Below are 230686 nucleotides of genomic sequence, written 5' to 3'. Positions count from 1 at the left end.
TGTGGGCAAACTAGGCTCCCCCATTGCGACCCCGCAATATGACCGCAGCGCCGTCACCCCTGGCATCGTGCATATTGGCGTAGGCGGTTTTCACCGCGCCCATCAAGCGATGTATCTTGACGCCCTGATGAACCGCGGCGAAGCACTGGATTGGGGCATTGTCGGAGTGGGGGTGATGTCGGGTGATAAACGCATGGAGCAGGCGTTAGCCGCGCAGGACCACCTTTACACCCTGGTCGTCAAGCACCCGGATGGTCGCTTTGAACCGCGGGTCATCGGCAGCATGGTGGATTACCTTTTTGCACCGGAGGCGACGGAAGCGGTGATCGAACAGATGGCCGACCCGGCGATCCGCATCGTGTCGTTGACGGTCACCGAAGGCGGTTACAACTTCCACCCGGTGACTGGCGAGTTCGATCTGGATAATCCACAAATACGCGACGACCTAGCCCATCCCACCCAGCCTTCATCCAGCTTCGGTCTGGTGGTGGAGGCGCTGGTACGCCGCCGCGAGCGGGGTATCGCCCCCTTTACGGTCATGTCTTGCGACAACATTCAAGGCAATGGTGAAGTGGCCAAGCGCATGTTCAGCGCTTACGCAAAAGCCCGTGATACCGCGTTGGGTGCCTGGCTGGCCGAGGAGGTGGCGTTCCCCAATGCCATGGTGGATCGCATTACCCCCGTGACGTCGGCGGCGGATATCAGCGAGCTTTCACAGCGTTTCGACATTGAAGATGTCTGGCCGGTGGTGTGCGAGCCGTTCACGCAGTGGGTGCTGGAAGATCATTTCCCGCTGGGGCGTCCGGCGCTGGAAAAGGTGGGCGTACAGCTGGTCGATGACGTTGAGCCCTACGAGCTGATGAAGCTGCGCCTGCTCAACGCGAGCCACCAGGCGTTGACGTATTTTGGCTATCTGGCGGGTTACCGTTACGCTCATGAGGTCTGCCAGGACCCGCTTTTTGTGGACTTTTTGCTTGGTTACATGCGCGAAGAGGGGTCGCCGACGCTGGCGCCGGTGCCTGGCGTCGACCTGGAGGACTATCGGATGACGCTGATCGAACGCTTTGCCAATCCCCAAATCAAGGACACCCTGGCGCGGCTGTGCGCAGAAAGCTCTGACCGCATACCCAAGTGGCTGGTGCCGGTGATTCGTCAGCAGTTGGCCGATGGCGGCGAGATCAAACGCAGTGCGGCGGTTGTGGCCAGCTGGGCACGCTATGCTGAAGGGATCGACGAACAGGGTGAACCGATCGAGATCGTTGACCGTCTGAAAGCATCGCTTATGCAAATTGCCGCCCGTAACCGCACCCAGCCAACGGCGTTTGTTGAAAACCGAGAGGTGTTTGGGGACCTGGCCGACCAGCCGCGTTTTCTGGCGGCCTATCTTGCGGCGCTGACATCGCTGCACGAACGCGGCGCACGCGCTACGCTTGAGGATCTGGTCTCGTCCAAAGGAATTCAGTAATGTATATCGGTGTCGACTGCGGAACGCAAAGTACCAAAGTGGTGGTCGTGGATGTTGAGCAAGGCCTTATCCGCGGGGAGGCAAGCCGCCCCCATCACCTTGACGAAGGTGAAAATGGCCGCCGTGAGCAGGCCCCCAGCGAATGGCTGGCAGCGCTGAAAGGCGCCTTCTTCGAGGCCCTTGAGCGTGCCGACGTCGACGCCCGCCAGGTACGCGGTATCGGCGTCTCAGGTCAACAGCATGGCATGGTGGCACTGGACGCCGAGGGCGAGCCGGTGTATCCCGCCAAATTGTGGTGTGATACTGAAACCAGCGCCCATAACAACGACCTGATGGCACGTCTCGGCGGTGAAGCAGGCTGCCTGGAAAAGCTCGGTCTGGTGCTGCAAACCGGCTATACCGCCTCCAAGGTGGCGTGGCTGCGCGACCATCATCCTGACGCTTATCGGCGTATCGATAGCCTGTTGTTGCCTCACGATTACCTGAATTTCTGGCTCACCGGCAACCGCGTGACCGAGGCGGGCGATGCCTCCGGCACGGGTTATTTCGATACCCAAAGGCGGCGCTGGCGGCTGGATGTGTTTGCCGAGATAGCCCCTGAGCTGGATGCCCAGCGTGTGCTTCCCCGCTTACTTGAGGCGCATGAGCCCGCCGGTGTTGTGCAAAGTGCCGTGGCCGCCGAGCTGGGCTTGGCGGACGATGTCGTGGTGTCCTCCGGCGGTGGGGATAATATGCTGGGTGCAATTGGCACCGGCAATATAACGCCTGGGCTGATTACGTTAAGCTTGGGGACATCAGGAACCGTGTGTGCTTATTCACCGGCGCCGGTGGTTTGCGATAACGCCATGGTGGCCAATTTCTGTTCGAGTACTGGCGGGTGGCTGCCGCTGATCTGCACCATGAATGTGACCTCGGCGACTACCCGGGTTCGGGAGCTGTTCGGTCTTGACCTCGACGCCTTTGGCGAGCGCGTGGAGAGTGCGCCCATTGGCGCGGAAGGCGTGACCGTGCTGCCGTTTTTCAACGGCGAGCGAGTGCCCATGCTGCCGGAGGCCTCGGCGGATTTTCTCGGCCTGACCAGCCTCAACACCACCCAGGCCAATCTATGCCGCGCGGTGATGGAAGGGGCAACCTTTGGACTGCGGTATGGGCTGGAGCTGCTCGGTGATTTAACCGCGGGGGCCAGCCAAATCCGTCTAATTGGTGGCGGTGCCAAGAGCGCGGTTTGGCGGCAGATGGTGGCGGATATCACCAATACTCAGGTGATCTGCCCTGAAATCACCGATGCCGCGGCCCTGGGTGGGGCGCTACAGGCCGCGTGGTGCGACCAGCGGGAAACCGGGGTCACCCTGGACGCGCTATGTGAACGGTTGGTTACCTTGGATGCCCAATCCCAGGCGGACCCTGACCCAGCGCGGGTGGCCGCTTACCAGACGGCGTATTCGCGGTACTATCGTGCGCTGAACCAACGCCACGGCCAAACAGATTAAACCCAGTTACACGGTCTATAAGGAGATTGATAGATGACTGATCAATTACAGCAGTTAAAACAACACTCACTGGTGGTGGCCGATACCGGGGACCTGGAAGCGATTCGCCGCTACCAGCCACAGGACGCCACCACCAATCCGTCGCTACTGCTCAAGGCGTTCAGTCTGCCGGGCTATCAGGCGATGATCGACGAAGAACTGAGCCAGGTGAAAGCCGCGGGCGGGGCGCTTGAGCAGCAGGTACCCCATGCCGTTGACCGGTTGGCGGTGGCGGTAGGCAGCGAAATCGCCGCCGTGGTGCCAGGGCGTGTGTCCACCGAAGTGGCGGCCCGGCTGTCGTTTGACACCCAGGCGAGCATCGCCAAGGCCCATGAGCTGATCGAGCTTTATGAAGCTCGAGGTGTCACCCGCGACCGCGTGCTGATCAAGCTGGCGTCCACCTGGGAAGGCATTCGCGCCGCCGAAGTCCTGGAGCGCGAAGGCATTCAGTGCAACCTGACGCTGTTGTTCAGCGACGCCCAGGCGCAGTCCTGTTTTGATGCGGGCGTGTTTCTTGTCTCGCCGTTTGTGGGCCGTGTGACCGATTGGTACAAGAATGCCACCGGCAACGACTACACGCCGGAAAACGACCCGGGCGTCGCGTTTGTGCGCGGGGTTTGTGAACGGGCCAACCAGGGCGGCTACGACACCGTCGTGATGGGCGCCAGTTTCCGCACCACCGGCCAGGTGCTGGCGTTGGCGGGGTGCCCAAGGTTGACCATTTCCCCGGCGCTGCTTGAAGAGCTGGCTTCCACAGAGGGGGAGGTGACGCCTCAGATTGCTGCGCCTGCGGGCAACGGTCAGCCATTGCCCGCCCTCAATGAAGCCGATTTCCGCTGGGGCCACAATCAGGATGCCATGGCCAACGACAAGCTGGCGGAGGGTATTCGTCGGTTCCACGATGACCAGCTTGAGCTGGAAAAGCTCATTCATCAGCGGCTGGGGTGAGTCGACGTCCCCGCCAGTTGGCCGTCATAATAGACTGACATTCAGCGCAAAGGAGCATGCAATGGACTCAGCCCTAGACGCGTTACTGGAAACCCTCGACCTTACACCCAAGGGCGCATTAACGCCGCTTGGCGGTGGCGATATTGCGGCCGTCTATCAGCTTGATACCGAACAGGGTCGTGTCGTCGTCAAGCATGACGACGCGCAGCGGCTGCGCGGCGAAGCCGAGGCATTACGGGCGTTAAAGGGCGCATGTTCCATACTGATTGTCCCCCAGGTGCTGGGCCTTTCCGAAAGCTGGCTGGTAATGGAGAGGCTTGAAGCCTCGGGTCGACGCGATAATGCGAGGCTGGGTGAAGGCCTCAAAGAGCTTCACGCAAGCGTCGGTCAGCAACATGGCTGGCACTGGGATAACGCCTGTGGCAGTACGCCTCAGCCCAATGCGCCGTTGGACGATGGGCGTGTTTTTCAGCGCGAGCGACGGCTATTGCCTCTCGGCGATGCCTGCTATCAGCGCGGTTTGCTCGATAAAAAGCTTTATGAGCGCATCGCCCGCCAGGCGCATGAGTTGGAAAGCTGGCTGCCCGACATGCCCGCGAGCCTGGTGCATGGCGATCTGTGGTCGGGCAATGTGATGTTCACGCCGCGTGGCCCTGCGATTATCGACCCAGCGATATATCGTCACTACCCGGAAGTCGATATTGCCATGTTGACGCTCTTTGGCTCGCTGGATGAACGCTTTTTCGAGGCCTACTGGAACGGCGACGCCCCGGCCGATTGGCCGAGGCGTGAAGCCTTATTTCAACTCTACCCGCTGCTCAATCATTTGCTGCTCTTTGGAGCGAGCTATCGCAGTGGCGTTGAGCGCAGCGTTGCCACGCTTGAGGCCTATCAGGGTTAAGCATTACCAAGACTTGTAGGGCAAGAACTTGCCGTTCAGGGTAAGCAGCACCCGGTCGCCTTTGGGGTCTTCGACCTTATCGACATCCATGGTGAAATCGATAGCGCTCATGATGCCGTCGCCAAACTGCTCCTGCACCACATCCTTGAGCGTCTCACCATATACGCCGACGACTTCATAGAGGCGATAAATGAAGGGGTCCTGGGGGATGGCTTCATCCCACACCTTGGTCGGGAATGTCACCAGGGCATCGGCGACATCGCTCTCGACATCCAGCGTCTTGCAGATCTTTTGGGCGATATCGGGGCTGGCGCTGTTCATGCCGTAGCAGGCCGATGCTACCCATACCGGCGACATTCCGACGGCGCTGGCAATATCGTCCCAGCTCATTTTCTTGCGCGCTTTGGCGGCAAGCAGGGTGTGGCGCATTTCAAGTTTATCCACGAGATTTCTCCTGTGCGATGGAGGGCGCGTGACGCCCTGTTGTTGTTAGCGGCGTTGTTGTTAGCGGCTTTCGGTAAATGGACCTAGATCAAGATAAATTTTTCTTGGGCTGGGTGCGGACATGGGTGGTGTACAGCACAAGGCCAACCAGTGTCAGGCCACCGACCAGGTTGCCCAATACCGTGGGGATTTCATTCCACATGATGTACTGATACAGCGTAAATTCAGCGCCCATCATCAGGCCGATCGGGAACAGGAACATGTTGACCACGGAATGCTCGAAGCCAAGATAGAAAAACACAATGATCGGCATCCACATGGCCATGATCTTGCCGGATACCGTTGTCGAGATAGCGGCACCCACGACCCCCATGGACACCATCCAGTTGCAGAACATGCCCCTGAGGAAGAGCACAATCCAACCGGCCAGCCCGGCATCCTGATAACCCACGGTTCGACTTTCACCGACAGACATCATGGTCTGGCCGACGGCGTTGATTTCCTCGGTGCCGCCCATGGAGAAGTTCAGATAGCCGAAGGTGGCGATGAACAGGGCACCCCCAAGGTTGCCGAGCCCTACCAGCCCCCAGCATTTCAGCATGCGCGGCAGGGTGACGCCGGGGCGCTTATCGAGCCAGGCGATCGGCACCAGCATGAACACCCCGGTGAGCAGGTCATAACCCATCAGGTAAAGCATGACAAAGCCCACGGGGAACAGCAGTGCGCCGATCAGGAAGTTGCCGGTCTGAGTGGCGATAGTGATGGCGAAAATAACCGCCAACGCCAGGGTGGCCCCCGCCATGAAGGCGCGAATAAGCGTATCCCGGGTGCCCATATAGACTTTCGCTTCACCCTGGTCTACCAGCTTGGTAACAAACTCACTGGGCATTAGATATGACATGAATAGGTTTTCCTGTGTCATTTTCGGTTAATTAACGTCGCGCCTGAATGTCCAGTGCCAGTCCTTTGCGTTTTCGTTAGTCCTTTGTGTTAGTTCTTTGTGTTAGTTCTTTGTGTCAGTCCTTTGCGTCTGCCTTTAGCATCAATGCATTGTGTTAGCGCTTCGATATGATCTGGAAATTGCAGGCGCTCAGCTCGCCGACAGGACACTGCATTTGGCATGCCAACTTGTTCATTGGAGGGCTTGGGGATTTATAAAATCGATTTATTTCATTGATTTATTTTTTTTGGCGTCAAATCGTATATTTGCCAGTGGTGTGGTGAGAATCAATCGTCGCAGGGCTGTTTGATAAAGGCTGCACCGTTAGGAGGCGGCGCCATGAGCTATGCACAATATTGTTGCAAAAAGGGCGTTTGGCCGTTCTGGCGTTGATTGCCCCTGGGATAGCGTTGACTCGGTACGAGAAGGAGAATTGACGGAGCTGAAGGCGAGTGCTAGCTTACATTCATAAATGTATGTTACGACGCAGTTCCTGCGTCCTATTAAGCGTCGATTCCAGCGCAGTTGGCCATGCCAGCTGCGACTTTGTCGTTGATTGCTTACGTCAAGGAAGACGGCCTGTGGTTGGTTAGGGCATTGCTTCCAAACCTTCATGACAACAGTGGGTTTTAACCATGAGATCAAGACTATCGGCTATGCCATATTGCGCGCTGTCCACGTTGTTGCTGATGGCATCGGGTAACGCGCTGGCGCAGTGGGAAGGCAGCGTTGGCGCCGGCGTATTCAGCGTGCCTGAATATCTGGGCAGCGATGAAAATGAAACGCGTGGCTGGCCAAGTGCCAGTATTACGTATGGCGATACCTTTTACGCCAGCGTGCGTGATGGTATCGGCTGGAACTTGCTTCGCCAGGGCAACTGGAAGGTGTCACCGTTTATCACTTACTTGCCGGGCCGTGATAACGATGGCGAGCTAAGCGGCCTGGACGAGGTAGACGATGGTGCAGCGGCGGGCGTGCGTGCCCGCTATTCAAACGGCCCTTGGGGGCTGGAAGCCGCTACTAAAGCCCCTTTAGGCGGCGATGTAGACGGTTATGAAGCAGACCTGAAAGCCAACTGGCGTACCATGTTGTCGGAGCAGATGGCGTTTTCGATTGGTCCTGAGTTGACCTACTCAAGCGATGACTGGACTCGCGATATGTTCGGTATTTCGCCTGCAGAAAGCGCGCGTTCAGGATTTGCCGTCTACCGTCCGAACGATGGCTATTTCCGTTATGGACTGAACAGCCGCCTGAGCTATTACCTGACCCGTGACTGGTCGGTAACGGGGCTAGTCGGTGTTACCCGATTGACAGGCGACGCCGCTGACAGCCCGATCGTGGATGACCGGGGTGACAAGACCCAAGTAATGGGCGGTGCGCTGATCAACTACCACTTTTAGCCACGAGGGCGGGTCAGGCGTTGCCACCAACGACTGATCCGTTCGCCAGGGCTTGCCGCTGGGTCAGAGGCGATGCCGCCATAGCGGTTTAGAAAGCGCTTGAGGGGAACCACCTGCTGGTCATTGTTGAGCATGGGGGCATGACCACATCCCGTTGCCTCAAGCACTTCCATGTGCGGCTGGTCGACCTGCATGCGTTCTATGCTCTCGGCACGCAACAACGTGGAATGTTCACCCCGAATAACCATCAGCGGGCAGCGGATCTGCTGCCAGTCGCGCCACGTATCGCGAGGTGTATCGTTGACGAACTGCTCGCTTATGCGAGGATCGTAATGAAAGCTCCAGCTGCCATCTGGCAGTCGACGTCCACTGCTCAGTGCCATCTGCTGCCACTCAAAACGGCTGAGGGTACCGAACCCTTGGTAATGTTGCTCAAGCGCCTGTTGTAGCTCGCTGAGCGTCGAAAAACGTTTGAGCACGCTAAAGTAGGTTGCCATTTCAGCCAGTGCCTGGCTGTCAAGTTCGGGGCCGACATCATTGAGAACCAAGCAGCGAATTCGCTGAGCGGTGTTCTCATCAGCGGCCAGCAGCATGCCGAGCAAACCACCCATCGAGGTGCCGACCCAGTTCGCGCTCTCGATGTGGAAATGGTCGAGGACAGCCAACGCGATCGTCACATAGTGGCGGTATAAGTAATCATTGGCAGGATAAAGCGACCAGCTGGAAAGTCCGCGTCCCGGCGTATCGGGCGCAATGACTCGCCATTGAGGGCCGAGCTTCCGGGCCAGGGACTCAAAGTCGCCGCCGTGACGGGCCAGCCCGTGCCAGGCGATCACCGTATGGGGAGCGTCGGGGTGCCAGATACGAACGGCGATTTCGAGCTGACGTAAGCGTATATATTCAATGCGATCCATGGCATACCTCAGTAAGTCGTTTGTTGCTTTGCAGCATGATGACGTACAGGATAGTCGACTGAAGCCAACCTGAACGGCATAGCGGTGTGGTGGCCATTGGGCAAAGGAAAGCCCCAAGGAATAACGGCAAAGCAGACACTGCCAGAGAAATAGTAAAGAAAAGTGAAATATAAGCCGAATATTTGACGAAGGTCTGGTATCGCCAAAAAAACATGCGACAATGTATGTAAGCATTCAGACGAATATTAATGAGGAAAACGCTATGCTGCGACTCCCTTCCACGTTGGCTTTTAAAAGCCCTCGCCCTCTTATGGCACAGCGCATGCTGCTTCCGGCGTTGTTGCTTTCCGTATGGGCGGCTCCCGCTTGGTCAGCGGATCTACTCACCATCACCCGCGACGCGCTGGAAAATAACGCCGAGTTGAGTTCGGCACGTTCCCAAACCCAGAGCGTCGAGGCGGGGCGTGACGTTGCCCGCGGTGACTTGCTGCCTCAGTTGAACGCGTCAGGGAATGTGGCGCATAACCGCACCTACGAAAGCCAAACCAGTGCAGCGGGCACTCAGGCAGGTCAGGTGGGTACCGGGACGGGCAACACCGGCGGCAATGACGATCCCTTCAATAGCGTCAGCCTGACACTGGAAGCCTCGCAAGCGCTTTTTGACGCCCGCAACAGCCGCGAGGTTGAACAAGCCGAGCGGGAAATCGATCAGCAAATTTACGCACTGGCCTCGACCGAGCAGCAAGTGTTGATCGACGTGGCGACGGCTTACTTTGATATTCTGCGCGCCAACGACATTCTCGATGCCCGTCTGGCTCAGGAGCGCGCCATTGGCCGTCAGTTGGAACAGGCGGAAGAACAGTTCGAGGTCGGGCTGATTGCGATTACCGAGGTGGAAGAGGCCCAGGCCAGCTTCGATCAGTCTCGTGCCGAACGCATTGCCGCACAGAGCGATCTGCAGGTGAGTTTTGAAGCTCTTGAGCGTTTGACCGGCCAGCGCTATGCCAGCATTGAAGCGCTGAGCGACGACTATCCCATCCAGCAGCCGACGCCCAGCGACCGCAATTACTGGGTGGACCTCGCCGTTGAGAACAACCCTCTGGTGCTCGCCGAACAGGCGGGTGTCGAGGTGTCCCGCAGTGCTGTGGGCGTGGCCCAGGCGCAGCGCCTGCCTACTCTGGAGGCGTTCGCGAGTTACCAGTATGCCGATAACGATATCGACGGCATTCAAGGCCACGATGAATCCAGCCAGATAGGGTTGAGCGCCAACTGGCCGCTATACACGGGCGGCAGCACCCAGGCCAGCATCCGTCAAAGCACCTACCAGTTGGAAGCCAGTCAGTTCGACTTTGAGGCCCAGCGCCGTGACACCGTTCAGCAGGTGCGCTCGCTGTATACCCAGGTCAGCAATGATGTCTCCACCGTCGACGCCCGTGAGCAGGCCATCGTTTCCAACCAGAGTGCGCTGGATGCCACACGTGCAGGCTATGAAGTCGGTACCCGCAATATCGTCGACGTGTTGAATGCCGAGCAAAACCTCTACAACGCGATTTCCGACTATGCCCAGGCGCGCTACGACTACGTCGTCAATCTGCTATCGCTACGCCAGCAATCTGGCCGGTTGGACGTTGAGGCCGTCGAAGAGATCAATGCGTGGCTACAGGGCGAAGAAGTGACCTTTACACTGCCTGAAGACGCGGGCTCCAGCAGCGTAACCGACATCGGTGAGCGCCCGGTACTTGAGCAGTAACAACCTCTTTGGCGGCACTGAAGGCCGCCAAACATTTACATTCATACATGTATGGTTGTAGTCTGTGTCGGTTTTATAAGCGCCTCAAGGGAATAAAGTAATGAAGAACATGTTTTACGGCGTTCGTAGCGCGCTGATGGTGATAGGCGCTAGCGCGCTGCTTGTTGCCTGTGGCCAGGAAGAGCAAGCCGAGCAAGCAGAGGGGCAGCAACAAGAACCGCCTCCGCACCCCGTTGAAGTGACCGAGGCGGCCCGACAGGACCTGCCGCTGGAAAAATCATACTCTTCGCTGCTGCGCAGCGACGATGAAGTCACTCTGGTTGCCCGCGTCACCGGCTATTTACAGGAACGTCATTTCGAGCCCGGCGAGTTTGTCGAGGAAGGCCAGCTTCTCTACTCCATCGAGCCTGATGTCTACCGCGCCACGGTGAACCAGCGCGAAGCCGATCTGCAAAGCGCCCGCGCGGAGTTTGCCCGCGCCCAGCGCGATGCAGAGCGCTTTGAGCGGCTGCTGAACCAGAATTCGGTGAGTCGTCAGGACTATGACCAGGCGCGTGCTGACCTGGGTGTTGCCCAGGCCAATGTGGCTCAGGCCGAGGCAGCACTGGAAAGCGCTCAGATTGACCTGAACTATGCTGAGGTGACGGCGCCCGTCGCCGGTATGATCAGCTTGAGCGAAATTAATGTGGGCAATCTGGTGCAGTCCGGCACCGAGCTTGCCACCGTCACGCCGCTTGATCCGCTGGAAGTTCGCTTCCAGATGCCGCAAGACGACGCCTTTGCACTGCGTCGACAGCTGCGTGAAGGGATGGCGGTAGAGGATATCCGCGCCACCCTGGCACTACCGGGTCGCGATGGCGGAGGTGATCAGACGCTTGAAGGGCGCCTTGACTACCTGGGGTCGCGAGTCAGTGATCGCACCAGCACCGTGCAGGCCAGTGCCACCTTTGATAACCCAGACGGGGAAATCCTGCCCGGTCAGTTTGTCCGTGTCAGCATTGAAGGCTTGCAGCGCTATGGCGTATTTGCAGTCCCTGAAATCGCCGTCACTCAGGGGTTGATGGGGCCTCAAGTCTTTGTATTGGATGATGACAACCGCGCCCGCTCGCGAACCGTTAGCCTGGGTGAAATCGCGGGTCCCTGGCAAATTCTGCGCGATGGCCTGGAAGAGGGTGATCGTGTCGTGGTTGGCGACCCGACCGGTATCGAGCCCGGCACGGCGATCGACCCTCAGCCGTTTAACGGTGACGCCGAGCAAGTGGTCGAGAACGTAGAAGAAGCGCAGGCGGAGCAGGAAGAACAGGCTGCCGAGCAGGCACAACAGGCTCAGGGCGCTGACGCAGAAAGCGAACAGGAAAGCGATGAGGAAGGGGATTCCTCGCAATGAATTTCTCTAATTTCTTCATCAGTCGCCCCATCTTTGCGACGGTTCTGGCGATTATCCTGACCATTATCGGGGTGGTCAGCATGCGGGTGCTGCCCATCGAACAGTACCCGAACGTCGTGCCGCCGACCGTGTCGGTACAGGCGCAGTTTCCGGGGGCCGATGCCGAAACCGTCGCCCAGACCGTTGCCGCGCCGATCGCGGAAGCGATCAACGGCGTCGAGGACATGATCTACATGACCTCGAACAGCAGCGACAACGGCAGCATGTCGCTCAACGTCTCGTTCGATATCGGCACCGAAGGCGATATCAACACCATCAACGTCAACAACCGTGTGCAGGGGGCGCTCTCGCAGCTCCCCGAAGCCGTGCAGGATCAGGGCGTGACCGTCGAGCTGCGTTCAAGTTCGATATTGATGTTTGTGGCGCTGTTCTCGCCGGAAGGTGACTACAACAAAATCTTCATGCAGAACTACGCCACGCTTAATATCATCGACGAGCTGCGCCAGGTCCCGGGGGTTGGCGAAGCCGAGGTGTTGGGCGGCGGCGAGTTCGCCATGCGTATCTGGATGGATCCGGAAAAGCTGGCGCAATACGACCTAACGCCCACTGAGCTTGCCAGTGCTATCCGCGCGCAAAATACCGAGGTGCCGGCGGGCAGCCTCGCGGCCACGCCGCAAAGCGACCCGCGTGCCTACACCTATACCATCACGGCGGGTGGTCGGCTCAACGACGTCGATGATTTCCGCAATATTGCGCTGCGTACCAATCCGGATGGTTCGACATTGCGCCTGGATGATGTGGCGCGCATCGAACTCGGCGCCTCATCTTACGGGGTGGATGCGCGTCTCAACGGTGAGGCCATGGCGCCCATCATCATCAATCAGCAGCCGGGGGCCAACGCGCTGGAAACCGCGCGGGCGGTGAACGCCACCATGGAAGAGCTGAGCGAGCGTTTCCCGCCGGGTCTCGAGTACGCGGTGCCCTACGACACCACGCTGTTCATCGACGCCTCGGTCAAGACCGTGGTGAAGGTCTTCATCGAAGCCTTCCTGATCGTCGGCGTCATCCTGTTCATCTTCCTGCAGAACTGGCGGTTCACGGTGATCGCCATGTCGGTGGTGCCGGTATCCGTACTGGCAACGTTTGCGGGCTTTTACATGTTCGGCTTCTCGATCAACCTGCTGACGCTGTTCGCGCTGGTGCTGTCGATCGGGATCGTGGTGGACGATGCGATACTGGTGGTCGAAAACGTCGAGCGGGTGCTCAGCGAGGACGATGACATCAGCGTAAGGGACGCGACGATTCGTGCCATGAAGGAAGTCGGCGGCCCGGTCATCGCCACCTCGCTGATCATGGCGGCAGTATTTATTCCAGTGGCCTTCCTCGGCGGCTTTACCGGGCAGATCTACCAGCAGTTCGCCCTGACCGTGGCGATATCGGTAGCCTTCTCGGCGCTGATGGCGCTGACCTTCACGCCTGCGCTATCGGCGATTTTCATCAAGCACAAGGCCAAGCACGGCCAGTCCAGGTTCATGCGCGCGGTGAACACCCCGCTGCGCCTGTTTGACCGGCTGTTTGCCGCCATTACTGCGGCCTTCATGGTGGCGGTGAAGTGCCTGGTACGCTTCTGGATGCTGGCGCTGGTGTTGACCGGGGTGGTCATCGGTAGCGCCTGGTGGCTGTATCAAAATACGCCCTCGAGCCTGGTGCCGGAAACCGACCAGGGCGTGGTGCTGGCAAGCATACAGTTGCCCAACGCCGCCTCTCTGGAACGTACCCAGGATTACATGGCGGCGCTCAGCGAACGGGTCGAAGCCATTCCTGGGGTAAGTTATTCGTCAGCGGTGGCGGGTTACGACATCCTGACGAGTTCGGTGAACACCGCTCGCGGGGTCATGTTCATCAACCTGGCGCCCTGGCCCGAGCGGGATATCACCGCCAGCGAGCTCGTCGGTCGGATCATGCAGATTGGCGCTGAAATACCCGGCGGTTCGGCCAGGGCGTTCAATGCGCCGCCGATCCAGGGGCTTTCGACCACCGGCGGCTTCACCGGTTATCTGCAGTCCTTTGGCGGGGCGACGTCCCAGGAACTGTTCGAAGCCTCGCTGCAGGTCATGCAAAAGGCCAACGAGCACCCGGCGCTCGAGCAGGTATTCACGACCTTCAGCGTCAACGTGCCTGGCTACCGCGCCGATATCGACCAGCAGAAAGCGCTGAGTTACGGCGTTTCGCTGGAAGATCTGCATTCGACGCTGTCCAATACGTTCGGTACCGGCTTTGTTAACTACTTCAGCTACCAGAACCGTAACTTCCAGGTGTACCTTCAAAACGAGGACGATTTCCGCCTGACGCCGGATGACGTGAGCCACGTCTACGTGCGCGGCGGCGACGGTGAGCGTATTCCGCTGTCCGAGTTCGTCACCCTCGAGCGGGAAGCCAAACCTGCCGTGGTGTCGCGCTTTGGCGTCTATCTGGGCGCGCAATTCCAGGGCGGCCCGGCGGAAGGCTACAGCTCGGCAGAGGCGATCGAGGCGATGGATCAAATCGTTGCCGATAACCTGGGTAGAAACTGGGGCATGGGCTGGACCGGTACCGCCTACCAGGAAGCCGAAATGGGCAATACGGCCGTGCTAGCGATTGTCTTCGGTATCCTGATGGTGTTCCTGATCCTCGCCGCCCAGTATGAAAGCTGGTCGCTGCCGCTGGCGGTGCTGACCTCGACACCCTTTGCGTTTCTGGGGGGCGTTGGCGGTATCGTGCTGCGCGGCTTGGATACCAGTATCTACGTGGAAATCGGCCTGTTGGTGGTGGTCGGCCTGGCCGCCAAAAACGCCATCCTGATCGTCGAGTTTGCCGAGCTGCAGCGTAAAGAGCAGGGCAAGAGCATCAAGGAGGCCGCGATCACGGCGGCTGAGCTTCGCTTCCGGCCGATCATCATGACGTCGCTGGCGTTCATCTTCGGCACGCTGCCACTGGCGCTGGCGACCGGTGCAAGCGATGTCAGCAGTCACCATATCGGCACGACCGTCGCGGTAGGTATGGCCACGGTGGCTATTCTGGGCAGCCTGTTCGTGCCCAGCTACTATGTCATGATTGCCCAGACATCCGACTGGTTAGGCCGCAAGTTCCGGGGTAAGTCTCGGCAAGAGCCGTCAGCCCAGGAGCCGTGAGGTCAACAGACATCATTAATTGACGTATATATTGACGGGCATCATCGCTAGCGATGATGCCCGTTTTTTTATGCTGCACTGCTACATGTTATTGGCAATTCGGGAAGCTACGCTGACAAGACAAAGCTCAATAAAATTGAGCCAATGCGTAGGAGGTCACACGATGGATACCGTACGCCAGCTGTTAGTGAGTTTTCCGTTTATCCTGTTCAGCATATTGCTGCCGTTAGTTGGACTTTATTGGCTATTGGTCCTTCTGAGGATCGCCCCTGTGGAGCTTTTCGAACGAGACAGCCTGCGGGATGACCACCTGGCGAGCGCACTGGTCGCCCTCGGGTTTGCCGGCGTGCCGACGACGGTTGCTCTGAGCTGGCTGATCGTTTTGGCCGCTGGCATTACATTAGCGGTAGAGCTGCTGGTATTGCGGTGGCTGTCGGTCGGGCTGTTTATCGTGCCGATTGGCGTGGTGCTGCTATGGGCAAGCTTTGCCCTGGCATCGCCCATTGCGGAAAGTCTGTGTCGGCAGGTAGGGCCATGGTTTCATCGCCACCATGCCCGGCGTAGCTTGTTGGGCAAGTGTGTGCAAGTAACCCAGGCAAGCAGTGAAGGAAAGCCGGGGCGCGCGATTCTCACCGACGACCCTTCCTGCGAGGTGCAGTTGCTGGGTAAGCATGACCCAGCGGAAAACACAGGGGAATACCGTATACTGGTCAAGTACTTACCTAAAGAGGATGCGTTCCGGAGCGTCGCGCAGGATGCCTTTCTCGAAACCCGCACGCGCTTGCGTCGGCTTAAAGGCAAGTCCGGGTCGAGTGGCCCTTTAGCGCATCATTAGCGGTCAGTTTGTCTCGCTGGTGTCAGGCGAACGTCGCATCATGCTGATCAGCTGGTTCACCAGCGGGACACCCCGTTCGTAGATTGAAAACCGCGAAGGGTCTCTGATCCACTCATGGAAGAGGCCGGCGAGGGTTGCCTGGAGCAGATCGGTGGCAACCTCGGGTGATAGGCCTTGGATAAGCATCTGTTGCTCTTTGGAGATCAGCAGGTGCTGGTAAAGCGATTCACGGCATTCGTCGACGATTTCCTGCTGCATGGCAATAGGGTCGATGTCGCTGAAAAACTCACAGCGATGAATCAGGATGGCGTGCACCCGGCGCGAACGGGGATTCTGATCGAAGCGCTCCAAGCCTTGCAGGCAGGCAAGCCGAATCGCTTCCAGTGAGGAGACGTCGTGCTCCAGCGCCTCGATTTCGTCCACTAGATCCTGAAACGGCATGTGCACGCGTTCGAGCATGGCGCGAAACATATCGCCCTTGTTCTTGAAATGCCAATAGACCGCGCCCCGCGTCATGCCGGCGTGGCGGGCGATTTGCTCCAGCGAGGTACGGGCGACACCGTGTTCCATGAACATATCTTCCGCAGCATCAAGTAGCGCCTCGCGCGTGGCCGCTGCTTCAGCCTTTGTTTTTCTTGCCATGGAAACCCAACCTCGTCGACGTTATTTGTGCATATATCTTATCTGATTCTGCAATTATTTTACATTCAATTGTGTATGGAAGCGGTGTGTGGAAACGTATGGGTAAGCACTCACATATTCAGGGGGCTGATATTTCAGCGCGAGGCGGGTATAAAGAATAATTGGAAACGCTGTTTTTAAATGTCGTGTCAGTGCAAGCTATACGACCCGCAAAGCGAGACAATCCATAATGGCACGAGCCTCTTTTCAACTCGCCGGACACAGTATCGCGCCCGGCAAGCGCTTACAGATCGATGTGCCGGTCGCCCGGCTGTATACCCATACGCCTTTGCATATTCCCGTCGAGGTGGTGCACGGACGGCGCAGCGGGCCGGTAATGCTGGTGTGCGGCGGCATTCACGGCGATGAAATCAACGGGGTGGAAATCGTCCGCCGCGTATTACGTGCAAAAACCATCAATAGCCTGAAGGGCACCTTGATTGCCGTGCCGGTCGTCAATGTGTTCGCCTTCCTGCAGCAAACCCGCTACTTGCCCGACCGGCGGGATCTCAACCGCTGTTTTCCAGGCAGTGAATCCGGTTCCCTGGGTGGGCGTGTGGCGGCGTTGTTCCGCGAAGAGATCGTCGATCACGCCACGCACATCATCGATCTGCACACCGGGGCGATCCACCGCACGAACCTGCCGCAAATCCGCGCCCAGTTGAGCCCGGAAAGCGAAACCGAGCGCATGGCCGATGCCTTTGGCGCGCCGGTGGTGCTCAACGCCGAGCTGCGCGAGGGCAGCCTGCGCCACTATGCACAAAGTCGCGGTATTCCGGTGCTTACCTACGAAGCCGGGGAAGCGCTGCGCTTTGATGAATGGGCCATTGCTCCGGGAGTGCGCGGCGTGCTGCGGGTCATGCGCCGCCTGGGCATGCTCAGCGGCGAGCAGCGCCGCCGTTCGCCGGCCCCGGCGGAAGTCGCCAACGGGTCAAGCTGGGCACGGGCGCCGATCGACGGCATTCTGCGACCCAAGGTGCGCCTGGGCGCCCGCGTTGCCAAAGGCGAGGTGCTGGGCAAGGTGGCCGATCCGTTCGGCAACGATGAGGGTGACGTGCGCGCCATGGCCGATGGCATCGTCATCGGCATGAGCCGCTTACCGTTGGCCAACGAAGGCGAAGCCCTGTTCCACATCGCCCGTTTTGATGCCATCGAGGAAGCGGAAACGGCGATCGAAAGCTTTCAATCGAGTCTGACGCCTCTCCCTGACGCACTTTATTGACAATATCGATAACAGAAACCTATCAGCTCGATAGCCTGCAACTTACGGCCACGGATGGCAGTCAGTGCTTTGTTTAACTATAACTTATGACGTGACTAACGCAGCCAACTGGCCAGTGGCCAAGCTGTATCAGTAGACAAGCTGTAACAGTAGACAAGCTGTAACAGTAGAGACGGTGACTGGACAGTGACCGCGCCACCTCGAATGAAGGGAGAACTAACGATGGCAGGCGACAACCCCCATTACACGACAACTGAAGCAGGCAATCCGGTTGCAAGCGACGAGCATGCGCTTTCGGTAGGCCAAGACGGCCCGATTGTCATGCACGACCATTATCTCATGGAGCAGATGGCGGCGTTCAACCGCGAAATGATCCCCGACAGACAGCCCCACGCCAAGGGTAGTGGGGCGTTCGGCCATTTCGAGGTGACCCAGGATGTCAGCCAATACACCAAGGCCAAGTTCCTCCAGAAAGGCGCCAAAACCGATGTGGTGATACGCTTTTCAACCGTGGCGGGGGAAAGCGGTAGCCCGGATACCTGGCGCGACCCGCGTGGCTTTGCCGTGAAGTTTTATACCGAAGACGGCAATTTCGACATGGTGGGTAATAACACCCCCGTGTTCTTTGTCCGCGACCCGATGAAGTTTCAACACTTTATCCATTCGCAAAAGCGCCGTGCCGACAACGGCCTGCGCGACCACGACATGCAGTGGGATTTCTGGACGCTTTCGCCCGAATCCGCCCACCAGGTGACCTGGTTGATGGGTGACCGGGGCATTCCGGCCACCTGGCGGCACATGAACGGGTACTCGAGCCATACCTATATGTGGGTCAATGAAGATGGCGAGCGCTTCTGGGTGAAGTATCACTTCAAGACCGACCAGGGCATCAAATGCATGACCCAGCAGCAGGCCGATGAGATGGCCGGTAGCGATGCCGACTATCACCGTCGTGACCTGTTTGAGGCGATCGAGCGGGGGGATTACCCGACCTGGACGCTCAAGATGCAAATCATGCCCTTCGACGATGCCAAGACCTATCGCATCAACCCGTTCGACCTGACCAAGGTGTGGCCCCACGACGACTATCCGCTGATCGAGGTCGGCAAGCTCACGCTGGATCGTAATCCGACGGATTTCCACAGCCAGATCGAGCAGGCCGCGTTCGAGCCTAACAATATGGTCCCGGGAACGGGGCTATCACCGGACAAAATGCTCCTGGCACGCTCGATCTCCTATGCCGACGCCCACCGTGCCCGCCTGGGGGTCAACTACAAGCATATTCCGGTGAACACGCCCAAGAGCCCTGTGCACAGCTACGGCCAGGGCGGGGCGATGCGTATCAAGCATGCCACCGACCCGGTGTATGCACCGAATAGCAAAGGCGGTCCCAAAGCCGATCCGCAGCGCTACCCGGAAGATGCCGTTTGGTCCACGGACGGTCAGTTTGTGCGTGAGGCGTACACGCTTCGTTCCGATGACGATGACTGGCGCCAAGCGGGTGCGCTGGTCCGTGACGTCATGGACGATGCAGAGCGAGAGCGGCTGGTAAGCAACGTAGTGGGCCACCTTTCCGGTGGCGTGACCGAGCCGGTGCTTGAGCGGGCCTTTGAATATTGGCGCAACGTGGACCCAGAGATTGGCAAACGCATCGAACAAGGCGTGCGCGGCCAGTAACGGCTCAGCCGGTCACTAGATCGCGGCCCGTCACCGTTAAGCGATGGCGGGCTGTTTTGCGTCAGTAGGCTGGTTTGAAGGCTCGCGGACCAGGCTCAAGGCTTCGTCAAACAGGCGTAGTCCGGCACCTTCCTTGTGTGCGTGTTCCGACAGATGACGACGGAAGCGCCGCCCACCCGGGCAGCCCTGAAACAGACCCAGCAAATGGCGCGTGATGTGGTTGAGCTTGGCACCTTCGTCAAGCCGACGCTGTATGTAGGGGCGAAATGCCCGTGCAGCGTCCAGTCGGCTGGCGGCGGGGCCTGGCGTGCCGAACAGTTGCTCATCCACGCCCGCCAGTAGCCACGGGTTTTGATAGGCCTCGCGGCCCACCATCACGCTGTCAACGTGTTCAAGCTGCGCCTGGCATTCCTCAAGCGTTTTAATGCCGCCGTTGATCCCGATGTGCAGTTCGGGATGCTGCTGCTTCAAGCGATGCACACGCGGGTAATTCAGCGGAGGCACATCGCGGTTTTCCTTGGGCGATAAGCCTTGCAGCCAGGCTTTACGGGCATGAACGGTAAACGTCTGGCAGCCCGCATCCGCCACGGTGTCAATAAAGCGAGCCAGGTCCGCATCTTCATCCTGGTCATCAACGCCGATACGGCATTTTACCGTCACGGGGATCGACACCGACGCCTGCATGGCACGCACAGCCGCCGCGACTTTATCCGGGTAACCCATCAGGCAGGCGCCAATCATATTGTTCTGCACCCGATCGCTCGGGCAGCCGACGTTCAGGTTGACCTCGTCATACCCCCACGCCTCGGCAATCGCCGCGCACTCAGCAAGCTCAGCGGCATCGCTGCCACCCAGCTGCAAGGCAATCGGGTGCTCAACGTCGTCAAAACCCAAAAAACGCGCACGCGGCGTACCGTGCAAGATAGCCCCGGTGGTCACCATCTCGGTATACAGCAACGCACGCTTGGTCAAGGTGCGTGCGAAGGCTCTGTAGTCTCTCGTAGTCCAGTCCATCATAGGCGCAACCGAAAACCGGCGTGCCGCGTCTGCTGGGTTAACGTTCGTCATATCAATCACTTGCATACTCGGTATGCGGTATAAAGACACGCCCTGAAACAGGTGTAAATAATACACCGTAGCGGACGCATAGAATCGGGGATAATTGATGTGAGATTGTACGCAAAAAAGGCCATTCAGCCCAGAGCGAAGACCGACTCTCAGCGTGGGTGAAATCGACTTCGGGTCAATGGTGTTAGGTCCGGCTATGGGTTAGGCTTTTTGTATGTAGTGAAGCAAGCGACCGCTTGATAACGACGGGGAGAAGGGAATGGAATTTGTCGCTATATTGGCTGGTTTAGCCGTTATGGTTATCTGCTGGGTTTTGCTTGTTAAGTCCATGAGGATTAACGGGCGTCCCACGTGGTGGCGTCACTTTGCTTCAGCTTCATTTTCGCCACTGACCTTTGCCGGGGGATCGTTGATAGTCGGTAGCTTTTTGGGGGTGACCGACCCAGATGGCGAGACATGGGGCTTTGCGGGTGTTATCGCTGGCTTATTGGTGCTATTACCGGTGTCCATCACTTTGGGGGTTTCATGGGGTGCTGCGAAGCGGAAGCAATTAAATCGCCCTGCGGGCGATAACCATACGTAGCCAAAGCCAAGCACAGGCCGACAACCTAAGCTTTCAACCGGGCCAACGGCTACCAACAAAGAACCATACTCATCATCTGGTGCATTAGCATCGATAGTGGCGTTTTCTGGTCTCGCCATGGCACCCGATAATCCTTTCTTCGATCAGTGGCTTATTTCTCTGTGTATGTGGCAGGGGAGTGATAAGCTGGCGGCTATGGTGGTCGAGGAGCGGATATGCATCAAATGAAGACAGGTTTCAGGCTAACGTTGGTTGGCATCATGTTATCCACCATGACACTGCTTGTAGGCTGTGGTGACGGGGATGAGCAGGCTGCGGACGAACAGGCCCGCGAGACGGCAGAGGCGGCAGCCCAAGAAGAAGCTGCGAGTCGCGAAGCGGAGGCGCAGAGCGAACCGGCCGAGGACGTAGAGCCGTTGGATGTTCGAATTCTTGTCTCGGCGTCGATTGGTTCAGACCGTCGCTTGCAGGTCGAAGGTGAGACCAACCTGCCCGATGGCGCTCAGGTGCAGGTGATTGTCGAGCGTGAACTGAGCCGCGTGCGTTGGCGCGAGCGGGTCGATGTTGAGCAAGGGCAGTTTGTCGCGGGGCCCTTTGGCCCCGGCAGTGGTTTACCGGACGGTGGCTATAGTGTCAGGGTGGAGTTGTCCGAAGCCACCGTTCAACCCAGAGCCGTGCAGCAGCGCATCGGTGAAAAAGGGGAGTATCTGACGGGGGAGCTAGTCACTCAATCCCGCCATGGCCTGGGTCAGATTGCCGCTTACACCACACGTTTTATGGTTGGCAACCAGCCCAGACAGTCGCGGGGGAACGCAGAGTTACTCCAGACGCCATGAAATGCCCTTCAGGCGGATCGCCAGTGCGCTAACAGTACGGCTTGAATAGTAACGTCGCTGGTCGCTTTGCTTAGCTGTTTAAGGTGAAGTTTATCGTCCTGCTCCACCAGGTACAGGCCGCTCTTGTGGAAGACGTGGGTGGGGCCCAGCAGGAGCAGGTCGCCCGGCTTGGCCGGTGCAAAGTCGCTACCTGGGACCGGTGTCACCATGATGCAGGGAGCTTTCCAGTTGGCCTTGAGCGGTAAATGATCAGGCACGGTCATCGACGTTGACTGCACCTGTTCCCAGGGTAGTGGTCCTTCGTGGCTGAGCGTCAACAAGAGTGGGGCGCTGTCACCCTCAAGCAATGTGGCGAGCGAGCAGTCCAGGGATTCGGCCAATGCCACCAGACGCTCATGGCCGATTTGCTTGATGGCTCCGGACTCCCAATAAGAAATGGTGACATCCGATACGCCAACTTTACGTGCTAGGGCAGCTTTGTTGAGCTTGGCCCGAAGTCGCAGTTGCTTGATACGTGAGCCTAGCGATTCCATTTCGTTTTCCTGTCGATGAGCGGCGTCGCTCGTTTAAAAATGTCCATCAAAGTGATGGCGTTAAAATAGGGTCTTTGCTGAAAATGAGACCTGGATTCCGCTGATCAGCGCTACGATATACTAAGCGATTGTGCAATAACGCGCATTTTTTCCAGACAACGTTTATTTAACCCCGTATCTGACGCTTTCTGGCGGCAGTCGTTCCCTACGCGATGGTGTTGGTTAAGCACAGGGTGCGTATAATATCGCCACGCTTTTTGCCAAAAGGACGCTCCAATGACCGTACGTACCCGAATTGCGCCATCGCCGACGGGAGATCCCCATGTCGGTACGGCGTATATTGCGCTGTTTAATCTATGTTTCGCACGTCAGCACGGCGGCCAGTTTATCCTGCGTATCGAAGACACCGATCGGGTGCGCTCCACGCCAGAATCGGAACAGATGATTCTTGATTCGCTGCGCTGGTTGGGCCTTGAGTGGGATGAAGGCCCAGATGTGGGTGGGCCGCACGGTCCGTATCGGCAAAGCGAACGTGGCGATATTTACGCGCAATATGCCCAGCAACTGCTGGATGAAGGGCATGCGTTCAAGTGTTATCGCACCAGCGAAGAGTTGGATGAGCTGCGTGAGGCACGTAAGGCTGCCGGTATGCAGTTAGCCCTAAAACCTGCCGATCTGGCATTGGATGAGGCCGAAGCGGCGCGTCGGGCGGCAGAAGGCTGGCCCTTTGTGGTGCGGATGAAGGTGCCAAGCGACGGCGTGTGTATAGTCGATGACATGCTCCGTGACAGCATTGAAGTAGACTGGGCGCAGGTAGACGCCCAGATTCTGCTGAAATCGGATGGCATGCCCACCTATCACCTGGCCAATGTGGTAGATGACCATTTGATGGGCATTACCCATGTGCTGCGGGGTGAGGAGTGGATCAATTCCGCCCCCAAACACCAGTTGCTTTACGAATATTTCGGTTGGGAGATGCCGCAGCTTTGCCACATGCCGCTGTTGCGCAATCCGGATAAGTCGAAGCTTTCAAAGCGCAAGAATCCCACGTCGATTAATTACTACCGCCGCATGGGCTTCCTCCCTCAGGCGGTGACCAACTACCTGGGCCGAATGGGCTGGTCGATGCCCGACGAGCGCGAAAAATTCAGCCTTGCGGAAATGATGGCGGCTTTCGATGTTCAGCGCGTCTCATTGGGCGGGCCGGTTTTCGACCTGGAAAAGCTGACCTGGCTGAACGGGGTCTACATTCGCGAAGACCTTGACGACGACGGGTTACTGATGGCACTGCGTGAGTGGGCCTTTAATGAGGACTATGTAAAGCAGATTCTGCCGCAGATTCGCCCCCGTATCGAAACCCTTGCCCAGGCAACGCCGTTGGCGGGTCACTTCTTTTCCGGGCTGCCCGAGCTGAAAGAGCAGGACTTCGACAGCGTCAAGTTGGAAAAAGACGAGTTGGTGAAGCTGCTGCAATTTCTGGTCTGGCGTTTTGAAGTGGTGCCAGCGTGGCACAAAGAAGCACTTCTTGAAGAAGTGAAGGCATTGGCCGGGCACTTTGATTTGAAAATGAAGGCTTTCCTGGCGCCTGTGTTCATCGCCATTACTGGTAGCGCCACCAGCACTTCGGTGATGGATGCGATGGCGATTCTGGGCTCGGACGTCACGCGAGCACGGCTTCGCCATGCGATCGAGGTGTTAGGCGGTGTTTCCAAGAAGCAGGCCAAGCGTCTTGAAAAAGAGTTTCGCGACCTATAAAAACCGTCCATTCTCACGACCATAATATTTTGGCATTTCCTGGTTGACGAAGGCGAGCGTAATCAGTAATATACGCTCGTCTTCGCGACACGTGGGGCCTTAGCTCAGCTGGGAGAGCGCAACACTGGCAGTGTTGAGGTCAGCGGTTCGATCCCGCTAGGCTCCACCAATCTTGATGTCGTCATACGCGAAGCGTGCTTGAAACGTCCCATTCGTCTAGTGGTCCAGGACACCGCCCTTTCACGGCGGTAACAGGGGTTCGAACCCCCTATGGGACGCCACCATCATCATTCAGCATTATCCCCTCCCTAATTTGGCAGTGCTATAAAGCTCACTTCATGTGCTTACCCACGGCTATGTCTCGCTGTTTTACAACCCCTGTTATGCGCTGAAAATCCGCTGATTTAGGGTATTTTGTACTTGACTTGTCCACTTTTGCGTTTTTTTGAGACAGGTTGTGCACAACCCGGCGATGCGCGTGCGCTAAATCATTGTTTTATCATTATCTGTTTAAAAACAGTAGCTTACGTAAGGTTAAAAAATGACCAATTTAAGACGTCCCCGCTAATCATGGCGATTGTGGGACGTTTTCTAGTGGTTGTGAACAGGGTTATCCACAGATAGTGTGGAAAACCCTGTTGGGGTTAATAGCAGGGTGAAAAGTCAAGCATCTATTGCGCTTTGCGCAGACGTTTTAGCAGCGATGAGGTGTCCCAGCGGCCGCCACCGAGTCGTTGTACATCGGCATAAAATTGGTCCACCAGAGCGGTCACCGGCAAGGTGGCGTCAAAGTGGCGTGCCTGGGCTAGACAGATAGCCAGGTCCTTGCGCATCCAGTCCACCGCGAAGCCGTGCTCGTACTCATCGGCAATCATCGTTTTATGGCGGTTTTCCATTTGCCAGGAGCCGGCGGCGCCTTTGGACACTACGTCGATCACTCGCTGCTGGTCGAGGCCCGCCTGTTCGGCAAAATGCAGCCCTTCGGCAAGCCCCTGTACCAGGCCCACAATACAAATCTGGTTGACCATCTTGGTGAGCTGTCCACTGCTGGCGCTGCCCATCAGCGTCACCGCGCGGGCGTAATGGGCAAGCAGCGGTTCGAGCGTATCGAAGTGCGCTTGTTGGCCACCACACATGATGGTGAGCGCACCATTTTCTGCTCCTTGCTGGCCGCCTGAAACGGGGGCGTCGAGAAAGGCGATGCCCTGCTGGCGGCAGGCGGCATCAAGCTCCAGGGCGAGATCCGCCGATGCCGTGGTGTGATCAACCAGAAAGCTGCCGCTTGTCATGCCGTGGAGCACGCCGTTTTCCCCGGTTGTCACTTGCCTCACATCGTCATCGTTGCCAACGCACACCAGGACAAGGTCGGCGCCTTCAGCGGCTTCGCGGGGTGTGGCGTGGGCACTGCCGCCGTATTCGCTTACCCAGGCGTCAGCTTTGCTGCTGGTGCGGTTGTACACGCGTGTGGTGAGACCTTGTTGGGCAAGATGCCCTGCCATGGGATAGCCCATAACGCCTAAACCGATAAATGCGACTGTCTGGATCGTAGCCATAAATCACCTAATTGTTGGTGTGTTGTGAATTAGCGATGGCGGAAATGCAAAAGGCCACCCTGGGGCGGCCTTTGCATGCTCATTTCACTCTGCGTAACGCGGCTTACTTTTTGGGGTAGTCGCGCTGGTCGTGGCCAATGTAAAGCTGGCGCGGACGACCGATCTTGTAGCTTTCGCTGAGCATCTCGTGCCAATGCGAAATCCAGCCGATGGTGCGGGATACCGCAAAGATCACCGTGAACATGTTTCTCGGAATGCCCATGGCTTTCAGGATAATGCCTGAATAGAAATCGACGTTCGGATACAGCTTGCGCTCAATGAAGTACTCATCTTCAAGGGCGATCTGCTCCAGACGCTTGGCGATTTTCAGCTGCGGATCGTCGGCCATGCCGAGCTCGGCCAGCACTTCGTCGCAGGTCTCTTTCATCACCTTGGCGCGCGGGTCGAAGTTGCGATAAACACGGTGACCAAAGCCCATCAGCTTGAACGGGTCGTCTTTATCCTTGGCTTTATCGACAAAGCGCTGAATGTTCTCTTCAGACTCGTCACCGATTTCGTCGAGCATCGCCAGCACGGCTTCGTTGGCACCGCCATGCGCCGGTCCCCACAGGGCCGCAATGCCAGCGCTGATGCAGGCGTAGGGGTTGGCGCCGGTCGAGCCTGCCAGGCGAACGGTAGAGGTGGACGCGTTTTGCTCGTGATCCGCATGCAGCATGAAGATGCGGTCCATGGCTTTGGCGTATACCGGGTTGATTTTGTACTCTTCACACGGATTGCTGAACATCATGTAGAGGAAGTTCTCTGCATAGCTCAGCTCGTTGCGTGGATAGTTGAACGGCTGGCCGATGTTGTACTTGTACGACATCGCAGCGATCGTCGGCATCTTGGCGATCAGGCGGATAGCGCTTATCTCGCGGTCTTCTTCTTTAGTGATGTCCATGTGGTCGTGGTAGAAAGCGGCTAGACCACCAACGACACCACACAGGATCGACATCGGATGCGCATCGCGGCGAAATCCTTTGAAGAAGTTGTTGATCTGATCGTGAACCATGGTGTGGTTACGAATGCGCGACGCAAAGGCTTCGTATTGCTTGTCGTCAGGCAGATCACCAAAAAGCAGGGTGTAGCAAAGTTCTACGAAATTGGACTCTTTCGCCAGTTGGTCAATGGGGTAGCCGCGGTGCAGCAGTACGCCCTTGCCGCCATCGATATAGGTAATGGCAGACTGGCAGGAAGAGGTGGCCATGAAGCCTGGGTCGTAGGTGAACAGGCCCTCGGCACCCAAGGCGCGAACGTCGATAACGTCTGGGCCAAGTGAGCCGGAGTACATTGGTAGTTCGATCGTTTTATCTAGACCGTCTACCGTTAATGTTGCTTTCCTGTCAGCCATGCTGGCCTCCTTTCGAGTTCGGGTTGGGACGTAAAGTCGGTGCTGCGCATACCGCGCCGGCGAAAAGGCTTGCCCACTATAGAAGCGTGCGTCATTTTGTCAATTAGCCCTATCGCTAGGTATGCTTGTACAGTGTGTCTTGTCTTGGTTAATGATTGTCCATGGTTGATGCGTCGCTTTGAGCGGAAAATGCTATCACGGGGATAATACGTTAACCTGCTTACTAACGAGCTTGCTTACCGACACTATAGCGATGCTGCGATGCAAAATCGACTCACAATACAGAGTTTTTTCTTGCACAATGGTCGAGTAAAGCCTTAGTTCGGTTTGTCAGCGGGGGCTAAGCTTCTTATAATCTCTGGCGCACGACCGGTAGGCTGGTGGTCGTGCCAGACTTGGCAACGGCCGAGCCCCTTCCAGTAATCACTGCCCGCTCGGGCTATGCCCGACCTGTCGCAGAGCGGGCCAATAAGAGTGTGTATAAGCCGTGAATAGCAAACGACCCGTAAATTTAGACCTGACGACGATACACTTTCCCCTTCCGGCATTGACGTCGATTGCGCACCGCATCACCGGTGTCATCCTTTTTGTTGGCCTCATTTTCGCTTTCTGGGCACTTGGTGAATCACTGTCTTCACCGGCAGGCTTTGATGCTGTGAGCAGTGCCCTGGCCAATAACTTTTTCGCCAAGTTTGTGGCCTGGGGCCTGCTGTCGGCGCTGGCATTCCATTTCGTCGCAGGCATTAAACACCTGCTGATGGATGCCAACATTGGTGTCACGCTCGAGGGTGGTGTGAAAAAAGCGCAGATCACTGTGGTGGTAAGCGCGATTCTGATTATTCTGGCAGGAGTCTGGGTATGGTAACCAACGTCACAAGCTTTGGCCGTAGCGGCCTGTCCGACTGGCTGATGCAGCGTTTTTCAGCGGTGGTGCTGGCCATTTACACCGTGTTCATGGTGGCCTACCTGCTGCTTCATCCTGACCTGGATTACTACGCCTGGACCGCGCTGTTCGATCAGACCTGGATGCGGATTTTTTCCCTGCTGGCCTTTATCTCGGTAGCAGCGCACGCCTGGATAGGCCTGTGGACCGTGACGACCGACTATCTTAAATCCACCTTCGTTCGCGTAGGTGCCCAGTCTCTCATCATTCTGGCCATCTTTGTGTACCTGGTGTGGGGCATTCAAATTCTGTGGGGAGCTTGATACATGTCTAACCTACGTAGCCTGACCTTTGACGCCATTATCATCGGTGGCGGTGGCTCTGGCCTGCGCGCTGCTCTAGAGCTTGCGAAATCCGGTAAGAAGACAGCCGTATTGTCGAAAGTGTTCCCAACGCGTTCCCACACAGTTTCTGCCCAGGGTGGGATCACCTGTGCCATCGCGTCTTCCGACCCGAATGACGACTGGCGCTGGCACATGTATGACACCGTCAAGGGCGGCGACTATATCGCTGACCAGGATGCCTCGGAGTACATGTGTTCTGAGGGCCCGAAAGCGGTCTTCGAGCTTGAGCACATGGGCCTGCCGTTCTCGCGCTTCGATAACGGTCGCATTTACCAGCGCCCGTTCGGCGGCCAGTCGAAAAACTTCGGCGAAGGTGGCCAGGCCGCACGTACCTGCGCCGCGGCCGACCGTACCGGCCACGCCCTGTTGCACACGCTGTACCAGAACAACCTCAAGAACAACACGACGTTCTTGAACGAATGGTACGCGGTGGATCTGGTCAAGAATGCCGAAGGCGATGTGGTGGGCTGTATCGCCATGTGCATCGAGACCGGCGAAGTGGTTCACGTCAAATCGAAAGCCACGGTGCTGGCGACCGGCGGTGCAGGGCGTATCTACGCCTCGACCACCAACGCCCTGATCAACACCGGCGACGGTATCGGGATGGCGCTGCGCGCTGGCTTCCCGATGCAGGACATGGAAATGTGGCAGTTCCATCCCACCGGTATTTACGGTGCGGGCACGCTGGTCACCGAAGGCTGCCGTGGTGAAGGTGGTTACCTGATCAACAAGGACGGCGAGCGCTTCATGGAGCGTTATGCGCCGAACGCCAAAGACCTGGCGGGCCGCGACGTGGTCGCGCGTTCCATGGTCATGGAAATTCTGGAAGGTCGTGGCTGCGGCGAGAACGGCGATCACGTCTTCCTGAAGCTTGACCACCTGGGTGAAGAGGTCCTTGGCAAGCGCCTGCCGGGTATCGTCGAGCTGTCCAAGACGTTTGCCCACGTCGATCCTGCGAAAGATCCGATTCCGGTCGTGCCGACCTGCCACTACATGATGGGCGGTATTCCGACCAACATTCATGGCCAGGCGATCACTCAGGACGAAAGCGGCAAAGACCATATCGTGAATGGCCTGTACGCCTGCGGTGAAGCAGCGTGCGTATCGGTTCACGGGGCCAACCGTCTGGGTGGTAACTCACTGCTCGACCTGGTGGTCTTCGGTCGTGCCGCGGGCATGTTTATCGAAGGCGCGCTAAACGAAGGTATCGAGTATCTCGACGCGTCCGAATCGGACGTCGAGTTTGCCATGAAGCGCATCACTCGCTGGAACGAGTCGGAGGGTGGCGAAAGCATCCCTGCGCTGAAGGCAGAGCTTCAAGACATCATGCAGACGTCTTTCGGTGTTTTCCGCGAAGAGAAAAACATGCAGGAAGGCGTCAAGAAGCTGGAAGAACTTCGCAGCCGTATTGCGAACGCTCACCTGCCTGACAAATCCAATGCGTTCAACACTGCACGCGTTGAAGCCCTGGAACTCGATAACCTGATGGAAGTGGCCGAAGCGACGGCGATCGCGGCCCTTGAGCGTAAAGAAAGCCGTGGTGCGCACTCGCGCTACGACTACCCTGACCGTGATGATGTCAACTGGCTGAAGCACTCGCTCTACTTCCCGATGTCCAAAGAGCTGAAGAAGCGCGACGTCAACTTCAAGCCGAAAACCGTTGATACGTTCGAGCCCAAGGTTCGTACCTACTAATCTCTGCAACGAGAGGGAGTCACCATGTCCAATCTTCAGGTATCCATATACCGCTATAACCCGGAAACCGACTCCGCACCCTACATGCAGGAGTTTCAGGTCGACACCAAGGGTCGCGATGTAATGGTGCTGGATGTTCTTCATATGATGAAGGAGCAAGACAGCGGTCTGGCGTTTCGCCGTAGCTGCCGCGAAGGGGTTTGCGGCTCAGACGGCATGAACATGAACGGCAAGAATGGTCTGGCCTGTATTACACCGTTGTCGGAAGTTGTGAAAGGCAACAAGCTGACCCTGCGTCCGTTGCCCGGCTTGCCGGTCATTCGCGATATGGTCGTCGATATGGGGCTGTTCTATAAGCAGTACGAGCGTATTCAGCCGTACCTGCAGAATGACACCCCAGCGCCGGCGATCGAGCGTCTGCAGTCGCCGGAAGAGCGCGACAAGCTGGACGGCCTGTACGAGTGCATCCTGTGCGCTTGCTGCTCAACCTCGTGCCCGTCTTTCTGGTGGAACCCGGACAAGTTTGTCGGCCCGGCAGGCCTGCTGCAGTCGTATCGCTTCCTCGCGGATTCGCGGGATACGGCGACCAGCGAGCGCTTGACCGATCTGGAAGATCCGTTTTCCGTGTTCCGCTGCCGCGGCATCATGAACTGTGTGGCGGTATGTCCGAAAGGGCTGAACCCGACGCGGGCGATCGGCAAGATTCGTGAGATGCTGCTGGCAGATGCCACGTAAAAAAGGGGCTTTTATGCATAAAAAGCGGATACCACTTAAGTTGCGCACAAATGGTACTTAAATCGTGGCGCTTCGCTTGTTATCATAGTGCATGTCATCTGGTGCGGCGACGCGTCGCACCACTTGACCAGTCAAGTTTAAAAGCCGGTGCCGAGAGTACCGGCTTTTGAGCATGAACTGACAAGAAATTGAATTGAAAAGGGTTTCCGGCCTCTGGTCGGTGCCGCCGGCAAATGTCCCGCCCCGCCGGCAGGGCAATACCGATGTCGCCGCGGTGACGCGACGATGCCGATACCACCCCATCAGTGCAGGGTGACCAAGAAATGCAACAAGGCATAATGGAGTTGATGTGGCGTTCCTCTCACGTTAGTGGTGGCAACGCTCACTACGTGGAAGCGCTTTACGAGCAGTACCTCGCCGATTCTGAATCTGTCCCTGACGAGTGGCGCAACTATTTTGACCAGTTGCCTCGCCCGGAGGGCAGTGCCTCTCACGATGTTCCGCTAAGTCCTATTCGTGATCAGTTCTATCAGTTGGGCCGTGAAAATCGCCCTGCTCGGGTAGCTGCCGCTGAAAGTGGCGAAAACAAGAAGCAGGTGAAAGTCCTGCAGCTGATCAACGCTTACCGCTTTCGTGGTCATCAAAAGGCCAATATCGACCCGCTGGGCCTGCGTAATCCCACCCCCGTCCCCGATCTCGACCTTTCTTTCCACCAGCTTTCAAAAGCTGACCTGGACACCGAGTTTCAGACTGGTTCTTTCTTTCTAGGTATCGACAAGGCGCCGTTGCGCGATATCGTCGATGCCCTGGATCGCACCTACTGTCGCTCGATTGGCTGCGAGATCATGCACATTGTCGATACCGAGGAAAAGCGCTGGCTACAGCGGCGTTTCGAATCGGTACGCAGTGCACCCAAGTTCAGCGATGACGTGCGTAAGCACGTGCTGGAACGCCTGACGGCGGCCGAAGGTCTGGAAAACTACCTGGCGTCCAAGTACCCGGGTACCAAGCGCTTCGGTCTGGAAGGCGGCGAAGCCTTTGTACCGATGATGGACGAACTTATCCAGCGGGCAGGCGGTTACGGCACAAAAGAAGTCGTCATTGGGATGGCCCACCGCGGGCGACTCAACCTGCTGGTCAACATCCTGGGTAAAAACCCGGCGGATCTGATCGACGAGTTCGACGGCAAGAAAGTCATCGAGCGCGGTTCGGGCGACGTCAAGTATCACCAGGGCTTTAGCTCGAATGTCATGTCGCCAGGCGGCGAAGTCCACCTGGCCATGTCGTTCAACCCGTCGCATCTGGAAATCGTCGCGCCCGTTGTTGAGGGCTCGGTACGTGCCCGTCAGGACCGTCGTAACGACGAAGAGGGCAGCAAGGTCCTGCCCATCAACGTCCACGGCGACGCGGCCTTTGCCGGTCAGGGCGTGGTCATGGAGACATTCCAGATGTCCCAGACCCGCGCCTACAAGACCGGCGGCACGGTTCACATCGTCATCAACAACCAGGTGGGCTTTACCACGTCCCACCCGCAGGATTCGCGCTCCACGGAATACTGTACTGATATCGCCAAGATGGTACAGGCGCCGATTTTCCACGTTAACGGCGATGATGCGGACGCGGTTCTTCACGCGACTCAGGTGGCGCTGGACTATCGGCAGGAGTTCAAGAAAGACGTGGTCATCGATCTCGTCTGCTATCGTCGGCGCGGCCATAACGAAGCCGACGAGCCGTCCGGTACCCAGCCGATGATGTACTCGAAGATCAAGGACCATCCTTCTTCGCGTACCTTATATGCCAAGCGTCTGGTCGAGCAGGGCGTCTTGTCTGAAGAAGACGCCAAGGCGATGATTGAAACCTACCGCGATGACCTGGTGGCCGGTAATCACGTGGCCAATGCGCTGGTTCAGGAGCCCAACAAGTCCTTGTTCGTCGACTGGACGCCTTACCTTGGCCATGAGTGGACCGGCAATGCCGATACCACCTTCGACATGAAGCGGCTGCAGCAGCTGGCGGCGAAAATGTGCGAGATCCCGGACGGGGTCGATGTGCAGCGTCAGGTTGCCAAGATTTACGAAGATCGCCGCAAGATGCAGGCCGGTGGCATGGGGATCAACTGGGGGTTTGCCGAAACGCTGGCTTATGCCACCTTGATCGATCAGGGGCACCCGGTGCGTATTACCGGTCAGGATGTCGGCCGCGGCACTTTCTCTCACCGCCATGCGGTTGTGCACAATCAGAAAGATGGCACCACCTTCGTGCCGTTGCAGAATCTGTCGGACGGTCAGCCGCGCTTTACCATCCACGACTCCATTCTGTCGGAAGAAGCCGTGTTGGCCTTTGAATACGGTTACTCGACCACGGCTCCCAATGACCTGGTCATCTGGGAAGCCCAGTTCGGTGACTTCTTCAACGGCGCGCAAGTCGTGGTGGATCAGTTCATTTCCTCGGGTGAGACCAAATGGGGCCGCTTATGCGGTTTAACCATGCTCCTGCCCCATGGTTATGAAGGCCAGGGTCCCGAGCACTCCTCCGCCCGTCTGGAGCGTTTCCTGCAGATGTGTGCCGAGCACAATATGCAGGTGTGTGTGCCGACCACCCCCGCGCAGATTTATCACTTGCTGCGTCGTCAGGTGATTCGCCCGTTGCGCAAGCCGCTGGTGGTGATGTCACCCAAGTCGCTTCTGCGTCACAAGCAGGCGGTTTCCAGCCTTGAAGACCTGGCCCATGGCAAGTTCCATATGGTGCTGGCAGACCAGGCCGAGCTGACCGCTGAGAAAGTGAAGCGCGTGATCCTGTGTGCGGGCAAGGTTTACTATGATCTTGTGAATTGGCGTGCTGAGAACGAGCGCCACGATACGGCGATCCTGCGCCTTGAGCAGCTCTACCCCTTCCCTAAAGAAGAGCTTCTTGAAGCCCTTCAGGCATATACCCAGTTGGAAGACATTGTCTGGTGCCAGGAAGAGCCGTTGAACCAGGGTGCCTGGTACTCAAGTCAGCACCATATGCGTTCCGTGGCCGACATGCTGAAAGATGGCCTGGGACGTGAGTTGAAATTCGCAGGACGCCCGGCCTCTGCTGCTCCGGCAGCGGGCTATATGTCCGTCCATACTGAACAGCAGCGCCAGCTGGTGGAAGACGCGTTTAATCTTTAAGCGCCCACCGGATTTAGAGAACACATAAGGGAAACGACATGGCTACCGAGATCAAAGCGCCAACCTTTCCGGAATCCGTTGCCGAAGGCACCGTCGCCGCCTGGCATAAGAAGCCGGGTGACAGCGTTGAGCGTGACGAGCTGATCGTCGAGATCGAAACCGACAAAGTGGTGCTCGAAGTCGTCGCACCGGAAGCGGGTACGCTAACCGACGTGATGGCCGACGAAGGCGATACCGTCGAGTCCGAGCAGGTGCTGGGCAAAATCGGCGAAGGCGAAGCCTCCGGCGATAGCAGCAAGAAAGAAGCCACATCTTCTGGCGATGACAGCGCTGAAAAGGCATCTGAAGACAAGTCATCAGACGACAAGCAAGACGCACCCAAAAAAGCCAGCGGTGGCGGCAAGCAGCATGAAGTGAAAGCGCCAAGCTTCCCGGAGTCGGTCCAGGAAGGCACGGTCGCGACCTGGCACAAGAAAGTCGGCGAAGCGGTCAAGCGCGATGAAGTGCTGGTGGATATCGAAACCGACAAGGTCGTGCTTGAAGTTGTTGCCCCGGCCGATGGTGCACTGTCCGAGATCAAGGCCGAAGAAGGCAGCCAGGTTGAATCAGAGGCCGTGCTTGCGACCTTCACCGAAGGTGCCGGTGGCGAAAGCAGCGGCGGCGATGACGCCAAACCGGCCAAGGATGAAAGCAGCGACGACGACGGCGCCGATGAAAAAGTCGGTGACAAGATCCTCGCACCGGCTGCTCGCAAGATGGTGGCGGAGCACGACCTGGACGTCGCCAAGATCGAAGGCACCGGCAAGGGCGGCCGCATTCTGAAAGAGGATGTGCAGAAAGCGGTGAAATCAGGTTCTGCCAAGAAAGCTTCCGGCGGCGCTGCAGCGCCAAAAGGTGCTGCGGCAGCTGCGACGACCACCGCGGTAGAGGGTGAGCGACCAGAAAAACGCGTGCCGATGAGCCGCCTGCGTCAAACCATCGCCAAGCGCCTGGTAGAGGCTCAGCAAACGGCTGCCATGCTGACCACTTACAACGAAGTGGACATGACAGCCGTGATGGAATTGCGTGCGCAGTACAAGGACACCTTCCTGAAGGCGCACGATACCAAGCTTGGTTTCATGGGCTTTTTCGTCAAGGCCGCTTCCGAGGCGCTCAAGCGCTTCCCGGACGTCAACGCCTCCATCGACGGTACCGACATCGTCTATCATGGCTACCAGGATATCGGCGTTGCCGTGTCCACGCCGCGTGGCCTGGTCGTGCCGGTACTGCGCGACACCGACAGCATGAAAATCGCCGATGTCGAGAAGACGATCGTCGACTTCGGTAAGCGTGCCCGTGACGGTAAGCTCGGCATCGACGAAATGCAGGGCGGTACCTTTACGATCACCAACGGCGGTATCTTCGGCTCGCTGATGTCGACCCCGATTATCAATCCGCCGCAAACCGCCATCCTGGGGATGCACAAGATTCAGGAACGCCCCATGGCGGTCAATGGCAAGGTCGAGATTCGCCCCATGATGTACCTGGCGGTTTCCTATGATCACCGCATGATCGACGGCAAAGACGCCGTGCAATTCTTGGTGACCATCAAAGAGCTGCTGGAAGATCCCGCACGCCTGTTGCTGGACGTGTAAGGGTCACAACGACCTGTCACATACTCACGTTCAATTGCACTCTGCCTTCTGCCCCAAAAGGGAGAAGGCACCCAAGCTAAAGGAGCCAACATGGCTGACAAGTTTGATGTGATCGTTATCGGTGCCGGCCCCGGTGGTTATGTCGCTGCCATCCGTGCGGCGCAACTCGGGCTGAAAACCGCCTGTGTCGAAAAGTGGATCGGCAAGGAAGGCAACGTCGTGCACGGCGGTACCTGCCTGAACGTCGGCTGTATCCCGTCCAAGGCGCTGCTCGAAGCATCGCACAAGTTCGTCGAAGCGAAAGACGATTTCGACGACCTGGGTATCCAGGCCGGTGACGTCACCATGGACGTCAAAAAGATGATGGCGCGCAAGGACAAGATCGTTAAGAACTTGACCGGCGGCATCTCGGGGCTGTTCAAGGCCAACGGCGTCACCGCCATTGATGGTACCGGTAAGGTGATTTCCGCCAAGCAGGTGGAAGTGACCGATAAAGACGGCAAGGCCACCACCTATGACGCCGATAACATCGTCGTGGCGGCGGGCTCTGTGCCGGTGGAAATTCCGCCGACCCCGCTGGTCGAAGGACTGGTTGTCGACTCCACCGGTGCACTGGAATTCCAGGAAACACCCAAGCGTCTTGGCGTGATTGGTGCCGGTATCATTGGCCTGGAACTGGGTAGCGTGTGGAACCGCCTGGGCTCCGAGGTCACCGTGCTCGAAGCCATGGATTCCTTCCTGCCCATGGTCGACGGTGCCATCGGTAAAGAAACCCAAAAGCTGCTCAAGAAACAGGGCCTGGACATCAAACTGGGCGCTCGCGTCACCGGCTCGGAAACCAACGGCGAAGAAGTGACCGTCAAGTACACCGACGCTGACGGCGAGCAGGAAATGACCTTCGACAAGCTGATCGTCTGTGTCGGTCGTCGTCCTTATACCAAGGGCGTCATCGACGACGGTGTCAGCGTCGAGCTGGACGAACGCGGCTTTATCTTCGTCGACGACCAGTGCCGTACCAATGTCCCGGGCGTTTACGCCATTGGCGACTGCGTGCGCGGCCCGATGCTGGCGCACAAGGCCTCGGAAGAAGGCATCATGGTGGCGGATATCATCGCGGGCCATAAGGCCGAGATGAACTACGACGCCATTCCCAACGTTATCTACACCTTCCCGGAAGTCGCGTGGGTGGGGATTACCGAGGAAGAAGCCAAAGCCAAGGGTATTAACGTCAAGACCGGTAGTTTCCCCTTTGCGGCCAGTGGCCGGGCGATGGCCAACAACGCCACAGAGGGCAATGCCAAGATCATCGCCGATGCGGAAACCGACCGCATTCTGGGCATGCACATCGTTGGCCAGCACGCCGGGGAGATGATTGCACAGGGCGTGATTGCCATGGAATTCGGTTCCAGTGCCGAAGACCTGGCGCTGACTTGCTACGCTCACCCGACCATGTCGGAAGCGGTGCATGAAGCGGCGCTCGCGGTTGAAGGCCACGCGATCCATATGGCCAACCGCAAAAAGCGTAAGTAAATTACGCCGTAACAAAAAAGCGCCACCCCAGGGTGGCGCAACGCTTTCGGCCATGTCTTTTCGACGCGGTTTGAAAAACAGAGATCGAAAGCACGGGGATGACAGTTCTTTCAAGGAAACTGATCATCGTTCGAGTCACATGCAACCAATGGCATGAATCGATGAACCTTCACGAGTATCAAGGTAAACAGCTGTTTGCCGATTATGGTCTACCCGTGTCCAAGAGCTTTGCTGTGGACACTCCCGAAGAAGCTGAAGACGCATGTAAAAAGATCGGCGGCGACATGTGGGTGGTTAAAGCCCAGGTGCACGCAGGTGGTCGTGGTAAAGCGGGTGGCGTAAAGCTGATTAAAGACCCGGCTGATGCCAAGGCGTTTGCCGAGCAGTGGCTGGGCAAAAACCTGGTGACCTTCCAGACCGACGAGCACGGCCAGCCAGTTTCCAAGATTCTTATCGAGACCTGCACTGATATCGCCGATGAGCTGTATCTGGGTGCCGTTGTCGATCGTACGACCCGCCGCGTGGTCTTCATGGCCTCCACCGAAGGCGGCGTAGAGATCGAGAAAGTCGCCGAAGAAACCCCCGAAAAGATTCTCAGAGCCGAGATCGACCCGCTGGTTGGCGCACAGCCTTACCAGGCGCGTGAGCTGGCCTTTGCACTGGGCCTTTCCGGCGACCAGATCAAGCAGTTCACCAAGATTTTCCTGGGGCTGTCCAAGTTGTTCCACGAGAAAGACCTGGCGCTGCTTGAAATCAACCCGCTGGTCATCACCGACCAAGGCAACTTGCACTGCCTGGATGCCAAGCTTGGCCTCGACAGCAACGCGCTGTACCGTCACCCGGACCTGCAGGCAATGCGTGACCCGTCTCAAGAAGACGAGCGCGAAGCTGAAGCGGCTGCATGGGAACTCAACTATGTGGCGCTGGATGGCAACATCGGCTGCATGGTCAACGGCGCTGGCCTGGCCATGGGTACCATGGACATCGTCAACCTGAACGGTGGCAAGCCGGCCAACTTCCTCGATGTGGGTGGCGGTGCCACCAAAGAGCGCGTTGCAGAAGCCTTCAAGCTGATTCTGTCTGACGACTCCGTCAAGGCCGTGCTGGTGAACATCTTCGGCGGCATCGTCCGTTGCGACATGATCGCTGAAGGCATCATCGGTGCCGTTGAGCAGGTCGGTGTCAACGTGCCGGTCGTCGTGCGTCTGGAAGGTAACAACGCCGAGCTAGGCACCGAGAAACTCGCGTCTAGCGGTCTCAACATTATCGCGGCTACCAGTCTGACCGACGCGGCTCAGCAGGTCGTTAAAGCGGCGGAGGGCAAGTAATGAGCATCCTGATCGACAAGAACACCAAGGTCATCTGCCAAGGCTTTACGGGTGGCCAGGGTACGTTCCACTCCGAGCAGGCGATTGCCTACGGTACGCAGATGGTCGGTGGTGTTACCCCCGGTAAAGGCGGCCAGGAGCACCTGGGTCTGCCCGTTTTCAACACCGTGAAAGAAGCGGTCGCGAAAACCGGCGCTGAAGCCAGCGTGATCTACGTACCGGCACCGTTCTGCAAAGATTCAATCCTTGAAGCGGCCAATGCCGGTATCAAGCTGATTGTGTGCATCACGGAAGGCATTGCCACCCTGGATATGCTCGAAGCCAAGGTGAAGTGCGACGAGCTGGGTGTCCGCCTGATCGGTCCGAACTGCCCGGGTGTTATCACACCGGGCGAGTGCAAGATCGGCATCATGCCGGGCCACATCCACCAGCCTGGCCGTGTCGGCATCGTATCGCGTTCGGGTACCTTGACCTACGAAGCGGTCAAGCAGACCACTGATCATGGCTTTGGTCAGTCCAGCTGTGTCGGCATCGGTGGTGACCCGATCCCGGGCTCCAACTTCATCGACATCCTCGAGATGTTCGAGAAAGACCCGAAAACCGAAGCTATCGTCATGATCGGCGAAATCGGTGGCACGGCGGAAGAAGAGGCGGCGGCTTACATCAAGGCCAACGTTTCCAAGCCCGTGGTTGCCTACATTGCCGGTGTGACAGCACCTCCCGGCAAGCGTATGGGCCACGCAGGCGCGATCATCTCCGGCGGTAAAGGCACCGCTGACGAGAAGTTCTCTGCCCTCGAAGATGCCGGCGTTAAAACCGTGCGCTCCTTGGCGGAAATCGGCGACGCGCTGAAAGCCGTCACTGGCTGGTAAGCGGTTACGTCGCCCGGCGTGAGCAAGTCGCGCCTGATATGAAAAAGAGCACCTACGGGTGCTCTTTTTTTGCTTCTGGGACGGGCCCATCGATTGAGGGGCTGCGCCTGAACAAGCGGAATCCATAGCTCAGGAAAAACGGTGCGCCAGCGGCCAAATAGAGATGGTAGCTGATGAGGCGCCATATCAATACCGCAGCGGCGGCCTGCTCGGCGGCCATTAACGGCAGCAAAAGCGAGCCAACCCCCACCTCGGCCGCCCCGGCGCCACCGGGCAAAAAGCTCAACTGGCTGGCGGCCATGGCCAGCATCTGGGTCAAGAAGGTCCACACCCAATCGACATCGCCCCCCACGCCGAGCACCGCCAGGTAGAGCAGGCTGTAGCGCATCAGCCAGTGAGCCGTGGTCAGCAGGAGCATCGCGGCCAGCGTCGTGGGAGGCAGCGACAGCGTTACCTTCAAGGCCTGGCGAAAGCCCAGACAACCCCGGGCAAGACGTCGGCGGCGGTCGCGACTCAGCCAGGTAAGCCTGAAACGCCTGGCCCGCAATAGCCGGGGTAGCTGATAGACCAGCAGACTAACGAGCGTGGCGCAGGCGACCAGGCCAGCCAGGGCGGATTGCACCAGCGTTTGATGGGGCCAGTTGACGTCGCTGACCAATGACAGAATCACCAGCCCGCCGAGCATACTGAGAAAAAACAGCATGTCGCATCCCTGGTCGATCAGAAATACCGCGCTGCCTTTGGAGGGAGGAAGACCGCGCTGCGCCAATAGCACGAGTAGCGTGGCGGGGCCGCCACTCCCGCCCGGTGTGGCACACAGGGCAAACTTCGACGCCAGCTCAATACCCAAGGCACCGCGTTGCCCCAACGGGCCCGCCCGCCCGCCCAGCATCAAGCGTAGCCGTGCGGCGTTCAGGTTCCAGCACAGGCAAGCGAGGAACAGCATCAGCAGCAGTATGCCAAGCGGAAACTGTCGGACGCGCTGCCAGGCGTCACTGCCACCGATCCAGGCGGTCAGCGCTAGGGGTAACCCCAATGCCAGCAAGATCATGGCGACTTGCAGGGGCCGCCAGCGCCACCAGGCTGAAGGTTTAGCGTGGCTGAAGGAGAGCATGGGGCATAGCGATATCGGTCAAGGTCTCGTAGTGAGCCAGCAGCGAGTGCATCACGCTATCCCAGTTGGCGTAGCGCTCCACATGGCGGCGTGCGTAGCGCCCGCTGGCCGCAATGTCATTGCTGAATAGCGCATCGCAGGCTTCGGCCATGGCGGCGGGGTCCAGCGGGCGGCATAAAATGCCGGCGCCGAGGGGAACATTCTCAGCCAGTGCCCCGGCGCGGGCGGCGACTACAGGGGTGCCGCAGGCCATGGCTTCCTGGGCGATCAAACCAAAGGTTTCCCGGGTGCCCGCATGCAAGAGGGCATCGCTGCTGGCGAGAGCTTTGGTCACCTCGTGGGCACCGCAACAGCGGTCGACCACGGTGACGTTGGTGGGGACTTGGTGCGGCATTCCAGGGCCCATCAGCAAGAGGTGGTAGTCGTCGCCCAGCCTGCGCATGGTGGCCAGCAGGACATCGATATTCTTTTCCCGGGAGTAGCGGCCGACGAAAATCAGCAGCTTTTTATGCGCTGGAATGCCCATGCTGGCGCGAAAGTCAGCATCGTACTGGTCGGGGTGGAAGTGGTTAACGTCGACCCCCAGAGGCTGCACCCGGACGTGTTCGACGCCCCATTCCCGTAGGCGATCTGCCATGGTCTGGCAGGGGGCCAGCACGCTATCAAACTGGCGATAGAGGTTCGTCACGTAGCGGATCAAGCGCCGACTTACATGCCGCCCGAAACGGTCGCCCATCAAGCGTGGCAAGTCTGAGTGATAAAACCCGACCACGGGAATGCCCAGCCGTTGACCGGCTTCTAGGGCTGCCCAGGCGGTCACATAGGGGTCACCGGCCTCGATGAGGTCAGGCCGTAAGCCGATCAGCGCATCGTGCCACGGAGCCGCGCGCAGAGGAAAGCGGTAACCCTGCCCAAGGGGTAAACGAAAGGCCGGTAAGGTGTGCTGGTCGCCGAGGCTGTCTCGCTCGGCACCGGGTACCAGCAGGCTTGTGCGCACGCCGGGGTAGCGGGAAAAGACGCGATGCTTGGCCTGTAAATAGGTACGCACGCCGCCGCTGGCGGGTGCATGGAACATGGTCACATCGGCGATGTGCAAGGTAACCTCCGAGCCACATGAATGTCATTAGTTACCTTAACCAATCAATAAGTCAGTTCGACGACAGGGCGATGACTGACATACGCATAAAAAAACCACGGTCTCGTCAACAGAGACCGTGGCTTAACGTCACCTTGACAGCCTGCTTATCAAGCGGCGGGTTTTGCCACCAGCGAACGGGTTTCTTCGCGGGCTTCGGTGAGCACGACGCGAAGGCTGTCGCCCAGCTTGTAGCGTTCTTCGCCTTCGATCTGGATGCGGCCTTCCTTGTCGTCAATCACCACCTTGCTGCGGTCACTGTGCATCAAGGGAGCGGGGACAAAGGCGGTGGCACCGTTTTCGATCAGGCGAACGCGCATGCCGCCTCGGTTGATCGCCATGATCTCGGCGTCAAAGGTGTCCTGGTTCTGCGCGGCGGGCGTCAGGTAGCGCACGTAAAGCCAGTCTTTCACGTCGCGCTCGGCCATACGGTTCAGGCGGCGACGCTCGGTCAGCTGTTCGGTGAGCTGCTGACTGGCTTCAGCCGGGGCCTGTTCACCCTTCAGTACGCGCTTGATCAGGCGGTGGTTGACCATATCGCCATACTTGCGGATCGGCGAGGTCCAGGTGGCGTAGGCGGCAAGGCCCAGGCCGAAGTGCGGGCCGGGTTGGGCCGACATGCTGGTGAAGCCCTGGAAACGACGCAGGCGGGCATCCAGCCAGGCATCGTCGCGGCTTTCCAGCGCGCGCTTGAGGTCCTTGTAGTGGGCAAGCTCGGTTAATGCCTGCTGGTCCACCTCAATTTCCTGACCGGCCAGGAACTCCTGCGCGGCTTCGGCTTTCTCGGGCTCAAAGGCGCGGTGCACATTGAAGATACCGTGACCGATGTGCTGGGCGAGGAAATCGGCGCAACAGGCGTTGGCGGCAATCATCGACTCTTCGATCATGCGGTTGGCGATGCGGCGATCTTCGGTGCGAATCCCCAGCACGTTGCCCGCGTCGTCCAGGTCAAAGACGTAATCCGGGCGGTCCTTGAAGACCAGGGCATGCTCGTTACGCCAGGCGGTTCGCGCTTCGGTTAAATCGCGCAGCGCGGTCAACTGCTCGGCAATGTTCTCCGCCGGTGCCCAATCGCCCTGACCGTCGATCCAGTCAGACACCGGATCGTAGGCCAGTTTGGCATGCGATTTCACAGTGGCGGCGAAGAAGCGGTAATCGCCCAGGCTGCCGTCGGCATTGATATCCAGCGTGCAGGCCAGCGCCGGGCGATCTTGGCCTTCCCATAGCGAGCACAGCTCGTCCGACAATTTCTCGGGCAGCATGGTGACGTTCTGGCCGGGCAAATACACCGTAAAGGCGCGGGTGCGCGCTTCCAGGTCGGCGGCGTGGCCTTCTTCCACGTAGGCGGTAGGATCGGCGATGGCGACGCTCAACTGCCAGCCGCCTTCAGCGCGCGGCGTGACGTGCAGGGCGTCATCCATATCGCGGGTCTTTTCACCGTCGATGGTAAAGAAGGGCTGTGCGGTAAGGTCCTCGCGGACAAGGCCTTCATCGCGCAGTGGCCAGTCGTCGCCCGCATTGGGAGACGCCTGCTCCAGCGCATGACGGGCAAGCGTGACACGCCATGGCACGGCGGGGTCGTCGGACTTGGCCACCAGCTCGTCAATCTGGCTGAAAAAGCCGCGATCGTTTTCTTTCAGCGGGTGACGCACCAGGCGGGCGACGACCCAATCGCCATCAGCAATGGTCGACTCATCCAGGCTGTTCTTGATGCGCGCTTTAAGCACGTTACGGATCGAGGGATGATCCGGCACGACGGCAAGGCGGTCTTCGCGCTTTTGCACGCGCGCAATGAAACGGTCGAGCCCCGCTTCGATCAGCTTCTCGGGCTCAAGGGATTTTTTATCGCCGTTCTCGTGAATCACGCCTTCTACGCGGTCACCGTGGAGCACCTGCTTCATGGCGGGGGGCGGCACGAAATAGGAGTCACCGTCATCGGTTTCAAGAAACCCGAAGCCTTTCTCGGTAGCCTTGATCACCCCTTCGGCACGTGGGGTGGTATCGCGAATCTGTTGCTTGAGCGACGCAAGCACGGAATTGTTTTGCAGCATGAGGTCAATCAGTTGGCGAAGGATAGGGGGACACTATACGGATTACCGCGGGCCGCGCCAATTGTCGTTGCCGCTGGTCGAACTGGAACACGGTAAGTCAACTACTTACATGCGGTTTGCCGAATCGGGTAAGCTATTGGTACATCTTTCGGGAGCGCGCTATGACACCACGGCTGATTGTTTCGGATCTGGATGGAACCCTGTTGGGGAGTGATCACCGGCTGCACGATGAGACGGTTGACGTACTTCGCCAGTTGCATGGTCAGGGGCACCATGTCGCGCTGGCGTCGGGCCGTCATTATCACGATATGCGGGTGTTCCGTGATCAACTGGCGATTCCGGCGCACTTGATCAGTACCAACGGCGCTTATGTGCACGACCCGAACGACACCTTGCTCGCCGCCCATCATGTGGCGCCGGAACATGCACAGACGCTGATCGATCTTCCGCGCCCGCCTCAGGTACGGCTTAACATTTACCGTGAAAGCGGCTGGCATATCGACGCTGAGGCGCCGCACTTACTGTCACTTCATGCCTCTACCGGCTTTCGCTATGCGGTTGTGCCGCCCACGCTGATGGACACTAACGGTGTAGGCAAAGTGCTTTATCTGGGTGACCCCGCCGCGCTGAAACAACTGGAAGCCCAGGCGCAGGCAGCTCACGGCGACGCACTGCATATTACCTATTCGACGGTCGACTCGCTGGAAATCATGGCCCGCGGCGTCAACAAGGGGGTCGCGCTATCATCACTGCTGGAGCGGTTGGGGTTGACGGCTGCCGACTGTCTGGCCTTCGGCGATAACCTCAACGATACCGAAATGCTGGACCTGGCGGGGGAAGCCCAGGTGATGGCCAACGCCCACCCGGCGTTGTTTGATCGCGTCACCGGGGCTGAACGCATCGGTCATCACGGCGAGGCGGCAGTTGCCCGGTGGCTACGCGAGCGCTTTGCGCTGTAACAGGCTACCACCTTAGTCGAGGCTGCCTTGTCACCTGCGTTTGGCTCGCCCATGATCATCCCTTCTTACAATAATAGTGTGGGATCAGCCTGCCCCGATGACAACCGTCACCATGACATCGTCCACCCCGACCAAGCCTGCCACGCTGTTCGTGGTCGACGACGACCCGGAAATTTGCGAGCTGCTGGCCGATTATCTGGGTCGTCATGGCTATCATGTGCTTACCGCCCAGGATGCCGCTGCATTGAGAGCCCTTATGCAACAGACGTCGGCAGATCTGCTGATCGTCGATCTGATGCTGCCGGGGGACGATGGCTTTTCGATCTGCCGTGAAGTGCGACGGCAAAGCGACGTGCCGATCATCATGCTCACCGCCAGTGCCGATGAAACCGACCGCATTCTGGGCCTGGAGTTGGGCGCCGATGACTATCTGGGCAAGCCGTTCAACCCCCGCGAATTGCTGGCGCGCATCAAGGCCGTCATGCGTAGAACCCGGCCCGCTCAAGCCGCGCCCAGCGCCGACCAGGCGCGCTGCGTCAGCTTCGGTGGCTGGGAGCTGGATCGTATGACCCGTGAACTGATCGACCGGCAGGGCGAACGCACGGCGTTGTCCGGAGCCGATTTCCAACTGCTCCAGGTCTTCCTGGAGCGCCCCGCCACCGTGCTGTCCCGCGACGATCTCTATGCGCTCACCCGTGGCCGCGACGCCCCGCCGCTGGACCGCTCGATCGATGTACACGTCTGCCGACTTCGCCAGCGACTGGGCGAGGATGCCCAGCACTCGCAGTTGATTCGTACCGTCCGGGGAGCGGGTTACATCTTAACCGCCCGTGTCGATGCGCTAACGTGATCCCTTCGCGCTGGCAAACCCTCAAGCGGCGTGTCGCGCGCTGGTTGCCGACCACGTTACGCGGTCGCTTCGTGATTATCATGCTGGCGGGGGTGTTGGTCGCTCAGGTGGCAAGCTATGCGATCTGGACGTCTCAGGTGCGTTCCAGTCAGTTGCGACAGCTGGATGAGCTGTCCACCAATATGGCGTTCAGTATCGCGTCCACGATGCAATATTTCCGTTCATTGCCCTATGAGTACCGGCACATCGTGCTCGACCAGTTGCGCAACATGGGCGGCACGCGCTTTTTCGTCAGCATCAACGAGCGACGCTTGACCATCGAGGATATTGGCTCGGGCCCGGAAAAGCAGGTGGTGGTGGATAACGTTCGCAATATTCTCACCGAGCAGCTCAATATCGACGACGTGGTGGTGGAGTTCTCCCGGCCCGAGACGCTTCGCGTCTTGAATAACGAGGTATTACTCAAGGACTTGCCGCCGCGCTGGGGCCAGCATAGCCTGCTGATGGAGCCACTTTCGCCCCCGATTCTGGTGGTCCAACTGGAGCTGGCACCGGACACCTGGCTTTACGTGGCCACGCTGCTGGGGGTGCCGGATATTTTCACCGGCTATCGCTGGCTTTCCGAAGAGCGCGTGCTGGTCGGGCTGCTGGTGCTGCTCAGCGTGATTGCGCTGTCACTGCTGGGGATTCGCAGCGCGACCCGCCCATTGGCGCGGCTCTCCAGAGCGGCACTGCAGCTTGGCGACGACCTGGATATGCCGCCCCTCAAGGAGAGCGGGCCTAAAGAGGTCGCCGCCACCGCGGTGGCATTCAACCGAATGCAGCAGCGTATTCGCGAGCAGATAGAAGAACGCGAGCGGTTGTTTTCGGCCATCTCCCATGATCTGAAAACGCCGCTGACGCGCCTGCGCCTGCGCGCTGAAATGCTCGACGATGAGGTTCAGCGGGAGCGCTTCTGTGCGGCCCTGGATGAGCTCGATGGCCTGGTCAAGGGCGCGCTGGCGTCGGTAAAAGGCTTGGACCTGCACGAAGTGCCAGAGCCCTTGGACCTTGAAACACTCATCGATGACATCGCCGGGGAACTTCGCCTCCAGGGCGGACGCGTGACCGTGCAGGGCAAGGCCGCACCGCTCACGGTCAAGCCGATGGCCTTCAAGCGCTGTTTGGCGAACCTGCTGGAAAATGCCGTCTTCTATGGGCAGCACGCGGATGTATCCCTGGCGGACCAGGCGGGCGTCGTGACGATCAAGATTCGCGACCACGGCCCTGGTATTCCCGACGACCAGCTGTCCCGTGTGTTCTCGCCGTTCGTTCGCCTGGAGCCGTCGCGCAGCCGCCACACCGGTGGCAGTGGGCTCGGCCTGGGCATTGCCCACCACATCGCCCGCGCCCACGGCGGCGATATTCAGCTTGCCAACCATCCCCAGGGCGGGCTGTGCGTCACCCTGACGATCCCTCACCATGAAACTATTACCGATTTGTAATAAACCTTAAACACTATGCAGGACTCGGTAACGCCCATGGGGGCGTATTTACAGTACGCTGTTGAATGTCATTGACCATACACAACAACAACAGCAGGAGTTACCCATGCCCATGTTGAAGAAAACCGCGTTGAAGAAAACCTCCCTGGCCCTTGCCACGACGCTCGCAGGCCTCACCATGATCGGTCAGGCGCAGGCCAATGAAGTAGAAGTACTGCACTGGTGGACCTCCGGTGGCGAAGCCCGGGCGGCCAACGTGCTCAAAGACCTGATGGAAGCTGAAGGTTACGGGTGGGAAGATTTTGCCGTCGCCGGTGGGGGTGGTGAAACGGCCATGACGGTGCTCAAGTCCCGTGCCATGTCGGGCAACCCGCCCTCGGCGGCACAGATCAAGGGACCCGAGATTCAAGAGTGGGGCGAGCTTGGCTTGCTCGGCAGCCTGGTCGATGTCGCTGAGGCGGAAAATTGGGATGCGTTACTGCCCGAGGTCGTTGCCGACATTATGCAGTACGACGGCGAGTACGTGGCAGTGCCGGCCAACGTCCACCGGGTCAACTGGCTGTGGGCCAACCCGGAGGTACTGGATGACGCGGGCGTTGCAATGCCCACTACCCTTGACGAGCTGTTTGCCGCAGGCGAGGCCATTCGTGATGCGGGCTATATACCGCTAGCCCATGGTGGTCAGGCGTGGCAGGACGCCACCATCTTTGAAAGCGTGGTGATCGGCAGCCAGGGGGGCGAGTTTTATCAGCGCGCGTTGGTCGATCTTGACCCCGAGGCCCTGGGCGGCGAGCAGATGGTGGATGCGCTGGAGGACTTCAAGCGGTTGCGCACACTGATGGATGACGGCATGTCCGGGCGTGACTGGAATATCGCCACGGGGATGGTGATTGACGGTGAAGCCGCCATGCAGATGATGGGCGACTGGGCCAAAGGCGAGTTTACCGCCAGAGGCCTGACGGCGGGGGAAGACTATCTGTGTGCCCCGGCGCCGGGCACCGAAGATGTCTTTGCTTTCAATATCGACAGCCTGGCCATGTTCCGGGTCAGCGATGACGACGAGCGGGAAGCCCAGCAGGCGCTGGCCCGTCTGGTACTCGAGCCCACCTTCCAGGAAGCCTTCAATCTGGCCAAGGGCTCAATTCCCGCACGGCCCGACCTGGACATGAGCGAGTTTGACAGCTGTGCGCAGCAGTCGCTCAGCGATTTCCAGCGCACCGCTGAAGAGGGCGGACTGGTGCCGAGCATGGCCCACGGTATGGCCGTACGTGCCGATATCCAGGGGGCTATCTTCGATGTGGTGACCAACTACTTCAACGACGAAGATATGCAAGCCGAAGAAGCCGCTGAGCGGCTGGTCAACGCGGCTGAAGCAGCTTCGTTCTAACGTTCATTCGCAACCTGTATAGGCGCTGACCGGCACCGTCGTGCTGGCAGCGCCACCGCTTCCTGGCGAGGACGTTTCCCCATGAAAAACACTTCTACGGCGCGTGGCGGGCATCCTGCTCCACGTGCCTCGACCTTGAGTGGGTGGCAGGCGTGGCTACCACGCCTGGTGCTTGCCCCCTCCATGGCCATTTCGTTGTTCTTTGTTTACGGCTTCATGCTGTGGACCTTTATTCTGTCGCTTACCAGCTCACGCATGCTGCCCAGCTATGACTTTGTCGGCTTTGGACAGTATGCGCGCTTGATGCAAAACGAGCGCTGGTGGGTGGCATCCACCAACCTGATGATTTTCGGCTCGCTGTTCGTGGTGATTTGCCTGGTGATTGGTGTGCTGCTGGCGATGCTGCTCGACCAGAAAATCCGTCAGGAAGGCGCACTGCGCACGATTTACCTCTACCCCATGGCGCTCTCTTTTATCGTCACCGGGGTCGTCTGGAAGTGGTTGCTGAACCCCAGTCTGGGGATTCAGGCCATGGTACGCAGTTGGGGCTTCGAGTCGTTTCGCTTTGACTGGCTGGTCGATTCGGACATGGTGATTTACACCCTGGTGATTGCCGCTGTATGGCAGGCGTCAGGGTTTGTCATGGCGCTGTTTTTAGCCGGGTTGAGGGGCATTGACGACAGCATCATCAAGGCCGCCCAGTTGGATGGCGCCAGCCTGCCACGGGTTTACTGGCGAGTAGTGATGCCTTGCCTGCGCCCCGTGGTGTTCAGCGCGGTGATGATCCTGGCGCACATTGCCATCAAGAGCTTCGACCTGGTGGTTGCCCTGACAGGCGGCGGCCCTGGCTACGCGTCAGACCTGCCTGCCACCTTCATGTACGCCCACGCGTTCAACCGGGCGCAGATTGGCCTGGGCTCGGCGAGCGCCATGCTGATGCTGGGGGGCGTACTGGCCATTCTGATTCCTTACTTGTATTCCGAATTGAGGAGCCGTCGGCATGGCTAATGTGATTCGTCGTCAAACGCTGGCCGCGCGCGTCAGTCGGCTAGCGGTATACAGCGTGCTGATCCTTGCGGCCCTGTTCTATCTCTTGCCGCTGGCGGTGATGCTGATGACCTCGGTGAAACCGCTCAGTGAAATCAGCGCCGGTACACTGCTGACGCTGCCGCAAAACCCGACGCTGGCGCCATGGACCAAAGCCTGGGGCGAAGCCTGTACCGGTATGCGCTGTGACGGGGTCGGCGGCTACTTCTGGAATTCCTTTGCGATTGTGATTCCCGCCGTGTTGATCTCCACCACGATTGGCGCCCTGAACGGCTACGCGCTGACCAAATGGCGCTTTAAAGGCTCGGAACTGGTTTTCGCGCTGATGCTGTTCGGCTGTTTCATTCCGTTTCAGGTCGTATTGCTGCCCATGGCGCAAACCCTGGGGTGGCTGGGTATTTCAAGCTCCCGTGCGGGGTTGGTTCTGGTGCACGTGGTGTTTGGGATTGCCTTTACCACACTGTTTTTCCGCAACTTTTATGTCGGCATCCCCAATGAACTGGTATCGGCGGCAAAGCTGGATGGTGCGGGGTTCTTCCGTATCTTCTGGCGAATTCTGCTGCCTGTCTCGACGCCGATCATCGTGGTCTCGGTGATCTGGCAGTTTACCCAGATATGGAACGACTTTCTGTTCGGCGTGGCATTCTCCGCCCACAACACCCAGCCGGTGACCGTGGCGCTCAATAACCTGGTCAACACCTCCACCGGCGTACGCGAATACAACGTGGACATGGCCGCGGCAATGATAGCCGCGCTGCCCACCCTGGTGGTGTACGTGCTGGCCGGTAAATACTTCGTGCGCGGGCTCACGGCAGGCTCGGTGAAAGGCTAACAATAACAGGCAGACCCATTATGGCAGCGTTAGAAATACACAATGTGAGCAAAGATTTCGGCAGTGAACGCGTGCTGAAAGATGTCAGTATCTCAATCGATTCCGGCGAGTTCCTGATACTGGTGGGGCCGTCGGGCTGTGGTAAATCCACGCTGATGAACGCCATTGCCGGGCTGGAACCGGTTACCAGCGGCAATATTTATATCGATGGCGAAGACGTCACCTGGCGCCCCCCGGCTGATCGGGATATCGCCATGGTGTTCCAGTCCTACGCCCTCTACCCGAGCATGACGGTGCGTCAGAACATCAGCTTCGGGCTTGAAATGCGCAAGGTGCCCAAGCCTGAGCGTGAGGCTGCAGTCGAGCGCGTCGCCGACCTGCTGCAAATCACGCCGTTGCTCGAGCGCAAGCCTTCACAACTGTCTGGCGGGCAGCGTCAGCGGGTGGCCATGGGGCGTGCGCTGGCCCGCGAGCCCAAGGTTTATCTGTTTGATGAGCCGCTATCCAACCTGGATGCCAAGCTGCGGGTGGATATGCGCACCGAGATCAAAAAGCTCCACCAGCGTCTGGGCACAACCATTGTTTACGTGACCCACGACCAGGTTGAGGCGATGACGCTGGCTGACTGCATAGCGGTCATGCGCGACGGACATATTCTGCAGCTAGGCAGCCCCGACGAGGTGTACAACAACCCGGTGGACATGTTCGTGGCCGGCTTCATGGGGTCACCATCGATGAACTTTATCAGCGCGATGCTCGAGCGCGATGGGGGCGGCTATGCGGTACGTATCGCCACGCCGGATGAGGAAGACTTGTGCCTGCCCTGGCCGACGGCGCGGGTCACGGACGCCATGATCGAACAGCTAGGCAAGCCGGTGATTCTGGGCCTGCGCCCCGAGCATTTCAGCGAGGAGGATGAGCGCTTGAGCGCCCAGGCGGAAGGCACCTTGCTGCATGCCAGCGTCACCGTCGTTGAGCCCACCGGCGCTGATATACTGCTGCGTCTGCCACTGGGTGAGCAAGAAGTGACGGCGCGGGTAGGGCCCAAATGCGCCGTTTCCCCCGGTGAACGCCTGGCGCTCCGGGTGGATATGGCCCGGGCGATCCTGTTCAACGCCGAGACCGAAAAGCGACTCGCGTAAGCCTTCAAACCTGCGGACAAAAAAAGCCCTGCCAGATCAGCAGGGCTTTTTCGTCACTATTTCCCCTTCAACTGCGTAAGTGCCGCAATTCGCCATTGAGCGCCTTGATGATCGAGTAGCACATCACCAGGAGCACGAGGGAGAATGGGATTGCGGTGGCGGTGACGCCCGCCTGAAGCGCTGACAGGCCACCGCCGATGAGCAGTACGATCGCGATAAGACCTTCCACAATCGCCCAGAACATCCGCTGGGGCCGTGGCGCATCGATCTTGCCGCCCGCGGTGATGGTATCGATCACCAGGGAACCGGAGTCCGAGGAGGTGACAAAGAAGATCAGCGCCAGGATGATGCCCAGGGTCGACATCAGGCCGGTCAGCGGCAGTTCGTTGAGCATGCCGAACAGCGAAAGCTCGGGCCGGTAGCTGTCGATCACATACTCCTTGACCAGGCTGGCGGCAGGATTGGCGTAGAGCTGATCGAGTGCGGTTGAGCCGAAGACACCCATCCAGATAAAGATGAACAGGCTGGGTACCAGCAGCACGCAAAGCACGAACTCGCGCACCGTGCGGCCCCGCGAGACCCGCGCGATGAACATTCCGACGAACGGTGCCCAACTGATCCACCACGCCCAGTAGAAGATGGTCCAGGACTGGCGATAGGCATCGTCGTCACGGCCGAAAGGCGCCGATAATGGCAGGAAGTCAGTCACATAGGTGACAAGCCCTGACCAGAACCCGCTGAGCGCGACCAGGGTGGGACCGGCGAACAGCACGAAAAAGAAGAACAGGACAGCCAGTATCATGTTGATCTCGGAGAGCTTCTTCAAGCCGCCCTCGAGCCCGCGCCATACCGACACCAGCGCCACTGCGGTGACCATAATGATGACGATGACCTGGGTAAAGGTGCTCACTTCCAGCCCGAAGACGAAGTTCATCCCCGCATTGGCCTGCTGGGCCCCAAGCCCGAGGGAGGTCGCCAGCCCAAAGAGGGTGGAAAACACCGCCAGAATATCGATGACATGCCCCCACCAACCCCAGACGCGCTCGCCGAGGATGGGAAAGAACGCCGAGCGGATGGAGAAAGGCAGCCCCTTGTTGTAGGTGAATATGCCCAGTGCCAGTGCCATCACGACGTACACCGCCCAGCCGTGGATTCCCCAATGCAGATAGGTACCGGCAAGGCCCAGGGCGCTGGCGTCGGCAATGGCGTCAGGGTTCAGTTCGCCATCGCCCCCGAACGGAGAAGCGACCCCTAAGGGCAGAGACACGTTGGCATGGTAAACCGGCTCCAGCACCCCGAAGAACAGCAGGCCGATGCCGATGCCGGCGGTGAACAGCATCGCGAACCAGGAGAGGTAGCTATGCTCCGGCCGGGCATCAGGGCCGCCCAGCCTGACCGACCCGTGGGGCAGGACGACCAGCGCCAGGGAAAACAGAATAAAGAAGTCCACGATGATCATGAAGTACCAGTCCAGTGTCCCCGTGGAAAAAGCGACAATGGCCTGGAAGGTGTTGCTTGCCCGATCGGGGAACAACAGGGTGAGGAGAATGAAAATAATTGACGCAACTGCTGATACGACAAAGACCCGGTTGTGAATATCGAAACCAAAGGGGCCGAGGTTTCCCGAGATATTATCCTGACCAACGACATAGTCAGTCTGCATGTCGTCTGCCATGGGCGGGGATTCAGAATCGCTTGAATCGTTCATGCAAGATTTCTCCTCATTCAAGAATGGTGAGACAAGCGACCATCATGGCGGCAACCAGCGTTGAAACCTAACGGGCTTTCAACGGAAGCCGCCTTTCAGGGTGTTTACGGCCGGGATGAGCGGTCTTGGGGCGTGGCTTCCTTGTCGAGGCGCTTGATCTGTCGCCACAGGTCCTGGCGCAAGTCGCTGAGCCTGGGTTGCTCTTCGGCGGTAAAGGCCACCGGGCGGCACAGCCGCTGAGCGCGCAGCCCAAGGCGGGCACTGAGCAGCCCGGTGGCGAGGCCCTGGCCAGCCCGTGCGGACAGGCGACTGGCCAGATCCAGCGAGAGCATATCCATGCTGGCCTCGGTGGCCAGCTCGCTTGCCCCGGCAAACGCCATGTTATGCAGCACCTGGCGAAACAGCCGCAGGCGGCTGGCGTAGCCCAACTCCAGGCCATAAAGGCGACATAGCCGATCCACCATCGCCAGGCTGCGCCAGGCCACCAGCGCCATATCGACCAGGGTCAGCGGGCTCACCGCGACCATGATGGCGGTTTCGCCGGACATCCGCGTAATCAGTAGCTGCGCTTCCCGGTCCCGGGGGGCGAGGAGGTGGTAGCGCAATAGTGTCTGGATCTCTTCGCCGCTATGGTGTGGCTGACAGGCGTGTTTGAATGCTTGCCAGTGCGGGTCGTCGTCGGCCAGCTTGAGCTGGCATTTAAGCTGTTCGGCCATCTGCTGGGCTTGCTTGGCTGAGCGCTCAGGCAGCTCAGCCAAGTCGCTGCGCAGCCGGTCGTGACGTTTTAAGCGTCTTAAGCGGCCCAACTCCTTAAGCAACGATAACCCACCCAGCCCGATCAACCCCATGCCGAATACCTGCCAGGCCATTGCCAGCCACTGGGACTGAGCCAGCGCCTCGGGAATACCCGTCGCCAGTTCCAGGGTGCCCAGGGCGGCACCACCGCCCAGTGCCAGCATCAGCCCCCAGCGGCGTTTGCGCGGCGCGCCCAAACGGGCCTCGGGGAGGGCCTTTTCCTCGGCAGAAGGCGGCAGGGGGTGGTGATGGTCGGTAGGTGCGAAGGTTTCACGCTGACGCAGCTCGGCATCAGCTCCATCGTGGGTTGCCTGGGGCTCATCGAGGTTGAAGTGTCGACGTGGCTGTGGGGTGGTCATGTGAGTTTATCTCCAATCAGCCAATCGATAGCGGCGTCCATGCGAATGTGACCAAGGGCTTCGGACCGTATATCCATGGGTCGAAAGCTGGGGAAGTCGAAGCCTTGCTGTTGCCAGAAGTCATGCGTCGGTAAACGGGGTGGTACATCGCCGGGATATACCAGGACGTCTTCCCCCTCAAGCGTGGTACCCCGCAGAGCGGGCGAACGCTGACCGTTGTGCACGACCTCGCGGGCTTCGGTGGCGCGAATCGCGGCCAGCGAAAGCGCCTTGACGGGAATGTTGGCAAAGCGCAAATCCTTGAGAGGTTCCGCCAGCAAGGCTTCAAGCAGTTGAACGACATGGCCGTGCTGGTCGGGGGTGACATGGTCCGCCTTGGTAGCGGCGATGGCCAGCTTATCGATCTTGGGGGCAAATAACCGTGTCAGCAGGCTGCGCTGGCCATAATCGAAGCTGTGCATCAGCTGGCTGAGCGCCTGGGAGAGGTCCTCGAACCGCTCAGGCCCGGCATTGAGTGCACCCAATACATCCACCAGGACAATCTGGCGGTCAAAGCGGCGGAAATGGTCACGGTAAAAGGGGCGCACGACCTGCTGCTGGTAGTAGCGAAAGCGCGCCGCCAGGGTGGCATACAGGCTGTCAGGTGGAAGTGCCTCCAGTTCCTCTTTGGGCATAGTGAGCTGGGGAAGTGGAAAAAACTGTAACACCGGCGCCCCGTCCAGCTCGCCCGGCAATAAAAAACGCCCGGGCTGGAGGTTGGAGAACCCTGCCTGCTTGGCGCGTCGAAGGCCCTGTGCATAAGCTTCAGCAAGGCTTGCCAGCTGCCCTTCGTCGGCTTCGGCGGTGGGGTCAAGGGTTTCCACCTCGGTTAGCCATTCGCTGAACATGGCCCGGCGCTGGTCGCCTGAGTGCAGCGGCTGTGCCTGGCACCAGCTGTAAAAGTCGTGCTGCAGCAGCGGTAAGTCGAGCAGCCACTCGCCGGGGTAATCGAATAAATCCAGCGTAAGGTGGGCGATGTCGGGCGCTAACCAGCCCTTTTGAGCGGGGCGGTAGCGTAACTGCAGGCGCAGTTCGCTGATCCCCCGGGTGGGCTCAGGCCAACGGGGCGGGGTATCGAGCAGCGCGGCCATTCCCGGGTCATAGGGAAATCGCGGCACGCCCAGGTCAGGCTGGTTGAGGCGCTGGGCACCGAGCAAACGCCCCTCGCGGGCTGCCGGTAGCAGGTCTAGCTGGGCTTCAACGCCGGCATGGCGGAGCTGATTGACCAGTGAGGTTAAAAAAGCCGTTTTGCCCGCCTGTGAGAGTCCGGTGACCGCCAGCCGAAGTTGGCGGTCGCGGCCACGTTCTATCAGGTTACTCAGCTCGCGATGAAACGCCTGGCGCATGGCGCGTTGTCCTCTATCAAGGTTTGCAAAGCTCAGGTTCTGCTCAAGGTGGTACCCAGCAGATGTTGGGCACCGGGGACCAGCCATACGGGATCCAGGCGGGTGTTGGCGGCCTCGACACACACAAAGCGTTTGGCGGCCTCGATAGAGGTATCGGCGGGGGGCTCTTGGTCCGGGTGCCACACCACGGTGGAATCGCTGGACTGTTTGCCGATGCGTAGCGTGCGCGGGCCATCATGCAGCATCACGGCTTCATTGGAGTGATAGATACGGTCGACCGCACCGCGAATGGCCAGGATGCCTTGCTGCTCGCTTTCCGCAAAGTCGCGCAGCTTGTCGAGATAGCGTGCGCCGGTCAACCCCTCCAGCCGACACTGGTGAGCATCGTCGACCGCGAGATAGGAATGCAGCGCGCCACTGACCTTTACCGGGCTTTCGCCCACGTTTTCGGTGATCAATTCAACCGCGAGCCGCTGGGCATTGGCCTGGATGACGGTGCGTACCGTCAGTTGGGAGTGCAAAGGCTGCGTCGGTGAGAGGTGGAGCTCGATTCCCTCGGCATGTTCATCCGCCGCTTCCAGCCGCCAGTCGGCATGCCGGGCCAGGCCGTGGAAGGTGCCGCTGCGGTCGGGCGTTTCGTCAGCGTAGCGTTCATCCGCGAACCAGGGCCAGCAGAGCGGAATGCCGCCACGGATGGCGCCAGGCATGGGTTGTGGGGTGGGGGTTACCCATAGCCAGCCAAGGTCATTGGGTGGTCGGAAGTGCAGTACCTGGGCGCCTTGCAGCGAGACGACCAGTTCCCCCCAGGGGGCGTTGAACAGTACAAGGTCGCGGCCTTGCCAGTGAGACGTTTGCTGGCCGTCTACACCATCAAGCAACTGCTGGAGGGAGTCGGGAATCATAGGCAATCCTTTTTTCAGCGGGGCCACTGTCAATGAATATTAGCGCGGTACCTTAACGCTGTGTGCTATGTTAAAACACGCAAGGAAAACAGGATAACATTAACCACAGGTACGGAAAGGAGGCGACATGGGTTTCATTGCTTGGTTGATCATTGGTGGTCTGGCTGGCTGGATTGCCGGCAACATCATGCGAGGCGGCGGTTTTGGCCTGCTGGGCAATATTGGCGTCGGCATTGTGGGCGCCGTCTTGGGTGGTTTCCTGTTTAGCCTGTTGGGCCTGCAGGCCGGCGGGTTTATTGGGTCACTGGTAACGGCCATCGTCGGGGCGGTGGTGTTGCTGTGGGTTATCAGTAAAGTGAAACAGGCCTAGCACCCTAGTCGGCAACTAACCGTTGTGCACTTGCCACGAACCCGCGCCGTCAAGCGCGGGTTCGTGTGTTTGGGGCGTTACCAGCCGCCCTGGCCCTCAAGCAGGCTGCGCGTATTGTTGTTCAGCGCAAGCCTGAAGTCGGCACTGCCCAGGACCATGGCGTCACTCGAACGTACCACCCGGGCACTGACGTAGATATAATCCTGCCCTTGGGCATAGGTTCCCATCAGGATGGAACGTGCATCGTGCTGGGCGCTCAGGCGTTGAACCTGCCGAGACAGGATCAGCTCGCCGACGCTTTCTTCGATAAACATGCTGTCGCGCATCTTGACCTCGCGCACCTGCATGCCCTGGCGGCCCAGCGCCGATGCCATGAGTTCTGAGCTGATACGTCCAAGCGTGGAGGATTGACTCAGGTTGTCGATGCTCACGAAAGTTGCGGCAATCATGGGGCTGTAACGTGTTATGTCAGGGTTGCTTGCCACCATCTGCTCAGCCGCTTTTTGGGTAAGCTCGGGCAGGTCTGGAGCAGGTTCCTGTTGTTGCGTATTACTGCCGCCAAGCGCACTACAGCCCGTAAGGCTCAATACGAAAAGGCCGACCGTCAACCATCGGGCAGCGGAAAGCAGGCGTGCTGAGTGCATAACGGCAAATGACATCGCAGACATGGCATTACCACCTATCCGTAATTGAAACCGAGGGCGTTGATGGCGCTGAAGGGGTGCGGTCGGGCGCATAGTGACGCCGGTCGCCGCTGTTAATGTAATAAATGTTCGACGATGAATAGAGAATTTGCTCACCGTCGAGAATCTGGGTGGTGACGATGATTTCTTCGTTACCGGTGTGTGTCCAGCTGCCGCTGGTGACGTCAGCGGCGATGGCGGCCGGGATAAGCCCCAGGGCGGGTTCTGCCCATTGGTTAATCGGTATCGCGGCCACGGCTATACCGCCTGCCAGGGCGGTGAATGCCCCCACGGGTGGGCGTACAAAGTCCCGGTCACGGTGTTCAACGACGTCAACGTCGATATGAACCTCGGCGCTGCTGGGCAGAGGCTGAGTGGTCAGGTTGGCGCCCCGGGAGACCAGTTCACTGGTTAGCAGAGTACGAAAGCCACGGCCAAATTCACCGCCGCTGTAAGCGTGGGTGGCGTCTTGCGGGGCATCCGGGATGTATAAGTCACGGAAACGAACACGCTCGCGCTTCAGGATCTGTGTCGCCTCGTGGCGGGCGAGTACCTTCCAGTGATGGGCAGCCTGCATGCGCTGCTGCTCACTGTAGGGGTACGTCGTGGCGATGGGCGCTTGCGATGTATTGGCATAGAAGCAGCCACTTAGCGTCAGACAGGCCAGGCCGATGACAAGTGGGCGTAGCGCTGACGAGGATATATCGATTTTACGGGTGCGCACCGGGTGGTTCCTTCTCGCTACGAAACGGCTTTTTGATAGACTAGGCAGCGCTAATGACAACGCCACGCATTAATAGTCGGCCAGGGAGCCAAAAACTTGAATGAGTAATCACACGGATGCTTGAAGATCACCGCAGTGGACCTCGCCACGACTCGCTCATGTCCCCCTACCGTGAAGATGACAGCGGTAGTATCTGGATGGTGAGCTACATCGATATCATGACGCTACTGGTGGCGCTGTTTGTGATCATTATTGCGGCAGCCGGTGCCACAAGCCCGACATGGATGGCAACAGAACCACCTCCCGAGCCGCTCTTTGATTCGCCACCGCCGCTTGAGGTACCGCTGCCAGAACCGCTGGCCAATATACGTGACGAGCGGAGATATGCGACCAATTGGCTGGGGGGCGAGTTGCTGACCAGCACGATCACGGCGGCCCAGGGAGTGGCCGGGCGCCCCAGGCGAACCACACGCGGTGTCCCCCCGCTGCTTGCCATGCCTGATCCGATAGCGGAGCCACTGGCCGCGTTGTCTGAACCCCGTTTGCCGATGCCCTTGGTGCCGGTTGAGCAGCCAGCGCTTCAATTTCCACTGGCTGATTATATGGTCGTCCTCACGGACAACCCCCCGAGTAATGTCGAGACGCTCAGTGTCAGTGCCATTGACGGTGCGTTGGCCCTGAGGGAGCAGGTGGAGAGCTCCCCTTATCTACCTGATTTAGAGGGTGTCGAGGTCTCACGGGTAGAAGAGGGCATCAGTTTGCGGGTGCAGGACAAGCTGCTGTTTCCCTCAGCGGAAGCGGAATTAACCGACGGTGGAAGCGCATTGATCAGCTCGCTGCTCGATACTATCCAGCGTTATGACGGTGAAGTATGGGTTGAGGGCCATACGGATAGTCGAACGATTGACACCCCTGAATATTCATCCAACTGGGCGCTATCCAGTGCCCGGGCGATCGCGATAGTGGAAGCCTTGGAAGCGGCTGGCGTTGCATCGGATCGCTTACGTGCCGTTGGACTGGCGGCCACTCAATCCCTGGCAGATAATGACACGGCAGAAGGGCGGGCGCGTAATCGCCGAGTCGAAGTCGTCATCCACGTAGAATAAATGCCCGACAAAAAAAAGCCCGCCGGGGAAGGCGGGCATAAAGGGCTTGGCTCACTGCAGCCCACTGGCAGAGGGGGTGGGGTGTACAGGGTTGCCAGTGGGTACAATTTCAGTATAGCTATTTATTGCGCCTTGCCAAGCTTTGTATTGGATTTTTTGTTATTAAATGTAACGCTCGGCGGCACCATCCTGGCGCGGGTGTGTTTTACCTGCCCTGTCTTATTGCACCAGAAAAGTGCACTGCAACTTCCGTCTCCGTTGAAACCGTTACCCCCTTCAGGTATTACCCCCTGCCACCTTATGGATATCAAAGCGTTAAAAGCGTTGGCACGTATTGTGCTAGGCAATAAACACGCTGTCATCGCCATCTCTATCAAGTGGCGATTGAGTGCGTCCACCGCTTAGCAGTAGAGAGGCTGCGCCATGCTTGAACACGCCAGCGCTTCGGCGCCCCCCGACGACCGAGTGGACCCGCCGCGTCTTGTGGTCACCGACCTCGATGGCTCGCTGCTTGACCACCACAGCTATGACGCCTCCCCGGCAAAGGCCTGGCTGGCCCGATTAAAGCAGGCGAAGGTGCCGGTGATTCCCGTGACCAGCAAAACCCGTGCTGAACTGTTCCCCCTGCGTGAAGCGCTGGGGCTGACGATGACCCCGTTTGTGGCTGAAAATGGGGCTGTTATCGGCCTTCCGCCGGGGTGGTGTCATGCGCGGCTGGATCGGCCGGGCAACGGGCGTGACGGGATGGTCATCAAGCATCCAAGCGTCGATATTGGTTTTATTCGTGCCCGCCTTGACGTCTGGCGCAAGCGGCTCGGTGTGCGCTTTACCCCGATGAGCGAGCTTACCCTTGACGACTTGACCGGGCTGACCGGGCTCGACACTCACCAGGCACAGATGGCCCGCCAGCGTGAGGGTAGCGAGCCGTTGCTCTGGCACGATGATGACACCTCGCTTGAGACGTTTCGCCGCGCGCTGGAAGGTGATGGCCTGCAACTTACCCAGGGAGGCCGCTTTTATCACGTTATGGGGAGCGCATCCGACAAGGGGAGTGCGGTCACCTGGCTGGTCGGGCGATTCCGGGCGCTGCGCGGTCGTGAGCCGCTGTCCATCGGCTTGGGCGATGGTCCCAACGATGTGTCGATGTTAAACGCCGTCGATCAGGCGGTGGTGATCCGTGGTCACCATGATCTGAAGGTTGAACCCACTAATCCCCAGCTTTACCGAACGCGAGCCACTGGCCCAGATGGCTGGGTAGAAGGCATGTCTCACTGGTGGGGTAAGGCGTTTGCTCCGACCAACCCGCGTGATGCAAAGGAGGTAAACGCATGAGTGATTTCCATCAGAACGGCGTCATTATCGATTTTCATAACCTGACCCGCCGCCCGGTCGAGGCGCTGGAAAAAGAGCTATGCCAGTTTGCCCGGCGGCGGCCCATGGGGCTGATCCTGCCATCGTTGTTTTCAGAGCTGGAAGGCCCGGCACTCTCAGCCATTGTCGATGAGCTGGTCAAGGTGCCCTATCTCGGCGAGATCGTGATTGGCCTGGACCGGGCCGACCGCGAGCAGTTCTTATACGCGCGGGAGTTTTTCTCGCGCCTGCCGCAGCACACCCGTATCTTATGGAACGACGGGCCGCGCCTGCGTGCCCTGGACGCCGAGCTGGAGCAGCACGGGCTGGGCGCGTTAGAGCCTGGGAAAGGGCGCAACGTCTGGTATTGCGCGGGCTATGTGTTGGCCTCGGCGCGCTCGTCGGTAATTGGGTTACACGACTGCGATATTCTCACCTATGATCGCGGGCTGCTGGCGCGTCTGATGTACCCGGTCGCTCACCCACGTTTTAACTACAGTTTCTGCAAGGGCTATTACCCCCGCATTGCCGAGGGAAAGCTCAATGGGCGCGTATCGCGCCTGATGGTGACGCCGTTGCTAAGGGCGCTAAAAACCGTGTGCGGTCCGTTACCCTACCTTGATTACCTGGACAGCTTCCGCTACCCACTCTCGGGCGAGTTCGCCATGCGCAGCGACGTGCTCGAGGGAATACGCATCCCGGCGGACTGGGGGCTTGAAATTGGCGTTCTCTCCGAGCTCCAGCGCAATTACTCGCCGCGTCAGCTTTGCCAGGTCGACATCGCCGATGCCTATGATCACAAGCACCAGCCGGTCAGTGAAGACAACCCCGATGCCGGGTTGAACCGCATGAGTCTGGATATCGCCAAAGCCCTTTACCGTAAATTGGCCACTCAGGGGATTACGTTCAGCAGTGAAGATTTCCGCACCCTGAAAGCCACCTACTACCGGCTGGCGTTGGACTTGATTGAGGCCTATGACCACGACGCGACCATGAACGGTTTGAGTCTTGATCGGCATAGCGAAGAGCAGGCCGTTGAACTGTTCGCCAGCAACCTGCTGGAAGCGGGTAACCTGTTTTTGGATAACCCCCGCGAACGCCCCTTTATCCCCAGTTGGAACCGTGTCCAGGCAGCGGTGCCTGACCTGCTCATGCGCATGCACGAAGCGGTAGAGCTGGATAATCAGGGCGATGTTTGAGGCGGCTTTAGCCAATGTGCGAAGACTGGCTGGGCAGGCCATGTAAGGGGCTTGCCCAGCCGGAAAGGCTTTATTTAGCCATGGTGAGAGGAGGGAAGGGACGGTGTTGCCGAGGCTTGGTGGCCGGAAATTTGGAAATGCGCGACCCGCTGGCGTAGCTCAAAGCTGAGATCTGCCAGGCGTTGGGTGGCCCCGGTACTTTCTTGTACCAGCCCGGCATTTTGCTGGGTCATTTGATCCATCTGAGTGACGGCCTCGTTGACCTGCTCGATGCCGTAGCTTTGTTCCTTTGTAGCCGCCGAGATTTCTTTCACCAACGTATCAAGCTGCCGAATATTGTCGACGATACCGCTAATCACGCTGCCGGTGTCGCGCACCTGGCGGGTGCCTTGCGTGATATGAGCGTCAGAATTGTCAATCAGCGTTTTAATCTCTTGGGCTGCCGTCGCCGAGCGGCTGGCCAGTTGGCGGACTTCACTGGCGACCACGGCAAAGCCGCGTCCCTGTTCGCCAGCCCGAGCCGCTTCAACAGAAGCGTTAAGCGCCAATATATTGGTTTGAAACGCAATCGAGTCGATCGTTTCGATGATACCGCTCATTTGTTTCGCGCTATCGTTAATCGTCGACATGGTATCAATTACGGACTCCATCGCTTCGCTACCTTGCTGAGCACTGTCGGTGGTTTTGCTTGCCAGTTGGCTCGCGTGGTCAGCGTGTTCAGCGTTTTGTTTTACCGTTGCGGTCAGCTGTTCCATGCTGGAAGCTGTCTCGGCAAGTGACGCCGCTTGTTGCTCGGTACGCGTGGATAGCTCTTCGTTAACGCCGACGATCTGTTCAACAGAGGTGTTCACGTTATCCGCGCTCTGGTGAATGCTGCCGATGGTGTCTGATAGCGTTTCACGCATGCGGTCAATATCAAACAGCAGGCTTTGCTGGTCCCGGGCGGAGAGCTTTGTCGTGCGGGTCAAATCGCCGTCGGCAATATGCCGGACCACGCTGGCGGCGTAGCGGGGATCACCCCCTAAACGGCGGGACACATCACGAATCACCCAGCCCATCAGCAGCGTCACCGGCACCCCGATAATCAACAAAATGACGCCCGAGCGGATTAGGCTCGATACAAAAGCCGCATTGATATCATCGACATAAACGCCAGATGCCAGTGACCATCCCCATTCAGGCAAATGCGCCACATAGCTTAACTTGGGCACCTGCTCCTCGCCGCCCAAGCGAGTGGAGTAGTAACCTACGTGACCACCGCCTGCCTGCGCCATTTCAAGAAGATCGGCATACAGCCTCAGCCCGCTGGCATCCTGGTAGTCGCTCATGTCGGTACCGGCATCGCGGCTGGGGTGGGAGACAATGCGCAGGTCGTTATCAAACGCAAAGACATATTCACCGTCGCCAAACCGGACGTTGGCGATATTATCTATAGCGCGTTCCTGCGCTTCTTCAAGGCTCAACTCTCCAGCCTCAACCTTTGCCTGTAGCGCTTCAATCTGGCTGTGCACGCTTTCAATGACGTATTGCAGGCTGTCACGGCGTTCACTCTCGATGGTCTGTCGGTTTTCCCATGCCAACCAGCCCACCAGTAACAGCATGGCACTCCAGATAATGGCGAGCGTACCCCATAGTTTTTGCGTCGTTGTCATACGCTTCATAATGCTTCCTGATGATGTCGATAATATGTGTTATGTGTGAGAACCAGCCACGTAGTGTTTATCGACTCAGCCAGTAAAATCTTGACTGCCAAACTGGGTTGTCCAGTTAATAAATTTTATTGTTTACATGAAAAATATATATTAATTTATTCTGATTTATAAGGCTTATAAAAAGCCAGAGACAGCAATAGAGCCGCCTCTGGCTGATAGCATCGTCTGATGGGGGCGCTAAAAAGCGTAGCGTCAACCGGCGCGAGCGTGCGTTAGCGTGTCAAGCGCACTTCGCCGTATGCAGGCGCTGGTTTGGCAACTCAAACAGCGTAAGACGGCGCTTTGCTCACCCGTGCCTTCGAGGCGAAAGCGGGCCAGAAACGCTGAGGTGGGAGACTCGAAATTGCCGCAACGGCGGCAAATGATGTCAACACCGCGGACTTTGTAGTTGATGATGATAGGTTGCACGCTGACCTCCTACCCGTGGGTGTCGTTGGGTCACTCGTCACACAACCTGGTAGTGGCAAGTGGTGGACTATTAACCATAGGCCATGGTGGGGAGTTCGGTGAGCAAAAAAGTCATTTTTTTCGACTTTCATATCCTGGGTTAGATAAACCATTGGTCTTGAAGTGCATTGTGGGCGCCTAGCGCAGAGGAAGCGCATCAGGGAAGACCAAGCAGGATGCTTGATGGACTCAAGGACGCATGAACAGGACGTTCATGAAGAAGGATCAAGGAGGACCTGCTCAAACCCCAGCCCGCAATGGCTGGGGTTTTTTTGGTGCATGCCGTGATCAATCGGCTTTTTCAGCGTTTTCTTCGTCGTCGGGTTTGTCGCTACCCTGGTGGCCAAGGGGGCTTGCCTGGTCAAGACGTGGATGGTTATCGAGGAATTCACGCTTCAGGTCAGGCAGTTTATCCAGCGCTTTCAGTGTGTGGGTCAACGCATGGATGGCGGCCAATACGTCTTGGGTATTGCCGGTTTCCGAAATCGTGTGCATGTTGCGAATCGGGAAACCAATCGACGTGGCGGCACTGTCCACCGACGCCAAGACACCCGCCATCCCGTCGGTGCCCGTATCAACGCCGACCATGTCGCGCTGCATGGGGATGTCATTAGCTTTGGCCGCCTGGGCAATCACGCGGTTCAACTGTTCGCTGGCGACCGAGCCCACCGCCATGGTGAAGCCTTTGCCCATCTCCAACGGCTGCATGCGTTTGTCGCCGATGCCGGGAGCGGCCACGTAGTCGTGGTTCACATCGACGCCAATCAGCGCATCAGGTTTCATTTCGCCCGCCATGACGCGGCTGCCGAAACGGCCAATCTCTTCGTAGCTGGCAATCGCGAACAGTACGCGTACATTTTGGGTGCCGCCTGCCTCGGCGATCAGCTTGGCAACTTCAGCGGTCACAAAGCAGCCCAGGCCGTTATCCAGGTAGGCGCCATAGAAGGTGTTGGGGCTAAAACCTTCGCGAATAGGGCGATCAAAAATAATCGAGTCGCCGGGGCGCACGCCAAGATTGAGTACCTGCTGTTTCTTGTTTTCGCCGTGGATCTGCAGGTCCAGATAGATCTGTTCTTTCTTCAGCCCTTTGCTGCCATCGCGCATGGCGGGGTCGGAAAAATGAATCGCGCCCAGGGCTTCCACCGTGCCGCCTTCAATGCAGCGGTAGCTGCCGGGGGCTTCCGGGTCTTCGCTAAACAGCTTCACTTCATGGCCGATCAGTACGGTGGGCAAGAAGGAGTCGGTGTTGATCCAGATCTTGCCGTCTTCACCAATCGAGCGCACCTGCATGCGGATTTTATCCGCATGGCCGATGATCATGACCTTGAACATGTCATCCTGACCGGGATGGGTATCGAGCACGACGCCCGCATTGCCCTTGAACTGGTGCAGATGCCAGTCGCTCGGGGCAAAGCTTTCAAAATAGGGCTTTAACACGCCGTAGGTCATGGCGGCTTCCAGGCCCACGGGGCTTGGCGCCGCCAGGATATCGCGCATCAGTTTGAACTGCGCGTCGGGCATCGGCTGTGTCCAGGGTGTGGCGCTATCACTCATTAAGCTTTCTCCAGTTGAGGGATAATCAAGATGATCCAGTGTGACAGATTATGCCGCCATACGCGTCCTCGGTAGGCGACGTTTAGACGATGTCATGTTGGTGGGGTTCATCTTATGATGGCTTTAGTAAAGCCGCATATAAAAACCCAGCGTTCACGACGAGGATGTCGATATGGCCACCGTTACCCTTCGCTCTCAGCGCTTCAAGGTGCTGTTGGCGGGTGTTTTCAGTCAGTTGCTGTGTATCGGGGTGGCGCGCTTTGCATATACGCCGTTGCTGCCGGTGATGCAGCAGCAAAGCTGGATTGGCGACGCCGATGGCGGTTGGCTGGCGGCGCTCAATTACGCGGGCTATATGCTGGGCGCTGTGCTGGCGGCGTCGATTCGTCGTATTCATGTCAAAGATACGCTGTACCGTATTTGCTTGGTACTGGCCGTTCTCACCACGGCGGGTATGGCCTTGACCGAGCATTTCTGGCTTTGGGCGGGGCTGCGTTTTTTGGCGGGGTTTTCGAGCAGCGGCGCGATGCTGCTGGCCTCGGGGCTGATTCTTCACTGGTTGATTCAGCACCGCCAGCGTGGCGAGCTGGGCATTCATTTTGCCGGGCTTGGCCTTGGCATTGTCCTTGCGGCCGTCGCCGTTGAGCTGATGTTGGCGTTGTCGCTGGACTGGCAGGCGCAATGGTGGGGATTCAGTCTGCTTGGCGTAGTGTTGCTCGTACCCGCCTGGCGCTGGCTGCCCAGGCCACTGCCTGCCGTGCCCGGTACCTCGGGGGATAAAACCGCCGCCGCCAACCCACCCACCCGTACCTTTATGCGCTGGATGCTGGCCGCATATTTCTGTGCGGGTTATGGCTATGTGATCAGCGCTACTTTCATCGTCACGATTGTGGAGCGCGAACCGCTGTTGGCCGGTGCCGGTAACTGGACCTTTGCGTTGGTGAGCCTGGCGGCGGCCCCTGCGGTCATCCTGTGGGATCTTGTAGCGCGTCGTATCGGCTATTTGGGGGCACTGATACTGGCCATGAGTCTGCAGGTTATCGGCATTGTCCTGCCCGCCATGACGACGAATCTGGCGGCAGTGCTGCTCAGCGCAGTGCTTTATGGCGGCACCTTTCTGGGTTGTGTCAGCCTGGTACTGACCATGGCGGGGCGGCTGTATCCCGCCAGCCCCGCACGCTTGATGGGGCAAATGACCCTGGCCTACGGCGCCGCGCAGATTATCGCGCCGGCGCTGACAGGCATGTTGGCGGAGGCTTCAGGCCACTATAACGTTGGTCTCTGGCTGGCCGGTGGCTTCGTGGCTCTGGGCGCCCTGTTGTTTGCCTGGTTGCGGCGTGTCGACCAAACCGCGCAGCGGCTGGACGCCGAGGCCAAAGCCGCCGTGTATGCCTCGTAGTGACGTCTTGAATGTCGCCATGATGTGTTGAATGGCCGTGCGCGTCAGGATTTTTTGCGCATTCGTTGCCAAATCCTCTAGGATAAGCGCTTTTTTCCAACAGGGTGGTAGATCATGGCGTCTTCTGGGCAACCGCGCATCCAATGGTTAGGCCGCTGGGGCTTTATGCTGGCGGCGACGGGGTCGGCCGTTGGGTTAGGCAATATTTGGAAGTTTCCCTATATCACCGGGGAGTTTGGTGGGGGAGCCTTCGTGCTGGTCTATCTCGCCTGCATCCTGGCGGTTGGCGTGCCGGTCATGATGACCGAGATTGCCTTTGGGCGGCGCGGTCAGGGGAGCCCGGTCGATGCCATTCGCCGGGTGGTCAATGAGTCCGGTCGGTCTTCAGTATGGTCATTGATCGGCTGGATGGCGATGCTCTGTGGCTTCATGATTCTGTCGTTTTATGTCGTTGTGGCGGGCTGGTCGTTTTCCTATCTGTGGAAGATGCTGACCGGCGGCCTTTCGGGTAGCAGCGTTGACGATATGGCCGCAGTGTTTGGTGCCAATAACGCCAATCCCTGGAACCTGGGCTTCTGGAGCACCCTGGTCACGCTGCTGACCATGCTGATCGTCGGTAAAGGCGTGCAGGAGGGCATTGAAAAAAACGTCAGTTGGATGATGCCCGGGCTGGTGCTGATGCTGGCGCTGTTGATTGTGTTTGGGGTTTTTTCGGGCGGCTTTGGTCAGGCATTCAGTTTCCTGTTTTCTTTCAAGGCGGGCAGTCTTTCCAGTGAAGGCATGCTGGCCGCGCTGGGGCACGCGTTTTTCACCCTGTCACTGGCCTCCGGGGCCATCCTGACTTACGGCAGCTACCTGCCTAAAGGGACTTCCATCGGGCGCACCACGCTAAGCGTGGCGGTTGCCGATACCGTGGTGGCCTTGATGGCCGGACTGGCCATCTTTCCGGTGATTTTTGCCAACGGGATGGATCCCGCCGAAGGCCCAGGGCTTATCTTCATGAGCTTACCACTGGCGTTTCAAGCGATGCCGCTGGGGACACTGTTTGGCATTCTGTTTTTCCTGATGCTGTCGATGGCCGCACTGACCTCGGCGATTTCGATGGTCGAGGCGACGGTGTCCTGGCTATGTGATAACAAAGGTCTCTCGCGTAAAGCGGCCTCGTGGGGCACCGGCATCGTACTTTGGCTGATCAGTACCCTGGCGATGCTGTCGTTCAACCTGGGCGCCGACTGGACGCTGGCGGGCAAGAACTTCTTTGACTGGCTGGATTACCTGACCTCGCGCTTGATGATGCCGTTGGGCGGTTTGGGCACGGTCGTGCTGGCAGGCTTTGTGTTGAAGAGCGAGACGTTCCGCGATGAGCTGGGGCTTTCACCTCTGCCCTATGCGCTGTGGCTGACCATGGTGCGCTACGTTAGCCCGCTCGGTATCGTGGTGATTTTTATCAACGCGCTGGATATTTATCAGGTCTCCTTTGTCGCGCACTGGCCTTGGTTACTGGCGATTCTGGTCGTCATGGCGTGCTTGGGCGAAACGCTCAGCCCGCGGTTGCGTCATGTTCGGAGCCCCCGCTGAGTGCTATTACGGCTGCGATTGTTGCCGTCTTGCCCTGGCGTCGGCAATCGCGCCGGGGTGAGTGCCGACTTCAAGTAACTCATCCCAGCGCGTGGTATAGCGCTTCGAGCGATGGGCGCAGCGCAGTTGCCAGGGGGCTTCGTCATCGGTCATCCCGAAACGGATCGTGTCTTGCCCCATACGCTGGTTGATGGCGTCCACGGTGGCCATTAGCCGGGGATGGTGGCGGGCGGGGGCATCGAGTAGCGATAGCTGATGCTGTTGGGCGTCGACGAGATCCAGCAGCATCACGCCGGCTTTCATGAACCGATAGCCGGGGCGGTATATCTGCTCAAGACCCTGGCGGACGGCGTCGAGGATCACGCGTGTATCGTCGCTGGGGGTGGGTAACGCGACCAGGGTGTGGGGAAAGTACTGTGGCTGGTCACGGCGGTGGCGGTTGGTTTTCAGGAACAGCATCACCGAGCGCGCCAGGCTGTGCTGTTCGCGAAGTTTTGTGGCACTACGCTGGGCATGGCGGCGCAGTGCTTCGTGCACCTGCGTTTTTACCCCGGTGGGCTGACCAAAAGAGCGCGACGTCATGATGCGCTGGCGCGGTTGATCCACCGCGTTCATTGTCAGGCAGGGGGTGCCACGCAGTTCCAGGGCGGTGCGCGCCAGCACCACGGAAAAGCGTTTGCGCAGCTGTTTCTTATCGCACTCGCGTAAATCCAGGGCGCTATGGATGCCGTTAATGGCAAGCCGTTCGGCAAGCCGCCTGCCCACGCCCCATACCTCGCTGACCGGCGTTTGTCTCAGCAAGGCGGTGGTGCTGGCGTCGTTCCCGGCAAGCAGGCAAACGCCCTGGTAGTGTGGCTGCTTCTTGGCTGCATGGTTGGCGAGCTTGGCCAGGGTGTGGGTCGGTGCCAGCCCGATACATACCGGTAACCCAAGGCAACGCTGAATGTCTCGGCGTAGGCGATCGCCCAGGGCCTGGCACTGGTGCTCGCTCATGCCCTCCAGGTAGACAAACATTTCATCGATGGAGTAGGGGGCGATCTCAGGGCAAGCGTCGCGCAGCAGTTGGGCGAGCCGTGCCGACATGTCGCCATACAACTCATAGTTGGACGACAGCAGATGAATCTCGCCGCGCTGGCGGAGCCCCTCCAGTTTGAAGGCAGGGGTGCCCATGGGAATATCCATCGCTTTCATTTCCGCCGAGCGGGCGATTACGCAGCCGTCGTTGTTGGACATCACACCGACGGCTTTGCCCTCCAGATGGGGTTGGAAAACACGTTCGCAGCTGACGTAAAAGTTGTTGGCGTCGACCAGTCCGATCATGGCGGTGACATCATCGCAGGTATTCGTGAATGACCGCCCGGACAACACCCCATACCTGACAGTCGTTGTCTTCCAGAGGCAGCGGCGGATAATGGGGGTGCGCTGAGCACAAGTGCGGCGTGCCGCGATAGAGCGCGTAGCGCTTGATCAGTAGTTCGTCGTCGAACATGGCGACCAGAATATGCCCCAGGCGAGGGGAAAGGCTACGGTCAACCACCAGCAGGTCGCGATCGAAAATTCCCCAACCTTCCATGCTGTCACCGGTGGCGGTCAGGTAAAACGTGTGGGTGGGGTTCTTGATCAGCCGCACGTTGAGGTCCAGCGTGCGCGGTTCGTAATCCTGGGCGGGGGAAGGGAAGCCGCTAAACCCAGCGCGGCCGTGTAGCGGAGGAAAGGGCAGCGACTGATGCGTTAACGGCACGGCTGGCGCGATAGGCGATAACGGCTGCGTCATGGTCAGCCTCCTCACTGGCAAAATATGTATTTATATACAGTATTTGGCCATGGGGATAAAATTGCAAGAGCTGTTAGGAATATCCGTGAAGGCTTATCTTGCCAGCCAGAGGCCCACCACAATGGCGCTGGTCACAGCGATGAAAAAGACCCAGTTGCGCGTTCGGGTATCACGGTGGGGTTTCATAGAAGCCTCGTTAGCAGGAAAAGATGGACGTTGGTGAGTGTCAGTCATTTTGTACAGACAATGACGCTTGGCATGGTACCGTTTGTGCTTTATGCCGTCATCTTGCCGCCTAGGGCGGTTGGTTTGCTTAGGATAGGTTCATAATGTCTCAACCCACTTCAAGGCGTTATCCGCACTCCCTTTCCCTTGCCCACGGTCGTTTGGCGGCGCTGAGCTGGGGGCGCGAGGAGGCGCCCACTTGGCTGGGACTCCACGGCTGGCTCGATAATGCGGCAAGCTTTTCCCGGTTGGCGCCATTGCTGGTGGAAGCGCTGGATATTCGTATTGTGGCCATCGATTTCCGTGGTCATGGCTATTCGGCACACGCCCCGACGGGGCAGGATTACGCGCTGTGGGATTATTGCCATGACGTACTGGATGCCATGGAAGACCTGGCCATTGAGCGAGCGGTGTTGCTCGCCCATTCCATGGGCGCCGCGGTGGCCTGCTTATTGGCGGCTGCCTTGCCGGAGCGTATTGAGCGAATGACGCTGCTGGATGGTTTGGGTGCGCTCAATACCCCCGCCAGTGACACGGCAAGCCAGCTGCGCAAGGGGTTAATGGCGCATAGACGGCCCACTTCCCGGGCACCGCGTTACCCTGATCTGGCCACCGCGGTGGCGGCCCGTGTGGCCGGTGGTGTTACCCCGCTAGACACTATCACGGCCACGCCGCTGGTGGAGCGCAATGCCGATGTGGCGGCTGACGGGCACGTACAGATGCGCACCGACAGCCGCTTGTTGAAGCCATCGCTGGTACGCTTTACGCCTTCCCAGGTGTTAGCGCTACTGGCCGATATCCAGGCATCGGTGCTATTGATAGAAGGTGAGGAGGGCATCTTAGGCGAGCGCGACTGGGCGGGAAAAGCCCGCCAGGCGGTACCCCACTTAACACGCCATGTACTGGCAGGCGGTCATCACCTGCACCTTGAACCCCAGGCGGTGTCCCGCGTTGCCGAGGTGGTTGCGCAATCTATCAATGAAACGTCGGGATCAGTCGTAGGAAGCGAGCAATGAACGAACCGAACCTGGCCGATGGCAGTGTATCGAACGGCAATAACGGTAATAACGGCAATAAAGTGGCGCTGGTTCTGGGTAGCGGCGGCGCCCGGGGCTACGCGCACATCGGTGTGATTGAGGCGTTGGAAGCCCGGGGGTACGAGATCATCTCGATTGCCGGGTGCTCCATGGGCGCGCTGATAGGCGGTATTTATGCGTCGGGCAAACTTCCCGAATACCGTGAATGGGTGTGTAACCTGGACTATCTGGATGTGCTCAAGCTGGTCGATGTGACCTGGAGCCCGATGGGCGCCATGCGTGCCAGCAAGATCATGAGCAAGCTGGAAGGGCTGGTGGGCGATACATTGATGGAAGACCTGCCGATTCCGGTAACCACCGTGGCCACTGACCTGGTACGTCAGCGCGAGGTATGGTTTCAAAACGGCCCGCTGCTGCGCGCGATACGGGCATCGATCGCCGTGCCCGGCGTGATTACCCCTGTGCATCTGGGAGGGCAGGTACTGGTCGACGGTGGCCTGCTGAATCCGCTGCCCATGATGCCCATACTCGCCGCCCACGAGGCAGATTTTGTGGTGGCGGTGAACGTGACTGCCCACAGCCCGCAGCCGGTGTCTTTGGAGGCACTGCTTCCCAAGGATGAGGATAACGACAGCCGCACCACCCGGGAGCGTGACCGCGATGCCAATATCGGTGGCTGGATGGACGAAGTGCGGGCTACCACGCGGCGGCTATGGAGCGAACTGGGCAGCAGTAGCGAAGAGGGTGAGGTGGATGAGACGCTGGACCTTCGCGGCAAGCGGGAATGGGGCAAGCTGGATATGATCCTCGAATCGTTCGATATTACCCAGGCGGCGCTGGCGAAATATAAAATTGCCGGTTACCCGCCAGATATTCTCATCGAAGTTCCCAAAACGGTGTGCAGTACCTACGAGTTTCACCGCGCCAGGGATCTGATCCGCCTGGGCCGTCATCTGGCCGATGACGCCCTGGCACGACGGATGCCCGACACGGCATCGGATGCGTAAGCGTAGAGGGCCTACTGGCCGCGTTTGCGTAGCAGGATGTAGACCGCGCCGGTGCCGCCGTCGATCTCAATGGCAGAGCAGAACGCCAGGACGCCGGGCCACTCGCGCAGCCAGGCGTTGGTGTGGCTTTTCAGTACTGGAAAATCAGCCGTTGTGCCCCAGGCCTTACCGTGGACGACCAGCACGCAGCGAAGCCCTTGAGCAGTTGCATCCCGCAGAAAGCTCTCAAGTTCCAGCCGGGCTTCTTCAAGGGTGTAGCCATGCAAGTCGAGGCCGGCCTGCCAGGCCATCTGGCCACGTTTGAGCTGGCTGAAGGTACGCCAGGGCAAATCGGCGACGCTGAATTCCAGATACTCGGAAGGGCGCACCGCCTCGACCCGGCCATCAGAGGTGCGGCCGGTGGTTGCGAAGGTATTGCTTTCCACCGCCGCCAGCCGCCTGGCCTGCTGGGCATCATCGTTGCGCTTGGGTTTGCCGGGGTCGGCCTGGTTGGTGGCCATGCGACGCACGCCCGCGGCTTTCAGCGCTTGGCGGAAAGCACTGATATCGTCATCATCGGGCAGGTGGCGGCGTCGTGTCATGACAGGCTCAAATGGCAAATGGGCAAAACGGAGAACAGGCGCACAGTATAGCGAGATGCGCGCTGCTGTGAACCGGGCAGCGTCAAAGGTACAATCTTTTCTTTTGCCATGCCGTCTTCCTAAGAGATGGCCGCTTTTGTTGACCAGGAGCCGATGTGACCCAGCCTCTCAACGCCGAGACTTCGCCTTCCTCCCTCACCCTGCCGGATACGGCGCTGGTGAGCGAGCTTATAACCTTGCGTGACTACCTGCGCTGGGTATCCAGCGAGTTCTATCTGGCGGGGCTCTATTATGGCCATGGCACCGAGTCGGCATGGGACGAAGCCGTTGCGCTGTGTTTGGGGGCACTGCATTTGCCCTGGAATGTCGACCCAGGGGTACAGGATGCACGTTTGTTGCCGATGGAGCGCGAGCGTATTGTGACCCTGACCCGTGAGCGAATCACCACGCGCCGACCGCTACCTTACCTGCTGGGAGAAGCTTTCTTCGCCGGTTATCCGTTTGACGTTGACGAACGCGTGCTGATTCCGCGCTCGCCGATGGCGGAATTGATAGAGGATGGCTTTGCTGCCTGGTTTCCCGAAGAGCCGCCCGAACGGGTGCTGGATTTGTGCACCGGCTCCGGCTGTATCGGCATTGCCACCGCGCTTTATTTGCCCACCTGCGAGGTGACGCTGGCCGATATCAGCCAGGAGGCGCTCGCCGTGGCGCGCCAGAATATCACCCGCCATGATGTCGGCGAGCGCGTACGCGCGGTGGAAGCCGATGTGTTCAGCGGGCTGGAGGGCCAGCGTTTTGATGTCATTATTTCGAACCCGCCCTATGTCGACAAGCGTGATCTGGCCACCATGCCCGCCGAATTCCGCCACGAGCCTGCCCTTGCGCTCGGCGCGGGCAGCGACGGTCTGGATATCGTGCGACGCATCCTGCGCGAAGCACGCGCACACCTGACCGATGAAGGGTGGCTGATTGTCGAGGTGGGTAACTCAGACCGCCACGTGGAGGCTGCCTTTCCCAAGGTGGCGTTCATGTGGCTTGAATTCGAGCGTGGCGGCCAGGGCGTCTTTGCCCTGAGCGCCGCTGAACTCGACGCCCATGCGGCGTCTTTTGCGTGAGGAGCTAAGGCTCATGTCCGGCAATACATTTGGCAAACTATTTACCGTCACCACCTTCGGGGAAAGCCACGGCCCGGCGCTAGGCGCGATCGTCGATGGCTGCCCGCCGGGGCTGCCGCTATCCGAGGCGGATTTACAGCACGACCTGGACCGCCGCCGCCCTGGCAGCTCGCGGTATACCACCCAGCGCCAGGAAGCGGATCAGGTGAAAATCCTGTCGGGGGTCTTCGAAGGTAAAACGACCGGAACCTCGATAGGCTTGCTCATAGAGAACACCGATCAACGCTCGAAAGATTATTCAAAAATCAAGGATCAGTTTCGCCCCGCCCACGCGGACTACACCTACCACCACAAGTATGGTCACCGTGACTATCGTGGCGGCGGGCGCTCGAGCGCCCGGGAAACCGCGGTACGCGTGGCTGCGGGCGCCATCGCCAAGCAGTACCTGGCGGCTCAGGGCGTGCAGGTGCGTGGCTACATGAGCCAGCTTGGCCCGATCAGGATCGATTTCCACTCCTGGGATGCCGTCGGACAGAACGCGTTTTTCTGCCCCGATCCCGCCAGAGTGCCCGAGCTTGAAGACTACATGGATCAACTGCGCCGTGATCAGGATTCCGTCGGCGCGGAGATCACCGTGGTGGCCGAGGGCGTGCCGGTTGGGCTGGGTGAGCCGGTATTTGATCGCCTGGATGCTGATCTGGCGCATGGTTTGATGAGTATCAATGCGGTAAAAGGGATTGAGATTGGCGCCGGGTTTGGCTGCGTTGATCAACGGGGCAGTGAGCATCGCGACGAGATGACGCCGGAGGGCTTTTTGTCCAATCACGCCGGTGGGGTGCTGGGCGGGATTTCCAGCGGCCAGCCCATTGTGGCCCGCCTGGCGCTAAAGCCGACGTCAAGCATCACCACGCCGGGGCGCTCGATCGACGTCAACGGCAACGCCGTCGAGGTGGTGACCAAAGGCCGTCACGACCCTTGCGTGGGTATTCGCGCAACGCCCATCGCGGAAGCGATGATGGCGATCACGCTGATGGACCACTGGCTACGGCAGCGAGGGCAAAACGGTGAGGTAAGCGTTGATACGCCACGGCTAACCCAACGCTAGCGGCAAGGTGTCCTTCGTATATCGCTGCTACACTTGAATAAAACAAGATTGGTTAATAAAGCAGGAGCCGCCGATGAAGATTAACGTTGAGTTCGATCTCACCCCCGATGAGTTTCGCCAGGCGTTGGGGTTGCCTGACGTTGAAGCGTTCCAGCAACATTTGCTTGATAACATTCAGCGGCAAATGGAGTCCGGCGTTGAAGGGTATGACCCCATGAGCCTGATGCGGCCCTTCCTGCAGCAACCCATGATGCAGCAGGGCCTTTCTCAGGGGTTGTCCAACTTCGGCACCTATCAGCAGATGATGCTGGATATGTTGAAGCAGGCCGGGAACGCCAGTACCAGTAGTAGCGGCGCTGCCGAAGAGAACAAAACTCAAAAAAGTAGCACGACAAGTACCAAGAGCACCGATGCCAATGCCAAGGCAACGGCATCTTCCCGTTCACGGGCAAAACGGAAAGCGGAGTGAACGGAAAGCAGTGCGATCTATGAGGGTAATGTCGCCAGGGCACGACCAAAGCGGTAGAAGCCGTTTTCGTCTAGGTAGTTGCAACACACCCTGTCAAGGATTACTCTTTTTGCAGTGCAGCAATTTGCGTTTGTGTGAGTCACTCTCGGCTCATGCCAAGGAACGAAAAGAGGATTAGACACCATGCAAGATAAAATGATGGACGCCTTCAACGCCCAAACCCGCCAGATGTTTGAGCCGATGCGCAAGATTAACTCGCTGATGCTCAACAACATGGAAAAAATGACCCAATATCAGCTGGAGGCGATGAAGCGCTACAGCCAGATGGGCACCGAACGCCTGCGTAACGCCACCGACATCCAGGATGCTGAAAGCCTGCGCGATTTCGGCACGCAGCAAGCAGCCATGATGAACGAGCTGTCGCAGCAAATGCAGGAAGACGCTCGCGTGATGAGCGAGATGAGCCTTGAATTCAAGGCAGAAATGGAAAAACTGTTTGGTGAAGCAGGCAAGCAAATGGCCGACCAGGCCAGCGCCGCGGCCAAAGGTGAGCAGCCCTCCGCCAAGGGTGAGCAGCCCGCGAAAGCGAGCAGCCAATCATCGCGTAAAAGCTGATTGACCCGATTGATCGCGGCGCCCAAGGGCGCCGCGCCTATTTTGAGCCTTTGATTACCTGCCATCATACGGGTTGCGTATGGATTGCGCGCCGGTAGAGGAGAATGAAGATGTCAGCAGAGTGGGAATTACCGCCCCATGGCCTGTCTCAAGAAGAGCTGGACGCCTGGAACGCTCAGCTAAAAGATATTGGTGAGCAGTATCAAGGTCTCATGCAGGATCTGTTATCGCGCATTGCGCCTAGCGAAGCGGCCGACTCCGTGTATAGCGATATGCGGGAAAGCTTTGAAGCCGGGGCGCAATCATTAATGCAGAACCCGACGCTATTATGGCAGACCCAGGCACGCCTGCTGCAGGACCAGTGGCTGCTATGGCAGCAGGGCATGCGGGCGATGGCCGGTGAAGAGGTATCGCCATTGGTCACGCCGGAGAAAGGTGACCGGCGGTTCAAGGACGAGGCCTGGACCCGGGAACCCCACTTCATGGCCATCATGCAGCAGTATCTGCTGTTTTCCCAGATGGTGGACGAGCTGGTGGATAGCTTGAGCGGCATGGATGAAAGCCATAAGCGCAACCTGGCCTTTTACGCCCGCCAGGTGGTCAACGCCATGTCGCCGACCAACTTTGTATCGACGAACCCCGAGGTCATGCGCCGCACGCTGGAAACCAAGGGACAGAATCTGGTGGAAGGTCTTGAGCGGCTGCGCGAAGACCTGGCCAATTCCGCCGAAGGCATCAACGTCCGCATGACCGACCGCAGCGCCTTTGGCGTGGGCGAGAACATTGCCGTTACCCCGGGAGCGGTGGTGTATGAAAATGAATTGATGCAGCTGATCCAGTACACGCCCACCACCGAAAAAACCTATAAAACACCGTTGCTGGTCGTGCCGCCGTGGATAAACAAGTACTACGTGCTTGATCTGCGCCAGGAAAACTCGATGATGAAATGGCTGGTCGACCAGGGGCATACCGTGTTCCTGATCTCCTGGCGCAACCCTGGGCCGGAACAGCGCGACATTACCTGGGCTGACTACATGCAGCTGGGCCCGATCACCGCCATGGAAGCGATCGAAAAAGCCTGCGGCGAAAAGTCGGTCAATCTGTTGAGTTATTGCGTTGGCGGCACGCTTGCGGCATCGACCGTGGCCTATCTCACCAGCACGCGGCGAGGTCGCAAGGTCAAATCGGTGACCTACATGGCCACCTTGCAGGATTTCCGTGATCCCGGCGATATCGGCGTATTCCTCAATGAACGCGTCGTAGAGGGCATTGAAGAGAACATGCAGTTGAAAGGTTATCTAGACGGGCGCTCGATGGCCTATACCTTTAACCTGCTGCGTGAAAACGATCTTTTCTGGTCGTTCTACATCAATAATTATCTGAAAGGTGAAACCCCGGCCGCCTTCGACCTGCTCTACTGGAACACGGACGGCACCAATCTGCCTGCCGGCACCCATGCCTGGTACCTGCGGCACATGTACCTGGAGAACAAGCTGGTCGAGTCCGGTGGTATCGAACTGGACGGAGTGAAGATCGATCTCAGGAAGATATCGGCGCCCAGCTATTTTGTGTCGGCCAAGGAAGACCATATCGCCAAGTGGAACAGCTCCTACTACGGTGCGCTGTTGCCCAAAGGGCCAGCCACCTTTGTGCTGGGTGGCTCGGGGCATATTGCCGGTATCGTCAACCCGCCGCATAAGCAAAAATATGGCTACTGGACGAACGATCAACTGCCTGAAAGCCATGACGCCTGGTTTGAGGGGGCGACCTTCAATGAAGGGTCGTGGTGGCCCCATTGGCAGGCCTGGATCACCGAAAATGGCTACGCGGACCCGGATCCGAAAAAAATGGTCGCCGCGCGTCAGCCGGGCGAGGGTGAGTTGAGCGTGATCGAGCCCGCCCCCGGGCGTTATGTCAAGACCACGATTCCTGAGGTGTTGGGCGAAATACCTGAGTAGTCTACCGGTACGCCTATTAAATCAAGCGCCCTGCCCATCGGCAGGGCGTTTTTCATTGGGGCAGCCGTCGACTGACATGATGTCGCAGTCGGGTTGCACAAAGCCGCGATCCCGCTATGGTAACGATGCGTCAAAAGCGTGTCGTCACCAGGCGGCGGCGGTGTCTTGCGTGCTTTATAATGGTCGACCGGTAAAGGGCCTGAACGGCCCCTTCCTTGAATGGAGAAATATCATGGTAAGCAATCTTTTCACGACTTCCAGGCGCTGGATAGGCGGTCTCGCGGTGGCGTTATTAACCGCTGGCAATGCCTACGGGCAGGACGTGCAGGTGACCGATGCGCGGGTAAGCTTGCTGCCCGGCGAGCAGCCGGGGGCCGGGTATTTTCAGCTCTATAACGCGGGTGACGAGGCAGTGATCCTGGTCGGTGCTGAAAGCGATGCCTTTGAAAACGTTGAGCTACATGTCAGCTCTGATCAAGACGGCATGGCGCATATGCACGCGGTTGAGCAGGTCGAGATTGCCCCGGGGGAGCGCTTTGCGTTTGCGCCCAAGGGGCATCACCTGATGCTGATCGGTCGTCAGGCAGCGCTGGAAGCCGGGGACGAAGTAGACGTGCGGCTGGAGTTCAGCGATGAGCAGCGCCTGTCCGTTACCTTTGACGTCGTATCGCCAGCGGCACTTTAAGTGTCTCTCATGCAGGAAACCTTCTATGTATAAAGGCTTGTTGGCGGTACTTGCGTCACTCTGGCTCGTCGGCTGTGTCGATACAAACTGGCGCACGGCAGAGACCCACGAGATCATGCCACCGCTGGATTTCTCGCTGGTCGATGAAAACGGTCAGGCGGTAGAGGCCGAGGATTACGCTGGCAAGGCGACACTTGTCTATTTCGGCTACACCTTCTGCCCCGATGTATGCCCGATTACGCTGGCGAGGCTGGCGGGCACCTTGAACCGGCTCGACGATGACGTGCGCGATGATATCCAGGTGCTGTTCATTACCGTCGACCCTGCGCGCGATACCCCCGAGGTCGTCAAGCGTTATACCGCCGCCTTCGGCGACGAGTTCATCGGCATCACCGGTGAACGGGCGGAGATCGACGCGCTGACCAACCGCATGCGCGTGACCTACGAGTACGAAGCGCCCAACAAGCGCGGTGACTATATCGTTACCCATACCAGCGCGGTGTTCGCGTTTGATCGCGAGGGTGAGGCCCGGTTTCTGATCCGCGACAGCCATCCGATCGCTGACGCCGTTGCGGACATCAACCGGCTGGTGACGGAAGGCTAGTTGTGACCGAAGGCTAGTTTACTGGCAGGCGACGGAGAGACTACAGCGCGACTTATAGCGTTGTGACGCTATATCCAGGATCACTTCGTCGCTTTGCGTATCGTACATGAACGACGCGTAGCCACGGTCAGATGAGGTCGTGCGGTACAGCCCACAAATGGTGTAGCCGTATTGCACTTTCTGCAGCTTGGCAAGCTCGATGTCACCGGGCGCATCGAGGGTTTGCGACAGGGCGCGCTGAATATCATCGTCGACATTGCTGTCGGATAGCGCCTGTCCGCCAAATATGGCACCGCCCAGTAGCAAGGCCAGGAGCAGCGGAAGCGCGACGAGCAATACGAAGGGGCGAGATTTAAGCATGGGCCATACCTGTAACGGCGTTGTCGACACCCGGCCGCGTACCGGCCAGGACGTCTATTTTACCGACGGCGAGCTTGCGGCACACCCACCAGCACCATCAGTGCGGCTATAAACCACACCGGCCAGCTACCCATGCGGGTAAACGGCGTTAGCCCCTGGGTGGCGTAGAACTCGCCGGTGAGCGAGGTGGTCTCGAACTGGGGGGCACGTTCGACGACGCGGCCCTGGGCATCAATGATCGCGGTAATGCCGTTGCTGGTAGCACGTAGCACGTAGCGGCCATTTTCCAGCGCCCTGAGCCGTGCCATCTGCAGGTGCTGGTGCGGGCCGATCGAGGCGCCAAACCAGGTGTCGTTGGACAGCGTCATCAACACATCGCTGTCCCTGGCGCGGCTGGCCACCAACTGCGGGTAAATGATTTCATAGCAGATGGCATTGCCGATGCTGACCCCCGCGGCCTGCATTGGCGCCTGGTCGGGGGCGCCTTTGGTAAAGCTCGACATGGGCAAATTGAAAAAGTCGATGGCGCCGCGCAGCAGGCTTTCCAGCGGCAGATATTCGCCGAAGGGCACCAAATGCTCTTTTTGATAGCTGCCTTCGACATCCCCCACACCGACCACGCTGTTGAAGTAGCGCTCGTCGGTATCGCGCTGGACGATGCCGGTCATCAGCGCCGTGTCGGTGGGCAGATTGCTTTGTACGCGCTCAAGCACCGGGCGTGCCTGGGTTTCCATCATGGGCAGGGCTGTTTCCGGCCACACAATCAGGTCAACGTCATCAGCGACGTCCCGGGTCAAATCGCTGTAGATGTTGGCGGCATTGCGCTGGCCTTCAGGGGTCCATTTTTCCAGCTGGGGAAGGTTGCCCTGCAGCAGTGCGACCCGCGTGGGTGTTTCGGCGGGCGTGGTCCATTGCGCAGGCAACGCCAGTGGTACCAGCCAGATAGCCGCCAGTGGTGCGAGCGTCCACCATTGACGGCGCAGCAGCAGCGCCGCGCCGAGTGCACCACTGAGGGCAACCAGCAACGATAGCAGATAAACACCGCCAATGGGCGCCCAGGCAGCCAGTGGCGAGTCCACATACCCTGACCCCAGCAATAACCAGGGAAACCCGGTGAATAGATAGGTGCGCAGGACTTCTCCCAGCACCCAGGTACCGGCAAAGCTCACGAGCGCCAGCCGGGGGCCGGTAAAGCGGCGGTAGAGCCACAGCGTGCCGGCGAAAAACAGCGCCAGTACGCAGACGAACAGGGCGGTGAGAAACAGCGCAAGCGGTACGCCGGTATAGCCGTAGTCGTGAATCGATACGTAGACCCAGGAAGCACCACTGCCAAACAGCGCCACCCCGTAGAGCCACCCCTTGAGGGCCGCCTGGGCAGCGGTGAGCTGATGCGTGCCTGCGTACATCAGGCCTGCGGCCACCGGCCCTAACCACCATAGCTCAAACGGCGACGCCGTCAGCGTAGTGAAGCCGCCAGCCAGCAGTGCGGCGATTAGCTGTCGATACACAGCTGGGATGCTACCCATAGCGAGATATCCTTATGTCCGGGACGGGGTGAGGCGTGAAAGCTAGGTGTCGCTCTGCTCGTCGTCGCTGCTGACAGGGCGATGTTCCCGGTAGGCCTCAAGCAGGCGGATGCGGCGGTTGTCGGCGTTGAGGACCTCAAAGCGCCAGCCGCCCAGGTGGGTATATTCGCCGCGTTGCGGCAGGTGGCCAAATTGCTGCATTACCAGCCCGCCGATGGTATCGAATTCATCGTCAGAGAACTGGGTATCGAAGTGCTCGTTAAAGTCATCAATGGTGGTCAGCGCGCGGATGGCATAGTGCTTATTTTCCAGCTCGCGAATATCCTCTTCCTCGTCGGCGTCATGCTCATCTTCGATATTACCGACAATCTGCTCAAGAATATCCTCGATGGTAATAATGCCCGCCGTGCCACCGTACTCGTCGACCACAACCGCCATGTGGTTGTGGGTATCGCGGAACTCTTTAAGCAGGCTGTTGAGCCGTTTGGATTCAGGAATGAACATCGCCGAGCGAACGATATCAGCCAATTGAAACGCATCGCGTTCGGCCTGGGTCTGGGAAAGCAGCGGCAACAGATCCTTGACCAGCAAAATGCCTTTTACATCGTCAAGGTTTTCGCCAATCACTGGATAGCGCGAGTGGCCGGTCTCTTGGATGAGCGCCAGGTACTCTTCACTGGTCTGATCAAGGGTGATCGCCGAGATCTGCGAGCGGGGGATGAGGATTTCGCGAACCTGTTGGTCGCTGATTTCCAGTGCGCCTTCAATGATCATGATGGCGTCCTGGTCAAGCTTTAAACGCCCTGCCGCGTGGCGTAGAAATTCCAGTAACTCATCGCGGGAGCTGGGTTCGTCGTTGTCGCCCGAAAGGGCGCTAAAGAGTTTCTCGAGCCAGGATCGTTGATTGGCGTTGCTCGATCGGTCTTCGCTCATGCAGGTAATCTCTTGTTGACGGACTCAGGTAGCGTGATTCGAAAGGACGTTTTATCACTGACCAGGGGCGCGGTGCTAGTTCGACGTATGGGTCTTAAGTCTCATATGTCGCCAATATAGGGGTCGGTGATGCCCAGGGCGGCAAGCAGCTCGCGTTCACATTGCTCCATCACCTCGGCGTCTTCCTCCTCAATGTGATCATAGCCCAACAAATGCAAGGTGCCATGGATCACCATATGGGCATAATGGTGCTCGAGGGCTTTACGCTGCTCTTCAGCCTCTTTGACAACGACGGCATGGCAAATCACCAGGTCGCCGAGTAATGGCAGCGTTATGCCTGGTGGGTTCTCAAACGGAAACGACAGCACGTTGGTGGGTTTGTCCTTGCCCCGATAATCGTGATTGAGTGACCGGCTTTCATCGGGATCGACAAAACGCACGGTCAGTTCCTTGCGTGGGTCATCGGGGTGTCTGGCAAGCACATCGCCCACCCAGCGGGTGAGCTGTGCCTGCGTCGGTAGATGCTGATCGTCGATGGCCGCCTGGCGGTCGATCACGATGCCACTCATCGTGAGTTGCCCCCCTGGCCTTCGCGGCCCTGCAGGCGGGCTTCCCGCTCTTGCTGGCGGGCTTCCCGGCGGGCGCGCTCCTCGGCTTCCTGCTGGGACTCGAAGGCGTCGTAGGCTTCAATAATGCGTTGCACCAGCGGGTGGCGCACCACATCCTTGGCGGCAAAGTGGGTAACGCCAATCCCCGCGGTGTCTTTCAGTACGTCGAGCACCTGGATAAGGCCCGAGCGCTGCCCCTTGGGGAGGTCGACCTGGGTGACGTCACCGGTAATCACCGCGGTGGAGCCAAAGCCGATACGCGTCAGGAACATTTTCATTTGTTCGGGCGTGGTGTTCTGGCTCTCGTCCAGGATGATATAGGCATTGTTGAGCGTCCTGCCGCGCATGTAAGCCAGCGGGGCAATTTCGATCACCTGGCGCTCGATCAGTTTGGCAACCTGCTCGAAGCCGATCATTTCGTAGAGCGCATCGTAGAGCGGGCGCAGGTAAGGATCGATTTTCTGGGCAAGATCGCCAGGCAGAAAGCCGAGCTTCTCACCGGCTTCCACCGCCGGACGGACCAGTAAAATACGCCGCACTGCCTGCTGGTTGAGTGCTTCCACGGCGGCGGCGACGGCCAGGTAGGTTTTACCGGTACCCGCCGGGCCAATGCCGAAGTTGATGTCGTGCTCGCGAATGCTGGTGACATAGCGCTGCTGATTAAGGCCACGGGGCTTGATCATGGTACGTGGTGTACGCATGATCACTTCACCGCTATCGCCTTCCGTATCGTCCTCTTCCTCCTCCAGCGCTTCCAGGCCGGATTCTTGAAGAAACAGGTGGACCGTGTCGGCCGATACTTCTTCCGCCGCCGTTTCACGGTAGAGGTGCTCCAGCACGTTGGCAGCAGCTTTGATGCGATTGGCAGGCCCGGCCAGCTGGAACACATTGCCTCGGTTGCGCAGCGTTACGTCCAGGCGGCTTTCGATCAACTTCAGGTGCTCATCCTGCTGACCGCACAGGCTGGCAAGGCGCTGAGGGTCATTGGGTTCAAGGCTTAACGTGGTAATGCGATTGGCCTGAGGCGATGGCTGGCTCAAGAGTGAAAAACCTGTCGGTTGATGGGTGTCAATGTCAGCTTACTGCCCCAAGCGGTGTTGGGGCAATTACCTGGGATAAGCGATGTTCAATAACGCTCGGGGGAGACGAGTTCACCGCGCAGTGAATTGGGCAGGGCCTCGGTGATTTCCACGTCCACGAAGTAGCCGATCAGCTCGGTGGGGTTGGCGGCGCGGAAGTTGACCACCCGGTTATTTTCCGTGCGTCCGGACAGCTGGCCTGGGTCTTTTGGCGAAAAGCCGGTGACCAGGATGCGCTGGGTGGTGCCCACCATGCGACGGCTGATTTGCCCGGCCTGCTGGAGGATACGTGCCTGCAAGATCGCCAGACGTTCTTTCTTGACGCTTTCCGGTGTTTCATCCTCAAGCGCGGCGGCAGGTGTGCCGGGGCGCGCCGAGTAGACAAAGCTGAACGAGTGATCGAAGCCGATGCGATGGATCAGGTCCATCGTTGCTTCGAAATCCTCTTCGGTTTCGCCGGGGAAGCCGATAATGAAGTCGGAAGAAAAGCTGATGTCCGGGCGGTTGGCACGAATCCGCTCCATCTTTTCGATATAGGCTTCTGCCGTGTGGCCACGCTTCATCGCACTCAAGATGCGGTCAGAGCCCGATTGCACCGGCAGGTGCAGGTGGCTGACTAGCTCGGGGATGTCGGCGTAGGCATCCACCAGGCTGTCAGTGAACTCAACCGGGTGGGAAGTAGTGAAGCGAATGCGGTCGATCCCCTCGACCGCCGCGACACAGGCAATCAGTTCGGCAAGGTCGATCTCATCGCCCAACTGGTTTTCACCCCGGTAGGCGTTGACGTTCTGGCCGAGAAGGTTGACTTCGCGCACGCCCTGGTCGGCGAGGTGAATGACCTCATCCATCACCGCTTCAAACGGTCGCGAGACTTCTTCGCCGCGGGTGTAGGGCACCACGCAGAAGGTGCAGTACTTCGAGCAGCCTTCCATGATGGATACAAAGGCGGTGGCACCGTCCGACGTCGGTTTAGGCAGGTGGTCGAATTTCTCGATTTCCGGGAAGGTCACGTCCACCGCGGCAATTTGATTGTCACGGCGTGCATCCAGCATAGATGGCACCCGGTGCAGTGTCTGCGGGCCAAACACCATGTCCACATGGGGCGCACGCTTGCGCAATGCTTCGCCTTCCTGGCTCGCAACGCAGCCACCGACGCCAATGACCAGATCAGGATTGGCGTCCTTGAGTTTTTTCCAGCGTCCCAGCTGATGGAACACCTTTTCCTGCGCTTTTTCACGAATGGAGCAGGTGTTGAGAAGAATGACATCGGCTTCGCGCTCGTTATCGGTCAGTTCGAGCTGATGAGAAACGCCGAGCATGTCCGCCATACGGGAGGAGTCATACTCGTTCATTTGGCAGCCGTGCGTTTTGATGAAGAGCTTCTTCGCCATCGGTACCTGTCATCTATGGGTCGTCGGAAGGACGAGGGATGAATGAAGTGTCGTTGCGCCTGGGCGCGAGATTGGGTGCATTATACGGACACAACCAACAGGCGGCTAGCGTTGACGCGGAATCGATGCTTGACCGTTAAGTTTCTATCAGTATACTACGCACCGTGTTTGAGCAGTTCCCCGATAGCTCAGTTGGTAGAGCAAATGACTGTTAATCATTGGGTCGCAGGTTCGAGTCCTGCTCGGGGAGCCAATGAACTGATCTCAAATACGGCAATAACAGATTGTTCCTCGATAGCTCAGTTGGTAGAGCAAATGACTGTTAATCATTGGGTCGCAGGTTCGAGTCCTGCTCGAGGAGCCAAATTGCCCCGCAAGGTATTTTCCTACCGTTCACGGTAGTCCTATTGTTCCCCGATAGCTCAGTTGGTAGAGCAAATGACTGTTAATCATTGGGTCGCAGGTTCGAGTCCTGCTCGGGGAGCCATCTAGCGTCTGTTTTCCCTCCTTCTATGACGCCAGCCGTTAATCGATTCCGCCTGTTCTTTCGTTAGTTCCTCTTTCGTTAGCTCTCTTTGACGCTGCTATTTAGGCGCCTGCTGCCTTGTGGTGCATGGGGTGTTTCTGCGTGGCTGCTTAACGCTTGGTGTCGGCGGCTTTGCCGATAATCACGCCGGTGGCGTAAACTATCCGCATTATTGATCTGGTGGGAATAATCGTCTTGGGAAAATCCACTCCGTTGAACGCACTGCAGGTCTTCAAGTGCCTGAGCGATGAAACGCGTCTGATGCTGGTGCTGCTGATTGCCCATGAGCAGTCGCTGTGCGTGTGTGAAATGACCTATGTGCTTGAAGAGTCCCAGCCCAAGGTGTCGCGTCATCTGGCGCAGCTTCGCCAGTGCGGGCTGCTGGTGGACCAGCGGGACGGGCAGTGGGTGTATTACCAACTGGCGCCGCAACTGCCGACATGGGCACGGCATATTATCGAGTCGGCACAGCAGGGGTGTGCCGCCCAATTGGCCCGTTTGACACAGCGCCTGGCTGCCATGGGCGACCGGCCAACACGGCGAGCTGCGCTTTGCTAGTCGGCTAAGAAAAGCGCCGGTGCCACTGGGGCACTGGCGCTTTTGAAGCCTTGACGCTTATTCGCTTACCGATTGACGAACCGCTGGGTGCTTTCCAGATGGGCGTAATCGAGCAGAACTTCGGCGGCTTCCAGCACGTGGGCACGCTCTACTGAGGTGGCGTCCTCCTCGTCGGTATTGCCGTCTTCACTGTCGTTATCGCTCAGCGCGGTGGCGTCGCGGGCATCGGTCCACTCTTCCAGTTCTTCAAGCCCCAGGGCGCGACGCCGCTGGTTTTCCAGCGCCAGCTGCTCGGCTTCCTGAGCCTGGGTTTCACGCTCGCGCTGCTCACGATTCAGACTGACACTGGTATTCTGCTCGCGAAGCTCCCGGGACAACTCGGATTGCCGCTCCATGTAGCGGAAGTTGGGGTTGTCCTCCGCGCGATTCTGGTGCGCCGACTGTAGCGCATCAAGGTAGCGTTCCGGTTCCCCGTACCGCCGGTACTGGACGTCCTGAACCGTGTCCCATTCCAGGGCGTGGTCCAGGCTGCTTTCGCCAATGCGCTCAGGGTCGATCAGGCTAGGGAAGTCGATATCGGGTTCGACTCCGCGGTTCTGGGTGCTCTCGCCGGAAATGCGATAGAACTTGGCACGGGTGAGCTTGATTTCGCCGTGGCTCAAATCGTTCAGCGTCTGCACCGTGCCTTTACCAAAGGTCTGGCTACCCATCACGATACCGCGGCCATAGTCCTGGATGGCGCCAGCGAGAATTTCTGACGCCGAGGCTGACAGCCGGTTTACCAGCACGCCCAGTGGGCCGTCGTAAAGCGTACCTGCTTCACTGTCGCCGTAGAGGTTGATGCGCCCGTCAGCGTCGCGAACCTGAACGGTGGGGCCGCGGTCGATAAACAGGCCGATCAGCGAGTTGGCTTCCTGAAGTGCGCCGCCGCCGTTGTTACGCAGGTCGAGCACAATACCTTCAACATCCTGGCGCTTTAACTGCTCGATTTCCTTGGCGACGTCGCGGGTGGTGCTGCGGTAGTCGTCCTCACCTGCCTGCCAGGCGTCGAAGTCGACATAAAAGGTGGGAATTTCGATCACCCCGAGGCGGTGAGTGGTGCCATCACGTTCGACATCAATCACTTCGCTCTGGGCGGCCTGATCTTCCAGGTCAACCGTATCGCGAGTGATTTCAACGGTTTGTGAGCGGGTCATGTCGACCGCCTGGGCGGGCACGACATCCAGCTTCACCACGGAACCTTTCGGGCCGCGAATCAGGTCGACCACGTTGTCCAGGCGCATGCCAATCACGTTGACCATCTCGCCGTCTTCCTGGCCGACGCCAATAATCCGATCGGCGGGCTCCAGTACGCCGGCACGCTCGGCGGGGCCGCCCGCGACCAGGCTGGAGACTTTGACATATTCGCCGTCGGATTGAAGCAGTGCACCGATGCCTTCAAGCGACAGGCTCATTTGAATGTCGAACGATTCTCCCTGGCGGGGTGAGAGGTAGCTGGTGTGCGGATCAATGGTGCTGGTCACCGCGGCCATGATCAAACCAAAGACGTCTTCCGGTTCGGTCTGCTCCAGGCGGGAAAGCTGCCCTTCGTAGCGCTGGCGGAGATTCTCGACAATCTGTTCGTCGTCTTGGTCGCTCAGGGCAAGCGTCAGGGCATCATTTTTCAGCCGTTTTTGCCACAATGCATCCAGTTCGCGCTGACTCTCGGCCCAGGCGGCGTCCTCGCGGTCAAGCTCGAGGCGCTCGTTGCCGTCGAAGTTGAACGTCGTGTCGTCATCCAGGTGTTCAAGCAGCCATTCAACCCGAGCGGTATGGCGCTCGTTAAGGCGGTTGTAAAGGGCAAACGCCTCATCCAGGTCGCCGTCGAAAAGCGTATCGGCCAGGTCGGTTTCCAGGTGGCGATAGGGCTCAATGTCGCTGCTGAGCAGGTAGGCCCGTTGGCCATCCAGGATGTCCAGATAGCGGCCAAAGGCTTCTTGTGACCAGGCTTCGTCAAAGCTCACATCGGCGTAGTGGCCATAGCGAAGCGAATCGGCAATTTCGACCGCCGCCTGGCGCTGTTCTTCGGTCGGCTCCAGTTGCGCTATTGCCATCGGGCTGGTGACGACCAGCATGATGGTTAGGGCGACTGAGCGCGAAAGCGTTGCAAACAAGCTCATCAGTCAAGCTCTCCCGGATTTGTGTACACTCATGCTTTCCTAGACCCGCATCTGACCAATGAGTTGCGAAGGCCGAGGGAGCATTGTAGCAGGTCACCTGCTTTGCTGAGACTCAAACATGTCGGTAATGAGGATTTCCATGTCCGAAATATTCAACGTTGATCGCGTCACGCGGCTATGCGAGTTCTTGCGCCGGTCTCCCACACCATGGCACGCCACGCATGCCATGGCGGAGCGTCTGGAGCAGGCGGGTTTCGAGCGCCTGGAAGAGACCGCCAATTGGCAGCTGTCGCCCGGTCAGCGCTACTACGTGACACGCAACGATTCATCATTGATCGCCTTTCAATTGCCCAAAGAGGCGCTTCACAGCCTGCGCATGCTGGGCGCTCACACCGATAGCCCCGGGCTGCGTTTAAAGCCCAATGCCACCCAGCATGCCGCCGGCTGGCTTCAGTTGGGGGTGCAGGTTTATGGCGGTGCTCTGCTGGCGCCGTGGTTCGACCGCGACCTGGGAATCGCGGGGCGGGTGCATATCCGCCACGCCGATGGGCAACTGGAAAGTGTGCTGCTTAACGTCGATCGGCCGGTGGCGGTGATTCCGAGTCTTGCGATTCACCTTGATCGGGACGTCAATGCCGGGCGTAGCATCAATCCTCAGACTCAGATGGCGCCTGTATTGATGCAAAGCGATACTGAAAGGCTCGAGGATCTGCTGGCGCGCTGGCTGGAAGCCGAGCACGGCCTGCGGGCGGTCGACGTGGTGGATTTTGAACTGGGTTTTTACGACGTTCAGCCGCCTTCGCTGGTGGGCGTCAACCAGGAGCTGATCGCGAGCGCGCGGCTGGATAACCTGCTGTCGTGTTTTGTCGGCCTGGAAGCGTTGCTCGACTGCGATGGTCAGCAGGGCGCGCTGCTGGTCGCCAATGACCACGAGGAAGTTGGCAGTGCCAGCGCCTGCGGCGCTCAGGGACCGTTTCTGGGCGATGTGCTGAAGCGTATCAATGCCCAAATGGGCAGAGGGAGTGAAAAGGGTAGCGACGAATCACTGATTCAACTGATCCAGTCATCGCTGATGATCTCCTGCGATAACGCCCACGGCCTGCACCCCAACTTTCGCGATAAACACGACGAGCAGCACGGGCCGACACTTAACGGCGGACCGGTCATCAAGATCAACGCCAGCCAGCGCTACGCCACCAACAGCGTGACCGGTGCGCTGTTCCGGGATATTTGTCGCGCGGCGGATGTGCCTGTCCAGTCGTTTGTGACCCGCTCGGACATGGGCTGCGGCAGCACCATCGGCCCGATCACCGCCACCGAAGTTGGCGTACCCACCATTGATGTGGGGCTGCCCCAGTGGGCAATGCACTCGGTACGCGAAACGGCGGGTACCCAAGACGTCGAGCACCTTACCCGGGCGCTGGTCGGCTTTTTAAACCGCAAGGTACTTAATTGAGCGTTCTGTCACCCACAAAAAAGCCCGCTGACAGGATCGGCGGGCTTTTGGGTATTCAGTGGTTGGTGGCTACGCCCTGATTTGAACAGGGGACCCCATCATTATGAGTGATGTGCTCTAACCAGCTGAGCTACGTAGCCATTCAACGGGGGCGAATATTACTCAGCGCCGCCGAATCCGTCAAGTTTTTGTTGCGTAGCGCGCGTGGGTGGCGATTATCTTTCATCGGGGGGCGTCAGGGGTAACCAATCGACCGATGCCCGGATAACATCCTGGTAGTTACGGATACGCTGAACATAATGGACCGGCTCATAGCCCCGTGCGTAGCCGTGTTGCGTCTGCGGGTAGTAGCGCTTGTCGGCCTTGAGGGGCAGAACCTCTTTCATATCCGCCCAGGAGTCAGGGTCTTTGCCCAGCTCCCTGGCCAGCTCGCGCGCATCCAGGACGTGGCCGCGGCCAATGTTGTAGCTTGCCAGGGCCAGGTAGGTGCGATCCGGCTCGGGCAGGGTGTCGGGAAGGCGCTCATGGCGGTCGGCTAGATAGCGGGCGCCACCATTGATGGACGCGGCCGGGTTCAGGCGATTGTCGACGCCAAGGGATTGGGCCGTGTTCTGGGTCAGCATCATGATGCCGCGTACACCGGTGGGGGAGACCGCTTGCGGGTCCCAGTGCGACTCCTGGTAGGCCAGCGCGGCGAGCAGGTCGGCTGGCATGCCAGTCTCATCCTGGGCTTCCAGGAAAAGGTCAAGGAAGTCAGGCAGGCGTTCGTCGATACGCCGGTTGAGCGCACGCAGGTCAACGAAGTCGAACTCGCTGATATAGGCGTAGTAGCGCTGCTGCACCTCGTCGATGCTTTCCTGGCCTTCGGGGCTTGCCATCCATTGGTTGGCCATGTCGGCCAGTGCCTGCTGGTCGGCAGGCAGATACCAGCCCAGACGGTCGCCGCTGGTGAGGTTGATGGCCACTTCCAGGTGCGGAAAGTGGCGGCGCACCAACTGGACGATATTGGAGTCGGCAACGGTGCAGTCAATGCGCTTTTCGGCCACGTCGGTCAGTAATATCTCAGTGGTGCGCGGGTCTTCCTCGAAGTCGATGCCGGTATGCTGGTTGACCAGGCTCTGCAGCTTTTCGGCGTAGCTGGAATCTGCCGTGACACGGATACCGACCCCGGCCATTTCCTCTACCTGTCGCGGCATGGGCCGCATGTCCCGGTGACAGACCAGTTGCTCGACGATATCGGTGTGAGTGGGGCCCCGGCGGAAATGTTCATCCCGGGTGGGCAGGTGCGTCAGCCCGGCGGCGGCGAGCTGCTGGTCATCGCCTTGCAAGGACTGGAGCACCCTTGAGGTGGACCCGGCAAGCGTCCATTCAACCTCCCAATCGTTGGCGTCGGCGAACGCTTCCACAAGGTCGTGCTCGGGGCCCGCGGGATTTCCATGGCGATCAAGGTAATAGGTCGTGGCGCTGTTGCGGGTAACGACGTTAATCGATCCGCCCGGCTCGGGCGGATCGTCGAGCTGTGTGATCGTCGGCTCGCTCTGGCCGCAGCCTGAAAGCATTGCTAGCGGTAGTAGCAAAGTGAGGCTCAGCAGACGTAACCGGGGTACAACATCAATATGCCGGTCATGTGGGGAAAGGGTGGAAGGCATCGTTCAACCCTAGCAGGCTTAAGCGCTGCCAGGAAGGCAGCGCTTAAACGCTGGGTTATCGGTGGTGGAGGGGCACCGCAACCCTTTAGCAGTGGCTGTATCAGCAGTAACTGTGTCGCGGGCTAGACATTGAAACGGAAATGCACCACGTCGCCGTCCTTGACGATGTATTCCTTGCCTTCCAGCCGCCATTTGCCCGCGTCTTTGGCACCTTGCTCGCCGCCCAGTGAGACAAAATCATCAAAGGCGATCACTTCGGCGCGGATAAAGCCTTTCTGGAAGTCGGTATGGATGGCGCCAGCGGCTTCCGGTGCGGTGGCCCCTTGTTTGACGGTCCAGGCGCGCACCTCCTTGACGCCTGCCGTGAAGTAGGTCTGCAAGCCGAGCAGTGCGTACCCAGCGCGAATCACGCGGTCCAGGCCGGGTTCTTCCATCCCCATCTCGCTCAAGAACATCTCGCGTTCTTCGTCATCCAGCTCGGCGATTTCGGCTTCGATCTGGTTGCATACCGGCACTACGACAGCGCCTTCTTCCGCAGCGATTTCGTTGACGATATCGAGGTAGGGGTTGTTGTCGAACCCGTCTTCATTGACGTTGGCAATGTACATGGTGGGCTTGAGCGTCAAAAAGCCAAAGCTTTTCACCTGAAGCTGTTCTTCTTCGCTCAAGCCAAAGCTGCGCAGCGGCATCCCTTCGGCGAGGTGCGGGTGAATTTTATCCAGTAAGGCCTTGGTGGCAATGGCGTCCTTATCGCCGCCTTTGACAACGCGTACCAGGCGCTGGCTGGCTTTTTCGACGGTATCCAGGTCGGCAAGCGCCAGTTCAAGGTTGATGGTTTCGATATCAGCGCGCGGGTCGACCTGATTGGAGACATGAATCACGTTGTCGTTATCGAAACAGCGCACCACGTGGGCGATAGCCTGCGTTTCGCGGATATTGGCCAGAAACTTATTGCCTAGCCCTTCACCTTTTGAGGCACCTGCCACCAGGCCGGCAATATCGACAAACTCCATGGTGGTTGGCAGCACTTTCTGCGGTTTGACGATCTCGGCCAACGCATTGAGGCGCGGGTCGGGCATGGGGACGATCCCGACGTTGGGCTCGATGGTGCAGAAAGGGAAGTTTTCTGCATCAATACCCGATTTGGTGAGCGCATTGAAGAGTGTTGACTTGCCGACGTTGGGCAGGCCGACGATGCCGCAGTTAAAACCCATAAAGTGTTCCTGAAATAAAATGGTAGGCGAGAAATCAAAGGCCATTCTACGAGATCAGCCCGCTGCCAGCTACGGGGGGAGCGCTACAGCTTGAAGCTGTGCAACTGGTTCATGGCTTTGGCCCAGTCACCGGCCAGTGCCATGGGTAATGTCGCCTGGCATTCTTCGATCGCGCGTTCAATTGCCGCTTGTTCATCCTTGCCTGCGCGACCCAGTACATAGTTGGTCACCTGGCGTGCGTCGCCCGGGTGGCCGACGCCAATCCGTACGCGGTGAAACTGCTTCTGGTTGCCGAGTGCGCTGGCGATATCGCGCAGTCCATTATGGCCGCCGTGGCCGCCACCGGTTTTATAACGCGCCTGACCCGCAGGCAGGTCGAGTTCGTCGTGGGCCACCAGCAGATTTTCCGGGGCAAGCTTGAAAAACTGGCTCAATGCCGCGACGGCAGCGCCGCTGCGGTTCATGAAGGTGGCGGGCTTGAGGAGATGCACGTCCTGGTCGCCGATGCGTACCTTGGCATAGTGCCCCAGGAACTTCTTTTCGGGGCGCAATTCGCCATGCACGCTGCTGGCAATGGCATCGACCAGCCAAAAGCCGGCGTTATGGCGCGTTGCCGTATACTCCGGCCCGGGGTTGCCGAGTCCAATGATGGCCGTTACCTGGCTCATTTTCCACCTCCAAAAAAATTTCCGGGAGAAATTTTAGACGCCGCGCCAGCGGCGGCCCGAAGGGCGTCTGCCGCGGGTGGCAGCCGCAAAAAAAATCAAGCGCCGAAGCGCTTGATTTTAACATTACGAAGGCCGTTAAGGTACGGCCAACGCTGACAGCTTACTCGGCGCTGTTGTCTTCTTCGCCTTCACTGCCACTTTCGCTTTCACCACCTTCATCTTCGTCGTCTTCAGTCGCACGAACCTTCATCTTGGTGATGCTAAGGATCGCGTTGTCGTGATCTTCACCGTGAGACAGGTCAACTGAAGTGACGCCCGCCGGCAGGGTCAGGTCTGACAGGTGCAGCGTAGTACCGACCTCTGCATTGCTGATGTCAATTTCCAGGTAGTCAGGAAGATCTTTCGGCAAGCAGCTGATCGCCACTTCGTTGGCGAGAACGTGCAGTTCGCCGTCCTGGTCCTTGATGCCTACACACGCTTCTTCGCCAGTCACGTGCAGCGGCACGTTCATGGTGATTTCGTGGGTAGCGTCAACACGCAGGAAGTCGGCATGGGTCAGCAGCGGCTTGTAGGGGTGACGCTGAAGGTCACGTACCACCACCTGTTCTTCCTTGCCTTCAATCACGAGCGTGATGACCGAGGAGAAGAACGACTCGTCTTCAATCGCCTTGTAAAAAGCGGTTTTTTCGACGGCGATCGACTGTGCATCTTTGTTACCGCCGTAAACAACGGCCGGTACCTGTTCGTTCGCACGACGCAGGCGGCGGCTCGCACCTTTCCCCAGGTCGTTACGAACACTGGCTTTCAAGCTAAAATCAGACATGGAATTGCCTCTTGGTTTTGAGTAAGGAAACGCCGCCGTCCGCGACCAGACGACGACGTTCCCAGGAGCCCGTAAGCGGGCTGTGATGTCAGGCGATTAGTGGAACATCGCGCTGACAGATTCTTCGTTGCTGACGCGGCGGATGGCTTCCGCGATCAGGCCAGCTACGCTCAACTGACGAATTTTACCGCTCCGCCGCGCTGCGTCGGAAAGCGGGATGGTGTCGGTCACCACGACTTCGTCAAGTTCTGAGTTGGTGATATTGTCGACGGCAGGGCCGGATAATATCGGGTGCGTGGCGTAGGCGACGACGCGCTTGGCACCATGATCTTTCAGCGCTTCACCGGCTTTGCACAGCGTACCGGCGGTGTCGATCATGTCGTCGACGACCACGCAGGTACGGCCTTCAATTTCACCGATGATGTGCATCACCTGGGCTTGGTTAGCCTGAGGGCGGCGCTTGTCGATGATGGCCAGGTCGGCATTGAGCTGTTTGGCGATGGCGCGGGCGCGCACAACGCCGCCCACATCGGGGGACACCACTACCAGGTCGCTGTAGTTCTGGCGCTCGATGTCGTCGAGCAGGATCGGCGACCCGTAGACGTTATCCACCGGCACGTCGAAGAAACCCTGGATCTGGTCGGCGTGCAGGTCCATGGTCATGACGCGGTCAACCCCGGCCTTGACCATGATGTCGGCGACCACTTTGGCCGAGATGGGCACCCGTGCCGAACGCACTCGGCGGTCCTGGCGGGCATAGCCAAAGTAGGGCAGCACCGCCGTGATGCGAGTGGCTGAGGCGCGCCGCAGGGCGTCGACCATCAGGATCAGCTCCATCAGGTTGTCGTTAGTCGGCGCACAGGTGGACTGCAGGATGAAGACATCCTTACCGCGCACGTTCTCATTGATCTCGACCGCGATTTCACCGTCGCTGAATTGACCCACCGTGGCGTTACCCATACGGCTGTCCAAGCTCTCGGCAATTTTTTGAGCGAGTTCGGGATTGGCGTTCCCGGCGAAAACCATCAGTTTTGACACGCGCAGCCACCTTTGCAGTGTTGGGATTCAGGGAGGAAAACGCTGGTCAGCGTTAGGCTGGCTGGGGTACCAGGATTCGAACCTGGGAATGCCGATACCAAAAACCGGTGCCTTACCACTTGGCTATACCCCAGTAATGACCTAATGCGATGACCGGGCGATTCAGCAGCCCAAAGCATCATGTAGAGGAGAGGTGTTGAGTCCGCGAGCCACCCAGGCGGATCCATGATGGCCCGCTGCTTCGGCAACTGCGTGTGCCGTCTGCGCATCTTCGAATGCTGCAAACACACAGGCGCCCGTGCCGGTTAACCGGCTTGGTGCATGCTGTGATAGCCAGTCTAGCGCTTGTGCAATGGCTGGATAGTGCCGTTTGGCCACCGCTTCACAGTCATTGCGCCACTCCGACGCTCCCCCCTGCAGTGCGCGCGCCATAGTAATGGGGCGGCTGTCGCGTGTCAATTGCGGGTCCTGGAATACCGCCTGTGTCGAGACGCTGACACCGGGGTGAATGATCACAAACCAGGGGGTGTCGAGAGTCACCGGCGTAAGCTGCTCACCGACGCCCTCGGCCCAGGCGGTGTGGCCATGAACGAAGACAGGGACGTCAGCGCCCAGTCGAAGCCCAAGGGCGGCGAGTTCGTCAAGCGAGAACCCAAGCCGCCAGAGGGCGTTGAGGCCAACCAGCGTCGTGGCCGCATCGGAACTGCCGCCACCCACTCCGCCGCCCATGGGCAGGGTTTTGTCCAGGGTGAGCGTGGCGCCCAGGTGGGTGCCGCTCGCCTGCTGCAGCAGCTTGGCAGCTCTTGCGATCAGGTTGTCGTCGTCGGCAACGCCTGGCACGCGGTTAGCCAGCTGTATCACGCCGTCATCCCGGGAAGTGAGTGTCAACTGGTCGCATAGGTCAATAATCTGAAACAGCGTTTGCAGACGATGGTAGCCGTCTTCACGGCGACCGGTAATATGCAGAAGCCGATTCAGCTTGGCGGGCGCAGGCAGCGTCAGGGTCGTCATCATGCTTGGCTTACCGGCCCTCTTCACCTGTGGCGTGCCATTCATTGACGACCAGGGTGATGCGGATGTCGTCGTAGTTCATCACCAGGCGGCGCGGTAGCCACATGCCTTCGAATTGCTCCCAGTCGCGATAGTCGATTTCCCAGCCATCCTGGGTCAAATGACTGGGGAAGCCGAATTCGTCGCTTTCCATCTGGTAGTTGTCATTGTCGCCGGGCAGGCCGCGCACCCAGTCGGGCATGGCGCTGACGGGCAGCGCCCAGCCGAGCTGTTCTTCCATCAGGGCTTCGGGGGTTTCGGCCTCGAAGCGGCCTTCGCTGTTGGACAATGAAAAGCGTCCCTCGCGGCCTTCCAGCACGTTACGTCCGCCGCCAAAAGGGCCGCTGATCAGCATGCGGAAATAGTGGGGGTGCTGGTTCCAGTCGAGATTGGCGCTGGTGTTGTCGTCAGGGGTGCGTAATCCGGCCTTGCCCACCAGGGTCCAGGTGTCAAAGTCGTTTACCCGGTCTTCTTGGGCATCCCAGTCACCGACTTGACGGCCGCTTTCGTCCTGTGGGGCTTGGGTGGCGCACCCGGCGAGCAATAAGGCCGCTGCGCAGGCCAAAAGCCATGATGCCCGGCGCAGGGGATGGGGCGTTATATAAGTGGAAGCAGAAGCAATAGAGGGCATGTCGGACTCCTTGTCAGTTCATCGGTCAGCGGCTGTCGCGCACGAGTAAGCGCCGGTGACGTCTTAGAGGTGGTTTGCCGGGTCGAGTTCGGGATAGCGCTGTAGTAATCCATCAATCGTCGGGTGGTCCTGGGTGCGCTGCCGCACGTCACGGATGATTTGGCGCGCTTCGTCGCTGCGCCCCAGGGCATGCAGCACCTCGGCAAGGTGGGCGGCAATTTCCTGGTCCGGCATGCGAGCATAGGCTTTTTCGAGCCAGGGGAGGGCTTTCTCGGCATCGCCCAGGCGGTAATATACCCAGCCAAGGCTGTCGAGCACCGCGGGGTTGTCACCGTCGAGCGCATAGGCACGCTCGATCAGTTCGCGGGCTTCTTTCAGACGGCCGGGAAGGTCGAGGTCCGCCAGGGTATACCCCAGCGCATTGAGCGCCACGGCATTGTCGGGTTCGATGCGTAACACATGGCGCAGGTCTTCCTCCATTTGTTCAACATCGCCCATCTCCCAGGCGCGCATCGCGCGGAAATACAGCAGATCAGTATCGTCTGGCGTGCGTGTCAATTCACGAGTAAGAAGGGCATTGGCATCATCGGTGCGGCCCAGCTCGTCGAGTAGCTGTACTTCCAGCTTGACCAGTTCGCTGAAGTAGTCGTCGTGACGCATGCGTTCGACACGCAAAAAGGCGCGCGCGTCGATGAGCCGGTCGTCATCGATGAGCATTTGCGCCGCCGTGGCGCGAGCGGGCAGAAACTCCTCGCCGCTGTCGACCTGCCGGTAGTAAAGCAGGGCGTTGTCGGTGTCGCCTTTCGACTGGGCAATCACACCCAATAGATAGTAGGCCAGGTTGGGCGTATCGTCCCGGCCCATCAGCGGCTGTAGCAGACGCTGTGCGGGGTCGGGATGGCCCTCATCCAGATAGAGCTGGGCAAGGGCGACCCGTAATGCATCGCTGCCTGAGTGTCGATCGAGCAGGGCGTCAGTCTGCTGTTGGGCAGCATCGAGATTATCGAGTCGAATCTCCGCCTGCGCCAGCAGCAATAAAAAGCGCACGTCATCGGGATTATCCTGCAGGCCTTGCTGAGCCGCCTGGCGGGCCTTGCCGGGGTTGCCGGTTTCAAGCGCCAGTTGACCCTCTACCAGCAGCAGGGAGGGGCGTTCGCTCAGGCCTGAGGCCTGGTCGAGGTAGTCACGAGCTTGTTCAGTGCGACCGAGCGCCGCTTCCCAGAGCGCGGCTGCCAGCAGGGCATCGGCTTGTTGTGCCGGGTCGCTGGACGGGGCCTGGTTCAAATGCTCGACAAGGCGGCTTAGCAGTCGGTTGAGTGGGCCCTGTTCGGCGATGGCGGTTTCGGCAAAGCCGGTGAGTTCGCCATCCTGATTCGCCTCACTCAAGGCCAGGCGGCGCTCCAGGCTTTCCATCCAATCGCCCTGCTGCTGCGAAAGCGCGGCGAGAAGCCGATTGGGGGTGTCGGCCTGCGGGTTCAGGTTTTTCCAGCTCTGCGCCGCTTCTTCGATCAGGCTTTCGTCGTTGCTGAAACGGGCCGCAAAAGTGGCGCGCTCGGCCAGCGCTTCGGCCCCGTAGCGTCTGGCGGCTTCTAGGTAGCCTTGGCTGGCCCGCTTGAAGTCGCCGCGTTGCCCGGCAAACTCGGCTTGCAGCAGCGTGCTTAAACCAGCAGCGTCCAGCCCCTGCGTAACCGGCGGGGCGTTATCCATGGGGTCGGCAGTTAATGAAAGCCGCTCGTCGTTGGCATTGGGCGACAGCTGGCAGCCACTCACGGATAGCGTGATGGCGGCCAGGGAAAACAGTAGCAGACGTAGTGGCATGCGGATCTCAATCAGTTGGCCGAGTGCCCAGCATAGCGGCTTGCCTGCCTGCGGCAAAGTGGTGTGCGCCAGATCATTCTGTGCTGTGATAAGATAGTGCCTTTATCGTGCGGCGTTTAGCCCTCATATATCTGCCCAGACTTGCCTGAGCAAGCCCAAATTGACGTGAAGACCGACACACTAGCGAAGACGCCTAACCCATGACGCTCCTTGCCCTGGGAATTAATCATCGCACCGCCAGCATCGCCGTGCGCGAACAGGTTGCCTTTACACCGGCGCAGCTCAATCATGCGCTGATGGAACTGCGTGCGCTACCGCAAATCAGCGAAGCGGCGGTACTGTCCACCTGTAACCGGACAGAACTGTATTGCGTGACTGACGCGGCAGGCGAGAAAGTCGTCCTTGACTGGCTGAGCCGCTTTCATCGGTTACAGGTCGATGAACTGACCCACTGTGCCTACCACTACCTGGATAACGAGGCGGTTCGCCACCTGATGCGCGTTGCCGTGGGGCTCGATTCCATGGTGCTTGGCGAGCCGCAGATTCTTGGTCAGCTCAAGGAAGCCTATCAGCAGGCCCGTGAAGCCGAAGGCTTGGGCAGCGAGCTGGAACGATTATTCCAGCATACGTTTGCCGTGGCCAAACAGGTGCGTACGGAAACCGGTATTGGCAAGAATCCGGTGTCAATCGCTTACGCCGCTGTCAGCATGGCCAGCCGGATTTTTGACGATTTTGGCCGCTCAAAAGCGCTGTTGATCGGGGCAGGTGAGACCATCGAGCTGGTCGCCCGGCACCTCCATGAAGCCGGGGTGCGAAAGCTGACGGTGGCCAACCGGACCCGTGAGCGCGCCGAGAAGGTATCAGCGCCCCTCGGCGGCACGGCGATCACCCTGCCGGAGATCCCGGCCGCGCTGGAGGAAGCGGATATCGTTATTTCCTCAACGGCGGCGCCGCTACCGATTCTCGGCAAGGGCATGGTCGAGCGTGCCCTTAAAAAACGTCGTCATCGCCCGGTGTTCATGGTCGATATTGCCGTCCCTCGGGATATCGAGCCCGAAGTGGGGGATCTCGCCGATGTCTTCCTGTATACCGTCGATGACCTTGAAGAAGTCATTCAGGAAAACCGTCGGCATCGTCAGGTGGCCGCTGATCAGGCGGAATCACTGATTGAGCATGGCGTTAGTGGCTGGCAGCATGAGCGTCGCATTCGCCACGGTGGCGAGCTTATTCGCGGTTATCGCCGCCACGGGGAGTCGCTGAGGGATGCCGCCCGAGATCAGGCCCTGGAGCGTCTGGCGCGTGGCGAGGACCCGACAAAGGTTGTCGAGCGTCTGGCTCACCAGTTGGCCAACCGGCTGATGCACCAGCCGACACAGACGCTGCGCGATGCGGCGTCTCAGGAAGATCACGCGCTATTGGAAGCGGCGCCGCGTCTGTTAATGCCGCCCAAGCCTGCCTTTGAGAAACCCTCGACATCGACGGCCAATCGCCAGAAGGATGATACGCCCGCATGAAAGAAACACTGCGCCAACGTTTAGATAGCTTTGCCGACCGATTCGAAGAGCTGTCGATGCTGTTGTCTGACCCCGAGGTGATCCAGGATCAGCAGCGTTTTCGCGATTACTCCCGCGAATATGCCGAACTTGACGAACTGGTTGGGGCTTGGCAGCGCTATCGCCGTATCGAAAACGATATTGACGCAGCGCAGCAGCTCAGCCAGGACAGCGACCCCGAGATACGCGAACTCGCTGAGATGGAGATCGACGACGGGCGTGAGCAGCTGGACGCGTTAGATGCTGAGCTCAAGCGACTGCTGGTGCCCAAGGACCCTGATGATGGCCGTGGCGTCTACCTGGAAGTCCGCGCGGGGACGGGCGGCGATGAAGCCTCATTGTTTGCCGGCGACCTGTTTCGCATGTATTCCCGGTATGCCGAAAAACGCGGTTGGCGGGTGGAAGTGGTGAGCGCCAGTCACGGCGAACAGGGCGGGTATAAAGAGATTATTTCCCGGGTCAAGGGCGATGGCGTCTACGCCCGGCTGAAGTTTGAGTCGGGGGCCCACCGCGTCCAGCGCGTCCCCGCCACCGAATCTCAGGGGCGCATTCACACCTCGGCGTGCACCGTGGCGGTGATGCCCGAAGTCGACGATGTCGGCGATATCGATATCAACGCCGGTGACTTGCGTGTCGATACCTTCCGCTCCAGCGGCGCGGGCGGCCAGCACGTCAATACCACCGACTCGGCGATTCGCATTACCCACTTGCCCACAGGGGTGGTCGTTGAGTGCCAGGAAGAGCGCAGCCAGCATAAAAACCGGGCCAAGGCGATGTCGCTGCTGGCGGCTAAGTTGAAGCAAAGCGCCCAGGATGCTCAGCGCCAGGACCAGGCCGATACCCGTCGCTCGCTGGTGGGCTCGGGCGATCGCAGTGAGCGCATCCGCACCTATAACTTTCCCCAGGGGCGGATTACCGATCATCGCATCAACCTGACACTGTACAAGTTGACCGAAGTGGTGAGCGGTGAACAGCTCGACGATGTGATCGACCCGCTGGTGCAAGAGTATCAGGCGGAGCAGTTATCTGCCTTGCAGGGTGCCTGATGACCCTGGATGCGTTGCTACGCAAGGCAACGGAGCGGCTGGCGAAGGCAGGTTCGCCCAGTGCGCGGCTGGATGCCGAGGTATTGCTTGGGCATGCCATCGAGCGTGACCGCACCTGGCTGTATACCTGGGGCGATAAAGGCTGTTCAAAATGGCAACAGGCGCGGTTCGATGCGCTTGTAGCTGCCCGCGCCCAGGGCTACCCCGTGGCCTATCTGACCGGTGAGCGTGAATTCTGGGGGCTGCGCCTCATGACGTCGCCGGATACGCTGATTCCCAGGCCCGATACCGAAACGCTGGTGGCGTTGGCGTTACGCCGCGCGGCGCAACCTCAGGGCCGCTTGCTGGATATCGGCACAGGAACCGGGGCGATTGCTCTGGCGTTTGCCAGCGAACGCCCCGGTTGGCAGGTGACCGGCGTGGACCTGCTCCCCGCCGCCGTCGCGCTGGCGCAAACAAATGCCGCACAGTTGGGCCTTGGCAATGCCCGTTTCCAGCAAAGCGACTGGTTCAGTGCCTTAGCTGCCCCGCCTGAGGGGGCGGCTTTTGACGTGATTGTCGCCAACCCGCCGTATATAGCGGCGGATGATCCGCATTTAAAACGGGGAGACGTGCGTTTTGAGCCAGCGTCTGCCCTGGTGGCCGACGCCGATGGCTTGGCAGATCTGCTGCATCTTATCGTCACGGCGAAGGCTTACCTGGCCGATTCGGGGTGGCTGATGCTTGAACATGGCTATGGTCAAGCCGCCGAACTTCGCGAGGCCATGCGGGTAGCGGGCTATCAAAACGTTGAAACGGTTCGCGACCTGGGAGGCCATGAACGCGTTACGCTAGGTTTTTTTAACGACTGACTGATTCTTCAGCAATGGATCCTGCCATGAAAGCAAAAAACAAAACGCTGGACCGTATCGATTTGAAAATTCTGCGCTGTCTGCAGGAAAACGCGCGAATTTCTTATGTGGACCTGGCCACCGAGGTGGGGCTTTCGACCACCCCCTGTCTGGAGCGGGTCAAGCGTCTTGAAAAGGCCGGCATCATTCGTGGCTATCAAGCGATTCTCGATCCTCAGGCGCTCAAGGCGAATCTACTGGTGTTTGTCGAGATCAGCCTTGAAACCCAGTCGCCCGCCGTTTTCGATGAATTTCGACGCGCAGTGGAAAAGCTGCCGCAGATTCAGGAATGCCACCTGGTCTCAGGGCAGTTTGATTACATTTTAAAATGCCGTATTCCCGAAATGTCGGCGTATCGCCAACTGCTTGGTGATGTCGTCCTGACCCTGCCGGGCGTCAAGGAGTCGAAAAGTTACGTGGTCATGGAGGAGGTGAAAGAAAGCTTCAGCCTGCATGTACCTGAGTTTGAGGATTTCGAGGAAAAGTAGCCCATGATGGATGATCCCGCGCTGCTGCGCTATAGCCGTCAGATCATGTTGCCAGAGGTGGATATCGACGGTCAGGAGCGGCTGATCGGTAGCCATGCGCTGATTGTCGGGGCCGGTGGGTTGGGGTCGCCGGCGGCGCTGTATCTGGCGGCGGCGGGGGTCGGGCATATCACCCTGGTTGATGCGGATAGCGTTGAGCTTTCCAATCTGCAGCGTCAAATTGCCCACCAGCAGGCGAGTATCGGTCATAACAAGGCCGATTCGGCCAAGGCCAGTATGCAGGCGCTCAACCCTGAGTGCCGGGTCAGTACGGTCGTGGAGCACGCCCTGGGCGAACGGCTCGAGCGGTTGGTCGCCACCGCCGATGTGGTGCTTGACTGCACGGATCGTTTTTCCAGCCGTTACGCCATCAATGCCGCCTCGCAAAAAGCCAGGGTGCCGCTGGTATCCGGGGCTGCGATTCGTTTTTCAGGGCAACTGGCGGTATTTGATCCGCGTCAGCCCGATGCGCCCTGTTACGCCTGTTTGTACCCACCCGATGGGCAAGGCGACGATGCGTTGAGCTGTGCAGAAAGCGGCGTGATGGCCCCCCTGGTCGGCGTGATCGGCTGTTTTCAGGCCGTCGAGGCGTTCAAGCTGCTCAGTGGTGCTGGCAAGGCCCACCAGGGGCTATCGCTTTTCGAGGCGCTAAGCGGCCACTGGCGACACTTTAACGTCCCCAGGGATCCTGCCTGCCCGGTGTGCGCGCCTGCCCGTTAAGGGGTGTCGGTTTCTTCTTTTGTGGCGGTGCCGTCATCAGCCGGGAGGCTGGCTTTCTGCGGGTCGTCCTGTGGCGTTGACGACTCGTGCTTCCCCTTGCTGTTGACGCCCTTTGACGGTGGCGCTGAAAAGACGCTGGTGAAAATGTCGTTATCCGGATTCATGTCGATGCTGCCATGAAAGACGCTGCCGTCCTCCAGTACCAGGCAGGGAGTGGTAAGGGTGCCGGTCACGTACGCCCCGTCATGCACCGTTATCTTATGCAGGGCAACCAGGTTGCCGTCCACGCTACCCGAAACACGCAAGGTATGCGCGTAGGCATCGCCACTGAGGCTGCCATTTTTTCCCAGTGTCACGGTGTGCTGTTTGCAGGTCACGACGCCAGTGATCTGGCCTTCGATGGTAATGTCTTCGTCGCTATTGATATCGCCATGAACCTGCGTGTTACTGCCGATCACCGAGGTGCTTTGCCGTGATGTGGTGGGCAGACTGAGGGTCTCCTCCGGCATTGCCTGTTGCGTGTCTTTCGTGCTGTGTGGCGCAGTGGGTGGTTTGGTTTTACTGAACATGCGATATACCTGTTGGGGTTAAGAGCGGTTGCCATGGTGGCAATAGCAACATGATGGCTGTGTTTCATGCGATATTGTTAATTTACGCCGAACATTGTTAAGTCAAAGCGCAAAGTTACCGCGCAACTCGCCTTGTATTCTTGACGTTAGCTTATCAGCTTGGGTCTATAACATTGACGCTGAATGAAAAGCAGGGGCATCGTATCTCATGGGTATTGAAACATGGCTGATTTTGCTTGGCGTTGCGGTAATGACGTTGATTATTGCGGATGGTAGGCGTAAAAAACTGAAAAAACGGGCAGCGAAAATGGATGACGGCTCAAGGGTAAGCGCTCGAACCGAGGACGCAGCAGCCGTTGATGCCGTTGATGCCGTTGATAGTGCGCTGACCCTGCCTGCTTTGTCTGGTGCCCCCACGTCGTCTGACGAGCCGCCCCGTCGCGACGGTTGTGTATCGCTTGAGGCCCCCGGCAGAGAGGGAAGTTATCTGGGGGTGGCGACGCAGATAGCGGGTGACATCATTGCCAATGAGAGCGTGTCGATTAAAGGACGCGTCGTGGGGTCTGTGATTGCCAGGCATCAACTGATTCAACTGGGCGCTAGCAGTGTGGTCAGCGCTGACCTGGAAGGAGGTCATGTCTGTATCGATGGCCACCTGGACGGCGACGTCCATGCCAGTGAGAGATTGACCCTGATGCCGAGTGCCAGGGTGCGTGGTGCGATGTCAACGAACCGCTTTGAATGTCATTCCGGTGCAAACCTCACAGGTACCGTCGCAGACTGTCAGTCCACGGGCAGGTGAGCATAAAAAAGCCCGCTAGGCAGCGGGCACGACGTCAGTATACTCAACGTCAAAGGGAACCTATCCACCCATGTAGTTAGCGACTACCCGTGGATCGGTCAGGGGACTTTGAGGCGGGGCCTATAGACGGATCAGGTAGTCAAAGGCGCCCAGTGATGCCTTGGCGCCTTCGCCCATGGCAATAACGATCTGCTTGTAAGGCACGGTGGTGATGTCCCCGGCGGCAAAAACACCCGGCACCGATGTCATGCCGTGCGCATCGACGATGATTTCACCGCGTGGGCTCATCTCGACGGGCGAGTCTTTAAGCCACTCGGTGTTGGGTACCAGGCCAATCTGCACAAAAATCCCTTCCAGCGCGACGTGCTTGATTTCGTCGTTGGTGCGGTCCTTGTAAGTCAAGCCATTCACGCGGCTACCGTCGCCGGTCACTTCGGTGGTCTGGGCGTTGAGGATGATATCCACGTTGGGCAGGCTCTTGAGCTTTTTCTGCAGGACGGCGTCGGCGCGCATTTCGCCCATGAACTCGATCAACGTCACGTGCCCGACAATACCTGCCAGGTCAATCGCGGCCTCTACGCCGGAATTACCACCGCCAATCACAGCGACATGCTTGCCCTTGAACAATGGACCGTCGCAGTGCGGGCAGTACGCCACGCCTTTGTTACGGTAGGTCTGCTCGCCAGGCACGTTCATTTCACGCCAGCGCGCGCCGGTGGCCAATACCAGCGTCTTGCTTTTAAGCGTGGCGCCGGACGCCAATGTCACTTCGTGCAGACCGCCTTGCGTATTGGCAGCTTTTAGCGAGGTGGCGCGCTGCAGGTTCATCACGTCCACTTCGTAATCCTTGACGTGTTCCTCGAGCGCGCTGACCAGCTTGGGCCCTTCGGTGTGCGATACCGAGATGAAGTTTTCAATGCCCATGGTGTCGGCTACCTGACCGCCGAAGCGTTCGGCTGCGATGCCGGTATGGATACCTTTGCGCGCCGAGTAAATGGCGGCCGCGGCGCCGGCCGGCCCACCGCCAATCACCAGGGTGTCAAAGGCCGCTTTTTCGCTGAGTTTTTTTGCCTCGCGTTCGGCGGCCCCGGTATCCACCTTGGCAAGGATTTGCTCAAGGGTCATGCGACCTTGATCAAATGGCTTGCCATTGAGGTAAATGCTGGGCACCGACATGATCTCGCGGTCTTCCACCTCATCCTGGAACAGTGCGCCGTCGATGGCAACGTGGCGAATACTGGGGTTGAAAATCGCCATCAGGTTGAGTGCCTGGACAACATCGGGGCAGTTCTGGCAGGACAGCGAATAGTAGGTTTCAAAGACCATTTCCTGATCAAGCGCGCGGATCTGGTCGAGGACATCGTCACTGGTCTTGGGCGGGTGTCCGCCAACCTGCAGCAGGGCCAGGACGAGGGAGGTGAACTCGTGGCCCATGGGGATGCCCGCAAACACGACGCCAGTGTCTTCGCCGGGCCGGGTAATGGCGAAAGACGGTGTGCGCGGATTGTTGCCTTCCGCCGACAGGGTGATTTTGTCGCTCAAGCCGCTGATGTCTTGTAGCAGGTTGAGTAATTCCTTCGATTTATCACCGTCATCCAGCGAGGCGACAAGCTCAAGCGGATGCGTTACTTTTTCCAAATACGCTTTTAGCTGATCTTTTAAATTGGCGTCGAGCATGATCGAAACAACCTCTTGGCTTGCAAAGGTATATGACGGTAACTGGGTCGTCGTTACAGGGGTATCAGACGACGGCACCCGGGTGATGCCCGGGTGCCTGTCGAAAACTAACGCGTTGCGGCGCTGTTAATAGCGTTAGATCTTGCCGACCAGATCCAGCGAGGGTGCGAGGGTCTCTTCGCCTTCTTTCCACTTGGCAGGGCAGACTTCGTTGGGGTTGGCGCGCACGTACTGTGCGGCTTTCACCTTGCGCAGCAGCTCTTCGGCGTTGCGGCCAATGTTGCCGGCATTGATTTCAACGATCTGGATCTTGCCGTCGGGATCGACAACAAAGGTGCCGCGCTCGGCGAGGCCCGCGTCTTCAATCAGAACTCCAAAGTTGCGTGAAATACGCAGCGTCGGGTCGGCGATCATGGGGAACTGCAGCTTACCGATGGTCTCGGAGCTGTCGTGCCATGCTTTGTGGGTAAAGTGCGTATCGGTCGAGACGCTGTAAATTTCGACACCCAGCTTCTTGAACTCTTCATAGTTGTCTGCCAGGTCGCCAAGCTCGGTTGGGCAAACAAAGGTAAAGTCGGCTGGATAGAAGAAGAAGATGCTCCACTGACCTTGTAGATCAGCGTCAGAAACGTCAACGAATTCTCCGTTCAAGTAAGCGGTTGCGTTGAACGGTTTAACTTCAGAATTGATCAAAGACATCTATAACATCTCCATTAGCAGCGAATGACAGTAAAAAATCTTGATGCTTAGACTAAGGGCTAAGTCATAGCTGATGAAATTGGAAAAAAACATCGAATAGATAGGAAGAGACTATTGATAAAGCTCGCATACATGCACGCTGAGTATTGCGCTACGCTGGGGTAGACACTGGCTGCCTGTGGACATAATACTTTTTCTTGCATTGTCTTGCGGTAGCGGGCTCCGCGCCGCAAAATTCGCACGGCCAGTCGCTCAGTGGCGAACGGGCAAGGTTAAAACCTTACTTGAGTTTATCGTTAGTTTCACTAAGGAGCAGGGTAATGGGGAACATCCACAAACTTTCCAAGGCCGTTGCGGCCATTTCACTTGCCGCAGCGGCAACCACTGTTAATGCCGATGAAGTCCGGGTATACAACTGGTCCGACTATATTGCACCCGACACTTTGGAAAAGTTCACGGAACGCACTGGCATCGAGGTTACCTACGACGTATTTGACAGCAATGAAATACTCGATGCGGCATTGCTTTCGGGCCGGTCCGGCTACGATGTGGTGGTGCCGTCCACCTACTATCTCACGCGGCAGATGAAAGCCGGTGTGTATCAACCCCTGGATCACGACAAGATTCCCAATTTAAAGCACTTGAATCCGGCGCTGATGGAGAACCTGGAAGCGGTCGATCCAGGTAGCGAGTACTCGGTTCCGTATATGTGGGGAACCAATGGTATTGGTTACAACGTTGATCGCGTCGAAGAAATTCTAGGCGAAGACGCCCCGGTCGACAGTTGGGCCTTGCTGTTTGACCCTGAAATCACCGGACAACTCAGCGAGGCCGGCTGCGGGCTGTCGATGCTGGATTCCGGTGATGAAATGCTGTCGCCCGCGATGGTTTATCTGGGCCTGGACCCGACGAATGAAAGCCGCGAAGACCTTGAAGCAGCAGGTGAGTTACTTGCTAAAGTGCGTGATGACATTACCTACTTCCACTCGTCTCGCTATGTGTCGGACCTCGCCAACGGCGACATCTGTGTGGCGGCCGGTTACTCAGGTGATATTTTTCAGGCGGCCGACCGGGCTGAAGAAGCCGGGCGTGACTTCGAAATTGCCTACAGCATCCCCAAAGAGGGCGCGGCTCTGTGGTTTGACATGATGGCGATTCCCGCCGATGCACCCAATCCCGATAACGCCCATGCCTTCATCAACTTTATTCTTGATCCGCAAATCGCCGCCGAAATAACCGAGTACGTGCGTTATGCCAACCCCAACGCTGCAGCGGATGAATACCTTTCAGATGAGATTCTCAACGATCCCGCCATCTACCCTGATACTGACGTGATGGATAACCTCTACGTGCAGGTTGAAAAGCCCCAGGACATCCAGCGCGCTCGCACTCGTATCTGGAACCGCGTAAAATCCGGCCGCTAAGATACGTTCATCCGACGGCGAGCCCAGGCATCTAGAGGATTGGCCTGGGCTCGCTGTTCGTTTTTTGATTGCCCGCTGTCTGCGGGCCTTTTGATGGGAGTGGCGAATGGTGACTACGCCGCTATCGAACGACGCGTCATCCAATCTTCCTGCCAATGCCGCTGCAATGCGCGCCATGGGCAAAGCCCCACGGTTCGCGGACGACATCGTGCTGGAGGTGAAGCGGTTAAGTAAACGCTTTGATGACGCCTTGGCGGTAGATGACGTCAATCTGCAGGTAAAGCGCGGTGAGATTTTTGCCTTGCTGGGTGGCTCTGGCTCTGGCAAGTCCACGTTGCTACGCATGTTAGCGGGGTTTGAAACGCCCACCGAGGGACGTATCTTGTTGGGCGGCGACGATATTACCGCCATGCCGCCGCACAAGCGGCCCATCAACATGATGTTTCAATCCTATGCGCTGTTTCCGCACTTGACCGTGGCCCAGAACATCGCCTTTGGCCTGAAGCAGGACAAACTGCCCAAGGCGGATATCGAGGCGCGGGTCGCGCATATGCTCAAGCTGGTGCACATGGAGCGGTTTGCCAAGCGCAAGCCACACCAGCTTTCCGGTGGCCAGCGCCAGCGCGTGGCACTTGCCCGTTCGCTGGCCAAACGCCCCAAGCTGTTGCTGCTTGATGAGCCGATGGGGGCGCTGGACAAGAAACTGCGTACCGAAATGCAGTTGGAAGTGGTCGAGATCATCGAGCAGGTCGGGGTGACCTGCATCATGGTCACCCACGATCAGGAAGAAGCCATGACCATGGCCGACCGCGTGGCGATCATGGCCGACGGCTGGATCGAGCAGGTAGGCTCGCCGATCGATGTCTACGAAAGCCCGGTCAGCCGCATGGTGGCCGAATTCGTCGGCACGGTGAATCTGTTTGAAGGTGAAATCGTCGAAGACGCCGCCGACCACTGTAAAATCGTCTCGCCGCTGCTCGAACGGCCGATCTATATTGACCACGGCATAACCACCCAGGCCGTGGACCGGCGGGTGTGGGCCGCGCTTCGGCCGGAGAAGATCTGGCTGACCCGCGAATGCCCATCCACTGCCTGTAACTGGAGTGCAGGCAAGGTGGAAGATATCGCCTATCTGGGTGGCTTTTCGCTTTATTACGTGCGCACCCCCAGTGGTCAGCTCATCAAGGTCAGCATGGCCAACACCGAGCGTCGCGGTGACCGGCCCACCTGGGAAGACCAGGTGTATGTGTACTGGGAAGATCATAGCGCCATGGTGCTGAACCGTTAACATGGGCACCTTACTCGTCTATGGAAAGTGCCTTGAAAAGTGCCTTTTGCGGTGGATGCTCAGGAGACCGTCTGAATGATGCCTGCTCGATTTTCCGCCACGCTGAAACGCCTTCAACTGGGACGGCGTGCGGTTATTGCGTTGCCACTTGTGTGGCTGACGCTATTCTTTCTGCTGCCCTTTGCGCTGGTGCTGAAAATCAGTTTCTCGGAGGCGGCCATCTCGGTGCCGCCCTACGGGCCCTTGGTCGAGGTCGTCGACCAAACCCTGAATATTGCCCTCAACCTGGGCAATTACCTGTTTCTGGCATCGGATTCGCTTTATGTGGCGGCGTATTGGGGGTCGCTGAAAACCGCCTTCATCTCGACCCTGGCCTGCCTGTTGATCGGTTACCCCATGGCCTATGCCATGGCGCGAGCGAGTGCGCGCTGGCAGATGATCTTGTTGCTGCTGGTGATGCTGCCATCCTGGACGTCGTTTCTGATCCGGATCTATGCCTGGATGGGCATCCTCGGCAACAGTGGCTTACTGAATAACCTGCTGATAGGCATAGGGCTGATCGACGCTCCCCTGCGGATGATGAATACCCAGTTCGCGGTGATTATCGGCATTGTCTATGCTTACCTGCCCTTCATGGTGCTGCCGCTCTACGCCCACTTGACGCGACTGGACAATGCATTGCTCGAGGCAGCATCAGACCTGGGGTCACGCAAGCTGAACACCTTCATCAAGGTGACGCTACCGCTGTCCATGGGGGGCATCATTGCCGGTTCGATGCTGGTGTTCATTCCCGCCGTCGGTGAGTTTGTGATCCCTGAACTACTGGGCGGGCCGGATACCTTGATGATCGGCAAGGTGCTCTGGGAAGAGTTCTTCAACAACCGTGACTGGCCCGTGGCCTCGGCGCTTGCCATGGTCATGTTGCTGCTGTTGTTGATCCCGATCGTCTGGTTCCACCGTCATCAGTCACGGGAGTTGAACGAATGAGCCTTGCCAAGCCTCGTCTCCATTTTAGCAGCGTCATGCTGGTCCTTGGGCTGCTCTTCCTGTACGTGCCGATGCTGGTGCTGGTGGTGTACTCGTTCAACGCCTCCCAACTGGTGACCGTCTGGGCGGGGTTTTCTTCCCAATGGTACGGGGAGCTGTTTCGCGATGAGCAAATCCTTTCAGCCATATGGATGAGCCTGCGCATTGCCTTTTTCTCCGCCAGCATGGCGGTATGCCTGGGGACCGTCGCGGCGTTTGTGATGACCCGCTACGGGCAATTTCGCGGCAAAACGGCGCTTTCCACCATGATCACCGCCCCCCTGGTAATGCCGGAGGTGATCACCGGGCTGTCGCTATTGCTGCTGTTCGTGCAAATGGCCCAGATTACCGGCTGGCCCGCCGACCGGGGGATGGCGACCATCTGGATTGCGCATACCACCTTCTGCAGTGCTTACGTGGCCGTGGTGGTGGCAGCTCGCCTGCGTGAGATCGATCGGTCTATCGAGGAGGCCGCGATGGACCTCGGGTCGCCACCGATGAAAACCTTTTTCTGCGTGACGCTGCCGGTGATCGCACCAGCGCTGGTGGCCGGTTGGCTGTTGGCCTTTACGCTGTCGCTGGATGACCTGGTGATTGCCAGCTTTGTATCGGGGCCGGGGGCCAATACGCTGCCAATGGTGGTGTTTTCGTCGGTGCGAATGGGGGTATCACCCAAGATCAATGCGTTGGCAACGCTGATCATTTTAGCGGTATCGCTGGCAACGCTGCTGGCGTGGTATATCATGCGGCGCAACGAGGCCAAGCGTCAGCAGGTGTTGAAAGCGTCAGGTTAGAGCACATCGTCATCGCTGCCCAGACTGACGCTTTCCAGCTCGCCGGTGACCAGCGATACCTCGATAGCCAGCTGGATAGGCGCACAGCACTGGTGGCAATCCTCCCAGGTGACATGACTGCCCTGTGAAGGATCAATCAATAGTGTTAACAAGGTATCGCAGTAGGGGCAGTAGGCGTCATACTCTACTAAGGTATCTTCTTGCATGGTGCGATCCTTTTGACAGTGACACTTTAGTGTAGCAGCCGTGTCACCGAGAGGCATTGCCACATGCAATCAGTCAGGCTAAACGCCGTTTTATAACGCAATGGAGAGCAGCGATGAAGTTACGACAGCTGGCCGTAGTGGCCCTGGTGGCCTTGCCGGTAGCCGCATGGGCGGAAACACCCAACATAACGCCCGGGTCATGGGAATTTGTCAGTACCACCACCGTGAGCGGCGACATGCCGATTCCTGACCAGACCGACACCGAGCAGCAGTGCATTACCCAGGAAGACCTGGACGATGCCGACCTGGGCTTTATCGAGGAAGAGGAAGGCTGCGAACTGCTCGATCAGGACACCAGTGCCGACGGCCTTTCCTACAGCATGGTTTGCCGGGCTGACGGCGGCGAAGCCAACATCGATGGGGATATGCGGTTCATGGGTGAGCGCATCGAAGGCTCCGTTGATATCATGACGCAGTCGCCCATGGGCGAGCTGAACATGCAGACCCAGATTGAGGGCCAGCGGCTGGGCGATTGTTAACCCTAGCCTGACACGACACGCAAGAAGAAGGCGCACCCGCAGGTGCGCCTTTTTTCTGGATTGACGACGGCGGTACACAGGTGCCACACCTTGACTACTGCTCCGTTGGCGACTGGGCGATTTCATGCTCCAGTCGGCGTTTGACGGCGCCCGGCGAGCCACTGTGTCGAGACAGTAAATCGTAGGCGACCGGCACCACAAACAGCGTGAACAGGGTGGCCGCCCCCACGCCGGCCATGATGACAATACCAATCACATAGCGCGACTCGGCACCCGGGCCGCTCGAGACGATCAGGGGCACCGCCCCGGCCATGGTGGTGATCGCGGTCATTAGAATCGGCCGCAGTCGGGTGACCGAGGCTTCTATGAGGGCGTCACGGAATGCCTTGCCCTCATCGCGCAACTGATTGGCGAACTCGACGATCAGAATGCCGTTTTTAGCGGCGAGGCCAATCAGCAGTACCAGCCCCACCTGGCTGTAAATATTCAGCGACTGGCCGGTTAACCATAGCGCCAGCAAGGCGCCGCTCATGGCAAGGGGTACTGTGAGCATGATGACCAGGGGGTGAATGAAGCTTTCAAACTGGGCGGCCAATACCAGAAAGACCACCAGAGCGCCCAGCACCAGCAGGAAGGTGGTGGCTCCGCTGGCGTTCTGGAAATCCCGTGATGCCCCGGCAACATTGGTCTGTGTCTCTTCGGGCAGCAGCGAGTCGGCGCTTTGCTCCAGGTAATCCAGAGCTTCGCCAAGCGGATAGCCATCCGCCAGGTTGGCCTCGATGGTGATCGAGCGCACGCGGTCGAAACGGTTAAGCGTACTGGCTCCTGCCGCATCGCTTAATGTCACAAGGCTCGCCAGGGGAATAAGCTCACCCGAGCGCAGCGAGCGGACCTGAATGTTGTCCAGTGAGCGGGGACTGTTCTGGCTGGCGCGGTCGCCTTCAACGATGACATCGTATTCCTCACCGTTATCGACATAGCGGGTGACGTTGCGCCCACCCAGCAGGACTTCCAGCGTGCGACCGATCTCGCTGACCGTGACCCCCAGGGCGGCGGCTCGCTGCTCGTCTATTTCCACGTTGAGCTGTGGCTGCGTCTCGTCGTAGTTGCTTTCGATGGCGCGAATGCGAGGGTTATCGTCGCGGATATGATCAATCAGTCGGTCGCGCCATTCGGCCAATTCTTCGTAGGTCCCCCCTCCGAGCACGAACTGCACTGGCTTTTGCGTGCGCTGGCCGAAGCCCTGACGCATGACCGGGAATGCCTGGACGCCGGGCAGGGTGTTGAGGGCGGTGCGAACATCGTCCATGATCGCCCAGGCGCTACGACGGCTGCCCCAGTCGGCCATATTGACGATGATGAAACCACTGTTGAAGTTTTCGATATTGCCGTAGCCGCGCGGCGCGCGCACGACAACCCGTTCCAGCTCACCGCTGTCGACCATTGGCGTCAAGCGGGCCTCTATCTCATCCATGTAATCCATCATGTAGTCGAAGGTGGCCCCTTCGGGCCCGTTGACTAGAACGATGAAGTTACCCCGGTCTTCCTGAGGGGTGTACTCGTTGGGCAGTAGCTGGCTTAACCAGGCGGTCAGCGCAATCAGCAGGCCAAAGACGGCGACGACCCAGCTGCGTCTTGCGAGCAGCACTTCGAGCAAGGAACGGTAATGGTGTTGGGCGCTACGCATGATGCGCTGCACGCGTTGGGATAGGCGGCTGTCGTGCATACGTGGCGACAGTATTTTGGACGCCATCATCGGCGTCAATGTCAGTGCCAACAGGGTGGAGATGGCGACCGCTGCGGCCATGGTGAGGGCAAACTCGGAAAATAACCGCCCAATATCGCCTTGCAGCATGCTGAGCGGCACAAAAACCGCGATCAATACCAGCGTGGTGGCAATGACCGCAAAGGCGATCTGGCGGGTGCCCCGAAACGCGGCCACCAGGGGTGTTTCGCCTTCGTCGTGCATGCGCCGGTTGATGTTTTCCAGGACGACAATGGCGTCATCGACAATCAACCCGATCGCCAGCACTAGTGCCAGCAGGGTCAGCAGGTTGATGGAAAAGTTCATGACCGCAAGCGCGGTAAAGGCACCAATGATAGCGATCGGCACGGTAACCGCCGGGACCAGCGTAGTTCGCAGGTTGCCCAAAAACAGGAACATGACCACAATAACCAGCACCATCGAGATCAATAACGTCAACACGACCTGCTTGATGGCTCCCGAAACGAATACCGACGCGTCGTAGTTCAAGCTGAGCGACATGCCATCGGGAAGCGTCGATTGCAGGCGTTCAAGCTCCTGGCGCACCGCGCCTGAGAGTTCAACGACGTTGGCGGTCGACTGCATGATCATGCCGAGGCCCACCATGGGAGTGCCGTTGGCGCGGAAGACCGTGCGGTCCTCCACGGAGCCGACCTCGACGCGGGCAACGTCTCCCAGGCGGACCAGGTAGCCATCGTCGCCTTCGGCAAGCGGGAGTGCCTGAAAGTCATCGGCGGTTTCAAAGGTGCGCGGCAGGCGCACGATGAATTGACGATCTTCTGACTCGATGGCGCCAGCGGGTAGCTCGACGTTTTCGGCGCGTAGTGAATCCTCGATATCGCCGACGGTTAAATTCCGCGCTGCCATGGCGTTGCGGTCAATCCATACGCGCATGGCGTAGTCCCGGCCGCCGCCCACGCGCACCCTGGCGACACCCGGCTGTACTGAAAGGCTATCCACCAGAAAGCGGTTGGCGTAGTCGGTCAGCTCGGTGATCGAATAGCCATCCCCGGAAAGGCTCAACCACACCACGACTTCCTCGCTGCTGTCGGCTTTGCTTACCTCGGGGTTCTCGGCGTCATCGGGCAGGTTGCGCAATGCGCCGCCTATCCGGTCACGCACATCGTTGGCTGCCGCGTCGATATCCATGGTCAGGGCAAATTCGATATCGATACGGGAGCGGCCGTCCTCGCTTTCCGAGGTGATCAGGTCGATCCCTTCCACGCCAGCAATGCGGTCTTCAAGCACCTGAGTAATGCGTGTTTCCACGACGCTTGCCGACGCGCCGGGGTAGCGGGTATCGATACTCACAACGGGCGGGTCGACGGTGGGATATTCCTGAAGCGGCAAGCGGTCAAGCGCCAGCAGGCCAAAGGCAATGATCAACGCCGCCATCACCACCGCCAGGACAGGGCGTTGAACCGATATATCCGATAAGCGCATTAGCGATCTGCCTCGAGTAAGTCTCGTACATCGGTATCTTCGTCCAGCAGGCCAATCAGCCGCACCGCTTGACCATCCCGGGCTCGCTGCAGGCCATGTACCACGACGATGTCATTGGCCGCTAAGCCTTGGTTGATTTCCACTTCGCCTGCCCGCCGCTCGCCTAGTTCGACGCTCTGCTGGCGTAACCGAGGGGCGCTGTCGTGATCGTCGATCAGCATCACGAAGTGACGATTGCCATTGGGTTGGACGGCTGCTTCAGGCACCACCACGCTTTGCCGTGGCTGCTGGCGAACCACGACTTCCATCAGCATGCCGGGGCGCAGCTTTTCATCCGCGTTATCGATTTCAGCGCGAACGCCAATGCTGCGGGTTACCGGGTCGACACGCGTCCCCAGACTGGCAATTTCGCCGTTGAATACCGCGTCCGGATAGGCGGCGGTGGTGGCGCTGAGTGCCAACCCAGGCGCAAGTCGGCCGAGGTAGGTTTCAGACACGCTGAAATCCAGCTTCATGATATCCAGTTTGTCCAGCGTGATCAGTTCCATGCCTGGCGTCACCAATGCCCCAGGGCTGACATTGCGCGTGCCAACACGGCCACTGAACGGAGCGGTGAGGCGGTAATCCGCAAGGCGTGCTCGTAACGCCGCAATATCAGCCTCGGCCTGGTCAACGCGAGACTGGTTATCTTCTACGTCGGCGCGGGCCGCCAAATTGCGGTTCTGTAACTCAGAGGCACGTCCCAGGGCATTAAGCCGCTCGTCTCGAAGCGATTGTGCGACCCTTAAACGTGCCTGCTCTTCAGCGTCCTGCAGGCGAATGAGGGTATCGCCTTCGGCCACGCGCTGGCCGTCCTGAAAATTGATCTCGGCAATGGTGTCGGTGACAGTGGCTGATAGCGTGACGCTTTCATCCGCGCGTAGCGTGCCCAATGCTTCAATGGGGTCAGACCAGGGGGCAAGCGTGGCACGAACGCCAATCACGCTGGGCTCGGATTGAGCCATGCTGACAACGGGGAAGGTGGTAAGCAGCAGCGCGGCAAACAGGCGGCGGCACAATAAAGGCATAAGTCTCTCTGCAATACTTGGACCGCCTGCGCACTATCCTGACGCCAGGCAGCGGTTTATTTTGTCGGTGTCGATAGCGATTTAATTTATACAAAAGCTATATTTATTATTTAAATAATACAATAAAAATGCCCCTGGAGACTGTTAAAATGCCGCCTTTTGCCAAGCTTGGAGCGCTAACGAATGACCTACGATGTCGTGATCATTGGGGCTGGTGCGGCAGGCCTGATGTGTGCCGCCCAAGCGGGCTATGCCGGAAAGCGTGTGTTGGTGATTGATCATGCGAAAAAAGCCGGCAAAAAAATCCTGATGTCAGGCGGTGGGCGCTGCAACTTTACCAATCTTGGCACTACGCCACAGCACTTTTACTCGTCAAACCCCTACTTTTGTATTTCGGCGTTAAAACGCTACCGGCCCGAGCATTTTGTCGAGCTGGTAGAGCGTCATGGGATCGACTACGTAGAAAAGACGCCCGGCCAACTATTCTGTGCGACCTCTGCCAAAGAGATCGTCCGCATGCTGCTCACCGAGTGCGAGTGGGCGGGCGCTGACATACGGCTCAGTACTCAGATCTCCCGCGTCGAGGAGCAGGGAAGTGCCATGCGACTAACGACCTCGATGGGGAGTATCGATGCAGGGGTCGTCGTCGTGGCAAGCGGGGGACTGTCGATTCCGACCATGGGGGCGAGTGGCTTCGGGTACGACCTCGCCCGTCAGTTTGGTCTTGCCGTGCAGCCGACGACACCGGGCCTTGTGCCGTTTACGCTCAGCGATCAGTGGAAAGCCAGGGCCAGCGATCTATCGGGCGTCAGCTTGCCGGTGACGGTGAGTGCTGGCGCACAGCGTTTTAACGAACCCATGCTGTTTACCCATCGCGGGTTATCCGGCCCTGGCATGCTGCAAGCATCCAGTGTCTGGGCGCCCGGCGAGGCGATCGAAATTGATTTATTGCCGCAGCAGGACGCCAAGGCGTTGCTGCATCATGCCCGCGAACACACACCTAAACGCCAGTTGGCTACGTGGCTGATGGATCATTTGCCCAAGCGCGTGGCGCAATCGCTTTGTGACTGGTATCCAGAAGGCCATGACAGGCAACCCTTGGCGCAATACAGCAATGCCCAGCTTGAGCGCTGGGCGGCACGGCTGAACCGCTGGCAGTTGAAACCTGCCGGTACTGAAGGATGGCGAACGGCGGAAGTCACAATGGGGGGCGTGGATACCCAGGCAATCTCATCCAAGACCTTTGAGGTCAGTGGATTGCCCCAGTTGCGGTTCATTGGCGAAGTGCTCGACGTGACCGGTGAGCTGGGGGGCTATAACTTTCAGTGGGCCTGGGCCAGCGGGGTCGCCTGCGGCCAGGCTTGCTGACCCAGGCAAACCGTTGCGGGTATTAGGTGGTCGCCTTGGCAAGCAGCTTGAGCTTGCGTAAAAGCATGTACCCCGCCAGGACCTTACGGCCACCTGCCAGTACCCCGCGAGGATGACGGGCCAGGCGCAATGCAACGATACCGCCGACGACATAAGCAGGTATTTTAAAGCGTTGCCAATTGGAGTCGAGGGGAGACGCCGCGCGCAATAGCTGATCACTGTCGACCAGGATATCCACACGCTGCTGCTCCAGTTCGGCTAGCAGGCGCGCCTTGCGCTCCGCCCGGGAAGGTGGCTTGGTGTCGGCGCCTGGCGGTTTAGCGGGGGCGTTGGTCGGGCTCATTTTTAGCCTCCAGCAAGGCGCGGTCTGCCGCCAATTGGTTCAGCGTTTCTTTCAGCAAGGTGTGCTGTTTCGCTTGGCGAAGCGCTATCACGGCCAGCGTGAAGCTGGCCATAATCAATACCAGAGCGCTTCCGCCAATAGCGGCAAGCCGATAGGTATCCCAGAACAGTACCACCACCAGTGCCACCAGGGTGGCGACGCCGAGCAACAGCAAAAGCAGGCTGGCGCCAGCCAACAACAGGAGTACAAGCAGTCGTGAGCGTTCTTCTTCCAGCTCCACCACCGCTAAACGCAAACGCGTTTCACCGTTGGCGATCAGCGAATTGAGTAGGCGTTTAGCTGCTGAAAACACGCGTTGGGTAGGCCCCAAAGCCATTAGCGACGACCGATAAGCAAACCGATGATGACGCCAGCCGCTGCACCGATGCCAATGCTGGTCCAGGGATTTTCGTGGACATAGCGGTCGCAGGCATCAGCCTGGTGCGTCAGGGAATCGCGGGTGTCTTCATAAATACGCTCGCCACGCGCTTCCAGCCGCTGGCGGGTATCCTTGAGACGCTGTTCGGCACGGGTGCGCAGGTCGCGCATTTCGCCACTGGCGTCTTTTGAGGTGGCATTGACCAGTTCTTCAACGGTATCGCTCAGATGGCGCAGATCTTCTTTCAGTTGGTCGGCCTGAGCAGCGCTTTCGTTTTGACGTTTAGCCATGATGTCTTCCTTTGACGGTTAATGAACAGCTATCAGCATAGCAGTCGCATAGTGACTGACAAGCGAATTGCCTATCGGTTCAGGCCGCTGGCACTGAACAACGGATTTAAACTGAACCCGATGCTCAAGCGATGCACGCGGTGATCGTAGTCGATCAGGCTCTCGCCGTAACCGTAGTAGTACTGGACATGAGCGCGTAAGGAATTGAAGGCCGGCCAGCTGTAGTCGATTTGAGTCCCCATATTGCCAGCGCTGGGATTCCCCCGTAGTTGGCCACTGACCTCATGGTTGTCGTCGAGTCGTTTTGCGACACGTATGTCGCCGTAACCCATATAGCGTTCAATATCCGGGTTATCGTCATCGCCTTCGGATTCGGGGACCCGCCAGTGGGGCGCGAAGGTAACGGCCCAGTCGCCGCTTTGAAAGATGCTCTCGAGATAGACACGGTTCCAACTGCGCGAGAATGGGTCCGAACGGCCGTTGGACTGATGGTTGACCGCGATACGGTTGCGTGTGTTGACCCAACCCAGAGCTTCCCAGGGAGCATCAATATCGATAAACACTTCGGGCTCGTAGTTGGTCTCACGAAACGGTGAAGAGGCCTCTGTGTTGAAGGCCTGCCACCAGCTGCGCTGGGTATAGCCAAAATACACGTCACCGTATTCGTCCCATAACACATTCTCTGCCAGGTTGACTTTGGCACTGAACTGGAACTTCAGCTCGGTGGTATCCGGTGAAGCATCTGACGAGACACTTTTGAAGTTGTCGCGGTTCTGTTTCTCGTTATAGCTGACCGGAAATAGGTAGTTGGTCCGGTGCGTGGTAATCGAAAAGGGATTGCGGCTGGATTCCTGTTCCAACTGACGCCGTTCGTTGAGATCTTCAATCGCGACTTCTTCAGGTGGTCGACTATCGCTAGTGTCCGTTTGACCCTCTTCTTCAAGTGCTTCGGCTTGCTGCAGTTGCTGGTGAAGCCGAGAGAGCTCATTGTTCAGCTCGCTAATACGCGCCTCAATATCCTCGCGCGTATTAGCGTGAGTGAGAGCGCTGAAGACGGTCAGACCGCATAGTACGAGTAAGCGTGTTAGATGTCGGTGTCGAATGACCATCGATAACTCACATGATTGGGGTGGGGCACATGTCTGTGTTTGAGCTGTTCTATCATGCTGGCGACGTAAGTCAACTGTTATGATTGCGCAGCGACTGCCAACCCCCGACAATAGCCAGGCTCAATAATGATGCGTCAGCGAGGCATAGCGCTGTGGTGAAATTCGCCTTCCCTTTGGCAATGAAAGGGTTATTGGTCCTGATGCTACTATTTTGTAGCGTTGCCTTGAAGGCGGCGTTGGACGATGTACCCGCCGAAGCCACGCTCCAGGAGCGGCTTGATCAGCTTGAGTCTCAGGAAACTTTAAACGCTCAGCAGGCGCTTGATCAACAATCGTTGATCGCTGCACTGGAGGCTTACGAGCGGCTGGATGCCATCGAACAGCAGCTCGCGGAGCTGGAGGAGCGGGTAAACCAGGCGCCTGATGCGTTGATTGCCGTCGAGCGTGAGCTCGCTGAGGCTGAAGATAGCGATGACATGCCGTCGATCGATGAGCTCAGCGACTTACCCTTGGCGGCGCTGGAATCCGAGCAGGCGGAGGCGTTGACCCAGCTGCAGCAGCTTCAGAGCCAGCTTGCAGAGGTCAATTCGCAGTTTCTGACCGCGCAAACGTTGCCCGAACGCGCCCAGCAATCCATGGCCGTCACGCTTGAACGCATGGAATCGCTGCGTCGTGACGCCGCTGAACGCGAAGCGTTACTGGGGGATCGTCAGCTATCCACCCTGAGTGATGCGCGCATGATTCAATTGCGTCTCGAGCGTGCCGTGGCCGATCGCGAGGTGGCGCTTTATCAGCGCCAATTGAGCGCCAATGGACGGTTGCGCGATCTCGCCCAGCAGCGTCGGGACCTGTTGATGCTGCAAATTGATCAGCAGGAACAGCGGCTTAACCTGCTGCAAAACGTTATAGACCGGGAACGACGGTTGGCATCGGAGCAGGCGATTGCCGATGCTGCCCAGAGAGATCCCCTGATTGCCGCGGGTCACCCTGTTGTGGTGCAGGCCCAGCAGCGTAACCAATCGCTTAGTCTGGCGTTATTGCAGGCGGGCGAGCGGGATAACAGCCTGGTGCGCGACAATATCGATGCCCAGCGTCAGCTCGAGCACGTGCGCCAGCTACAGCGCAGTTTGAATGAGCAGATTGAAGCCATTCGTGGCAGCCAGTTGCTGTCACGAATACTGCGCGAACAGCGCCAGTCGCTGCCCAACGTCCAGCCCCGTCGCGATCTGCAGGATGAAATAGCCGACTTGCGCCTCAAGCAGTTCGATCTGGTTCGCCAGCGCGACCAGCTTCGCCAGGCCGAGCAGTTGGCCAGGCAACGTCTCGAGGACGCCAATGTCGAACCGACCCCCGCGCTGATCAATACGCTGTCAAGGCTCTACCAGTCGCGCCGCGAGTTGGTCGATGAGCTTGAAGAGGTCTATGGGCGGTTGTTAAGCGTTGCTGTCGAGCTACAGCTCAATCAACGGCAATTGTTGGCCACTACTCAAGCATTGCGCAGCACCATTGATGAGCAGTTGTTCTGGGTGGCCAATAGCCGACCGCTGGACGTTAACTGGCTCCGGCAGCTACCTCAACATCTCCGTATCGAGTGGCAGGAAGGCGAGTGGCGCGCTGCCTTGCCGAATCGCTGGCCATCACTGGATTGGGAAATGTTAGGCGGCGTTCCCTTTTTTGCCGCCGGACTTTTGCTGGCCGCTCTGCGTCGCCGGATCAAGGCGCGCCTGGCGAGACTCCATGGTCAGATCGGACGACTCAAAAGCGACACCCAACTGCATACGCCCAGAGCCGTTTTCTTCAACGCCTTGCTGGCGCTGCCAGGGCCGCTGGCACTGGCGGGAATGGGGGTAGCCCTGGGTACCACCGAGAGTCTGCTGGCCGCGAACCTGGCCCCTGCCTTATTGCAGTTGGCGTTGAGCTGGGTTGTTGTCGCCTGGGGGCGACGGCTGTTGGTAGCGGATGGCGTGGCCGAGCAGCACTTTACCTGGTCGCCTGCCTATAACGCCCGGCTGCGGCGCTTGCTGGCCGGGCTTGGCGTGGCGCTGGTGCCGGTGATTGCCATTTCGACACTGGCCGACAATCTTCAGACGCCGCTCGCCCAGCGGCCGGTTGCCATGGGACTGTTAACCTTGGGGCTGCTGGCAATGAGCGTGTGCTTGGCAAGGTTGATCCTGGCCCATGTGCCCATTTTTGGCGTTCGCCTGTTTCGCCTGCTACTGGGCTTGGCCATGTCGGCAGTGCCTATCGTCCTGCTGGGACTGGTGGTGTGGGGATATGAATACACGGCGTTGCGGCTGGTGGGGCGCTTTGTTGCCACGCTCTACCTGCTGGGCCTGTGGGTGGTGGTAGAAGCCACGGTGGTGCGTAGCTTGGCCGTGGCGGCAAGGCGTTTGGCCTACCGGCGTGCACTGGCAAGGCGACGCGCCCAGGTTCAGGAGGGGGCCGAAGGCGGCCTGGAAGTCATAGAAGAGCCGCCGCTGGACATGGAACAGATCAATACCCAGTCGCTGCGCCTTTCCAAGCTGATTTTGCTGATTGCCTTCAGTGGTCTGCTTTATCTGGTCTGGGCAGACCTGCTCTCAGTGCTGGGCTATCTGGACCAGGTGTCGCTATGGGAGAACACAGACGGTGAACTGGTCGACAGTGCGTTGTCGATTTCCGACCTCTTTGGTGCGCTGCTGGTGGTCGCATTGACGTTTATTCTGGCGCGCAATCTGCCGGGGCTGTTGGAAGTCATGGTGCTGTCCCGGCTGACGCTCAAGCAGGGCAGTGCCTATGCCATCAGTTCCTTGCTGTCGTACACCATTGTCGGTACCGGTATCGTATCGGCCCTGGGCACGCTTGGCGTGTCCTGGGACAAATTACAATGGCTGGTAGCGGCCTTGAGTGTGGGCCTGGGGTTTGGGCTCCAGGAGATCTTCGCCAACTTTATCTCCGGGCTGATTATCCTGTTCGAACGCCCCATCCGGATTGGCGACACCATCACCCTGGGTAACCTGCACGGCACGGTGAGCCGTATTCGCATCCGTGCGACGACGGTGACCGATTTTGATCGCAAAGAAATCATCATTCCCAATAAAACCTTCGTGACCGATCAGTTGATCAACTGGTCGCTCTCGGACAACGTGACCCGCGTGGTGCTGACCTACGGCGTGGTCCATGGTTCGGATCTGGCGACGGTGCACCGCTTGTTGCGTCAGGCGGCGGACGAAAATGCCCGAGTGCTTGCCGACCCCGAGCCGCAGGTGTTCTGCATGAGCTATGGGCCCCATAGCCTCAACTTTGAACTGCGTATTTTTGTCAACGATCTGCTGGATCGGCTGTTTGCCGCCGATGAGATTAACTGCCGGGTGGATGCACTGTTCCGCGACGCGGGCGTACGCATAGCCTTCGAACAAATGGATGTCTGGCTGCACCGGGCGTCGGGGGAGTCGGTGAAGGTGGAAACGCTAACGTCACCCCCGGGTGCGTCCAGTGACTAATCGTTTTTTTGCGCGTAAAGCAGAAACTCACGGTTGCCGTCGCCGCCGGTGATCGGGCTGATTTGCCAATGCTGGATGGTGAAGCCCAGTGACTGACATGCTTCCCGCAAGCGTTCCTCTACCGCTTGATAATGCGCGGCATCGCGAACCACGCCGCGTTTGTCCAGGGCTTTCGGCGTCAGCTCGAACTGCGGCTTTACCAGCGATATCAACCGCCCATGGCGAGGCAGTAGGGCGGCTATCTCGGGCAGGATCAGGGTTTGCGAGATAAACGACACGTCCATGACGGCGAGGTCGATGGGGTGCTCGGCGAGCGCCTGTTGCAGGGCTTCTTCCCCACGCATGGCGCGGGCATTGATGCCTTCCAGGCAGGTGATCCGTGGGTCGTTTCGAAGGCGGGCGTCCAACTGGTCATGGCCCACTTCGACACCGATCACGTGGCGCGCGCCAGCTTGCAGAGCGCAGTCGCTGAACCCGCCGGTTGACTGGCCGATGTCGAGGACCCCAAGCCCGTCGAGGCGGAGTTCAAGTGCGTCAAGCATGGCCTCCAGCTTGAGGCCAGCGCGTGATACGAAGCGCTCCTCAGGGTCCGGGGCAACGTACAGGCGGGTGTCTTCGGGCCATTTCTCACTGGGTTTGGTCAGTGCCTGCTTCGTCTCATCGAGCGAAACACGGCCATTGCGGATAAGGCGCTGTGCACGGGTACGTGAACTCGTCAGCCCTTGGCTGACGAGCAGTTGGTCAAGTCGCATCATGGATCGTTGGGCGGGGGTTGGTGAGGGCCTTCGTTGGCTTGCAGCTCCGTGGCGGGTAGCCGTTCGGCCCCCCAGCTTTGGTGCAGGTAACGTTTAACGGTATCCAGCTCGTCTTCGGTGACCGTCGCCAGTTCACCGCGCTCAAGCGGGTCAAAGTGATAAATGTACAGCCGCGAAACAAATTGCGAAAACGGCAGCGACGCTTCACCGAAGCGTTCGCCGTGTCCCGCGGTGCTGACCTTTACGCCATCGCCCCAATCCTGACCGCTGTCGTTATTGGGGTTGTAAAAATAAACGCGCATCACGTCGTTAGGGTCAAGGGAAGCGCGCAGGATGGTAATGGCGTGCCAGCCAATGAAACGGGCTGCGCTGTCTGTGACGGCGATACCGGCAGGCTGCGGATGAATCAGCGGCTGGTTGCCATTGTAATAAGGGTGGTAGCAGGCGTAAAAATGAAGAATGAAATCATTCAAGTCGATTAACTTGCCGGTCGCAACATCGACATTGATACGAAAGCCGCGGCCAGACCACCAGCCGTGAAATTCCGGATTCACCCAGCGGTGGGGGTCGCCTTCACGGCCAACGCAGCGCCGCCCCATTTCGGCGTAGATACGGTCCAGGTGAGGCACCACAATCAACGAAACAGGATCAAGATCTATGGGTAGCTCAGTGGCCACACCCGACAGGATCGCCATCGAAGAGATGGCCTGACCTTCGAAGTGCATGATGATCTCGTCATCCCGTGCGGCCCAGGCGACCATCTGCAATAAATAATCCGGGTCATTGTAAGCCCACATTGATAACGCGCGGGCCGACTGACAGGTCGGGTTATTGCCCTGACCCACACCTAACGGCAAGCCCAGCATGCACAGCACGCCTTCCAGCAAACGAGCCCTTGGTGACGCGGACTCGCCATAGGCAATATTCAGCCTGGCCTGGGACCATTCGGAAATAGGCAGGTTGAGCTGGCGCCACATGGCCGGTGCCACCGGTGGCTGGTAAAGAATTCCTCGTTCGAGCATCAGCGCCAGCCCGTAGACTGCCTGGGCCGTGGCGGGATAAACGCTGCCGCGAATCAGCGCATGGACCAGCTCGCGGTAACACAGCAGGCAATCACGGCCGGTCGACGAGAGCCCGAGGGCTTCAGACACTAGGTGATCCCCCTCTTCGAGCAAGTGACGCAGCAGGACCGCGTGGTAGGGCGATACCAGCCCGGTGTCGTGCATGGCACGGGCAAATCCGGTCGCTTCAGCCTGTAGAGCTGATTGGTCCATGCCATCCAGCCGCTCACGGTAGATATCAATACCCGGGTCTTCGCGGCATGCCTGTGTTGGCCCGAACAGCGAGCTGACCAGCCTGTCGGCACCCTGGCCGCTAGACCCCAGGTCGATCTCGGGGTTTGCCTGGCACAGGGAGATCTGGGTAATCATCTGTTTGATAGACTCGACCTGAATAGGGCGCTGCTTGAGAATACGCCAGATCTCGTCGATCAACTGGTCGATGATGTGTTCGTAACCAACCCGTTCAGCCAGATACTGGAAGAGCTGGCGTGGAATGACAGCCAGGCGGCCCTGCTGTTCGCGTTCAGCTTCGCTTGGCGCGGTAAACAGCAGCCATAGGTTGATGGCGATGACCTGGGTCAGGTAATGATGGGCAAATTCTTCCGATACCAATGGGTGTGCATAAACGCCTTTTGCGACAGCGAGTAAACGAATCTCGCTGAGTGTCTCGATGACCACCACGTTGGGGTCGGTGCTTTTAAGCGCAAACGTGGTCAGGGTTGGCACCAGGTATTGGGGGGTTTCCCAGTCGGAACCCAAGAAAACGCCCGCCGCCTCAAACGCTTGCGCACGTTCTTCGAGCGCTTGAGTGCCGCCATCCAGCATTAAAAGTTCGCGAGCTGTATCCAAGACGCGCGGTAGTTCCGCTGGTTTCGAAGACTCAGGCGCTTGCGAAAGCAGGCGCACGGCGTCGTCAAAGTTGGTCAGCAGCCCGTTTAACTTATCGTCTGGCGTCGCTGGCTGTTGATCGGTGGTCACGATGACTCCTCGTCCCGGGTGAGCGGGGATTATACATAGAAGTCGAGATCTTCTTGATGTTTTAGTAGATCGCGAAGCGAATGTGCTTTCTCAACCTTAACGTAGACCAGTCTCCGGTGGGTACCAAATGGGAACTTTCGACGATGACATTGAAGCGCCAGCCAGCGTGGGGTAGCACCTGTTTGGCCCCCTGGGCATGGGTAATGCGCGCCGGTTGGGAGAGAAAACATCAAACAGGCATTCCTACCCTACACTCAAGCGGTGATGGCGGCCATGTAACGGTTGTCCGTCCAGCAAACGCTGGCAGACAGGAATATGTTAAGCTTCACCGCTAAATGAACGTTTCAGCGGCAAGAGGAAAAGGCCAAGATGGCGGCCAAGCCGATTTACCGAGTGGTGGTGCACCAGCAGGGTGAAATTTGGGATTTATACGTGCGCGAGATATTTCAAAGCGAACTCTGGGGCTTTATTGAAGTCGAGGAGTTTGTCTTTGAAGATGCCTCGAGGGTGGTAATCGACCCGGCAAGCGAAAAATTGCAGCGCACCTTCGAAGGCGTCAAGCGAAGTTACCTCCCGCTCAACGCAATCGTGCGTATTGATGAAGTGGAGCGCGAGGGGCCTTTGAAAGCCGTTAAAAGCGACGCGCAGGTGGCGGAGTTTCCTCGTCCGTTTTCACTCCCACCGCGCGGAGATTAGACACGTTAGTGCTGCCGAGGGGCAGTGACTTAATCAGGACATTACGTCATGCAGATAGCTCAATTTTGTCATCGTTACCGGGCGGTTGCCGCCGGTGTATTAGTCAGTGTTTGGAGTGTCAATGGGGTTGCTCAATCGGGAAATGAGGCCTGGGTAACCGATGAACTTTCGACCTATGTGCGCAGTGGCCCCACGGATGGTTACCGCATTGTGGGGACGCTGAATGCCGGCGAACAGGTTGAGGTGCTAGAAACCAGCGGCGATTACACCCGCGTGCGCGGTGACGGGGGCGATGCCGTATGGATTTTGAGCGATGAGCTGCAGGAAACGCCCAGTGCCACCGAGCAACTGCCAGAACTCGAGTCACGGGTGGCCGCGCTTACCGATGAGTTAGACGGTATCAACGAGGAATGGGAGCAGCGCGTGGCCACCATGCGCGATACCCTGGAAGCCCGTCAACAGCGCATTGATGAACTGGAAACGCGTAACGACCAGCTGAGCCGTAATGTTGACGAGTCGAGCGAGCAGTTGCGCGCCTTGCAAGCACGGCTTGATACCCAGGAAGAAGACCTGCTGCTACGTTACTTCATGTATGGCGGGGGCGTTGCCGGGGCAGGCCTGGTTGTCGGGCTTATCGTGCCTCACCTGCCACGTCGGCGTAAAAAACGCGATCGCTGGTTTTAATTAACGCTTGGGCGACCAAAAATGACGGATCTCTGGCGGGCTCGGTGGCAGGAAGGGCGTATTGGCTTTCATTTGCCCCAGCCACACCCCGCGCTGACACATTACTGGCCATCGCTGGGCGTGCCTGACCACGCCAAGGTACTTGTGCCCTTGTGCGGTAAAACGCTGGATATGCGTTGGCTTGCCGAAGCGAGGCATCCCGTGCTGGGTGTTGAGTTGGCGCCCGAGGCAATCGAACAGTTTCTTGCCCAGTCATCGGCCCCGGTATCGCGTTACCAGCAGGCAGGGTTCAACATAAGCCGCCAGGGCAATATCGAGCTTTGGTGCGGCGATTTCTTTCACTTGCACATCCAGCAGGCGAGCGAAATCGGCGCCTTTTACGATCGCGCAGCGCTGATTGCCCTGCCCGAAGCAACGCGCCAGCGTTATGCGTTTCATCTTGCCCAACTGACGCCGCCGGGGGCCAAGGGGCTGCTGGTCAGCGTGTCCCATCAGGGCGAAGGCGGCGGGCCTCCTTATAGCGTACCGCCTCAGGAAGTTGAGGCGCTGTTCATGCCCAACTTCCGGGTGTCGCTGATGGAAGAGGTCGAGCCGGATGAGCGCGGGCTATCGGAAACCGTATGGCATTTAGTGCGTCGAGGACCGTTGGAGCCATAAACGGCTGACGCACTAAATCACTAAATCAACAGCGACCAAGCTTAGCGGGCCAGCAGTTGGCCGAGGTCCTGGTCACTGAAGGCGCGATTCAGCGCATCGCTGAGTAGATCGTTAAGCATGCGCGTATTGGTATCCTTGTCAGGTTTGACCGCGTATTCCTGATTGCGCCGGGATGTGTAGGTGCCCGTATAGGTAGTGCCGTCATTGCGAGCGATGGCGCGTAGCACCCCCTCGATCCGAGCTTCGTCGATCAATGGCTGATCGCTGTTGCCCTGCGCATAGGTGAGGCTTGCCAGCTCCAGCGTCAGGCTGGGGCGTCCATCGGCGGCTTGCCGGGTGGGTGTAAAGCCCATGTCGGCGACTGCCCGCTCGGCTTCCTGCTGCAAGCGCGGGATGATTTCATGGCTGTTGACGGTGATTTGCGCGGTGGACATGCCGCCGCCTGCACGGTTGCCAATCACCTCGCTGTCGCGGCCATCCTGCGCCAGAACAGTCACTTCCTGCCCCTGACCGACCGAAGGAACCTTGGCGGTGCGTTCGGGGGAAAGCTGCAGGTAGTGGGGGCTGGCACAGCCTGCAAGCCACACCGTGGCCAGCAAGGTGGCAGATAAAGAGAGCAAATGACGCCGTAGCATGGGGTTCTCCGCTGTGGTTGAAACTGTCATCAAAACACCAGTATAACGCTGCTAGTGCGCAAGCGGTATGTCCAGGGGATACGGGTTTGCTACGTTGTTTTTAACCGCTGGCCGTGAGCCACTCTTCGCAGTGGTGCAAAGCTGGCTTCGCTCCATGGAGACCAACCAGGCATTGCGATGGCGTATACGGACCTGTTCGAAAACGATGAAATGAAGTTGATCAACCTGCTGCCGCAGGACGGGGAAGCCTATTACCACGGACAAATCCTCGACGCCGGCACGGCGGATCGTTATCTGGCGCAATGCATCCGTCAGCTGAGCTGGGCGCATGATCGTGCGTTCATGTTTGGCAAAGAGATCGTGACCCAGAGGAAGGTGGCCTGGTATGCGGATGAACCCGTCTCTTATACGTACTCCGGGTATACCAAGACGGCGTTGGTGTGGCCTGATTTCTTGTGCGAGATAAAACAGCGGGTGGAGAGAAGCAGCGGTGATAGCTTCAACTCATGTCTGTGTAATTTTTATAGCTCAGGCGATGAAGGCATGGGGTGGCACAGCGATGGCGAAAAAGAGCTGGTTGAAGAGGGGGCGATCGGGTCGTTGACGCTAGGCAGCGCGAGACGATTTTCCTTCAAGCATAAAGTCACCGGCGAGCGGTTGTCGCTGAGCCTTGAGCACGGCAGCTTGCTGATCATGAAAGGCAGTACTCAGAAAAACTGGCTGCATAGCCTTCCTAAAACCAAGAAGTCGACGGACCCACGGGTGAATCTGACGTTTAGGCAGATGCGCTTCTAAGGTAGGGAATTCACCAGAAAACGGCTGCCCGTTTGGGGCAGCCGTTTTGCTAGGCAGGGTGAGTTTGCGCCATTGCCTTTTCAGTCGCTTCGGGGAAGCGTCGCCAATGCCGCGGATGGGCGTAAAGCCTTTGCCCACGGCGCAATGCCAGGCGGTTGAAGTCGGCATGACGGACAGTGGCCAACCAGGGCTCTGCCAGCCAGTCAGCTTCCAGTTCTACCCGGACTTCAGCGCCCACGGGGGAGATCGCGGTGATCGTCACCGGCAGGTGACTCTCCGGGGTGGGCTGCTCGGCGAGGCGGATTTCATGGGGCCGCAGCAGCAATTCCGCGTCGCCGTCCGGCAGGTCCACCGCCAGGTGCGCGTCGCCGCAGGTGAGCGTGCCGTTGTGTACCTTGCCTTCCAGGTAATTGACGTCGCCGAGAAACTCAAACACAAAGCGGTTTTGGGGTGCCCGGTAGAGGGTTTCCGGCGTATCGATCTGCTCAATACGTCCATTGCTCATTACGACGACGCGGTCCGAAAGCTCAAGGGCTTCTTCCTGGTCGTGGGTAACAAACACGCTGGTGAAGTTGAATTCTTCGTGCAGATGACGCAGCCAGCGGCGCAGCTCCTGGCGCACTTTGGCATCGAGCGCGCCAAACGGCTCGTCAAGCAGCAGCACATCCGGCTCGACGGCCAGCGCACGGGCCAGTGACACGCGCTGTTGCTGGCCGCCGGAGAGCTGCGCCGGGTAGCGGTTGGCAAAGGCTTCGAGTTTGACCATTTCGAGCAGACGATACACCCGGGCGCGAATGTCCTGGGCAGATGGCCGCTTGGCACGCGGCATGACGGTCAAGCCAAACGCGACGTTGTCGTAGACGCTCATGTGCCGGAACAGGGCGTAATGTTGAAACACGAAGCCAATCCGCCGGTCACGGACATGCACGTGGGTCACGTCGCGCTCGCCGAATAAAATCTTGCCAGGAGTCGGGGAGTGGTCGGCGGTTTCAAGCCCTGCAATGATGCGCAGCAGAGTGGTCTTGCCCGAGCCGGAGGGCCCCAGCAGGCCGACCAGCTCGCCTTCCTGGATATCCAGGTTGATCGGCTCCAGGGCTTGAGTCGCGCCAAAGTGTTTGGCGATATTGTGTAAGCGAATGCTCATGCAAATGCCTCCCGGCGCGACGCGCGCCATTCCAGTCCCGCCTTGGCGGCGAGCGTCAGTAGGGCAATCAATGCGAGTAAGGCCGCGCAGGCAAAGGCCCCCACGGCGTTGTAATCCTGATAAAGCTGCTCAAGGTGCAGGGGCAGGGTGTTGGTCTGGCCACGAATCGCCCCGGATACCACCGAGACGGCCCCAAACTCACCCACCGCGCGGGCGTTGGTGAGAATGATGCCGTAAAGCAGTGCCCAGCGGATGTTGGGCAGGGTGACGCGACGGAACGTTGTCCACCCTGAAGCGCCGAGCGTCACGGCCGCTTCTTCCTCGCGCGAGCCCTGTGCCTGCATCAAGGGGATCAGCTCCCGGGCGACGAAGGGGCAGGTGACAAAGATGGTCACCATCAGTATCCCCGGCCAGGCGAACATCAGCTGAATATCGTAGCTGTCCAACCAACTGCCGATCCAGCCGTTGCGCCCGTATAACAGCAGGTAGATAAGCCCGGCAACGACAGGCGATACCGCGAATGGGATATCAATCAGCGTTTGTAGCAGGCGTCGGCCAGGAAAGCTGAAACGCGTTACCAGCCAGGCCAGCGCCACCCCGAACACCAGGCAAACCGGGATCGTCAGCAGGGCAATGCCCAGCGTCAGGCCAATGGCGTGCAGGGTGTAGAAGTCGCTGACGTTTGACCAGAACACACTGACACCCTGCGAGAAGGCCTGAGCGAAAATGGCGACCAGCGGCAGCAGTAGAAAGAGCCCCGAAAGGCCCACCGCCGCTGCAATCAGCAGGCGGCGGACGAGTGGTGCATCACCAATCCGACGCATTACCCCTTACCTCCATGCAAGCGGCGAATGAACCGCCCCTGCCAGACATTGATCGCAAGCAACAGGGTAAGCGAGATAAACAGCACTACCGAGGCGATTGCCGAGGCCCCCGCGTAGTCGTACTCCTGCAGCTTGACGAAGATCATCAGCGCGGTGATCTCGGTTTCGTAAGGCATATTGCCAGCGATAAAGATAATGGCACCGAACTCGCCGAGTGAGCGCACAAACGCAAGCCCTGTACCGGTCACTAGGGCAGGCCATAAGTGGGGCATGATAACCCGACGAAACGCGACACCGTCAGTGGCGCCCAGTGACATCGCCGCCTCATCGACTTCGGCTGGCATGTCTTCGAGTACGGGCTGCACGGTGCGCACCACAAACGGGATGCTGGTGAACGCCATGGCCAGGGCAATGCCGACCCAGGTGTAGGCAACCTGGAACCCCAGTGACTCCAGCCAGCCGCCCATCCAGCCACTACTCGCGTAGAGTGTGGCCAGGGTAATGCCAGCCACTGCCGTGGGTAAGGCGAAGGGCAAATCCATCAGTGCGTCGAGCAGTCGTTTGCCGGTGAAGTCATAACGGACCAGCACCCAGGCCAGCAGCAGGCCAAAGACGGCATTGACCAACGCCGCGACGGCGGCCGCCCCAATGGTCACCATGTAACTGGCGACGACACGGCCTTCAGTGATGATTGCCCAGTATTCAGCGAAGCTCAGTCCGGCGAGTTGGCCAAACAACCCGGTAATGGGCAGAAGCAGTACCAGCGAGATAAACAGCACGCTGATACCCATGGAAAGACCAAAACCCGGCAGCACGCGCGCGCTGCCGGAGTGTCGAAGGGCGAAGTGGCTCATGGCTCAGTCCGGCGAATTTGAGAATTAGCGGCGCTGAAGCTGGTCCAGCATGCCGCCACCTTCAAAGTGCGTTTCCATCGCTTCTGGCCAGCTACCGAACACATCTTCCACTTTCAGCAGGTTGGTTTCGGGGAACTGGTCGGCAAATTCTTCGACTACCGCCTCATGGTGTACACGGTAGTTGAAACCTGCCAGCAGCCGCTGGGTGTCCTCACGGTAGAGGTATTCCAGGTAGCTTTGCGCCAGGTCGCTGTTACCATTTCGTTCAGCGTTTTCGTCCACGACGGCCACGGGGAACTCAGCCAGGATGCTGGTAGGCGGCACGATCACTGCGTAATCATCGCTGCCGTATTCCTTGCGAATGTTATTCACCTCTGACTCGAAGCTGATCAGTACATCACCGATCCCGCGTTCGATAAAGCTGGTGGTGGCACCGCGGCCGCCAGTGTCGAAGACCTCGACGTTAGCCAGGAAGGTACGCATGAAGTCCTGAATCTGTTCTTCGTCGCCGTCAAATTGCTCGTCGGCAAAGCCCCAGGCGGCCAGGTAAGTGTAGCGACCGTTGCCCGAGGTTTTCGGGTTGGGAAAAACGATTTCAACGTCTTCTTTAACCAGGTCGTCCCAGTTCTCGATATCCTTGGGGTTATCCTTGCGCACCAAAAAGGCGGTGGTGGAATAGTAGGGCGAAGCGTTATTTTCAAACGCATCCTGCCAGTCTTCGTCGACCAGTCCCGCTTCAGCAAGAACGTTAACGTCGGTCACCTGGTTAAACGTCACGACGTCAGCACGCAGGCCCTGCATGATCGCACGTGCCTGAGCGGAGGAACCGCCGTGGGATTGACTGACTTCAATGTCTTCGCCGTGCTCCTCTGCCCACCAGGCTTCAAACTTGGGGTTGATCTCGGCAAACAGCTCCCTGGCAATATCGTAAGAAGAGTTCAGCAGTTCACGCTCCTGGGCAACGGCCGGGGTTGAAAGCGTGGCGCCGATGGCCAGCGCCAAGACGCTGCGACGGAAAACGGAAAATGACATCTTAAGCTCCTTAATAACCAAGCCAGTGTTGGCAACTGGTGTCGATAATATAGTTAGCAAGCTTAAACCTGTTATTGTGGAATTACAATTGTGTTTTATATTCTTTTTTGGAATATAAATTAAAGACAATGCCTGACAAACCCCGTTGCGCGACGCATCTGGTAATATGCAGACCCTTGAAAGCGGTAATGGCCGTTGTTTACTTACTTTGGCAAAGCAGGAATGTTGATATGACGTCTGTGCGTGATTGTTTAATTGCCCCCTCGATTCTTTCCGCCAACTTTGCCCGCCTTGGCGAAGAGGTGGACAACGTGCTTGCGTCGGGGGCGGATATCGTCCACTTCGATGTCATGGATAATCACTATGTGCCCAATCTCACCATTGGCCCGATGGTGTGCAAGGCATTACGCCAACACGGCGTGACAGCCCCCATCGATGTGCACCTCATGGTCAAGCCGGTGGATCGCATGATCAGCGATTTTATCGAGGCGGGGGCCAGCTATATCACCTTTCACCCGGAAGCCTCCGAGCATATCGATCGCTCGCTGCAACTGATACGTGACAGCGGCTGCAAAGCCGGGCTGGTATTCAACCCGGCAACGCCGCTGACCTATCTCGATTACGTGATGGATAAGGTCGACATGGTGCTGCTGATGAGCGTCAACCCCGGTTTTGGCGGGCAGTCGTTCATTCCCGGGACGCTGGATAAGCTGCGCGATGCGCGCGCTCGGATTGATGCGTCAGGGCGCGCGATTCGCCTGGAGGTCGACGGCGGTGTCAAGGCCGATAACATCGCCGAGATTGCCGCTGCCGGGGCGGATACCTTCGTCGCCGGGTCGGCAATCTTTAATGCACACCAGCAAAGTGACCCGCACGGCTATGACTCCGTGATCCGGCAGCTACGCGAGGCGATTGCCCGTACTTGATACCCGTACTGGATACCAGGACTTAATGCAGCTTCATGCGTGGTTTCAGGTAGCGATTGAGCTTATCGACCAGCCAGGCAAGGCCGGTCTTTGGCGCGCCGTGAATCGATAGCTGGTGCATACGGTAGAGTGACGCATAGGCACGGCGTGCCAGCCAGCCTTCCAGGAATAGCCCGCGTGATGCAGAGCTGCGCATCAGGCTGCCGACGGCATCGTAGCGGGCCAGCGATACCAGCGAGCCGTGATCCCGATAGTGAAACTCGCGAAGCGGCTTGCCTTCCAACTGGTTGATCAGGTTCTTGGCCAGGAGCTTGGCCTGCTGGTGAGCGGCCTGGGCACGCGGTGGTACGGCGCTGTTATCCCCCTGTGGGCAGTCGGCACAGTCGCCAAGGGCAAAGATTGCCGGGTCATCGACGCTTTGCAGCGTTTTCGCCACCTTGATCTGATTTTTGTTATTAGTCGAAAGCCCCTGCTCGGCGAGAAACGGCGGTGCCTTGATGCCCGCCGCCCAGACGTTGAGATCGGTTTCGATCACGTCGCCATCGCCCGTCACAAGACAGTTAGCCTGTGCCTCCTTGACCGCCGTGCCCACGTGGATCGTCACGCCCATGCTCTCCAGTTCCTGCTGGACGGTTTGGCTGATACGCTCGGAGAGTCCGGGAAGCAGGCGGGGCGCAGCCTCTAACAGGTGGACGCTGATCTGCTGGTGGTCGGTGGCGGTCACCCCGTAGGCGTTGAGCATCCTTGAGGCGTCAAACAGTTCGGCGGCCAGTTCCACCCCGGTGGCGCCACCGCCCACTATACCGATGGTCAACTGGGGATGCTGGCGCAGCGTCGGGTCGGTGTAGCGCAGGAAGGTATTGATCATGTCGCGCTGAAACGCCTTGGCTTGCTGGGGCGAATCGATAAAATGGCAGTGCTCGGCAACCCCTGGCGTGCCAAAGTCGTTGGACACGCTGCCAAGGGCCATGACCAGGTAGTCGTAGCCCAGCTGTCTTGCGGGAAGAACCTCTTCGCCTTGTTCATCCACAACAGGCGCTAGATGCAGCTGCTTGGCCTGGCGATCAATGCCGGACAGCGAGCCACGCTGATAGCGGTAATGATGCGCCGACGAATGGCCGCGGTAATCAACCTCGTCCATGCTGGAATTCAGTACCCCGGTGGCTAATTCGTGCAGCAGCGGCTTCCAGACGTGGGTCGTATTGCGATCGAGCAAGACCACATTGGCCCGCTCAGGCTTGCCAAGCTTACGTCCCAACTGGGTTGCCAGCGCCAGACCGCCAGCACCGCCGCCAACGATCACGATGGTAGGAAGGCTCATGTCTTACTCCTTGACTTAAATGATATTCATCATAGAGGTTTCTCGCGGTAGTGACGAATGTAAGCCGCGGTTCATATAGCAAAGCCGATTCTCAGGGCTGGCTCTGAAGCGAGCTTTCGTTGACTCTTCACGCAGATAAGGATGGCCACTTGCACCCACTTCTTCATGGCAAGCGTCTGATTGCTTTTGACCTCGATGGTACGCTCATCGATTCGGTACCCGATCTAACGGTCGCGGTTGCCCATGCGCTGGCCGACCAGGGACTGGCAATGCCATCGCCAGATAACGTTCGCGACTGGGTGGGAAACGGCGCGGCCGTGCTGGTTGAGCGCGCATTGACCTGGGCGTTGGGCGCGCCACCCGATACTCTACTTCTTGATCGTGCTTACGCGGGTTTTTTACACCATTACGCGGCGGCCCCGAATCAGCTGACCGCCTTGTACCCCGGCGTGAAACAGGCGCTGACAACGCTGCACGAAGCAGGCTATATGCTGGTGCTGATCACCAATAAGCCAGAGCGCTTTATTGTGCCTATTTTGGAGCATTTCGATCTTAACGCCTGCTTTGCTCTGTGCCTGGGCGGTGATTCCCTGGCGGAGAAAAAGCCTTCCCCGTTGCCGCTGTTGTACGCGGCTAAAGCCTGCGGTGTGACACCCGGCGATTGCATGATGGTGGGGGATTCACGTCATGATATCGAAGCGGGTAAAGCCGCCGGGTTTACGACCCTGGCGCTGCCCTATGGCTATAATCACGGCAAACCGATCAGCCACAGCGACCCTGATGCCGTACTCTCGTCACTCGACGAAATGATCGCCTGATGGGAGGCTGCTAGTCTTCTTCTCTGGCACCGCCCAAGGTGGCGTGCAACTGTTCCGCGTTGTGGCGCAGCATGTCAGCGTAGCTGGATGCCGGGCCGTCACTGCCGCTCAGGGCATCCACGTAGAGCGGTCCTGCCAGGGGAAGATCGGCATAACGTGCCTGGGCGTCCATGTGAATCTTAGGCGTAGTGTTCTCAAAAAACAGGCCGGGTGGTCGTTTCTCGGCCAGCTTGGCCTGCATGCGAGCCATCGCAGCGGCCGTCCCCATGGCTTCGTGGTTAACGCCCCATAAGGCATCGTAATCGAACGCGTAAGCATCGGCGAAGTAGGCAAGGCCGGCTTCGCTGGTTACCAGGGTCCTGTTGGTCTGGGGGATACCGCCCAGGCGCTCTTCAAGCTCGGCGTCAAGCTCATTCAGCGACTGCTTGAGATCAGCGGCGCGTTGATCGAAGGCGTCAGCATGGTCCGGCGCATGCTTTGACAGGGTGTCGGCGATAACGTCCACATAGGCGGCGGCCCCTTCGGGGGCCATCCACATGTGGGGGTTGGCGTAGCCTTGATAACGGCCAGAGGTAAGCGGCAGCGCCGGGTAGTCTGCATGCTCGGCCAAGGCCACCATGGGCAGATCATCTTCCACGATGGCTTTTACATCGCGCAGCCAGGGCTCCAATTCCAGGCCGTTGTAAATGACCAGATCGGTTTCTTCCAGTGCCAGCACATTGGGCGGGGTCAGCTCCCAGCGGTGGACGTCTTCATCGGGCGGGACTATCACATCCACGCTAACCGCGTCGCCTGCCACGCTTTTGACCAGTTCAGCGATCACCGAAAATGATGCCACCACCCGAAGCGAGGTTTGCGCCGTGGCCGAGGGGCTGGCGATCATCAATGCCAACAGCAGCAGCCCCCATTTCATGACGTTGTTACGCATCCCACGCTCCTGACTCTCTTGAAAAGCGACTGATAATAAAGATTGTTATGCCGCGATACTAGCGCCTGTTAGCTTAGAGGCGTACCGCAAACGTGGCATTATCACGAGGTTGGTAAGCCATATTTTAACAGCATAGCGTGTTACCGTGGGTGTCCCGGCGTCAACGTCCCCCGGTCGCCTTCTTAATCCCTGCACTGACACATCGGGTTGGGGTATCATCGCGGTAGAGCAGTTATTAATGATCGTTTTACCTTGACGGAGCAAGTAGCCAATGGCGCAGGGGAAGGTCGCGAAGCGCGTCCTTATGCTGGACAACTATGACAGCTTCACGTTTAACATCGTCCAGTACCTGGTCGAGCTGGGCGCTGATGTCGTGACCTACCGTAATGACGAGATCACCATCGAGCAGATGGCGGCACTCGCTCCAACGCATCTGGTCATATCACCAGGCCCCTGTACGCCCAACGAGGCGGGGATTTCCCTGTCGGCCATTGAGCATTTTGCTGGCACACTGCCGGTATTGGGGGTGTGTCTGGGGCATCAGGCCATTGGCCAGGTCTACGGCGGCCATGTGGTGCGCGCCCCGGAGGTCATGCATGGCAAGACCTCAGCGGTGGAACATGATAACCAAGGGGTGTTTGCCGGTCTGGAAAATCCGCTGGAAGTGACCCGTTATCATTCGCTGGTGGTGGACAAGCAACGCCTGCCCGACTGCCTGGAGATAACCGCCTTGACCGCGGATGACGACGTGACGCCAGGCGTTATCATGGGCCTGCGCCACCGGGAGCTCGATGTCGAAGGCGTCCAGTTTCATCCTGAATCCATCCTTACCCGTCAAGGCCATGCGCTACTGGCCAACTTTTTACAACGCGGCTGATCGCCGGTAATACAGCTTTAGGGGCTTTCCTGTTCATGCAAATGCGAGACGCAATTAACGCGGTGATGCGCCGCGAAGACCTCTCTTTCGACGCCATGCACGCGCTGATGCGCCAGATCATGACCGGTGAAGCGTCCGATGCCCAGATTGGCGGTCTGCTGGTGGGGCTCGCCATGAAAGGCGAGAGCGCTGTCGAAATCAGCGCTGCCGCCCAGGTGATGCGGGAGCTGATGAAGCGGGTTGAACTGGATGTCGACAACATCGTGGATATCGTCGGCACCGGCGGTGATGGCGCCAACCTGTTCAACGTGTCTACCGCCGCCAGCTTTGTCGCTGCTGCCGCTGGCGCTCATGTGGCCAAGCACGGCAACCGCAGCGTGTCATCGTCGTCTGGCAGTGCCGATCTCTTCGACGTGGCGGACATTTACCTCGATCTAAAGCCTGAGCAGGTTGCCCGTTGTATCGAGCAAGTGGGGGTCGGGTTCATGTTTGCCCCCAATCACCACCCGGCGATGCGCCATGCCATCGGCCCGCGCCGTGAAATGGGCGTACGTACGCTGTTTAATATCCTCGGACCGTTGACCAACCCGGCCAGCGCGCCCAATCAAGTGCTGGGTGTCTATGCGCCGTCGCTGGTGCCGCTGATGGCAGAAGTGCTTAAGAAACTCGGCAGCCGCCACGTGCTGGTGGTGCATTCCGAAGACGGCCTGGATGAAATTTCGCTGGCCGCCCCGACCCAGGTGGCGGAGCTAAAAGACGGCGAGATTACCCAGTACACCATTAATCCAGAGGACTTCGGCATCGAGCGTCAGAGCCTGGCCACCCTCAAGGCCACCAGCGCGGAAGATAGCTTGCGGCTGGTAAAAGCGGCACTGAGCGGTGAGGATGCGGCGGCGGACATGGTCGCGCTGAATGCTGGCGCGGCGCTGTATTGCGCGGGCGTGGCGGATAGCTTGAAAGAGGGCGTGATGTTGGCCCAGGATGCCCAGGCCTCCAAGTTACCGCTTGAAAAGCTTAAAGAATTGTCCCACTTCACCAGCGTTTTTAAGCAGTAGGCCCTTAAACAAGGTAAGTTTTAAACAAGAAGAGACCCTCATGACTCAACAGGCAACGCCGACTATTTTAACGCGCATTCTGGACCGCAAGGACCAGGAAGTGACCGAGCGCCGCCAGGCCGTCTCGGAAGCCGACCTGCTGGCGCTGGCTGAAAAGCAGAGCGCCCCCCGGGGCTTTATCGATGCGCTGGACCGACGCATTGCCGCTGGCGACCCGGCCATCATCGCTGAAATCAAAAAAGCCTCGCCTTCCAGAGGGGTGATTCGTGAGGCGTTTCATCCGTCGGATATCGCCAAAAGCTACGCCCAGGGCGGTGCGGCGTGCCTATCGGTTCTCACCGATGCCGATTTTTTCCAGGGCCACGAAGATTACCTGATTGCCGCGCGGGATGCCTGTTCGCTGCCGGTGATTCGCAAGGATTTCATTACCCACGGCTACCAGGTTTCCGAGGCGCGCGCCATTGGCGCGGACTGTATTCTATTGATTGTGGCCGCTCTCGACGACGCCCAGCTACGCGACCTGAACCAGCAAGCCGTCGCTCTGGGGATGGACGTGTTGGTAGAAGTCCACGATGCCGACGAACTGACGCGTGCCATGGCGCTGGATCTCAAGCTGATTGGTATTAACAACCGCAACCTGCATACCTTCGAGACCAGTTTGAACACCACGCTGGAACTGCTGCCGGGTATTCCAGAGGGGGTTACGGTGATCACCGAATCGGGCATCCATACCCGGGACGACGTGGAGTTGATGCGGGATCACGAAATTAACGGTTTTCTGGTAGGTGAGGTCTTCATGCGTGAAGCCGACCCAGGTGACGCCCTCAGTCGGCTGTTTTTCTAGCCCTGCCGAGGCTTCGTCCGCCAGCTCAACACCGCCACGGTCAGCGCGGGCAGGAAGGTCACGGTGACGATGGCCGTGCCGAGCAGCCCGAACAGCACAATGGCACCGACACCGCGGTAAAGCTCGGTGCCTTCGCCGGGTAAAAAGACCAGTGGCGAGAGCCCGCATAGGGTGGTGAGCGTGGTCATGGCAATGGGTCGCAAACGGCTTTCCACCGCATTGAAGACGGCATCGCGCACGCCCATGGACGTCTCGCGCAGGTTGGCGCGTGCCTGATGGACGACCAGTATCGGATTGTTGACCACGGTGCCCATCAGTATCAGGAAGCCCAGCATGGTGATCATGTCAAACGGCTGGCTGATGGCGTTCAGGCCAACGCGCGGCAGCACCGCGCCCACGGTATTCATCAGCCATAGCCCGACGATGCCACCGGCCGCGCCGAGGGGGATGGTCGCCAGAATCAGCAGCGGGTAGCCCCAGTGGCTGAAAATCGCCACCAGCAACAGATAGACAATCGCCAGGGCGATCAGGCCATTGCCGGTTAACGCCTGGCGGGTGGCGTCCAGTTGATCTCCGGCACCTGTTACCGTCACGTCAATATCGCCCGGCAGCTCCCCTGCGTCGCGCATTGGCGCGATCACCTCGCGCTGCATCCGTTCAATACCCGCTTCGAGCGCTACGCTGCGCGGTGGAATCACGTCCAGGGTCACGCTACGTCGGCCATCGACCCGGCGGATGGTGGCGGTGCCCACGGTTTCTTCAATAGTCGCCACGTCACTGAGCGGTACGTTGAGGCCGGTCGGGGTATGAAGCGGCAGGCTGGCTAGTTGGTCGAGTTCAATGTCTCCTGCGTCCGGACCATAGCCATAAAGGTCAATTTTCTCATCGTCTAGATAGAAATCGTCCAGATAGGCGCCGTTGGTCAGCACCGCGATAGCGGTGCCCAGGGCGTCTGTGTCGAAGCCTAGCTCAGCGGCGCGTGCCCAGTCAGGGTAGACCTCGATCAGTGGCTGGCCAAGATCGAGCGCAGAGGGGCGCGACTGAATGCGCGGGTTGTCGAAGGCCGCCTCCGCGCGTTCATAGAGGCGGTTGGCCGTGGCGTAAAGCGTTTCCAGATCACTGCCCGCAATATCCAGGGTGATGCTGCGCGTGCCGCCATCGTTGCTGGAAATGATCGAACCGCGAGCGGCAAAGGCGCGCATATCCGGGTAGGCCTCGTAGCGCTCGGTCAGCGCGTCCATTAGCGCTTCAATATGATTGGGGTCGATGGTCTCGGCAATAATACGCAGGCTCTGCGCTTCGGCCTGAATGCCCATGGTGCGGATCGGTGGAACGTCGGTGTCGCCGCGTTCAAAGGCGGCCGGGTCGGCACCCACATGGGGTTCGAGTTCACGCTGCAGGGTTTGCGCGATTTCGTCCATGGTGGCGAGGTTGTAACTGGCAGGGGCATTCATGCTGGCAAAGGTCTTGGCTTCTTCGCCTTCGGGCAGGTACTCCGCGGGTGGCGTCAGCCAGACAAAGATCGCCACGCCGCCGACGACCCCCAGCACGATGGCAGCCAGCCGCCGCCCGGCGCTTTGGATCATGTTATCCACCACCCAGAGGCAGGCGCTCATCCATTGCGGACGGCGGGGAGTGCCATTTTCGCGCCCGCGAAAATCGATATGCGCCCCCAGGGTGGGAATAACGGTAATCGCAACGACCATCGAGATCAGGATCGAGGTGGAGATGGCCACGGCGATATCGGAGTAGAGTTGCCCGGCCTCCTGCTCGATAAAGAAGATCGGCACAAATACCAGAATCGTCGTCAGCGTTGAGGCGAGCACCGCCGACCAGACCTGTTTGACCCCCTCGAGCGCCGCCTGAAAACGTGCCAGCCCGCGGCGGCGCTGGGTTTCAATGCTTTCGAGCACCACAATGGTGTTATCGATGGTCATGCCGATGGCAAAGGCGACCCCGGCCAGGGAAATCACGTTCAAGGTGCGTCCTGCCAGTAGCAGGCCCAGAAAAGCGGCAATGGTACAGATGGGGATACCGATAACACCGGCAAAGGTGGCCCGCGCTGAACGTAGAAAGGCATACATCACCAGGGTGGCGAACAGTGCCCCCAGGCCGAGATTGACCCAGACATTGGCAATCGATGACTCCACGTAGCGTACGTCGTCGCTGGAGAGAGTGATCTGCATGCCTTGTTCGGCCAGCAGGCCCTCGTTCAGCGCCTCGACTTCTGCGAGCATGTCACGCTTGATATCGATCACGTTGGCGCCTGGCTCTCGGCGGACCTGAACGCTGAGCACCGGCTCCCCAGCGGCGTTATACGATCGTGACGTGAGTTCAGCGTAGGATTGCTGTACGTCAGCGACATCACCGAGGCGAATGATTTCATCGCCCTGGCGCCTGAGGATCAGTGCCTCAAGGCTTTGCACATCTTCAAAGCGCCCTACGGTGCGCAGCAAATAACGACGCTTGCCACTTTCCAGATTACCGCCGGATACATCCTGGTTGCGTTCTTCCAGCGCGCTTTGAATATCGCTGATACTCAGATCGCGGGCGGCGAGGGCGTCTGGGTCGAGCAGCAGTTGCATCTGGCGTTCGGCACCGCCGGACACGTTGACTTCCGACACCCCGTTGACGCTTTCCATGCGCGGGCGCACGTTATCTTCCAGATAATCACGCATGGCGGGCATATCGAGCTGGCGAGGGTTGCCTTCGCGTGGGCCGACATTGAAATACATGAAGGCGTTGGCCGAAAACGAGTTGGCGACAATGCGCGGCTGGTCGACGTTGTTGGGGTAGGAGGGCACCTGGCTGAGGGCATTATTGACCCGGATCAGGGTTTCAGTGAGGTCGACGCCAAAGGGAAATTCCAGCTCGACTTCGGCGCTGCCACTGCTGGCGGTGGACTCCATGCGCTGCAAGTTGGGCACGTTACGCAGGTATTCTTCCTGCTCGATGAGGATATCTTTTTCGATGTCCTGCGGGTTGGCGCCCGCCCACTGGGTCTCGACGCCAATCACCCGGGTTTCCAGGTCGGGAATCATCTGCACGGGGATCCGCCAGATGGCGGCGATGCCCACAATCAACAGAATCAGCGTGACCACGCTGACCAGAATACCGTGGCGGATAATGGCGGCAAACATGCGTGGGCGTTACTCCTCGTCGTCGCTCAGGGTCAGTACCTGATCCTGTTCGAGGCGTTCATTACCCACCACGATCACCCGGTCGCCGACCTCGACACCTTCATGAACGGCAACATCGCCCTCAAAGCCGCTGCCGATGTCGACGCGCTGCTCAACGGCACGCCACTCGTCGTCCTGCTGACGGGCCAGCCAGACACTGACGCTGCCATCCGGGCGGCGGATCAATGCATCGCGGGGAACGCTGGGGCCGGGCTCTCCTTCGATTCGCAGGCGACCCTCAACGGCCATGCCGGGCAGCAGTGCGAGTGCGTCGCCGGGGTCAGCGCGCAGCAGGAATTGGCGGCTTCTGGTGTCCTGAGGTACCTGTGCCTGAGGCTGGACGGTATACCACTGGTCGTCGCCTTCCTGGCGCACCTCGAGGGTAGCGTTGTCCATTTGCGCGTAGGCAGAGAAGGGCACCGGGAAATCAACCGTCAAGGCGTCGACATCAACCAGTGTCATCAAGGTGTCGCCCGGGGAGACCCACTCGCCGAGTTGAATGTCCCGCTGGGTGATCAGCGCATCGAACGGGGCTGTTATCGCGTGGCGGGTAATGCGTAGCGCCCAAAGGGCAAGCTCGGCCTGCTGAGCGGCCAGGGTCGCCTCGGCGGCGGCGAGAGCATTTTGCCGCTGGCGCTGTTCGCTGGCCGCGATGTTCTGCTCTGCTACCAACTGGTTGGCTTCGTTCAGGCGTCGCTGAGCGTCGTCGCGTTCGGCGCGGGCCTGGTCAACATTGGCCTGGGTACGTTGGCGTTCAAGTTCAGCCTCACGGCTATCCAGGGTTAATAAGCGCTCACCCTGGCGGACCCTCGCCCCCAGGTCCACGTGTAACGTGCTTACCAGGCCTGACTCGGCGCTTGAGAGCTGCGACGTGCGTGGAGCGCTGACACTACCGTTCAAACGGAGCATCTCGATACGCGGGGTGGCCTCGACGCGCTGGGTTTCCACCCGCGCTTGTTGAGCCGTGGCCGTGCCTCCTGTGGTTATCAGCAAGGTCAGCGCCGCGGCACATGCCTTGACTGTTTGGCCGATAGGCCGAAATCGTCGCAAAATAGCCCACCATTGAACTCGACTAATACGCCAGCATGCCATAATAGAACGGTCTGCTGGCGTTGGTGAGATCAACGTTATCCGCGTTTGAGGGCGCTCAGCAGCGCTTGAAGCGGGTGCTCGAGCGTTTTGGCCGAATAGCGCTTTACCTGGCTGCGGCAGGAGTAGCCCGTGGCCAGTAGCTTGTCCGCATTTTCTTCGGCTTCCACTTGCGGCTGCCAAGACTGCGCGTAGATGGTTTTTGAGGTCGCCACGTTGCGGGTTTCATGACCGTAGGTGCCGGACATGCCGCAGCAGCCGGTGCTGACCAGCTCAAGCTCAAGTCCAAAAGCGGCAAACACCTGTTGCCACGCCTTGGGGCTACCCGGCGCATTGGTGCTTTCGGTGCAATGTGAAAGCAGCTTGAAGCCCGGATCACTCACCTCCAACGGGCGGGTCGCAAGGGTGTTGAGCCGGGTGGCCAGCCATTCCTGGAGCATCAGCACTTCCGGCACGGCTTCATTGCCCAGCGCTTTGACATACTCCTGGCGATAGGTGAGGGTCATCGCCGGGTCGATACCCACCAGGGGAATATCAAAGTGCGCCAGCGTGCGAAGCCGCTCGGCCTGTTTCCGCGCCGTGCGCTCAAACGCCCCCAGAAAACCCTGCACATGCAGCGGTTTGCCGTTGGCCGAATAAGGCATTACGAAGACCCGCAGGTTGAGGCGTGACAACAGCTCGACAATATCCATCACCAGCTTGGCTTCAAAGTGGCTGGTAAACGCATCCTGGACGATGATCACGCTGTTGGCGCGCTGCTGTTCCGTGAGCAGGGCCAGTGAGGTCGGCGTGGCTTCCGCCACACCCCAGGCACGCAGCTTTTTCTTCAGGCTGGCGCGGGAAAGCGCCGGTGAGTCGCTGATGCCGATGCCTTTGCGCATCAGCTGCTCGACCCAGCGCTGGCCAATCACGGCGTTATACAGCGGCGCCGCCTTGGCAAAGGCGGGGAGCATCCATTCAGTGCCGCCGATGACGTAGTCACGCAGCGGGCGCAGGTAGCGGCCGTGGTAGACCTCCAGAAACTGCGAGCGGAACTGCGGCACGTTGACCTTGACGGGGCACTGTCCCGCGCAGGATTTGCACGCCAGACAGCCGGCCATGGCGTCGTAAACCTGGTGAGAGTAGTCGTGGTGCTGCTCGCGGCTCAGCGTGTTGACCACCCGCCGTGGGAAGTGCTGGATAAAGCCCCAGCCGCCTTCGGCTTTTTTCTGGCGCGACTCTTCCACCACGTCGATCCCTGCCTGGGACTGCAGGCGCAGCCATTCGCGGATCAGGCTGGCACGGCCTTTGGGCGAGTGGCGGCGATCGCGAGTGGCCTTCCAGGACGGGCACATGGGGTCATCGACATCGTAGTTGTAGCAGGCGCCATTGCCGTTGCAGTAGACCGCGGCGTCGTAGGCCTGCCAGGCGCGCTCGTCGATGGTGCGGTCGAGCTGGCCGCGCATTGGCACGCCGTCAATGGCGAGCAGCTCCGGGTCGTGCTCCCGGGCAATCAGCTCGCCCTTGTCCGAGGGCGAGGCAATCTTGCCGGGGTTGAGCTGGTTATAGGGATCAAAGGCGGCCTTGACCCGCTGCAGGCTGGGATAGAGCTTGCCGAAAAATTGGGGGCCGTACTCTGAGCGCACGCCCTTGCCGTGTTCGCCCCACAGCAGCCCGCCGTAGCGTTGGGTCAGTGCCGCCACCTCGTCGGAGATTTCCCGGATCAGGGCTTCCTGGGCGGGGTCTTTCATATCCAGCGAGGGGCGAACGTGGAGCACCCCGGCATCCACGTGGCCAAACATGCCGTAGGCGAGCCCCCGGGCGTCCAGTGCGGCGCGAAACTCGGCAATATAATCAGCCAGGTGCTCCGGCGGCACGGCGGTGTCTTCCACAAACGGCAGCGGGCGCTTTTCGCCCTGCACGTTGCCCAATAGCCCCACCGAGCGCTTGCGCATGCCGTAGACGGTCTGGATCTGCCCGCGGCCTTCGGCCAGGGTATAGCCCAGCCGCTTGACGCTGGCATCGTGGCGCAAATGCTCGGTGAATGCGCGAACCCGCCGGGCCAGCGCATCGGGGTCGTCGTCGTTGAACTCGACCAGGTTAATACCGCGAATGGCGGTGTCCCCGGCCGGGAAAAACTCGGCCACGCTGCTCCAGACGAAGTCGTCCATGGCGAGTTGCAGCACGGTGTCGTCGATGGTTTCGATGGACGTTGGGCGAGCACTTGACGCCATCAGCGCCTTGGCATCCCGCAGGGCCTCCATAAAACCGGCGTAGCGAACGTTCACTAACGTCGAGTGCTTGGGAATCGGCAGTACATTCAATACGGCTTCGTTCAGAAACCCAAGCGAGCCTTCCGAGCCGCAGAGCAGGCTGTTGAGATTAAGCTGGCCGTCCTTCTCGCGCAAGTGGGCCAGGTCGTAGCCGGTCAGACAGCGGTTGAGCGGGGGAAAGGTGGTCTCGATCAGTTCGCGCTGCTGGTCGATAATCTCGGCGGCGGTGGAATGAACCCGGCCAAGGATGCCGTCCTGCTGGCATTCCGCGGTTTCTTCTTCAACGCTCAGCGGGCGGCTGTGCAAGTGCTTACCCCCCATCAACACCGTGTCGAGCTCGAGCACATGGTCGCGGGTCTTGCCGTACTCGCAGCTGCCCTGGCCGCTGGCATCGGTGGATATCATGCCGCCGATCGTCGCGCGGTTGGAGGTCGACAGCTCCGGGGCGAAAAACAGTCCGTGAGGCTTGAGTGCCGCGTTGAGCTGGTCTTTGACCACGCCCGCCTGGACGCGCACCCGGCGATTCTCCACGTCGATCTCGATAATCCGGTTCATGTGGCGGGAGACATCCACCACGATGCCGTCGGTCAGCGACTGGCCGTTGGTGCCGGTGCCGCCGCCCCTCGGGGTGAGCACGATATCGCGATGGGGGACTTCGCTTGCCAGCTTGGCGAGTCGCTCGAGATCCTCGGCGTGCTTGGGAAAGACCGCGGCCTGGGGCAGGCGCTGGTAAATCGAGTTATCCGTCGCCAGCACCGTGCGGTTGGCGTAATCCGGCGCGATCTCGCCTTCAAAACCGCGCGTTTTCAGCGCCTCGAGAAAGCGCACATAGTGAGTGCCCAGGCGTTCGAGGGGTGCGGTACGCGAATCCAGAGATGCAATCATAATTGAGCAAGCCGTCACTGCTGAAAGCGGATGAAGAGAAGGCGACTACTTTACCGCAGTGGCCAACGGCCTGCACCTGGGCGGCGGCGTTATGCCTCGCCCAGTGCTTCCTTGACGAGCGCGGTGGATGATTCGGACATGGGCAGCGCCAACGCCAGCTCGTGGGCCCGCGGGGACATTTTACGCCAGGTCATCTGCACAATGCGCACCATATGGTCGTGCTCGACCTTGCGCGAGAAATCGGCGAAGTAGTTTTCCAGGAACACCAGGCAGGCGCAGTCTTCCAGCGCCTGCACCTCAGGGTCGCGTCCAAGACCTTTCTTACCGATCATTGCCGCGACGCGTTTGGCGTCCTCGGCGCTGTACCCGGCCTCCTCCATCAGTTGGGCCGTGGTCTCGCCTGCACGCTTGCCCTGGTCGCGCCGCCAGGTCAAATAGCCCACCCGGCCTTTGTCGTAGTCTTCCCGGGGCACCTGCCAGCGCTGCAAATGCTGGGCCCGCACTGCCAGCTGCAACAACTCGCCGGGCGAATCGTATACGTGCTCAAGCCACTTGCTCATGCGCTGAGCATAGGCCAACTCCTGGGGCATGGTGGTGCCATCGTCAAGTGTCGTTGAGCGCGGGTCCTGGGCATGCAGCGCGTCAATGGCGTCTAGTGTTTGTTCAAAAGCGGTAGGCATGGTGTTGGAACTCGGCAAGAAATGGGCGATGAAATTTCAGTCATCATCAGGTTGCCGAGAAATGTTGAGAATCTCAACTGCTACAGGTGGGTGAAGTGAGGGGAGCCGGGCAGTGAGTGAATCATTTCCAAGCGTACAGTTACAAAAAATCAGTCGCTTGGAAACTTCTGCTTTTGGTGAAGTACCCGCATGATATGAATCGAGGAATGATCGACCCAGTAGGAAATAATCATCGAAATCTCCGGGATGATAAGCAATCTGCCTGGAATGCCATCCCGCTGCACACCCATCAATGGCTGATCAAGTAGGCTCTCAGCTTTCGCTTCAATGATGTCGTCGGTTTTCTCAGCGACGGCAGGATTGACGTCGTAAAGAAATTCGAAAATCTTCTCGCGGTCATTCAGAGCCTCTTCTTCCCACAAGATCATTTGTTTGCCCGACCCCGAATGTTGGCTTTGCGTTCAGCCATTTGTGCCTTTGCACTTTCGTGATCAATAAAGGAAGCCTTGCCATCATCGAGCTTCTCGAAGGCTAGATTTATTTGCTGGGTTAGCCATGCATCGTGAGATAGCGCCTTGCGTTGCTGCTCGGCCAATTGCTCTGTGAATTCGCGGCAGGCATCACTTAATGTACGGCCCTGGCTCTCAGCCATTTGCTGGCTCAAGCGTTTTGTCTCTTCATCAACCCGAAACTGTATTCTGGTTTCCATGGTGACTGCCCATTCTGTTTGTGTGCGCACAAATGTTAGCACAAAGTGACTGGCAAGACGCGAAATTGTCCCTTTTCAAGGTTTGCAATGCCGCATCAAGCTCATTTTGGCGAGACATAGGCGGCCTCTCCGAAGGGCTGGGACCTTTTTATCCGTTGTAAAATCCAACATACCCTGAGGGGTATTTTTAAGCTGTATGCCCGGTAGTGGATCTGAACACCAATCGTTTATTGAGCTCTTGTCAGTCTAAGTGTGTCGCTTGGGGGTATCTTGAGTTGTTTACGGCAATGCGTGTTCTGGTAGTAGTTTCAATCCACGCGCCCGCGTGGGGCGCGACTTCAGTTCGTCAAAGATGCTTGCGACGTCGACCTGTTTCTATCCGCACGCCTCGAGCGGGGCGCGACAGCTGGGGGTCTTGCTCACGGCTGGTTTCGTGCCGGTTTCTATCCGCACGCCCCGGGTGGGGCGCGACTAAACGTCACGCTCTCCGGTGACGTGCTGCCAGTAGTTTCTATCCGCACGCCCCTGGCGGGGCGCGACAAGAGTTTCGCGACTGGTGCAGCAACCGCATCAAGTTTCTATCCGCACGCCCCGAGCGGGGCGCGACGCCACGCTGGCGCGCAGGCAGCCCGCCATCAGCACGTTTCTATTCGCACGCCCCGAGCGGGGCGCGACGCATACACCATGCAACTGACAGGCAAAGCCACTGTGTTTCTATCCGCACGCCCCGTGCGGGGCGCGACGCGTCAATCGCCAGATACCATAGGTTCTCGTTGTCGTTTCTATCCGCACGCCCCGTGCGGGGCGAGACCAGACTGCTTATCCATAACCCGCTCTTCCACCAGGTTTCTATCCGCACGCCCCGTGCGGGGCGCGACCCTATCCAGGACGTTGACCAGATCGAGTATCAAGACGTTTCTATCAGCACGCCCCGTGCGGGGCGCGACTGGGTTCACCGCGCCGGTTAAAGACCATTTATCGCTCGTTTCTATCCGCACGCCCCGTGCGGGGCGCGACCGCACGTGCCGCCTTTAGGCGCTACTACGTTTACCGTTTCTATCCGCACGCCCCGTGCGGGGCGCGACTCTGCACCATGGCGCAGCAGCGAATGTATATACCGTTTCTATCCGCACGCCCCGTGCGGGGCGCGACTCCGGAAAGTGACGTCGGGCATGGCGATGCACAAGTTTCTATCCGCACGCCCCGTGCGGGGCGCGACGCCTACTGGCACGACCCCGACGCCGCCGAGCGCCGTGTTTCTATCCGCACGCCCCGTGCGGGGCGCGACGATTCTCAGGTGAGAGCAGAGATTGCTTACAACCAGTTTCTATCCGCACGCCCCGTGCGGGGCGCGACCACCTCATCCTGAGCAACACCGCCAACGTAGAGCTGTTTCTATCCGCACGCCCCGTGCGGGGCGCGACAGGAATACAAGCTGTCTGCCAGTGCAGCGACGGATGGTTTCTATCCGCACGCCCCGTGCGGGGCGCGACTCCAAGGGCGTAAACACGCTTGAGCAATTCCGGCTTAGTTTCTATCCGCACGCCCCGTGCGGGGCGCGACTGACTGCCTTGTATAGCTTCCAGGTGATACCCGAGTTTCTATCCGCACGCCCCGTGCGGGGCGCGACCACGGAAGGCACCTATTACGTGCTTGACGTCTTCCGTGTTTCTATCCGCACGCCCCGTGCGGGGCGCGACAAGCTCTCATGGGCACCGGCATGCGCGGGTTTGATGTTTCTATCCGCACGCCCCGTGCGGGGCGCGACACTTCACGCCTCGCAACTCATGGGGATTCGAGGCTGTTTCTATCCGCACGCCCCGTGCGGGGCGCGACGCTCGGGCAACTCATTTCTGCTTGGCGGCGTCGAAGTTTCTATCCGCACGCCCCGTGCGGGGCGCGACTGGTGGGCATCGTACAACGACCCAGGCGGCAAACGTTTCTATCCGCACGCCCCGTGCGGGGCGCGACAACCTGAGCGCTTGTGTCTACCCAGGTCATGTAGGGGTTTCTATCCGCACGCCCCGTGCGGGGCGCGACCATACACGCCGATGACATCGCCTCGATCCTTTGTTTCTATCCGCACGCCCCGTGCGGGGCGCGACCCGGTGGGGGTGTCGACTTCGACGGTGGCCTGGCGGTTTCTATCCGCACGCCCCGTGCGGGGCGCGACAGCTGGGCGATGCCAACAGCCGCGCCAATCTGCTGTTTCTATCCGCACGCCCCGTGCGGGGCGCGACTTCGAATAAAAGCTCGGTGAAATTAAGCATGTAACGACGAGTTTCTATCCGCACGCCCCGTGCGGGGCGCGACCACGGCATCACCCCGTGCATGCCGGACTCGACATAGTTTCTATCCGCACGCCCCGTGCGGGGCGCGACATACGGCGCGCTGCCCAGTCATCCACGATGCTCTGTTTCTATCCGCACGCCCCGTGCGGGGCGCGACCTTTTTTTATCGGGTGCGATTACAACGGCAGTGGTTGTTTCTATCCGCACGCCCCGTGCGGGGCGCGACGTGGCGGTGTCGCTGTGGTTGCCCCTGTAGGCCGTGTTTCTATCCGCACGCCCCGTGCGGGGCGCGACCCTTCACCGCTGTTGAGTTCGGCTGTCTCGGTCACGTTTCTATCCGCACGCCCCGTGCGGGGCGCGACTAGCCTTGGCCGGTCGAACCCATGGCTAGTTGCCAGTTTCTATCCGCACGCCCCGTGCGGGGCGCGACACGCCCAAGCGTTGAGCAAAACGCCCTACGCGCGGTTTCTATCCGCACGCCCCGTGCGGGGCGCGACGGTCGCTGGCTTCGGCTTCGTGGCTGCGCATCGAGTTTCTATCCGCACGCCCCGTGCGGGGCGCGACATACGAGCGATTGGGGGCTTGATCTGAGGGGCGTGTTTCTATCCGCACGCCCCGTGCGGGGCGCGACGCTGGCGTAGTTGTTCACCGCCTCGGCTTCGTCCTGTTTCTATCCGCACGCCCCGTGCGGGGCGCGACGTTTTCCAGCAGCACCTCGACGGCATTGTCGACGCTGTTTCTATCCGCACGCCCCGTGCGGGGCGCGACCAGGCGCGACTACCGCCCGGCTCGTCCGGCATCGTTTCTATCCGCACGCCCCGTGCGGGGCGCGACGGTTAACATCATACTGCTCCTGCTGCGGCTACGGTTTCTATCCGCACGCCCCGTGCGGGGCGCGACAAGCCCCGCTCGAAAGCAGGGCTGTGTTGATTTTGTTTCTATCCGCACGCCCCGTGCGGGGCGCGACTTCGGCGCAGCCGTGTGACGCGTCAAGATCAAAGCCGTTTCTATCCGCACGCCCCGTGCGGGGCGCGACCTCGACTACTTGATAACCCTCTCCCTGGCGGCTGTTTCTATCCGCACGCCCCGTGCGGGGCGCGACATGGAGTCGATGGCCGCCTGCTCGCGTGCCGCCTTGTTTCTATCCGCACGCCCCGTGCGGGGCGCGACGGAGTCGAAGATCAGGCCGGTACCGGCATCAACGTTTCTATCCGCACGCCCCGTGCGGGGCGCGACTTGGCACTTTCAATGCTCACAGGCACAGACGACGGTTTCTATCCGCACGCCCCGTGCGGGGCGCGACCGGGCTTTGTTGTCCCATCCATCATGGGGGCCACAGTTTCTATCCGCACGCCCCGTGCGGGGCGCGACATATTGTGCTGAAATTGCGCGATGCCGTGTGCGATGTTTCTATCCGCACGCCCCGTGCGGGGCGCGACAGCCCCTCAACATCAGCACTAACAATGTGGCACTGTTTCTATCCGCACGCCCCGTGCGGGGCGCGACGCGACTACGCAATCATATGGGGGTACCACCCCGATGTTTCTATCCGCACGCCCCGTGCGGGGCGCGACGGGGTACGGGTCTCTTTCAACACCAAGTCCGAGATGTTTCTATCCGCACGCCCCGTGCGGGGCGCGACCTGAGCTGCCTGGGCGGCAGCGCACTACTCGTAAGTTTCTATCCGCACGCCCCGTGCGGGGCGCGACGATGGCTTTCCATGCATTCAGGGTGCCAAAAAGGGGTTTCTATCCGCACGCCCCGTGCGGGGCGCGACCTGCATCGCGTCAATCATGGCCTGTTTTACTGAGTCGTTTCTATCCGCACGCCCCGTGCGGGGCGCGACGATTGCGGCAGTTGGCTGCCGCGTTTTACCTTTAGTTTCTATCCGCACGCCCCGTGCGGGGCGCGACACGTCGCCAGTCTCCAGTGCCGCCACCAGTGTCGTGTTTCTATCCGCACGCCCCGTGCGGGGCGCGACTCCGGCACCAGCGTTTGCAATTTCAGCGTTGCCATGTTTCTATCCGCACGCCCCGTGCGGGGCGCGACATGATGCGATGAGCTACCCTGGCGACCATGCGGCGCGTTTCTATCCGCACGCCCCGTGCGGGGCGCGACGAGCGCCCCTCTAGCTCCTCAGACAAGCGCAGCATGTTTCTATCCGCACGCCCCGTGCGGGGCGCGACCTCGCGCATTTCGTTTAGGGCCTGCTCAGCTTTTGGTTTCTATCCGCACGCCCCGTGCGGGGCGCGACACACGACTGTCAATCCGCTCATCCACCCAAGACTGTTTCTATCCGCACGCCCCGTGCGGGGCGCGACGAAAGCCCTGCCCCAAGAGAGTCGATGTCAAATTGTTTCTATCCGCACGCCCCGTGCGGGGCGCGACATGCTAAACGAGGCAACTTTTAGCCAGCCTGTTGTAGTTTCTATCCGCACGCCCCGTGCGGGGCGCGACAAGAAAATCCAGAGTGCAAGAGGGCTAGCGAGAGTTTCTATCCGCACGCCCCGTGCGGGGCGCGACTGCACAGTGCGAGCATGGCGGCATAGGCCATACGTGTTTCTATCCGCACGCCCCGTGCGGGGCGCGACGGCTAACGGCTGGCAGGGTAGACAAAAGCATGTTGCAGTTTCTATCCGCACGCCCCGTGCGGGGCGCGACCATGGCTAGCTGCAAATGCAGCCCGCAGGAAGATGTTTCTATCCGCACGCCCCGTGCGGGGCGCGACGTCAAGGTTCCACATTGACGCCATGTCGAAGGCAGGCGTTTCTATCCGCACGCCCCGTGCGGGGCGCGACTCGCCGGTCGATTGGATCTCGGTTATACGATATTGTTTCTATCCGCACGCCCCGTGCGGGGCGCGACAACACATACCTCACGATTAACGGCGTTGTGTTTGAGTTTCTATCCGCACGCCCCGTGCGGGGCGCGACGATTTCGGTGGTTTCGCCAGCCGCTACAGTGCGAACGTTTCTATCCGCACGCCCCGTGCGGGGCGCGACTGGGCGTTAATCCGAGCGCCTCGCCAAGCGCGATGTTTCTATCCGCACGCCCCGTGCGGGGCGCGACGACCCAGTGGTTGCATCGTCGTCCCACATCCACACTTGGTTTCTATCCGCACGCCCCGTGCGGGGCGCGACACCCGTCAACATCGAGCTCATGATCGACTTGCTCGACTTGGTTTCTATCCGCACGCCCCGTGCGGGGCGCGACCTTTACGCCCTTTGCGACATGAAGGATTCCAGCCGTTTCTATCCGCACGCCCCGTGCGGGGCGCGACATGGATTCGACGCAATCCAACGTGAGCAATGTTGACGTTTCTATCCGCACGCCCCGTGCGGGGCGCGACCTTAAGAGTCGCCAGCGCTTCTCTACCCCTATCTGTGTTTCTATCCGCACGCCCCGTGCGGGGCGCGACATTCAATCCCGGTCGACTCTGCTCGCATCACGAAAGTTTCTATCCGCACGCCCCGTGCGGGGCGCGACATGATTGAGCTAACCCTGCCCTTCCCACCCACGGTGTTTCTATCCGCACGCCCCGTGCGGGGCGCGACATCAAGTACAAGGCCAACTGTTCAGCACTCGCAACGTTTCTATCCGCACGCCCCGTGCGGGGCGCGACGCCGCAGCCAAGAGGCCGATTAACCAAGGCGCTAGTTTCTATCCGCACGCCCCGTGCGGGGCGCGACAACATCATTTTGACGCAAGCGGGATTGCAGTACGCGTTTCTATCCGCACGCCCCGTGCGGGGCGCGACGACGACCTGCGTGGCAGCCAGTACACCGCGCTAGTTTCTATCCGCACGCCCCGTGCGGGGCGCGACGAGCTTGGGATGCAGCCAAGTGCCGCCGCCACGGTCCGTTTCTATCCGCACGCCCCGTGCGGGGCGCGACACGAAGAAGTTTGACCAAATGTCAGGCGCTGAATTGTTTCTATCCGCACGCCCCGTGCGGGGCGCGACAGCACAGCTGAATCAGGTGTTCGAGGATTTACCAGTTTCTATCCGCACGCCCCGTGCGGGGCGCGACACGATCGGCAATGCCATTCCATCGAAGAGCTGCGGGTTTCTATCCGCACGCCCCGTGCGGGGCGCGACTGTTCTGTTTATAACATCATGAAAAATAAAAGCAAAAAGACATGCTTTTGCGAAACACTGAGCATTAACCGATTTTGCTTGGTACAAAGAAGTGGGCGAAAGGATTTGTTATTAAAATCAATTTATTAAAGAGCTGCGAACCTGGCGGGGGTTAGCAAGACACTTACGGTTCGCAAGTGAGAGAAATATCAAAAAACTAAAGGGCCATTCATATCTAAGGCGGGCTTGGCGCCAATATGTTCGATGCGGTTTTTCCAATTTCGGCCTAAGAAGTAGAAGCGTAAGCTATCTACCTCGTCATCAATCAAGTCGATCAAGCGTTGACGAAAGCGTACCCATTGATCGGGATCGACTTCAATTTCAAACACGGAAAATTGTACCCGCTGCCCTACATCTCGACACGCTTTTGCTACTCGCCGCAGCCTGCCTTCACCGCCCTCTGAAGAGGTGCTGACATCGTAACTGACCAGTACCATCATGATATTGCCCTCAGTGTGCTATTTCCAAAGGAAAGGTGGGTAAGCATCTAAGTCACCGCGCAGATGACGTGCCATTAATTGAGCTTGCAGTATGGGCAGCATGCCTATAGGTGCTTTTTCATCAATAAACGTATGCAACAGCTCTTCACGCTTGCGCTCTTGGTAAGCAGTCAGCACCAGCTTGCGGGCATCGTCTGTCATAACGACGCCATTGCTTTCAGTAATATTAAAGTCTTTCACGCACAACTGACGACGATTGATGAGCGACAGGGCTAGTCGATCACCTAACAAAGGGCGAAACTCTTCTGCAAGGTCGAGCGCAAGGCTTGGGCGGCCTGGGCGATCCCGGTGTAAAAAGCCCACGGCAGGGTCTAAGCCGACGCTCTCTAGTGCTGAACGGCAGTCGTGGGTGAGCAGCGTATACAAAAACGACAATAACGCATTAATGCGGTCTCTCGGCGGGCGTCGATTGCGGCCCTTAAACTCAAAGGCATCACCTTCTTGGCGCACTAGTAAATTGAAGACGCTGAAATATACTTGGGCGGCTTCGCCTTCTAGGCCGCGTAGCTCATTGGTTGTGGCTGGTTGCAGTAAATTACGTGCGATGCGACTTAGCCGGTCACGAGCCGCTTCCAGGCGCTGGCGATCATGAGGTGGCATCTTGCTGCCATAATCGCGAATGCCCCGGGCGAGAACAGCGCGTTGATTATGGACTTTACCAATCAAAAGGCTACTGACTAGGCTCGAGCAGGAGGCTTCGTTATCACTGGCACGATATTGAGTGCGTCTGAGTAATACGTTGCCAGAGACGGGGCCTTCAATACGCGCCAAGAATTTCCCGTTCGGTGACAGGTGGGTGATGGTAACGCCTTGTTCAGCGCAGAATCCCATTAACGGCGGGGATACAAGCACACGCCCAAAGCATACAAGGGACTCCAGCATATGAATGGGAAGCCTGGCGCGCTCTTTCCCTTCTACCTGCATGACAATGTTGGCGCCTTCTTTTTTAAGCCAAGCACCTTCGGTAGTGATGTACAGTGAGTTTAATTGTCGTCGCATTGGCGTTACTCATCCAGGGCATCAAGTTGACGGGTAAGCCATTGGCTTGCGGAGCGCTGCTTGCTAAACACTTGAGGTTGGCAAATATCGACAAGGGAGCAGTGGTCACACTTTTTTGCATCGTAAATAGCCGGTGGTGTCTGCTGCTCATCAAAAATAGCGCGGGTTTGCTCAATAATGCGATGAGTTAACGTGCGTAGCGTGTCATCAAAGACGACTTCTTTGCGCCGTCGTGTTTTGCCATAAAACAGGGCGCCAGAGTCGATATGGATACCTAGCATCTCTTCCAGGCAGAGCGCCTGAGCGCAGAGCTGCACCTCATCCGCACGGTGCGCTTTAGGTCGCCCGCGTTTGTACTCAATAGGGCGTACAGTCAAAGGTGATTGACGTTCATCAAACTCTACAACATCGGCAATACCGCTCAAGCCCAGCTGTTCACTTGCCAAAGGCAAGGCCATGGAAGTGTGTATGCCCCGGCGACGCTGATGCCCCAACTGGTCCGCGCGTTCGTGTAATAAACGGCCTTCAGCGGTATAACGGTTTTCGGCCCATTGCTGCTCTACATGGATCAGCGCGCATTGGCGTGGGCAGAACAGCGTATGCTGCAGAGCCGAAAGCAGAATAGGGCGTGCCTCTTCTTCCATGGCGTTTCACCTATAAGTGTTCTTCTACCGTCACACCAGACGGCAGTGACTCGCTGGCGATGCTGACTTGATAGTCGCTGTAGTGGCGTGCCGGTGTATCTTCTTTCCCTTCAACACGTTTCACTTGAACACTATCGAAGAGCACATGAGCGGGCGCGTTACCCATGGGGTGATCATGCTTGAAAACAACAAGTTTTCGGGTTGACATCTCACCGCGCGCGGCAGAGCGGTCGTGTTCAAACATATTGATTAGAGAGCGCCATAAAAGAGCTAAATCGTCTTCTGAAAAACCGGTACGTTCAGCTAGTTTTGCAGAGACATAGCCATGTACGCGGTATAGGCCATAAGGAATTATGTGCTTGCGCCCCATGGTGCGCTCTTTTTCAAGATCCTTTTCGTTGGTAACCGCCATACGGGTAATGGAGACTTCCATGGGTATGACGGGATCGATAGAGCTAGCAAAGGCCACCTGGACAGGGCCGCGCACTTGGCCGGAGTTTACCTCGGTTGTCATGACTGCGCCGAAGGTGCGCACATCGAAAAAGTTATTACACATCCATTCGGTTACTTGGCGCGCTTTTTCCGCTTCCTTGGGAAGCTTTTTAGATTCAGGTTTAATGTCCAGCGCTTCATAGGCTTTTTTATGCTGGTTGTTGAGCACTGACTTTTCTTGCATATAGATGGCATAGCCAGCGTCGTGTTCTTTTTCGAGCGCCACGTAGTTGCGAATTTTACGCTTTAGGCAAACATCCGTGATAAGCCCCTGGTTAGTCTCTGGGTCGAGCCGTGGCAGGTTGCCTGCATCAGGGTCACCGTTCGGGTTGCCGTTGGTGACATCAAATAAAAGGACAAATTCATAACGGTTAGCAATGGTGCTCATTCTGAGTCTCCCTGTTCAGATTGTTCATCGCTATTCGCGTTATCTTTTTTAGCGAATCGCGCTTGTGATTGATGGTAGTAACCAATGGCAAATCGACCTTGTTCTTCGATACGTAGACTGCGCGGGAAGGTATCGCCCAGCCCGTCAATAATTTGGCCGATTTCGCTTTCAATATTGTATGCAATACCGCCTTTGTCTTTTTTACGCATGGATGAAAGGTGGTTCTGCACATTGCGCAGCAGCATAGGGAACACACTGGCGGGCGTGGCGGACGCGGCACCGTAGTAGCGATCCTTAATGGTGGCATTCAACTCTCTACCAAGTGCGCCGCGTTGTGCGTTTTCTAATTCGGCAAATAAGCGGCCCAATAAGTAACCTGGATGGGTGGAGCTTTTATCAAGGCTCACGGAAACCTCCTGTTTGTTCGAGTTTGAGTGCGTGGCCAAGCGAGCCTCTCGGGCTAATACTGCTTTGCAAAGAGCGACGCGCAAGCCATTGATATTGCCATCACTGCGAAAACGCATAACAACACTGGTAAGCAGTGGGCGGGGGTAGCGCTGCCCGGTGATAATGGCGCGCATCATTTCGCCAGCAAGCTGGGGCAGTACGTCTTCTGATTTTGGCCGTGCGCCATTAATAGGCGCTGTTTGCAAGGTTAACCACCAAACGCTGGGGGCAATACCTTTCCATGGAGCAGGCTGGATATCTAGATCTTGGTAATGCTGGGCGTAATACTTGGTTAAGTGCTCCAAACTATCGTCCATCCAAAATCGAACGGATAGACGAGCGGCATTGGGAGCAAGCCCAAGCACATAAAATTGCGTTTCGGGTTCTAGTTCTGGAGCGACTTCCTTTAGCGGGCGGCCATCCGCAACCTGGGAAAGCAAAGAGCCCAGTTTGTTAGCTTCCTGCACATCGCTAGGCGGTTGGTTGAGTACCGCGAAAAAGCTTTCCGCCACTTGCGCTGCCTTTGATGTTTGTGCAGCTGCCCAGAAAACCAGTGTGGTATCGCCTATTTGCAGGCGTTGTCGGTTGTCTGCATCGCCACGCAGTAAATAGTTAAGCGCCGTTGTGTAGCCAAAAATCGCCGATGTGGAAATAGCCGCGTTTTGATTTTTACGAAAGCCGTAAGACTCATACGCCTCACTATTAAACGAGACTAGCGAAGCACCCGACGATTGTGCGTCTCTAACGCCTTTAATGGCAGGGTGGTCAGTACCCAGTATGGCGTCTTCGCCGGTGATTAAGCATTGCCCGAAAATACCGGTATTTTCTTCGAGTGCAGCACCCCAGATACGGCGAGCACCGTCGTTTTCATGCAGATATTGTCGTTGTCCGTCTAGCCGAAAAATAATATTGCTATCTAGTACTTCCTCGCTGTAACCGGGCAGCGAGGATAGCTTTTCAGGGTGCCATTGATCTAAGAACTTCAAAAAGGCCAGGAGTGATTTGTCATCACTGTTACGAAAAAGGGCAAATTGGCGGGCTTTGAAGGCGGCATGTTCATCGCTTAAGCGTTTGCCTTCTCCGGCGGTTACCCCTAATGCGTACGCAGTTTTATCCCAAAGCGGGTAGGCGTGAATACCTGATGTACGTCGCTTATCAACGGGTACCTGATAAGGGCGGGCGCGGGGCTTTTTGCCTGAGGTGTCACGCAGATCATCAATCTGCTGCGGACAGCCATTCTGATCGAATGCCAGGGCAAAGCTGATTTTTTCTGTACTAAAGCCTGGCTGCGGTACTTTGTTTTCCTTGGATAGCCGCTGGTAGTAGTCATTGAGGGCGGTCAGTATCATGCGAATGTCTCCTGGAAGGGAGGCACTTCAATCACGCCATCTTGCATCTTGGCGCGGAAAAATCGCGATGTTTTGCCGTTTGCAAAGTCAATATCGTGCAGCATGTAGCCAAGGTCTTTTTCACCGGTTAATGCTGGGGCAAAAGATGGGAGAGGCTGTTCAGGTTCAATGAGCGCAAAATTCGCTGGGAATTCGCGAGTGCCCATGCAGGGAGTGTGGAAGCATTGGCCTTGGCGGGCGCGGCGATTGAAAATATCGAGATGCTTGCCGGGCGTGTCGCTATCGTCCGCACGTGGGGTAAACTCAAAGTGCGCCTCAATAACGTAAGCGACATTGCGTAAAATGGTGGCGGCTCGTTGTTGGCGGTTCTGGTCAACAAAATAGGCCACATCATCAACGCGCCCCGCCTTCATGGCCTTGGTCACGGAGGGTGCTGAGAGCTTGCCACCGACTTCATTGCGCCGTAGTGACTCAAACTGAATTGGCTTGAGCACATGGATACGGTCTACGCACCAGCGAATGGCGGGTTTCCAGTGGATGGCTTCCAGTATGCCGCGTGCTGCCGAGGGTGTGATCACATCATAGGATACACGCTCTACTTTCATCTCTGGCCGCGTAAAGCAGGCCCTGTCACCCCAGATATGCAGTCGAACTCCGTATGACATAACGGCTCCCTATTAATGTTGTATGTTTACCACTGTAAGCTTTCGGCTCGCATAAAGGTTGGGTCGCTCCAGTTCAACCCTAGCGCATCATCGTAGAGGTCTTCATTGACCAGCAGCATGAATTGGTCATTAAATTTATCCGGCTCGATTGGGGCAATGGCGCCGACTTTTTCCAGGGCTCTAAAGCCGTTATGGGGCACTTGCACTGTATAGAGCTGCAGTTTTCGGGCAATGCCGCCAGGGCTTGTGGCAAAGGCGAGCTCTTTAATCGCTTTACGTGCGTCACCGTCCCTGGGAATAATGACACTTCGTTGATTGTTGTCGATGAGGCGAAATTTCTGTTCGAGAGTTTCAAAGGGCAGGGCTTCAAGCCGCCCTTTTTCAATCAGCGAGAGCAGTTGGTGCTTGTCGAGTTGGTCAGGCCCTTGCTGCCAGTAAAGTAGCGTGAAATACGCCTCTATCGCTTCCAGCGAAAGCGGGTCGTGATCGTGTTGGCGTAGCACTTCACGAGTGGCTTGGGCGAACTGTTTTAGCTCGGGCGGCGGCGCCCACTCTTCATTAGCAGTTGCAAAAATACGCACTTCGCTCTCTTCGGCGGTCCGTTTACCTTCACGGTTACAGCGCCCTGCGGCCTGGGCGATAGAGTCTAGCCCCGCCTCGGCGCGCAGTACCCTCGGAAAGTCTACGTCAACGCCCGCTTCTATTAACGAAGTAGACACCACCCTGCATGGTTTGCCTTCTGTAAGTGTTTCACGAATATGCTGTAATACCTGTCGCCGATGAACGGCGCACATAGCGGTGGTCAGATGAAAAGCGCCTGGCTGATCGGCGATGGATTCATACAAGGCTCTGGCGTGGCGGCGGTTATTGACGATGCACAGTACTTGATCGACGTCCAGGAGTTCGTCGCGCAACTGCTTGTCATCTAAGCAGCCAATATGCTTTACCGTCACCCGTTTTAACGCTTGATACAGATTTTTTGGATCTGGGGCTAGTTCCTCAACGTCTTTGAAGCCGCCTGCGAAGCTGCGGGCTGCGTCATTAGTTTCAAGCAGAGCGGGTTGGGTAGCGGTACAGAGCACAATGCTGGTGTGATAGTTCAGCGCGAGTTCATCCAGTGCGGCAACGCTTGGGCGCAGCAAGGGCAGAGGCATTGTCTGTGCTTCATCCAGAATCACCACGCTACGGGCAATATTATGTAATTTTCGGCAGCGTGATGTTTTAGCGGCAAATAGGCTTTCAAGGAACTGCACCGATGTTGTCACGATAATCGGTGCGTCCCAGTTCTCACTGTCGCGTCTGAGTTTCTCAAGACTATCCTTGTCTCCTTTTGACGCTTTTTCAGCATCAAAGGTGCTGTGGTGTTCGAGCACTGCATCAGCGCCATACCTGCCCAGCGCCTTCCGAAACACCGCAGCGTTCTGCTCGACAATACTGGTGAAGGGGATAACGTAGATAACACGATCCATGCCATGGGTGATGGCATGATCCAAGGCGAAGGCGAGGGAGGCCAGGGTTTTGCCACCGCCAGTGGGCACCGTGAGGCTGAAACAGCCGGGTCGCATTCCCGCTTTGTTACGTACCTCATGCAGGATATGCCCACGTAATTGGTTAATGCCTTTTTCGGTATCGAAGGCTTCCAGGTGTTGATTGAGCGCATCGCGAAGCAGCGTTAGCGAAGCGCCGCCACCGCGTTGCCGTGCTAAGCCGGTCGCATGTTGGGCGTAGAAAGTTTCGGTATCGATATAGTCTGCATCGACTAAACATGAAAAAAGCATTCTGGTGAGAAACGCGAGTTGAAAGAAACCCCGTTCTGGACGTTGGGTAAATGTACCAGGAGGACGTAGCTCTTGTGGAAGCGTAAGCGCATCTTGCCAAGCGTTATTTAGCGCAGGGATATCCGCTTTAAGGCGTTCACTAAGTGGGGAGCGTTCGCCTGAATCACGGCCATTGGCAAGCCCTGCATGATGGCCCGCAACACAGTAGGCCAGCAAGTCACCGATCCCGCCTTTGAAGCGATTTTTGGCAACAATAGCACCTGCTGTAGAGTGATCAACACGTTCCTGAGAGCCTTCCAGCCGCCGCTGAAAGGGCGCGCTGTACTTGCCTAAATCATGTAAAAGACCCGCTGCATATCCAGCATCTGGCATACCAAACCGTTCAGCGCGTTTTGCCGCCATTTCGGCGACACACCGTAAGTGATCATCTAGTGTTTGCCAGGCTTGCTTGTCTGTTTCTGGGATAGAATGAGCGTAAAAGTGCGATGATTTAGATGGCATTTGCATGGCTCAACATGATTAATTACTTAGTAACCTTAGCCTTAAAGCATAGGCTTTTGCTATGACAAAATGCTCAAACTAGGTGAGTCATTGCTTCCCGCCAAAGCACCCATAGCCCCCGCACGCGCTTTTGCCTACAATAGTTGCCTTTGTTGTCGGCGTTTTGCGCCGTGGTTTACTGAATTCAGGCCAAGGGATACCTCATGCTCGATCCGAAACTGCTGCGCGGTGATCTTGATGCGCTGGCGCAACAACTGGCCCGCCGGGGCTTTGTGTTGGATAAACAGGGACTGCAGGCGCTGGAATCGCGCCGTCGCGAGCTGCAAACCCAGACGGAGCAACTGCAGAACGAGCGCAACACCCGTTCCAAGGCGATTGGCAAGGCCAAGGCCAACGGCGAGGATATTCAGCCGCTACTGGACGAGGTCAGTGACCTGGGCGAGCGCCTGGACGCCGCGAAGCAGCAACTGGCGGCGGTTCAGGCCGAGTGGGACGATGCGGTCAGCGGGATTCCCAATATCCCCCATGACAGCGTGCCGGAAGGCAAAAGCGAAGACGATAACGTCGAGCTGCACCGTTGGGGCACGCCTCGCGCCTTTGATTTCGAGGTGCTGGATCACGTTGATCTGGGCAAGCAGTCAGGCTATCTCGATTTTGATTTGGCTTCCAAGATCACCGGCGCACGCTTTGCAGTGATGCGCGGGCCGGTAGCGCGCCTGCATCGCGCACTGGCGCAGTTCATGCTGGACACCCAAACCGAGCAGCACGGCTACGAAGAGTGTTACGTGCCCTACATGGTCAACCGGGAGTCGCTGGTCGGTACCGGTCAGTTGCCCAAGTTTGGCGAGGACCTGTTCCGCCTGGACGATGAGCGTGACTATCACCTGATTCCCACCTCGGAAGTGCCGCTGACCAACTTTGTGCGCGATGAGATCGTCGACCAGGCGGCGCTGCCCATGAAGCTCACCGCGCATACGCCGTGCTTCCGGTCTGAGGCAGGTTCTCATGGGCGCGATACCCGCGGCATGATTCGCCAGCACCAGTTCGACAAGGTCGAGATGGTGCAGATTGTCGAACCGGAACACAGCTACCAGGCGCTGGAGGACATGCGCGGCCATGCGGAGGCGATCCTGCAGGCGCTCGAGCTGCCGTATCGCGTGGTGACGCTGTGCACCGGTGATATGGGCTTTGGCGCAGCCAAGACCTACGACCTGGAAGTATGGCTGCCCAGCCAAGAGACCTACCGCGAGATTTCTTCGGTGTCCAACTGCGAGGATTTCCAGGCGCGGCGCATGCAGGCACGCTTCCGTCACCCGGATGCGAAAAAGCCTCAGTTGTTGCATACCTTGAACGGCTCGGGGCTGGCGGTCGGGCGCTGCCTGCTGGCGGTGCTTGAAAACCACCAGCAGGCGGATGGCTCGGTGGTTATTCCTGAGCCGCTACGTCGCTATCTGGGCGGGCTGGAGCGTCTGGTCCTTTAAGGGCCCATTCCACGTTAACGCCTGCTTCTATGCGGATGGTCCCGGGGCGATATTCGCTGCTGGGGCTATGGCCGGTATCGGCACTGGCGCTGCTCTCTGCTCGCATTGACATCATGCGGGGTTGGAAGATGGGCGACTGGGTTTCTTCGATGTGCTGAACATGACCGAGGTCGGTATCCAGCGTATCGGCCATTAGCTCGGCCTTGTGCCGGGCTTTCTCCAGGGCCTTGACCAGCGCTTCGTCGGTGGCGGTGTCACGGTCCTGCAGGTCGAATTGCACGCCGTCCAGGGCGTTCACGCCTGCATCCATCAAGGCGTCCAGCACGTCACCAAGCTGTCCGATATCCGTCAGTTCGACGGTGACCGGGCGTTCGAGCCGCGTGCGCTGCAGCGTTTCACCCTCATCATTACTGCCACGCGGACCCGATACCTGCTCAGGGTAAATATTCAAGGAGCCAGCGCTGATCGCATCGCGCTCGAGGCCGCTATCTTCCATCGTGTTTATCAGCTCGCTGGCGCGGCGCTCAAGCCGCTCCCTCGCTGCGTTCAATTCGTCGCTGTCGGTGTCTTCGAGGCTTGATAGCGCGGGGGTCTTTTCCCATAAGCGGGCACTGAGGGTGGCTTTGTCAGGCGCGACTTCAACAAAGGACTGAGCTTGGACATGCAAGCTCGGTGGCGTGGGGGCTGCCTGGGCCATCGGAATGCTGATCAGGGTAAGCAGTGCACTGACGGCCAGGCTTTGGCGTAATGGTGTTTTAGAGGGCAAGCGAAATTTCATGGGCAATATCCCTATAAATGCGTGTGCGCTCAGGCGCATGGCGGAGGAGTAAGAGTAAGACTAGACTCTGCTTTGAATGCGGTAGGCTAAAGAAAGTTCAGCCGTGGCAGTGTGGTTGATCGTTGTTGCTAGAAGTTTGCACGCTTGGTGCTAAATTCCGTTGTCTTCTGGTCTAGAAGGCGATGTTGCTTAGAAATGGAGGCGTATGTCGAAGTTATCGGATGAGGATTACCGCAGTATTCCATTGAATGCCACGCTGGCCATGGCCGCTTTGGTGGTCATTATGGCGGGAATGAAAATGGGCGCAGACCTGCTGGTCCCCCTGCTGCTCGCCATTTTTATCGCTGTGGTATGCACGTCCCCCGTGCATTGGCTGAATCGTTGCGGGCTTAGCTTGCGGCTTGCGGTGTTTCTCACCTTGATGTTCATGCTGGTGTTTATATCGATGATCGGCCTGCTGGTAGTGAACAGTTTCAGCACCTTCATCCAAGCCCTGCCTGATATTGAAACGCGTCTTTATGAGCACTACTGGGATGTATTAAATGCGTTGGCATCTCGCGGCCTGGCGATAGACCCGGATCAGCTTAGCTCGATGCTGGAAATGGATGGTGAAGGGGCCTGGATGCAAACCTTGTTGGGAGAGGTTGGCAACCTGTTCATGCAGAGCACCATTGTCGCGTTGCTGGTTATTTTCCTCTTGTTCGAAACGCTGAATTTCCGCGATAAGGTATCGCGGGCCCTGGAAAACCCAGCGCCGAGTTTGAAGCGTTTCAGCGAATTCAGCCTGACGTTGAAACGTTATCTTGCCGTAAAGACGGTGATCAGCCTGGCGACGGGTATTTTGGTATGGCTGTCTTGCCTGATGGTGGGAGTCGAGTTCCCGCTGCTTTGGGGGGTGCTGGCTTTTGCGCTCAACTTTATTCCCAATATTGGTTCTGCGATTGCCGCGGTTCCGCCTGTTTTATTGCTGCTGGTCTCTCAGGATGGGGGTGTCTGGCAGGCATTGCTGCTGGCATCCGCTTACTTGGGGATCAATTTCGTGCTGGGTAACCTGGTCGAGCCGCGGATCATGGGGCAGGCGCTGGGGCTTTCCACCTTCGTGGCGTTTTTATCGCTGGTGGTATGGGGGTGGGTGTTTGGGGTTGCCGGGATGCTGCTCTCGGTCGTTTTGACCATGACGCTCAAGATAGCCCTGGACAGCCATCCGCAAACGCGATGGATGGCGCACTTGTTGGGGCCGGGCAGTCGGAAAGGAGAGACCTCGAGTAAGCAGGACGCTCGCCGTCCGCCCTGGCTGAGGCGGCACTGAGATGAATAAGCAAAACCGCCGACCCTGTCGGCGGTTTTGTTATGTCAAGCGTTCTGGTCGATAAACTGGGTTAGCTGCGATTTTGATTGAGCGCCCACCAGCGATGCCACTTTGGTGCCTGCTTTGAACAGCATGACGGTGGGAACGCCACGAACGCCTTGCTCTGCCGCGATCTCGGGGGCGTCATCGACGTTGACGCTGACCACCTTGAGGTTTTCGCCTTGCTCGTCGGCGACTTCATCGACCACCGGGGCCATGACTTTGCAGGGGCCGCACCAGGGGGCCCAGAACTTCAGTAGGACTGGCTGTTCGGCGTTGAGGACTTCTTGCTCAAAATTGGCGTTAGTAACATCAACATTAGTAGCCATTTGCTTCTCCCGTTTGCGTTGCTCTTGCTGTTTCGTTGCCTCAAATGGAGCAACGGTCATCACGCGATTGCATAGCGCATTTCATCGCGCCAAGTCGGCAAATGTTAGCGGGCGAAACGGGGTGTGGCAAATGCGATCGGCGCGAAATCGATAAAATAGTAAAAAGTAATAGGTGCTGCCAAGGCTGTTTTTTTATACTATAAAGGCATTATAGCGTTTTTTTTTATTCTAATAATGGTTGTGTGAGCCAAGTGCCAACGGCAGCGCTTGCCGTTTCAACGCAATCATCCGTGCATTGACCGGTTAGGTGACACTATGAAACTGCAGCAGCTTCGCTACATTTGGGAAGTGAATCGGCACAATTTGAATGTTTCGGCCACCGCGCAAAGTCTTTACACCTCGCAGCCTGGAATTTCCAAACAAATTCGCCTGTTGGAAGACGAACTGGGCGTCGAGATTTTTGCGCGTAGTGGTAAGCACCTGACCCGTGTGACGCCTGCCGGTCAGTCGATCATTGATCTGGCCGGGCAAGTGCTGCGGTTGACCGAGAACATCAAGCATGTGGCACAGGAGCACAGCGACGAACGGCGCGGTAGTCTGGCGATTGCCACCACCCATACCCAGGCGCGCTATGCGCTGCCGCCCATTATCAGCGCTTTTACCCAGAAGTATCCCGATGTGGCGCTGCATATGCAGCAGGGCACGCCCAAGCAAATTGCCCAGATGGTTAGTGAGGGGCAGGCCGATTTCGCTATTGCCACCGAGTCGCTGGAGCTGTTCACCGATCTTATTCTGCTGCCTTGCTATCGCTGGAACCGTTGTGTTCTGGTACCCAAAGACCATCCGCTGGCCCATCTGGAGTCGCCGTTGACACTGGAAGCGCTGGCGGAGCATCCGCTGGTCACCTATGTGTTTGGCTTCACGGGGCGTTCCCAACTGGATGATGCGTTCAAGGCCAAAGGACTGACACCAAACGTGGTGCTCACGGCGGCAGATGCCGATGTGATCAAAACCTACGTACGGCTCGGCATGGGGGTAGGTATTGTGGCGCACATGGCCGTTGACCCGGGGTTGGACGATGATCTGGTTGCGCTGGACGCACGTCATCTTTTTGCAAGCTCCACGACCAAGATTGGTATTCGCCGTGGCACCTTCATGCGCGGTTACATGTACGATTTTCTGACCCGCTTTGCGCCTCATCTTACCCGTGACCGGGTGGAAGAGGCGCTGACCGCAGGCCCGCGTCATGAGCAGTCGTTATTCGACGACCTGGACCTGCCGGAGTATTAAACTGACCTGTAGGGTGAGATCAGTGCTGTAGATGCAGCCCGCATTCGCGCTTTTCCTCGACCTTGGTGGGGTCAAAGTAGTCGAAGTTGTTGGGCAGGTTGTGGGCTTGCAGGTATTGGTACATATCCTTGGCCGTCCACTGAAGCAGCGGTGCGACTTTCAGCAGGCCGTCAGCATTGCGGCTGACAGGTTGCATCCTGGCACGTTCCGGGGTGTCTTCCGCCCGCAGGGCGGTGAACCATACATCCGGTTGCATTTCCCTCAGAGCACGTTCGAAAGGCTCAATTTTGACTTCCTGGGTAAAGGCATCGTGGCGCGGGTCATCAATACCCGGCATGGGTCCTTCCAGCGCTTCGCGATGCGCGCGGGTCCGCTTGGGCAGGAAGCTGACGATATTCAGATCAAGCTGCCTGATGAGCTCATCGGCGAACTGGTAGGTCGCCTCGGTGTTGTAGCCACTGTCCATCCATACGATGGGGATATCGGGGCGCACCTGCGTCACCATATGCAGAATCACCGCTTCGAACGGGCGGAAATTGGTGGTGCAGATAGGTTGTGTGCCTTGCGCCATCGCCCACTCGATTAATCCTTGAGGGTTGTTGGCAAAGTCGTTGTTGATCGCGTCAAGTTCTGAGGACATGCTGCCTCCTTATCGTCGGAAAGATCCTGTCGCTAGACTACCAAAGAGCAGGTAGGTGGCCCCAATACCGTTTGGTTTGGCTTTTATATTCCTTCTTGATATATAAATTATCCTTTCTTATTCCAGAGCTTTAATCAAATGGCGAATCTTGTCCAGCGTCTCGGTGTATTCCTCATCGACGTTGGAGTCGGCTACCAGTCCGCCACCGCCCCATACGTGAAGCCGACCGGCATCGGCCACCACTGTGCGAATGGCAATCGAGGTATCCATGCTTCCCCGCACGTCGACATATCCGAGGCTGCCGCAGTAAATGCTTCGTTGGCAGGGTTCCAGCTCATCGATGATCTGCATGGCACGAATTTTGGGTGCGCCGGTAATCGACCCGCCGGGAAACGCAGCGGCGAGAAGCGCGAGGGCGGCACGCGGGTCGGGGAGCTGTCCCTGGATGACACTGACCAGATGATGAACGTTGGGATAGCTCTCCAGGTGACAGAGCTGAGGAACCCTGATCGTACCGGGCAGGCAGATACGGCCCAGGTCATTACGCAAAAGGTCAACGATCATGACATTTTCGGCCCGGTCTTTACGGCTATTGAGCAATTGCTCGGCGAGTGCTTTGTCCTCTTCAGGGGTAATGCCGCGGGGGCGCGTTCCCTTGATCGGGCGAGTTTCCACCTGGCCCTGATGGCTACGAATGAACCGTTCCGGCGAGAGCGAAAGCACTGCTTTGCCCTGCCACGCCATAAATCCTGAAAAAGGCGTGGGGGTGGCGCGGCGCAGGCGTAAATAGGCTTGCCACTCATCGCCCTGGTAAGACGCCGAAAAGCGTTGGGCCAGGTTGATCTGGTAGCAGTCGCCCGCGCGAATATAGTCTTGTACCGCATGAAAGCGCTGATGGTAATCAGCGCGGCTGAGTTCCGCCTGAAAAGACGCGGTCAGGCAAAACGGCCCCGTCGCTGGCTCTGGATGGTCAAGCCAGCGCATGACTTTTGTGCGGCGCTCGGCGGTGGCGACAAGCCAGGCCTGCTGGGTGTGGTGGTCAAGCGTGATGCACCAGTCATAGAGCCCCATTCGGGCTTGGGGAAGGTCGGTGACACGCGGCTGCTGGCTGGCAATCGACTGCTGCTCACGGCCCAGGTCATACCCCCAGTAACCGATCAAACCGCCCGCAAAGGGGAGCTCGCCCATGTCTTGTGATGGCACAGGCAACTGGTCAAGCAGCCACTGCTGGGGGGCAAACGCATCAGGCCAGTCGAGAGGCACAGTGAGTCGGTCGGACGTGATCTTCGATTGGCCGTTGGCATCGATTTCAAGCGTCGCCAGTGGATCACTGCTCATGATGTCAAACCGACCGTTGGCCAGCGGGCGCCCGCTATCGAGCAACACCGCGCCGGAGCGTTGGCGAAGTGTCGCGAATGTCGTCAACGGGTCGGGTAGGTAGGGCAGTGCCGTCAGTGTTAACGCCGATGTCATGAAGCAAACGCCTGGCCGAGTGGGCAACGCATTTTAGAGGGCGTTAAACAATGACACCAGTCGATCCTCTCTACGGCTTTCTCACGTTAATCGCATGATGCAGGACATCGTTGTCAGCGGTGCCCCGCTTTTCGTCAGATTGTTGACATCGTAAAACCTTGTTGCCCTAAGTCGTACGACAAAAGGCCTATATGTTCGAACGATAAGCAAGGTTGACGGTAGTTTTTAGGAGGGCTAAAGTTGCTCCACTATCTAATTGTCGACAATTCATCATGACGCTATCAGCCGTGACTACACATAAAGATTCATCGGATCATGATGCGGCTTCTCCGGAAGTGCGCACCCTGGCCGAGAGGGTTTTCCAGCAGCTCCAGGAAGCCATCGTTCGCGGTGAGCTCGCCCCCGGGAGCAAGATTACCGAACCGGGTTTATCGAAAACCTACGGTATATCGCGAGGGCCGCTGCGTGAAGCAATGCGCCGCCTGGAGGCACACCGTCTAATCGAGCGGGTTCCCCATGTCGGGGCCCGGGTCGTCAAGCTCTCAATGAAAGAGCTGATTGAGCTTTTTGACGTGCGCGAGGCGCTGGAAAGCATGGCGGCGCGTCTTGCCGCCGAACACATGTCGCCGGAAGAGGTGCAGGGCTTGCGGGATGTTCTGGCGCTTCACGAAGGTCAGGCGGACTTAAAGCGTGGCGAAGCCTACTATCAGCGCGAAGGCGATCTCGATTTTCACTACTGTATTGTGCAGGGCAGTCATAACAAGATGCTGATGAACCTGCTGTGTGACGATCTCTACTACCTCGTGCGTCTTTATCGTACCCAGTTCAGCGCCAGCGGCGCGCGCCCCCAGCGGGCTTTTGTGGAACACCACCGCATTGTCGATGCCATCGAAGCCGGCGACGCCGAACTCGCCGAACTATTAATGCGCCGCCACGTCAGCGCTTCCCGCGCCAATGTCGCCGACCGTTATGCCACCATTCTTGAACAACAATCATCGACGCACTCGGGGTAAAACGCCGTATACCCGTGTCGGATTACAAAGGAGTCTACGCCCATGTCCCATTCAAGCTTGTCAGGTTCAACACCCGGTGCCCGCTTTCGGGCGGCGCTTGAGGCGAATCGGCCCCTGCCGATTCTCGGCGCCATCAACGCTTACACGGCGATGATGGCCGAGCGGGTAGGGCATCAGGCGATTTATTTGTCCGGTGGCGGCGTGGCGAATGCCTCTTTTGGTCTGCCGGACCTGGGCATGACCACCATGAACGACGTGGTGGAAGATGCTCACCGTATTTGCGGCGCTACCGATCTGCCCTTGCTGGTGGATATCGATACCGGTTGGGGCGGGGCGTTCAACATTGCGCGTACCGTCAAGGAAATGCAGCGTGCGGGGGTGGCAGCGGTACATCTGGAAGACCAGGTGGCCCAGAAGCGCTGCGGGCATCGCCCCAACAAGGCGATTGTCTCCCAGCAGGAAATGGTCGATCGCATCAAAGCTGCCTCGGATGCCAAGCTCGACCCGGATTTTTACCTGATTGCGCGCACCGATGCGTTCCAGAAAGAGGGGCTGGACGCGGCCATCGAGCGTGCCAATGCCTGTATCGAGGCAGGTGCTGACGCCATCTTCGCCGAAGCGGTGCATACCCTGGATGACTACCGGGCGTTTTGCGAGCGGGTCAACGCGCCGATTCTTGCCAATATCACCGAGTTCGGCGCCACGCCGCTGTTCACCCAGCAGGAGTTGGGCGACGTCGGCTGCCGCATGGTGCTGTATCCGTTATCCGCCTTCCGCGCGATGAACGCCGCCGCGCTTAACGTTTATCAAAGCATCCTGGACAACGGCCACCAGAAAGACGTGGTGGACACCATGCAGACTCGCGATGAGCTGTACGACTTCTTGAACTACCACGATTTCGAGCAAAAGCTCGACGCGCTATTTGCCGAGCAGAAAGACGCTTAATAATTTACAACCGATAAAAGACACGCTAGCAGGAGACAAGACATGGCGGATAAACCACAAAACAGTGCGGGACTTCGTGGCCAGAGCGCAGGCTCCACCGCGCTGTGTACCGTGGGTAAGACCGGATCAGGATTAACCTATCGCGGCTTTGATATCAAGGAGCTGGCCGAAAAAGCCAAGTTCGAAGAAGTCGCCTACCTGCTGTTGAAGGGCAAGCTGCCCAACCAGGCCGAGCTGGATGACTACATCGCCAAGCTGAAAAGCCTGCGCGGTTTGCCAAGTGCCCTGAAAAATGTGCTGGAGGAGATTCCCAAAGATGCTCACCCCATGGATGTGATGCGTACCGGGACATCCATGCTGGGTAACCTGGAAACCGAAGAAAGCTTTGAAGAGCAGGACGACGTGGCCGACCGTCTACTGGCCGTGCTGCCTTCGATCATCTGCTACTGGTACCGCTACAGCCACGATGGCGTGCGCATCAATACCGAGACCGACGATGCCTCGGTGGGCGGTCACTTCCTGCATATGCTGCGCGGCGAACCGGCTTCCGAATTGCACGCCCGGGTGATGAACGTCTCGCTGATTTTGTACGCCGAGCACGAGTTCAATGCGTCCACCTTCACGGCTCGGGTATGTGCCTCGACGCTTTCGGACATGCATTCCTGCGTCACCGGGGCGATTGGCTCGCTGCGTGGGCCGCTGCACGGTGGCGCCAACGAAGCGGCGATGGCGATGATCGAGAACTGGTCATCCCCGGAAGAAGCCGAACGTGAAATGCTCGGCATGCTGGCGCGCAAAGAAAAAATCATGGGCTTCGGCCATGCCATTTATCGCGAGTCCGACCCGCGCAACGCGATCATCAAGCACTGGTCGAAAAAGCTCGCCGACGACGTGGGTGACACGGTGTTGTATCCCGTCTCGGTGCGCTGCGAGGAGGTCATGTGGCGGGAGAAGAAGCTGTTCTGCAACGCCGACTTCTTCCATGCCAGCGCCTACCACTTCATGGGCATCCCCACCAAGCTGTTTACGCCGATTTTTGTGATGTCCCGGCTTACCGGCTGGGCCGCCCACGTGTTCGAACAGCGTGAAAATAACCGCATTATTCGCCCCAGCGCCGACTATACAGGCCCTGAGAAGAGCGAATGGGTGCCCATCGAAGCGCGCGACTAAGTGAGGCGACCATGAATACTGACTATCGCAAGCCGCTGCCGGGCGTGACGCTGGACGGGGTGGCAATGGATTTTTTCGACGCGCACCAAGCCGTGGAGGATATCCAGCCTGGCGCTTACGCAACGCTACCCTTTACCTCGCGGGTATTGGCGGAACAACTGGTGCGCCGTTGCGACCAGGCGTTGCTTACCGACGCTCTCAAGCAGCTGATTGAGCGCAAGCGCGACCTGGACTTTCCCTGGTACCCGGCGCGGGTCGTTTGCCACGATATTCTCGGCCAGACCGCGCTGGTCGACCTGGCGGGCCTGCGCGATGCCATTGCCGATAAAGGCGGTGACCCGGCGAAGGTCAACCCGGTGGTGCCGACGCAGTTGATCGTCGACCACTCGTTGGCCGTTGAGCACGCTGGCTTTGAAAAAGACGCTTTCGAGAAAAACCGCCAGGTGGAAGACCGGCGCAACGACGACCGTTTTCACTTCATCAACTGGACGAAAATGGCCTTCGAGAACGTCGATGTCATCCCGCCGGGCAACGGCATCATGCACCAGATCAACCTGGAAAAGATGTCGCCCGTGGTGCAAGTCCAGCAGGGCGTGGCCTTTCCCGATACCTGTGTGGGCACCGACAGCCATACGCCGATGACCGATGCGCTGGGCGTGATTTCCGTCGGGGTGGGCGGGCTTGAGGCGGAGAGCGTCATGCTCGGCCGCGCCTCAATGATGCGTCTGCCGGATATCGTCGGCGTGGAACTTACCGGCAAGCTTCAGCCCGGCGTGACCGGCACCGATATGGTGCTGGCGATTACCGAGTTTCTGCGCAGCGAGCGCGTGGTCGGCGCCTACCTGGAGTTTTACGGTGAAGGTGCCGATGCGTTGACCGTGGGTGATCGGGCCACCATTTCCAACATGACGCCCGAGTACGGCGCCACGGCCGCCATGTTTTACATCGACAGCCAGACCATCGACTACCTCAAGCTCACCGGGCGTGAGGACGAGCAGGTGGCACTGGTCGAGGCCTACGCCAGGCATACCGGTCTCTGGGCCGACAGCTTGAAAAGCGCCGAATATGAGCGGGTGCTTCGCTTTGACTTATCCAGCGTGACGCGCACCTTGGCAGGGCCTTCCAACCCCCATGCCCACCTGCCGACCTCCGAGCTTGCCAGGAGCGGCATCGCGGGGAATATGGATAAAGCCCGCGCTGAAGAAGAGGCGGGCCGAATGCCGGACGGCGCGGTGATCATCGCGGCAATCACCAGTTGCACCAATACCTCCAACCCGCGCAACATGGTGGCGGCGGGCCTGATTGCCCGCAATGCCAACAAGCTCGGTCTGACCCGCAAGCCCTGGGTCAAGTCGTCGCTGGCACCGGGCTCGAAAACCGTCAAGATGTACCTGGAAGAAGCCGGTTTGATGAGCGAGCTGGAAGACCTGGGCTTTGGCGTGGTGGCCTATGCGTGCACTACCTGCAACGGCATGTCCGGTGCACTTGACCCGAAGATTCAGGAAGAGATTATTGACCGGGATCTTTACGCCACGGCCGTCCTGTCCGGTAACCGCAACTTTGACGGGCGTATTCACCCCCACGCCAAGCAGGCCTTTCTGGCCTCGCCACCGCTGGTGGTGGCTTACGCCATCGCGGGTACGATCCGCTTTGATATCGAAAAGGATATTCTGGGACACGATGCCCAGGGCAACCCGGTCACCCTCAAGGATATCTGGCCCGACGACAGCGAGATCGACGCCATTGTGAAATCGTCGGTAAAACCCGAGCAATTTCGCGATACGTATATCCCGATGTTCGACCTGCAGAAGAGCGCGCGCACCCAGGTCAGCCCGCTTTATGAATGGCGCCCCCAGAGTACCTATATTCGTCGTCCCCCCTATTGGGAGGGCAACATGGCCAAAGAGCGGGGCTTGAAGGGGATGCGGCCACTCGCCATTCTGCCGGACAATATCACCACCGACCATCTGTCGCCCTCCAACGCAATTCAGTTGAACAGCGCGGCGGGTGAATATCTGGACAAGATGGGTTTGCCGGAGGAGGACTTCAATTCCTACGCGACCCACCGGGGCGATCATTTGACCGCTCAGCGTGCCACATTGGCGAATCCCAAGCTGTTCAATGAAATGGTCCAAGATGAGCAGGGTAATGGGGTGCAAGGATCGCTTGCCCGGATTGAGCCGGAAGGCAAGGTGACCCGGATGTGGGAAGCCATTGAAACCTACATGGCCCGCAAGCAGCCGCTGATCATTATTGCGGGCGCCGACTACGGCCAGGGGTCTTCCCGCGACTGGGCTGCCAAGGGCGTTGCGCTGGCCGGGGTCGAAACCATTGTTGCCGAGGGGTTCGAGCGTATCCACCGCACCAACCTTATCGGTATGGGCGTAATGCCGCTGCAGTTTGAAGAGGGCACTACGCGGCATACGCTGGCGCTGGACGGCACCGAAATTTACGACGTGGAGGGCAGCCCGCAGCCGGGCGCCACGCTCACGCTGGTGATCCATCGTCAGAGTGGCAGTACCGAACGCGTGCCGGTGATTTGCCGTCTGGATACCGCCGAGGAGGTGTCGATTTATACCGCTGGCGGTGTCCTGCAGCGCTTTGCGCAGGACTTTCTCGAATCCACTGCCGCCTAGCCGGGGAGCAACGTCATGGCTCATGCGCCGCAACTCAAGATCCCCGCCACCTATATGCGTGGCGGGACCAGCAAGGGTGTGTTTTTTAAACTCGATGACTTGCCCGGTGCCGCCCGGCAGCCCGGCGAGGCGCGGGACAGGCTGTTGCTAAGAGTGATCGGCAGCCCCGACCCCTACGAGAAACAGATCGACGGTATGGGCGGGGCAACGTCCAGCACCAGTAAAACGGTGATTCTGTCGAAAAGTGAATCGCCCGAGCACGATGTGGATTACCTCTTCGGCCAGGTCGCTATCGACAAGCCGTTTGTCGACTGGAGCGGTAACTGCGGCAATCTTTCGGCGGCGGTGGGGCCCTTCGCGATTACCCATGGCCTTGTCGATCCTGAGCGGATCCCTGAAAACGGCGTGGTCGAGGTGCGTATCTGGCAGGTCAATATCCAGAAGACGATTATCTCGCGGGTGCCGGTGACCAACGGCGAAGTACAGGAAACCGGCGACTTTGAGCTCGATGGGGTCACCTTTCCCGCTGCCGAGATTCCAGTGGCCTTCATGGATCCGGCCGATGGCGAAGGGGCCATTTTCCCAACCGGCAACCTTGTCGATGACCTGGAGGTGCCGGGGGTAGGTACGCTCAAAGCCACCCTGATCAACGCCGGTATTCCCACGGTGTTTATCAACGCCGCCGACATTGGGTATGCCGGTACCGAGCTTCAAGAGGCGATCAATGGCGATAGCAAGGCGCTTTCGATGTTTGAGACCATCCGCGCCCATGGTGCCGTCCGTATGGGGCTGATTAAACACCCGGATGAAGCGGCCAGCCGCCAGCACACGCCTAAAGTGGCGTTTGTCGCGCCACCGGCGGGGTATACGGCGTCGAGCGGTAAAACGATTGACGCCTGTGATATCGACCTGCTGGTGCGGGCACTCTCCATGGGGAAACTCCACCATGCCATGATGGGCACCGCCGCTGTCGCGATCGCCGCGGCGGCGGCAATTAAAGGCACCCTGGTCAACGAGGCGGCGGGAGGCGGCGAACGCGATGCGGTCACCTTCGGCCATCCCTCGGGTAGTCTGCGGGTGGGGGCTCAGGCAAGTCTGGTGGACGGGCGCTTGCAAATAGACAAAGCTGTCATGAGTCGCAGCGCGCGCGTATTGATGGAAGGCAGCGTGCGCGTTCCACGGGATACGCTGAACCAGTAGGGGGATAAGACATGCATACCGCCGACCTTAATGACCGTCCTGACTATGACCCTGAACTGCAAACACTGGCCGACTACGTTCTCAATTTTCGTGCCCCTTCCGAGGAGGCGCTGACCACGGCGCGCTACTGTTTGATGGATACGCTGGGCTGCGGGTTGCTGGCATTGCGTTTCCCGGCGTGTACCAAACACCTTGGCCCCTTGGTCGAGGGGACGACAGTGCCGCATGGCGCTCGCGTGCCGGGCACCTCGCTACGGCTGGATCCCGTCAAGGCAGCCTGGGACATCGGTGCCATGGTGCGCTGGCTCGATTACAACGATACCTGGCTTGCCGCTGAGTGGGGACACCCCTCTGACAACCTGGGCGCGATTCTTGCCGTTGCCGACCATCTTTCCCAGAAACGAGTGGCTGAAGGTGCTGCGCCGCTGATAATGGAGGATGTGCTGCACGCCATGGTCATGGCCCATGAAATTCAGGGCGTGCTGGCGCTGGAAAACAGTTTCAACCGTGTGGGCCTTGACCATGTGGTGCTGGTAAAAGTGGCCTCCACCGCCGTGGTCGCCAAGCTGATGGGCGCTGACCGTGAACAGTTGTTGTCGGCGCTTTCCCATGCCTGGGTAGACGGTCAGAGCCTGCGCACCTATCGTCATGCCCCCAACGCAGGCTCCCGTAAAAGCTGGGCGGCAGGCGATGCCACTTCGCGGGCCGTGCGTCTGGCGGATATCGCCATGCGCGGCGAAATGGGCATTCCCAGTGCATTGACGGCGCCGCAATGGGGGTTTTACGACATCGCCTTCAGCCATAGCAATAAAGACCTCAGTCTTAAGCCCGAAGGCGAGCGTCGACTGCGCTTCCAGCGTGAGCTGGGCTGCTACGTGATGGAAAATATTCTCTTCAAGGTGGCGTTCCCTGCTGAGTTTCATGCCCAGACCGCCTGTGAGGCGGCGGTGACGCTGCACCCGCAGGTCAAAGATCGCCTGGCGTCCATCGAGCGCATTGTGATCACGACGCACGAAGCGGCCATTCGGATCATTTCCAAAACCGGCCAACTCGCCAACCCTGCCGACCGCGACCACTGCCTGCAGTACATGGTGGCCGTCCCGCTGATGCAGGGGGCATTAACCGCAGATCACTATGAAGATGACTTCCATGCCGCGCACCCGCTGATTGATCAGCTGCGCGAAAAGATGGTGGTGGAAGAGAACCCTGATTATTCAAACGCCTACCTGGATCCTGAAAAGCGCTCGATTGCCAATGCCGTACAGGTGTTTTTTGATGATGGGACGGCGACGGAAAAGGTCGCTGTGGAATACCCGCTGGGGCATCGGCGGCGTCGCGACGAAGGCATGCCGCTGTTACTCGAGAAGTTTCAGCGCCACCTTGCCACGCGGTTTCCCGGGCATCGCTGCGAGCAGATTATCCAGGCCTGCGAAGACCATGCATCGCTTGCGTCCATGCCGGTTAACCGCTTTATGGCGCTATGGGAAATGACGCCGTAAACGATGAATCGCCCGATTCCCTGGCGCAATCGGGCGATGTTTAGCGGTGTCATCTTAGTCTTCAACGGCTACCTGATCGCGCATGCGGTCAACCGTTGCCGGTCCAATACCGCTGACGCGGGTCAGGTCATCGACATTTTCGAAGTCGCCGTTTGCCTCACGCTCTTCGATGATGGCTTCGGCTCGGCTGGGGCCGATACCCGGCAGCTCATCGAGTAATTCGGGATCGGCGCTGTTGACGTTGATCGGCGCAATGTCCTGAGCCAAGCCGGTGCTGGCAACCCCAATGCCGATGCTTAAGAGTAGTGCGGCGAATAATCCTTTCAATGATAGCTTCATCGTAAGCCCCTTTATGGCGGTTTCAGTTTCAGTGGTAGTTATAAGTCCCATCGTTAACGGGGAAGCCCCGCTCTTTCACCATAACTGGATGCCAGAAAGATGCTGTCGGAAATTAGCGATGCGTTATGTAAGCCTTTTGCTATAAACGCATGGCAAAAGGCTTACATAGCAAGCCGAAGGGACTGATATAATGCGCCGAAACACCTGGGGAGCTTGGTATGGCTGTCACTGAATCACCGCTGATTATCGCACTCGATTACCCTTCGCTGGACGCGGCGCTATGCATGGCCGATCAGTTGGATCCGTCCCGGTGTCGGCTCAAGGTCGGTAAAGAGTTATTCACCCGCAGCGGCCCGGCCGTGCTGGAAGCATTGCACGGGCGTGGCTTTGAGGTATTTCTGGACCTCAAATTCCATGACATTCCCAATACGGTGGCCAGCGCAGTAGAAGCGGCAGCAGAGCAGGGCGTCTGGATGGTCAACCTGCATGCCAGCGGCGGTCGGGCAATGATGGAAGCTGCCGCAACGCGTCTGGTGAAGCAACGTCTCACCACCCATCTGATCGCGGTGACGGTGCTGACCAGCATGCAGGCCAGCGACCTTGAGGATGTCGGCGTGTCTTCATCGGTTAGCGACCAGGTGACGCGGCTGGCTCAGCTCGCCAAGCAAAGTGGCTTGCATGGTGTCGTGTGTTCGGCTCAGGAAGCGACGCAACTGGCGTCGCTATATGGTGACGAGTTCTTGAAAGTGACGCCAGGCATTCGACCTGCCTTCGCTGCGGCCAATGACCAGCAGCGGATCATGACGCCCAGGGACGCGATGCAGGCAGGAAGCACGCACCTGGTTTTGGGGCGGCCGGTTACCCAGGCAGAACATCCCATGGACGCGCTGAAGGCTATCGAGCAAGAGTTGGTATAGAGAGCCGTTATTCGCCCTCGACTCCGATAATCGGTTTGATTGTGCCCCAGTAACGGCAAGTGGGGCACTGCCATTGCAGGGCATCGCTGGTAAAGCCGCAGCGTTGGCAGCGGTGGCGGGGGCGATCCTTCAGCAGGGCTTCGGTGTGATGCTTGAGCAGCACCAGTCGCGTGTCAGGTGCGTCTCTACCCTGCAGGCGCTGGCTCTCGATATATAGATCAACCAGATAGTTGAGTCCCCGCAAGCTGGGGGCCTGGGCGAGTAGTTCGCCGGTAACGCCAATCGCGGCATCGACCCCATCCCGATGATGGATCAGTTCTCCCAGTTCGATGATCAAGCTGGTGTAGGGCACGATGGCAATCAGCTGGCGGAGGTGGGTTTCCAGTCCGGCCTCATCGTTATTGCGCAGGTAGGCGCGCTTCAACGCCGGCAGCATGGTGGGAAGATGGGCGCTGTCCTGATCAAGAATGCGCGTCAAGTAGCCGATTGCCTGCGGATAGTGGGCATTTTCCATTTCAAGCCCGGCAAGCAACAGGTTGGCGCGGACACACTGGGCGTCAAGCTGCAGGGCTTTTTTCAAATGGCGCTTGGCAAGCGCGCGGCTGGCATTGGCGGTCTCTATCTCGGCCAGTTCGCACTGCCAGTGGGCCGCTGCACGGCGGATGTTGGGTTGCTGTTTAACCAGCGGAGCGGCGGTGTCCAAGGCGCCTTGCCAGTCCTTTTCGCGCTCTAGCAGGTCGATCAGTAGCCGCTTGGCAGGGTAGCGCAACTCACTGTCGTGGTCCTGATCGAGCAGCGTTCTGAGCAGCCGCTGTGCCCGGTCATGGACACCCAGCGCCACAAAGTCACGTGCGAGCTCCAGTTGAACTTTCGCGTTTGTGGCATCGGAAAGTGCCGGGCGCGCCAGAAGATTCTGGTGAATGCTGACCGCTTTGTCGGCTTCGCCCCGCGAGCGAAATAATCGACCCAGCGTAATGTGGGTCTCAACCGTTTCGCTATTGACATCCAGGGCATTGATAAAGGTATTGATGGCCTCATCAGGCTGCTCGTTGAGCAGATAGTTGAGCCCAACAAAGTAATCCCGGGAGAGACCACTGTGGGAAGAACCCGAACGCTCGCGTGACCGCCGGGACGCCTGGCGAAACCCGAGCCCGTAGCCAATCGCAATAGCGACGAATAAAACGCCCAGCAGCGGTATGTCCAGCATTTAAGCCAGTTCCTTAAACTCCTGCGTGCGTAGCTGGTCGAGTTCCTTGCTTTGTTGTTTATTCTGCCGTTCGCTACGTGCCAACCTGGCTTTGAGGCGAATATACACGCCAAGCATGGCCAGCATGCCCATCAGTACGCCAAACGTTAACGTTGCCAATAGCCAGACGGATAACGAGACGGCGGGTAGCTCCAGCCAAATCAGGTTTAGCGCAATGGCTTGCTGGTTATTGACTGCAAACAAAATGCCCACCAGCAGTACGACCAGCAAAATGATGGCCAGAATCAGCCCTTTTATCCAACGCATGAGAAGTTCCTAGTCAGTAGCTTTCACGGTAGTGCCATTGTGTACGAGTCGCTGCCCGACGTCATCCCAAAGACGGCATGAATCCGCTTTTAATGCCTGGCAAACGGCAACGATGCCTGGCTATGTCAATACCCCAATGCACGGCTCGCATCGACCTGTTCGCGTAGTTCCTTGCCCGGCTTGAAATGGGGAACATGCTTCCCGTCAAGCTCGACGGGTTCGCCGGTTTTCGGGTTACGGCCGGTACGTGGCTCGCGGTAATGAAGTGAAAAACTCCCAAAACCACGAATTTCCACCCGTCCACCATTCGCCAGTGCGTCGGTCATGTCGTCAAGAATAATCCGAACGGCGGTCTCAACTTCTTTGGTCGACAGCTCGGGCTGGTGCATGGCAATTTGTTCGATTAATTCAGATTTGGTCATTGGTTGGCTCCCTGCAGACGTTTAAGGTCGAACAATACGGCCTTTCTGTCACCTCATTCAGCATACTGCGCAATCGGAGATAAAACAATTTAGATAAAACAAGGTACTACAATCAATATCAGCATAGGCCAAGCGCGGCCCTGGCGCGACCCTGTGGCTTAGGTATACTGACCCCACATTCCATTTTTCCCAAGAGAGGCCAACGTTGAGCGACGACACATCCCCAGCCGCTATCGCCCGCAAGCGGCTTTACTGGCACTCACGTCGAGGTATGTGGGAGCTGGATTTACTGTTAATCCCCTTTTTGGAACAGCGTTACGACCAACTGGAGGAGGGTGATCAGCGTGCCTTTCAGCAACTGATTGATGAAGAAGACCAGGATCTGTTTGTCTGGCTGATGCGCCGGGAATGGCCGGGCGATCCCGTCCTGCGCCATATCGTGAAGATGATCGTCGAGCATGCTGAAAGCACCGATAATTCTGCCTATCGCACGCTCTAGGCTATGGGTTGGGCTACACAGCACCCTGCTGCTTGGGCTTGCATTAATGTGCCAGGCGATCGTGGGGTGGCTGATGGCCGCTGCGGTGGTGTTAGTGGGGGGTGGGTGCTTATGGCGCAGCACTCATTGCCTGCCCCATGGCACGCTTTATCTCTTGCCCCGCGCGCAAGGGCCTCTTGGCCGCTGGTTGCTGCCGCAAGGCGAGCTCGACGCATCATTGGCTGTCAGTTGTGACTACCTGACGCCCTGGCTGGTGGGCCTGAAGGTGGGGCAGCAGCGCATCTGGCTATGGCCCGATAGCGTTCCGCGGGAGGCGCACCGGGCAGTGCGCCGCCTATTTCACTCTCCCGGTCGTTAAACGCGATGGCTAACCCTTGGGTAGATGCTCGAGGGTGAGGCGGGACGGTTGGCTATGTTCAGCGTGCCCGGGCCAGTCCGTTGTGAAGTGCAAGCCTCTCGATTCATGGCGTTGCTGTGCCGCGGTGACCGTTAACCGTGCAAGGTTGACCAACTGCTGCAAACGCTGTGCCTCGACCGTCATCTGGCCAGTGCTCAGCTCGCCGAGTGCAGAGGCTATCTCGTTGAGATCCTTGCTGGCGGCGGCCAGGCCAGCATTACTTCTCACAATGGCGACGTGCTGGCTCATGGTGGCACGTAGCTGTTTACGCAATGCGGCGATCTGGGTATCGATAAACGCATCGGCGCCGAGAAGCGACGGCAGCCTCACGTCGTATTGCCTGGCGGCAGAGGCGGTGTTTTGAAGGGCTTGGGCGCAACTCCGGGCAAACACCAGACACTCCAGCAGTGAGTTGCTGGCCATGCGGTTGGCGCCGTGCAGCCCTGTGCAGGCTGTTTCGCCGATGGCGAACAGCCCCGGCACGCCGGTAGCCCCGGTGAGGTCGGTGGCCACGCCGCCGCAGCTGTAATGCGCGGCGGGAACCACAGGGATGGGTTGTTGGGTGATGTCGATCCCCCGCGATGCGCAGTGCGTCTTGATCGTCGGGAAGTGGTGCTGGATAGCATCTACCCCCAAATGGCGTATATCCAGCCATACATGGGGGAGTGCCTGAGCCTGTATCTCGGCGTCGATGGCGCGCGCCACAACATCGCGAGGGGCAAGCTCGGCTCTGGCGTCCACGGTCGGCATGAAGCGCTTGCCGGCCGAATTGAGCAGGTGGCCGCCTTCGCCACGCACGGCTTCGCTAATCAGAAAGGCCGGGCCGTCTGGGTCGTACAGGCAGGTGGGATGAAACTGCTGAAACTCCAGGTTCATCAGAGTGGCTCCCAGCTCAGCGGCCATGATCATGCCTTCACCGCTGCTGGGGGCGGGGGTGGTAGTGTGCTGGTAGAGGCCGCTGGCGCCCCCGGTGGCAAGTACCGTGTTCGTTGCGGTCAGGGCGTGCCACCCTTGGTGCTCGTCAAGCGCATAAGCGCCGATACATGCCCCTTGGGTATCTTGTAGCAGTCCCACCACGCTCAGGTGATGGTGCTGCTGGATATTGGCATGTGCCTTGACTCGTTGCAGCAGGGTGTCGACCACGGCGCGCCCGGTCGCATCGTCAGCGTGAATGATGCGGCGTGCGTTGTGCCCGCCTTCGCGGGTCAAGTGAAAGGGGTAGCGTGCGCCGGAGGAATGATCGGGCGTAAAAGGGACGCCGATGTCGATGAGCCACTCGATGGCTTCCGGGCCGTGCTCAACCGTGAAGCGAACGGCCTGCTCGTCACAAAGACCGTCCCCGGCAATCAGGGTGTCATTGACGTGGGCATCCACATGATCGTCGGGTGACAGCACCGCGGCAATACCACCTTGTGCCCAGCGGCTGGCGCCCTTGTCGTCCTGAGCCGGGCGTATCAATGCAACACGGTGCGTTTCAGCAAGGGTCAAGGCAAGGGTTAAACCGGCAACGCCGCCACCGATGATCAATATCTCTGAGGTGGGCGTCGTCATGGGGTACTCCTTAGCGGGCTTGACCTGGGCTTTGCGTCAACGTGATCAGCAACGACTGATAGCGTTCGGGGTGGCGGCAGGTATCATAGCGCGGTGTCAGGCAGATGGCGATAACGCAGGTACTGGATTTTCCAGCGCGCTCAATTACAGACAAATCAGGACGTTGACAAGAGGAAGCACTGGAGGGATTTCAGGGTGGTGCCCGGAGCCGGACTTGAACCGGCACGGGGTTGCCCCCGAGAGATTTTAAGTCTCTTGCGTCTACCAATTTCGCCATCCGGGCAGCGCAGCGATGGGAATCGGTGCACCAGAAAGAAAGATGGAGGCTGGAGTCGGAATCGAACCGGCGTACACGGAGTTGCAGTCCGCTGCATAACCACTCTGCCATCCAGCCTCGGTGAGTCGTTGGAGCGGGAAAGGAGATTCGACCGGGCTGGCGTTCCAGCTCACGACCCTCACTTGCTTTTCCACACAATCCAAGTTGGAGCGGGAAAGGAGATTCGAACTCCCGACCCTCGCCTTGGCAAGGCGATGCTCTACCACTGAGCTATTCCCGCTCGACTCGAGGGCGAATTATACGCAACGCGTTTAGCTTGTCAATCAAACATTTCCGCTACCGGTTCGCGTTGAGACCTACATTGAGCGACTGAGATGAGGCCAGGCGGATTTCAGATACTGGATCATCGACCATAGCGTCAACATGGCGGCGACGTAAAGAATAAGTACGCCGACCTGCGCCAGCGGATGCGCGGGAGGGAAGGCAAGTAGCACCAGTATGGCGACCATCTGCAGGGTGGTTTTCAGCTTGCCTACCCAGGATACGGCGACCATGCCACGCTTGCCCATTTCCGCCATCCATTCGCGTAGCGCTGAAATGACAATTTCGCGTCCGATGATGACCAGTGCGGGGAGCGTAAGTAGCGCCGTATCAAAACGCTCGATCAGCAGTGCCAGGGCAACGGCGACCATCAGCTTGTCGGCGACAGGGTCAAGAAATGCCCCGAACGGCGTGGACTGGTTCCAGCGGCGCGCCAGGTAGCCGTCAAGCCAGTCGGTGACGGACGCCAGGGCGAACATCCCGGCGGCGATGGGCATGCTCCAGCTGAAAGGCAGGTAAAACAGCACCACCAGCAGGGGAATAAACGCGATTCTTGCGAGCGTGAGGATGTTGGGTATATTCATCGCGGAGAGCGATCCTTGCCGTGGAGTCATGAAAACAAAGGTGTCCGTCGCTATTCTATCTGCCTTGGCCTGAGGCATCCATGTCCACGGTGCGTTTTATCCGTGGAGTGCGCGATAAATACTCTCGGCCAGTGCTTCGCTGATGCCGGGAACGCGGGCGAGTTCGGCGCGGCTGGCTTTTTGCACTCCTTGTAAACCACCAAAAAAACGCAGTAGTTCACGGCGCCGTTTAGGGCCGACCTTGGGGATATCCTGCAGTGTCGACGTGCGACGTGTTTTGTCGCGCTGAGCGCGGTGGCCCGCAATGGCAAAGCGATGCGATTCGTCGCGAATGTGCTGAATAAGGTGCAATGCCGGGGATGCGGGGTCTAACGGTAATGGATGGTCAGGCGTATCCAGAAAAACGCTTTCAAGGCCCGCTTTTCGCGTGGTGCCTTTCGCCACGCCCACCAGAGTGATCGCGCTGATGTCGAGCGTCCCCAATACCTCGCGCGCCATGTTCAACTGCCCTTTACCACCGTCGACGATTAAAATATCCGGCGCTATGCCTTCGCCATTTTTGATCCGCTTGAGCCGCCGAGTTAACGCCTGTTGCATGGCCGCATAATCGTCGCCCGCCGCCACGCCTTCAATACGGAAATGGCGGTAATCGCTCTTGCGCGGCCCTTGCTGGTCAAACACCACGCACGAGGCCACGGTGGCTTCACCGTGGCTGTGGCTGATGTCGAAGCATTCCAGTCGTTGAGGTGTTTCCTCAAGCCCGAGTGCCTGTTGCAGGGCGCTAAAACGCTCACTCAGTTGGCTCTGGTTGGCGAGCTGGGAAGCGAGTTGCTGCTCGGCGTTGGTCATGGCCAGATGTTGCCATTGGGCGCGGTGGCCACGCACCTGACTGGTGACCCGGATGCGTTTTCCAGCGTGCTGGGAGAGTGCATCCGACAATAACTGAGCATCTTCAAGCGGATGGCTGGTGATCACCTCGCTGGGGATATTATGCGGTTGGCCCAGGTAGTACTGGCTCACCACCTCGGTCAACAGCATCTCCGGGGACAGGTCGAGATCGTTTTTGGGCATGTGATGGCGGGCGCCAAGCAAACGACCATCGCGCACGCTCAGCACTGAGATACCCAGGGCGCCCGGGCGCTGGGCCAGGGCAAAAATATCGGCATTGCCGCTTTCGGTGTCGACAAACTGGCGCTGCTGGAGCTGACGCAATTGCTGTATCTGGTCGCGAAAGCGCGCGGCTTCTTCAAAATCCAGTGCCTGGCTTGCCGCTTCCATCGAGGCGGTCAGCTCCTGGGTGACATGTTCGCTTTTACCTTCCAGGCACATCACGGCGTGTTCAACGTCCCGCTGGTAGTCTTCGGCCGAGATGTAGTCCACGCAGGGGGCGCTGCAGCGCTGGATCTGATACTGCAAGCACGGGCGCGACCGGTGCGCGAAGACGCTGTCTTCGCAGTTACGGATGCGGAAAATCTTTTGCATCAGGGCAAGGCTTTCCCTGACGGCGCCACTGCTGGGATAAGGCCCAAGGTAGCGTCCATCGCCACGCCGTTGGCGCGCACGCTTGTATTCAAGCGCAGGGTAGGGGTGGCGGTCACTGACAAAGATGAATGGGTACGATTTATCGTCGCGCAGCAGTATGTTGTACGGAGGCCGCAGTTCCTTGATCAGCGTCTGTTCGAGCAACAGGGCTTCGGTTTCGCTGCGTGTGACGGTGACCTGGACATCCGCAATACGCCCTACCATGGCCTGGGTTTTGGCGTTGAGCTGGCCGCGGAAGTAGCTGGCCAAGCGAGCGTTCAAGCGCTTCGCCTTGCCGACATAAAGGGTGTTGCCCTCTGTGTCGAGCATCCGGTAAACCCCGGGAGATGTGCTTACCGTGCTTAAAAACTTTTTCGCATCAAAGGTCATAGTGTCTTTTGACAGTTTATCGCGAACCGCGTTGCTGCCTTTATTGCCGCACAATGGTCGGGGAGATTAACCTTCTGCCTGATCAAACCCTTCGACCAGATTATGGCGTAGCGCAAGGTGGGTTAGCTCCACATCGGTTGCCACCTCAAGCTTTTCAAACAGCCGGTAGCGGTAGGTGTTGACTGTTTTGGGGCTTAGGTGGAGACGGTCGGAAATATCCTGAACCCGCTGGCAGTTGACAATCATCAGCGCTATTTGCAGCTCGCGGTGCGACAGGTGGGCGAATGGGCTGTCTTCGGTATGGAAGTGTAACATGGCGAGGCGCTGGGCAATTTCTTGGCTGAGATAGCGTCGACCATGAAAGACGTCACGAATGGCGCTAACCATTTCAGTGGCGTTGGTGCCCTTGCTCAAGAAGCCGGAAGCGCCCGCTTCCAGCATGCGCCGGGCGACGTTATCCTCTAAATGTCCGGTAAGAATCAAGACCTTGATGTCTTTCATCCCACGATGAATACGGCGTGTGGCTTCCAGGCCGCCGATCCCCGGCATGCGGATATCCATCAGCACAATGTCGGGTCTCAACTGACGGCACTTGGAAACGGCGCTTTCACCGTCATCTGCCTCACCAACGATATGAATATCGGTTTCATCGTTCAGTAGGTGGGCAATACTTGTTCTCACCAAGTGGTGATCATCGGCGATTAAAACGTTGATCAAAGGACAAGCTCCTGCATTGAGAGGGCACATCTTGCATGCGGTGGATTCCAGAAGCTGGGTCGGTGTCGCCTTCGCCCATCAGCCGCAGAACAAGCAGGCTAACTCGACAATGTGACCCTGTACGCCCTATAGAGTGCCACGGCTGTCAGCAAAGGAGAATTAGTAAACGGTGAAATGCGTAAAACCTTGACCAACGACAGCTGGCATCGTAGTATACGCCTCGCTGTAGCAACGACAGCCTGTGGGGCCTTAGCTCAGCTGGGAGAGCGCAACACTGGCAGTGTTGAGGTCAGCGGTTCGATCCCGCTAGGCTCCACCATCAATATTCTAAAAACGCCCCATCGGTTTAGCGATGGGGCGTTTTTTTTGCGGCCTGTCCCAGGATGACAATAACCGAGCTGCTAAGAATTTACCTTGCCGAGTAGCAGGAACTCGATCAGCGCCTTCTGGGCGTGGAGGCGGTTACCTGCTTCCTGCCAAACCACGGCGCGCGGGTCGTCCAGTAAGGTGTGGCTGATTTCCTCGCCGCGATGAGCGGGCAGGCAGTGTAGAAACAGGGCGTCTGGCTTGGCTTTATCAAGCAACGCCTCGGTGACCTGAAAGCCTGCGAAATCCGCCTCGCGCTTGGCCTGTTCCTCTTCCTGACCCATGGAGGCCCAGACATCCGTGGTGATCAGGTCGGCACCCTCGGCGGCGGCTTGCGGGTCGTGCAGGAGCGTCACCTGGTCGCCAGCGGCCGCCATGATGTCGGCGCGTGGTTCATACCCCTTGGGGCAACAAATCCGCAGGTGGAAGTCGAACTGACGTGCGGCGTTGATCCAGGAATGGCACATGTTATTGCCATCGCCAACCCATACCGCCGTCCGCCCCTTGACGCTGCCGCGAAGCTCGGTCCAGGTCATGATGTCCGCAAGCAACTGGCAGGGGTGGTAGTCATCGCTCAGCGCGTTGATGACCGGTACGCTGCTGGCGCTGGCATAGGCTTCAAGGCCGGCGTGGGAAAAGGTACGAATCATCACGGCATCGACCATCTCGGCCAGCACGCGGGCGGTGTCCTCGATGGGTTCGCCGCGTCCCAGTTGGGTGTCACGGGGAGATAGAAACAGGGCGTGGCCCCCGAATTGCGCCATGGCGGTTTCGAACGAAACGCGTGTACGCGTTGACGATTTCTCGAAAATCATCGCCAGCGTGCGGTTTGGCAACGGCGTATAGCGTGGCCCCTGTGCCTTCAGGTTGCTCTTGACAGTGATGGCGCGCTGAATCAAATAGTTCAGTTCGTCGGGCGTTAAGTCCAGTAACGTCAGAAAATGGCGTGTCGCCATGAAGGTAGTCTCCGCGCAAAAACCCTATCCTAGCGATGCCCTGGGGGATGCGCAACGTGGTTGGCACGCGTAGAATGGCAAGTACCGCACAAGGTTGAGTAGTATGCTCGGGTATTAAAACGCCATGCCTCAAGCATGCTGCATTATCTAACGATCGCCTTGAGGTCGCCCGGCGGTGCGCCGCCGAATCGACCATCGAGGCCCATCTCTATAGGAGACTGTATGAGCACCACAGCCGAGAACATTCAGCGCCAAATCAGTGAAAACCCGATCCTGATTTACATGAAAGGCACGCCACAGTTGCCGCAATGCGGCTTCTCGGCGCAAACCGTTCAGGCACTGATGAGCTGCGGCGAGCGCTTCGCGTTTGTCAACGTGCTGGATAATCCAGACATCCGTGCCGAGCTGCCGAAAATTGCCAACTGGCCGACATTCCCGCAGCTATGGGTCGAAGGTGAGCTGGTCGGCGGCTGCGATATCGTGATCGAGATGCACCAGAACGGCGAGCTGGAAACGCTGGTTAAAGCGGCAGGGCAGCGCGCCGCTGCCAATGAAAGCGGTGATAATGCCTGAGGGGTTTGCCTGGCCCGTTGGGTAGACGGTTGGCGGGTCGTGGCGCAGTCGCTAGAATAACCTTTTGTCTTGGCTCTGAAGCCACACCGCCCAAGGATGTCATGCTCAATGAGCTATCAGGTTCTGGCCCGTAAATGGCGGCCGCGTACTTTTCACGAGCTTGTGGGCCAAGCCCATGTGCAGCTTGCCTTGGTCAATGCGCTTGACCAGGGCCGCCTGCACCATGCGTACCTATTTACCGGCACGCGGGGCGTGGGCAAGACCACTCTGGCAAGGATACTGGCCAAGTGCCTGAACTGCACCGCCAATGGTCGCGGCGACGAGGGGGTTACCTCAACCCCTTGCGGGCAGTGCGATAGCTGCCAGGCCATCGATGAAGGGCGTTTTGTCGACTTGATCGAAGTGGATGCCGCTTCGCGCACCAAGGTCGAAGACACCCGTGAACTGCTCGACAACGTTCAATACGCCCCGACACAAGGGCGCTATAAGGTGTACCTCATCGATGAGGTGCACATGCTCTCCACAAGCAGCTTTAACGCGCTGTTGAAGACACTTGAAGAGCCTCCCCCTCACGTCAAGTTCCTGCTGGCGACCACCGATCCGCAAAAGCTTCCCGCGACGGTGCTCTCGCGCTGCCTGCAATTCACCCTCAAGCACATGCCGCCGGAACGCGTGGTGACGCACCTGACGCACATACTGAACAGTGAAGGCGTCGCGTTTGACGAAAGCGCGCTTTGGCTGTTGGGTAAAGCGGCTGAAGGCTCCATGCGCGATGCCATGAGCCTGACTGACCAGGCGATTGCCTTTGGTCAGGGCGCCGTCAGGCATGCGGATGTGGCGGCGATGCTGGGCACCCTGGATCACCGCCACGTGATTGCGCTGATAGAGGCGTTGGCGGAGGTTAACGTTGCCCGCTTGCTGTCGGAGATCGGTCAGCTAGCCGAGCAGAGTCCTGACTTTGCCGCAGTGCTGGATGATGTGACCGGGGTATTGCACCGCTTGGCAGTGGCGCAGATGGTGCCCGACGCCGTGGATAACAGCCACGGCGACCGCGACATTATCCTGCAATTGGCATCGCGTTTCAGTGCCGAGGATATCCAGCTGTACTATCAAATCGGTATCCAGGGGCGTGGTGATATGCAACACGCCCCCGATTTGCGCAGTGCACTGGAAATGACCCTGCTCAGAATGCTGGCGTTCCGTCCCCAGGGCGTGCCCAAGCCGCCGACAACCAAGCTGCCGCTTCAGCCTGAAGCGCCTGTCGCACCCGAAGCGCCTGAAGAGGCGCCTGTCAGCGAGCGGCCAGAAGCAACGCCAGAAGATTCGCCGCCGCCTCCGGCGTCGGTCAACGATGAAGAAACGTCAGCCGCGCCCCCCTGGGAGCTTGACGCGTCCCCGGATGAGCCAACGCTAACCTCAGAGCCAGAGCCAGAGCCAGAGCCAGAGCCAGAGCCAGAGCCAGAGCCAGAGCCAGAGCCAGAGCCAGAGCCAGAGCCAGTGCCAGCGTCGGCTGCGCAAGTCAGTGCTTCCGCACCCCCGTCCGAGTATTGGGACCATGCCCAATGGCTTGAGCAGTTCGATGCCCTGGGGCTTGGCGGCCTGACGCGTAACCTGGCCGCCCATTGTCAGTTGGACACTGATGATGGGCACACCTTCACGCTGCGCTTGGCGCCTAGCCAGTCGGCGATGCAAGCCGAGGTTCACCAGACGCGCATCGAGAATGCCCTGGCCGAACTGGGGGTAAAGCGCCGCGTGGTGTTTCATGTCGAAGACCTCGCCGGTGCCCTGGAAACCCCTCGGCAACGCGAAGTGCGTTGCCAGGCGGAGCGTCATGCTCAGGCGGTTGATGTCTTGCAGCGCGACCCCCATGTAGTAGAGTTAATGCAGGCTTTCGGCGCACAGCTTGTCGAAACCAGCGTCAAACCTGTTGAAGCGTCGCGCTAACGCTGTGCGATCCACTGATGATTGGAGAGTCTTACCATGATGAAAGGCGGCATGGGCAACTTGATGAAACAAGCCCAAGAGATGCAGGAAAAAATGCAGCGTGCCCAGGAAGAAGTGGCCGAAGCAGAAGTGTTGGGCGAAGCCGGTGCCGGCATGGTCAAGGTGACCATGAATGGCCGTCATGACGTGATTTCGGTCGATATCGACCAGAGCGTCATGCAGGAAGACAAAGAACTGCTGGAAGATCTGCTGGCGGCTGCCGTCAACGATGCAGTGCGCAAAGTCGAGGTCAACTCGAAAGCCAAGATGGAAGAAGCCACTGCCGGGCTTGATCTGCCCCCCGGCTTCAAAATGCCATTTTAAATGATGCGGTTTTCTCCGCTTGTCGAGCAACTGATGGAGGCCTTTCGCGTCTTGCCGGGCGTGGGGCCAAAAACCGCACAGCGTATGGCCATGCACCTGCTGGAACGGGACCGCCCCGGCGGCCAGAAACTGGCGTCCACCATCCAGCAGGCGATTGACGAAGTCTGCTACTGTCGGCGTTGCCGAACGCTGACAGAAGCGGATATCTGCGCGTTGTGTGAAAGCCCGCGCCGCCATGACCAGCTGCTATGCGTGGTGGAATCACCTGCCGATCAACTGGCGATTGAAGAAGCCGGTGGCTTTCAGGGGCGGTATTTCGTCCTGCATGGCCACCTGTCGCCGCTGGATGGCATCGGGCCTGATGCCATCGGCCTGGACGTGCTCGAAGCCCGTGTCGCGGAAGGTCAAATCAGCGAAGTGGTGCTCGCTACCAACCCCACGGTGGAGGGCGAAGCCACCGCGCACTACATTGCTGCCTTGCTGGCGGAACATGGCGTAACGCTATCGCGGCTTGCCTACGGCGTCCCCATGGGCGGTGAGCTGGAGTACGTAGACGGCGGCACACTCAGCCGAGCCTTCAACGGCCGCCAGCCGTTCAGCAGTGAATAACTTACTCTCAAGCAAGCGCTCAGGCGGTTGTGCAAACAGGGAATAGACTTTTGTCCTCATTTCAACCCGCTGACATCAGCTGGATTGCCTCGCCGCAGGCCCTCGATGACGCCTGCCTACAGGTGGCCGATGCCCCTGTGATTGCCTTGGATACGGAGTTTTTCCGCGAGAAAACGTTTTTTCCCATCCCGGCGTTAATCCAGTTCAGTGCAGGTGAGCATGCGTTCCTGATCGACCCGCTGGCAACGCCCTGTACCGATGCCTTTCGGGCCCTTTTGCAGAATCAAGCGATCAAGCTGCTGCATGCCTGCAGTGAAGACCTGGAGGTGTTTCAAATCTGGGCAGGCGTCTTGCCCAGCCCCTTGATCGACACCCAGGTGGCGCAGGGGTTTCTGGGTGATAATCCCAGCATGGGATACCAGAAGCTGGTCGAGGCCTGGGTGGGTAGAACCCTGCCCAAGGAAGAAACCCGCTCCAATTGGCTGGAGCGCCCCTTGACCGCCGCGCAGTGCGAGTATGCCGCGCTGGACGTTGTTTACCTGCTCGACGTATGGGCAAAACAGCGTGAGCAGCTCGAGCACCTTGACCGCTTTGACTGGCTGGAGAGCGACTGCCGCCAACTGATCGACCAGGCGGGTCGCAGCGATGACAACGACACTCAGTGGTACACCCGGCAACGCCAGCTATGGCGACTCACCGCGCCACAACTGAAAGCGTATCAGCTGATGACCACCTGGCGGGAAGGCGAGACACGTCGTCGCGACATACCGCGGAACTGGCTGATAAGCGATAAACACTTGATGGCCATTGCCGAGGCGATGCCTAGCAATCGCTATGAACTAGCCCGTGTTGAAGGAATGACACCCCCGCTGGTCAAGAAAGAGGGCGATGCCCTGCTGGGCTTCGTCAAGGAGGCCCAGCATACGCCCAGTGACGCCTTGCCCACGCCATGGCCAGACCCGATGCAACCCGCCTTCAAGCAGCGTTTCAAGGCGTTAAAGAAAGTGGTTAAAGGCCATGCCGATGAACTGGGGCTTGCGCCTGAGGTGCTGTTGCGCCGCCGTGATCTGGAGGCGTTGGTCATGCAGTCGCTGGCGGGGACGCCGTTCACCCTGCCCACCGGTTGGCGAGGTGAACGGCTGAATGATGATCTGGCAACGGCGTTGGAGGCGCAGACCCAGTGAGCGATAAACTGCTGTGCGAGATTTTCAAAAGCTCGCGTAAAGACGAAATGTATCTTTACGTTGATAAGCGTCAGGGGCTTGCGCATGTCCCCGAGCCGCTATTGGCGTCGTTTGGCAAGCCCCAGGCATTGCTCACCATGATTTTGACCGCTGACAAAAAGCTGGCGCGTGCCAGTGCGGCAGACATCATCGAGGCGATCGATTCCCAGGGTTTTTATCTGCAGATGCCACCCGGCAACGAAACGAATTTATTGACGGAACACCTGGCCCAGCAGCGTTCCGGCAATCCGCCAGGCGAATGAATTTTCTCGCCCATGCCTGGCTTGCCCGCGACGGCAGCGATGACTTCCTCTACGGCAATCTGATTGCCGATGGGGTCAAGGGCCGCGATCTGACCGCCTGGCCTGATGATACGGCCCGGGGTATCCGTCACCATCGCCGTGTGGATGCCTGGGTGGACGGGCATCACTGCGTCAAGGCGGCGTTACGCCGGTCGCCCCCCGCTCAGCGACGCTTCATGGGCATTGCGCTGGATATTGTCTGGGACCACTTTCTTTCCCTTGAACACCATGCCGACGCCTCGCAGCCGGTATTGATCGAGCGCTGCTATCGGCTGTTGAATGAGCGCTCGGCGCCTGACCGCCTGGCCCCCATGGTGGAGCCCTTGATCACCCACGACTGGCTGCGCCGCTATGCCGATTTCGATTTTACCTGCCAGGCCATTGCTGGCGTAGGCAGACGTCTGTCAGGACCCAATCGGTTGGCGGAGCTTGTCCCATGGCTGCACGAGGATTACGCTCAGTTGAAGAGCGATTTTGATGAACTCTGGCCCGCGCTTTTTGATGCGCTAGGTACCGAGCGTTGTTTCCCAACGCATACGAGTAGCAAGTGAAGGTGATCCAATGACAGGCGCGTTACGCGAGCGCTTTTGGGAGCGCTATACGCTGGAAGAACTGACCACGGCCGAGTGGGAGGCACTCTGCGATGGCTGCGGGCAGTGCTGCCTGTTGAAGCTGCATGATGAAGAAAGCCAGGAGCTGGCCGTGCTCAATGTGGCCTGTCGGCTGCTGGATACGCATAGTTGCCAATGCAGCGATTACGAAAATCGTTTTGACTTCGTCCCCGACTGTACTCAGCTGACCCCTGAGCTGGTGAAAGAATTCACCTGGTTGCCGCCCACCTGTGGCTACCGGCGTGTCGCCGAAGGGCGCAAGCTGGCCGGCTGGCACCCTTTACTCAGCAACGATGCCGAGCGAGTCCATCGCAAAGGGGTGAGTGTGCGAAGCTATGCCGTTTCTCAGGATGAGGTTCCCGAACACCGGCTGGAATCCCATATCATCGCCGTGCTACCCATGTAGCACCCCGCTTATGGGTAGCATGTGCATTCCCACCCCTGTTTGTTAAACGGCTGACTTGCGTGTTGGCTTATCCCAGATCGATAAAAATGCCTCTTTCGCTGGTTTTGCTGCCTGCGTTACCGCTTGCGCAGGCGATGGCGCTTTTGCTTTGCGGGGCTGGCGCGGTGTATCCCAAATGGTCGGGAAATGATCGTGATGTGGCATGGTATCTCCTTGAGGTTTTACAACCTTGGTCTGTAAGACTAAGGCATAATATGCCACATGATTCTGTTTTATGGAAATCTTTTCCATAAAAATCCCTTCCATCTAACGATCTTTCATAAAACGATCTATCAGGATTCGATCAATCCACCAAGCCTAGCGCCCAGAGAATAAAGGCATCCTGTCGAGCGGCATCGCGCCACGCCTTGAAACGACCGGAGGCGCCGCCGTGGCCACTACTCATATCGGTGTGTAGCAATACCGGCGCGTCGCCTTGCTGGAGTTGGCTGACCCGCGCATAGAATTTCGCCGGCTCCCAGTAGCTAACCCGGGTATCAAACCAGCTGCCTTCCAGCCACAACGCCGGGTAGCGTTGGGCCGTCACGTTGTCGATGGGCGAATAATGGCGGATACGTTCGGCCACCTGCGGGTCGACCGGGTTGCCCCATTCGCTGTATTCGGCGGTGGTCAACGGCAGCGACGGATTCTGCATGGTGCGTAGCACGTCGAGAAATGGCACCTCGAGGACACCGGCGCAAAACGACTCAGGGGCACGGTTGAGGCAGGTGCCCACCAGCAGGCCGCCCGCGCTTGCGCCACAGGCGACAATTCGCTGTGGATCGCTCAAGCCTTGCGCCACCAGGGCATCGCGGGCGGCTAGAAAGTCGTCAAAGCTGTGTTCCTTGTGGGCCATCTTGCCGTCCAGATACCAAGGCTCGCCACGCTCGCCGCCTCCACGTACGTGGGCCACAGCAAAGGCAACACCCCGCTCGAGCAGTTCCAGGCGGGCAATGGAAAACCACGGGTCGAGGGGTTCTCCGTAAGCACCATAGCCATATAACAGGGTGGGCAGCGGCTGGTTGGCCAGGTCGCTACGCGTAACGACCGAGACGGGAACACGCTGGCCGTCGGCACTGGTCGCCCAGATCCGCTGACTGACAAGCTGTTCCGGTGCCAGGCTGCCATGTACCGGCACGCGTTTGAGCAGTGTGCGCTCCCCGGTGGTCAGATCCAGGGCATACCAGCTGGGCGGACGGGTAAACGATTCTTCCCGCAGACGCAGCACCTGGGTATCGAAGTGGGGAGCGTCCTCAAGCAGCTGTGAGCACAGCGATTCGGGTTGGTCGAGGTAGTCGTCCCGGGTGATGTGCTGCTGCGGGTTGAGGTCCAGACGACGCAGTCGCACCTGCGCTCGATCATGATCGCGTTCAGCAAGCATCAGCCCCCAGGCGAAGGCATCTATGCCCTCCAGGGTAGCGTCTTCCCGCGCCGGGACGAGGGGCTGCCATGCAGGCAAGTCGCTATCCAGTGCCTCGATGGCTAACACGTCAAGCTGGAAATGGGCGCTGGCTTGATTATGCAGCCGATAAAATACGCCGGGACGATGGTCTATCGTATACTCAACGCCGGGTTGGCGAGTTTGAAGACAGCGGGGTGTATCGGTCGGCGTTCGGGCTGGCACCACGTGGACTTCACTGGTGTCTTTGGAGGCACTTTCAAGCACCAGCCACTCCCGGGAACGGGTTTTGCCCATGCCCAGCCAAAACTCCGGGTCGTCCTCGCGCAGCAATAACGTCGCTGGCTGGGAGTGCGGTGTGTGGTCAAGGCTGACGGGCAGGCACCAAATGCTGTCCGGGCGTTGGGTGTCGTCGAAGCGGGTAAACAGCAGCGAGGCATGGCCTGCGGTCTGGTCTTCTGCCCAGCAGATGCCGGGGCCGATGTCGCTGAGCAACTGAACCGGTTGGCCGTCGGGCAGGCGTTTTAGCCACAGGGTAAACCGCTCGTCTCCCTGAGTGTCGTCGGTCCAGGCCAGCCATGCTTCATCCGGTGACAGCGCCATGTCGCCCATTTCGTAGAATGGCTGCCCGGCGGCAAGGTCGGGTACCGCTAGAACGCATTCAGAGGCGTCGGGCTGGCCGTTGGGGTGACGCCACCAGCGGGGGTATTCCTCATCGGCGGCGGTTTCGCTCCAGAACGTAAAGTGGTCGAGCGTTGTCGGAAGGCTGGTGACCGCGAGTTCCCGCCGGCGCAGGTGGCTTTCATAAAGCGCGTCGGCAAGCGGTTCCAGCGGTTTGAACCATGCGGCATGCTGCTGGTTTGCCGCGGTCAGAAATTGGCTGACATCGGCGCTGTCACGCTGCTCTAGCCAGTGCCAGTGTGGATCATCCGCACGAAAATAGGCGCTGACCGGGTGGCTGTTGTTCAGGGCTGGCTGTGCTTTCATAAATTGATAGGTACCATAACGGGAAATCTACGTTGGGTGAGTACACCCTCATGAGGAGTATTATGCTGTTTGCAGATTCAATGTCACTGTTGTGGTTGAGTTATTACGGTCTGTCACTGGTCGTGGGCTTGGCCGTTTATTTTGCGTTCGCCTTTTTGCCCAGATTGCCGCGCCTAGTGCTGACATGGTGCATTGGCGGTGCGATGTGGGCGCCTGCACCCTTTCGGTTGCCCCTGGTGGAAGAGGGCGAGTTTTACACGGGGTGGGCGCCTTCCGCCATGGTTGCCGCTGTAGGGTTTTTAGAGAGCAACGGTGGCGCACTGCGTAATGGCCTTTTGTGCTTGGTGCTTGGTATGGCAATTGGTGGCGTTGTAGGCGTTGCACTATGGTGGCGTGGGCGCAACAAGGCCGTCCTTGAGCCTGCGGCTGAAGAAAACACGGCCAGCGATCCCGAAGAAACACGCCGCCGTGAACCGGTGATCGGCTAAGCCTGGCAGGAGCACGTCGATGTGTGAGCTGTTGGGAATGAGTGCCAATGTGCCCACCGATATCTGTTTCAGCTTCGCTGGCTTCCTGCACCGGGGCGGCGGAACAGGGCCGCACCGCGACGGTTGGGGCATTGCCTTCTATGAAGAAGGGGGCTACCGGGAGTTTCGCGACCCCCATCCGTCGGTAGACTCGCCCATCGCACGACTGATCTGCGATTACCCGATCAAATCCAATGTCGTGATCAGTCACATTCGTCAGGCCAACGTCGGTGGGGTCACCTTGGCCAATACCCATCCGTTTACCCGTGAAATGTGGGGGCGGCCCTGGTGCTACGCCCACAATGGTCAGCTGAGCGACTGGCAGCCTTTACCGTTGGGCGTTTATACCCCCGTGGGTAGCACCGACAGCGAGCACGCTTTCTGCTGGCTGATGAGCCAGCTGAGGCGTGCCTTTCCAACCCCGCCGGACGAGCAGGCGCCGCTTTGGCAAACGCTACACGGTTTATGCGAGCGGCTGCGAACCTTGGGTGTCTTTAATCTACTGCTCTCTGACGGCACGTATCTCTATACCTACTGTTCAACTAAGCTTGCTCATATCACCCGTGCTGCGCCTTTTGGTGAGGCTGAATTGTCTGATGCCGAACTAACGGTCAACTTTGCCGAACATACCACGCCCAACGATATCGTGTCGGTGATTGCGACCGAACCACTGACCCATAATGAACACTGGTGCCGCATGCAGCCGGGGGAATTGCTGGTGTGGCGAGATGGATGCATTCAGGCGCGCTATTTAAGTCAGGCATGATGGGAGGTTAGGGCTAAAGTTGAAACGAAAGTTTCAATCGATCGTTTTACAGTGGTAGGTCAGTCGTATATCGTTGCGTTCTTCGCGACTCGACAACAACAAGGTCGGTGACGACATCGACATGGAAACTGGAGATTGCCCATGAGCGAACAAGCTGATGCCCCTATTCTTCGCGGTCCTGTGCTCGAGGGGTTAGAGCAGTACGGTGCCGTGACCGACGTTTTCCACACGGCCGTTGAACGTTTCAAAGACAAGCCGGCATTTAGCTGCATGGGCAAAACGCTCAGCTTTGCTGACCTTGACCGGTTATCGGCCAATTTTGCCGCCTGGTTACAGCATGAAACCGACCTGGTGCCCGGTGATCGGATCGCGATTCAACTGCCCAATGTGCTGCAGTTTCCGGTGGCGGTATTTGGTGCGCTGCGCGCGGGTCTGGTGGTGGTCAACACCAACCCGCTGTATACCGAGCGCGAAATGGCCCACCAGTTCAAGGATGCCAACGCCAAGGCGATTGTGATCCTGGCCAACATGGCGGATAAGCTCGAGCGCGTGCTCGATAAAACGGAGATCAAGCATGTGGTCGTGACGGAGCTTGCCGACCTGCACGACTTCCCCAAGCGGCTGCTGATCAACAGCGTGGTCAAGTACATCAAGAAAATGGTCCCGCGCTTTTCGTTACCTCAGTCGGTGCGTCTGCGCGATGCGTTGAATAAAGGGCAGGCCTTGAGTCACCGCGAAGTCACCCGAGACCAGGAGGACCTGGCCGCGCTTCAATATACCGGGGGGACCACCGGCATGCCCAAAGGGGCGATGCTGACCCACCGTAACCTTGTCGCCAACATGCTGCAGGCCCGACAGGCTATCGGTGGTAACCTGACCGATGGCAACGAACTGGTGATTGCGCCGTTGCCCGTGTATCACATTTACACCTTTACCGTGAACTGCCTGTTTCTGATGGAGACTGGCAACCATTCGGTATTGATCACCAACCCGCGTGATCTGGATGGCTTTATCAAGTCATTGAAGGGCATGCCGTTTACCGCCTTTATTGGTCTCAATACACTGTTCAATGCGCTGTGCAATCGCGAGGACTTCAAGCAGCTCGACTTCTCGAAACTGCACCTGACCATTTCTGGCGGTATGGCCTTGACGAAAACCTCCGCGAAGCGCTGGGAAGAGGTAACGGGGTGTCCCATCTCGGAAGGCTACGGACTGACGGAAACCTCGCCGATTGTCAGTTTCAATCCGTCGGATGCCATTCAGCTAGGCACGATTGGCAAACCGGTGGCAGGGACGGCGGTCAAAGTCGTCAATGCCGACGGTCAGGACCAGCCGCTGGGCGAGCCTGGCGAGCTGTGTGTGCAGGGCCCTCAGGTCATGAAGGGCTACTGGCAGCGTGAGGAAGAGACGCGCGCCTCCATCGATGCCGACGGCTGGTTCTATACCGGTGATATAGCCGTGCTCCAGGAAGACGGCTACATCCGTATTGTGGACCGCAAGAAAGACATGATTCTGGTCTCGGGATTCAATGTTTATCCAAACGAAGTGGAAGACGTCGTGGCCGGACATCCCGATGTGGTCGAGTCAGCCGCGGTAGGCGTTGCCGATGAAGCGGCGGGAGAGGCCATCAAGCTGTTTGTGGTCAGCAAAAATCCCGAGCTGGATGCCGAAACGCTGCGTCGCTGGTGCAAGAGTGAACTTGCCGGTTACAAAGTGCCGAAGCACATCGAGTTTCGCGATGAGCTGCCGAAAACGAACGTCGGTAAGGTGCTGCGCCGTCAGCTTCGTGACGAAGATAACACCTCCGCTGACGCTTAATCGGTAGCGCGATTTATGCGCCAGCTAAGTGAACGCGTTACAATGATCTGCCCGCTCGGTTGAGCGGGCAGACTTTTTTATACGTGCCACCCTGCAAGTGCCCATAGGACCTGGATATATCGTGACCAACGACACGCCGCTCGCAACGACCTCCGATGCACAACGCCTCAAGACGCTCAAGTCCGCCGTGAACAACACGATGCGACGCGATGCCCAGCGTTTCGAGCGGCGGTTGGCCGGTTTGTCGCGTCGTCTGCAGGAGGGAAAGCCCATCGACCGGGGGTTGAACGAGCTGGAACCCGAGGTGGCGCGCGCGCAGCAGGTGCTTCACCAGCGAGAGAATCAATCGTTTAACTGGAACTACCCGAACGAATTGCCGGTGGTTGAACGCCGTGAGGATATTCTTGCGGCGCTGCGCGACCATCAGGTCGTTGTCGTCGCGGGGGAAACCGGATCGGGTAAAACCACCCAGTTACCCAAAATGTGCCTGGAGCTAGGCCTTGGTCGGCGTGGCCTGATAGGCCACACCCAGCCGCGGCGGCTTGCCGCGCGCAGTGTGGCCACCCGGCTTGCCGAGGAACTGGCGGTGCCGCTTGGCGAGCAGGTGGGGTATCAGGTCAGGTTTACCGACCAGAGCAACGAGAACACCCTGGTCAAGCTGATGACCGACGGGATCCTGCTGGCGGAAACCCAGCACGACCCGCTTTTGCTGCGCTACGACACCATCATTATCGATGAAGCCCACGAGCGCAGCCTCAACATCGATTTCCTGCTGGGCTATCTGAAACGTCTGCTCCCCAAGCGCCCGGACCTGTCGGTTATCATCACCTCGGCCACCATCGATGTGGCGCGATTTGCTGCCCATTTCGGCAGTGCCCAGCGCCCCGCCCCGACGGTTGAAGTCTCCGGCCGGGCTTATCCGGTTGAGGTGCATTACCGGCCACTGGTACGCGACGGCGAGGACGAAGAGGACCGAACCCTGCAAGAGGGTATCCTCCACGCGGTCGAGGAAATCGAGGGGCTGGAACGTGAAAAGGGCTGGCAGCACGGGCCACGCGATGTGCTGGTGTTCCTGCCCGGCGAGCGGGAAATTCGTGAAACGGCTGATACGCTGCGCCGCGCTGATTTGCGTGACTGTGAAGTACTGCCGCTGTACGCGCGGCTTTCCAACGCCGAGCAGAACCGGGTGTTCGCGCCGCACCGTGGGCGACGAATCGTGCTGGCGACCAACGTTGCCGAAACTTCGCTGACCGTCCCCGGCATCCGCTATGTGATCGACCCCGGGTTGGTGCGTATCAGCCGTTATAGCTACCGGTCGAAGATCCAGCGCTTGCCGGTCGAGCCGGTGAGCCAGGCCAGCGCCAACCAGCGCATGGGACGCTGTGGGCGGATTGCCGAAGGCGTGTGTATCCGTCTGTACGACGAGGACGATTTCCTGGCCCGTCCGGCGTTTACCGACCCAGAGATCCAGCGTACCAATCTTGCCTCGGTCATTTTATCCATGCTGGCCCTCAAACTGGGCGACATCGAAGACTTCCCGTTTGTCGACCCGCCCGACAGCCGCTTTATCAAAGACGGTTTCCGTCTGCTCTTTGAACTCGGGGCGGTGGACGAGCGCCAGCGGCTCACGGCGCTGGGTCGCAAGCTCGCGCGGTTGCCGATAGACCCCCGGCTGGCGCGTATGGTGCTGGCGGGTCACGAGCAGGGCAGCCTGCGCGATGTATTGGTCGTGGTCTCTGCACTGGCGATTCAGGATCCCCGCGACCGTCCGGCCGACAAACGCCAGGCCGCTGATCAGGCCCACCAGCGCTGGCATGATCCCGACTCGGATTTCGTGGCGCTGCTGAACCTTTGGCACGGCATCGACAATGCCCGAGAGGCGCTGTCGGGCAATCAATTGCGTCGCTGGTGTCGGGACCACTACATCAATTACCTGCGCGTACGCGAGTGGCACGATACCTTCCGCCAGTTGCGTCAGTTGCTGCGCGATATGGACATCGAGGTGCCAGCGCCGACGCCCGCCCCGGCAGATGAAAACGAAGAGCAGGCCCGACAGGCGCGGCGTAAAACCTCCGGCCCGCTACACAAGGCCTTGCTGACCGGATTGCTCTCCAACCTGGGTACGCTGCTGGAAAATCGCGAGTATTTAGGTGCGCGTAACCGTAAGTTCATGATTCATCCAGGCTCGGGGTTGGCCAAAAAAACGCCCAAATGGTTGATGGCCTTCGAGCTGGTGGAAACCTCCAAGCTGTTTGCGCGCACCGTGGCAAAGATTGACCCCCAATGGATTGAGCCGCTGGCGTCACATCTGGTCAAGCGCAGCTACAGCGAGCCTCACTGGGAAATGAAGCGTGCCCAGGTAGTGGCATTCGAGCAGGTGACCCTGTTTGGTTTGCCCATTGTGACCCGGCGCCGTGTGCATTACGGTCCGATCGCCCCGGCCGAGTCGCGGGAGCTGTTCATTCGCCGCGCGCTGGTAGAGGGCGAGTTCCACACCAAGGGCGAGTTTTTTGCCCACAACCGGGCGCTGATTGAAGAAGTCGAATCGCTGGAAGACCGTGCCCGTCGTCGCGACATCCTGGTCGACGAAGACACCTTGTTTGCGTTTTACGACGAGCGGCTCCCCAGTGACATCGTCAACGGCAAGGGGTTTGAACACTGGCGCAAGCAGGCCGAACAGCAGGAACCAGAGCTGCTCAAGTTCGATATCGAAGCGCTCAAGGCTCGCGACGCCGAGGACGTCACAAAGGCGCAGTACCCTGATCATCTGACCCTTTCGGGGGTTGCCTACCCGTTGAGCTATCATTTTGACCCCGACGCGGAGGACGATGGCGTCACCTTGACCGTCCCCGCGGCAATGCTGCCACAATTGCCAGAGCATGCCCTGGAGTGGCTGGTACCCGGCTTGCTGCGCGAGAAATGCATCGCCTTGATGAAAGCCCTGCCCAAGAGCATTCGCCGCCAGGTGGTGCCCATTCCTGACTGGGTCGACGCAGCACTGGAAACGCTGGTGCCAGATGAGCGGCCCTTGACCGAGGCCCTGGGCGAGTTCATTCGCCAGCGCACTGGGATACGTGTGCACCCGGACGATTGGCGCTTTGATACCTTGCCCGCTCACCTGATGATGAATATCCGGGTGGTGGATCATGATGGCGAGACGCTGGGGCAGGGCCGCTCCCTGCGGGCATTGGAAGCGACGTTTGAAGCGGCGGCCAAGGCCGGTGCTCAGGCACTGTCCGAGCAGGTCAGCGAAGCCCCGGATTTATCAGGCTTACCTGAGGAGCCCCTGCCCGATTCCCGCGTGACCACCCAGGCGGGTATTCGGGTTGAAGCCTACCCGGCATTGGTTAACGAGGCCGATACGTTTAAGGTAATGCTCTTTGACCATGCGGCAAAAGCCCAGGCGGCCCACCAAATGGGCGTGGCGCGTCTGGCGATGCAGCAATCTCCCGCCCAGGTCAAGGCGATCAAGGCACTGCCCGCGCTGGAAAAGTGCGCGTTGTTGTTCACCAATGTGGGTAGCAAGCAGGCGTTGATCGACGATGTGTTAGTGGCGGTGTTTACCCAAACGGTGGCACAAGCGCCAATCCCTCGCTCGGCCGCCGAGCTGAATGACCGCCTGGCAGCGGTCAAGGGCGACCTGGTACCCCACGCCGAGCAACTGCTTGGCCAGGTGGAAGCGGCGCTGAAAGGCCATTTGGCGGTCAGCAAGATACTGAAAGGTAAGCTGAACTTTGCGCTGGCGCTTGTCTACAGTGACGTGAAGGCACAAATGCAGCGGCTTGTTTACCCTGGCTTTATTACCCAGGCGGGGGAGTGGCTTTCAGAGTACCCGCGCTACACCGAGGCAGCATTGATCCGGTTGGAAAAAGCCGCCCGCGAGCGGGGGCGCGATCAAATGCTGATGCAGGACATTCAGGCGATGGAGGAAAAATTCGATGCCCGTCGCGAAAACGAACGCCGTGGGCGCGTTGAAGACCCGTCGCTCGTCGAGTTTGGCTGGTGGTTGCAGGAACTTCGCGTCTCGTTATTTGCCCAGCAGTTGGGGACACGAATGCCCGTTTCGGTGAAGCGGCTCGAGAAACGTTGGCAAGAGATAATTAGCGTTTAGATGCGGGCTGGAAAAATGCGCGTGAAACGCACACAGTGATGATATTGGCGGCGGTTGAAGCTTCCTGGCGCAAGCAGCCGTGAAAAGGAGATGTACATGACACACGTGGTGATAACCGGTACGGGGCTTTATACACCGGAACACGCCATCGATAATGCGTCCTTGGTTGCCGCATTCAACGCCTGGGTGGATCAGGAAAATGACCGCCATGCAGAAGCCATTGAGCAGGGGCAGCGGGAACCGCTCGCTCACTCGAGTAGCGACTTCATTGAAAAAGCGTCAGGCATCAAGAGCCGCTACGTATTGAATGCCGATGGTATTCTTGACCCGGCGCGTATGCGTCCCAAACTGCCTCAGCGGCAAAACGACGAGCCTTCTATCCAATGTGACATGGCGCTGAGTGCCGCGCGTGAGGCATTAGCCAATGCGAAGGTGGATGCCGGGGATATTGAGCTTGTGATCGTTGCCTGCTCCAATCTCGAGCGCGCCTACCCAGCCGTGGCGGTTGAGCTTCAGCACGCGCTGGGTGCTGGCGGCTACGGTTTCGATATGAATGTGGCCTGCAGTTCGGCGACCTTCGCGATTGAAACCGCTGCCAACGCCATTGCATCGGGCAGCGTGAAGCGCGCGTTGATCGTGAATCCTGAAATATGCTCGGCACACCTCAATTTTACCGACCGTGACAGCCACTTTATTTTTGGTGATGCGTGTACCGCAATGGTGCTTGAAGACGCGGCGAGTGCGTCCGCCGACGAGACCTACGAGATACTGGGGACCCGGTTAGCGACGATGTATTCCAATGCCATCCGCAATAACGCCGGGTTTTTGAATCGCGTCACCGATAGTGACCCGCTAGCGGAAGATAAGCTGTTCGTTCAGGAAGGGCGCCGCGTTTTTCGCGAGGTATGTCCGATGGTCGCGTCGATGATCGCGCAGCATTTGGCATCGCTGGAGTTAAAGGGCAGCGATTTGAAGCGCCTCTGGCTGCACCAGGCAAACCGCCACATGAACGATATGATTGCGCGCAAAGTGCTCGGTTACGACCCCAGTGCGGAACAGGCGCCGATCATTCTTGATCGCTACGCGAATACCAGCTCAGCAGGGTCTATCATCGCGTTTCATTTACACCGTGAATCGCTGGAGGCGGGTGACATTGGCGTTATCTGCTCTTTCGGCGCGGGGTACAGTGCAGGCAGTGTGGTTGTCAGGCGCCGATGAGTCGCCTGCGGATACAAAGTGCAAAACAGAGGAACGCAGTATGCCTAGGGTAGGGACATGTCATTTGATGCGGCGGCGTGTATGGCGGGCCGCCTTGGCCTCGACGATGGTGGTGGCGCTTGGCGGTTGTGCCAGCACCGGTTCAACCGGTTCGGAAGCCTCGCAGGCGTCCAGTCCGGATGACCCCTGGGAGGGCTTTAACCGGAAAGTGTTTGTCTTCAATGACGTACTTGATCGTTATGCGTTAAAACCCGTTGCCTCGGGGTATCGCACTATTACCCCTGAGCCACTACAGTTGGGAGTGGGTAATTTCTTCAGCAATCTGGGCGAGCTTCGCACCACGGTGAACAGTCTGCTCCAGGGCAAACCAGCCAATGCCGGGCGTTCGACATCACGGTTTTTGGTCAACACCACCATGGGGATTGGCGGACTCTTCGATATTGCCTCACGCATGGATATCGACTCAGACGAGGAAGACTTTGGCCAAACCCTGGCGACATGGGGATGGGAAGACTCGCGCTATCTGGTGCTGCCACTGCTCGGGCCTAGCACGCTGCGTGACACATCGGGACTGCCAGCCGATATGGCAGCCTATCCGGTCACCTACGTCGACGACGATGCGGTGCGAGCGGGGCTGACGGCACTCAATATCGTGGATACACGAGCCGGCCTGCTGGATCAGGAAGAGTTGATCCAGGGTGACCGTTACCGGTTTATTCGCGACGCCTATCTCCAGCGTCGTCAGTTTGAAATTAGCGACGGCGAACTCGGGGATGATCCGTTTTCTGCCGATGACTTTGAATTCGATGATGCCGACTTCGCCGACTGAGGCTTGCCATGGCGCATAAGCAGCTGATTGCGGTGATCGATGAACCCGGCACCGAGCGCGATGCGCTTGCCGAGGCGATTACCTGCGATGGTATGTGGGTATATGCAGCGGATAATATTGAGCATTTACCGGCCGAAACGGCCCTGATCGTGGCCCACGCCCGTGCGGTTCCCCGTCAGCAGTGGTCGCAGTTGACCCATCATTTGCCGACGGTGGTGGTGAGTGATTCGCGTCAGGATGCCGACTTGATAAAGGCGGTGGACGTTGGGCTGGTCGACTATATTGTCCACCCGCTGCGTCACGCTGAACTGCTGCGACGGATGATCCGCAAGGCGATCGAACTGGATGTGCTTGAGAAAGCCCGTGCCCGGGATCACGAGCGATTGGCCGAGCTCAACGAAAGTCTGGAAACCCACTTGGCATTGCTGCGCATGGACCAGCAGAGCGGGGGGCATATTCAGCGTCGCCTGCTGCCGCCGCGCCCCAAGGTCATCAACGGGGTTTACTATGACTACTGGTTCGCGCCATCGCTTTATTTGTCCGGGGATTTTCTCGACTATCAGCGCTACAATTCGCGTTACAGTGCCTTCTACTTTGCCGACGTATCAGGCCATGGGGCATCCTCGGCATTTGTCACGGTATTGTTAAAGTACCTTTGCAATCGCTGGCTAGGCGAATGGGATGGCATTCAGCCCGATAGACTGCCCAGCCAATGGCTGGCGGCGATGAACCGCGAGTTGCAAGGGACTGATATTGGTAAACACGCCACATTATTTGTTGGCGTTATTGACCATGAGGCGCATACTCTTCACTATTCGCTCGGGGCACAGTTACCGATGCCGTTATTAGTCTCGGGTGACCAGCTGACGCGGTTGCCGGGTGAAGGAATGCCGGTAGGACTGTTTCCCGATGTGGAGTACCCCGTTCTCAGTTGTGAACTGCCGGAAGACTTTCGGCTATGGCTGTGCTCGGATGGCGTATTGGAGTGCTTGCCGGGTGATTCGCTCGACACGCGGCTCAGGGAGCTTGAGCAACTCGTAAGCGTGAGTACCACGCTTGAACAGCTTTGTGATCGACTGACCAACAACAACGCGCTGTTAAGCAAACAGCGTGCTGGTGATGAGGACAGCCCCGATCGTGATGCTTTGCCCGACGACCTGACAATCATGATGGTGAGCGGATTTGGTCATGCTGACTGAAGAAGGTCGCATTAAAGCGGCGTTCGACTCTGGTGTTTTTGTTTTAAAATTGTGTGGCGATGTACGCTTGACACTCTGTGCCACCCTGGACACTCAGGCTCAGCGTCTGGCGGAAACGCCCGGATTGAGCGCTGTAATGATCGACCTGCGTGAAGCGACAAACGTTGACTCCACGGCGCTCGGTTTTCTTGCCAAGGTATCCCTGGCGGTAAAAGGGCGCCTGGAACAGCCGCCAACGATCATCGTGGATAATCAGGATGTGCGCCAGATGCTCGATGTCATGGGGTTTGCGCGTTTTTTCACCTTGATGGAAGCCCCGCTTCAGCCTACGGCAGACTTGAATAGCACCTTAGAGGAATTGCCCGAAGTGCCGGCGGATGAAGAGGGCCTGCGTGAGCGCATCCTGGAAGCCCACCGTATCCTCATGCGCATGAACGAGCATAACCGCGAACAGTTTCAGCCGTTGGTGGAAATGCTCGAGTCCCAAGAAACAACCCACCACTGACGGTTCGGCACGCTGGCCCCAGACGCGTATTACCACTCCAGATATCATCTCCTTGACGGCCTTAGCGTGATCATGGCCGACAATGCAGCCTAAAAGGCATATAATTAGCGGCCTACCTTTTGCTGCCAGGGTGACTGCGGCCACCCTAAGGAGAGACATGGAACTCAATCCCCGGCGCGTCGCTATTCTGGTGGCCGCCAACACGGCCTTGGCGCCCTTCGCCATTGATGCCTATTTACCGGCCATGGCGGCCATTGCCGATACCATCAATGCGAGTATTCATCGTACCGAGCTTTCGATTAGCGTCTTCCTGTTCGGCTTTGCGCTGGGGCAGCTGTGTTTCGGCCCCATGTCTGACCGACTAGGGCGTAAGCCGGTGCTGATGAGCGGCCTGGTCGTGTTTCTATGCGCAAGCTTGATGATTATGACCGCTGACAGCCTTACCTCTCTGCTTGTTTGGCGGTTTGTACAGGCCTTAGGCGGCGGGGCCTGCGTGGTCAATTCGGCAGCGATTGTGCGCGACTGTTTCAGCGGCCGCGAAGCCGCCAGAGTGATGTCGACCATGGCCATGATCATGATGCTCGCGCCCCTGGTCGCCCCGGCGGTGGGGAGCCTGCTGCTGCACATGGCGGACTGGTGGCTGATCTTTGTGTTTCTCGCCGTGTATGCGGGGTTTCTTCTCTGGCTGCTGGGAACAAGGCTGCCTGAAACCCGCGATATGTCGCTGCCCGCAGCGTCACCGCGCCAAGTGATTCGCAACTATGCCAGTGTGCTGCGCCATCGCGAGGGGATGGGATATATCTGCGCCGTGGCGGCGTCGTTCGCGGGGCTGTTTGCCTTTGTGACAGCGTCGCCGTTTCTTTACCTGGACTATTTCTCGCTGAGCCCGGGTGTGTACCCATTCGTGTTTGGTGTCAACGTGGTCATGATCGCCGGGTCGAACCGGGTCAACATCTATCTATTGCGTAAACGCACGCCCCAGCAAAATCTACGCCTGGGGCTGGCGGTTCAACTGATCGCCGCATTGGGCCTGGTGACCGCCACAGCCCTCAATATTGCTTCATTGGGTGTTGTCGTCCCGTTGGTCATGTTGTTTACCGGCATGATTGGCCTGATTACGCCCAATGCCATTTCCTCATTGCTGGATCATTTCGGTCATATCAGTGCCACCGCCACTGCCCTGTTAGGCGGTATTCAATTTAGCTGTGGCGCCCTGGCGGGGGCCATGGTGGGCCTGTTTGAAGTCGAGCACCTCTGGCCGATGGTATTGACCATGCTGGCGGCAGCTCTGTTGGGTAACGTTGGTGTGCGCCTGCTGACGCCAGCGGCAACGGATGGGCGCTCGGCATGATCGCAGATGTTGCGGCATGGCTGGATATGTCGCTGAGCACCTGGGTGGGGTGCGCGCTGACCCTGGCATTAGGCGCTTTTGTGCAGCGTGCCACCGGCTTTGGCTTGGCGGTTATTGGGGCACCGCTGTTGTTGATGATCGAGCCGCGCCTGGTGCCTGTGGTGCTGGTGCTGTTCGGGTTTACCGTGTCCTTGATGATGTTCCGCCATTACCGGCATGAGGTGCGCCTGGGGGCACTGGCCATGGCGCTGGTGGGACGTTTGCCGGGCAATGCGTTGGGGATCTGGCTGCTGATCGCGGCGCCCATGGTGATATTGGAAAAGTTGATTGCTGCCATCGTGCTGTTTGCGGTATTCGTCACGCTATGCCGCGTGCGACTGCCGGTTAATCGTTTGTCGCTATTTGGCGCGGGGGTGTTCTCAGGGATTTTCGGTACTGTCGCTGCCATCGGCGGGCCGCCAATGGTGCTGCTGATGCATGGATTTGCCCCGGATCGTCTACGCGGTAATCTGGCTGCTTTCTTTATCATCACCTCGATGCTGACGCTCGCTACGCTGGCGTTGGCAGGGCAGGTGCGGGCATGGCATCTGGGCGTGGCGGCAACGCTATTGCCTGGGGTGCTGCTGGGGAATGCGCTGGCCGATGCGGTGGCGCACCGCATTGACCGGCAATGGCTTCAGGCGGCGTCCCTTGCGCTGTGTACCCTGGCCGCCGTGGGGCTTTTGTTGTAATACATCATGGCGTTGCGAGCCGAGGTGAGAAATCTTTAAAAAATTTATTTTGTGACGTTGCTTGTCATGAAGCTGTCATCGAAGCGATGCAAAGTGTGCCTTGCGAAGGCAAGATCCCTAACAGCTTCAGGAGTAATTCGCATGAACCGTATTCTCAAAACTACCGTGCTCGCAGCAGCTGTGATGAGCGTGGCAGGTGTTGCACAAGCCCGTGACCAAATCCGCATTGTTGGTTCCAGCACGGTGTATCCGTTTGCCAGCTATGTGACTGAAGAGTTTGGCGCGGTGACCAACTACCCCACACCGGTGATCGAGTCTACGGGTTCAGGTGGTGGTTTGCGTCTGTTCTGCAACGGTGTTGGCGAGGGCACGCCGGACATCACCAACGCATCGCGCCGCATGAAGCCGTCTGAGTTCGAACGCTGTGCAGAAAACGGCGTGACCGATATCACCGAGGCCAAGATTGGCTCCGACGGTATCGTATTGGGTCAGTCCAACGAAAATGATGTGGTTGAACTCACCCTCGAGCACATCTTCATGGCGGTGGCAGCGCAGGTGCCCCAGGACGGCGAGCTGGTAGACAATCCCTACACCAACTGGAGCGAGATCGATTCCTCTCTGCCGGATCGCGAGATCTCCATTTACGGACCGCCCACTACCTCGGGTACTCGTGATGCCTTCGAAGAGCTGGTGATGGAAACCGCTTCTGAAGACATGGACGTCTACGGCGAAGCCTACACCGATATCCGTTCTGACGGTGTTTACATCGACGCCGGTGAGAACGACAACCTGATCGTTCAGCGTCTGCAGGAAGACACCGGTGCCTTCGGTATCTTCGGCTACTCCTTCCTGGAAGAGAACACCAACACGCTGAATGCGGCAACGATCGAAGGTGTTGAGCCGGAGCCCGAAGCCATCAGCTCTGGTGACTATCCGGTTGCCCGTTCACTGTGGTTCTACGTCAAGAACCAGCACGCTGACGAAGTGCCGCCCATGTACGAATACGTTGATATGTTCATGGATGAGCAGATGATCGGCGACGGTGGCTACCTGCGTGATATCGGCCTGATCGTGCTGCCGGAAGAAGAGCGTGCAGAGTGGCGTCAGCAAGTGGCAGACCGCGCTCAGCTGGAACTCTCTGATCTTCAATAAATAACAGGGATAACGCCCGATAATAAGGCAATGGCCGACAGCGGAAGCTGTCGGCCTTTTGCTTTGCGATTGTCGCTGAAACGCCAGCTTTTGAATTGGGCGTCTGTCACATTGCTGTAATGTTTTTGCTGCAAAGTACTCACCAAACCGATTTCATCAGGAACGCGAGAGAGATTAGATGCAAACCAACCAGCTATTTTTACTCTTTTGCACTGTGCTCTTGCTGCTGGGGCTAGTGGCCTTTTTTATTGGCCGCTCAAAGGCTGCTCGTGTGCGCAGCGCTGGTGGCAGTATGTTTGCCCAACCCGACCAGTATGCCTGGTTTGCCGTGCTCTCCACCGCAGGCCCCGCCATATTGGTGGGTGCGGTGGGTGCGTTGATCATGCTGCTGTTGGGCGCAGACATCCCCACGTTTTATCTTCTCGCTGCAAGCCTTGTGGTTGCCGCTGCCGGGCTGGTGGTGGGAATATCGCAAGTGCGCCCCAATTTTCACGCCCGCCAAGCGATCGAACGTGCAATTCGAATGGCGCTGGCGTCGGCGGCGTTGATTTCTATTTTTACGACCTTCGGGATTCTGTTCTCAATCATTTCCGAGGCCATTCGCTTTTTCCAGATGCATAGCTTCTGGGAGTTCATAACCGGCACGACCTGGAGCCCGGGCGACAGCTTCCTGGCAGCGGCCGGTCGCGGCGACGGAGGTGGCGCCCAGTTCGGCTCTGTACCGCTTTTTGCCGGTACCTTCATGATTACCGCTATCGCCATGCTGGTGGCGGTCCCCATCGGATTGCTCTCGGCGATTTACATGTCCGAGTATGCACCACAGAAAGTACGTGCCGTTGCGAAGCCGGTTCTCGAGATACTGGCCGGTATTCCGACCGTCGTGTACGGCTTCTTTGCGGCCATTACCGTGGCGCCCATCATCGTCAATATCGCCGGCTTTTTTGGCCTGGATGCTTCCTATAACAATGCGCTGGCGCCCGGCATCGTTATGGGCATCATGATCATTCCGTTCATTTCCTCGCTTTCCGATGACGTGATCAATTCGGTACCCGATACCATGCGCCAGGGGTCACTGGCGCTGGGCATGACCAAGGGTGAAACCATTCGCGACGTGGTGATCCCGGCGGCGTTACCCGGGATCATTTCTGCCTCGCTGTTGGGGGTTTCACGGGCAATGGGGGAAACCATGATTGTGGTAATGGCGGCGGGTATGCGCCCCAACTTGACCGCCAACCCACTGGAAGACATGACCACCGTGACCGTGCGCATCGTGGCCGCGCTGACCGGGGATCAAGAGTTTGCAAGCGCTGAAACCCTGTCTGCTTTTGCGCTTGGCCTGGTACTGTTTGGCGTCACGCTGACGCTCAACCTGGTCTCGGTGCTGATGATCCGCCGCTTCCGTGAAAAATACCGCGTGAATAACCTGTAACGCCGAGGAACTGATTCGATGAGCCACTCTTTTGATGACATCAGCCAGCAGCTCAAGCGGCGTCACCGCAAGTCCGCTCGTTTAAAGTGGATTTCCATGGGCGCACTTGGCTTGGCAGGCCTATTTCTGCTGCTGTTTTTCACCGATATGCTCAATAAGGGCCTGCCCGCCTTTCAGCAAGCGTATATTAACACGGAGATAAACTACACCGAGGAGTCGGCCAGCGACGCACGTCAGGCCATCGCGGATGACCTGGTGCCGTTCGTCAGCCGTACCGAGATTCGAAGCATCCCGCTGCAAATGCGTAATAACGAAGATTTGCTAGGAACGTCCGAGCAGCGGTGGCTGTTGGCCAACGGCGAGGTCGACCAATACCTCAAGGGGAATCGTAATAGTCTGAGCGAAGAAGAACGTGCGGCCATTGATGAACGTGTAGAGTCGGGACAGGTAGAGCTGGCCTTCAACCGCACCTTCTTTACCGAAGGGGACTCCAAGACCTCCGAGAGTGCCGGTATATTGGCTGCCGTCGTAGGTACCGTCATGACCATGATCGTTACCCTGGCGATTTCTTTTCCGATTGGCGTGATGACGGCGGTGTATCTGGAAGAGTTCGCACCGGACAACCGGATTACCCAGGCCATTGAAATCAACATCAATAACCTGGCCGCGATTCCCTCGATCCTGTTTGGTTTGTTGGGGTTGGCGATTTTCATCAACTTCTTTGGCGTGCCACGGTCTTCTCCGCTGGCGGGTGGTATGACCTTGGCGCTGATGACATTGCCGGTCATCATTATCTCGACGCGTGCGGCGCTGCGTAGCGTACCGGATTCGATTCGGCATGCGGCGTTTGGCGTTGGCTGTTCGCGCTGGCAGGTGGTGCGCGATCACGTATTACCACTGGCAATGCCGGGTATCATGACCGGTTCGATCATTGGTCTGGCGCAAGCCATGGGGGAGACGGCGCCGTTGATCATCGTGGGAATGGTGGCGTTTATCCCCGATGTGGGCGCCTCCTTTACAGAGGCAGCTACCGTGATGCCCGCGCAAATCTTTACCTGGGCCGGTGAGCCTGAGCCCGCGTTTGTGGAAAAAACCGCCGGGGGTATTCTGGTTCTTCTGGCAGTGCTCATCTCCCTCAACGCCTTCGCCGTGTTACTGCGCAAGAAATTTGAGCGTCGCTGGTAATCCAGCACGTTAAAAAGGATATCGTTATGAATAGCCAAGCACCCGTAATGTCTGAGCAAGACACGCCAAGCGTCGGTCAGCCCTACACGCGCAATGAACAGGCGTGCCATGACCTGAGTATCCGCGTCCGCGACCTGAACCTCTGGTACGGCAAGAACCAGGCGCTGAAAAACCTCAATATTGACCTGTTCCAGAAAAATGTGACGGCCCTCATCGGGCCTTCCGGCTGCGGCAAGTCGACGTTCCTGCGCTGTCTGAACCGTATGAACGACCTGATTCCCAGCGTGCGCACCGAAGGGCTGGTGGAGATGGACGGCCACGACGTCAACGAGTCCAAAATGGACGAAGTGGCGCTGCGTCGGCGCGTGGGCATGGTGTTCCAGAAACCCAATCCATTTCCCAAGTCAATCTTTGAAAATGTCGCTTACGCACCGCGCATGCACGATATGGTCAGCCGTAAAGCCGAACAGGACGAGCTGGTTGAAAAAGCATTGCGTGATGCAGGTCTCTGGGAAGAGGTGAAAGACAAGCTTCAGGAGCCGGGTACGTCGCTCTCCGGTGGTCAGCAGCAGCGGTTGTGCATTGCCCGGGCAATTGCCGTGCAACCTGACGTCATCTTGATGGATGAGCCGACATCGGCCCTTGACCCGATTTCCACGGCGACCATCGAGGACCTGATGGACCGCCTGAAAGAGAAATTCACCATCGTGACGGTCACGCACAATATGCAGCAGGCGGCGCGGGTGGCTGACTACACGGCGTTTTTCCATCTGGGGGAAATCATCGAGTACAACGATACCAAGGTAATGTTCTCCACCCCCGCCAAGAAAAAAACCGAAGATTATATTTCCGGACGCTATGGCTAGGTAACACTCATTTCTCAGGCCCACCGCCACCGCGGTGGGCCTGTTAAAGGGTGTGTTTTTTTAACGCTATATATATGATTTTCCGTATATGGGTATTATGCTTTTGCGCAACAAAACGCTTAGGAGGCTACCATGGCACTACGTATCGGTATCAACGGGTTCGGCCGCATTGGCCGGCTCACGCTGCGAAGTTTGTGGCCACGGGTAGAAGCGGGTGAAGTGGAGCTGGCCCACATTAACGATCCTGGTGGTGATGCAGCGACCTTCGCCCACCTGCTCGAGTTTGATTCCGTGCATGGCCACTGGTCACCGGGCGCAGGGATATCCGCTAACCAGGAGGCCATCGTGATCGACGGCGATGCGATCCCATTCAGCGCCAACAAGCAGATCGTGGATAGCGACTGGTCCGGTTGCGAGGTGGTTATCGAGTGTTCGGGCGTGATGAAAAATACTGCCCAGCTTCAACCGTATCTTGATCAGGATGTTGCCCGGGTGGTGGTGAGTGCGCCTCTGAAAGACGAGGGTGCGTTGAACGTGGTTGTCGGCGTCAATGACCACCTTTACGACCCCATTCAGCACAAGATTGTCACTGCCGCCAGTTGTACCACCAACTGCCTGGCACCGGTGGTCAAGGTTATCCAGGAAAGCTTCGGAATCCGCCATGGCTCCATGACCACCGTGCACGACATCACCAATACACAGACGATCCTGGATGCCCCGCATAAGGACCTGCGGCGTGCCCGCGCATGCGGTATGAGCTTGATTCCCACCACGACCGGTTCTGCTAAAGCCATTACGGCGATCTTTCCTGAGCTGGAAGGCAAACTTAATGGCCATGCCGTGCGCGTGCCGCTGGCCAACGCGTCGCTCACCGATATGGTCTTCGAGCTGGAGCGCGAGGTCACTGCCGAGGAAGTCAACCAGGCATTGAAGCATGCCGCTGAAGGCACGCTTGCCAGCATTCTGGGCTATGAAGAACGCCCGCTGGTGTCGATCGATTACCGTACCGACCCGCGCAGTTCGGTTATCGATGCGCTTTCCACCATGGTGATCAACGGTACACAGCTCAAACTCTACGCCTGGTACGACAATGAGTGGGGCTATGCCAACCGTACCGCCGAGCTGGCCCTGAAGGTAGGTGGCGAGCAGGTGGAACGTGGCTGAATCTGCGTTGTTGAAGATGCGGGCCCGTGTAAAGGCACTGCCGTTTGAAGTGCGCCAGTACATGCTGATAACGGGCAATTACTGGGCCTTCACGATTACCGATGGCGCGCTGCGCATGCTGGTGGTGATGCACTTCCACCAGCTGGGCTACTCGCCGTTGGAAATCGCCATGCTGTTTCTCTTCTATGAAGCCTTTGGTGTGGTGACGAACCTGGTAGGCGGCTGGCTGGGGGCGCGCCTGGGCCTCAATCGCACCATGAACGTCGGGCTTGGGCTACAGATTATTGCGCTCGCCATGTTGATGGTGCCTGCCAGCTTGCTGACCGTCGCCTGGGTCATGGCGGCTCAGGCGCTTTCCGGGATCGCCAAAGACCTCAACAAGATGAGCGCCAAAAGTGCCGTGAAAGTGCTGGTACCTAAAGAGAGTGCCAACGCCAACAGCTCGCTCTACCGCTGGGTCGCCATGCTCACCGGCTCTAAAAATGCCCTGAAAGGTTTGGGCTTTTTCGTCGGCGGCCTGTTGCTGACGTTGATTGGCTTTCGCGGTGCCGTGGTGGTCATGGCCGTCATGTTGGGCGTGGTGCTGCTGCTCTCCCTATGGCGCTTGAGGGCGGATCTGGGACGTCAAAAGGTAAAGCCCAAGTTTTCCGAAATCTTCTCGAAATCACGTGCCATCAACGTGCTGTCAGCGGCGCGGTTCTGTCTGTTCGCATCGCGGGATGTGTGGTTTGTGGTGGCGCTACCGGTATTTTTATATGACCAGCATGGCTGGACCCACTGGACAGTGGGCGGTTTGCTGGCGGTATGGATTATTGGCTACGGCGGTGTGCAAACCCAGGCGCCCAAGCTCACGCGACTGATCAAGGGCGATGCGCGCGCCCTTACCGCAGGCTGGGCAGCGGCATTGGCGGTGCTGGCGATCATGTTGGCCATGCTGCCCTTGGCGCAGGTCGGTTGGCTGGTCGTCGGCTTACTGGCATTTGGCGTGCTGTTTGCAATTAACTCCAGCTGGCACAGCTATCTGATTGTGCATTACGCGCGTGCCGACGGCGTTTCCATGGACGTCGGTTTTTACTATATGGCCAATGCCATGGGACGGTTGGTTGGCACGCTGCTATCCGGCTGGCTGTATATGGCCTATGGGCTGAGTGCCTGCCTGTGGGTCGCCGCTGCGCTGGTGGCTTCCAGCGCGGTGATGGCGCTGGCGTTGCCTAAGCAAGTGGCATAGCAAACCATGTTTTCTCGCTTTATGGCGTTATGAAGCGTTGGCGCGTCTTATTGGCGATTCTTACCAGTGCCAGCATCAACGGCACTTCGACCAATACGCCGACGACCGTTGCCAGTGCCGCGCCTGACTGCATGCCAAACAGCGCAATGGCGGCCGCGACCGCGAGTTCAAAAAAGTTGCTGGCGCCAATCATCGCGCCGGGAGCGGCAATGTTGTGGGGGACGCGCCAGGCTTTCGCCCAACCGTAGGCGATAAAGAAGATCAGGAAGGTCTGAATAATCAGCGGAATGGCAATGAGCACAATATGCAGCGGATTGTTCAGAATCACCTCGCCCTGGAAGGCAAACAGCAGCACCAGGGTAATGATCAAGCCAACCGGGGTGATCGGGCCAACGCGCTTCATGAAGACATAGTCGTACCACTCGGCACCGTGTTTTTTAATCAAGCTCTGCCGCGTGATATAGCCTGCTGCCAGGGGAATCACGATATACAGCACGACCGATAGGGCGACGGTGTTCCAGGGCACCTGAATATTAGAGATCCCCAGCAGGAAGACCACGATGGGGGCAAAGGCGAACAGCATGATCAGGTCGTTGAGAGCTACCTGCACCAGGGTATAAGCCGCGTCCCCTCTGGTAAGATAGCTCCATACAAACACCATGGCGGTACACGGTGCGGCGCCCAGCAGAATGGCACCCGCCAGATACTGGCTGGCCAGCGCTTCAGGGATAAATGGCTGAAAGATCACCATGAAAAACAGCCACGCAATGGCAAACATGGAGAAGGGCTTGATCAGCCAATTGACGGCCGTGGTGATGGTTAGCCCTTTGGGTTGGCGGCGAACCCCGGCGATGGCGGTGAAGTCAATTTGCGCCATCATGGGAAAAATCATGGCCCAGATGAGTACCGCGATAGGGATGGAGACCTGGGCTACCTCAAGGCGTGAAAGCGTTTCCGGTATCGCCGGGGCAAGCTGCCCGAGCAAGATGCCTGCCACAATGGCAAGCGCGACCCATACCGAGAGAAAGCGCTCGAATAAACCCATGCCCTCGGCGGTGGAGGGCGATGACGTATCCTGCTTTGCTGACATGAAAAGCTCCTGATCAAATAGCGCGCTGGTTAACCCGCTTGGAGAGTTCTTCGGCGCTTTCCTTGCGCTCTGAATAACGGTCGGTGAGCAGCGCACTGCGGTCCCGCACGAGTAGCGTAAACTTCACCAGTTCTTCCATGACATCCACGATACGGTCGTAGAAAGGGGAGGCTTTCATACGGTCGTTATCATCAAACTCCATGAAGGCTTTGGGCACTGATGACTGGTTGGGGATCGTCAGCATGCGCATCCAGCGGCCCAGAATACGCAGCTGGTTGACGGTGTTGAAGGACTGCGAACCGCCGCATACCTGCATTACCGCCAATGTCTTGCCCTGGGTCGGACGCACGCCACCCAATGCAAGCGGGATCCAGTCAATCTGCGCTTTCATGATGCCGGTCATCGCGCCGTGGCGTTCGGGAGAGCACCACACCATGCCTTCTGACCATTGGGCCAATTGGCGCAGCTCTTCAACTTTGAAGTGGCTGGCGTCCTCGGTATCCGGCAGCGGCAATCCTCTGGAGTCAAAAATTCTTGTTTCAGCGCCCATGGCGTTGAGCAGGCGAGCGGCTTCCTCCGTTGCCAAACGGCTAAACGAACGTTCACGAAGGGAGCCATAAAGCAGCAGAATCTTAGGTGCTTGGGTATTACCTGCCGTTAGACCCAGGCCCTCGGGGTTGGGTACTTCAAAGAGGTTCGCGTCCAGGTTGGGTAAATCGTCCAGCGGGGTCATGTAAGCGGTTTCCTTATTGATGTCGTGTCGAAAAGCACTCCCTTTATGATATATGTTTTTCCATATATTTCTACCGGCGTCGCTATCGCTGCAACAATGTCGTCATGATGGCTGGGTAATGTGTTGCTAAATCACTAGATAAGAGGTCGTTTATTTATGTCAAAGCGCCGCGTGCTATTCCTGTGTAACGCCAATTCGGCACGTTCGCTAATGGGCGAAGTGCTGCTTCGTCACATGGCCGGTGACCGCTTTGATGCGTTCAGCGCGGGCACTGAGCCGGATGAACCCCATGCACTGACGCTTGAAGCGCTCGCCAAGCAGGGGCTTTCCATTGAAGGGCTGCACAGCAAGTCATTGGATGAGTTTGAAAACGAAAGCTTTGATTACGTCATTGTGCTGTGTGACAAAGCCCAACAGGCTTGCCGTGAATGGCAAGGGGCAGCGGGTGAAAAGCTGTTTTGGGATATTCGCGACCCGCGTTTGATCAGCAAGCTGGACGCTTACGAACAGGCACTTCAAGAGATTCGGCGCCGTATGCAGCTATGGCTCTTGCTACCCGAGTCCCAAAAACAACTTTGAATGAGGCGGGTCGTGATGAAGCTTGTTAATCACCTAAGCGTCAAAATGAGCTGGATGCTGGTTTTGGCGGCGTTTAGCGGTTTGATCCTCCTTATCGGAGCGCTTGGATTATTTGCCAACCAGTTTGGGCGGGATGCCTTCACGTCATTACATCAGCGCGATATGGCACAAATCAGTGAGCTCAACAGCGCTTATAGTGAGTTGCTGCGTGCTCGTATCCAGATGAATCGTGCCGCGGAGCTCATTCGAACCCCTTCTTTTGATCGTCCCGAGCCGTTGCTGGAAGAGGCACACCAGTTGCTTGAATCGGCGAAAGCGCATTTTTCACAATTTAAATCGAGTCGTATTGCGCCGAGCCAACAGGCCCTGGTTGATCAGTTAACAAATGATTTTCAATCCTTTGTTAACAACAATCTCAGCCTGCAAATGATGATGCTTGATGAGCGTGATGTGTCCGGCTTTCTGTCGGGTGAGTCGCGGGTGGATGAGAGCAGTGAGCATTTTGTAGAGAGTGTCGAAGCTTTTTTCGAAGCATCCGCTCAACGGGGTAATGGATTGTTGGCACGCTTCGATCAAGTGTCTTCATTGCTCTTCTGGGGCGTGGTAGCGGTACTCATCGCGGCACTGGTAGTGGTGGGCTTTGTCGTTTGGGGCGTGCGCAGGAATGTGCTTGGCCCATTAAAAAATATCAGAGGGCACTTTCAGCGCATTGCCAAAGGTGACCTGTCTGCTCCAGTAAACGCGCATTCGAACAATGAGATTGGGCAACTGTTCAGCGAGCTTGCCAGCATGCAGGACTCACTGACAGCGACGGTCAACCGCCTTGCTGCCAGCAGTCAGCAGGTATATAGCAACAGCCAGGAGATGACAGAACAGAATGAGCGATTGACCAGCCAAACGGATACGCAAGTCTCTGCATTGCAGCAAATTGCGGCGAGTCTGGAGCAGCTAACCGCGACGGTTAATCAAAACGCGGAAAACGCAGACCATGTCAGTCAGTCGACAACAGATGTCTCCCAGAAAGCAAAAGAGGGTGACGAAGTCATTTCCCAGCTTGTCGCGACGATGGAAGCCATCAATGATCACTCTGAGGAGATTCAAAGCATCATCAAGATGATAGAAAGCATCGCTTTTCAGACCAATATCTTGGCGCTGAATGCCTCCGTAGAAGCGGCGCGTGCCGGTGAGCACGGGCGCGGGTTCGCGGTGGTTGCCAGTGAGGTGCGTGCTTTGGCAACGCGTAGTGCTAATGCGGCCAGTGAGATCAGAACACGTATCGAGGCATCAAGTAATAGTGTTCAGCAAGGTAGCGTACTATCCCAACAGGCCGGTGAGCGAACTCGCGCTATCATGCATGCCGCCAGCTACGTAGATGGGTTAATGACGCAAATAGCGCATGCGTCCGAGGAGCAGCGGCGAGGGATTGAAGAAGTCAATCAAGCGGTTGGCAATATCGAAACCACCACGCAAGATACCATGCGACTGGTCAATAAAGCGGCTCAATATTCTTCAGAGCTGTCAGAAGAAGCTTCGCAAATGCGCGAATACGCCGGCCAGTTCAAGGTGACCGGCGAGATAGTGACGTCGGGTGTAGAAAAAGAGACGCCAATGTCTGATCCACAAGAGGAAAGTTCGGAAGCGCTTACCGATTCATCAAGTGGCCGGGATCGGGTTTCGTCACACGAAGTGTTGGCGCTGACCTAGGGGGGCCAGCGCAGTGAAATGATCATGCGCTGGGGGCGGTGGCTAATCCATCAACTCGACGGCGACGGCCGTGGCTTCGCCGCCGCCGATGCACAGGCTTGCAATACCGCGCTTGCCGCCTTTGGTGCGCAGCGCGTGGATTAACGTCGCGATAACGCGTGAGCCGGTTGAGCCGATCGGGTGGCCCTGGGCGCAGGCGCCGCCAAAGACGTTGACCTTGTCGTGGGGGAGGCCCAGGTCATCCATCGCCATCAGCGTCACCACGGCAAAGGCCTCGTTGATTTCAAATAGATCAACGTCCTCAACGCGCCAATCCAGCTTTTTCATCAACTTTTCAATCGCGCCCACCGGGGCAATTGTGAACTCGCTCGGGTGGCGTGAGTGGGTGGTGTGTCCCAGCATGCGTGCCAGCGGTTTAAGGCCGTGCTGATCTGCCGCTGCCTGACTCGCCAGGATAAGTGCCGACGCGCCGTCCGATATCGAGCTTGAGTTGGCGGCGGTAATGGTGCCCTCTTTGGCAAAGGCAGGGCGCAACTGGCGGATTTTATCCAGTTTGGCCTGAAAGGGCTGCTCGTCATGTTCAACCAGGGCCTCGCCATGGCGCGAGCTGACGGTGACGGCGGCCATTTCGGCATCTAAGTGTCCCGCATTGGTAGCCGCCATGGCGCGCTCGAGGGAGGCGATGGCAAAATCGTCAAGCCGCTCGCGGGTGTAGCCACGCTGAGACGCAACATCCTGGGCGAAGACACCCATCAGCTTGCCGGTCTCTGCATCTTCCAGGCCATCCAGGAACATGTGATCTTTCAGCTCTCCGTGGCCTAACCGATAACCGCTGCGCGCCTTGGTGAGCACATGGGGAGCGTTGGACATGGACTCCATGCCGCCAGCGAGGATGACATCGCCGCTGCCTGCCTTGATCAGGTCGTGGGCCAGCATGGCGGCTTTCATTCCCGAGCCACACAGCTTGTTAATGGTGGTGGCGCCGTTGGCATCGGGGATACCTGCCTGGCGCATGGCTTGTCGCGCCGGGCCCTGTTTAACACCAGCGGGTAGTACACAGCCCATGATGCCTTCTTCGATTGTCGTGGGGTCGATACCGGCACGCTCAATCGCGGCGCGGATGGCAATCGCACCCAGCTCGGGAGCGCTCATGCTCGACAGGCTGCCCATCATGCCGCCCATCGGGGTGCGTGTTGCCGACAGAAACACGATGTCTTTAGCGTTACTCATGGTGTTCTCCATTAAGGTTATTGTGATTATCTCGCTGAGAGGTGCGCTATGCGTTGACCCGTTGCCGGTGCTGTGGTCTTCTCCGAGGTAACCAAGCAAGCGCTAGTGTGAACGACATGAATGTAATGAATGCATCTCCTCGTCGCAAGGAATTAACACGCCTCGCGGCTCAGCTATTTGTCCAGGAAGGCTTCGACCGTACCACGGTGCGCATGCTGGCGCAGGAAATGGGGATCAAGTCCGGTAGCTTGTTCCACCATTTTAAAGATAAACAGGAAATCCTGGCGGCTGTGATTGAAGAAGGCACTCACAATGCGCTGTTGATTGCGCGTCGGGCGCTCGATGACTGCGCAGATGACCCCGAAGCGCGTCTGCGTGCGATGGCGCGAGCACACCTCGAAACACTGTTTACCGATCGCAATGCCCACGTGGTCGCACTGTTTGAATGGCGAAGGCTAGCGCCTGCGGCGAGTGCCCATCTGAGCCATCTTCGCGATGCGTACGAAGCGCTGTGGGTGGCGGTGATCGATGATGCCTTGGCAGCAGGGCTGATTCACGGGGATCGCTTCCTTGTCTCCCGCTTTGTACTGGGCGCGTTAAACTGGACGGTACGCTGGTACGACCCGGATGGCCCCAGAACACCGGATGACCTGGCCGATGAACTGGTCGCGATGATCATGGCCCGTCAGCGTGAACAGGGTGATTCCCTGGCCGCTCACGACTAACGTATAACCAGTAAATGCTTCGACTCGCTTGCGCTTCTTCGTGTTTGCTTTTAGCGTGGTTTTATTCAAAGGGTTCCGTTAACGTAAACTGATAAGAACAATGTCGGCACCTGCGTAACCCGATGCTCACTACCAACAATACCCAAGAGAGCCATCATGACTGCGACATCATGCCCCAATTATTCGGATTACCTTGATTCGTTTTCCATCGGAGACGTCATCGCCAAACTTGACGATCATCAGGATGGTTATTTAAACGCCTTTGAGGCGTGTTGTGGGCGTCATGTCCGTGCTGGCAGGGGCGAGGTGTTGGCTCTGGTGCAGGAGGATCTGGAAGGCGCCACGCACACGCTTAGCTATAAAGAGCTCGATCAGCAGAGCGCCAAGCTGGCGGGCTGGTTTCAATCTCAAGGACTAGGCGAGGGGGATCGCATTGCGTGTATGCTCCCCCGTTCGCTGGCGCTTCTGGTAGCCGTGGTGGCGACCTGGCGTATTGGCGCGGTCTACCAGCCGCTATTCACTGCCTTTGGCCCAGATGCAGTGGATTATCGGTTGGGGCGGGCTGACTCCAGACTTGTCATTACCGATCATGCGAACCGCTACAAGTTTGATGGCTTGGGCCAGTGCCCACCGGTATTGGCCGTCGGTGGGCCGACCCGGGAGCATCCCGACGACCATGATTGGCAAACGGCGTTGACGTATACGTCAATGAGCGGCGAGCCGCCCCGCCTGTCTGCGGATAAACCTTTCCTGCAGATGTTTACTTCCGGGACGGTGGGCAAGCCAAAGGGGGTTGCCGTCCCGCTTTCCGGTATGACGGCATTTGCCCTCTACATGGAGTTGGCAGTCGACCTTCGCGAGGAGGATCGCTTCTGGAACATGGCCGACCCCGGCTGGGCATACGGCCTTTACTATGCCATTGCGGGCCCATTGCTTCTGGGGGTCACGACCCACTTCTGCGAAGCAGGGTTCAGTGCCGAAGGGGCGCTTGAGTTCATGAAGCGCCACCGCATTACCAACTTCGCTGCAGCACCAACGGCCTATCGGCTGATGAAGGCGTCAGGCCTTTTTGACGACGCCCATCAAACGCTTGAGTTACGTGCCGCCAGTTCAGCAGGCGAACCGCTCAATACCGAAGTAGTGTCATGGGTGGAGACGTCATTGGGCTGTTCGGTGATGGACCACTATGGACAAACCGAAACCGGGATGACGTGCAATAACCACCATGCCCTGGATCACCCCAAGCATGTCGGTGGCATGGGGGTGCCCATGCCAGGGTACCGGCTGGCGATTCTGGACGCCGAGTATAACGAGCTCCTGCCCGGCGAGCCCGGTGTTCTGGCCGTGGATATCGAGCAGTCCCCCGCGCACTTTTTTCAGGGCTACACCTGGCAGGAAAAAGATCCTTTCGTGCAGGGGTATTACCTGACGGGCGATGTGGTGATTCGCAACGAAGACGGGTCGTTTCAGTTTGCTGGCCGTGATGACGATATCATCACGACCTCCGGTTACCGGGTGGGCCCTACCGATGTCGAAAACAGCGTCATGGCACACCCTGCTGTGGCGGAGTCGGCCGCGGTTGGCCAGCCGGATGAGATTCGGGGCGAAGTGATCAAGTCGTACATCGTGTTGCGTGATGGCTACGAGGCAAGCGAAGCCCTGGCGGATGAAATTCGTCAACAGGTGCGAGACCGTTTGTCGGCCCATGCATTTCCCCGGGTCATCGAATTTGTCGACGAACTGCCCAAGACACCGAGCGGCAAAATTCAGCGCTTCAAGTTGCGCGCTCAAGCAGCAGAAGACGTCAACTTGAGCCAATAACGACTTTCATGACAGGGAAACACGACCATGCAGGTGAAGGATCATGCGTTTTTAATCACCGGCGCTGCTTCAGGCTTAGGCGCTGCGACAGCAGAACGCTTAGTGGCTGCCGGTGCTCGCGTCGTCTTGTGCGACCTCAGCGACAGTGTCCAGTCCCATGCAGAACAATTGGGGGAAGACGCCAGTGCATGCCTGGCGGATATCACGTCCCAAGAGCAGATGCAGCAGGCAGTTGATACCGCCGTCGCATTGGGCGGCGAGCACGGGCTCTCGGGTGTCATTCACTGCGCGGGCGTTGTCAGTGTTGCCAAGCTGGTTGACCGTGAGGGCAACCCCGCTGACCTGGAAAGCTATATCAAAACGATCAATATCAATCTCGTCGGTACTTTCAATGTCATGCGTCTGGCGGCGGCCGCGATGGCCAAAAACACGCCGAATGAGACCGGCGAGCGGGGGGTGATCATCAATACGGCGTCCATAGCGGCATTTGACGGGCAGGTGGGGCAGTGTGCATACAGTGCCTCCAAAGCGGGTGTTGTGGGTATGAGCCTGCCTGCTGCCCGGGAGCTTTCGCGTCATGCCGTTCGCGTCATGGCCATTGCACCCGGCGTGTTCGAAACCCCCATGATGAGCGAAATACCTGATGAAGCCGCCCAGGCGCTGGCCGCTGCCGTTCCTTTCCCTAAACGGTTGGGCAAGCCAGAAGAGTTTGCCCAGTTGGCAGAGCAAATTATTACGAACCCGATGTTGAACGGAGAAGTGATTCGGCTGGACGGTGGTATTCGAATGCAGTAAATGCCCTATTCATCCGCTAATTAGATGGCCTGCCGGCGTTCTCGTCGGCAGGTTTTATTTTTTTGAGGCATGACAGGCCCGTTGGGCGACCAAAGTGGTAGCGATTTGAGCGTCTAAATTAAAACGACTGCTTGACTACTGGGTGGGCTCGCGCTAATTTTCAAACACGTGTTTGAAAGCCGTTTTCTGACAATGCTCGTTGCTTTCAGCCCCCTGTTTTAGGAGAAGTGCCATGCCCAGCTACCAGGCCCCCTTGCGTGACATGCGTTTCGTCATGGACGAAATGTTTGACTACCCCGCCCATTATGCCTCGCTGCCCAACGGTGAGGACGCTTCTCCCGATGTGGTGAGCGCTATTCTTGAAGAGGGCGCACGCTTTGCCCGCGAGGTGCTGTTGCCCCTTAACCAGAGCGGCGATGAAGAAGGGTGCCTGTTAGAGGGCGGCGAGGTAAAAGCGCCCAAAGGATTCAAAGAAGCCTATCAACAGTATGTTGAAGGCGGCTGGCCAAGTCTGGCTGCCGACCCCGAGCAGGGTGGCCAGGGCTTGCCGCCCTCGCTTGCCATGATGCTCTCGGAAATGATCTGCGCGACGAACCTGGCGTGGGGTATGTACCCAGGGCTTTCCCATGGCGCGGCGGATGCGCTGCGCCATCACGGCACCGAAGAGCAGAAGGCGGCCTATCTCACCAAGCTGGTTGAAGGCGTCTGGACGGGGACCATGTGCCTCACCGAGCCGCACTGCGGCACCGACCTCGGCCTGATCAAGACCCGTGCGGTCCCCGTTGCGGGCGACGCGTACGCGATCACTGGCACCAAGATCTTTATCTCGGCAGGTGAGCACAACCTTGCCGAGAATATCGTTCACTTGGTGCTGGCAAAGCTCCCCGATGCGCCTGAAGGCTCCAAGGGCATTTCGCTGTTTGTCGTGCCCAAGTTCCTGCCGGATGCAGACGGTAATCCTGGCGAACGCAATGGCGTCACCTGTGGTTCGCTAGAGCACAAGATGGGCATTCACGGTAACGCCACCTGCGTGATGAACTTCGACGGCGCAACCGGCTACCTGGTAGGGCCACCCAATAAAGGGCTGGCGTGCATGTTCACCATGATGAATGCGGCACGTCTCGGCGTCGGTATCCAGGGGTTGGGGTTGATCGAAGCCAGTTTTCAAAACTCGCTCAGCTACGCCCGCGACCGCCTGCAGATGCGTGGCCTCTCAGGTAAGCAGGCCCCTGAAAAGACAGCGGACCCGATCATCGTCCATCCCGATGTGCGCCGGATGCTGCTCACGCAGAAAGCCTTTGCTGAAGGCGGGCGCATGCTGGTGCTGTACACCGCACAAATGCTTGACGTGGTCGAGCATGGGCAGGCGGGTGAAGAGCGTGACCGTGCCGAGACGCTGCTCGGACTTTTGACGCCTGTCGTCAAAGCTTTCCTGACGGAAGTCGGTTTTGAAAGTACCAACGAAGGAGTGCAGATATACGGTGGTCATGGCTTCATCAAAGAGTGGGGAATGGAGCAGCTGGTCCGTGATGCGCGGATCACCCGCCTCTATGAAGGTACAACCGGTATTCAGGCCCTCGACCTGCTGGGCCGTAAAGTATTGATGAGCCAGGGCGAGTCGTTGAAGGTGTTCACCAAGGAGATTCACAAGTTCTGCAAGGCAGAAGCCGACAATCCCGACCTCAAAGAGTTTGTCGAGCCGCTGGCCAAGCTGAATGCCGAATGGGGTGAGCTGACCATGGGCGTTGGCATGAAAGCCATGCAGGACCGCGAAGAAGTCGGCGCGGCAAGCGTTGATTACCTTATGTATACCGGTTACGTCACGCTCGCGTACTTATTTGCTCGGGCGGCCAAGCAGGCGTCGGTGTCTCTAGCGGGCGAAGACAAGGCTTTCTATGCCGCGAAGTTGAACACTGCACGCTTCTATTTCCAACGATTGTTACCGCGTACCAAGGCCCACGCGGAAATGATCCAGTCGGGTGCGGGTAGCCTGATGGCCATGTCTAGTGAGGACTTCGGTCTGGGGTTTGAAATCTGATTAACAGTTAGCGCGGCCGCATGCCGCGAACGGGCACTCTCTGGTCAGGCGTTCTGATCGGTGGTTTGCGGCAGGCTTGGTTCTTTGAATCAGACCTGTCGCCTTTTTATTTTTAAAACCCTCTTGCCAACCCGCCAGCAACACCGTAAAGTACTCATCCGCTGCCGGGGACGCCCAGCGTTGCCAGCGGTGGATAAGGTGTAAAACCTCAGGTTTGTCAGTAGGTTAGGCAAGCGAGCGTGGTTACTGTGTCATATCACGCCGCCTCGATTTTCGCCAATCAGTTATTGACAAACATTGGGAAGTGCGTAGAATACGTCTTCCTCGCTGAGGCCAAGCAGTTCAACGATTGGTCGGGCTTTTGACACTTTTAGGTCAGTCAAACAGCACAGCGAAACGCTCTTTAATAATGTGATCAGGTAATTCATGTGGGCGCTTGCCGATGAGGGTGATAAATCACCAAATATCAAGGCAAGCGACTCGTCCAAGGTCTTCGGATCTTGAGAGAACGTTTGAAAACCTTGAGCCAAGTTTGGTTCGCTTCTGTCGCCTTCGGGTGGCAGGTAAGAACCGCAATGATTGTAAACTGAAGAGTTTGATCATGGCTCAGATTGAACGCTGGCGGCAGGCCTAACACATGCAAGTCGAGCGGTAACAGGTCCAGCTTGCTGGACGCTGACGAGCGGCGGACGGGTGAGTAACGCATAGGAATCTACCCGGTAGTGGGGGATAACCTGGGGAAACCCAGGCTAATACCGCATACGTCCTACGGGAGAAAGGGGGCTTTGGCTCCCGCTATTG

At 58.4% G+C, this 230686-nt stretch carries 199 protein-coding genes, 11 tRNA genes, 1 rRNA gene and 1 CRISPR repeat array (1 of these 212 cut by a window edge); of the genes, 119 read left to right on the top strand and 92 right to left on the bottom strand.

Going from position 1 to position 230686, the window contains the following annotated elements:
• The 4 genes from NH395_RS08500 to NH395_RS08485 form a co-directional block, all read left to right on the top strand.
• Positions 1-1465 carry the 3' portion of a mannitol dehydrogenase family protein gene (locus NH395_RS08500; RefSeq protein WP_253023984.1) on the top strand. 23 nt of this gene lie to the left of the window's left edge, so the window shows 1465 of its 1488 coding nt (coding positions 24-1488); the start codon falls outside the window, past its left edge; the stop codon is at positions 1463-1465.
• The gene (gene xylB, locus NH395_RS08495; protein WP_253023982.1) at positions 1465-2955 is read left to right on the top strand and encodes a xylulokinase; all 1491 of its coding nucleotides are present in this window, start codon (positions 1465-1467) and stop codon (positions 2953-2955) included. Before NH395_RS08500 ends, xylB begins: the two co-directional genes overlap by 1 nt.
• A 33-nt stretch (positions 2956-2988) precedes the next feature.
• Positions 2989-3942: a transaldolase gene (gene tal / locus NH395_RS08490; protein ID WP_253023981.1), complete on the top strand. Its 954-nt coding sequence runs from the start codon at positions 2989-2991 to the stop codon at positions 3940-3942.
• Positions 3943-4003: 61 nt separating this feature from the next.
• Entirely contained in the window at positions 4004-4843 is an 840-nt protein-coding gene (locus NH395_RS08485; RefSeq protein ID WP_253023979.1) for a fructosamine kinase family protein, read from the top strand.
• A gap of 3 nt (positions 4844-4846) precedes the next feature.
• Here NH395_RS08485 and cynS read toward each other — a convergent pair whose 3' ends face one another.
• Together cynS and NH395_RS08475 are read right to left on the bottom strand one after the other, a co-directional pair.
• Positions 4847-5287 carry a cyanase gene (gene cynS, locus NH395_RS08480; protein ID WP_253023977.1) on the bottom strand — a complete coding sequence of 147 codons (441 nt, stop codon included), beginning with the start codon at positions 5285-5287 and terminating at the stop codon, positions 4847-4849.
• Between the two features lie 88 nt (positions 5288-5375).
• A complete protein-coding gene (locus NH395_RS08475) occupies positions 5376-6188 on the bottom strand; it encodes a formate/nitrite transporter family protein (protein WP_253023975.1) in 813 nt (270 codons plus the stop codon).
• A gap of 695 nt (positions 6189-6883) precedes the next feature.
• Here NH395_RS08475 and NH395_RS08470 point away from each other — a divergent pair.
• Positions 6884-7627: a MipA/OmpV family protein gene (locus tag NH395_RS08470; RefSeq protein WP_253023973.1), complete on the top strand. Its 744-nt coding sequence runs from the start codon at positions 6884-6886 to the stop codon at positions 7625-7627.
• Here NH395_RS08470 and NH395_RS08465 read toward each other — a convergent pair.
• On the bottom strand, positions 7624-8541 hold the full coding sequence (locus tag NH395_RS08465; protein WP_253023971.1) for an alpha/beta hydrolase: 918 nt from the start codon (positions 8539-8541) through the stop codon (positions 7624-7626). The genes NH395_RS08470 and NH395_RS08465 overlap by 4 nt on opposite strands.
• 262 nt (positions 8542-8803) lie before the next feature.
• Between NH395_RS08465 and NH395_RS08460 the strand changes: the two genes are divergently transcribed.
• The 4 genes from NH395_RS08460 (at position 8804) to NH395_RS08445 (ending at position 15683) form a co-directional block, all read left to right on the top strand.
• A complete protein-coding gene (locus NH395_RS08460) occupies positions 8804-10291 on the top strand; it encodes a TolC family outer membrane protein (protein WP_253023969.1) in 1488 nt (495 codons plus the stop codon).
• Between the two features lie 100 nt (positions 10292-10391).
• Positions 10392-11678, top strand: coding sequence for an efflux RND transporter periplasmic adaptor subunit (locus NH395_RS08455; RefSeq protein ID WP_253023967.1), 1287 nt, complete (start codon positions 10392-10394; stop codon positions 11676-11678).
• Positions 11675-14848 carry an efflux RND transporter permease subunit gene (locus NH395_RS08450; RefSeq protein ID WP_253023965.1) on the top strand — a complete coding sequence of 1058 codons (3174 nt, stop codon included), beginning with the start codon at positions 11675-11677 and terminating at the stop codon, positions 14846-14848. The genes NH395_RS08455 and NH395_RS08450 overlap by 4 nt, the downstream gene beginning before the upstream one ends.
• Positions 14849-15011: 163 nt before the next feature.
• Complete coding sequence (locus tag NH395_RS08445) at positions 15012-15683, top strand: hypothetical protein (RefSeq protein WP_253023963.1); 672 nt, start codon at positions 15012-15014, stop codon at positions 15681-15683.
• 3 nt (positions 15684-15686) lie between these two features.
• On the opposite strand, the gene NH395_RS08440 is transcribed toward NH395_RS08445, so the two are convergent.
• Positions 15687-16325: a TetR family transcriptional regulator gene (locus tag NH395_RS08440; RefSeq protein WP_066317044.1), complete on the bottom strand. Its 639-nt coding sequence runs from the start codon at positions 16323-16325 to the stop codon at positions 15687-15689.
• A 229-nt stretch (positions 16326-16554) separates the two neighbouring features.
• Between NH395_RS08440 and NH395_RS08435 the strand changes: the two genes are divergently transcribed.
• Together NH395_RS08435 and NH395_RS08430 are read left to right on the top strand one after the other, a co-directional pair.
• Positions 16555-17586, top strand: coding sequence for a succinylglutamate desuccinylase/aspartoacylase family protein (locus tag NH395_RS08435; protein WP_066317051.1), 1032 nt, complete (start codon positions 16555-16557; stop codon positions 17584-17586).
• 222 nt (positions 17587-17808) lie between these two features.
• Positions 17809-19263, top strand: a complete 1455-nt coding sequence (locus NH395_RS08430) for a catalase (RefSeq protein ID WP_253023962.1) — start codon at positions 17809-17811, stop codon at positions 19261-19263.
• A 36-nt stretch (positions 19264-19299) separates the two neighbouring features.
• On the opposite strand, the gene dusA is transcribed toward NH395_RS08430, so the two are convergent.
• The gene (gene dusA / locus NH395_RS08425; protein ID WP_253023960.1) at positions 19300-20331 is read right to left on the bottom strand and encodes a tRNA dihydrouridine(20/20a) synthase DusA; all 1032 of its coding nucleotides are present in this window, start codon (positions 20329-20331) and stop codon (positions 19300-19302) included.
• Between the two features lie 259 nt (positions 20332-20590).
• Here dusA and NH395_RS08420 point away from each other — a divergent pair, with 259 nt between their 5' ends.
• Together NH395_RS08420 and NH395_RS08415 are read left to right on the top strand one after the other, a co-directional pair.
• The gene (locus NH395_RS08420; protein WP_253023958.1) at positions 20591-20914 is read left to right on the top strand and encodes a hypothetical protein; all 324 of its coding nucleotides are present in this window, start codon (positions 20591-20593) and stop codon (positions 20912-20914) included.
• 215 nt (positions 20915-21129) lie between these two features.
• A complete protein-coding gene (locus NH395_RS08415; RefSeq protein ID WP_253023956.1) occupies positions 21130-21750 on the top strand; it encodes a hypothetical protein in 621 nt (206 codons plus the stop codon).
• Between the two features lie 8 nt (positions 21751-21758).
• On the opposite strand, the gene NH395_RS08410 is transcribed toward NH395_RS08415, so the two are convergent.
• Positions 21759-22283 carry a helix-turn-helix domain-containing protein gene (locus NH395_RS08410; protein ID WP_253023954.1) on the bottom strand — a complete coding sequence of 175 codons (525 nt, stop codon included), beginning with the start codon at positions 22281-22283 and terminating at the stop codon, positions 21759-21761.
• A gap of 276 nt (positions 22284-22559) precedes the next feature.
• Between NH395_RS08410 and gltX the strand changes: the two genes are divergently transcribed.
• The 3 genes from gltX to NH395_RS08395 all read left to right on the top strand — a co-directional run bounded on the left by gltX (position 22560) and on the right by NH395_RS08395 (position 24319).
• On the top strand, positions 22560-24038 hold the full coding sequence (gene gltX, locus NH395_RS08405) for a glutamate--tRNA ligase (protein WP_253023952.1): 1479 nt from the start codon (positions 22560-22562) through the stop codon (positions 24036-24038).
• Between the two features lie 93 nt (positions 24039-24131).
• Positions 24132-24207 (top strand) — tRNA-Ala (locus tag NH395_RS08400).
• A 36-nt stretch (positions 24208-24243) separates the two neighbouring features.
• A tRNA-Glu gene (locus NH395_RS08395) sits at positions 24244-24319 on the top strand.
• 390 nt (positions 24320-24709) lie between these two features.
• Here the strand turns inward: NH395_RS08395 and NH395_RS08390 are convergent.
• Both NH395_RS08390 and gltA read right to left on the bottom strand, forming a co-directional pair.
• Positions 24710-25591: an NAD(P)-dependent oxidoreductase gene (locus NH395_RS08390; protein WP_253023950.1), complete on the bottom strand. Its 882-nt coding sequence runs from the start codon at positions 25589-25591 to the stop codon at positions 24710-24712.
• Positions 25592-25694: 103 nt separating this feature from the next.
• The gene (gltA, locus tag NH395_RS08385; RefSeq protein ID WP_253023948.1) at positions 25695-26981 is read right to left on the bottom strand and encodes a citrate synthase; all 1287 of its coding nucleotides are present in this window, start codon (positions 26979-26981) and stop codon (positions 25695-25697) included.
• 487 nt (positions 26982-27468) lie between these two features.
• Between gltA and sdhC the strand changes: the two genes are divergently transcribed.
• The 9 genes from sdhC to sucD all read left to right on the top strand — a co-directional run bounded on the left by sdhC (position 27469) and on the right by sucD (position 39217).
• Positions 27469-27846, top strand: a complete 378-nt coding sequence (sdhC, locus tag NH395_RS08380; protein WP_066317194.1) for a succinate dehydrogenase, cytochrome b556 subunit — start codon at positions 27469-27471, stop codon at positions 27844-27846.
• Positions 27840-28187: a succinate dehydrogenase, hydrophobic membrane anchor protein gene (gene sdhD, locus NH395_RS08375; RefSeq protein ID WP_066317195.1), complete on the top strand. Its 348-nt coding sequence runs from the start codon at positions 27840-27842 to the stop codon at positions 28185-28187. The genes sdhC and sdhD overlap by 7 nt, the downstream gene beginning before the upstream one ends.
• 3 nt (positions 28188-28190) lie before the next feature.
• A complete protein-coding gene (sdhA, locus tag NH395_RS08370) occupies positions 28191-29963 on the top strand; it encodes a succinate dehydrogenase flavoprotein subunit (protein WP_253023946.1) in 1773 nt (590 codons plus the stop codon).
• A 24-nt stretch (positions 29964-29987) separates the two neighbouring features.
• Positions 29988-30698, top strand: coding sequence for a succinate dehydrogenase iron-sulfur subunit (locus NH395_RS08365; protein WP_066317198.1), 711 nt, complete (start codon positions 29988-29990; stop codon positions 30696-30698).
• Positions 30699-31021: 323 nt separating this feature from the next.
• A complete protein-coding gene (locus NH395_RS08360) occupies positions 31022-33853 on the top strand; it encodes a 2-oxoglutarate dehydrogenase E1 component (protein ID WP_092827903.1) in 2832 nt (943 codons plus the stop codon).
• Positions 33854-33891: 38 nt separating this feature from the next.
• A complete protein-coding gene (gene odhB, locus NH395_RS08355; RefSeq protein ID WP_253023944.1) occupies positions 33892-35487 on the top strand; it encodes a 2-oxoglutarate dehydrogenase complex dihydrolipoyllysine-residue succinyltransferase in 1596 nt (531 codons plus the stop codon).
• Positions 35488-35577: 90 nt separating this feature from the next.
• Positions 35578-37017 carry a dihydrolipoyl dehydrogenase gene (lpdA, locus tag NH395_RS08350; protein ID WP_066317208.1) on the top strand — a complete coding sequence of 480 codons (1440 nt, stop codon included), beginning with the start codon at positions 35578-35580 and terminating at the stop codon, positions 37015-37017.
• Between the two features lie 161 nt (positions 37018-37178).
• Positions 37179-38345, top strand: a complete 1167-nt coding sequence (sucC, locus tag NH395_RS08345) for an ADP-forming succinate--CoA ligase subunit beta (protein ID WP_066317210.1) — start codon at positions 37179-37181, stop codon at positions 38343-38345.
• Positions 38345-39217: a succinate--CoA ligase subunit alpha gene (sucD, locus tag NH395_RS08340; protein ID WP_066317215.1), complete on the top strand. Its 873-nt coding sequence runs from the start codon at positions 38345-38347 to the stop codon at positions 39215-39217. Before sucC ends, sucD begins: the two co-directional genes overlap by 1 nt.
• A gap of 52 nt (positions 39218-39269) precedes the next feature.
• Here sucD and NH395_RS08335 read toward each other — a convergent pair whose 3' ends face one another.
• The 3 genes from NH395_RS08335 to NH395_RS08325 all read right to left on the bottom strand — a co-directional run bounded on the left by NH395_RS08335 (position 39270) and on the right by NH395_RS08325 (position 43517).
• Positions 39270-40331: a lysylphosphatidylglycerol synthase transmembrane domain-containing protein gene (locus tag NH395_RS08335; RefSeq protein WP_253023942.1), complete on the bottom strand. Its 1062-nt coding sequence runs from the start codon at positions 40329-40331 to the stop codon at positions 39270-39272.
• Positions 40309-41427 (bottom strand): glycosyltransferase family 1 protein, encoded by a 1119-nt coding sequence (locus NH395_RS08330; protein ID WP_253023940.1) that lies wholly within the window; start codon positions 41425-41427, stop codon positions 40309-40311. The genes NH395_RS08335 and NH395_RS08330 overlap by 23 nt, the downstream gene beginning before the upstream one ends.
• Positions 41428-41576: 149 nt before the next feature.
• The gene (locus tag NH395_RS08325; protein WP_253023939.1) at positions 41577-43517 is read right to left on the bottom strand and encodes an exoribonuclease II; all 1941 of its coding nucleotides are present in this window, start codon (positions 43515-43517) and stop codon (positions 41577-41579) included.
• Positions 43518-43678: 161 nt separating this feature from the next.
• On the opposite strand from NH395_RS08325, the gene NH395_RS08320 reads away from it, so the two are divergent.
• The 7 genes from NH395_RS08320 to NH395_RS08290 all read left to right on the top strand — a co-directional run bounded on the left by NH395_RS08320 (position 43679) and on the right by NH395_RS08290 (position 51218).
• Positions 43679-44476: a Cof-type HAD-IIB family hydrolase gene (locus NH395_RS08320; protein ID WP_253023937.1), complete on the top strand. Its 798-nt coding sequence runs from the start codon at positions 43679-43681 to the stop codon at positions 44474-44476.
• 112 nt (positions 44477-44588) lie between these two features.
• Positions 44589-45326, top strand: coding sequence for a response regulator (locus NH395_RS08315; RefSeq protein ID WP_253023935.1), 738 nt, complete (start codon positions 44589-44591; stop codon positions 45324-45326).
• 80 nt (positions 45327-45406) lie between these two features.
• Complete coding sequence (locus NH395_RS08310; protein ID WP_253024033.1) at positions 45407-46810, top strand: ATP-binding protein; 1404 nt, start codon at positions 45407-45409, stop codon at positions 46808-46810.
• Positions 46811-46916: 106 nt separating this feature from the next.
• The gene (locus tag NH395_RS08305; protein ID WP_253023933.1) at positions 46917-48197 is read left to right on the top strand and encodes an ABC transporter substrate-binding protein; all 1281 of its coding nucleotides are present in this window, start codon (positions 46917-46919) and stop codon (positions 48195-48197) included.
• 81 nt (positions 48198-48278) lie between these two features.
• Positions 48279-49205: a sugar ABC transporter permease gene (locus tag NH395_RS08300; RefSeq protein WP_253023931.1), complete on the top strand. Its 927-nt coding sequence runs from the start codon at positions 48279-48281 to the stop codon at positions 49203-49205.
• Positions 49198-50076 carry a carbohydrate ABC transporter permease gene (locus NH395_RS08295; protein ID WP_066322350.1) on the top strand — a complete coding sequence of 293 codons (879 nt, stop codon included), beginning with the start codon at positions 49198-49200 and terminating at the stop codon, positions 50074-50076. The genes NH395_RS08300 and NH395_RS08295 overlap by 8 nt, the downstream gene beginning before the upstream one ends.
• Positions 50077-50096: 20 nt before the next feature.
• A complete protein-coding gene (locus tag NH395_RS08290; protein ID WP_253023929.1) occupies positions 50097-51218 on the top strand; it encodes an ABC transporter ATP-binding protein in 1122 nt (373 codons plus the stop codon).
• A 67-nt stretch (positions 51219-51285) separates the two neighbouring features.
• Here the strand turns inward: NH395_RS08290 and NH395_RS08285 are convergent, their stop codons facing one another.
• The 4 genes from NH395_RS08285 to NH395_RS08270 all read right to left on the bottom strand — a co-directional run bounded on the left by NH395_RS08285 (position 51286) and on the right by NH395_RS08270 (position 56367).
• Complete coding sequence (locus tag NH395_RS08285) at positions 51286-52926, bottom strand: BCCT family transporter (protein WP_253023927.1); 1641 nt, start codon at positions 52924-52926, stop codon at positions 51286-51288.
• Positions 52927-53030: 104 nt separating this feature from the next.
• On the bottom strand, positions 53031-54080 hold the full coding sequence (locus tag NH395_RS08280; protein WP_253023925.1) for a TIGR01620 family protein: 1050 nt from the start codon (positions 54078-54080) through the stop codon (positions 53031-53033).
• Positions 54077-55465, bottom strand: coding sequence for a YcjX family protein (locus tag NH395_RS08275; protein WP_253023923.1), 1389 nt, complete (start codon positions 55463-55465; stop codon positions 54077-54079). The genes NH395_RS08280 and NH395_RS08275 overlap by 4 nt, the downstream gene beginning before the upstream one ends.
• A 32-nt stretch (positions 55466-55497) precedes the next feature.
• On the bottom strand, positions 55498-56367 hold the full coding sequence (locus NH395_RS08270) for a D-hexose-6-phosphate mutarotase (protein WP_253023921.1): 870 nt from the start codon (positions 56365-56367) through the stop codon (positions 55498-55500).
• Positions 56368-56494: 127 nt separating this feature from the next.
• On the opposite strand from NH395_RS08270, the gene NH395_RS08265 reads away from it, so the two are divergent.
• Complete coding sequence (locus tag NH395_RS08265; RefSeq protein ID WP_066322329.1) at positions 56495-56737, top strand: GlsB/YeaQ/YmgE family stress response membrane protein; 243 nt, start codon at positions 56495-56497, stop codon at positions 56735-56737.
• A 77-nt stretch (positions 56738-56814) separates the two neighbouring features.
• On the opposite strand, the gene NH395_RS08260 is transcribed toward NH395_RS08265, so the two are convergent.
• On the bottom strand, positions 56815-57405 hold the full coding sequence (locus NH395_RS08260) for a FlgO family outer membrane protein (RefSeq protein WP_253023919.1): 591 nt from the start codon (positions 57403-57405) through the stop codon (positions 56815-56817).
• Positions 57406-57409: 4 nt separating this feature from the next.
• A complete protein-coding gene (locus NH395_RS08255; protein WP_066322374.1) occupies positions 57410-58093 on the bottom strand; it encodes a hypothetical protein in 684 nt (227 codons plus the stop codon).
• A 209-nt stretch (positions 58094-58302) separates the two neighbouring features.
• Between NH395_RS08255 and NH395_RS08250 the strand changes: the two genes are divergently transcribed.
• Genes NH395_RS08250 through NH395_RS08235 form a run of 4 tightly spaced genes read left to right on the top strand, consistent with a single transcriptional unit; the run spans position 58303 to position 61799 of the window.
• Positions 58303-59250, top strand: a complete 948-nt coding sequence (locus tag NH395_RS08250; protein WP_366065469.1) for an OmpA family protein — start codon at positions 58303-58305, stop codon at positions 59248-59250.
• Positions 59251-59655 (top strand): hypothetical protein, encoded by a 405-nt coding sequence (locus tag NH395_RS08245; protein WP_253023915.1) that lies wholly within the window; start codon positions 59251-59253, stop codon positions 59653-59655. It begins immediately after the preceding gene.
• A gap of 18 nt (positions 59656-59673) precedes the next feature.
• Positions 59674-60582: an HAD-IIB family hydrolase gene (locus NH395_RS08240; protein WP_253023913.1), complete on the top strand. Its 909-nt coding sequence runs from the start codon at positions 59674-59676 to the stop codon at positions 60580-60582.
• Positions 60579-61799, top strand: coding sequence for a glycosyl transferase (locus tag NH395_RS08235; RefSeq protein ID WP_253023911.1), 1221 nt, complete (start codon positions 60579-60581; stop codon positions 61797-61799). The genes NH395_RS08240 and NH395_RS08235 overlap by 4 nt, the downstream gene beginning before the upstream one ends.
• A gap of 74 nt (positions 61800-61873) precedes the next feature.
• Here NH395_RS08235 and NH395_RS08230 read toward each other — a convergent pair whose 3' ends face one another.
• Positions 61874-63460: a methyl-accepting chemotaxis protein gene (locus NH395_RS08230; protein ID WP_253023909.1), complete on the bottom strand. Its 1587-nt coding sequence runs from the start codon at positions 63458-63460 to the stop codon at positions 61874-61876.
• Positions 63461-64246: 786 nt separating this feature from the next.
• Positions 64247-65512, bottom strand: a complete 1266-nt coding sequence (locus NH395_RS08225) for a M20/M25/M40 family metallo-hydrolase (RefSeq protein WP_253023907.1) — start codon at positions 65510-65512, stop codon at positions 64247-64249.
• A gap of 172 nt (positions 65513-65684) precedes the next feature.
• Between NH395_RS08225 and NH395_RS08220 the strand changes: the two genes are divergently transcribed.
• Positions 65685-66911, top strand: a complete 1227-nt coding sequence (locus NH395_RS08220) for a YbfB/YjiJ family MFS transporter (RefSeq protein ID WP_253023905.1) — start codon at positions 65685-65687, stop codon at positions 66909-66911.
• 114 nt (positions 66912-67025) lie between these two features.
• Positions 67026-68489 carry a sodium-dependent transporter gene (locus NH395_RS08215; RefSeq protein ID WP_253023903.1) on the top strand — a complete coding sequence of 488 codons (1464 nt, stop codon included), beginning with the start codon at positions 67026-67028 and terminating at the stop codon, positions 68487-68489.
• Positions 68490-68495: 6 nt separating this feature from the next.
• Here NH395_RS08215 and NH395_RS08210 read toward each other — a convergent pair whose 3' ends face one another.
• Together NH395_RS08210 and NH395_RS08205 are read right to left on the bottom strand one after the other, a co-directional pair.
• Positions 68496-69809 (bottom strand): Y-family DNA polymerase, encoded by a 1314-nt coding sequence (locus NH395_RS08210; RefSeq protein WP_253023901.1) that lies wholly within the window; start codon positions 69807-69809, stop codon positions 68496-68498.
• A gap of 10 nt (positions 69810-69819) precedes the next feature.
• Positions 69820-70263, bottom strand: coding sequence for a S24 family peptidase (locus NH395_RS08205; RefSeq protein ID WP_253023899.1), 444 nt, complete (start codon positions 70261-70263; stop codon positions 69820-69822).
• Between the two features lie 329 nt (positions 70264-70592).
• On the opposite strand from NH395_RS08205, the gene NH395_RS08200 reads away from it, so the two are divergent.
• Entirely contained in the window at positions 70593-71504 is a 912-nt protein-coding gene (locus NH395_RS08200) for an alpha/beta fold hydrolase (RefSeq protein ID WP_253023897.1), read from the top strand.
• The gene (locus NH395_RS08195) at positions 71501-72532 is read left to right on the top strand and encodes a patatin-like phospholipase family protein (RefSeq protein ID WP_253023895.1); all 1032 of its coding nucleotides are present in this window, start codon (positions 71501-71503) and stop codon (positions 72530-72532) included. The genes NH395_RS08200 and NH395_RS08195 overlap by 4 nt, the downstream gene beginning before the upstream one ends.
• An 11-nt stretch (positions 72533-72543) precedes the next feature.
• Here NH395_RS08195 and NH395_RS08190 read toward each other — a convergent pair whose 3' ends face one another.
• Complete coding sequence (locus NH395_RS08190; protein WP_253023893.1) at positions 72544-73113, bottom strand: Smr/MutS family protein; 570 nt, start codon at positions 73111-73113, stop codon at positions 72544-72546.
• A 155-nt stretch (positions 73114-73268) separates the two neighbouring features.
• Between NH395_RS08190 and prmB the strand changes: the two genes are divergently transcribed.
• The 7 genes from prmB to NH395_RS08155 all read left to right on the top strand — a co-directional run bounded on the left by prmB (position 73269) and on the right by NH395_RS08155 (position 79664).
• The gene (prmB, locus tag NH395_RS08185) at positions 73269-74228 is read left to right on the top strand and encodes a 50S ribosomal protein L3 N(5)-glutamine methyltransferase (protein WP_253023891.1); all 960 of its coding nucleotides are present in this window, start codon (positions 73269-73271) and stop codon (positions 74226-74228) included.
• A 13-nt stretch (positions 74229-74241) separates the two neighbouring features.
• Complete coding sequence (aroC, locus tag NH395_RS08180; RefSeq protein WP_253023889.1) at positions 74242-75333, top strand: chorismate synthase; 1092 nt, start codon at positions 74242-74244, stop codon at positions 75331-75333.
• A gap of 73 nt (positions 75334-75406) precedes the next feature.
• Positions 75407-75802: a hypothetical protein gene (locus NH395_RS08175; RefSeq protein WP_253023887.1), complete on the top strand. Its 396-nt coding sequence runs from the start codon at positions 75407-75409 to the stop codon at positions 75800-75802.
• Between the two features lie 183 nt (positions 75803-75985).
• On the top strand, positions 75986-76417 hold the full coding sequence (locus tag NH395_RS08170) for a phasin family protein (RefSeq protein ID WP_092827958.1): 432 nt from the start codon (positions 75986-75988) through the stop codon (positions 76415-76417).
• Positions 76418-76527: 110 nt separating this feature from the next.
• On the top strand, positions 76528-78375 hold the full coding sequence (phaC, locus tag NH395_RS08165) for a class I poly(R)-hydroxyalkanoic acid synthase (RefSeq protein ID WP_253023886.1): 1848 nt from the start codon (positions 76528-76530) through the stop codon (positions 78373-78375).
• Positions 78376-78607: 232 nt separating this feature from the next.
• Positions 78608-79060, top strand: coding sequence for a copper chaperone PCu(A)C (locus NH395_RS08160; RefSeq protein WP_253023884.1), 453 nt, complete (start codon positions 78608-78610; stop codon positions 79058-79060).
• A 25-nt stretch (positions 79061-79085) separates the two neighbouring features.
• Positions 79086-79664: an SCO family protein gene (locus tag NH395_RS08155; protein ID WP_253023882.1), complete on the top strand. Its 579-nt coding sequence runs from the start codon at positions 79086-79088 to the stop codon at positions 79662-79664.
• An 18-nt stretch (positions 79665-79682) separates the two neighbouring features.
• Here NH395_RS08155 and NH395_RS08150 read toward each other — a convergent pair whose 3' ends face one another.
• The 6 genes from NH395_RS08150 to miaB all read right to left on the bottom strand — a co-directional run bounded on the left by NH395_RS08150 (position 79683) and on the right by miaB (position 85561).
• A complete protein-coding gene (locus NH395_RS08150) occupies positions 79683-80024 on the bottom strand; it encodes a hypothetical protein (RefSeq protein WP_253023880.1) in 342 nt (113 codons plus the stop codon).
• A gap of 59 nt (positions 80025-80083) precedes the next feature.
• Positions 80084-81550 (bottom strand): apolipoprotein N-acyltransferase, encoded by a 1467-nt coding sequence (lnt, locus tag NH395_RS08145; RefSeq protein ID WP_253023878.1) that lies wholly within the window; start codon positions 81548-81550, stop codon positions 80084-80086.
• A 42-nt stretch (positions 81551-81592) separates the two neighbouring features.
• The gene (locus tag NH395_RS08140) at positions 81593-82483 is read right to left on the bottom strand and encodes a transporter associated domain-containing protein (RefSeq protein WP_253023876.1); all 891 of its coding nucleotides are present in this window, start codon (positions 82481-82483) and stop codon (positions 81593-81595) included.
• Between the two features lie 101 nt (positions 82484-82584).
• Positions 82585-83052, bottom strand: a complete 468-nt coding sequence (gene ybeY, locus NH395_RS08135; RefSeq protein ID WP_253023874.1) for an rRNA maturation RNase YbeY — start codon at positions 83050-83052, stop codon at positions 82585-82587.
• A complete protein-coding gene (locus NH395_RS08130) occupies positions 83049-84131 on the bottom strand; it encodes a PhoH family protein (RefSeq protein ID WP_253023872.1) in 1083 nt (360 codons plus the stop codon). Before NH395_RS08130 ends, ybeY begins: the two co-directional genes overlap by 4 nt.
• An 86-nt stretch (positions 84132-84217) precedes the next feature.
• Positions 84218-85561, bottom strand: coding sequence for a tRNA (N6-isopentenyl adenosine(37)-C2)-methylthiotransferase MiaB (gene miaB / locus NH395_RS08125; protein ID WP_253023870.1), 1344 nt, complete (start codon positions 85559-85561; stop codon positions 84218-84220).
• Between the two features lie 177 nt (positions 85562-85738).
• Here miaB and NH395_RS08120 point away from each other — a divergent pair.
• The 4 genes from NH395_RS08120 to NH395_RS08105 all read left to right on the top strand — a co-directional run bounded on the left by NH395_RS08120 (position 85739) and on the right by NH395_RS08105 (position 86645).
• Positions 85739-85814, top strand: a tRNA-Asn gene (locus NH395_RS08120).
• A 35-nt stretch (positions 85815-85849) separates the two neighbouring features.
• A tRNA-Asn gene (locus tag NH395_RS08115) sits at positions 85850-85925 on the top strand.
• A 47-nt stretch (positions 85926-85972) separates the two neighbouring features.
• A tRNA-Asn gene (locus NH395_RS08110) sits at positions 85973-86048 on the top strand.
• Positions 86049-86282: 234 nt separating this feature from the next.
• Positions 86283-86645 carry a metalloregulator ArsR/SmtB family transcription factor gene (locus NH395_RS08105; protein ID WP_092827976.1) on the top strand — a complete coding sequence of 121 codons (363 nt, stop codon included), beginning with the start codon at positions 86283-86285 and terminating at the stop codon, positions 86643-86645.
• A gap of 65 nt (positions 86646-86710) precedes the next feature.
• Here NH395_RS08105 and NH395_RS08100 read toward each other — a convergent pair whose 3' ends face one another.
• Entirely contained in the window at positions 86711-88804 is a 2094-nt protein-coding gene (locus NH395_RS08100; RefSeq protein ID WP_253023868.1) for a carboxy terminal-processing peptidase, read from the bottom strand.
• 139 nt (positions 88805-88943) lie between these two features.
• Here NH395_RS08100 and NH395_RS08095 point away from each other — a divergent pair, with 139 nt between their 5' ends.
• Positions 88944-90260 carry a M18 family aminopeptidase gene (locus tag NH395_RS08095; RefSeq protein ID WP_253023867.1) on the top strand — a complete coding sequence of 439 codons (1317 nt, stop codon included), beginning with the start codon at positions 88944-88946 and terminating at the stop codon, positions 90258-90260.
• A 63-nt stretch (positions 90261-90323) separates the two neighbouring features.
• Here the strand turns inward: NH395_RS08095 and NH395_RS08090 are convergent.
• The 10 genes from NH395_RS08090 to NH395_RS08045 form a co-directional block, all read right to left on the bottom strand.
• Positions 90324-90400: transfer RNA gene (locus tag NH395_RS08090), tRNA-Met, on the bottom strand.
• 75 nt (positions 90401-90475) lie between these two features.
• Positions 90476-91837 (bottom strand): membrane-bound lytic murein transglycosylase MltF, encoded by a 1362-nt coding sequence (gene mltF / locus NH395_RS08085; protein ID WP_253023865.1) that lies wholly within the window; start codon positions 91835-91837, stop codon positions 90476-90478.
• A 194-nt stretch (positions 91838-92031) separates the two neighbouring features.
• Positions 92032-93123, bottom strand: coding sequence for a redox-regulated ATPase YchF (gene ychF / locus NH395_RS08080; RefSeq protein ID WP_253023863.1), 1092 nt, complete (start codon positions 93121-93123; stop codon positions 92032-92034).
• Between the two features lie 83 nt (positions 93124-93206).
• The gene (gene pth / locus NH395_RS08075; protein WP_253023861.1) at positions 93207-93791 is read right to left on the bottom strand and encodes an aminoacyl-tRNA hydrolase; all 585 of its coding nucleotides are present in this window, start codon (positions 93789-93791) and stop codon (positions 93207-93209) included.
• A 160-nt stretch (positions 93792-93951) separates the two neighbouring features.
• Positions 93952-94614, bottom strand: coding sequence for a 50S ribosomal protein L25/general stress protein Ctc (locus NH395_RS08070; RefSeq protein WP_092827986.1), 663 nt, complete (start codon positions 94612-94614; stop codon positions 93952-93954).
• A gap of 96 nt (positions 94615-94710) precedes the next feature.
• The gene (locus NH395_RS08065) at positions 94711-95652 is read right to left on the bottom strand and encodes a ribose-phosphate pyrophosphokinase (protein ID WP_175474729.1); all 942 of its coding nucleotides are present in this window, start codon (positions 95650-95652) and stop codon (positions 94711-94713) included.
• A 58-nt stretch (positions 95653-95710) separates the two neighbouring features.
• Positions 95711-95785 (bottom strand) — tRNA-Gln (locus NH395_RS08060).
• A gap of 29 nt (positions 95786-95814) precedes the next feature.
• Positions 95815-96666, bottom strand: coding sequence for a 4-(cytidine 5'-diphospho)-2-C-methyl-D-erythritol kinase (gene ispE, locus NH395_RS08055; protein ID WP_253023859.1), 852 nt, complete (start codon positions 96664-96666; stop codon positions 95815-95817).
• A gap of 7 nt (positions 96667-96673) precedes the next feature.
• Positions 96674-97333 (bottom strand): lipoprotein insertase outer membrane protein LolB, encoded by a 660-nt coding sequence (lolB, locus tag NH395_RS08050; RefSeq protein ID WP_253023857.1) that lies wholly within the window; start codon positions 97331-97333, stop codon positions 96674-96676.
• Positions 97334-97396: 63 nt separating this feature from the next.
• Complete coding sequence (locus NH395_RS08045) at positions 97397-99151, bottom strand: tetratricopeptide repeat protein (RefSeq protein ID WP_253023855.1); 1755 nt, start codon at positions 99149-99151, stop codon at positions 97397-97399.
• 200 nt (positions 99152-99351) lie between these two features.
• Here NH395_RS08045 and hemA point away from each other — a divergent pair, with 200 nt between their 5' ends.
• The 5 genes from hemA to moeB are packed head-to-tail and all read left to right on the top strand — an operon-like array spanning position 99352 to position 103887.
• Positions 99352-100665, top strand: a complete 1314-nt coding sequence (hemA, locus tag NH395_RS08040; RefSeq protein WP_253023853.1) for a glutamyl-tRNA reductase — start codon at positions 99352-99354, stop codon at positions 100663-100665.
• Complete coding sequence (gene prfA, locus NH395_RS08035; RefSeq protein WP_092827995.1) at positions 100662-101750, top strand: peptide chain release factor 1; 1089 nt, start codon at positions 100662-100664, stop codon at positions 101748-101750. Before hemA ends, prfA begins: the two co-directional genes overlap by 4 nt.
• On the top strand, positions 101750-102601 hold the full coding sequence (gene prmC, locus NH395_RS08030; RefSeq protein ID WP_253023851.1) for a peptide chain release factor N(5)-glutamine methyltransferase: 852 nt from the start codon (positions 101750-101752) through the stop codon (positions 102599-102601). The genes prfA and prmC overlap by 1 nt, the downstream gene beginning before the upstream one ends.
• Before the next feature lie 26 nt (positions 102602-102627).
• Complete coding sequence (locus NH395_RS08025) at positions 102628-103128, top strand: Lrp/AsnC ligand binding domain-containing protein (RefSeq protein WP_092827999.1); 501 nt, start codon at positions 102628-102630, stop codon at positions 103126-103128.
• A 3-nt stretch (positions 103129-103131) separates the two neighbouring features.
• Positions 103132-103887 carry a molybdopterin-synthase adenylyltransferase MoeB gene (gene moeB / locus NH395_RS08020; protein ID WP_253023849.1) on the top strand — a complete coding sequence of 252 codons (756 nt, stop codon included), beginning with the start codon at positions 103132-103134 and terminating at the stop codon, positions 103885-103887.
• Here moeB and NH395_RS08015 read toward each other — a convergent pair.
• Positions 103884-104456 (bottom strand): polymer-forming cytoskeletal protein, encoded by a 573-nt coding sequence (locus NH395_RS08015; protein ID WP_253023847.1) that lies wholly within the window; start codon positions 104454-104456, stop codon positions 103884-103886. The two genes, moeB and NH395_RS08015, sit on opposite strands and share 4 nt — an antisense overlap.
• A 208-nt stretch (positions 104457-104664) precedes the next feature.
• Here NH395_RS08015 and NH395_RS08010 point away from each other — a divergent pair, with 208 nt between their 5' ends.
• Positions 104665-105258, top strand: coding sequence for a polymer-forming cytoskeletal protein (locus NH395_RS08010; RefSeq protein WP_253023845.1), 594 nt, complete (start codon positions 104665-104667; stop codon positions 105256-105258).
• A 120-nt stretch (positions 105259-105378) separates the two neighbouring features.
• Here NH395_RS08010 and ahpF read toward each other — a convergent pair whose 3' ends face one another.
• Both ahpF and ahpC read right to left on the bottom strand, forming a co-directional pair.
• Entirely contained in the window at positions 105379-106935 is a 1557-nt protein-coding gene (gene ahpF, locus NH395_RS08005; protein ID WP_253023843.1) for an alkyl hydroperoxide reductase subunit F, read from the bottom strand.
• 135 nt (positions 106936-107070) lie between these two features.
• Positions 107071-107634, bottom strand: coding sequence for an alkyl hydroperoxide reductase subunit C (gene ahpC, locus NH395_RS08000; protein WP_253023842.1), 564 nt, complete (start codon positions 107632-107634; stop codon positions 107071-107073).
• 320 nt (positions 107635-107954) lie between these two features.
• On the opposite strand from ahpC, the gene NH395_RS07995 reads away from it, so the two are divergent.
• From NH395_RS07995 to NH395_RS07980, 4 genes are all read left to right on the top strand, one after another.
• Positions 107955-109058 carry a polyamine ABC transporter substrate-binding protein gene (locus NH395_RS07995; RefSeq protein ID WP_253023840.1) on the top strand — a complete coding sequence of 368 codons (1104 nt, stop codon included), beginning with the start codon at positions 107955-107957 and terminating at the stop codon, positions 109056-109058.
• 106 nt (positions 109059-109164) lie between these two features.
• Positions 109165-110346 carry a polyamine ABC transporter ATP-binding protein gene (gene potA, locus NH395_RS07990; RefSeq protein ID WP_253023838.1) on the top strand — a complete coding sequence of 394 codons (1182 nt, stop codon included), beginning with the start codon at positions 109165-109167 and terminating at the stop codon, positions 110344-110346.
• A 75-nt stretch (positions 110347-110421) separates the two neighbouring features.
• The gene (locus NH395_RS07985) at positions 110422-111333 is read left to right on the top strand and encodes an ABC transporter permease subunit (protein ID WP_253023827.1); all 912 of its coding nucleotides are present in this window, start codon (positions 110422-110424) and stop codon (positions 111331-111333) included.
• The gene (locus tag NH395_RS07980; RefSeq protein WP_253023825.1) at positions 111330-112166 is read left to right on the top strand and encodes an ABC transporter permease subunit; all 837 of its coding nucleotides are present in this window, start codon (positions 111330-111332) and stop codon (positions 112164-112166) included. Before NH395_RS07985 ends, NH395_RS07980 begins: the two co-directional genes overlap by 4 nt.
• Here NH395_RS07980 and NH395_RS07975 read toward each other — a convergent pair.
• The gene (locus NH395_RS07975) at positions 112163-112372 is read right to left on the bottom strand and encodes a CPXCG motif-containing cysteine-rich protein (protein ID WP_066322201.1); all 210 of its coding nucleotides are present in this window, start codon (positions 112370-112372) and stop codon (positions 112163-112165) included. The genes NH395_RS07980 and NH395_RS07975 overlap by 4 nt on opposite strands.
• A 113-nt stretch (positions 112373-112485) precedes the next feature.
• On the opposite strand from NH395_RS07975, the gene NH395_RS07970 reads away from it, so the two are divergent.
• The gene (locus NH395_RS07970) at positions 112486-112911 is read left to right on the top strand and encodes a DUF3617 family protein (RefSeq protein WP_253023814.1); all 426 of its coding nucleotides are present in this window, start codon (positions 112486-112488) and stop codon (positions 112909-112911) included.
• 94 nt (positions 112912-113005) lie between these two features.
• Here the strand turns inward: NH395_RS07970 and NH395_RS07965 are convergent, their stop codons facing one another.
• Both NH395_RS07965 and NH395_RS07960 read right to left on the bottom strand, forming a co-directional pair.
• A complete protein-coding gene (locus tag NH395_RS07965; RefSeq protein ID WP_253023812.1) occupies positions 113006-116119 on the bottom strand; it encodes an efflux RND transporter permease subunit in 3114 nt (1037 codons plus the stop codon).
• Positions 116119-117186: an efflux RND transporter periplasmic adaptor subunit gene (locus NH395_RS07960; RefSeq protein ID WP_253023810.1), complete on the bottom strand. Its 1068-nt coding sequence runs from the start codon at positions 117184-117186 to the stop codon at positions 116119-116121. Before NH395_RS07960 ends, NH395_RS07965 begins: the two co-directional genes overlap by 1 nt.
• A 183-nt stretch (positions 117187-117369) precedes the next feature.
• On the opposite strand from NH395_RS07960, the gene NH395_RS07955 reads away from it, so the two are divergent.
• Positions 117370-118554, top strand: a complete 1185-nt coding sequence (locus NH395_RS07955) for an NAD(P)/FAD-dependent oxidoreductase (protein WP_253023808.1) — start codon at positions 117370-117372, stop codon at positions 118552-118554.
• Between the two features lie 22 nt (positions 118555-118576).
• On the opposite strand, the gene NH395_RS07950 is transcribed toward NH395_RS07955, so the two are convergent.
• The 4 genes from NH395_RS07950 to NH395_RS07935 all read right to left on the bottom strand — a co-directional run bounded on the left by NH395_RS07950 (position 118577) and on the right by NH395_RS07935 (position 120714).
• Positions 118577-118897, bottom strand: a complete 321-nt coding sequence (locus NH395_RS07950) for a YqjK family protein (protein WP_253023806.1) — start codon at positions 118895-118897, stop codon at positions 118577-118579.
• On the bottom strand, positions 118872-119273 hold the full coding sequence (locus tag NH395_RS07945; RefSeq protein WP_253023804.1) for a phage holin family protein: 402 nt from the start codon (positions 119271-119273) through the stop codon (positions 118872-118874). Before NH395_RS07945 ends, NH395_RS07950 begins: the two co-directional genes overlap by 26 nt.
• Positions 119273-119605 (bottom strand): DUF883 family protein, encoded by a 333-nt coding sequence (locus NH395_RS07940; RefSeq protein ID WP_253023802.1) that lies wholly within the window; start codon positions 119603-119605, stop codon positions 119273-119275. Before NH395_RS07940 ends, NH395_RS07945 begins: the two co-directional genes overlap by 1 nt.
• A gap of 71 nt (positions 119606-119676) precedes the next feature.
• Entirely contained in the window at positions 119677-120714 is a 1038-nt protein-coding gene (locus NH395_RS07935) for a phospholipase A (protein ID WP_253023800.1), read from the bottom strand.
• A gap of 179 nt (positions 120715-120893) precedes the next feature.
• Between NH395_RS07935 and mscK the strand changes: the two genes are divergently transcribed.
• Positions 120894-124196, top strand: a complete 3303-nt coding sequence (gene mscK / locus NH395_RS07930; RefSeq protein ID WP_290443756.1) for a mechanosensitive channel MscK — start codon at positions 120894-120896, stop codon at positions 124194-124196.
• On the opposite strand, the gene NH395_RS07925 is transcribed toward mscK, so the two are convergent.
• The gene (locus NH395_RS07925) at positions 124193-124951 is read right to left on the bottom strand and encodes a TlyA family RNA methyltransferase (protein WP_253023787.1); all 759 of its coding nucleotides are present in this window, start codon (positions 124949-124951) and stop codon (positions 124193-124195) included. The genes mscK and NH395_RS07925 overlap by 4 nt on opposite strands.
• Positions 124948-126990, bottom strand: coding sequence for a hypothetical protein (locus tag NH395_RS07920; RefSeq protein ID WP_253023785.1), 2043 nt, complete (start codon positions 126988-126990; stop codon positions 124948-124950). The genes NH395_RS07925 and NH395_RS07920 overlap by 4 nt, the downstream gene beginning before the upstream one ends.
• 369 nt (positions 126991-127359) lie before the next feature.
• Between NH395_RS07920 and NH395_RS07915 the strand changes: the two genes are divergently transcribed.
• From NH395_RS07915 to NH395_RS07905, 3 genes are read left to right on the top strand one after another with little or no spacing between them, the layout of a single operon-like run.
• Entirely contained in the window at positions 127360-127686 is a 327-nt protein-coding gene (locus tag NH395_RS07915) for a DUF1820 family protein (RefSeq protein ID WP_066322166.1), read from the top strand.
• Between the two features lie 48 nt (positions 127687-127734).
• Positions 127735-128370, top strand: coding sequence for a TIGR04211 family SH3 domain-containing protein (locus NH395_RS07910; protein ID WP_253023784.1), 636 nt, complete (start codon positions 127735-127737; stop codon positions 128368-128370).
• A 21-nt stretch (positions 128371-128391) separates the two neighbouring features.
• Positions 128392-129027: a thiopurine S-methyltransferase gene (locus NH395_RS07905; RefSeq protein ID WP_253023783.1), complete on the top strand. Its 636-nt coding sequence runs from the start codon at positions 128392-128394 to the stop codon at positions 129025-129027.
• Positions 129028-129068: 41 nt separating this feature from the next.
• Here NH395_RS07905 and NH395_RS07900 read toward each other — a convergent pair whose 3' ends face one another.
• Positions 129069-129662, bottom strand: a complete 594-nt coding sequence (locus NH395_RS07900) for a YajG family lipoprotein (RefSeq protein ID WP_253024032.1) — start codon at positions 129660-129662, stop codon at positions 129069-129071.
• Positions 129663-129872: 210 nt separating this feature from the next.
• On the opposite strand from NH395_RS07900, the gene NH395_RS07895 reads away from it, so the two are divergent.
• Positions 129873-130457 carry an alpha-ketoglutarate-dependent dioxygenase AlkB gene (locus NH395_RS07895; protein ID WP_253023782.1) on the top strand — a complete coding sequence of 195 codons (585 nt, stop codon included), beginning with the start codon at positions 129873-129875 and terminating at the stop codon, positions 130455-130457.
• A gap of 49 nt (positions 130458-130506) precedes the next feature.
• On the opposite strand, the gene NH395_RS07890 is transcribed toward NH395_RS07895, so the two are convergent.
• Genes NH395_RS07890 through cysP form a run of 4 tightly spaced genes read right to left on the bottom strand, consistent with a single transcriptional unit; the run spans position 130507 to position 134311 of the window.
• A complete protein-coding gene (locus NH395_RS07890) occupies positions 130507-131601 on the bottom strand; it encodes a TOBE-like domain-containing protein (RefSeq protein WP_253023781.1) in 1095 nt (364 codons plus the stop codon).
• Positions 131598-132425 (bottom strand): sulfate ABC transporter permease subunit CysW, encoded by an 828-nt coding sequence (cysW, locus tag NH395_RS07885; RefSeq protein WP_253023780.1) that lies wholly within the window; start codon positions 132423-132425, stop codon positions 131598-131600. Before cysW ends, NH395_RS07890 begins: the two co-directional genes overlap by 4 nt.
• Positions 132425-133279 (bottom strand): sulfate ABC transporter permease subunit CysT, encoded by an 855-nt coding sequence (gene cysT / locus NH395_RS07880; RefSeq protein ID WP_253023779.1) that lies wholly within the window; start codon positions 133277-133279, stop codon positions 132425-132427. The genes cysW and cysT overlap by 1 nt, the downstream gene beginning before the upstream one ends.
• Positions 133280-133303: 24 nt before the next feature.
• On the bottom strand, positions 133304-134311 hold the full coding sequence (gene cysP, locus NH395_RS07875; protein WP_253023778.1) for a thiosulfate ABC transporter substrate-binding protein CysP: 1008 nt from the start codon (positions 134309-134311) through the stop codon (positions 133304-133306).
• Positions 134312-134541: 230 nt separating this feature from the next.
• Between cysP and rpe the strand changes: the two genes are divergently transcribed.
• On the top strand, positions 134542-135237 hold the full coding sequence (rpe, locus tag NH395_RS07870; protein WP_253023777.1) for a ribulose-phosphate 3-epimerase: 696 nt from the start codon (positions 134542-134544) through the stop codon (positions 135235-135237).
• A 22-nt stretch (positions 135238-135259) separates the two neighbouring features.
• Here the strand turns inward: rpe and NH395_RS07865 are convergent, their stop codons facing one another.
• A complete protein-coding gene (locus NH395_RS07865) occupies positions 135260-136558 on the bottom strand; it encodes an NAD(P)/FAD-dependent oxidoreductase (RefSeq protein WP_253023776.1) in 1299 nt (432 codons plus the stop codon).
• 149 nt (positions 136559-136707) lie between these two features.
• On the opposite strand from NH395_RS07865, the gene NH395_RS07860 reads away from it, so the two are divergent.
• Positions 136708-137376 (top strand): phosphoglycolate phosphatase, encoded by a 669-nt coding sequence (locus NH395_RS07860; RefSeq protein WP_253023775.1) that lies wholly within the window; start codon positions 136708-136710, stop codon positions 137374-137376.
• Between the two features lie 10 nt (positions 137377-137386).
• Here the strand turns inward: NH395_RS07860 and NH395_RS07855 are convergent, their stop codons facing one another.
• On the bottom strand, positions 137387-138304 hold the full coding sequence (locus NH395_RS07855) for a zinc ABC transporter substrate-binding protein (RefSeq protein WP_253023774.1): 918 nt from the start codon (positions 138302-138304) through the stop codon (positions 137387-137389).
• Positions 138305-138608: 304 nt separating this feature from the next.
• On the opposite strand from NH395_RS07855, the gene NH395_RS07850 reads away from it, so the two are divergent.
• The 3 genes from NH395_RS07850 to trpC are packed head-to-tail and all read left to right on the top strand — an operon-like array spanning position 138609 to position 141080.
• A complete protein-coding gene (locus tag NH395_RS07850) occupies positions 138609-139181 on the top strand; it encodes an aminodeoxychorismate/anthranilate synthase component II (RefSeq protein ID WP_253023772.1) in 573 nt (190 codons plus the stop codon).
• A 35-nt stretch (positions 139182-139216) separates the two neighbouring features.
• Positions 139217-140236 (top strand): anthranilate phosphoribosyltransferase, encoded by a 1020-nt coding sequence (gene trpD, locus NH395_RS07845; protein ID WP_253023771.1) that lies wholly within the window; start codon positions 139217-139219, stop codon positions 140234-140236.
• A gap of 40 nt (positions 140237-140276) precedes the next feature.
• Positions 140277-141080 carry an indole-3-glycerol phosphate synthase TrpC gene (gene trpC / locus NH395_RS07840; RefSeq protein WP_066322131.1) on the top strand — a complete coding sequence of 268 codons (804 nt, stop codon included), beginning with the start codon at positions 140277-140279 and terminating at the stop codon, positions 141078-141080.
• On the opposite strand, the gene NH395_RS07835 is transcribed toward trpC, so the two are convergent.
• The 13 genes from NH395_RS07835 to NH395_RS07775 all read right to left on the bottom strand — a co-directional run bounded on the left by NH395_RS07835 (position 141077) and on the right by NH395_RS07775 (position 164069).
• Positions 141077-144220 carry an efflux RND transporter permease subunit gene (locus tag NH395_RS07835; protein ID WP_253023770.1) on the bottom strand — a complete coding sequence of 1048 codons (3144 nt, stop codon included), beginning with the start codon at positions 144218-144220 and terminating at the stop codon, positions 141077-141079. The two genes, trpC and NH395_RS07835, sit on opposite strands and share 4 nt — an antisense overlap.
• Positions 144221-144229: 9 nt before the next feature.
• Positions 144230-145252 (bottom strand): efflux RND transporter periplasmic adaptor subunit, encoded by a 1023-nt coding sequence (locus NH395_RS07830; RefSeq protein WP_253023769.1) that lies wholly within the window; start codon positions 145250-145252, stop codon positions 144230-144232.
• A 134-nt stretch (positions 145253-145386) separates the two neighbouring features.
• Positions 145387-148485 carry an FAD-binding and (Fe-S)-binding domain-containing protein gene (locus tag NH395_RS07825; RefSeq protein WP_253023768.1) on the bottom strand — a complete coding sequence of 1033 codons (3099 nt, stop codon included), beginning with the start codon at positions 148483-148485 and terminating at the stop codon, positions 145387-145389.
• 89 nt (positions 148486-148574) lie between these two features.
• Positions 148575-149165: a DUF4202 domain-containing protein gene (locus NH395_RS07820; protein WP_092828216.1), complete on the bottom strand. Its 591-nt coding sequence runs from the start codon at positions 149163-149165 to the stop codon at positions 148575-148577.
• 149 nt (positions 149166-149314) lie between these two features.
• Positions 149315-149593: a type II toxin-antitoxin system RelE/ParE family toxin gene (locus NH395_RS07815; RefSeq protein ID WP_253023766.1), complete on the bottom strand. Its 279-nt coding sequence runs from the start codon at positions 149591-149593 to the stop codon at positions 149315-149317.
• The gene (locus NH395_RS07810) at positions 149590-149874 is read right to left on the bottom strand and encodes a type II toxin-antitoxin system RelB/DinJ family antitoxin (protein ID WP_092828220.1); all 285 of its coding nucleotides are present in this window, start codon (positions 149872-149874) and stop codon (positions 149590-149592) included. The genes NH395_RS07815 and NH395_RS07810 overlap by 4 nt, the downstream gene beginning before the upstream one ends.
• A 304-nt stretch (positions 149875-150178) precedes the next feature.
• A CRISPR array of direct repeats spans positions 150179-156261; the repeat unit is 33 nt; unit sequence GTTTCTATCCGCACGCCCCGTGCGGGGCGCGAC.
• Between the two features lie 188 nt (positions 156262-156449).
• Positions 156450-156740, bottom strand: coding sequence for a CRISPR-associated endonuclease Cas2 (cas2, locus tag NH395_RS07805; protein WP_113270882.1), 291 nt, complete (start codon positions 156738-156740; stop codon positions 156450-156452).
• A gap of 18 nt (positions 156741-156758) precedes the next feature.
• The gene (gene cas1c, locus NH395_RS07800) at positions 156759-157799 is read right to left on the bottom strand and encodes a type I-C CRISPR-associated endonuclease Cas1c (protein ID WP_253023764.1); all 1041 of its coding nucleotides are present in this window, start codon (positions 157797-157799) and stop codon (positions 156759-156761) included.
• A 5-nt stretch (positions 157800-157804) separates the two neighbouring features.
• Positions 157805-158443: a CRISPR-associated protein Cas4 gene (gene cas4 / locus NH395_RS07795; RefSeq protein ID WP_253023762.1), complete on the bottom strand. Its 639-nt coding sequence runs from the start codon at positions 158441-158443 to the stop codon at positions 157805-157807.
• Between the two features lie 10 nt (positions 158444-158453).
• On the bottom strand, positions 158454-159323 hold the full coding sequence (cas7c, locus tag NH395_RS07790; protein ID WP_253023760.1) for a type I-C CRISPR-associated protein Cas7/Csd2: 870 nt from the start codon (positions 159321-159323) through the stop codon (positions 158454-158456).
• Positions 159320-161119, bottom strand: coding sequence for a type I-C CRISPR-associated protein Cas8c/Csd1 (gene cas8c, locus NH395_RS07785; RefSeq protein WP_253023758.1), 1800 nt, complete (start codon positions 161117-161119; stop codon positions 159320-159322). The genes cas7c and cas8c overlap by 4 nt, the downstream gene beginning before the upstream one ends.
• The gene (cas5c, locus tag NH395_RS07780; RefSeq protein ID WP_253023757.1) at positions 161116-161784 is read right to left on the bottom strand and encodes a type I-C CRISPR-associated protein Cas5c; all 669 of its coding nucleotides are present in this window, start codon (positions 161782-161784) and stop codon (positions 161116-161118) included. Before cas5c ends, cas8c begins: the two co-directional genes overlap by 4 nt.
• A 26-nt stretch (positions 161785-161810) precedes the next feature.
• Positions 161811-164069, bottom strand: coding sequence for a CRISPR-associated endonuclease Cas3'' (locus tag NH395_RS07775; RefSeq protein WP_253023756.1), 2259 nt, complete (start codon positions 164067-164069; stop codon positions 161811-161813).
• 197 nt (positions 164070-164266) lie between these two features.
• On the opposite strand from NH395_RS07775, the gene serS reads away from it, so the two are divergent.
• Positions 164267-165544 (top strand): serine--tRNA ligase, encoded by a 1278-nt coding sequence (serS, locus tag NH395_RS07770; RefSeq protein WP_253023755.1) that lies wholly within the window; start codon positions 164267-164269, stop codon positions 165542-165544.
• Here serS and NH395_RS07765 read toward each other — a convergent pair.
• Positions 165489-166322: an SIMPL domain-containing protein gene (locus tag NH395_RS07765; protein ID WP_253023754.1), complete on the bottom strand. Its 834-nt coding sequence runs from the start codon at positions 166320-166322 to the stop codon at positions 165489-165491. The two genes, serS and NH395_RS07765, sit on opposite strands and share 56 nt — an antisense overlap.
• Positions 166323-166527: 205 nt before the next feature.
• Between NH395_RS07765 and NH395_RS07760 the strand changes: the two genes are divergently transcribed.
• Positions 166528-167631, top strand: a complete 1104-nt coding sequence (locus NH395_RS07760) for an AI-2E family transporter (RefSeq protein ID WP_253023753.1) — start codon at positions 166528-166530, stop codon at positions 167629-167631.
• Between the two features lie 44 nt (positions 167632-167675).
• Here NH395_RS07760 and trxA read toward each other — a convergent pair whose 3' ends face one another.
• Positions 167676-168059: a thioredoxin gene (trxA, locus tag NH395_RS07755; RefSeq protein ID WP_139839338.1), complete on the bottom strand. Its 384-nt coding sequence runs from the start codon at positions 168057-168059 to the stop codon at positions 167676-167678.
• A 255-nt stretch (positions 168060-168314) separates the two neighbouring features.
• Here trxA and cysB point away from each other — a divergent pair, with 255 nt between their 5' ends.
• A complete protein-coding gene (gene cysB, locus NH395_RS07750) occupies positions 168315-169289 on the top strand; it encodes an HTH-type transcriptional regulator CysB (protein WP_253023752.1) in 975 nt (324 codons plus the stop codon).
• A 19-nt stretch (positions 169290-169308) separates the two neighbouring features.
• On the opposite strand, the gene NH395_RS07745 is transcribed toward cysB, so the two are convergent.
• Both NH395_RS07745 and pabB read right to left on the bottom strand, forming a co-directional pair.
• Positions 169309-169929 carry a phosphoadenosine phosphosulfate reductase family protein gene (locus NH395_RS07745; RefSeq protein ID WP_066322109.1) on the bottom strand — a complete coding sequence of 207 codons (621 nt, stop codon included), beginning with the start codon at positions 169927-169929 and terminating at the stop codon, positions 169309-169311.
• Between the two features lie 117 nt (positions 169930-170046).
• Positions 170047-171402, bottom strand: coding sequence for an aminodeoxychorismate synthase component I (gene pabB, locus NH395_RS07740; RefSeq protein ID WP_253023751.1), 1356 nt, complete (start codon positions 171400-171402; stop codon positions 170047-170049).
• Positions 171403-171674: 272 nt separating this feature from the next.
• Here pabB and NH395_RS07735 point away from each other — a divergent pair, with 272 nt between their 5' ends.
• From NH395_RS07735 to NH395_RS07710, 6 genes are read left to right on the top strand one after another with little or no spacing between them, the layout of a single operon-like run.
• Positions 171675-172415: a GntR family transcriptional regulator gene (locus NH395_RS07735; RefSeq protein ID WP_066322101.1), complete on the top strand. Its 741-nt coding sequence runs from the start codon at positions 171675-171677 to the stop codon at positions 172413-172415.
• A 42-nt stretch (positions 172416-172457) separates the two neighbouring features.
• A complete protein-coding gene (prpB, locus tag NH395_RS07730; protein WP_253023750.1) occupies positions 172458-173360 on the top strand; it encodes a methylisocitrate lyase in 903 nt (300 codons plus the stop codon).
• 42 nt (positions 173361-173402) lie between these two features.
• Positions 173403-174530 carry a 2-methylcitrate synthase gene (gene prpC, locus NH395_RS07725; RefSeq protein WP_066322096.1) on the top strand — a complete coding sequence of 376 codons (1128 nt, stop codon included), beginning with the start codon at positions 173403-173405 and terminating at the stop codon, positions 174528-174530.
• An 11-nt stretch (positions 174531-174541) separates the two neighbouring features.
• Complete coding sequence (gene acnD / locus NH395_RS07720) at positions 174542-177166, top strand: Fe/S-dependent 2-methylisocitrate dehydratase AcnD (protein WP_253023749.1); 2625 nt, start codon at positions 174542-174544, stop codon at positions 177164-177166.
• Between the two features lie 15 nt (positions 177167-177181).
• Positions 177182-178366: a 2-methylaconitate cis-trans isomerase PrpF gene (gene prpF, locus NH395_RS07715; protein ID WP_253023748.1), complete on the top strand. Its 1185-nt coding sequence runs from the start codon at positions 177182-177184 to the stop codon at positions 178364-178366.
• Between the two features lie 11 nt (positions 178367-178377).
• Entirely contained in the window at positions 178378-179865 is a 1488-nt protein-coding gene (locus NH395_RS07710) for a bifunctional 2-methylcitrate dehydratase/aconitate hydratase (RefSeq protein WP_253023746.1), read from the top strand.
• 54 nt (positions 179866-179919) lie between these two features.
• On the opposite strand, the gene NH395_RS07705 is transcribed toward NH395_RS07710, so the two are convergent.
• A complete protein-coding gene (locus tag NH395_RS07705) occupies positions 179920-180204 on the bottom strand; it encodes a ComEA family DNA-binding protein (RefSeq protein ID WP_253023744.1) in 285 nt (94 codons plus the stop codon).
• Between the two features lie 218 nt (positions 180205-180422).
• Between NH395_RS07705 and pyrF the strand changes: the two genes are divergently transcribed.
• Positions 180423-181121, top strand: a complete 699-nt coding sequence (pyrF, locus tag NH395_RS07700) for an orotidine-5'-phosphate decarboxylase (protein WP_253023742.1) — start codon at positions 180423-180425, stop codon at positions 181119-181121.
• Between the two features lie 7 nt (positions 181122-181128).
• On the opposite strand, the gene lapB is transcribed toward pyrF, so the two are convergent.
• The 3 genes from lapB to NH395_RS07685 form a co-directional block, all read right to left on the bottom strand.
• On the bottom strand, positions 181129-182328 hold the full coding sequence (lapB, locus tag NH395_RS07695; protein ID WP_253023740.1) for a lipopolysaccharide assembly protein LapB: 1200 nt from the start codon (positions 182326-182328) through the stop codon (positions 181129-181131).
• Complete coding sequence (locus tag NH395_RS07690) at positions 182329-182634, bottom strand: LapA family protein (RefSeq protein WP_066322077.1); 306 nt, start codon at positions 182632-182634, stop codon at positions 182329-182331.
• Between the two features lie 125 nt (positions 182635-182759).
• Entirely contained in the window at positions 182760-183056 is a 297-nt protein-coding gene (locus NH395_RS07685; protein ID WP_066322076.1) for an integration host factor subunit beta, read from the bottom strand.
• 205 nt (positions 183057-183261) lie between these two features.
• On the opposite strand from NH395_RS07685, the gene NH395_RS07680 reads away from it, so the two are divergent.
• A complete protein-coding gene (locus tag NH395_RS07680) occupies positions 183262-183555 on the top strand; it encodes a succinate dehydrogenase assembly factor 2 (protein WP_066322066.1) in 294 nt (97 codons plus the stop codon).
• Complete coding sequence (locus NH395_RS07675) at positions 183515-183913, top strand: hypothetical protein (protein WP_253023738.1); 399 nt, start codon at positions 183515-183517, stop codon at positions 183911-183913. The genes NH395_RS07680 and NH395_RS07675 overlap by 41 nt, the downstream gene beginning before the upstream one ends.
• Positions 183914-183922: 9 nt before the next feature.
• On the opposite strand, the gene nadB is transcribed toward NH395_RS07675, so the two are convergent.
• The 7 genes from nadB to uvrY all read right to left on the bottom strand — a co-directional run bounded on the left by nadB (position 183923) and on the right by uvrY (position 189313).
• The gene (gene nadB, locus NH395_RS07670; protein ID WP_253023736.1) at positions 183923-185503 is read right to left on the bottom strand and encodes an L-aspartate oxidase; all 1581 of its coding nucleotides are present in this window, start codon (positions 185501-185503) and stop codon (positions 183923-183925) included.
• Positions 185504-185699: 196 nt separating this feature from the next.
• A tRNA-Leu gene (locus NH395_RS07665) sits at positions 185700-185786 on the bottom strand.
• A gap of 37 nt (positions 185787-185823) precedes the next feature.
• Positions 185824-185897, bottom strand: a tRNA-Cys gene (locus tag NH395_RS07660).
• 88 nt (positions 185898-185985) lie between these two features.
• Positions 185986-186060: transfer RNA gene (locus NH395_RS07655), tRNA-Gly, on the bottom strand.
• Between the two features lie 76 nt (positions 186061-186136).
• Entirely contained in the window at positions 186137-186685 is a 549-nt protein-coding gene (gene pgsA, locus NH395_RS07650; protein WP_066322061.1) for a CDP-diacylglycerol--glycerol-3-phosphate 3-phosphatidyltransferase, read from the bottom strand.
• Between the two features lie 96 nt (positions 186686-186781).
• A complete protein-coding gene (uvrC, locus tag NH395_RS07645; protein ID WP_253023734.1) occupies positions 186782-188596 on the bottom strand; it encodes an excinuclease ABC subunit UvrC in 1815 nt (604 codons plus the stop codon).
• Between the two features lie 66 nt (positions 188597-188662).
• A complete protein-coding gene (gene uvrY, locus NH395_RS07640) occupies positions 188663-189313 on the bottom strand; it encodes a UvrY/SirA/GacA family response regulator transcription factor (RefSeq protein WP_066322056.1) in 651 nt (216 codons plus the stop codon).
• Positions 189314-189556: 243 nt separating this feature from the next.
• Between uvrY and NH395_RS07635 the strand changes: the two genes are divergently transcribed.
• A tRNA-Ala gene (locus NH395_RS07635) sits at positions 189557-189632 on the top strand.
• Positions 189633-189714: 82 nt separating this feature from the next.
• Here the strand turns inward: NH395_RS07635 and argF are convergent.
• Positions 189715-190635, bottom strand: a complete 921-nt coding sequence (argF, locus tag NH395_RS07630; RefSeq protein WP_253023732.1) for an ornithine carbamoyltransferase — start codon at positions 190633-190635, stop codon at positions 189715-189717.
• A 222-nt stretch (positions 190636-190857) separates the two neighbouring features.
• Here argF and grxD point away from each other — a divergent pair, with 222 nt between their 5' ends.
• The 8 genes from grxD (at position 190858) to NH395_RS07590 (ending at position 196666) form a co-directional block, all read left to right on the top strand.
• Positions 190858-191208: a Grx4 family monothiol glutaredoxin gene (gene grxD / locus NH395_RS07625; RefSeq protein ID WP_253023730.1), complete on the top strand. Its 351-nt coding sequence runs from the start codon at positions 190858-190860 to the stop codon at positions 191206-191208.
• Between the two features lie 108 nt (positions 191209-191316).
• Positions 191317-193152: a DNA polymerase III subunit gamma/tau gene (dnaX, locus tag NH395_RS07620; RefSeq protein WP_253023728.1), complete on the top strand. Its 1836-nt coding sequence runs from the start codon at positions 191317-191319 to the stop codon at positions 193150-193152.
• 36 nt (positions 193153-193188) lie between these two features.
• Entirely contained in the window at positions 193189-193515 is a 327-nt protein-coding gene (locus NH395_RS07615; protein WP_066319816.1) for a YbaB/EbfC family nucleoid-associated protein, read from the top strand.
• A gap of 3 nt (positions 193516-193518) precedes the next feature.
• Entirely contained in the window at positions 193519-194124 is a 606-nt protein-coding gene (gene recR / locus NH395_RS07610) for a recombination mediator RecR (RefSeq protein ID WP_253024031.1), read from the top strand.
• A gap of 50 nt (positions 194125-194174) precedes the next feature.
• The gene (gene rnd, locus NH395_RS07605) at positions 194175-195308 is read left to right on the top strand and encodes a ribonuclease D (protein WP_253023726.1); all 1134 of its coding nucleotides are present in this window, start codon (positions 194175-194177) and stop codon (positions 195306-195308) included.
• Positions 195305-195610, top strand: a complete 306-nt coding sequence (locus NH395_RS07600; RefSeq protein ID WP_092830864.1) for a YcgL domain-containing protein — start codon at positions 195305-195307, stop codon at positions 195608-195610. Before rnd ends, NH395_RS07600 begins: the two co-directional genes overlap by 4 nt.
• A complete protein-coding gene (locus NH395_RS07595) occupies positions 195607-196200 on the top strand; it encodes an ACP phosphodiesterase (protein ID WP_253023724.1) in 594 nt (197 codons plus the stop codon). The genes NH395_RS07600 and NH395_RS07595 overlap by 4 nt, the downstream gene beginning before the upstream one ends.
• Positions 196201-196210: 10 nt before the next feature.
• A complete protein-coding gene (locus NH395_RS07590; RefSeq protein WP_253023722.1) occupies positions 196211-196666 on the top strand; it encodes a YcgN family cysteine cluster protein in 456 nt (151 codons plus the stop codon).
• A gap of 42 nt (positions 196667-196708) precedes the next feature.
• On the opposite strand, the gene NH395_RS07585 is transcribed toward NH395_RS07590, so the two are convergent.
• Together NH395_RS07585 and NH395_RS07580 are read right to left on the bottom strand one after the other, a co-directional pair.
• A complete protein-coding gene (locus NH395_RS07585) occupies positions 196709-196972 on the bottom strand; it encodes a hypothetical protein (protein ID WP_253023720.1) in 264 nt (87 codons plus the stop codon).
• A gap of 37 nt (positions 196973-197009) precedes the next feature.
• Complete coding sequence (locus NH395_RS07580; protein WP_253023718.1) at positions 197010-199091, bottom strand: prolyl oligopeptidase family serine peptidase; 2082 nt, start codon at positions 199089-199091, stop codon at positions 197010-197012.
• 62 nt (positions 199092-199153) lie between these two features.
• Between NH395_RS07580 and NH395_RS07575 the strand changes: the two genes are divergently transcribed.
• The 16 genes from NH395_RS07575 (at position 199154) to arsJ (ending at position 219170) form a co-directional block, all read left to right on the top strand.
• Complete coding sequence (locus tag NH395_RS07575) at positions 199154-199579, top strand: hypothetical protein (protein ID WP_253023716.1); 426 nt, start codon at positions 199154-199156, stop codon at positions 199577-199579.
• 19 nt (positions 199580-199598) lie between these two features.
• The gene (locus tag NH395_RS07570) at positions 199599-200384 is read left to right on the top strand and encodes a class II glutamine amidotransferase (RefSeq protein ID WP_253023714.1); all 786 of its coding nucleotides are present in this window, start codon (positions 199599-199601) and stop codon (positions 200382-200384) included.
• A 141-nt stretch (positions 200385-200525) separates the two neighbouring features.
• Complete coding sequence (locus NH395_RS07565; protein WP_092830852.1) at positions 200526-202202, top strand: AMP-binding protein; 1677 nt, start codon at positions 200526-200528, stop codon at positions 202200-202202.
• 121 nt (positions 202203-202323) lie between these two features.
• A complete protein-coding gene (hrpA, locus tag NH395_RS07560; protein WP_366065417.1) occupies positions 202324-206313 on the top strand; it encodes an ATP-dependent RNA helicase HrpA in 3990 nt (1329 codons plus the stop codon).
• A gap of 96 nt (positions 206314-206409) precedes the next feature.
• Complete coding sequence (locus NH395_RS07555) at positions 206410-207531, top strand: beta-ketoacyl-ACP synthase III (RefSeq protein ID WP_253023712.1); 1122 nt, start codon at positions 206410-206412, stop codon at positions 207529-207531.
• Between the two features lie 67 nt (positions 207532-207598).
• Positions 207599-208360 carry a VacJ family lipoprotein gene (locus NH395_RS07550; RefSeq protein ID WP_253023710.1) on the top strand — a complete coding sequence of 254 codons (762 nt, stop codon included), beginning with the start codon at positions 207599-207601 and terminating at the stop codon, positions 208358-208360.
• Positions 208361-208368: 8 nt separating this feature from the next.
• Positions 208369-209559: a SpoIIE family protein phosphatase gene (locus NH395_RS07545; RefSeq protein WP_253023708.1), complete on the top strand. Its 1191-nt coding sequence runs from the start codon at positions 208369-208371 to the stop codon at positions 209557-209559.
• A complete protein-coding gene (locus NH395_RS07540) occupies positions 209549-210064 on the top strand; it encodes an STAS domain-containing protein (protein ID WP_066319791.1) in 516 nt (171 codons plus the stop codon). The genes NH395_RS07545 and NH395_RS07540 overlap by 11 nt, the downstream gene beginning before the upstream one ends.
• Positions 210065-210221: 157 nt before the next feature.
• On the top strand, positions 210222-211415 hold the full coding sequence (locus NH395_RS07535; protein WP_253023707.1) for a multidrug effflux MFS transporter: 1194 nt from the start codon (positions 210222-210224) through the stop codon (positions 211413-211415).
• Positions 211415-212146 carry a sulfite exporter TauE/SafE family protein gene (locus NH395_RS07530; RefSeq protein WP_253024028.1) on the top strand — a complete coding sequence of 244 codons (732 nt, stop codon included), beginning with the start codon at positions 211415-211417 and terminating at the stop codon, positions 212144-212146. Before NH395_RS07535 ends, NH395_RS07530 begins: the two co-directional genes overlap by 1 nt.
• Positions 212147-212287: 141 nt before the next feature.
• Positions 212288-213298, top strand: coding sequence for a PstS family phosphate ABC transporter substrate-binding protein (locus NH395_RS07525; protein ID WP_253023706.1), 1011 nt, complete (start codon positions 212288-212290; stop codon positions 213296-213298).
• A gap of 178 nt (positions 213299-213476) precedes the next feature.
• Positions 213477-214727, top strand: a complete 1251-nt coding sequence (gene pstC / locus NH395_RS07520) for a phosphate ABC transporter permease subunit PstC (RefSeq protein WP_253023705.1) — start codon at positions 213477-213479, stop codon at positions 214725-214727.
• Positions 214728-214745: 18 nt separating this feature from the next.
• The gene (gene pstA, locus NH395_RS07515) at positions 214746-215912 is read left to right on the top strand and encodes a phosphate ABC transporter permease PstA (RefSeq protein WP_253023704.1); all 1167 of its coding nucleotides are present in this window, start codon (positions 214746-214748) and stop codon (positions 215910-215912) included.
• A 26-nt stretch (positions 215913-215938) separates the two neighbouring features.
• A complete protein-coding gene (pstB, locus tag NH395_RS07510) occupies positions 215939-216778 on the top strand; it encodes a phosphate ABC transporter ATP-binding protein PstB (protein WP_253023703.1) in 840 nt (279 codons plus the stop codon).
• 132 nt (positions 216779-216910) lie between these two features.
• Positions 216911-217942, top strand: coding sequence for an ArsJ-associated glyceraldehyde-3-phosphate dehydrogenase (locus tag NH395_RS07505; protein WP_253023702.1), 1032 nt, complete (start codon positions 216911-216913; stop codon positions 217940-217942).
• Positions 217943-217958: 16 nt separating this feature from the next.
• Positions 217959-219170: an organoarsenical effux MFS transporter ArsJ gene (gene arsJ, locus NH395_RS07500; RefSeq protein WP_253024026.1), complete on the top strand. Its 1212-nt coding sequence runs from the start codon at positions 217959-217961 to the stop codon at positions 219168-219170.
• 19 nt (positions 219171-219189) lie between these two features.
• Here arsJ and arsB read toward each other — a convergent pair whose 3' ends face one another.
• Both arsB and arsH read right to left on the bottom strand, forming a co-directional pair.
• Positions 219190-220260, bottom strand: coding sequence for an ACR3 family arsenite efflux transporter (gene arsB / locus NH395_RS07495; RefSeq protein WP_253023701.1), 1071 nt, complete (start codon positions 220258-220260; stop codon positions 219190-219192).
• Between the two features lie 13 nt (positions 220261-220273).
• The gene (arsH, locus tag NH395_RS07490) at positions 220274-220993 is read right to left on the bottom strand and encodes an arsenical resistance protein ArsH (protein ID WP_253023700.1); all 720 of its coding nucleotides are present in this window, start codon (positions 220991-220993) and stop codon (positions 220274-220276) included.
• Between the two features lie 156 nt (positions 220994-221149).
• Between arsH and NH395_RS07485 the strand changes: the two genes are divergently transcribed.
• Both NH395_RS07485 and NH395_RS07480 read left to right on the top strand, forming a co-directional pair.
• The gene (locus NH395_RS07485) at positions 221150-221572 is read left to right on the top strand and encodes an arsenate reductase ArsC (RefSeq protein WP_066319764.1); all 423 of its coding nucleotides are present in this window, start codon (positions 221150-221152) and stop codon (positions 221570-221572) included.
• 15 nt (positions 221573-221587) lie between these two features.
• Positions 221588-223276, top strand: a complete 1689-nt coding sequence (locus NH395_RS07480) for a methyl-accepting chemotaxis protein (RefSeq protein ID WP_253024024.1) — start codon at positions 221588-221590, stop codon at positions 223274-223276.
• A 42-nt stretch (positions 223277-223318) separates the two neighbouring features.
• On the opposite strand, the gene NH395_RS07475 is transcribed toward NH395_RS07480, so the two are convergent.
• Positions 223319-224506, bottom strand: a complete 1188-nt coding sequence (locus NH395_RS07475) for an acetyl-CoA C-acyltransferase (protein ID WP_253023699.1) — start codon at positions 224504-224506, stop codon at positions 223319-223321.
• A gap of 125 nt (positions 224507-224631) precedes the next feature.
• Here NH395_RS07475 and NH395_RS07470 point away from each other — a divergent pair, with 125 nt between their 5' ends.
• The 5 genes from NH395_RS07470 to NH395_RS07450 form a co-directional block, all read left to right on the top strand.
• Positions 224632-225231, top strand: a complete 600-nt coding sequence (locus NH395_RS07470) for a TetR/AcrR family transcriptional regulator (protein ID WP_253023697.1) — start codon at positions 224632-224634, stop codon at positions 225229-225231.
• 156 nt (positions 225232-225387) lie between these two features.
• On the top strand, positions 225388-227052 hold the full coding sequence (locus tag NH395_RS07465) for an AMP-binding protein (protein ID WP_253023696.1): 1665 nt from the start codon (positions 225388-225390) through the stop codon (positions 227050-227052).
• A gap of 27 nt (positions 227053-227079) precedes the next feature.
• Positions 227080-227847 carry an SDR family NAD(P)-dependent oxidoreductase gene (locus tag NH395_RS07460; protein WP_253023694.1) on the top strand — a complete coding sequence of 256 codons (768 nt, stop codon included), beginning with the start codon at positions 227080-227082 and terminating at the stop codon, positions 227845-227847.
• A 232-nt stretch (positions 227848-228079) separates the two neighbouring features.
• Complete coding sequence (locus tag NH395_RS07455; protein WP_253023693.1) at positions 228080-229885, top strand: acyl-CoA dehydrogenase C-terminal domain-containing protein; 1806 nt, start codon at positions 228080-228082, stop codon at positions 229883-229885.
• 583 nt (positions 229886-230468) lie between these two features.
• Positions 230469-230686, top strand: a 16S ribosomal RNA gene (locus NH395_RS07450); the annotation flags it as partial.

The sequence above is a fragment of the Halomonas sp. Mc5H-6 genome, assembly GCF_024124705.1.
Taxonomy (GTDB): Bacteria; Pseudomonadota; Gammaproteobacteria; order Pseudomonadales; family Halomonadaceae; genus Vreelandella; species Vreelandella subterranea.
Note: the sequence above shows the minus strand (reverse complement) of the source record. Positions and strands in the feature narration are given on the sequence as shown.

Excerpts from the sequence above, each read along its gene's own strand:
- NH395_RS08260 (WP_253023919.1), bottom strand. The coding sequence starts at position 57,405 with ATGTCTGCGATGTCATTTGCCGTTATGCACTCAGCACGCCTGCTTTCC.
- hemA (WP_253023853.1), top strand. The coding sequence starts at position 99,352 with ATGACGCTCCTTGCCCTGGGAATTAATCATCGCACCGCCAGCATCGCC.
- trxA (WP_139839338.1), bottom strand. The coding sequence starts at position 168,059 with ATGACCGTTGCTCCATTTGAGGCAACGAAACAGCAAGAGCAACGCAAA.
- rpe (WP_253023777.1), top strand. The coding sequence starts at position 134,542 with ATGACGTCTGTGCGTGATTGTTTAATTGCCCCCTCGATTCTTTCCGCC.
- NH395_RS08220 (WP_253023905.1), top strand. The coding sequence starts at position 65,685 with ATGGCCACCGTTACCCTTCGCTCTCAGCGCTTCAAGGTGCTGTTGGCG.
- NH395_RS07910 (WP_253023784.1), top strand. The coding sequence starts at position 127,735 with ATGCAGATAGCTCAATTTTGTCATCGTTACCGGGCGGTTGCCGCCGGT.
- lpdA (WP_066317208.1), top strand. The coding sequence starts at position 35,578 with ATGGCTGACAAGTTTGATGTGATCGTTATCGGTGCCGGCCCCGGTGGT.
- NH395_RS07480 (WP_253024024.1), top strand. The coding sequence starts at position 221,588 with ATGAAGCTTGTTAATCACCTAAGCGTCAAAATGAGCTGGATGCTGGTT.
- NH395_RS07775 (WP_253023756.1), bottom strand. The coding sequence starts at position 164,069 with ATGCAAATGCCATCTAAATCATCGCACTTTTACGCTCATTCTATCCCA.
- NH395_RS08225 (WP_253023907.1), bottom strand. The coding sequence starts at position 65,512 with ATGAGTGATAGCGCCACACCCTGGACACAGCCGATGCCCGACGCGCAG.
- potA (WP_253023838.1), top strand. The coding sequence starts at position 109,165 with ATGGTGACTACGCCGCTATCGAACGACGCGTCATCCAATCTTCCTGCC.
- NH395_RS08325 (WP_253023939.1), bottom strand. The coding sequence starts at position 43,517 with ATGCTGCAAAACAATTCCGTGCTTGCGTCGCTCAAGCAACAGATTCGC.
- NH395_RS08300 (WP_253023931.1), top strand. The coding sequence starts at position 48,279 with ATGAAAAACACTTCTACGGCGCGTGGCGGGCATCCTGCTCCACGTGCC.
- ychF (WP_253023863.1), bottom strand. The coding sequence starts at position 93,123 with ATGGGTTTTAACTGCGGCATCGTCGGCCTGCCCAACGTCGGCAAGTCA.
- arsJ (WP_253024026.1), top strand. The coding sequence starts at position 217,959 with ATGCGGGCCCGTGTAAAGGCACTGCCGTTTGAAGTGCGCCAGTACATG.
- NH395_RS08190 (WP_253023893.1), bottom strand. The coding sequence starts at position 73,113 with ATGACACGACGCCGCCACCTGCCCGATGATGACGATATCAGTGCTTTC.
- NH395_RS07485 (WP_066319764.1), top strand. The coding sequence starts at position 221,150 with ATGTCAAAGCGCCGCGTGCTATTCCTGTGTAACGCCAATTCGGCACGT.
- NH395_RS07835 (WP_253023770.1), bottom strand. The coding sequence starts at position 144,220 with ATGTTTGCCGCCATTATCCGCCACGGTATTCTGGTCAGCGTGGTCACG.
- recR (WP_253024031.1), top strand. The coding sequence starts at position 193,519 with ATGCGGTTTTCTCCGCTTGTCGAGCAACTGATGGAGGCCTTTCGCGTC.
- NH395_RS07865 (WP_253023776.1), bottom strand. The coding sequence starts at position 136,558 with ATGAGCCTTCCTACCATCGTGATCGTTGGCGGCGGTGCTGGCGGTCTG.
- NH395_RS08210 (WP_253023901.1), bottom strand. The coding sequence starts at position 69,809 with ATGATCGGACTGGTCGACGCCAACAACTTTTACGTCAGCTGCGAACGT.
- NH395_RS08155 (WP_253023882.1), top strand. The coding sequence starts at position 79,086 with ATGTATAAAGGCTTGTTGGCGGTACTTGCGTCACTCTGGCTCGTCGGC.
- cas1c (WP_253023764.1), bottom strand. The coding sequence starts at position 157,799 with ATGCGACGACAATTAAACTCACTGTACATCACTACCGAAGGTGCTTGG.
- NH395_RS07545 (WP_253023708.1), top strand. The coding sequence starts at position 208,369 with ATGGCGCATAAGCAGCTGATTGCGGTGATCGATGAACCCGGCACCGAG.
- NH395_RS07815 (WP_253023766.1), bottom strand. The coding sequence starts at position 149,593 with ATGATCTTGTGGGAAGAAGAGGCTCTGAATGACCGCGAGAAGATTTTC.
- NH395_RS08170 (WP_092827958.1), top strand. The coding sequence starts at position 75,986 with ATGCAAGATAAAATGATGGACGCCTTCAACGCCCAAACCCGCCAGATG.
- NH395_RS07970 (WP_253023814.1), top strand. The coding sequence starts at position 112,486 with ATGAAGTTACGACAGCTGGCCGTAGTGGCCCTGGTGGCCTTGCCGGTA.
- cysW (WP_253023780.1), bottom strand. The coding sequence starts at position 132,425 with ATGCGTCGGATTGGTGATGCACCACTCGTCCGCCGCCTGCTGATTGCA.
- NH395_RS08280 (WP_253023925.1), bottom strand. The coding sequence starts at position 54,080 with ATGACCACCCCACAGCCACGTCGACACTTCAACCTCGATGAGCCCCAG.
- NH395_RS07905 (WP_253023783.1), top strand. The coding sequence starts at position 128,392 with ATGACGGATCTCTGGCGGGCTCGGTGGCAGGAAGGGCGTATTGGCTTT.
- NH395_RS08275 (WP_253023923.1), bottom strand. The coding sequence starts at position 55,465 with ATGCGCCAGGCGTTTCATCGCGAGCTGAGTAACCTGATAGAACGTGGC.
- dnaX (WP_253023728.1), top strand. The coding sequence starts at position 191,317 with ATGAGCTATCAGGTTCTGGCCCGTAAATGGCGGCCGCGTACTTTTCAC.
- serS (WP_253023755.1), top strand. The coding sequence starts at position 164,267 with ATGCTCGATCCGAAACTGCTGCGCGGTGATCTTGATGCGCTGGCGCAA.
- gltX (WP_253023952.1), top strand. The coding sequence starts at position 22,560 with ATGACCGTACGTACCCGAATTGCGCCATCGCCGACGGGAGATCCCCAT.
- NH395_RS07765 (WP_253023754.1), bottom strand. The coding sequence starts at position 166,322 with ATGAAATTTCGCTTGCCCTCTAAAACACCATTACGCCAAAGCCTGGCC.
- NH395_RS08420 (WP_253023958.1), top strand. The coding sequence starts at position 20,591 with ATGGAATTTGTCGCTATATTGGCTGGTTTAGCCGTTATGGTTATCTGC.
- sdhA (WP_253023946.1), top strand. The coding sequence starts at position 28,191 with ATGTCTAACCTACGTAGCCTGACCTTTGACGCCATTATCATCGGTGGC.
- NH395_RS08015 (WP_253023847.1), bottom strand. The coding sequence starts at position 104,456 with ATGTTCAGTAAAACCAAACCACCCACTGCGCCACACAGCACGAAAGAC.
- NH395_RS07550 (WP_253023710.1), top strand. The coding sequence starts at position 207,599 with ATGCGGCGGCGTGTATGGCGGGCCGCCTTGGCCTCGACGATGGTGGTG.
- NH395_RS08450 (WP_253023965.1), top strand. The coding sequence starts at position 11,675 with ATGAATTTCTCTAATTTCTTCATCAGTCGCCCCATCTTTGCGACGGTT.
- NH395_RS07470 (WP_253023697.1), top strand. The coding sequence starts at position 224,632 with ATGAATGCATCTCCTCGTCGCAAGGAATTAACACGCCTCGCGGCTCAG.
- NH395_RS07675 (WP_253023738.1), top strand. The coding sequence starts at position 183,515 with ATGCTGAAAGCACCGATAATTCTGCCTATCGCACGCTCTAGGCTATGG.
- NH395_RS07465 (WP_253023696.1), top strand. The coding sequence starts at position 225,388 with ATGACTGCGACATCATGCCCCAATTATTCGGATTACCTTGATTCGTTT.
- NH395_RS07735 (WP_066322101.1), top strand. The coding sequence starts at position 171,675 with ATGACGCTATCAGCCGTGACTACACATAAAGATTCATCGGATCATGAT.
- NH395_RS07760 (WP_253023753.1), top strand. The coding sequence starts at position 166,528 with ATGTCGAAGTTATCGGATGAGGATTACCGCAGTATTCCATTGAATGCC.
- NH395_RS08335 (WP_253023942.1), bottom strand. The coding sequence starts at position 40,331 with ATGCTCTCCTTCAGCCACGCTAAACCTTCAGCCTGGTGGCGCTGGCGG.
- cas4 (WP_253023762.1), bottom strand. The coding sequence starts at position 158,443 with ATGGAAGAAGAGGCACGCCCTATTCTGCTTTCGGCTCTGCAGCATACG.
- NH395_RS07825 (WP_253023768.1), bottom strand. The coding sequence starts at position 148,485 with ATGATTGCATCTCTGGATTCGCGTACCGCACCCCTCGAACGCCTGGGC.
- NH395_RS07555 (WP_253023712.1), top strand. The coding sequence starts at position 206,410 with ATGACACACGTGGTGATAACCGGTACGGGGCTTTATACACCGGAACAC.
- NH395_RS08295 (WP_066322350.1), top strand. The coding sequence starts at position 49,198 with ATGGCTAATGTGATTCGTCGTCAAACGCTGGCCGCGCGCGTCAGTCGG.
- lapB (WP_253023740.1), bottom strand. The coding sequence starts at position 182,328 with ATGCTGGACATACCGCTGCTGGGCGTTTTATTCGTCGCTATTGCGATT.
- NH395_RS08265 (WP_066322329.1), top strand. The coding sequence starts at position 56,495 with ATGGGTTTCATTGCTTGGTTGATCATTGGTGGTCTGGCTGGCTGGATT.
- NH395_RS08475 (WP_253023975.1), bottom strand. The coding sequence starts at position 6,188 with ATGTCATATCTAATGCCCAGTGAGTTTGTTACCAAGCTGGTAGACCAG.
- NH395_RS07460 (WP_253023694.1), top strand. The coding sequence starts at position 227,080 with ATGCAGGTGAAGGATCATGCGTTTTTAATCACCGGCGCTGCTTCAGGC.
- NH395_RS07895 (WP_253023782.1), top strand. The coding sequence starts at position 129,873 with ATGAAGTTGATCAACCTGCTGCCGCAGGACGGGGAAGCCTATTACCAC.
- tal (WP_253023981.1), top strand. The coding sequence starts at position 2,989 with ATGACTGATCAATTACAGCAGTTAAAACAACACTCACTGGTGGTGGCC.
- pstA (WP_253023704.1), top strand. The coding sequence starts at position 214,746 with ATGAGCCACTCTTTTGATGACATCAGCCAGCAGCTCAAGCGGCGTCAC.
- pgsA (WP_066322061.1), bottom strand. The coding sequence starts at position 186,685 with ATGAATATACCCAACATCCTCACGCTCGCAAGAATCGCGTTTATTCCC.
- NH395_RS08160 (WP_253023884.1), top strand. The coding sequence starts at position 78,608 with ATGGTAAGCAATCTTTTCACGACTTCCAGGCGCTGGATAGGCGGTCTC.
- NH395_RS08470 (WP_253023973.1), top strand. The coding sequence starts at position 6,884 with ATGCCATATTGCGCGCTGTCCACGTTGTTGCTGATGGCATCGGGTAAC.
- odhB (WP_253023944.1), top strand. The coding sequence starts at position 33,892 with ATGGCTACCGAGATCAAAGCGCCAACCTTTCCGGAATCCGTTGCCGAA.
- prfA (WP_092827995.1), top strand. The coding sequence starts at position 100,662 with ATGAAAGAAACACTGCGCCAACGTTTAGATAGCTTTGCCGACCGATTC.
- NH395_RS08140 (WP_253023876.1), bottom strand. The coding sequence starts at position 82,483 with ATGAGCGAAGACCGATCGAGCAACGCCAATCAACGATCCTGGCTCGAG.
- NH395_RS08430 (WP_253023962.1), top strand. The coding sequence starts at position 17,809 with ATGGCAGGCGACAACCCCCATTACACGACAACTGAAGCAGGCAATCCG.
- NH395_RS07980 (WP_253023825.1), top strand. The coding sequence starts at position 111,330 with ATGAGCCTTGCCAAGCCTCGTCTCCATTTTAGCAGCGTCATGCTGGTC.
- moeB (WP_253023849.1), top strand. The coding sequence starts at position 103,132 with ATGATGGATGATCCCGCGCTGCTGCGCTATAGCCGTCAGATCATGTTG.
- pstB (WP_253023703.1), top strand. The coding sequence starts at position 215,939 with ATGAATAGCCAAGCACCCGTAATGTCTGAGCAAGACACGCCAAGCGTC.
- ahpC (WP_253023842.1), bottom strand. The coding sequence starts at position 107,634 with ATGTCTTTGATCAATTCTGAAGTTAAACCGTTCAACGCAACCGCTTAC.
- ispE (WP_253023859.1), bottom strand. The coding sequence starts at position 96,666 with ATGATGACGACCCTGACGCTGCCTGCGCCCGCCAAGCTGAATCGGCTT.
- NH395_RS08045 (WP_253023855.1), bottom strand. The coding sequence starts at position 99,151 with ATGCCACTACGTCTGCTACTGTTTTCCCTGGCCGCCATCACGCTATCC.
- NH395_RS08310 (WP_253024033.1), top strand. The coding sequence starts at position 45,407 with ATGCTGGCGGGGGTGTTGGTCGCTCAGGTGGCAAGCTATGCGATCTGG.
- NH395_RS08360 (WP_092827903.1), top strand. The coding sequence starts at position 31,022 with ATGCAACAAGGCATAATGGAGTTGATGTGGCGTTCCTCTCACGTTAGT.
- NH395_RS07960 (WP_253023810.1), bottom strand. The coding sequence starts at position 117,186 with ATGCCTTTATTGTGCCGCCGCCTGTTTGCCGCGCTGCTGCTTACCACC.
- NH395_RS08445 (WP_253023963.1), top strand. The coding sequence starts at position 15,012 with ATGGATACCGTACGCCAGCTGTTAGTGAGTTTTCCGTTTATCCTGTTC.
- NH395_RS07690 (WP_066322077.1), bottom strand. The coding sequence starts at position 182,634 with ATGCGTTGGATAAAAGGGCTGATTCTGGCCATCATTTTGCTGGTCGTA.
- NH395_RS07965 (WP_253023812.1), bottom strand. The coding sequence starts at position 116,119 with ATGCGCTTATCGGATATATCGGTTCAACGCCCTGTCCTGGCGGTGGTG.
- pabB (WP_253023751.1), bottom strand. The coding sequence starts at position 171,402 with ATGACATCGGCGTTAACACTGACGGCACTGCCCTACCTACCCGACCCG.
- cysB (WP_253023752.1), top strand. The coding sequence starts at position 168,315 with ATGAAACTGCAGCAGCTTCGCTACATTTGGGAAGTGAATCGGCACAAT.
- NH395_RS08305 (WP_253023933.1), top strand. The coding sequence starts at position 46,917 with ATGCCCATGTTGAAGAAAACCGCGTTGAAGAAAACCTCCCTGGCCCTT.
- sucC (WP_066317210.1), top strand. The coding sequence starts at position 37,179 with ATGAACCTTCACGAGTATCAAGGTAAACAGCTGTTTGCCGATTATGGT.
- NH395_RS07855 (WP_253023774.1), bottom strand. The coding sequence starts at position 138,304 with ATGCGTAACAACGTCATGAAATGGGGGCTGCTGCTGTTGGCATTGATG.
- trpD (WP_253023771.1), top strand. The coding sequence starts at position 139,217 with ATGCAAATGCGAGACGCAATTAACGCGGTGATGCGCCGCGAAGACCTC.
- NH395_RS07950 (WP_253023806.1), bottom strand. The coding sequence starts at position 118,897 with ATGAGCCCGACCAACGCCCCCGCTAAACCGCCAGGCGCCGACACCAAG.
- NH395_RS07570 (WP_253023714.1), top strand. The coding sequence starts at position 199,599 with ATGTGTGAGCTGTTGGGAATGAGTGCCAATGTGCCCACCGATATCTGT.
- phaC (WP_253023886.1), top strand. The coding sequence starts at position 76,528 with ATGTCAGCAGAGTGGGAATTACCGCCCCATGGCCTGTCTCAAGAAGAG.
- NH395_RS07615 (WP_066319816.1), top strand. The coding sequence starts at position 193,189 with ATGATGAAAGGCGGCATGGGCAACTTGATGAAACAAGCCCAAGAGATG.
- NH395_RS08455 (WP_253023967.1), top strand. The coding sequence starts at position 10,392 with ATGAAGAACATGTTTTACGGCGTTCGTAGCGCGCTGATGGTGATAGGC.
- sdhD (WP_066317195.1), top strand. The coding sequence starts at position 27,840 with ATGGTAACCAACGTCACAAGCTTTGGCCGTAGCGGCCTGTCCGACTGG.
- gltA (WP_253023948.1), bottom strand. The coding sequence starts at position 26,981 with ATGGCTGACAGGAAAGCAACATTAACGGTAGACGGTCTAGATAAAACG.
- pyrF (WP_253023742.1), top strand. The coding sequence starts at position 180,423 with ATGGCTGTCACTGAATCACCGCTGATTATCGCACTCGATTACCCTTCG.
- NH395_RS08290 (WP_253023929.1), top strand. The coding sequence starts at position 50,097 with ATGGCAGCGTTAGAAATACACAATGTGAGCAAAGATTTCGGCAGTGAA.
- NH395_RS07565 (WP_092830852.1), top strand. The coding sequence starts at position 200,526 with ATGAGCGAACAAGCTGATGCCCCTATTCTTCGCGGTCCTGTGCTCGAG.
- arsB (WP_253023701.1), bottom strand. The coding sequence starts at position 220,260 with ATGTCAGCAAAGCAGGATACGTCATCGCCCTCCACCGCCGAGGGCATG.
- NH395_RS07945 (WP_253023804.1), bottom strand. The coding sequence starts at position 119,273 with ATGGCTTTGGGGCCTACCCAACGCGTGTTTTCAGCAGCTAAACGCCTA.
- NH395_RS07540 (WP_066319791.1), top strand. The coding sequence starts at position 209,549 with ATGCTGACTGAAGAAGGTCGCATTAAAGCGGCGTTCGACTCTGGTGTT.
- NH395_RS08010 (WP_253023845.1), top strand. The coding sequence starts at position 104,665 with ATGGGTATTGAAACATGGCTGATTTTGCTTGGCGTTGCGGTAATGACG.
- lolB (WP_253023857.1), bottom strand. The coding sequence starts at position 97,333 with ATGCCCTCTATTGCTTCTGCTTCCACTTATATAACGCCCCATCCCCTG.
- NH395_RS07535 (WP_253023707.1), top strand. The coding sequence starts at position 210,222 with ATGGAACTCAATCCCCGGCGCGTCGCTATTCTGGTGGCCGCCAACACG.
- NH395_RS08230 (WP_253023909.1), bottom strand. The coding sequence starts at position 63,460 with ATGAAGCGTATGACAACGACGCAAAAACTATGGGGTACGCTCGCCATT.
- NH395_RS07475 (WP_253023699.1), bottom strand. The coding sequence starts at position 224,506 with ATGAGTAACGCTAAAGACATCGTGTTTCTGTCGGCAACACGCACCCCG.
- prpF (WP_253023748.1), top strand. The coding sequence starts at position 177,182 with ATGGCTCATGCGCCGCAACTCAAGATCCCCGCCACCTATATGCGTGGC.
- cysP (WP_253023778.1), bottom strand. The coding sequence starts at position 134,311 with ATGTCATTTTCCGTTTTCCGTCGCAGCGTCTTGGCGCTGGCCATCGGC.
- cas5c (WP_253023757.1), bottom strand. The coding sequence starts at position 161,784 with ATGTCATACGGAGTTCGACTGCATATCTGGGGTGACAGGGCCTGCTTT.
- NH395_RS07810 (WP_092828220.1), bottom strand. The coding sequence starts at position 149,874 with ATGGAAACCAGAATACAGTTTCGGGTTGATGAAGAGACAAAACGCTTG.
- NH395_RS07685 (WP_066322076.1), bottom strand. The coding sequence starts at position 183,056 with ATGACCAAATCTGAATTAATCGAACAAATTGCCATGCACCAGCCCGAG.
- NH395_RS08460 (WP_253023969.1), top strand. The coding sequence starts at position 8,804 with ATGCTGCGACTCCCTTCCACGTTGGCTTTTAAAAGCCCTCGCCCTCTT.
- miaB (WP_253023870.1), bottom strand. The coding sequence starts at position 85,561 with ATGGCGAAGAAGCTCTTCATCAAAACGCACGGCTGCCAAATGAACGAG.
- ahpF (WP_253023843.1), bottom strand. The coding sequence starts at position 106,935 with ATGCTCGACGCCAATTTAAAAGATCAGCTAAAAGCGTATTTGGAAAAA.
- NH395_RS07455 (WP_253023693.1), top strand. The coding sequence starts at position 228,080 with ATGCCCAGCTACCAGGCCCCCTTGCGTGACATGCGTTTCGTCATGGAC.
- sucD (WP_066317215.1), top strand. The coding sequence starts at position 38,345 with ATGAGCATCCTGATCGACAAGAACACCAAGGTCATCTGCCAAGGCTTT.
- pth (WP_253023861.1), bottom strand. The coding sequence starts at position 93,791 with ATGAGCCAGGTAACGGCCATCATTGGACTCGGCAACCCCGGGCCGGAG.
- cas7c (WP_253023760.1), bottom strand. The coding sequence starts at position 159,323 with ATGAGCACCATTGCTAACCGTTATGAATTTGTCCTTTTATTTGATGTC.
- argF (WP_253023732.1), bottom strand. The coding sequence starts at position 190,635 with ATGGCGACACGCCATTTTCTGACGTTACTGGACTTAACGCCCGACGAA.
- NH395_RS07820 (WP_092828216.1), bottom strand. The coding sequence starts at position 149,165 with ATGCCTACCGCTTTTGAACAAACACTAGACGCCATTGACGCGCTGCAT.
- prpB (WP_253023750.1), top strand. The coding sequence starts at position 172,458 with ATGTCCCATTCAAGCTTGTCAGGTTCAACACCCGGTGCCCGCTTTCGG.
- NH395_RS08200 (WP_253023897.1), top strand. The coding sequence starts at position 70,593 with ATGTCTCAACCCACTTCAAGGCGTTATCCGCACTCCCTTTCCCTTGCC.
- NH395_RS08485 (WP_253023979.1), top strand. The coding sequence starts at position 4,004 with ATGGACTCAGCCCTAGACGCGTTACTGGAAACCCTCGACCTTACACCC.
- NH395_RS08175 (WP_253023887.1), top strand. The coding sequence starts at position 75,407 with ATGAAGATTAACGTTGAGTTCGATCTCACCCCCGATGAGTTTCGCCAG.
- NH395_RS08270 (WP_253023921.1), bottom strand. The coding sequence starts at position 56,367 with ATGATTCCCGACTCCCTCCAGCAGTTGCTTGATGGTGTAGACGGCCAG.
- NH395_RS08245 (WP_253023915.1), top strand. The coding sequence starts at position 59,251 with ATGCCCGACAAAAAAAAGCCCGCCGGGGAAGGCGGGCATAAAGGGCTT.
- pstC (WP_253023705.1), top strand. The coding sequence starts at position 213,477 with ATGCAAACCAACCAGCTATTTTTACTCTTTTGCACTGTGCTCTTGCTG.
- NH395_RS07710 (WP_253023746.1), top strand. The coding sequence starts at position 178,378 with ATGCATACCGCCGACCTTAATGACCGTCCTGACTATGACCCTGAACTG.
- prmC (WP_253023851.1), top strand. The coding sequence starts at position 101,750 with ATGACCCTGGATGCGTTGCTACGCAAGGCAACGGAGCGGCTGGCGAAG.
- NH395_RS07925 (WP_253023787.1), bottom strand. The coding sequence starts at position 124,951 with ATGATGCGACTTGACCAACTGCTCGTCAGCCAAGGGCTGACGAGTTCA.
- uvrC (WP_253023734.1), bottom strand. The coding sequence starts at position 188,596 with ATGACCTTTGATGCGAAAAAGTTTTTAAGCACGGTAAGCACATCTCCC.
- NH395_RS08070 (WP_092827986.1), bottom strand. The coding sequence starts at position 94,614 with ATGTCTGATTTTAGCTTGAAAGCCAGTGTTCGTAACGACCTGGGGAAA.
- NH395_RS07985 (WP_253023827.1), top strand. The coding sequence starts at position 110,422 with ATGATGCCTGCTCGATTTTCCGCCACGCTGAAACGCCTTCAACTGGGA.
- NH395_RS07890 (WP_253023781.1), bottom strand. The coding sequence starts at position 131,601 with ATGAGCATTCGCTTACACAATATCGCCAAACACTTTGGCGCGACTCAA.
- NH395_RS08235 (WP_253023911.1), top strand. The coding sequence starts at position 60,579 with ATGAGTGATTTCCATCAGAACGGCGTCATTATCGATTTTCATAACCTG.
- dusA (WP_253023960.1), bottom strand. The coding sequence starts at position 20,331 with ATGACGAACGTTAACCCAGCAGACGCGGCACGCCGGTTTTCGGTTGCG.
- NH395_RS07525 (WP_253023706.1), top strand. The coding sequence starts at position 212,288 with ATGAACCGTATTCTCAAAACTACCGTGCTCGCAGCAGCTGTGATGAGC.
- NH395_RS07590 (WP_253023722.1), top strand. The coding sequence starts at position 196,211 with ATGACAGGCGCGTTACGCGAGCGCTTTTGGGAGCGCTATACGCTGGAA.
- cysT (WP_253023779.1), bottom strand. The coding sequence starts at position 133,279 with ATGAGCCACTTCGCCCTTCGACACTCCGGCAGCGCGCGCGTGCTGCCG.
- NH395_RS08240 (WP_253023913.1), top strand. The coding sequence starts at position 59,674 with ATGCTTGAACACGCCAGCGCTTCGGCGCCCCCCGACGACCGAGTGGAC.
- NH395_RS07505 (WP_253023702.1), top strand. The coding sequence starts at position 216,911 with ATGGCACTACGTATCGGTATCAACGGGTTCGGCCGCATTGGCCGGCTC.
- NH395_RS08315 (WP_253023935.1), top strand. The coding sequence starts at position 44,589 with ATGACATCGTCCACCCCGACCAAGCCTGCCACGCTGTTCGTGGTCGAC.
- NH395_RS08195 (WP_253023895.1), top strand. The coding sequence starts at position 71,501 with ATGAACGAACCGAACCTGGCCGATGGCAGTGTATCGAACGGCAATAAC.
- NH395_RS07900 (WP_253024032.1), bottom strand. The coding sequence starts at position 129,662 with ATGCTACGGCGTCATTTGCTCTCTTTATCTGCCACCTTGCTGGCCACG.
- NH395_RS08465 (WP_253023971.1), bottom strand. The coding sequence starts at position 8,541 with ATGGATCGCATTGAATATATACGCTTACGTCAGCTCGAAATCGCCGTT.
- NH395_RS07745 (WP_066322109.1), bottom strand. The coding sequence starts at position 169,929 with ATGTCCTCAGAACTTGACGCGATCAACAACGACTTTGCCAACAACCCT.
- xylB (WP_253023982.1), top strand. The coding sequence starts at position 1,465 with ATGTATATCGGTGTCGACTGCGGAACGCAAAGTACCAAAGTGGTGGTC.
- trpC (WP_066322131.1), top strand. The coding sequence starts at position 140,277 with ATGACTCAACAGGCAACGCCGACTATTTTAACGCGCATTCTGGACCGC.
- mscK (WP_290443756.1), top strand. The coding sequence starts at position 120,894 with ATGAAAGGGTTATTGGTCCTGATGCTACTATTTTGTAGCGTTGCCTTG.
- acnD (WP_253023749.1), top strand. The coding sequence starts at position 174,542 with ATGAATACTGACTATCGCAAGCCGCTGCCGGGCGTGACGCTGGACGGG.
- NH395_RS07585 (WP_253023720.1), bottom strand. The coding sequence starts at position 196,972 with ATGGAAGGGATTTTTATGGAAAAGATTTCCATAAAACAGAATCATGTG.
- NH395_RS07850 (WP_253023772.1), top strand. The coding sequence starts at position 138,609 with ATGCTGGACAACTATGACAGCTTCACGTTTAACATCGTCCAGTACCTG.
- NH395_RS07940 (WP_253023802.1), bottom strand. The coding sequence starts at position 119,605 with ATGGCTAAACGTCAAAACGAAAGCGCTGCTCAGGCCGACCAACTGAAA.
- NH395_RS08440 (WP_066317044.1), bottom strand. The coding sequence starts at position 16,325 with ATGGCAAGAAAAACAAAGGCTGAAGCAGCGGCCACGCGCGAGGCGCTA.
- NH395_RS07915 (WP_066322166.1), top strand. The coding sequence starts at position 127,360 with ATGGCGGCCAAGCCGATTTACCGAGTGGTGGTGCACCAGCAGGGTGAA.
- NH395_RS07935 (WP_253023800.1), bottom strand. The coding sequence starts at position 120,714 with ATGGTCATTCGACACCGACATCTAACACGCTTACTCGTACTATGCGGT.
- NH395_RS08250 (WP_366065469.1), top strand. The coding sequence starts at position 58,303 with ATGTCCCCCTACCGTGAAGATGACAGCGGTAGTATCTGGATGGTGAGC.
- NH395_RS08095 (WP_253023867.1), top strand. The coding sequence starts at position 88,944 with ATGTCCGAAATATTCAACGTTGATCGCGTCACGCGGCTATGCGAGTTC.
- grxD (WP_253023730.1), top strand. The coding sequence starts at position 190,858 with ATGAGCACCACAGCCGAGAACATTCAGCGCCAAATCAGTGAAAACCCG.
- NH395_RS08025 (WP_092827999.1), top strand. The coding sequence starts at position 102,628 with ATGAAAGCAAAAAACAAAACGCTGGACCGTATCGATTTGAAAATTCTG.
- NH395_RS08150 (WP_253023880.1), bottom strand. The coding sequence starts at position 80,024 with ATGCTTAAATCTCGCCCCTTCGTATTGCTCGTCGCGCTTCCGCTGCTC.
- NH395_RS08390 (WP_253023950.1), bottom strand. The coding sequence starts at position 25,591 with ATGGCTACGATCCAGACAGTCGCATTTATCGGTTTAGGCGTTATGGGC.
- ybeY (WP_253023874.1), bottom strand. The coding sequence starts at position 83,052 with ATGAGTGGCATCGTGATCGACCGCCAGGCGGCCATCGACGATCAGCAT.
- NH395_RS08410 (WP_253023954.1), bottom strand. The coding sequence starts at position 22,283 with ATGGAATCGCTAGGCTCACGTATCAAGCAACTGCGACTTCGGGCCAAG.
- NH395_RS08320 (WP_253023937.1), top strand. The coding sequence starts at position 43,679 with ATGACACCACGGCTGATTGTTTCGGATCTGGATGGAACCCTGTTGGGG.
- NH395_RS08285 (WP_253023927.1), bottom strand. The coding sequence starts at position 52,926 with ATGAACGATTCAAGCGATTCTGAATCCCCGCCCATGGCAGACGACATG.
- cas8c (WP_253023758.1), bottom strand. The coding sequence starts at position 161,119 with ATGATACTGACCGCCCTCAATGACTACTACCAGCGGCTATCCAAGGAA.
- NH395_RS07580 (WP_253023718.1), bottom strand. The coding sequence starts at position 199,091 with ATGAAAGCACAGCCAGCCCTGAACAACAGCCACCCGGTCAGCGCCTAT.
- NH395_RS08100 (WP_253023868.1), bottom strand. The coding sequence starts at position 88,804 with ATGAGCTTGTTTGCAACGCTTTCGCGCTCAGTCGCCCTAACCATCATG.
- NH395_RS08205 (WP_253023899.1), bottom strand. The coding sequence starts at position 70,263 with ATGACGCAGCCGTTATCGCCTATCGCGCCAGCCGTGCCGTTAACGCAT.
- NH395_RS08365 (WP_066317198.1), top strand. The coding sequence starts at position 29,988 with ATGTCCAATCTTCAGGTATCCATATACCGCTATAACCCGGAAACCGAC.
- arsH (WP_253023700.1), bottom strand. The coding sequence starts at position 220,993 with ATGACCCCGCTGGACGATTTACCCAACCTGGACGCGAACCTCTTTGAA.
- NH395_RS08415 (WP_253023956.1), top strand. The coding sequence starts at position 21,130 with ATGCATCAAATGAAGACAGGTTTCAGGCTAACGTTGGTTGGCATCATG.
- NH395_RS07955 (WP_253023808.1), top strand. The coding sequence starts at position 117,370 with ATGACCTACGATGTCGTGATCATTGGGGCTGGTGCGGCAGGCCTGATG.
- NH395_RS07975 (WP_066322201.1), bottom strand. The coding sequence starts at position 112,372 with ATGCAAGAAGATACCTTAGTAGAGTATGACGCCTACTGCCCCTACTGC.
- NH395_RS07595 (WP_253023724.1), top strand. The coding sequence starts at position 195,607 with ATGAATTTTCTCGCCCATGCCTGGCTTGCCCGCGACGGCAGCGATGAC.
- NH395_RS08215 (WP_253023903.1), top strand. The coding sequence starts at position 67,026 with ATGGCGTCTTCTGGGCAACCGCGCATCCAATGGTTAGGCCGCTGGGGC.
- NH395_RS07575 (WP_253023716.1), top strand. The coding sequence starts at position 199,154 with ATGCTGTTTGCAGATTCAATGTCACTGTTGTGGTTGAGTTATTACGGT.
- prpC (WP_066322096.1), top strand. The coding sequence starts at position 173,403 with ATGGCGGATAAACCACAAAACAGTGCGGGACTTCGTGGCCAGAGCGCA.
- NH395_RS08435 (WP_066317051.1), top strand. The coding sequence starts at position 16,555 with ATGGCACGAGCCTCTTTTCAACTCGCCGGACACAGTATCGCGCCCGGC.
- NH395_RS07705 (WP_253023744.1), bottom strand. The coding sequence starts at position 180,204 with ATGAAGCTATCATTGAAAGGATTATTCGCCGCACTACTCTTAAGCATC.
- cas2 (WP_113270882.1), bottom strand. The coding sequence starts at position 156,740 with ATGATGGTACTGGTCAGTTACGATGTCAGCACCTCTTCAGAGGGCGGT.
- NH395_RS07995 (WP_253023840.1), top strand. The coding sequence starts at position 107,955 with ATGGGGAACATCCACAAACTTTCCAAGGCCGTTGCGGCCATTTCACTT.
- aroC (WP_253023889.1), top strand. The coding sequence starts at position 74,242 with ATGTCCGGCAATACATTTGGCAAACTATTTACCGTCACCACCTTCGGG.
- nadB (WP_253023736.1), bottom strand. The coding sequence starts at position 185,503 with ATGACGACGCCCACCTCAGAGATATTGATCATCGGTGGCGGCGTTGCC.
- lnt (WP_253023878.1), bottom strand. The coding sequence starts at position 81,550 with ATGGGTAGCATCCCAGCTGTGTATCGACAGCTAATCGCCGCACTGCTG.